Origin of the sequence: Aeromonas sp. 75A, from assembly GCF_051919425.1 — a bacterium.
Classification (GTDB): domain Bacteria; phylum Pseudomonadota; class Gammaproteobacteria; order Enterobacterales; family Aeromonadaceae; genus Aeromonas; species Aeromonas veronii.
In genome coordinates, this window is sequence record NZ_JBQBES010000002.1 from 1705001 (window position 1) to 1885000 (window position 180000).

The following is a 180000-nucleotide window of genomic DNA, read 5'->3' on the forward strand; positions in this document are numbered from 1 at the left end:
ACCGTCACGATCCAGAAAAATGGCGGGGTTGCTCACGGAAACTACCTCTATAAATGGTTTTGCCCAGTATCTCACAGGCCATAAATAGCCCCAAAAATAAAAGGGGTGGCCGAAGCCACCCCTTTTCATGTTTGTATATAACGAATCGATTAGGCGATTACGCTAGCTACAACACCAGCACCTACGGTACGGCCACCTTCACGGATAGCGAAACGCAGGCCGTCGTCCATTGCGATCGGAGCAATCAGGGTAACAACCATCTTGATGTTGTCGCCCGGCATTACCATCTCTACGCCTTCCGGCAGTTCGATGGTACCGGTCACGTCGGTTGTACGGAAGTAGAACTGCGGACGGTAGCCTTTGAAGAACGGGGTATGACGACCACCTTCTTCTTTGGACAGTACGTACACTTCAGATTCGAACTTGGTGTGCGGCTTGATAGAACCCGGCTTGGCCAGTACCTGACCACGCTCTACGTCTTCACGCTTAACACCACGCAGCAGCGCGCCGATGTTCTCGCCTGCACGACCTTCGTCCAGCAGCTTACGGAACATTTCAACACCGGTGCAGGTGGTAGAAACGGTATCTTTGATACCAACGATTTCTACAGTCTCACCTACTTTAACGATACCGCGCTCTACACGACCGGTAACTACGGTACCACGGCCAGCGATAGAGAATACGTCTTCGATAGGCATCAGGAACGGCTGGTCAATCGCGCGCTCCGGCTCCGGGATGTAGGTATCCAGGTGGCCAGCCAGCTCGATGATCTTCTCTTCCCACTGAGCGTCGCCTTCCAGCGCTTTCAGCGCGGAACCACGAACTACCGGCAGGTCATCACCCGGGAAGTCGTACTCGGTCAGCAGTTCACGAACTTCCATCTCTACCAGTTCGAGCAGCTCTTCGTCATCAACCATGTCACACTTGTTCATGAACACGATCATGTACGGGATACCAACCTGACGACCCAGCAGGATGTGCTCACGAGTCTGCGGCATCGGGCCGTCAGTCGCTGCTACTACCAGGATCGCGCCGTCCATCTGGGCAGCACCGGTGATCATGTTTTTAACGTAGTCGGCGTGACCCGGGCAATCTACGTGGGCGTAGTGACGGGTAGCAGTGTCGTATTCTACGTGGGAGGTGTTGATGGTGATACCACGCTCACGCTCTTCCGGTGCCTTGTCGATCTGGTCGAAGGCGAAAGCTTTACCACCGAAGTGCTTGGCCAGCACGTTGGTGATAGCTGCAGTCAGGGTGGTTTTACCGTGGTCAACGTGGCCGATGGTGCCGACGTTTACGTGCGGTTTATTACGCTCAAATTTTTCTTTAGACACGACGTAGTCCTTCTAGGTTAAACCCGCCTACCGTCGTAGGCGGGGAATCTTAAATTACTTGGATTTGCGCTCTTCGATCACGGCTTGTGCAACGTTGGTCGGTGCATCGTGATACTTGGCGAATTCCATGGCGTAGGAAGCACGACCCTGGGTAGCGGAACGCAGTGCAGTTGCGTAACCGAACATTTCGGCCAGCGGCACCAGAGCACGTACGATCTTGCCGGACGGGCCATCTTCCATACCTTCGATCAGGCCACGACGACGGTTCAGGTCACCGATAACGTCGCCCATGTAATCTTCCGGAGTTTCAACTTCTACTTTCATGATCGGTTCGAGCAGAACCGGGTTGGCTTTCATGAAGCCAGCCTTAAAGGCCATGGAAGCAGCGATTTTGAACGCCAGTTCGGAAGAGTCGACATCGTGGTAAGAACCGAAGTGCAGACGCACACCCAGATCCATAACCGGGTAACCAGCCAGCGGACCAGATTTGAGCTGCTCACGGATACCTTTATCAACACCCGGGATGAATTCACCAGGAATGACACCACCTTTGATGTCGTTGACGAATTCGTAGGCTTTGCCTTCTTCCAGCGGGTACATGTCGATAACAACATGACCGTACTGACCGCGACCACCAGACTGCTTGGCATGCTTGCCTTCGATGTCTTTAACGGTGGTACGGATGGTTTCACGGTAGGCAACCTGCGGCTTACCTACGTTGGCTTCAACCTTGAACTCGCGACGCATACGGTCAACGATGATGTCCAGGTGCAGCTCACCCATACCAGCGATGATGGTTTGACCTGACTCTTCGTCAGTCCATACGCGGAAGGACGGATCTTCCTGAGCCAGACGGCCCAGTGCCAGACCCATCTTCTCCTGGTCAGCCTTGGTTTTCGGCTCAACCGCGATAGAAATTACCGGCTCCGGGAATTCCATACGCTCGAGGATGATCGGTGCGTTCGGGTCACACAGGGTGTCACCAGTGGTCACGTCTTTCAGACCGATGGCAGCAGCGATGTCACCAGCGCGTACTTCTTTGATCTCTTCACGCTTGTTGGCATGCATCTGAACGATACGGCCAAAACGCTCGCGCTTGTCCTTGACGGAGTTCAGCACGGTGTCACCGGAGTTGATCACGCCAGAGTAGACACGGAAGAAGGTCAGGTTACCAACGAACGGGTCGGTAGCGATCTTGAACGCCAGAGCAGAGAACGGCTCGTCATCAGAAGCGTGACGCTCGTCTTTGGTCTCGCCGTCCATTTTCAGGCCGTCGATAGCAGCAACGTCGGTCGGAGCCGGCAGGTACTCGATCACGGCATCCAGCATTGCCTGTACGCCCTTGTTCTTGAACGCGGAGCCACAGGTTACCAGGATGATTTCGTTGTTCAGCACGCGCTGACGCAGAGCACCTTTGATCTCTTCCTCGGTCAGCTCTTCGCCGCCCAGGTATTTTTCCATCAGGTCTTCAGACGCTTCAGCAGCGGCTTCAACCAGATTCATGCGCATTTCTTGCGCCTGTTCCAGCAACTCGGCCGGGACGTCTTCGTAATCGAAGGAGACGCCCTGATCAGCTTCATTCCAGTTGATGGCTTTCATCTTGACCAGGTCAACAACGCCCTTGAAGTTCTCTTCGGCGCCGATGTTCAGCTGAAGGGGAACCGGAGTACCTTTCAGACGGGTCTTGATGTGCTCAACGCAGCGCAGGAAGTTGGCGCCGGTACGGTCCATCTTGTTGACGAACGCGATACGGGGAACCTTGTACTTGTTAGCCTGACGCCATACGGTTTCAGACTGTGGCTGTACGCCACCTACGGCACAGTACACCATCACGGCACCGTCCAGAACACGCATTGAACGCTCTACTTCGATAGTAAAGTCAACGTGGCCCGGGGTATCGATGATGTTGATACGGTGCGGTTGGAACTGTTTACCCATACCGGACCAGAAAGCGGTGGTCGCGGCGGAGGTGATGGTGATACCACGCTCTTGTTCCTGTTCCATCCAGTCCATGGTGGCAGCGCCATCGTGAACTTCACCGATCTTGTGACTTACACCGGTGTAAAACAGTACGCGCTCGGTAGTAGTAGTCTTACCGGCGTCAATGTGAGCGGAGATACCGATGTTACGATAACGCTCAATGGGGGTTGTACGAGCCATTGTCATCCTCTTACTAAGGCGCTTGTCCCTAGATAATTAAAGGTGCGCAGAGTCAAAAGACCCTGCGCAAGCGGATTACCAGCGGAAGTGAGCGAAGGCTTTGTTCGCTTCAGCCATACGGTGAACGTCTTCACGTTTCTTGACAGACGAACCCTTATTGTCAGCGGCATCCAGCAGCTCGCCAGCCAGACGCTGAGCCATTGATTTTTCACCACGTTTACGAGCGGCATCAACCAACCAGCGCATTGCCAGGGCATTGCGACGTACCGGACGAACTTCTACCGGCACCTGATAGGTTGCACCACCGACGCGACGAGATTTAACCTCGACCGCCGGACGAATGTTATCCAGAGCTTCTTCGAATACGGCCAGGTGCTCTTTGCCAGATTTGGTGGCAATGATGTCCAGGGCGCCATAAACAATGGCCTCTGCAACAGATTTCTTACCGTCAACCATTACTACGTTGACAAATTTAGCCAGCAGCTCTGATCCGAACTTGGGATCTGGCAGGATTTTACGCTGACCAACAACACGACGTCTTGGCATTTCAAATTCTCCGTAACTTCAGGGATTACCCAAAACTAGAAAGCTATCTAACTAGAAACGAATTAACGTTTGGCCTTACTTAACGGAGAACCATTAAGCTTTAGGACGCTTCACGCCATACTTGGAGCGAGCCTGCTTACGGTCTTTAACACCGGCACAGTCCAACGCACCACGAACGGTGTGATAACGAACACCTGGCAAGTCTTTTACACGACCGCCACGGATCAGAACAACAGAGTGCTCTTGCAGGTTGTGACCTTCACCGCCGATGTAGGAGGTGACTTCGAAGCCGTTGGTCAGACGTACACGGCACACTTTACGCAGTGCAGAGTTAGGCTTCTTCGGGGTGGTGGTATATACACGAGTGCATACGCCACGCTTCTGAGGGCACGCTTCCAGCGCCGGCACGTTGCTTTTCACAACGAGCTTGATGCGTGGCTTGCGAACCAACTGGTTAATAGTTGCCATCAAAAGGCTCCTGATAATGACTTCATAAACGTGTGGAAAATCCTCCCCGCAGATACGGGGACGCGAAATTTTATGCCCTGTTGTCTGGGGAGTCAAGATTTATACAATTTGCGTCACAAAAGGGCAATTCGGATCCGTTTGCTTTCACGACATCGCCTTGAATTTTCTTGAAAATATGCTGCTCAGCCACCCCAGGTGCGCGGGGAACCTTTTTGCGCAATCAGTGCCACCAGATCCGCCATATCGAGCACATTGCCCACCCGATGCTGCAAACCGCGAGCTTGCAGATCTTCCTGCATCACATAAAGCGGGATACCCGCCAGCCGCGCGCTCCACTGGGGAGCCGATGCCGCAATCACGGCATCCTGCATCAGTACCAGCTCATCCTCGGGCTGAAGGTATGAGAGCGCCTCTGCCAGAGCCTGACTCTGAAAGGGGGAGTTCAATATCAGATGCAACATGGAGACCTCAAAAGCTGATGTGAGTCGAACACTGTGCCCAGCGCCGAGCCAGTTCCTGGCGCGGCAGACTCTCGACGGGGATCAGCAGATCATCCACTGTCACGCCACGCTCTGCCAGCGAGTCAGCACAAACATAGACCTCTTCGATGTCGTAGAGTTCCAGCATTTTGAAGGTGGGGGCGTAGTGGCGCTGCAAAATGGCGGCAGGCTGCTGTTCCTTGAGCAGCTGCAGCACGCCGTCCCCAATCAGGAAGAGGGCCAGCTCATCGGTCATGGCCGAGGTGGCCAACAAGGCATCCAGTCCTTCCCGGCCGGCGGCATGGCCATGGGGGCCACGACTGCAGATAAAGGCGATTTTCTTGCTCATGACTCCCCCTAAAACTGAACCAGTCGATCGGCGGTGAGCGCCGCCTCGGCCAACTGGCCCAGACCGCTCAGACAAAATGGCGGTTGCAGATTGAAGTGTACCTGCCCTGCCCCCTTGGCTTCCTGTTCATCGAGCACACCGCGTCGCATGGCAGCGGCGACGCAGACGTCGATACGGATCCCCTGCTCTTTCGCCAGCTCTCGCCACAGACGCACCAGGTCAGTCTCATCGGATGCAGGCAGATGCAAACCGTTGCCGTTGCAGACCCCGTCCTGATAGAAGAACAGGTGGGACAAGGTATGCCCCTGCGCCAACAGGGTGCGGGCAAAACGATAGGCTGTGCTGGCCGATTGGGTGCCATAGGCAGGCCCCGTGACCAGGATGGCAAAACTCAGACTCATAGCAGGACTCCTGTGCTGACCCGGTCCATTTTACGCCAAAAACAAAAAAGCCCCTGCCAGGAGGGGCTTGATTCGATCTGTTGATCAGAGATGGGCAATCGCCTCGACCTCGACCAGCACATCTTTCGGCAGACGAGCCACCTCCACGCAGGAGCGGGCTGGCGCCGCATCGCCAAAGTAGCGGGCATAGACCTGGTTGAAGGCAACGAAGTTGTTCATGTCGCTCAGGAAGCAGGTGGTCTTGACCACTTTGCTGGCATCGGCACCGGCAGCGTGCAACACGGCAACCAGATTCTTCATCACCCGTTCGGCCTGCTCTTCGATGCCGCCGGCCACGATCTCCATGGTGGCAGGATCGAGCGGGATCTGCCCGGAGGTGAAGATCATCTCGCCAACCTTGGTAGCCTGAACATACGGACCAATCGCGGCAGGCGCCTTGTCGGTTGCAATCACTTCTTTAGCCATTCATCTATCCCCTTCTGGAATGAGTTACTCGTTCTCGTCTTCACCCTGCTTGCGCTGTCGGATGTAAAGATAAACGGTATGTTTTGAAATATTGAGTTTGTCCGCCACCAGATTGATCGAATCCTTGATGTCGAAAATGCCCTTCTCGAACAGCTGGGTCACGATGAAGCGGTTCTTGGCATTGTTGGCCACGGTGGGATCGCGATTGATCTCGTCGATGGTGTTATCCACCGTCTGGGCAACCAGCTCTTCCACGCTGTTGGCGAAAGTCTCTGGTGACTGGCGCGCCGCCTGCTGGGGCGTCGGGAAAAATTCGGCCACGAACTCGTGGAAAGGCGCATTGATGTGCAGGTTGATGCAGATAAGCCCCACTACTTGCCGCTCGCTGTTGCGAATGGCGATGGTGCTCGACTTCATCAGCGCGCCGGTACGGCTGCGAGCGAAATAGCTCTGGGTGTAATCCTGGCCGGTGCTCTCGATATCCTTGAGCATGCGCAGGGCGAGATCGGTGATGGGCGCCCCGAGGGTGCGTCCGGTATTGAAGCCGTTGGCGATCTTGATCACCGACTCGTGCAGATTTTCCAGGGAGTGGAGTACCACTTCACAATGCTTGCCGAACAGCTCGGCCAAGCCATCGATGAGCCCATCGTATGAGCGCAACAATTCCCTGTCTTCATCTGTAAAAGTGCGGCTGATCAGCTGTTCTTCGGGAAGCATGGCTTCCTCGATACCGACAGTCATGTTCTACCCCTGTAATAACCATTCAACTTTCCCGAGTTTTAAATTGCAGGGGAGTAAAGTCAACTTTTTTTGATTTTTTACTCTACAACTTTGCTCTGGATCATCCTGAAACCCGCGCTGCGTCTACCTTTGCCGAGGAATTGGCCAACAAAAAGGGCTCCTTGAAGGAGCCCTTTTCAATCACGGATGACGAGTTACTCTTCGTCGAAGCTACCGGCTGCGTTCAGCAGATCCGCCAGGTTCTGCTCCGCTTCATCAGCGGTCACCTGCGGGGTACCAACAGCACGAGCTGCGGCGGCACGCTGGTTGATCCGGCTATGGTGGTAGGCAAAGCCGGTACCAGCCGGGATCAGACGACCCACGATGACGTTCTCTTTCAGACCACGCAGTTCATCACGCTTGCCACCTACGGCGGCTTCGGTCAGAACGCGAGTGGTTTCCTGGAAGGAAGCCGCGGAGATGAAGGACTCGGTGCTCAGAGATGCCTTGGTAATACCCATCAGTACATGACGGTAGGTCGCAGGGGTCTTGCCCTCGGCAACCAGCTTACGGTTGGCAATCTTCACACGAGCCACTTCAACCTGTTCGCCTTCGATCAGATCGGTATCGCCAGCGCTCAGGATCTCGCACTTGCGCAGCATCTGACGAACGATGACTTCGATGTGCTTGTCGTTGATCTTAACGCCTTGCAGACGGTAAACGTCCTGCACTTCGTTGGCGATGTAGTTGGCGACCGGGCTGATACCGCGCAGACGCAGGATGTCGTGAGCAGACTCAGGACCGTCCGCCAGCACTTCACCCTTCTCAACTTTTTCACCTTCGAACACGTTCAGGTTACGCCACTTCGGAATCATCTCTTCGTAGACGTTGCCACCATCGGTCGGGGTGATGACCAGACGGCGTTTGCCCTTGGTCTCTTTCCCGAAGGAGATGGTACCGGAGATCTCGGCCAGAATTGCCGGTTCCTTCGGTTGACGTGCTTCGAACAGATCCGCAACGCGCGGCAGACCACCGGTGATGTCCTTGGTACCGCCGGACTCTTGCGGGATACGCGCTACCGCGTCACCCACGCCCACGTTGGCACCATCTTCCAGGTTCACGATCGCCTTGCCCGGCAGGAAGTACTGGGCAGCTACATCGGTACCCGGGATCATCACGTCTTTGCCGTTCAGGTCGACCAGTTTAACGGTTGGACGCATCTCTTTACCGGCGCTCGGACGCTCGTTGACGTCCAGAACAACGATAGAAGAGAGACCGGTCAGCTCGTCGGTCTGACGAGTGATGGTCACGCCATCGATCATGTGTTCGAACTGCAGGCGACCTGCCACTTCGGTGATGATCGGGTGGGTGTGCGGATCCCAGTTGGCAACGGTCTCGCCAGCACTCACGGCCTGGCCATCCTTCACTTCCAGCACGGAACCGTAAGGCAGCTTGTGGCTTTCCTTGGTACGGCCCATGTCGTCCATGATGGTCAGTTCGGTAGAACGTGAGGTGATAACCAGTTTGTCATCGCTGTTGTGAACGAACTTGGCGTTCTGCAGCTTGATGGTACCGGTGTTCTTGACCTGGATGCTGCTTTCAGCAGCGGCACGAGATGCAGCACCACCGATGTGGAACGTACGCATCGTCAGCTGGGTACCCGGTTCACCGATGGACTGGGCGGCGATAACACCGACAGCCTCACCCTTGTTAACCAGGTGACCACGGGCCAGATCACGGCCGTAGCAGTGAGCACAGTTACCGAAGTCAGTTTCACAGGTGATGGCAGAACGTACCTTCACACGGTCAACGGAGTTACGCTCCAGCAGGTCACACAGCTGCTCGTCGAGCAGGGTGTTGCGAGCAACTAGGATCTCGTCCTCGGTACCCGGCTTGATGACATCTTCTGCCACCACACGACCCAGCACGCGCTCACGCAGCGGCTCGACCACGTCGCCACCCTCGATCAACGGAGTCATCCACAGACCGTCAGTAGTGCCGCAATCGTCCTCGGTGATCACCATGTCTTGCGCCACGTCTACCAGACGACGAGTCAGGTAACCGGAGTTCGCAGTCTTCAGTGCGGTATCCGCCAGACCCTTACGAGCACCGTGGGTAGAGATAAAGTACTGCAGTACGTTCAGACCTTCGCGGAAGTTCGCGATGATCGGGGTCTCGATGATGGAGCCATCCGGCTTGGCCATCAGGCCACGCATACCGGCCAGCTGACGGATCTGGGCGGCGGAACCACGCGCACCAGAGTCGGCCATCATAAAGATGCTGTTGAACGAGGCCTGCTCTTCTTCTTCACCCAGCGAGTTGACGTTACGCTCTTTGGACAAGTTCTCCATCATGGCCTTGGAGACGCGCTCGTTGGCGCTGGCCCAGATATCGATAACCTTGTTGTAACGCTCGCCCGCAGTTACCAGACCGGACAGGAACTGGTCCTGGATCTCGGCAACTTCGGCTTCGGCTGCCGCGATGATGTCTTTCTTGGCATCCGGGATGACCATGTCATCGATACCAACGGAAGCACCGGACAGGGCCGCGTAGTGGAAACCGGTATACATCAGCTGGTCAGCGAAGATAACGGTGTCCTTCAGGCCCTGCTTGCGATAGCAGGTGTTCAGCAGACGGGAGATGAGCTTTTTGCCCAGCGCCTTGTTGGATACGCACTTGATCCAGTTCTGCGGATTGGCGTCCAGATCGGCCTGCTCGGCAGCAGTCAGCACCTTCGGCTCGTCGATCAGGGCGTATTCCATGCCTTTCGGCAGGATCAGGCTCAGGATCGCACGACCAACGGTGGTGTTCTTCATCTCGGTGTGTTCACGCAGAGAACCGTCTTCCTGACGCAGGTATTCGGTAATGCGTACTTTCACACGAGCATGCAGATCGGCCAGACCGGCACGGTACACTTTCTCGGCCTCTTTCGGGCCGGACAGCACCATACCTTCACCCTTCGCATTGATACGGGCACGGGTCATGTAGTACAGACCCAAGACCACGTCCTGAGAAGGAACGATGATCGGCTCACCGGAGGCAGGCGACAGGATGTTGTTGGTAGACATCATCAGCGCACGCGCTTCCAGCTGGGCTTCCAGGGTCAGCGGTACGTGGACCGCCATCTGGTCACCATCGAAGTCCGCGTTATACGCAGCACAAACCAGCGGGTGCAGCTGGATTGCCTTGCCTTCGACCAGAGTCGGTTCGAATGCCTGGATACCCAGACGGTGCAGAGTCGGTGCACGGTTCAGCAGAACCGGGTGTTCGCGGATCACTTCGTCCAGGATATCCCAAACGACAGCTTCCTCACGCTCCACCATCTTCTTGGCGGCCTTGATAGTGGTCGCCAGACCGCGGGTTTCCAGCTTGCCATAGATGAACGGCTTGAACAGTTCCAGCGCCATCTTCTTCGGCAGACCGCACTGATGCAGACGCAGAGTCGGGCCTACGGTGATAACGGAACGACCGGAGTAGTCGACACGCTTACCGAGCAGGTTCTGACGGAAACGACCCTGCTTACCCTTGATCATGTCGGCCAGGGATTTCAGGGGGCGCTTGTTGGAACCGGTGATGGCACGACCGCGACGGCCGTTATCCAGCAGCGCATCGACGGACTCTTGCAGCATACGCTTTTCGTTGCGCACGATGATGTCCGGAGCAGCCAGATCCAGCAGACGCTTCAAGCGGTTGTTACGGTTGATCACGCGACGGTACAGATCGTTCAGATCGGAAGTCGCGAAACGGCCGCCGTCCAGCGGTACCAGCGGACGCAGGTCCGGCGGCAGCACAGGCAGCACTGTCATGATCATCCACTCCGGCTTGTTGCCGGACTGCAGGAAAGCTTCCATCAGCTTCAGACGCTTGGTGGTCTTCTTGCGCTTGGTCTCGGAGTTGGTTTGATCCAGCTCCTCACGCATGGTTTTGACTTCACCTTCCAGATCGATAGCGCGCAGCAATGCCAGGATTGCTTCGGCACCCATCTTGGCGTCAAATTCGTCGCCCCACTCTTCCAGCGCATCCAGGTACTGCTCTTCAGAGAGCATCTGGCTGCGTTCGAGGTTGGTCATGCCCGGCTCGATTACCACGAAAGATTCGAAGTAGAGCACGCGCTCGATGTCGCGCAGGGTCATGTCCAGCAGCAGACCGATACGGGACGGCAGGGACTTCAGGAACCAGATGTGGGCAGTCGGGCTGGCCAGCTCGATATGGCCCATACGCTCACGACGGACCTTGGTCTGGGTCACTTCAACGCCGCACTTCTCACAGATCACACCACGGTGTTTCAGGCGCTTGTACTTGCCGCACAGACACTCGTAGTCCTTCACCGGTCCGAAGATACGGGCGCAGAACAGACCATCACGCTCCGGCTTGAAAGTCCGGTAGTTGATGGTCTCAGGCTTTTTGACCTCACCGAATGACCAGGAGCGGATCATGTCAGGAGAGGCCAGACCGATCTTGATACTGTCAAACTCTTCGGTCTTGGTCTGAGCCTTCAAAAACTTGAGTAAGTCTTTCACGTGTTTCCCCTGTCAGGAGTCTAACCTCGGCGCCCCGGCTGCCAAAACAGCGGGGCGCCCACGTCAATTCTCGAACAATAAGAGCGAGCTCTTACTCTTCGTCCAGCTCGATGTTGATACCCAGAGAGCGGATTTCCTTCAGCAATACGTTGAAGGATTCGGGCATGCCCGGCTCCATACGGTGGTCGCCATCCACGATGTTCTTATACATCTTGGTACGGCCATTCACATCGTCAGACTTGACGGTCAGCATTTCCTGCAGGGTATATGCCGCACCGTAAGCCTCCAGGGCCCACACTTCCATCTCACCGAAACGCTGACCACCGAACTGAGCCTTACCACCCAGCGGCTGCTGAGTAACCAGGCTGTAAGAACCGGTAGAACGCGCGTGCATCTTGTCGTCGACCAAGTGGTTCAGCTTCAGCATGTACATGTAACCAACGGTTACTTTACGCTCGAAGCGGTTACCGGTACGGCCATCGAACAGATCAATCTGACCGGATTCCGGCAGATCGGCCAGCTTCAGCAGGGCTTTGATTTCGCGCTCTTTGGCACCATCAAACACTGGAGTAGCAACCGGCAGACCCTTACGCAGGTTACCCACCAGGGTACGTACGTCGTCGTCAGACAGTTCGGCGATGTTCACTTGCTGGGTGTCCTTCTCGCCCAGGTCATAGACCTGTTGCAGGAAGTTGCGCATCTCGTGCAGCTCGCGCTGCTCTTTGACCATGCGATCGATCTTCTCGCCGATACCCTTGGCCGCAAGGCCCAGGTGCACTTCGAGGATCTGACCGATGTTCATACGGGATGGTACGCCCAACGGGTTCAGTACGATGTCGACCGGACGGCCGAACTCGTCATGAGGCATATCCTCGACCGGACAGATCTTGGAGATAACACCCTTGTTACCGTGACGGCCCGCCATCTTGTCACCCGGCTGGATGCGACGCTTGACTGCCAGATAAACCTTGACGATTTTCAGTACGCCCGGCGCCAGATCATCACCCTGGATAATCTTGCGACGCTTGTTCTCGAATTTCTTGTCGAACTCGGCTTTCAGCTCAACGTGCTGTTCAGCGATCTGTTCCAGTTCGGTCTGCTTGCCTTCGTCTTCGATGGCCAGTTCAAACCACTTGGAGCGATCGAGCTTGTTCAGACGATCTTCGCTGTAACCGGCGGCCAGCAGCAGGTTGCGGGAGCGGCCGAAAATGCCGTCTTCCAGGATCTTGAACTCTTCGGTCAAGTCCTTCTTCGCTTCCTTCAGCTGCATCTCTTCGATTTCTTTGGCGCGCTTGTCTTTTTCCACGCCATCGCGGGTAAAGACTTGCACGTCAACCACGGTACCGTACACACCGTTCGGTACACGCAGGGAGGAGTCCTTCACATCGGACGCCTTCTCACCGAAGATGGCGCGCAGCAGCTTCTCTTCCGGCGTCAGCTGGGTTTCACCTTTCGGGGTTACCTTACCGACCAGAATGTCGCCGCCCTTCACTTCGGCACCCACGTAGACGATACCGGACTCGTCCAGTTTGGACAGAGCGGCTTCACCCACGTTCGGGATGTCAGCAGTGATCTCTTCCGGACCCAGCTTGGTGTCACGGGAGATACAGGCCAGTTCCTGGATATGGATGGTGGTCAGGCGATCTTCCTGAACAACACGCTCGTTCACCAGGATCGAGTCTTCGAAGTTGTAACCGTTCCACGGCATGAACGCGACGCGCATGTTCTGACCCAGCGCCAGTTCACCCAGATCGGTGGACGGGCCGTCAGCCAGTACGTCGCCAGCCATGACCGGCTCGCCCAACATCACGCAAGGACGCTGGTTGATACAGGTGTTCTGGTTGGAACGGGTGTATTTGGTCAGGTTGTAGATGTCGATACCGGCTTCGCCTGGCATCAGCTCATCTTCATTGACCTTCAGGACGATACGGGAGGCATCGACATAGTCGATTACGCCGCCACGCTTGGCCACTACGGTTACACCGGAGTCAACGGCCACAGCGCGTTCCATACCGGTACCTACCAGCGGCTTGTCAGCACGCAGAGTCGGTACAGCCTGACGTTGCATGTTTGAACCCATCAATGCGCGGTTCGCGTCATCGTGTTCCAGGAACGGGATCAGAGCGGCTGCCACAGATACGATCTGCTGCGGGCTCACGTCCATATACTGGATCTGGTCGGCGTTCATAAAGGTGGATTCACCTTTGTGACGGCACGGGATCAATTCATCTTTCAGACGGCCATCTTCGGTGGTCGCGGCGTTAGCCTGTGCGATCACGTACTTGCCTTCTTCAATAGCAGACAGGTAGTCCACTTCGTCGGTGATCACACCGTCAATGACCTTACGGTACGGGGTCTCGAGGAAACCGTACTCGTTGGTACGAGAGTACACGGACAGAGAGTTGATCAGACCGATGTTCGGACCTTCAGGAGTCTCGATAGGGCACAGACGACCGTAGTGAGTCGGGTGTACGTCTCGGACTTCAAAGCCGGCACGCTCACGAGTCAAACCGCCCGGGCCCAGCGCGGAGATACGACGCTTGTGGGTCACTTCGGAGAGCGGGTTGTTCTGGTCCATAAACTGGGACAGCTGGCTGGAACCAAAGAACTCTTTGACTGCGGCGGAGATCGGCTTGGCGTTGATCAGATCCTGCGGCATCAGGGTGTCCAGGTCGCCCAGGGAGAGACGCTCCTTGACCGCACGCTCGACACGCACCAGACCGACGCGGAACTGGTTTTCAGCCATTTCACCGACAGAACGAATACGACGGTTACCCAAGTGGTCGATATCATCCACTTCGTCGTTACCGTTACGGATGTCGATCAGGCGCTTCATCACATCGACGATGTCGTCTTTGGTCAGTACACCAGCGCCAGTCTCGTCTTCACGACCCAGACGGCGGTTGAACTTCATCCGACCTACGGTAGACAGGTCGTAACGCTCGGCGGAGAAGAACAGGTTTTCGAACAGCTGTTCTGCAGCTTCGCGAGTAGGCGGCTCGCCCGGACGCATCATGCGATAGATCTCGACCAGCGCTTCCAAACGGTTGGAGCTGGAGTCGACACGCAGGGTCTCGGACATGTAGGCACCGTGATCCAGTTCGTTGGTGAACAGAACCTCGAAATGCTTGAAGCCGGCTTGGGACAGGTTGGCGATCGCTTCCAGGCTCAGCGCCTGGTTGGCGGTCACGACCATCTCGCCAGTTTGCGGATGTGCGTAGTCCTTGGCAGCAACTTTGCCAACAACATACTCAACCGGTACCTCAATCTGGGTAACGGCGTCTTTTTCCAACTGACGGATGTGACGCGCAGTCACACGACGACCGGTCTCAACCACCACGGCGCCATTGGCCACGATGTCAAAGGTCGCAGTTTCACCACGCAGACGCTCCGGCACCAGATCCATCATCAACTTGCCATCTTTTACTTCAAAACCGATGGTCTCGAAGAAGGTGGCCAGGATTTGTTCGGAAGTGAAGTCCAGGGCGCGCAGAATAATGGATGCTGGCAGTTTGCGACGACGGTCGATACGGACAAACAGGTTGTCTTTCGCATCGAACTCGAAGTCTAGCCAGGAGCCACGGTAGGGGATAACGCGAGCGTTATACAGTACCTTACCGGATGAATGAGTTTTGCCTTTATCGTGGTCGAAGAAGACGCCCGGGCTGCGGTGCAGCTGGGAGACGATAACCCGCTCGGTACCATTGATAACAAAGGTGCCGTTCTCGGTCATGAGCGGAATTTCGCCCATGTATACTTCTTGTTCCTTGATGTCTTTGACGGTGCCGGCAGCTGCTTCACGGTCGTACAGAACCATACGAAGCTTGACACGCAGCGGCGCGGAGTAGGTCACTCCACGGATCTGGCATTCTTTTACGTCAAATACCGGCTCACCCAGGCGATAGCTGACATACTGAAGCTCAGCACTACCGGAGTAACTGGTGATCGGGAAAACGCTACGGAAAGCGGCCTCTAGGCCATATTCACCTTCCGGGTCAGCCTCGATGAACTGCTTGAAGGAGTCCAGCTGAATGGACAACAGATAAGGCGTGTCCAGTACCTGGTCTCGCTTACCGAAGTCCTTACGAATGCGTTTTTTTTCGGTATAAGAGTAAACCATAGGGTTCCTCAGCTCGCTGATAAGTGACCCACTCTGTCCCGCGGGACAGCTCTGTCTCAACACCGTTTTGTGTTGGCCCGGACGAAAGAAGACAGTCCGGATTGCTGGTGCACCGAGAGTCGTAAACGGTGTGAAATGCTCTCAGTCTACAGCGCAAAAAGGCTGGTGAACAAAAATTCACCAGCCCTAGCCTGTTTTATCAGGCTAATCTACATAAATGCAGATTATTTGATCTCAACAGAAGCACCGGCAGCTTCCAGCTCTTTCTTCAGAGCTTCAGCTTCGTCCTTGGACACGCCTTCCTTCAGGTTAGCCGGAGCAGCTTCTACCAGATCTTTGGCTTCTTTCAGGCCCAGACCGGTAGCGCCACGAACGGCTTTGATAACGGCAACTTTGTTGGCGCCAGCAGCAGTCAGAACTACGTCGAACTCGGTCTTCTCTTCTACTGCTTCAGCAGCAGCCGGGCCAGCCATTACGGCAGCAGCGGCAGAAACACCGAACTTCTCTTCCATAGCTTCGATCAGCTCAACAACTTCCATTACGGACATGGAAGCAACGGCTTCGATGATTTGGTCTTTAGTGATAGACATGACAAAAATTCCTGATGTTGAATAAACTCAAACAGCCTAAATAGGCGAGAATCAAGCAGCAGCTTGTTTCTGGTCGCGAACAGCAGCGATAGTACGAACCAGCTTGCCAGCAGAGGCTTCTTTCATAGTCGCCATCAGCTTCGCAATTGCTTCTTCGTAAGTCGGCAGCGTGGCCAGACGATCAATTTGTGCTGCGGCGATAAACTCACCGTTAAAAGCGCCAGCCTTGATTTCGAACTTTTGGTTCGCTTTGGCAAACTCTTTGAACAGACGAGCAGCAGCGCCCGGGTGTTCGTTAGAGAAAGCAATCAAGGTAGGACCGGTAAATGCGTCGTTCAGGCACTCGTATTCGGTACCTTCTACCGCGCGACGCAGCAGGGTGTTACGCACAACGCGCATGTACACACCGGCTTCACGAGCGGTTTTACGCAGGACGGTCATCTTGTCTACAGTTACACCGCGAGAATCGGCAACAACTGCAGAAAGAGCGCCTTTGGCAGCTTCGTTGACTTCAGCAACAATTGCCTTTTTGTCTTCGAGTCCCAATGCCATTGGCTTAACTCCTGGATTGAATCCGGGTCTATTGACCCAGTACTGACACATCCCCCCTACCTTTACAACAGAGGGGAACGATGCGGTAGCAGGATTCCAGAAGAGAAAGAATCTTTCTCGCTGGGTTTCCGGCACCGTCTACGCAGGAAACATTAAGGCTTTGCAGCCTCCTGCGGTCTTGGACGGAGGTCGAAACCCCCAACCAATCAAGGCGCAAAATTATAGATTAAATTTTGCGCCTTGTAAAACCCATCAATTAGGCCTGAGCTTCCAGAGAAGCTTGGTCTACGGCAACACCGGCACCCATGGTGGTGGAGATGCTGACTTTCTTGATGAATTGACCTTTGGCGGAAGAGGGCTTGCCTTTTTTCAGGGCAACCAGCAGAGCTTCCAAGTTTTCTTTCAGCTGAACTTCGTTGAAAGAAACCTTACCCAGAGTGGTATGGATGATACCATTCTTGTCGTTACGGTAACGAACCTGACCAGCCTTGGCGTTCTTGACAGCTTCGGCAACGTTAGGAGTTACAGTACCAACTTTCGGGTTCGGCATCAGGCCGCGCGGGCCCAGGATTTGACCCAGTTGACCAACAACGCGCATGGCATCCGGGGATGCGATAACTACGTCGAAGTTCATCTCGCCTTTCTTAACCAGATCGGCCAGGTCATCCATACCTACCAGGTCAGCACCGGCAGCTTTAGCTGCTTCGGCGTTGGCACCTTGGGTAAATACGGCAACGCGTACATCACGACCGGTACCGTGCGGCAGTACAGTAGCACCACGTACGTTCTGGTCAGATTTACGAGCGTCGATACCCAGGTTGACAGCAACGTCAACGCTTTCAACGAACTTGGCGGTAGCCAGTTCTTTCAGCAGGGCAATGGCTTCGTTGATGGAGTACTCTTTGGTACCGTCAACTTTTTCGCGAATAACGCGCATACGCTTGGAAAGTTTAGCCATTGTCTTAATCCTCCACTACCAGACCCATGGAACGAGCGGAGCCTGCGATGCAACGTACTTTTGCATCCAGATCGGCACCAGTCATATCCGGCTCTTTGGTCTTGGCGATTTCTTGCAGCTGGGCAACGGTCACCTTACCAACCTTGTCTTTGTTCGGCTTGGAAGAACCAGACTTGATGCCAGCAGCTTTCTTCAGCAGGAAGGAAGCAGGCGGAGTCTTGGTTTCGAAGGTGAAGGAACGGTCGCTGTAAACGGTGATCACGACCGGAGTCGGTGAACCTTTTTCCAGCTTCTCTGTACGAGCGTTGAACGCCTTACAGAATTCCATGATGTTAACACCGTGTTGACCCAGTGCAGGACCAACGGGAGGAGACGGGTTGGCTGCACCAGCAGCAACCTGCAGCTTGATATAAGCTGTGACTTTCTTAGCCATTAGGAAAATACCTCAAAAATGGGTTCTAGCGCCTCGGAGACTTGCTCCTGCAAACGGCTCCCCAACTAATAAAGGGGCAGCGAATTATAGAGATATTCGCTGCCCCTGACAACCGTTAAACGTACAGAATTCAATCAGCCCTTTTCGACCTGACCAAAATCCAGTTCAACAGGAGTAGAACGACCGAAGATCAGTACAGAGACCTTCACGCGGCTCTTCTCATAATCGACCTCTTCAACGGTACCGTTGAAGTCGGCAAACGGACCATCAGCAACCCGCACCATTTCACCCGGTTCAAACAGGGTTTTCGGACGCGGCTTGTCGTGGGCATCCTGCAGACGGTTCAGGATGGCATCGGCCTCTTTGTCGGAGATCGGTGCCGGACGGTCGGAGGTACCGCCGATGAAGCCCATTACACGTGGTACGTTACGCACCAGGTGCCATGTGGTTTCATCCATGATCATCTGGACCAGGACATAACCCGGGAAAAACTTGCGCTCACTCTTGCGCTTCTGGCCAGCACGCATCTCGACCACTTCTTCGGTCGGGACCAGTACTTCACCGAACATGTCTTCCATGCCATGCATCTTGATATGTTCACGCAGGGACTTGGCTACACGGCCTTCATAGCCGGAAAAAGCCTGCACGACATACCATCTCATACGTTGTTCACGTTGTTCAGTCATGGCTTATCCTTACACACCGGTAATCAGGTTGACCAACCAGACCAAGGCACCGTCCAGAACGAACAGCAGCAGCCCCATCACGGCGGTCACCGCCAGCACAATCAGGGTTGTCTGAATGGCTTCCTGACGGGTCGGCCATACGACCTTGCGGACTTCCAGGCGAGACTCACGGGCGAATGCCAGTGTTGCCTTTCCCTTGGTGGTTTGCAGGGCTACTGCACCAGCAGCAGCAATGACAACGACCACACCCAAGGCGCGGACGGCAGCGACAACATCGTTGAGCAGGTAATTACCCACTACAGCGGCCGCCAGGATAATGAAAACCAGGCCCCAAAGCAGGGTATCCTTGCTTCCGCCCTGGCTCTCAGAACTAACACTCATACAACCCACCTGTATCTGACGTAACCAAAGACACAAAAGCCCCGTACGAGACGAGGTATATGGCAGGGGCGGCAGGACTCGAACCCGCAACCATCGGTTTTGGAGACCGCTGTTCTACCAATTCGAACTACGCCCCTACACAAGAAAGCCCCTATTATAGGGGCTTTGCTTTATTTATGTAAGCCAAAGATTAAGCGATTACGCTGGCTACAACACCGGCACCTACGGTACGGCCACCTTCACGGATAGCGAAACGCAGGCCGTCGTCCATCGCGATCGGAGCAATCAGGGTAACAACCATTTTGATGTTGTCGCCCGGCATTACCATCTCTACGCCTTCCGGCAGTTCGATGGTACCGGTCACGTCGGTAGTACGGAAGTAGAACTGCGGACGGTAGCCTTTGAAGAACGGGGTATGACGACCACCTTCTTCTTTGGACAGCACGTACACTTCAGATTCGAACTTGGTGTGCGGCTTGATAGAACCCGGTTTGGCCAGTACCTGACCACGCTCTACGTCTTCACGCTTAACACCACGCAGCAGCGCGCCGATGTTCTCGCCTGCACGACCTTCGTCCAGCAGTTTGCGGAACATTTCAACACCGGTGCAGGTGGTAGAAACGGTATCTTTGATACCAACGATTTCTACGGTCTCACCTACTTTAACGATACCGCGCTCTACACGACCGGTAACTACGGTACCACGGCCAGCGATAGAGAATACGTCTTCGATAGGCATCAGGAACGGCTGGTCAATCGCGCGCTCCGGCTCCGGGATATAGGTATCCAGGTGGCCAGCCAGCTCGATGATCTTCTCTTCCCACTGAGCGTCGCCTTCCAGCGCTTTCAGTGCGGAACCACGAACTACCGGCAGGTCATCACCCGGGAAGTCGTACTCGGTCAGCAGTTCACGAACTTCCATCTCAACCAGTTCGAGCAGCTCTTCGTCATCAACCATGTCACACTTGTTCATGAACACGATCATGTACGGGATACCAACCTGACGACCCAGCAGGATGTGCTCACGAGTCTGCGGCATCGGGCCGTCAGTCGCTGCTACTACCAGGATCGCGCCGTCCATCTGGGCAGCACCGGTGATCATGTTTTTAACGTAGTCGGCGTGACCCGGGCAATCTACGTGGGCGTAGTGACGGGTAGCAGTGTCGTATTCTACGTGGGAGGTGTTGATGGTGATACCACGCTCACGCTCTTCCGGTGCCTTGTCGATCTGGTCGAAGGCGAAAGCTTTACCGCCGAAGTGCTTGGCCAGCACGTTGGTGATAGCTGCAGTCAGGGTGGTTTTACCGTGGTCAACGTGGCCGATGGTACCCACGTTAACGTGCGGTTTATTACGCTCAAATTTTTCTTTAGACATGATCGTCCCTCTAAACTAACGCTGAGTACGCGGTGGCAAGCTAACCACAGAACAGTTTATATGATGGATTTGAATCTGGTGGGAAAGAGAGAGGTACTGATGGCTGGTTCGCTTGCCGAACTCACCCTAGGGTGCGGCTCTGCTAACGCCTGAGCCATATCAGCATCTTGGAGCGGGCAGCGGGAATCGAACCCGCATCATCAGCTTGGAAGGCTGAGGTAATAGCCATTATACGATGCCCGCATTTCTCTAACCCAAAGAACTCAAACCGCAGAGAAATATGGTGGAGGGAGAAGGATTCGAACCTTCGAAGGCAGAGCCGTCAGATTTACAGTCTGATCCCTTTGGCCGCTCGGGAACCCCTCCAGACGCCAGATTGTCACAACGGTAATTCTGCTTGCACCCGTTGTGTTTATCGCTTTTGCACGGCAAATAGACGACAGACAGTCAAGCGTCGCGCATTTTATTGTAAGGTTTTGGGGGATGCAACCATTGAACCCGGCAAAATATGCTTTATTGCTGGGAAGTTTGCAAAAAAGCGGGGGCAAACAAGCCAATCCTGCTGCGTCCCTTGTCGCTCCCCCACCCTTGGTGTATGGTCGCCGTGCCCAAGAAACAGTGATGACACCATGACGACAGAGCATAACCCCTATCTGCAATTCACCCGCGAACAATGGGCGTTATTGCGCGATTCGGTCCCCCTGACCCTGACCGAACACGATCTGCAGACCCTGCGCGGGATCAACGAGAAGGTGTCATTGCGGGAAGTGGAAGAGATCTATCTGCCTCTCTCCCGCCTGCTCAATCTCTATGTCAAGGCCAAACAGCGTCGCAGCCGGGTGCTGGAGCAGTTCCTCGGCCAGTCCCGCGGCAAGGGCACCTATATTATCAGCATTGCCGGCAGCGTGGCGGGGGGCAAAAGTACCACGGCCCGTATTCTGCAGGCCCTGCTGGAGCGCTGGCCGGAACACCCGCGGGTGGAGCTGGTCACCACCGACGGCTTCCTCTATCCCAACAAGGTACTGGAAGAGCGCGGCCTGATGCGCCGCAAGGGGTTCCCGGAATCCTACGACATCCGCCATCTGGTGGAATTTGTCGCCAATATCCGCGCCGGTCACGAGAAGGTCGAAGCGCCGGTTTATTCCCACCTTATCTACGACATCATTCCCGATGAGAAAAAGGTGGTGGAGCAGCCGGACATTCTGATCCTGGAAGGGCTCAATGTGCTGCAAAGCGGCATGGACTACCCTCAGGAGCCCCATCGGGTCTTCGTGTCGGACTTCGTCGACTTCTCCATCTATGTGGATGCCGATGCCGAACTGCTGCGTACCTGGTATATCGAACGCTTCCTGAAATTCCGCAGCGGCGCCTTCTCGGATCCCGACTCCTACTTCCATAACTACGCCAAGCTGGCGGAGAGTGAGGCGACCCAGATCGCCAGCAACATCTGGCAAGATATCAACTATCTGAATTTGCAAGAAAATATCCTGCCAACGCGTGAGCGTGCCAACCTGATTATGACCAAGGGCCATGAGCACGCCATCGAGCAGATCAAGCTGCGCAAATGATGACAGCTATTGCCGGATAACGAAGAGGGGGCCCGCAGGCCCCCTCTTCTATTTGGCATCATGAGCGGCCTTGCTGGCCCTCAGTCGCCCCGGCGCAGGGAGAGCTCGCCCCCCAGATAGAATTTGATCCCTTCACCTGTCTCCAGTCGCAGGGCGCCGCGATCGTCGATGCCACGAGCGATGCCGCGGATCTCCTGATCCCCCATCAGCAGGCGCACCGGGCGACCGGCAAAGTGATCGAGCCGGTTCCAGTCATCGACAAAGCTTGCCAGCCCCTGTTGCTCAAAGGTGTGCAGCGCCCGCTGCAGATGGACGATCATCCGGGCCGCCAACTGATTGCGATCGACCAGCTCGGGATTGATGTGGCGCAGCTCGGCCCAGGCCTGATCGATCTTCTCCCCCTCGCGGGCAGGCATCGCCAGATTGAGACCGATGCCGATCACCAGATGACAACTGGCACCGGCGCTACCGCTCATCTCCACCAGTATTCCCGCCAGCTTGCGACCCTGATAGTAGAGGTCGTTCGGCCACTTGAGCTCGACGCCTTGATAGCCAAGGGACTCCAGCGCTTCAACCACTGCCACGCCGACCGCCAGACTGAGCCCCATGGCCGCTGCCATGCCTTGTTCGAGTCGCCAGTACATGCTGAGGATCAGCTGGCAACCAAACGGCGAAATCCAGGGTTTGCCACGACGACCGCGCCCGGCTGTCTGACACTCGGCAAGACAGCTCTCGCCGGAGCGCAGCTCATTGACCCGATCCAACAGGTGTTGATTGGTCGAGCCAATGACCGGAAAACAGTGCACCGGCGCCATCGGGGCCAGTGCGTGCAAGGTAGCCTGATCATAGAGCGCCATCGGTACCGCCAACCGGTAGCCCTTGCCGGTCAGGCTAAAGAGATCCAACCCCAGCTCCTTAAGCGCCGCCATGTGTTTGCTCACCGCCGCCCGGCTGATGCCGAGCTGCTCGCCCAGCTGTTCGCCGGAGTGAAACTGGCCGTCGCTGAGCAGAGTGATCAGAGTCTGTCTGATGGGAGTCAACGTCATGAGAGCACCTCGTCGAGCCAGGTTTCACCGTGCGCACCCATAAAACGCACCTCGTGCTCCAACACCACGCCAAACGTCTGCTCCACGCTGTCGCGGACATGAGCCGCCAGCGCGATCAGCTCCATGGCACTGGCGTCCCCCAGATTGACCAGCACCAGCGCCTGCTCCTGATGAACAGCAGCACGGCCAATGGCGAAACCTTTCAGACCGCACTGATCGATGAGCCAGCCCGCCGCCAGCTTGGCCTGCCCTTCTCCAGCCGGATAGCAGGGCATCTGCGGGTAGCGCGACTTGAGCGACTCCGCCAGCGCGGCAGGCACCACCGGATTTTTGAAGAAGCTGCCGGCATTGCCGAGTACGGAGGGATCCGGCAGCTTGGCCATGCGGGTGGCACAGACGGTATCGAAGATGACCTGCGCCGAAGGCGCGTCACCGAGCGCTGCCAGCGGGCCATAGCCCAGCACCGGTTGCCACGCCTTGGGCAGTTTGAGCCCGACGGCGGTGATCAGGTGGGAATCCTGATACTCGTGTTTGAAGATGCTGTCGCGATAACCGAAGCGGCACTCTGCCGCCGCGATCCGTTCAATCTCGCCACTCTGCCAGTTGAACGCCTCGACATAGGAACAGAAGTCGGCCAGCTCAACGCCATAGGCACCGATGTTCTGCACCGGCGCCGCACCGACCGTGCCGGGAATGAGCGCCAGATTCTCCAGCCCGAACCAGCCCTGTTGCAAGGTATGGCGCACCAGCTGATGCCAATCTTCACCAGCCGCCACATGGAGCAACCAGTGATCACCACCATCTTCAGCGGTAATCCCCTTGAGCCGGTTGAGCACCACCAGACCGAGAAAATCGGTGGTGAAGAGCATGTTGCTGCCGCCGCCCAGATTGAGGCGAGGCAACTGGTTGAGCTGCGGATCGGCACGCAGGGTTGCCAGATCGGCAACCTGCTCTACCTCGGCCAGCCAGAGGCAGTACGCATCGAGGGCAAGGGTGTTGAGCTTCAACAAGGAGGCGTTGGCATTCAGTTTCATCGGTCTATCCCGGCTTGGTGCAAGGGCGCAGTCTACCTCAAGTTGCCCCATGACGAAAAACCCGAGCCCTTTTCGGGGGAATAGCAGTGGTTTAGAGTAGGCGACTTCAACTGCTGAGGAATAACTCATGAACAACCAGTTTGCCGTCATCGGCCTGGGCCTGTTTGGCAGCGCGCTGTGCGAAGAGCTGCAACGGCAAGATGCCGAAGTACTGGCCATCGATATCGACGAGAGCAAGACCCGGCAAATCGCCGCCCTCTGCAATCACGTTATCGTGGCGGATGCCACCGATGAGGCCACCGTGGCCGAGCTGGGACTGGCCAATTTCGATATCGTCTTCGTTGCCATCGGTGACAACCTGGAGACCAGCATCCTCACCACCCTCGTCTTGAAAGAGGCAGGCGTGAAGAAGGTGTGGGTCAAGGCGCGCGACAAGTTCCACGCCAAGATCCTGCAGAAAGTGGGCGCCGACAAGGTGATCAACCCGGAGTGGGACATGGGCCGTCGGGTCGCCCAGAGCATGCTGGACAACCGGCTGTTCGACTATCTGGAGCTGGGCCACGACATGGTGCTGACCGAGTTCGTGATTGGCCTGCAACAGAACGGCCGGGAACTGGGCGACTTCCATCTGCTGCAACAGAGCGATTTCCAGCTGCTCGCCATCAAGCGTGGTGACGTGCTGCACAACGTGCTGACCGGCAAGATGGAGCTGCAACTGGGCGACATCCTGATCCTGGCGGGCAACAAGCACGCCATCGACCACTGGCTCGAAACCCTATGATCAACTGGCGCAGCAGCTACGCCTTCGCCCTCCATCGGGAGCAGGACTCTCGCTGGAGCGAAGCCCGGCTGATCCTCGGCAGCTTTCTGATCATTCTGCTGATTGGCACCATCTTTCTGGTGCAACCCTCCAGCCACAATGGCGAGGTTACCTTCGTCAACGCCCTGTTTACCGCCACCTCGGCCATCAGCGTGACAGGTCTTGGCGTGGTGGATACCGGCACCGCCTTCACCCTGCAGGGGCAAATTTTCCTGTTGATGCTGATGGAGATCGGCGGTCTGGGCCAGATGACCATGACCCTGCTGCTGATCGCCATCTTCAGCAAGCGGGTCGGTCTGCGCCAACAAGTGCTGGCCAAGGAGGCGCTGGGACAGGAAGGCTCGGTCAACATCATTCAGCTGGTCAAACGGATCGTGCTGTTCGCCTTTATTGCCCAGCTGATCGGCACCGGCATCATGGCGATCCGCTGGGTGCCCGAGATGGGGTGGGTGCACGGCCTCTATGTCAGCTTCTTCCACGCGGTATCGGCCTTCAACAACGCCGGGTTTTCGCTGTTTGCCAACAACCTCATCGACTATAGGGACGACCCCATCATCAGCCTGACCATCGCCGGTCTGCTGATCCTGGGGGGGATCGGCTTTACCGTCATCGTCGATCTGGTGCGCAACCGCCGCTGGCGCAAGCTGAAGCTGCACAGCAAGTTGATGCTGCTGATGACCCCGGCGCTGCTGCTGGCCGGTACCCTGATGTTCTGGCTGCTGGAACACAACAACCCCGGCACCCTCGGCAAGGCCGGTGTCGGTGGCCAGCTGCTGGCTGCCTTCTTCCAGTCTGCCAGCGCCCGTACCGCCGGTTTCAATACCATAGATATCGGGCTGATGACCCCGGCGGCGTTGCTGTTCCTGATGATGTTGATGTTTATCGGTGCCGGTGCCACCTCGACCGGTGGTGGTATCAAGGTAACCACCTTCGCAGTCGTGCTGCTGGCGACCAAGGCATTTCTGACCAAACGGCCCCATGTCACCGCTTTTGGCCGCACTCTGTCGCCCCAGATCGTGACCCGATCGCTGGCCATCATCATCGTCAGCACCATGGTGCTGATGCTGGCGATGTTCCTGCTGATGGTGACCGAGGATCTGCCGTTCGACAAAATCATGTTCGAGACCATCTCGGCATTTGCCACCGTCGGCCTCTCCACCGGCATCACCGCCTCCCTGAGCGAGCCGGGCAAGCTGATCCTGGTACTGGTGATGATCTGCGGCCGTCTCGGCCCTCTGACCCTGGCCTTTATGCTGGCCCGCCCGGTCGAGACCCGCATCCGTTATCCGGAAGAGAACGTCTATACCGGCTGACCGGTTATGAAAACGGGGCAGCCACTGGCTGCCCCGTTTTTTATTCGGCTTGTTGCTGCGCCTTGAGCCAGCGCCCCGGGCTCACCCCCAGCTCCCGCTCGAATGCCCGACCAAAGGCAACACTGCTGCTGTACCCCGCCCCCAGCGCCACCTGTACCATGGGCTCCCCCGCCAGCAGTTGCTGGCAGGCTCGCGTCATGCGCCAGCGGGTCAGATAACCCAGCGGCGCTTGACCAACCCGCTCCTGAAACCTCGCGGCAAAGCGGGCCCGCGACATGCCGACCTCCCGCGCCAGCGTGGCCACCGTCCAGGGTTCATCCCCACGCTGATGCATCACCGAGATCGCCTTGGCCAACTGGGGATCGGAAATACCTGCCAGCATCCCCTGCTGACACACCCCTTGCTCGACCAGATGACGCAGCAGCAGGATCAACAGTACCTCCAGCAAGCGGGAGATCAGCGGATCCTGCCCGTAGCGGGGGTGAAACGCCTCGTCAAACAGCTGACTCAGCACCGGCGTCAGGACAGGCAACTCACGTAGCGGCAGCACCAGCGAGCCCGGTAATGCCAGTTGCAACGGCGATGCGCCCCCCTTGCCGAATGCGACATTGGCGCACACCAAATCACACCCCCCCAGCGTTCTGGGTTCAAGCTTGTGGGGACGTCCCCGAGGGAACAGGATCAGGGCCGGCTCCTCGAGCAGCAAGCTGGCGCCCCCCTCTTCACGCAGCATGACGGCACCGCTGCGCAGCAGATGAAGATGTCCGCCACTCGGGTAATCATCACTGGAGGAGTTCTGGCACAGGTTGCCGGCGAAGAAGATCTTGGCTTCGGGGGAGGCATGAACCAACAGGGCAGAGAGCGGATCCATATTTGAGACGAATGGTATTTATTTGCAGACGATGAGTGATAAACCGTATCACGAATGACGGCACACTGTCTCCCGTACCCTCACTACCACAGGAGAAGATCATGAGCCGTATCCAACCCGTATCCCAACCGCAACCCGCAGCCGCCCAGACCCTGGCTACCCTGCACCGCAATCTGGGTATGGTGCCCAACCTCTACGCCACCCTGGCCCACTCGCCAGCCCTGCTCAATGGCTTCCTGGGCTTTGCCGAGGCGCTTGGCAAGGGGCGCCTCACTGCCCCACAACGGGAGTTGCTGGCACTGGCCATAGGTCAAGCCAACGCCTGCCAATACTGTTTGTCTGCCCACACACTACTGGCGGGCAAGGCCGGATTCTCGGCCCAGGAGATCCGGGCTGCCCGGCTCGGCCAGGCCTCGGCTCCCCTTGATCACGCCCTGCTGCAACTGGCAACGGCGCTGGTCAGTCAGCGCGGAGTGATCAGTGACGAGCAGCTTGCTAGCGCCCGTGCCGCAGGCGTAGATGACGAGCTGCTGCTGGAGGTGCTCGGCCAGGTGGTGGTCAATACCCTGACCAACTATGGCAACCACCTGGCGGCGACCGAGATCGACTTCCCGCCCGTCACTCTGACCCCTTAAACAAGGAGCCCCCATGCAGCAACATGACAAAGGCTTTCTGGTCGCTCTGGCGGGCGTGGTATTGACCCTGCTCTGGATCGGCGTATTCAAGTTTACCCCGACAGAGGCAGCCGCCATCAAACCACTGGTAGCCAGCCACCCCTTGATGAGCTGGCTCTATGGTCCCCTGTCGGAACAGAGCGTATCGAACCTGATCGGGGTGGTCGAGATAGTGATCGCCATCGGACTGGTCGTGGGTCTGTGGCAACCTCGCATCGGTTACTGGTGCAGCATGGGGGCTATCGTCACCTTCCTGGCGACGCTGAGCTTCCTGCTGACCCTGACAGGTGTCTGGAAAGTGGTTGATGGCGTGCCAGTCACCGAGTTCTTCCTGTTCAAGGATCTGGTGTTTCTCGGTGTGGTTCTGCACTACCAGCACAGGATCCGTGCCAGCTTGTCCACTCAGGCAGCCTGACAACAATGCCTTTGGCGCCCGGGATGGGCGCCTTTTTTCGTTATGCAGCCCTGGTCTGGCGCTTGCTGGCCGTCTTGCGCGGTCGGGGCCCGCCAGTCGTGCTGGCCGCCGGACTCTTTCGCTTGGTAAAACGCCGCTTGCCGGCACCCGGCACCTCCTTGGGCAGGGCGTTGAAGCTGGCGCCTGAGTCCTGCCGCGCCCCTTCAATCAGACCGTTGAGCTGCTCGGTGAGCGGCCCCATAAACTGCTGATAGCTGCCGTGGCGCTCGGCGATCTGGGCGAGGCTCTGCTCCCACAGCGCCGTCATATCCGGCGTGGTGGCGGTGGCAGGCAGTGCCTGCACCAGTGCCCGCCCGGTCGGGGTCGCCTTGATGCTCTTGCCCTGACGCACCAGAAAGCGGCGCTTGAACAGCAGGTCAATGATACCGGCCCGGGTCGCTTCTGTGCCGAGACCATCGGTGTCGCGCAGGGTCTTGCGGATCTCGGGATCCTGCACATAGCGGGCGATGCCTGTCATGGCCGCCAGCAGAGTGGCATCGGTGAACGACTTGGGCGGCTGGGTCATTTTCTCCTGCAGTTCGCCCCGCTCGCAGAGCAGTTGCTCTCCCTCTTTCAGGGCAGGCAGCGTGCCCGCCTTCTCTTCGTCGTCATCCTCCTCCACCCCAAGCAGCGCCTTCCAGCCCGCTTTTAGAATGCGCCGTGCCTTGGCCTGAAACAGACCACCGGCGATGCGCAGCAGCACCTTGCTGTCGTTGTATTCGAACGGAGGATAGAACTGCAGCAGGTACTGGCGGGCAATCAGGCCATAGAGCTTCGCCTCGTCGGCCCCCAGCGTACCGGGGTTGCCCTGCTTCTCGGTGGGGATGATTGCGTGGTGGGCATCCACCTTGCTGTCGTTCCACGCCTTGCTGCGGATCTTGCCGTCTGCCTCGCTCACCGCCTTGGCCAGCGCAGGCGCTGTGGCGGCGATGGCACCGCGCACCTGCTCGGCCCGCTTGAAGTGGTCGGTCGGCAGATAGCGGCTATCGGAGCGCGGATAGGTGATGAGCTTGTGACGCTCGTAGAGGCTCTGGCAGATATCGAGCACCCGCTTGGCATCCATACCGAACCGCTTGGCGGCATCGATCTGTAGACTGGAGAGGTTATAGGGCAGCGGCGCCGCCTGCTTGCGGGCCTGCTCCTCCACCGATTCGACCTGAGCGGGCTGGCCGTTGATCCGGCTCACCACCTTGTCGGCCAGCGCCCGGTTGAGCACCCGCCCCTCCTCGTCCTGCCACGGCAGGCAGGCTTCAGACGGCAGCCACTTGGCGGTGAAACGCTCGTTGCCGTCGGTCAGCAGATGGGCCAGCACCTCGTAGAAAGGTTTGGGCACGAAGGCCTCGATCTCGAGATCCCGCCGCACCACCAGCCCCAGCAGCGGGGTCTGCACCCGACCGACCGAGAGCAGCTCGCTGCAACCCGCCTTGCGCCCGAGCAGGGTATAGGCGCGGGTCATGTTGATACCGTAGAGCCAGTCGGCCCGACTGCGGGCCAGCGCGGAGACCGCCAGCGGCACGAACTCCTTGTTGTCCCTCAGCTTCTCGAGGGCGCGGCGCACTGCGGGCGGGTTGAGATCGCTGATGAGGCAGCGCTGCACCGGCTTGGTTTTCGGGTAGCCGAGAAAGTCGATCACCTCATCCACCAGCAGTTGCCCTTCCCGATCCGGGTCACCGGCGTTGACCACGCAGTCCGCCTGCTTGATCAGCCGCTTGATGACGGTGAGCTGGGTTTTGGTCTTGGGCTTGGCCACCAGCTGCCACTGGGCAGGGATGATGGGGAGATGCTCCATCCGCCACTGCTTGAAGGCGGCGTCATAGGCATCGGGCTCGGCCTGCTCCAGCAGATGGCCGATGCACCAAGTGACCACATCCCCCTGGGCTGTTTCGATAAAACCGTCGCCCTTCTTGTGGGGCTTGGGCAGGGCATCGGCAATGGCGCGGCCCAGCGTGGGCTTCTCGGCGATAAAGAGTCGCATCGGTGGCTACCTGCAATACTGTATATGCAGACAGTATACAACTGCCACCGCGAAAGCCCAACTTCCCCTATTCGTCGAACGGGTGATCGTGGATGGCGGCAAACAGCCGCGCCTGATTGAGCAGCGGCGCATAGTGGAAGGCATTTTCGCCATCTTCCGCCAGCAGATAGTCGGTCAGCTGTTCGCGCACCGCCTCTTGCAGGGTCTCCAGCTTCCACGGCTTGGCAAGGTAGTAGTGCAACCCGCCACGATTGACCGCTTCGACGGTGGCCTCCAGCCCCGCTTGTCCGGTCAGCAGCAATTTGCGGCTGGCCCGAGTGGTGGCACGCCGGTTCAGCTCCACCAGAAAATCGACCCCCAGGGTTCCCGGCATGATGTGGTCACAGAGGATCAGCGCCAGCTTGTTGCCGTCGCTCTCCCACTCCTCCACCACCGCACGCGCCTCATCGACGCTCTCGGCGGCTTCCAGTTCGAAGTGGGAACGAAACGGGGCGAGATCGTGGATCACCGCATCCAGCACCTCACGCTCATCGTCCACACACAGGATCAGATAGTGTTTGTTCATTGCTCCTCCTTGGCGACATGGTTTGGCACGCCGCGCGATTGATGCTGGCCACGGCTCAGGCCGCATGCTCCTTGTTGTGATGAGGTTCGCCCCCGTAACCGGCCTGCCCCATGCCATCCAGCGGCAGACAGACCCGCATCCGGGTGTAACGGCCCGGCTCGGAGGCCACCTCGATCCGGCCGTGGTGCTGCTGAACTATCTGCAGTGAGACGCTCAGACCAATCCCGAGGCCGAAATGGCCCTCCCGCTTGGTGGTGAAGTTGAGATCGAAGATCCGCTGCCACAGCTCGGGCTCGATGCCGCAACCGCTATCCTCGATCTCCACCATGACCCACTCGGGATCCAGCAACCCGGTGCGGATGGTGAGTCGCCCCGAGCCGCTCATGGCATCCAGACTGTTGGCGATCAGGTTGGTCCACACCTGTTGCAGGGCGATGGGGTGACAGCGCACCAGCGGCAACGGCTGGTACTCCTTGCAGAGCTCATGATGCTTGAGGCGGTTTTCGAAAATCATCAAGGTATCTTCCAGCCCCTCGTGCAGGTCCACCAGCGAGGGCTCGGCCCGATCCTGCCGGGCATACTGCTTGAGGCTCTTGACCAGATCGCCGATGCGACGGGCACACACCTCGATATTGCGCAGGAAGCTGCCGGTCTGCTGGAACAGCTCCAGCCGGGAGAGCAGCGCCTCCCGCTCGTCGGCAGTGCGGCTGGCAAACCAGCGCTGCCAGTTCAGCTCGTCATCCAGATTCATCTGCACCGCCAGCCGCGCCTGCTGACGATCGCCAAAGCGCCCCTCCGCCTGCCGGGTCTTGTCACGGATCTCGCTGGTCGAGACCGGCTGGGAGGAGAGCGCCTGACAGAGAGTCTGGTTGCCCAGCCCCTTGATGGTTGCTGGCAGCTCGAGATTGACCAGATCTGGGATGGCGGCCCGCAGGGTCTCGCTGCCACGGATAATGGCCGCCACCGGGTTGTTCAGCTCGTGGGCGACACCGGCCACCAGCTGACCCAGCATCGCCATCTTTTCGCTCTCCACCAGCTGGGCGTGAGCGGCATCGAGGGAGTTGAGGGTCTGTTGCAGCCGCATCTCGGTACGGATGCTGTTTTGCAGGCGACGGTTGAAGTGGCGCAGCAGCAGGTTGGTAAAGGAGGGGAGCAGTTCGCTGCGCGCCTGCATCACCCGGGAGAATTGCAGCTTGTCGAGCTTGATCACCTCGGCACCGGTCAGAGTCACGCCGGTGGTGAAGGCGGGTTCGCCGGTCACGAAGGACATACCCCCCACCAGCGAGCCGGTGCGGTAGTGCACCACCTCCTGATCGATCCCCTGCTCGTCCCGCTTGCGCAGCACTACCTCCCCCTTGGCGATAAACCAGAGAAAGCTGTTGGGCTCCCCCTCGCGGGTCAGCACATGGCCCGGGCTGTAGTGGCGGCAGACCCGCTCCTCGTCATTGCCCTCGAAAAACTGGTAGAGGCCGTCGATCACCACCCGGGAGAGTTCTTCATCGCTGCAGTGGGTGTAATCCATAAAGCCCTGCCGATAGGCAGCCAACTGGCGATCGACGTGGGCTCGCAGCAGCTTCTGGTTGTCGAGCACGGCGGCATAGCTCAGCAGGTCCGCCTCGGGACGCTGCAATACAAAGTGGCTCGCCTGCTCGATCACCGCCCGGCGCAGGCTGCCATCGCGCCAAGGGCGTTGCAGGTAGTAGTCGAGACGACCTAGGTTCACCGCCTCGATGATCGATTTCATCTCCGGCTGGCTGCCCAGCAGGATCTTGCGGCACACCTCGTGACGGCTGCCGAGGCGGATCAGAAAATCGGCCCCTCGCCCATCCCCCAGCTCGCTGTCACACACCACTACGGCGGGTGGCTGCCCCTTGCGATCCAGCTCGTCCAAGGCCAGCTCCGCCGACCCCTGACCGACCACCACCACCAGCGCGAAATGGCCGAGCAGCGGAGCCAACTCCTGTTCGAATTCGGCCAGCAGTTGCACGTTGGCGGCGACACACAGCAGTGAGAAAGGGCTCATCAGCGACACTCCGTTGAGGCTCACTGCTCACTATATCAGCGAATCTTGTGGGGTTTTGCGAGGGGGCTAACAGCTGTCGCGGAAAGTGCACAAATAGATAAAACAGAAAACAACTGAATTTAATTCGATAATTAAATAAATAACAAAACAAAAGACAAAATATGACAACAATCAAAAATATAAACCATGATGGAGGTCAACGCCTTATCCCTGTCATTACTACTACTATTGGACTAGTACTATGTAGGTAATTATTGACCGTAGGAAAACGCCGCCATGATTGGAAAACTGATAAGAAAAACCTGGTTCTGGCTCCTGCTGCTCGGGGCCCTGCTGGGTATCGCGGCACTGGGTGTCACCGTGACCGTGCTGCACAAGACCAGCTCCACCGAATTCTGCGTCTCCTGCCACTCCATGCAGACTCCGCTCGCCGAGTATCAGGGCAGTGTCCACTTCCAGAACACCAAGGGGATCCGCGCCGAGTGCGCCGACTGCCACATCCCGGGCGACCCCACCTCCTACCTGTGGACCAAGATCCGCGCCGTGAAGGATATCTATCACGAGGCGATCGGCACACTGGATACCCCGGAAAAGTATGAAGCCCACAAGCTGCGGATGGCCCAGTCCGTCTGGGACGAGCTGAAAGCCAACGACTCCGCCACCTGCCGCAGCTGCCACAGCTACGAGGCGATGGACATTCTGGCCCAGCGCCCCAATGCCCGTGCCGAGCACCCGGTCGCCATCAAGGAAGGCCAGACCTGTATCGACTGCCACCGTGGTGTCGCCCACATCATGCCTGACATGAGCGGCCTGGCTGCCGCCGGTGCCAGCGAGCTGGCGCAGGCTGCGGCCCAGACCCCGGCCAACGTCACCACCCGTTACGCCATCGCCACCACCCCACTGTTCCTCGATGCCGCCGCCAAGACCGACGAAGGCACCCTGATGCCTTCGACCAAGGTGGAAGTGCTGGCCAACGAAAACGGCCGCGCCAAGGTGCAGATCGAAGGCTGGCAACAGGATGGCGTGAGCGAAGTGTTCTACGCCGCACCGGGCAAACGGATCCTCAGCGTACTGGTCGGCGATGCCGCCAAGAAAGCACTGGTCACCGGCCAGAGCGAAACCGACAGCGCCACCAACCTCACCTGGCATCAGGTCAAGCTGACCGCCTGGGTCGACCAAAGCCAGCTCATCGGCGATCAGGGCAAGCTGTGGCAATACGCCTCCACCCTGATGTCCAACAACTGTACCGGCTGCCACGGCCTCACCGCGCTGGATCACTTCAATGCCAACCAGTGGATCGGCGTCATCAAGGGGATGGAATCTCGTACCTCCCTGACCCCGGAACAGGCTCGCATGTTGACCCAGTATGTCCAGAAACACGCCAGTGACATGAGCGCGGCCCACTAAGGCTGGCACAGAGGATAACCGTTATGACTTTTTTCAATGACAAGAAGACCAATCTGTCCCGCCGCAACCTGCTCAAGGGGCTCGGCGCCTGCGCAGCCCTGCCCCTGCTCGGCGGCATTTTTCCCAAGAGTGCGCTGGCGCAAGCCATCAGCACCGCATTGAGTCAGTTCCCGACCCTGGTGCCCGCCCAGAAGGGCATTCTGACCGGCGCCCACTGGGGTGCTTTCGAGGCGATCGTCGAAGATGGCCGCATGGTGCGCGTTCAGCCGGTGGCCGATGATCCGGCGCCAAACGATCTCATCGACATGGCGCCGTTCCAGGTGCACGCCAAGAACCGCATCAAATACCCCATGGTACGCAAGAGTTGGCTGGAGCACGGCCCGGGCGCCAAACCCGAGCTACGCGGTGCCGACGAGTGGGTGCGAGTGAGCTGGGAGAAAGCCATCGAACTGGTGGCCGGCGAGATCCAGCGCGTCCAGTCTGATTTCGGCCCGCAGGCGATCCACGCCGGTTCCTACGGCTGGAAGAGCGTCGGCATGTTCCACAACAGCCGTACCCTGCTGCACCGCCTGATGAACCTCTCCGGCGGCTTCACCGGTTATGCCGGTGACTACTCCACCGGCGCGGCTCAGGTGATCATGTCCCACGTGATGGGCTCCATCGAGGTGTACGAGCAGCAGACCGCCTGGCCCAACGTGGTGGAGAACGCCGAACTGGTGGTGCTGTGGGGGGTCAACGCTCAAGTAACTCTGAAGAACAGCTGGAACATGCCGGATCACGAAGGTCAGGCCGGCTTCATGGCGCTGAAAGAGAAGGGCACCCGCGTCATCAGCATCGACCCCATCTACAACGAGACCGCCAAGCTGGTCGGCGCCGAGTGGATTGCCCCGAACGCCTACACCGACGTGGCCATGATGCTGGGTGTGGCTCACACCCTCTACACCGAGAAGAAGCACGATCAAGCCTTCCTCGATCGCTACACCGTCGGCTTCGACAAGTTCCTGAACTATCTGCTCGGCAAGGATGACGGTCAACCGAAGAGCGCCGAATGGGCGAGCACCGTTTGTGGCGTCGATGCCAAGGTGATCCGCCAGCTGGCTCTCGACATGGCCACCAAGCGCACCATGATCATGGCCGGTTGGGGGATGCAGCGTCAGCAGCATGGCGAACAGCCGAACTGGATGCTGGTCACTCTGGCCTCCATGCTGGGCCAGATCGGCCTGCCGGGCGGCGGCTACGGCTTCAGCTACCACTACTCCTCCGGTGGCAGCCCCACCGCCAAGGGTGGCATTCTGGCCGGTATCTCCGCCGGCAACGCACCGAAGAACAGCCCGGCTCCGATCCCGGTGGCCCGCATCGCCGACTGTCTCGCCAACCCGGGCAAGACCATCGACTTCAACGGCCGTAAGGTGACCTATCCGGACATCAAGCTGGTCTACGTGGCGGGCGGCAACCCCTTCCACCACCATCAGGACACCAACAACCTGCTGCAGGCGTGGCGTAAGCCGCAGACCGTGATCGTTCACGAGCCTTACTGGACGGCGACTGCCAAGCACGCCGACATCGTGCTGCCGGTCACCACCAGCTACGAGCGCAACGACCTGGAGATGGGTGGCGACTACTCCCAGCGCTATGTGTTCCCGATGCACCAGTGCGTGCCGCCCCAGTTTGAAGCCCGCAACGACTTCGATATCTTCAGCGCCATCGCCGCCAAGCTGGGGGTGCAGGAGCAGTACACAGAAGGGAAGGACGAGATGCTGTGGCTCAAGCAGATGTACGACGGCATGGCGGCGCAGGCCCGCGGCGCCCGCGTCGCGCTGCCGCCGTTCAACATGTTCTGGGAGTCCAACAACTACATCCGCTTCCCGATCCCCGAGGCCAACCGCCAGTGGATCCGTCACGCCGATTTTCGCGAGAACCCGCTGCTCAACCCGCTCGGCACCCCGTCCGGCAAGATCGAGATCTTCTCCAACACGGTGGCGGGGATGGGTTACACCGACTGTGCCGGCCATCCCAAATGGTATGAGCCCAAGGAGTGGGTGAAGAGCGAGGTGGCAGCGCGCTATCCGCTCTCGCTCAACACCTCCCACCCGACCCAGCGGCTGCACTCCCAGCTCGACAACACCCCGCTGCGGGACAAGTTCGCCATCGCCGACCGCGAAGCAATCATGATCCATCCCGCCGACGCCAAGGCTCGCGGCATCGCCCAGGGGGATCTGGTGCGCGCCTTCAACGAGCGCGGCCAGATTTTGGTGGGCGCCCTGCTCTCCGAGGATGTGCGCCAAGGGGTGGTGCGGATCTGCGAAGGGGCCTGGTATGACCCGGCCAAGCCGGGCGAAGCGGGCAGCATCTGCAAAAACGGCAACGTCAACTGCCTCACCTTCGACGAAGGCTCGTCCAGTCTGGCGCAAGGCAACTGCGGCCACATGGCCCAGCTGCAGATTGAGAAGTACACAGGCCCTGTGCTGGCCAATACCGCCCACGCGGTACCGGCCAACGGCTAAGGCGATTGCCACCCAATAAAAACGGCGCCATCAAGGCGCCGTTTCTTTATCTGTCTGCCAAAGCTCAGGCATGGTCGGGACGGGTTTAGAACTCCCCTTCCTCCATATACTCCTGCGCGCACTCCACCAGTTGTGGCCACAGCTCTTCCGGCACCCAGGCGTCCGGGTCATCTTCGTCCCCGTCGTACTGGCTCCAGAAATAGCGGCGCAGGCCGGAGGCAAACTCGTCGCTGATCTCGGCCAGCTCCGAGAGCGGCCCCAACCAGGCGATGCGACGCAGGCCGGAGGCGAGATCGTTGATGGCATCCATCAGGGTGCGATCGTCGAAGCTCTGCTCCACCAGCAGGGTGAAGCGCTCGCGCGCCTGCTCGGTCTGCTCCTCGTCCAGCTCGCCCACATCGGCCAGCAAGTCGACAAAATCTTCCAGAAGGAACGCGATCAGGCCATCCCTGTCTTCAAACCACTGGATCTGGGCGCCCTTGACCCCCAGCACAGAGGCATCAAACGAATCGTCAAGGTGACACAGTGCCCACGGATCGTCGGTCATGCTTCTCTTCCTCAGGCTAAAACAAATGCCATATGTTATGCCTAGCTCTCGACTCTTGCCACCTTGGGCAACGAGAGGGAGGCGGCCAGACCGCCCAGTTCGGCGCGGCCCATGATGAAACTGCCCCGATAGGCTTCCGCCAGATCGGAGACGATATTGAGGCCCAGGCCCGAGCCCGGCACCTTCTCGTCGAGCCGCACCCCGCGCAGCACCGCCTTGGCGATCTGATCCTCGCTCATGCCGGGGCCGTCATCCTCGATACGCAAGGTGATCCAGCCACCCAGCTCGGCGCTGGAGATGCGCAGCTCGCTGGCAGACCACTTGAAGGCGTTCTCCAGCAAATTGCCCACCATCTCGTCGAAATCCTGCTCCTCCACCCCGACCGCCAGATTGGCGGGCACTTGCAGATCCACCGTCTTGCCCGGATAGAGGCGGGAGAAGGCGCGGCAGATATACTCCACCCGCGCCCGCACCGGGGTCGAGACCCCGAGGATCTTGGCGGCACCGGTCACCCGCGCCTTGCCGAGGTGGTAATCGATATGACGCTGGATCTGGTCGAGCTGCTCGCCGATGGCGGCCTGATCCTCCGACGGCAACTGGGCCACCTGATTGCGCATGATGCTGAGCGGCGTCTTAAGGGCGTGGGCCAGATTGCCGGTGTGGGATCGCGCCCGCTGCAGCAGCTCGCCGTAGTGGTGCAGCAGCCGGTTGATATCCTCCACCAGCGGCTGGATCTCCAGCGGATAGCGCAGCCGGAACCCCTCCTGATGGCCCTCGTGAACCCGCCCCAGTTCGCGGCGCAGCAGGTGCAGCGGCCGCAAGCCGTAGACGATCTGGAACATGAAGCCGAGCACCAGACCGGCGGCAGCAAAGCCGAGACCGAGGAACAGGCTGATGCGGGTCTTGTTGAGGGTCTGGGTCAGGGCGCTGCTGTCCTTGGCCATCACCAGAGTGAACACCCGATCCGAACCGGGCAGCAGCACGGTACGGGTCATGATCAGCAGCGGCTCCTTGTTGGGTCCCTTGCCGACAAAGAGGTCGGGATCGCCAAACGCCGACTTGAGGCCGTCGCTCTTCAGGTTGGTATCCCACAGGGAACGGGAGCGCCCCACCACATCGTGGCCCAGCTCCAGTTGCCAGTAGTAGCCGGAGTAGGGTTGATTGAAGCGGGGATCGGAGAGGGAGCCGGTGACCACCGGCAGGCCGGTTTTGGCCACTTCCAGCCGGGAGAGCAGATCATAAAGCTGCAGGCGTAGGCCGTCGGCCTCCGCCTCCTGCCAGTAGTTGCGCATCATGGTCTGCAAGCTGAAACCGGTGGCGAACAGAAACAGCCCGCACCAAACCAGCGCGATGGCGACCAGTCGCCCCCGCAGGGTTCTGACCAGCCTCATTCGTTGATCCGGTACCCGAGGCCGCGCACTGTCTCAATCAGATCGGGGTTGGTTTTCTTGCGGATCCGGCCGATGAACACCTCCACGGTATTGGAGTCACGGTCAAAATCCTGAGCATAAATGTGATCGATCAGCTCGCTGCGCGACACCACCTTGCCCCGATGCTGCATCAGATAACCGAGCACCCGGAACTCGTGGGCAGTCAGCTTGATGGGGGTCCCTTCGTACCACACCTGCGACGCCGCCATGTCGAGCCGCACCCCACCAATCTCCAGAATGGAGCTGGCGTTGCCTGCCGCCCGGCGCACCAGCGCATGGACCCGCGCCACCAGCTCGGCCACCTGGAACGGCTTGGTCAGGTAGTCATCGGCACCGGCGTTGAGCCCTTCGATCTTCTCGTGCAACTGGCCACGGGCGGTCAGTACCAGCACCGGGGTATCGATCCCCTTGCTGCGCCACTCTTTCAGCACGCTCAGGCCATCGCGCCCCGGCAGGCCGAGGTCGAGAATGATGGCGTCGTAGGGTTCGGTCTCGCCGAGGAAACCGGCCTCGTTGCCATCGTGGCAGAGGTCGGTGACAAAGCCGGAGAGGCGCAGCTGTTCGGCCAGCTGACCAGCCAGAATTTTTTCGTCTTCAACAATCAGAATTCGCATGAACAGGCTTCCACACAGGGGTTATTCATCATCCTCGACCAGGGGCTTTGGCGGTTCGAACAACCGCTCCAGATGGTGGCCCTTGGCCCACACCAGCTCAAGGTTGTCAGCCCGATAGGCCACCTTGATCACGCTGTTCTCCCGATCGATGACTCGCAGTTCATAGAGCCAGATACCATCCTCTTCCCCCAGATCCACCCGCAACACCCGCACCGGCAATCTGGCCGCCACCTCCATCATTTCATGGAAGGGCCGAACCCGTCCCTCATGGACAGCTTGCTGCAGCATGGCTTCATCAGGCGTGACCGCCTGTGCCAGCAACGGCAGCAATAACCCAAGCAGAGGGAGCGCTCTATTCATGGATGATTCATCTCCAAAAACCTAACATAATGGCGTTTATAGTCTGCCAGCCATGAATCCGGAATGAATATGATCCCGCGCAGTTTCCTGCTGATCCTTTGCCTGTTGAGTGCCACAAGCTGGGCGGCCCAGAACCGTCTCGACATGGCCGGGCTGGTCAAACTGTTGCTGGCGCAAGGGTATCACGACATTCGGGAAGTGGAGCTGGAAGGGGACAAATTCGAGGTCAAAACCCTCAATCGCCAGGATCAGAAGGTGCATCTCATCGTCGATGCCTACACTGGCGAGATCAAACAACAAGAGGCCGATTAGGCCTCTTTTGCATTCCAGCGTCCCCGCATGGGACGCAGCAGCTTCTCCCGCCTCGGCCAGAGCAGGGCGCAGGCCAGCAGCAGGTAAATGAGAGGCTCCCCCCAACCGCTCTTGAGCGACCACCAGTAATGCACCGGCACCAGCAGGGCGATGGCATAGACCCAGTTGTGCAGTTTCTGCCATGCGGCGCCCATGCGGCGCTGCAATGCGGGCAGCGAAGTGATGCTGAGGGCGGCCAGCAGCAACAGGGCCACCATCCCCACCACGATATAGCTGCGCTTGACCAGCTCGCCGCCAATCAGCCCCCAGTCAAACTGCAGATCCAACCCCAGCCACGCCATGAAGTGGAGCAGCGCCCAGGCAAAACACCAGAGCCCGAGGGGGCGGCGCAGCTTGATGAGCGGCCCCTGCCGCCAGCGCTTGGCCAGCAGTGACACCAGCAGGGTGAGCAGCAGCAGGTTGAGCGCCCCCTTGCCGAGGTAGTGGATAAGCTCGGGCACCGGATCGCCCCCCAGCAGGCCTGCCGGAATGGCAAAAACCAGCCAGAGCAGGAAGCCGAGGGAGCACAGATGCACCAGCGCCCGCAAGCCGCTGATATGGGCCGGTTTCAATCTCAGTACCATTGGCGCAGATCCATCCCCTGATAGAGCGAGGCGACTTCGTCACCATAGCCGTTGAACATCAGGGTCGGCTGACGCTTGGCGCCAAACACTCCTCCCTCGCCGATGAAACGCTCGCTTGCCTGGCTCCAACGCGGGTGATCCACCTGCGGGTTGACGTTGGCGTAGAAGCCATATTCGTTGGGAGCCAGCAGGTTCCAGGTGGTCGGCGGCATCTCCTCCACCAGCCGGATCGAGACGATACTCTTGATGCTCTTGAAGCCATACTTCCACGGCACTACCAGCCGGATCGGCGCGCCATTCTGGGCGGGCAGGGTCTTGCCGTAGAGCCCCATCGCAAGGAAAGAGAGAGGGTGCATCGCCTCGTCGATACGCAGCCCCTCCACATAGGGATACTCGATGCCGCCCCCCAAACTGGAGGCCTGCCCCGGCAGCTGTTTCGGATCAAACAGGGTTTCGAAGGCAACAAACTTGGCGCGACTGGTGGGCTCGGCACGGCGGATAATCTCCGCCAGCGAGATGCCGTTCCAGGGCAGCACCATGGACCAGGCTTCGACACAGCGCAGTCGGTAGATCCGCTCCTCCAGCTCGCTCTTGTTGATGAGGTCCCACACATCGAGGGTAAAGGGCTTGGCCACCTCCCCCTCCACCTTGAGGGTCCAGGGTGCGGGCTTGAGGTAATGGCCGTTGCGAGCCGGGTCGGACTTGTCGGTGCCGAGCTCATAGAAGTTGTTGTAACTGGTGGCCTTCTCTTCCGGTGTCAGCACCAGATTGGCCGGGCGCTCGGCAGGCTTGCTGTTAAGCGGCCTGGTAGCTAATTGGGGAGCATCCTCTTTACCGCGCAGCAGATCGAGTACACCGGCCTGAGTGGGAAACGCCAGGGTGGCTGCGCCCAGACCCAGCCCTTTGAGAATAAGGCGGCGGTCCTGATAGACGGCTTCCGGGGTGACATCCTGTTCGGTGAGGGGGTGGGCGGTACGACGCTTGATCAACATGAAAAACTCCCGGGGCTGAGTGAGGCAGTATGGATAAGACCCGCCCCGGTAGATTTTTATTTCACACAAATTTACATCATGTGGTGCAGGGGCAGTGCCTTGGCCATGGTGCCGACCAGAAACAGGACTACGAACACCAGCAGGGGAACGATCACATTTGGCGCCATCAGACTCACTCCATGAGCAGGACAGGGCCTCTAACTATGGCCGACTGTCAGGCCGGTCACCAATGAATTTTTTTCGCGAGCGCAAGCGTATTCCTGAGTTGAAAAGGGTGATAAAGATCACACACAATTCGGCCCCCGCTTGCCGCCCCGATTACCGGGGGTAGGCTGCCCATTTTGCGAAGCCAACTGAAGAGTCGCCCCATGAGCCCACTGATCGCCATCGCCATCACCACTGGAATTCTCTCCGCCGTCTGGGGCTGGATTGCCGTCGCGTTCGGCCTTATCTCCTGGGTCGGCTTTCTCGGCTGCACCAGCTATTTCGCGTCAAGCGGCGGCTACAAGGCACTGCTGCAGACCATCTTCTGCAACACCAGCGGCATGCTGTGGGCACTGCTGCTGATCCATGGCGACAGTCTGTGGGGAGCGGGTGTGGCGGGTTATGTGATGACGGGGGTGGTCGCAACCCTGATGTGCGTACAGGCCAAGCAGCAGTGGCTCGGCTACATTCCCGGCACCTTTGCCGGTTGCTGTGCCACCTTCGGGGCGGCTGGCGAGTGGCGGCTGATCCTGCCCTCCCTCATCATTGGCGCCTTGTTCGGTTACCTGATGAAGGCGAGCGGCCTCTGGCTCTCCCATAAAACTCAAAAAGCCGATGCCGCTCCGGCGGTGGTTGATCCCGCCTGATTTATCCCTTCGATTTGAAGTTTGCTGCTTCAATGCCGTGCCGATTCAATAACTTGTAAAAATCGGTACGGTTTCTGCCCGCCATGTTGGCCGCCAGGGTCACATTGCCCTCGGTGGTGCGCAGCAAACGGATCAGATACTCCTTCTCGAATTCGGCCCGCGCCTCGTTGAACGAGGGGATACCGCCGCCACCGCCGCTCAGGGCGGACTCCACCATGGAGACCCCGATCACCGGACTGCAACAGAGGCTGGCGAGCTGCTCCACCACGTTGCAGAGCTGGCGCACGTTGCCGGGCCATGCAGCGGCCGCCAGCATCGCCAGCGATTCGGGCGAAAAACCCATGGCGGCGCAGTCGCTGTGGCGGCTACGGTAATCATCGAGCGCCTGTCGGGCCAGCAGGGGGATATCCTCGCTGCGGGCACTGAGAGACGGCAAGGTGATATTGGCGACGTTGAGACGGTAGAAGAGATCTTCCCGAAAGCGCCCCTCCTCCATCGCCTTGACCAGATCCTGATGGCTGGAGCTGAGCACCCGCACCTCCGGCGTACCCTGACCATACTCCTCCATCACCTGCAGCAGCTTGGCCTGCAGGGATTCGGAGAGGCTGCCAATCTCGTCGAGAAACAGGGTCGCCCCCTTGGCCTGCTCGAACAGCCCTGACTGGCCATCTTCACCAAACAGCTGCAAGTCGAGTGACGCCCACGGAATGGCGGCACAGTTGATGGTATGGAGCGGCTTGTCGCGCCGCTGGCTGGCCTGGTGCAGCGCCTGCGCCATCGCCCCCTTGCCGGAGCCTGACGGCCCCATGATCAGCACCGGCACCTCCATGGTGGCGATGCTGTGAGCCTGGATCAGCAGTTGCTCCAGCTGGGGATTACGAGTCAGGATCAGCGACTGCCACTCCTGCTGCTGTTTCGGCCGGGTCAGGCTCAGCGCATGTTCGATGGTGGCGAACAGCTCATCCTTGTTGATGGGTTTGGTCAGAAAGCTGAAGACCCCGGAGCGGGTCGCCTGAATGGCGTCCGGGATAGTGCCGTGGGCGGTCATGATGATCACCGGCAACCCCAGCCACTGGGCCTGGATCCGCTCGAACAGCGCCAGACCGTCCATGCCGGCCATCCGCAGATCGCTCAGCACCAGATCGGCCCGCTGCTGACGCAACCGGTCGAGGGCCCCTTCCGCACTGTCAGCGGTATCCACTTCATAACCCTGACTACGCAGCCGCATGCTCATCAGTTTGAGCAGGCTGACGTCGTCATCCACCAACAGGATCCGGCTCATGGTATTACCTCACGATTCTCGTTCAGCTTGCGCTGGTTGAGCTGGTCGTCGATGGCGGTCAGCTGCTCGATCTGGCGGCGCAGCCGCTGGATCTCCTGACTCTGGTCATCGCGACGACTGTCGCGAGCCAGCAGCTGCTCGCCGAGGGCGATCCAGCTACGTAAAAAGGCCTGCGCATCGAGACCCAGCTCGGGCAGCATCTGCTTCAGGCGCGCCAGACCGGCGGTGCGATTGGCCACAGATTCGGCGGGGTGGGAGTCCACCATGGCCAGACTGACCCGGCTCTCCAGATCGTCAGCCCCTTTCAGACGCTGACGCTCCTGCACCCGTTGCTGGGGGTGACTGGCCAGCAGCCAGTCGGAGTATTGCAGACGCACCTGCATCTCCTTGTTGGCAAACTCCATCCGCTTGGCAAAAGCGATATCGGAGGACTCCCGCTGTGCCTGTTGCGGCAGCAAGGAGCAACCCGCGAGCAGCCCTGCCATCAGAGCTGGAAATACGCGTTGTATCTTCATAGTCCTCATTTCAACGTCAACCTGAAACAGACATCCGCCTGTTCATCCTCTACCAGAACCAGTTCCCCCCCCAGGCTATTGGCAGACTCGCGGGCGATGGAGAGGCCCATGCCCGAGCCTTTCAAGAGACCTTGCCGCACAGTGCTGCCCTGCTCGAAGGGTTCAAAAATGCGTTGCTGATCGGCCACGGGGATCTTGGGCCCCTCGTTGGCCACTTCCAGCCAGCTTATCTGTTCATTCTGCCCTGCCCTGATCCAGATATTGCCCCCGCTGGCGCCGTAACTGACGGCGTTGGAGAAGAGGTTATCGAGGATCAGTCGTAGCCGGTAGGGCTCCGCCCACAGGGTAACCGGCACGGTCGGCAAGTGTACACGGATCTGCTTGGACTCCAATGCCAGCCGGTACTCGGCAGAAAGTTCCGACAACATCGGCTGCAGGGGGACGGGCTCCAGTTCGAAGGCCTCCTGCTGACTGAGCCGGTTGAAGTCGAGCAGCCGCTCGATCAGGGTCTGCAGGCGCCGACTGTTCTCGTCGAGCATCTGGCAGATCTCCAGCTGATCCGGCGTCAAAGGCCCGACCAGCTGCTCGCAGAGCAGATCCGTCCCCTCCCTCAGCACCGCCAGCGGGGTCTTGAGCTCGTGGGAAACATGGCGCAGGAACTGGTATTTCTGCAGCTCCAGCTCCTTGAGTTTGTCGTGCAGCCAGACGATCCGCTCCCCCAGCAATACCAGCTCGGCAGGGCCGTCAACCGGCTTGGGATCGGGTTCGACCCCGGCACCCAGACTCAAGATGCGCGACTCAATCTGTCGTACCGGGTGGATGATGAGGTAGGTGAAGATAAAGACCATCAGCAGGCTGAGCGCCGCCACAGCTCCGCTCACCCACCAGAGCTCGCTGGTCAGTCCGGCAATGGTGAGCTGCACCCGATCCATGTGTTCGTCAACCCGGCTGCGGGTGACTATTTCGAGCTGCTTGTTGGCATCGTTGAACTGCTCGAGCTTGTCCCCCGCTGCCGCAGCACGGGCCAGCGCGGCATCCTGCAGGCTGTCGAGCCAGGCCAGCCCCTGATCGAGCCCGCTGTAGAGCTGGCCGTCGGTGATGGAGTTGCGGTGTTCCGCCAGCAACACCCGATACCCGTCGAGTTGCTGCTGGTAGCTGGTGAGACTGCGACGATCCCCCAGCACCGCGAAGCGGCGCAAGGTGCGTTCGATATCGATGGCTTGCGCCGTCAGCAGGGTAGCGCGGCGGGTATCTTTGACCGCCCGCTCCATCTCGTCGCTGGTGAGCTGACTGAGGTGGGCAAGGGAGGTGCTGTTGTGCCAGATCATGCCGCCCAGCGGCATCAATACCAGCACAAATCCCATCAATACCACCTGCAGCAGGGAGCGTGGGCGAACCTTGGTCATCATCTTTTCTCTTGCATTCTCACCGGTGCGCCAGCATAGCCGCACCGCCCCAAAAAACAAAACCGGCCAACAGGCCGGTTTGTATTATCTGGATTGTGGTGATTCACGCCAACGCGACAGATGCCAGACAGATAATCATGATCATCGCCAGCGCGCCCGAGGCGGTCAACAGCGCCCATTTCAGCTCCACACTCATGCAAACCTCCTTTCTGCCAATCAGTGCCGGATCACAATAGATAAGACAATGTTAAGCCATAGTTAATCCGATAACCGTGAGCTGCGTATACATTTCAGATGAGCCCAACCCAAGGAAGGTGAGCATGTTCTATCTGTGTAGCATTGGTTCCAATCTTGACCCGCATACCCATGTCAGCCATGCGCTGGCCGAGCTGCTTGCGAACGTCGGCCCCCTGCGGCTGAGTTCGGTGATCCGCACCAAGCCGGTGGGAATGCACTCCAGCCACGACTTTCTCAACTGCCTGCTGGTGGTGGAGAGCCCGCTCGATGCCGCCCGCCTCAAGCAGCACTTTGTCGCCCTTGAAGTGGCTCACGGCCGGGATCGCAGCGATCCGCTCTGCAAGGTGCACGACCGGCCGCTCGACATCGATATTCTGGCCAGCAACAGGAGCGGTGACTTTGCCTCGGCAGAGGTCGATTCCTATCTGGCGGAGCTGCTGGCCGAGCTCTACGGCCATGGCGAGGTGCATGACCCCAAGGTGGCGCTGCAAGTGACACTCCCCGCCCCGTCGGGCAAGCTCAAACCCGGCAAAGGCTTGCTGACACGGCAGGTCGGGCTGGAGCCGCTGGTGCTTGGCAAATCTTCAGAGAGTGGCCAGCGCGCGCCCGCCATCTACCTTGATGCTGGCCCCCGTCATATAACTGTTCCCCATCAGTAACTGCACCGCCTGCCAGATGGGCTCCAGCCCTCCCTCCCGCGCCAGCGGTGTTTTCGCCAACACCTGCTGGCGCCATGCCTCGTCATGCTCGTCGAGAAACAGAATGGGGCCCGGCTCTATGGTGTTGACTCGCACCGCAGGCGCCAGCTCTCGGGCAAAGCTCATGGCCAGCGAATGGGCCCCTGCCTTGGTGGCCACATAGCTGGCAAAACGGGGGGCCGGGGCATGGATATAGATATCGGTGATGTGAATGATGCTGGCGTTGGGATTGCTGGCCAGCTGGGGGGCCAGCGCCCGGTTTAGCTGGAAGGGAGCCGCCATGTGTACCCGGTAGAACTGCTCGAACTGGGCCAGTTGCGCCGCCGGATCAGTTGCCTGCGGCTCGAAGGCCGAGGCGTTGTGGATCACCAGCGTCAGATCCTGATGGGTCGCCAGCACATCGATCAGCTTGCCAACGTCCTCTTCCCGACCAAAATCCGCCTGCACCAGTTCGACCCCCAGTGCTGCCAGCGTGACCAGCTCCGGCCGCTCGCTGCGATAGCTGCCCGTCACCTGCCAACCCGCTGCCACCAGCTGTTCACAGAGATAAAATCCGAGTCGACGGCCACAGCCCGTTACCAATGCACGCATACGATCTCCTTTCCCTTTCATGGTCTTGCATGAACGAAGCCCGCCTGCCAGCGGATCACCGCCGATGGCTTGTGCCTATCAATCCCTGCGGCACAAGCCATTGGTCGCGAGCTACCCGCCCGCGTCATAGTGGCGGCATCCCCCTCTTGCGGAGTCACCACCATGCTGAAAGTACACCACCACATGGGTCGCCTGACCCACTCCCTCACTGCCGGACTCGGCCTGGCCGAGGCGCTGGATCGCCTGCATCAATCGGGTCTTGGCGGCCTGCCGGTACTGGATGAGCAGAAACGGCTGATCGGCTTTCTTTCCGAACAAGATTGCATCCCCAGCCTGCTCACCGGCAGCTACCACTGCGATACCCGCACCCAGGTGGAGGATCTGATGAACCGCTCGCCCCTCTCGGTCGGGCCGGATGAGAGCATTCTGGATCTGGCTCGCCAGATGGCCGATGCCAAGCCCAAGATCTACCCGGTGCTGCAACAGGGCAAGGTGGTCGGCATCATCAGCCGCCGTCAGGTGATGCAGGCCCTCAACCAGCAGATGAAGGTGTGCCAGCAGACCTAGATCTGGTAACGCCCCTTGTCACCGATATCGAAGTGCAGGGGCATCCGCCACTTGGCCAGCGCCAGCAAGGTCAACAGGGCGCCGCAGACCAGCGCCACCAGTGCGGCGGCCCACTCCACCCGCAACCACTCCAGCAGCCATAACGCCGGCAACAAAATGGGCACCAGCTTGATGCCGGGAATGGCGAAGCAAAACTGCTCCTTGAACGCCAGCCCGGAGAGGGTCGCCAACGCCGCCCCCAGCACCAGCGCATCCAGCGCCCCCACCGCTGCCAGGGCCAGTGCGCCCCAACCAACCCCCTGCAGAATCAGGCGAATCCGCTTGTCGTAGATATGCAGCGAGAAGCCGCAGATTGCGCTTGCCACTGCCAGCGACATCAACCATTGTGCCGACGGGAGCAATGCTATCCCGCTCAGCAGCGCCGCACCGCGGCAAAGCAGCAAGAGGGCAGCCGCACTCAAGCCAAGGCGGTAGAGCGAGACGGTCAACTTGTCGATCCCGTCCAGCGGGCTCTCGATTTCAGGATTTGCCATAAACAGTCGCTTCTAACGGATCAGGTGCCATCCAATATACTGGAATCAGGTCTTGGAATATCTTCAAACGGGCTCAGGAGACGTAGTTTGCGTGTGATCCCCCTGTTTTGGTTGCTGTTTCCACTCGGATTGCCCGCCAAAGAGCTGGTGATCTGCGGCACCATGGAGCCCCCGCTCAAGTTTCTCGATGCCGATCAGAAACCCCGCGGACTCGATATCGACATCGTCACCGCCATCTTCGACAAGCTGGAGACGCCCTTTCGGATCGAGCTGGCCGACTCCGGCGCCCGCCTCACCCGCAACGCCGAAACCGGCGCCTGCGACCTGGTGATGACCCACTCCTACAAGGCGGAGCGGGAGAGTTATCTCATCTATCCCCAACAGGCCCATCTTCGCCACAGCTGGCACTTCTTCGTGCGCAAGGCGGACCTGATGAAGATCCGCTACGAAGCGCTGGCCGATCTCAAACCCTGGCGCATCGGCGTGACCAAGGATTTCTCCTACACCCCTGAACTGGCAGCGGCCATGACCGACCCGGCCTATCAGTTTCAGGAGATCACCATGAACCAGCTGCAACTGCGCAAACTGCTGGCCGGACGGATCGATACCGTGCCCATGCCGCTGGTCACCGCCTTCACCCAGATCAAGGAGGAGGGGCTGACGGGCAAGGTCGATTACCTGCCCAAACCGCTCAAGAGCAGCCCCTACTTCAACACCTGGGCCCGCGCACGAGCGGATGCACAGACCCCCGCCCTGATGGCGGCCTACGATGCCGAACTGCTGCGCATGAAGCGAAACGGCAGCCTCAAGGCCCTCTACGACAAGTACGCCATCCCCTATATCGAACCCTGATCAGCCGGTCAGGGCTTCACGTCCCGCAGAATCGGATTCTGCAGCGAGATCAGGGTTTCAGTGGACTGGATCTCGTCGATGGTCTGGATCTTGTTGATCAACACGATCTGCAGTTCGTCGATGGAGCGGGTCATCACCTTCATGAAGATGCTGTAGTGCCCCGTGGTGTAGTAAGCCTCCACCACTTCGTCCAGCGCCTGCAGCTTGGCCAGCGCCGAGGGGTAATCCTTGGCACTCTTCAGATTGATCCCGATAAAGCAGCAGACGTCGTAACCCAACTTCTTGGGGTTAACCTGCACCCGTGTCCCCTCGATAATCCCCGCCTGTTTCATCTTCTCCACCCGCACATGGATGGTGCCCGGGCTGACCGCCAGTTGTTTCGCAAGTTCGGCGTAAGGGATCCGCGCATTCTCCATCAGAGCGGTGAGGATGGCCTGATCGAGATTATCGATCCGGTAATTTTCCGGCATTTTTTTGCACTCCCGTTGACGATACATCATTAAATGACGGCTTATTTTGAAGAAAAAAACACATAAAGCCTATTTCTATTATCGAATATTGAATTTAGTTGGCATTCCATTGAAGAATCACCACATCCAACGGGGTTTGAAACAGGAATTCAGCATGAAACAGCACTACATTCGCAGCCAACAGCAGATCAGCTTCGTCAAAGAGATGTTCTCCCGCCAACTCGCCCAACAACTTGGTCTGATGGAGGTACAAGCCCCCATTCTGAGCCGGGTCGGTGATGGCACTCAGGACAACCTCTCTGGCCACGAGAATGCAGTGCAGGTCAAAGTGAAAACCCTGCCTGAGCACAGCTACGAAGTGGTCCATTCACTGGCCAAGTGGAAGCGCCAGACTCTCGGTCGCTTCGGGTTCGGCCCGGGTGAAGGGATCTACACCCACATGAAGGCGCTGCGTCCGGATGAAGACAAGCTCACCCCTATCCACTCGGTCTACGTGGATCAATGGGACTGGGAGAAGGTGATGCCGAGCGAGCGCCGCGATCTGGCCTATCTGCAGGAAACCGTGCGCGGCATCTGGGCCGCCATCAAGGCCACCGAGCGCGCAGTCTGCGCCGAACATGAGCTGACCCCCTTCCTGCCAGCCGAGATCCAGTTCCTGCACAGCGAAGAGCTGCTGGCCCGTTACCCGGACCTCGATGCCAAGGGGCGCGAGCGTGCCATCTCCAAAGAGCTGGGGGCCGTGTTCCTGATCGGCATCGGCGGTGCCCTCTCCCACGGTGAGCGTCACGATGTGCGTGCCCCGGATTACGACGACTGGAGCAGCCACAGCGAGCTGGGTCTGGCGGGTCTGAACGGTGACATTCTGGTGTGGAACCCGGTGCTGCAAGACAGCTTCGAGATCTCCTCCATGGGGATCCGGGTCGATGCCGAGGCGCTGCGCCGCCAGCTGGCTATCACAGGCGACGAGGATCGCCTGCAGTACGACTGGCACCAGGATCTGCTGGCCGCACGGATGCCGCAGACCATCGGCGGTGGCATCGGCCAATCCCGTCTGGCCATGCTGCTGCTGCAAAAAGAGCACATCGGTCAGGTGCAGGTCGGTGTCTGGCCAGCCGAGATGAAAGCTGCCGTGGAAGGCATGCTGTAACGAATGAAGGCCATGCCGGCGCCATCTCAGCCAGCATTGCAACAGGCAGGTGGCCGTCGGGGTTGAGCGAGCGCATCCCCGGCAGGCTGTAAGAGGCGAGGTCAGCAGTGGCCGCGCTTCGCAATCGGGGGCTTACCCCTGCGACCCGCTCAACCCACGTCAGGTCGCGTCACTACATTCCTCCCGGCAATCTTCGGATTGCCGTTTTTTTTTGCGCCCGAATCCCCGCCACCAGATATGACAACGCCAGCCCGAAGGCTGGCGTTGCAAACATCGACACGAGATCGGTTACTGGGTCATGGTCAGGCCGTTGCTGTCGGCCCCCAGCAGCAGTTTTTTGCCCGGCACGATGCGACCGGAGAGCAGGGCCTGTGCCAGCGGGTTCTCCACCTTCTGCTGGATCGCCCGTTTGAGAGGCCGCGCCCCATAGACGGGGTCGAACCCGGCATGCACCAGCTTCTCGAGCAGCGCTTCGCTCACCTCCACCTCGTAACCCTGAGCCTCCAGTCGCCCCATCAGGCTCTTGAGCTGGATGCGGGCGATGGACTTGATGTGATCCTCGCCAAGCGGATGGAACACCACGGTCTCGTCGATCCGGTTGATAAATTCCGGTCGGAAACTGCGGGTCAGCACATCCATCAGCATGGCCTTCATCTCGTCGTAATCCTTCTCGGAGTGGTGCTCCTGAATCAGATCCGACCCGAGGTTGGAGGTCATGATCACCACCGAGTTGCGGAAATCGACGGTGCGACCCTGACCATCGGTCAGGCGGCCATCATCAAGCACCTGCAACAGGATGTTGAACACATCCGGATGTGCCTTCTCCACCTCGTCCAGCAGGATCACCGAGTAGGGACGACGGCGCACCGCCTCGGTCAGATAACCACCCTCTTCATAACCCACGTATCCGGGAGGCGCCCCCACCAGACGGGCCACGCTGTGTTTCTCCATGAACTCCGACATGTCGATCCGCACCATGGCATCCTGGGTATCGAACAGGAACTCGGCCAGCGCCTTGCACAGCTCGGTCTTGCCCACCCCGGTGGGCCCCAGGAACAGGAAGGAGCCGATGGGGCGGTTAGGGTCGGAGAGACCGGCACGGGAGCGACGAATGGCGTTGGAGACCGCATCGACCGCCTCTTCCTGACCAATCACCCGGCTGTGCAGCTGATCTTCCATCCGCAGCAGCTTGTCGCGCTCCCCTTCCAACATGCGGGCGACCGGAATACCGGTCCAGCGGGCCAGGACGTCTGCGATCTCCACATCGGTGACCCGATTGCGCAGCAGACTGGTCTCCTGCATCTCGGCTTGAGTGGCGAGATCCAGCTGCTTCTCCAGCTCCGGAATGCGGCCGTACTGCAGCTCGGACATCCGGCCCAGGTCGCCTGCGCGGCGCGCCACATCGAGATCCTGACGGGCCTGCTCCAGCGCAGCCTTGATATGCTGGGTGCCGGCGAGGGCGGCCTTCTCGGCCTTCCACACTTCGTCCAGCTCGTTGTATTCCCGATCCTTCTCGCCAATCTCCTGATTGATCAGCTCCAGCCGTTTGCGGCTGGCGTCGTCGTCCTCCTTCATCAGCGCCTGCTGCTCCAGCTTGAGCTGGATGATGCGCCGCTCGAGGCGATCGAGCGCCTCCGGCTTGGAATCGATCTGCAGCCGGATGCTGGCTGCCGCCTCGTCGATGAGATCGATGGCCTTGTCCGGCAGCTGGCGATCCGCGATATAGCGGTGCGACAGCTGGGCCGCCGCCACAATGGCGGGATCGGTGATCTGCACATGGTGGTGCAGCTCGTAACGCTCTTTCAAGCCGCGCAGGATGGCGATGGTGTCCTCCACGCTCGGCTCTTCCACCAGCACCTTCTGGAAGCGACGCTCCAGCGCGGCATCTTTTTCGATGTACTGACGGTACTCATCCAGGGTGGTGGCGCCGACGCAGTGCAGGTCGCCACGGGCCAGCGCAGGTTTCAGCATGTTGCCCGCGTCCATCGCCCCTTCGCCCTTGCCGGCACCGACCATGGTGTGCAGCTCGTCGATAAAGAGGATGACGTTGCCCTCCTCCTTGGCGAGATCGGTCAGTACGGCCTTGAGCCGCTCTTCAAACTCGCCGCGATACTTGGCACCGGCCACCAGCGCCCCCATGTCCAGCGACAGCACCCGCTTGTTCTTGAGCCCTTCCGGCACTTCGCCGTTGATGATGCGCTGGGCCAGCCCCTCCACGATGGCGGTCTTGCCGACACCGGGGGCACCGATCAGCACGGGGTTGTTCTTGGTGCGGCGTTGCAGCACCTGAATGGTACGTCGGATCTCGTCATCACGGCCGATCACCGGGTCGAGCTTGCCGATTTCGGCCCGCTCGGTCAGATCGATGGTGTACTTCTCCAGCGCCTGACGGTTCTCCTCGGCGTTGGCATCTTCCACCTTCTTGCCGCCACGCACCTTGTCGATGGCCGCTTCCAGTTTCTCTTTGGTCAGCCCCTGGGCGCGCAGCAGCTCACCCAGCGTTCCCTTGTCGTCGAGGGCAGCCAGCACGAACAGCTCGGAGGAGATGAACTGATCCTTGCGCTGCTGGGCCAGTTTGTCGCAGACGTTGAGCAGGCGGCCGAGGCCGTTGGAGAGCTGCACGTCCCCTTCCACGCCGCTGACGCGCGGCAGGCGATCCAGCTCCTCGCCGAGACGGGAGCGCAGGGCGTTGATATCCATCCCGGTCAAGGTGAGCAACGGACGGATAGAGCCGCCATCCTGATTGACCAGTGCGGTCATCAGGTGAACGGGTTCGATAAATTGGTGGTCACGACCCAGCGCAAGAGACTGGGCATCGGAAATAGCAATCTGGAATTTGCTGGTAAGGCGATCGAGGCGCATTGCACTCCCCCTTCAAACAGGCAGACGCCGCTTGCGCGGCAAACAACTTAACTTTCTGAGATGAAAGATGAGGCCCGTACGGGCTATTTCAAGGGCATGGGCTGGTTATTTTTTCTGCAAAGCGGAGAGAGGGCAGGATCCCCGCCTCTCTCATACGGATCTGTTCTTGAGAGAGACGGGCTATTACTTGGCGGGTGATTGCTTAGCGGGCCAACCAGATGAGGGAGGCCATCCGGCCGGTCTGGCCGTCGCGACGATAGGAGTAAAACTGCTCGCTATCGCTGAAGGTGCAGTATTCGCCGCCATAGACTGCGGTAACGCCGGCACGGGCGAGGCGCAACCGCGCCAGCTGGTAGATATCCGCCAACCATTTGCCGTCGTTGGACGAAGGGACGAACGCCGCTTCTGCTTCAGCCTGCTCAGCCATAAAGGCCTCGCGCACCTCTCCCCCCACTTCAAATGCAGTGGGGCCAATGGCCGGGCCCATCCAGGCCAGGATCTCGCCCGGCTCGCAACCCATGGCGGCGATACTCGCCTCCAGCACGCCCTCTTTCAGTCCACGCCAGCCAGCATGGGCGGCGGCCACCACGGTACCGGCCCGATCGCAGAACAGCACCGGCAGACAGTCAGCAGTCATCACGATGCAGGCCTGATCCGCCTCATGGGCGCAGGCGGCATCAGCATCCGGCGCCTGCTGATAATGGCTGTTGACCTGATGAACCACGGTGCCGTGCACCTGATTGAGCCAGTTAAGGGGCCCCGGGATGGCGGCCGCCTGCTGCAAGCGGGCGCGATTGGCCTCGACTCGCGCCGGTTCGTCACCCACGTGGGCGCCCAGATTGAGACCGGCAAAGATCCCTTCACTGACGCCGCCATCCCGGGTGGTCGACAACGCCCTGACACACGCCGGGGCTGGCCAGTCGGGTTCGATCCATTTCATCTGTGACTCCTTCAATTCACCGATATAAAAACGGGGCTCCTGTAAGGGAACCCCGATTGGCATCTATTCGGGCCGGATGACGCCAGAAACCGACGCAGCAGGCCCTATCACTTCAGTTCCAGACTAAATCATCCGGATTGGCGAGAGTATCCGCGCGCAGCACTTCCATCAGCTCCACCATGTCTTGCGGTGTAGCTGAGTGCCACTGCATCACTTCCCCCGTGATGGGGTGAGCCAGTTGCAGCATGGTGGCATGCAGCGCCTGACGGTTGAAGTTACGCAGTGCCTGGGTCAGCTCGGGGGTCGCGTTGCGCAGCGGGCGCAGACGACCACCATAAGCGGGATCACCCACCAGCGGGTGTTTGATGTGCGCCATGTGGACACGGATCTGGTGGGTACGGCCGGTCTCCAGACGCAGACGCAGACGGGTGTGGCCACGGAACTTCTCGTGAACCCGGTAGTGAGTTACGGAAGGACGACCATTGGGCACCACGGCCATATGAGTACGCTGGGTCGGGTGACGGCCGATGGGTGCATCGACGGTGCCACCTGCGGTCATGTGACCGATAGCGATCGCTTCGTACTCACGGGTGATCTGGCGCGCCTGCAACGCTTCCACCAGATGGGTCTGGGCGGGTACGGTTTTGGCAACCACCATCAAACCTGTGGTGTCTTTATCCAGACGGTGCACGATACCGGCGCGGGGCACCTCGGCAATGCCGGGGTAGCGGTGCAGCAGGGCGTTGAGGATGGTGCCATCCGGCGTGCCTGCGCCCGGGTGAACCACCAGTCCGGCCGGTTTGTCGATCACCAGAATGTGTTCATCTTCATAAACGATGTTGAGCTCGATATCCTGGGCATCCCAGCGAGTATCATCTTCCAGCTCGACATTCACATGCACCTGCTGCCCAGCCAGAATCTTCTCGCGCGGGGTGTTGGCAACCTGACCGTCCAGGGTCACTCTGTCCTGTAAAATCCACTCCTTGATGCGGGTGCGGGAGTAGTCTGGAAACAATTCGGCCAGGGCCTGGTCGAGTCGCTGCCCGAATTGGTGATCCTGGAATTCGCCTGTCAGTTCAATATGCTGGCTCATGTATGGTCTCTTGAGCGGGGGGTATCAATTCGAAATAATCCGGGTATTCTAGCTTTTCTTTTAGCCAAGCATAACGGATACTTTGCCAATTTCGTGGAAATGGACCGGATGTTGTTGATGGGAAAGAAGTCTCACCTGCTGATGTCGCTCGCCTTGGTCGCTACCTTGATCACAGGCTGTTCCAGCACCAAACCCAAGGTACCCGACGAACCGCCGGAGACCCTGTACCAGAAAGCACGCCTCAAACTGGACGTTGGCAATTACGTGCAAGCCACTGAATTGCTGGAGGCTTTGGACTCTCGCTACCCGTTCGGCGCCTACTCCAATCAGGTGCAGCTTGACCTCATCTATGCCTACTACAAGCAGGATGATACCGCTCAGGCGATCGCCAATATCGACCGTTTTATCCGCCTCAATCCGGCGCATAAAAATATCGACTACGTCTTCTATATGCGCGGCCTGACCAACATGGCGGCGGATTACAACTTCTTCCAGAGCCTGTTCGGTATCGATCGGGACGACAAAGACCCGGCTTATGCCCGTCAGGCATTCCAGGACTTCAAGACCCTGCTGCAGAACTACCCCAACAGCGTCTATGCCGCCGATGCCCGCGCCCGCATGATTGGCCTGAAGAATCGACTGGCCCGATATGACCTGAGCGTGGCCGAGTATTATGTGAAGCGTGATGCACTGGTCGCGGCCGCCAACCGGGCGAAGCTGATTGTCGAGACCTACCCCGACACAGCCGAAACCGAGAAGGCACTGGAGATCATGGTCGAGTCTTACGACGCCCTGAAGATGCCACAGCTGGCCAAGCATGCTCGCGAAGTGCTGGCCAAGAACTACCCGGAAAACCGCCTCGCCCGCAGCTGAGAGCGAATAGACCGGTAATAGTAAAAAACCGATGCCTTGGCATCGGTTTTTTTATCGCTGCAATTTACCCTCAGCTGTTACCCGCAGATTGCTCTGCAGAGCTGGGGCAACGTAACGGCGCCTTCCCAACGCCGTCCGTCATCGCAACGCTTACTTCGCGACATTACCCGCCACGTTCAGGGCATCCCAGGTGCGGGAGAAGGGCGGCGCGTAGGCAAAATCCAGCATGCCTAGCTGCTCGGTGGTCACTCCCATGGTGATGGCCACCGCCAGCGCGTCGATGCGGTGGACCGCCCCCTTACGACCGAGGATCTGACCACCCAGCAGCCGCTTGCTGCCCGCCTCATAGACCAGCTTGACGTGAATGTCTGACTGGCCCGGGCAGTAGTTGGTGTGGCACTTGTCCTTGATCACCACGGTGCGATAGTCGATGCCCATCGCCTTGGCTTCCTGCTCGGAAAGACCGGTACGGCCCGCCTCCAGCCCCAGCACCTTGAGCGCAGCAGAGCCCAAAGTGCCCGGGAACGTCTGCTCGGCTCCGGCCAGGTTCTCGCCCACCATGCGGCCCAGCTTGTTGGCGATGGTGGCTAGCGGCACATAGACCTGCTGCTGCTTCACGCTATGCCAAACGCTGGCACAATCACCGGCCGACCAGACGTTGGCCAGCGAGCTGCGCCCCTGACGATCCACCTTGATTGCGCCGTTGCCGAGCCGCTCGATGCCGGTGTCGGCCAGAAACTCGGTGTTGGGCTTGACCCCGGTGCAGACCACCACGATATCGGCCTCGTACTCGCCCTGGCTGGTTCGCACGCCGGTCACCCGGCCATCCCCCAGCAGTGCTTCAACTCGCTCACCCAGATGGAGAGAGACTCCCTGCTCGCGCAGTTCGGTTTCGATGTGCTGGGTGATCTCGCCATCAAACGCGTCGGGGATGACCCGATCCGCCAGCTCGATAAGACGCACCTCTTTGCCCTGATGCACCAGCGCCTCGACCACCTCCAGCCCGATAAAGCCGGAGCCAATCACCACGGCGCGGCGATTGTTCTTGTCTTGCACCGCAGCTTTGAGCGCAAGCCCGTCGGCCATCCGGCGCAGACCAAATACCCCTTGCTGCTGCAAGCCGGGGATGGGGGGCATCACTTCGCGGGCACCGGTGGCGATCATCAGCCGATCGTAGCGATCGGTGAAGGTGTCGCCGTTGTGCTCCACCACCAGAGTCTGGGCAGCCGCATCGACGCTCAGCACCCGATGGCCAATCTTGATCTCGATCCCCTTGGCGGCGAACTGCTCGGGGGTGAACTCGGCCATGTAACCGGGCTCCTGAAACTCGTCACCGACGAAGTAAGGCAGGCCACAGGCACCGAAAGAGATCACTTCGGAGGCCTCATACACCACGATGTCGGCATCTTTGGCCAGACGGCGCGCCTTGGCCGCCGCACTCATACCGGCGGCTTCGCCACCGATGATCAGAATTCTCATTGTTTTTCCTCTCAATGGCGCAGGGAGGGCATGCCCTCCCTGCGGTCTATGACGGGAAAGAGTCGCCCCTTTCCACGAGCAGATCAACCGACGAAAATCAGACGGTGGACTCTTCGCCGTCCAGACTCACTTCGTGATCGCTGTTGAACACATGCATGTCGGTCTCACCCATCAGGCGGCTGGTGACCGTCCCTGCGGTGATGGAGCCGGAGACGTTAAGCGCGGTACGGCCCATGTCGATCAGCGGCTCGATGGAGATGAGCAGACCGGCCAGCGCCACCGGGAAGTCCAGCGCGGAGAGCACGATCAGCGCGGCAAAGGTGGCGCCACCGCCAATGCCGGCCACCCCGAAGGAGCTGACGGTGATGATGGCGATCAGGGTCATGATAAAGCCGGGATCCATCGGGTTGACCCCGACGGTCGGGGCAATCATTACGGCCAGCATGGCCGGATAGATACCGGCACAGCCGTTCTGGCCGATGGTGGAACCGAAGGAGGCGGCGAAGTTGGCGATCCCCTCAGGAATACCCAGCGACTTGGTCTGGGTCTGCACGTTCATCGGGATCGAGCCCGCACTGGTACGGGAGGTGAAGGCAAACGCCAGCACCGGCGTGATCTTCTTGAGGAAGCGCAGCGGGTTGATGCCGACCATGCTCACCAGCAGCAGGTGCACGACAAACATGATGGCGATGGCGCCGTAAGAGGCCATCACAAAGCTGAGCAGGTTGAGGATGTCAGCATAGTTGGAGCCGGAGACCACCTTGGTCATCAGCGCCAGTACGCCAAACGGGGTCAGGCGCAGCACCAGAGTCACCATTCGCATTACGATGGCATGCGCCACGGCCACGAAGTGGCTGAAGCTGGCGAAGATCTCCGGCTTCTTGCGGGCGATGCCGGTAGCGGAGAGGCCGATGAAGATGGAGAAGATCACCACGGCGATGGTGGAGGTCTTGCGCGCCCCGGTCATGTCGAGGAAGGGGTTGGCGGGAATGAACTCCAGCATCATCTTGGCAAACGACATGCTCTCGACGCTGCCGAGGGTGGTCTGCAGCGCGGCGCCACGGGCGCTTTCGGCGGCCCCGGAGGTGAGCCCTTCAGCGGTCAGGCCAAACAGGTTGGACATCAGGATGCCCGCCCCGGCGGCGATGGCGGTGGTGAAGATCAACACGCCTATGGTCATGGCGCTGATCTTGCCCAGCGCAGTGCCGCCATTGAGCTTCAAGATAGCGCTGATGATGGAGACCATGATCAGCGGGATGATGATCATCTGCAGCAGCTTCACATAGCCGCTACCCACGATATCCAGATAGTCGATGGTCTGAACAATGACCGGCGACCCAGCGCCATAGAGCAGTTGCAACGCGGCGCCGAACAGAATACCGAGCCCCAGACCGGCAAATACCCGGCGGGTGAAGCTCACATGTTTTTCCTGTAACCGGTAGAGAAAGAACAGCAAGATGGCGGCGATGGCCAGATTGCCGATAACGCTAAATGTCATGGTATGACTCCCCAAAAAGCGGGCTTGCGCCCGAGAAACAAGAGCAAGCGCCATGCTTGCCCTGGCAACCGTGTCAGACGGTCTGCGCCGTCGTGACAAGAACAAGGGGGTCTATCGCCCCCTTGTCACAGATTCACTGCTTCTGCTGTTTCGCTCGCATGATATTGATGATTTCGATGTCGGTATCCAGCATCCCCTCTTTGGAGAGGCGGCCCAGATTGGCGATGGTCTGGTCCACATCGTCGGAGACGATCCCTTCGCTCTGGGGCACATGCAGGTTGTTGATGGCCATCAGCGAAGACTTAACCGCCGCCGAGGTTGAGGTGGAGACCTTCATGGAGCAGGCGCTGCCCGCGCCGTCGCAGATGATGCCGGAGACATCGCCAATCATGTTGTTGATGCAGTGGCTGATCTGCTGATACTGGCCGCCCAGCAGCCAGGTGATGGCGGCACCGGCCCCCATGGCGGCGGTACTGGCGGCACAGAGGGCCGACAGCTTGTTCTGATAGGTCTTGATGTAGATGGCCACCAGATGGCTCATCACCAGTGCCCGGGTCAGCTGCTCGTCGCTCGCCTTGAGGAAGCGGGCAGCCGCGACCACAGGCATGGTGGCGGCAATGCCCTGATTGCCGGAACCGGAGTTGGACATGGCGGGCAGCATGGCGCCATCCATCCGTGCATCGGAGGCAGCGGAGGAGAGGCGCATCGCCAGCGTCATCAGGTCATCGGAGAGCAGCTTGCGCTCCACCTGCTCGGTGAGGATCTTGCCGATCTGCAGGCCGTACCCCTGTAACCCCTCATCTGCCAGCGCCTGATTCATGGTGGCGGCCTCGCGGATAAAGTCGATCTCCGCCAGCGGCACTTCCAATGCAAAATCGACGATCTCCCGCAGGGTCATGGTCGGTTTGGCGGATTTGGCTGGCTGGATCTGCACGCCGGGGGCACTGGCCTGCTCCATCAGCACCTCGCCATCCTTCTCCATCAGGATGATACGGGTGTGGTCGGTGCAGATCACCACCCGGGCACTATGGCCCTCCACTTCGGCCAGCACCTCGGCGTAGAGCACGTCCGGCACATCCTTCACATCCACCTTGATCACCGGCAGCAGCGCCTTGGCGGCTTCCACCTGTTCTGGTGTAAGGGTTTTGAGCACCTCCAGCCCGGCATCGGGGTTGCCCCCTGTGATGCCGACCGCAGCGGCCACCGGCAGACCGATCATGCCGGTGCCCGGCACCCCGACCCCCATGCCGTTCTTGAACAGATTGCCACTGACCCAGACGCTGATGCGGGTCGGGGTCTCCCCCAGCAGCTTGCGGCAGTTGGCCGCTGCCAACGCCACCGACATCGGCTCGGTACAGCCCAGGGCCGGCACCACTTCACGCTTGAGCAGGGTAATAAAGTCGGACCATTGTGCTTTCATCGCAGTGTTTCTCATGTTCAGGGTGCCCGCAGGCAGTTATTGCTTGTTCAGATCCGCCTTGTGATTGCGGATATGCAGATAAACAGTATGACGGGAGATGCCAAGCATCCGGGCAACCAGCTGGGCCGCCTCCTTGATCTCGAAGATCCCCATGTCGAAGAGCCGGGTCACTATCTCCTTGTTGCGCACCGTGCAGGAGAGCGAATCGTCCCGATCCACCTTCTCAATCACTTGAGTCACCAGATCATCCACCGAGCTGGCAAAGGTCTCGTTGTTGAGCGGCGCCGGTGCCGCTGGCAGCGCAAAAGTATCGAGCAGGCAGCCAAGGGAGGTATCCAGACTGAAGTTCACGCAGAGCATGCCGATGGGCTTGCCCTGCCGGTTGCTGATAGTGATGGAGGAGGACTTCATCAGCGTCCCGTCGCGGGTACGGCTGAAGTAGCTGCTCCACTGGCTGCCCGCCTCCCCCTGCAAGCGGTTGAGGGCAAAGTCGGTGACCGGCGCCCCCTCCCGACGACCGGTGACATGGCCGTTGGCAATCTTGATGACCGATGCATCCAGCGTATCGAACGCATGCAACACCACCTCGCACCCTGCGCCAAACAGCGCGGCCAGCGCCTCGACCGCGGGCTCGAAACTGGCGATCAGATGACGTTCTTCATCCGTTAACGAATTGATCTGGTCAGTGGTGGCTGCTGTGGACATATATGAGTAACTTTGAGTAAACCGCAGTTGATTCTACTGTCAACAAGATCAACTAATGTTGAGCGGCATCCCCTTTTTGTTCGCCATTATGCCCACCTTTTAACAAAGTGCGACAAATTGTGAAGCGGCGCACAGCAGGGCGGCAACTCAGAGGTGATAGCGGGCCAGCAGTTGCTTGTAGGCGGGAGTCTGTTTGAATGCCTTGAGGGCAGAGGAGAAGCGGATAGCCAGCTGGTCGTGGCCGGGCTTGTGGGTAAACGCGAGGAAGTTGCGGTTGTCGTCGGTCAGCAGGCGCGAGCCGTGGTTCACCTGATCCTGCAGCCCCTGGGTATGCAACAAGTAGCGACCGACCCGCTCGTTGAGCACCACCCCGTCCAGCCGACCTGCCATCATCAGATGCAGCTGTTTGATGGCATTCCCCTCCCCCGTCATCGGCATCCGGATCACCCCGGGATCGGTCAGAAAATCGGGGCTGTAGGCATAATCTTCCTGAATACCTATCCGCAGACCCTTGAGGTCGGAGAGCTGTTTGAAATCCACCGGACGGGCCGATGGATAGAAGAGCACTTCTCCGCTGTAAGAGAGCGGCTCTTCGGGATAGTGAAGCCAGTGCTGGCGGGAAGGTTCAAAGAAGACGTCGACTACCGCATCCCCCTGCCTGAGACGGGCCTGCTGCAGAACCCGCTTCCAGGGCAGCACCCTGATTTCGGTGCGATAACCCATCTGGCGCAACACGGTACAGGCCAGATCGAGATCTGCACCGGCCAGCTCGCCATTGTCACTACGCATCACATAAGGGGGCCACAGCTCGGTCAGCAGCGTCAGAGTCGGCGGCTCGTCCGCTGCTACGGCCGAACCAGCACCAAACAGGGAGACGAGCAGCCAGCCGTACAACCCGATCATTCGCCAACCCTGACACCACATCATGGAGATCCCTCATGGCCCGTATGGATTGAGGATATACAAGGGATGAGCAATAAAAAAGGAGGCCGAAGCCTCCTTGATATTCACTCTCTGAATGGCACTTACAGTGCTTTCAGGATTGCCTCGACGCTGGCCTTGGCATCGCCAAACAGCATCTGGGTATTTTCCTTGAAGAACAGCGGGTTCTGGACACCGGCGTAGCCAGTGTTCATGGAACGCTTGAAGCCGATGACGTTCTGCGCTTTCCACACTTCCAGTACTGGCATACCGGCGATCGGGCTGCCCGGATCTTCCATAGCGGCCGGGTTTACGGTGTCGTTGGCACCAATTACCAGCACGGTATCGGTATCGGCGAAGTCGTCGTTGATCTCGTCCATTTCCAGCACGATGTCATACGGGACTTTCGCCTCCGCCAGCAGCACGTTCATGTGGCCAGGCAGACGACCGGCAACCGGGTGGATACCGAAGCGCACCTTGACGCCGCGATCACGCAGCTTCTGGGTGATTTCAGCCACCGGATACTGGGCCTGCGCCACCGCCATGCCGTAGCCCGGGGTGATGATGACGGAGCTGGAGTTCTTCAGCAGGTCAGCCACTTCCTCGGCACTGGTTTCGCGGTATTCGCCCATCTCCTGATCAGCCGTGGAGGCCACGCCATCGGAGCCGAAGCCACCGGCGATCACGGAGATGAAGGAGCGGTTCATCGCCTTACACATGATGTAAGAGAGGATCGCACCGGAGGAGCCAACCAGAGCACCGGTGACGATCAGCAGGTCATTGGAGAGCATGAAGCCCGCCGCCGCTGCCGCCCAACCGGAGTAGGAGTTCAGCATGGAGACCACCACCGGCATGTCTGCACCACCGATGGAGGCAACCAGGTGCCAGCCGAAGGCGAAGGCGATCAGGGTCATCACCAGCAGGGCGAAGGTAGAGCCGCCCGCGTTGACGAAGTAGACCATCAGCGCCAGAGAAGCGACCACGGCCAGCAGGTTCAGCTTGTGGCGGTGCGGCAGCATCAGTGGCTTGGAGGAGATGAGACCACGCAGTTTGCCGAAGGCAACCACGGAACCGGTAAAGGTTACGGCACCGATGAAGACGCCCAGGAAGATCTCGACCAGGTGGATGTTCAGCATGGCGCCGGTCAGGTGCTCGACCTGAGCAACGCTGTTGGCCTGCTCGAACGCCGCACGGGCGGCTGCCAGGGTGGCATCCAGGTTGGAACCGACGGAGACGACGACCTCAGCAGGTGCAGATGGGCAGATCGATGAAGCTGTTGAAGCCTACCAGTACTGCCGCCATACCCACGAAGCTGTGCAGCACGGCCACCAGCTCGGGCATCTCGGTCATTTCGACCTTGAGTGCCAGACGCACGCCGATGGCACCGCCGATCACCATGGCCAGGATGATCCAGTGAACACCACTGGTCTCCGGGTTGAATACGGTGGCGAGCAGGGCGATAGCCATACCCGCGATACCGAACAAGTTGCCATGCTTGGCCGTTTCTTGCTTCGACAGTCCCGCGAGACTGAGGATGAAGAGCACGGCGGCAACGATATAGGATGCTGTTACCAGTCCTTGAGACACGTTAAACCCCCTTAATCCTTACGGAACATCTTCAGCATGCGCTGAGTGACGGTGAAGCCGCCGAAGATGTTGATACTGGCAATCAGCACGGCGACGAACGCCAGCGCGGTAACCAGAGTCGACCCTTGCCCGATCTGCAGCAGGGCACCGACCACGATAATGCCGGAGATGGCATTGGTGACCGACATCAGCGGCGTGTGCAGGGCGTGAGAGACGTTCCACACCACGTAGTAACCGACCACACAGGCCAGGATGAATACGGTAAAGTGGGAGAGGAAGGCTGCCGGGGCAACGGAGGCGATCCAGCCGAAGGCGGCGATGCCGAGGGCACCGAACACGAACTTCTTGTTGGAGGGCTTGGCCTCTTCCTTCTTGGCTGCCGGTTTGGCGGCTGCCGGTTTCTGCGGGGCAGCAGAGACAGAGATGGCGGGCGGCGGGAAGGTCACTTCACCGGCCTGGATCACCGTCATGTTGCGCTGAACCACGTCTTCGAAGTCGATGGCAACGTTGCCGTCCTTCTCCTTGCACATCAGCTTCATCAGGTTGACCAGGTTGGTACCGTAGAGCTGGGAGGATTGGGCAGGCAGTCGACCCGGCAGATCGGTGTAACCAATCACCTTGACGCCGTTGGCGGTGACATGCAGTTCGCCCGGCACTGTGTATTCACAGTTGCCGCCAGCCTGAGCGGCCATGTCCACGATGACGGAGCCCGGCTTCATGCTGTCGACCATCTCTTTGGTGATCAGCTTGGGAGCCGGCTTGCCCGGGATCAGGGCGGTGGTGATGATGATGTCCACCTCTTTGGCCTGCTGGGCGAACAGCTCCATCTCGGCCTTGATGAACTCATCGGACATGACTTTGGCGTAACCATCGCTGGATGCACCGTCTTCGCCACCGAAGTCCAGCTTGAGGAATTCCCCACCCATGGATTCGATCTGCTCGGCCACTTCCAGACGGGTATCGAACGCACGCACGATGGCGCCAAGGGAACCGGCAGTACCGATAGCAGCCAGACCGGCTACACCGGCACCGATCACCAGTACCTTGGCAGGCGGCACTTTACCGGCTGCGGTGATTTGACCGGTGAAGAAGCGACCGAACTGGTGCGCAGCTTCAACCACGGCGCGATAGCCACCGATGTTGGCCATGGAGGAGAGGGCATCGAGGGACTGGGCACGGGAGATCCGCGGCACCATATCCATCGCCATCACATTGATGTTGCGCTCGGACAGCTTCTTGACCAGCTCGGGGTTCTGGGCAGGCCAGATGAAGCTCACCAGAGTGGCGCCATCTTTAATTTGTGCGATCTCGGCATCGGTCGGCGCATTGACCTTGAAGATAAGGTCGGCTTGCCAGACATTCGGCACCACGCTGGCACCGGCAGCCTCGAAGGCGGCATCATCGAAGCTGGCCGACAGGCCTGCGCCGGTCTCGATGGCGACCTCGAAGCCGAGCTTTTTCAGCTGCTCGACGGTAGCCGGGGTCGCTGCGACCCGGGTCTCACCGGCGAGACTCTCTCTCGGTATTCCAATCTGCATGACTATTCCCTGATGGTTAATAAACAATCGCTGCCCAGTGTCTCACTTCTGACGAAACAAGACATGACCAAAGTGCAGGTCCAGGGCTCTTTGTTATGAAAATCAGTAGGCTTTACCTCAACCTCCTGTCATGGTCAGGCCCCCGCTTTTCAGGCGCGAAGGTGATTAGTATCAAATTTTGGAGTTTTATTACAACCGCAGTCCCGACGGCACTCGTACAGAATTCAGCCCATCCCTGGCTACGATTAAAAAAAACAAACCAAATTAGAGGCTTATACCAGTAAAAACGGCTGAAAAAAGTGATCCAACCAGTCAAAAAAAATGTTTTACCGGCCCTCTATCTTAGCGTTTTTTGTTCTTACGAAATCCGCTTTCGTCTCACTTCTCGCAGCAAAACACCGAAAAGTAACATTTTCCCAACAAAAGCGGGGCCGCTCAGCCGCCAGATGGCGGGAGAGGGCCCCGGCAATTCAATCGTTTCGCCCGTTTGGCACCGATTGGCGGCCCTTACCAGGCCGCTTCATAAATATGCTGGCTCTGCACCAGATCGATATCGCCGTGCTCGCCCAGACGGGTCATACCGTGCTCACCCAGCTTGCCGATCAGGGTGTCGATACCCAGATCTTTCAGACCGTAGTCGCGCAGTCGGGTCTTGACCCCCATCCGCTCGAAGAAGTCGCGGGTCGCGGCGATGGCATCATCGATGCGCTCCGCTTCGCTGCCGCTGTGCAGACCCCACACCCGCTCTGCGTATTGCAGCAGCTTGGCATGCTTCTGTTTGCGCTTGGCCTGCAGCAGGGCGGGCAGCACCACCGCCAGAGTCTGGGCGTGGTCGAGGCCGTGCAGGGCGGTCAGCTCGTGACCCAGCATGTGGGTGGCCCAATCCTGCGGCACCCCGGCGCCGATCAGGCCGTTCAACGCCATGGTGGCGCTCCACATGATGTTGGCGCGTACCTCGTAGTTGTGCGGCTCGGCCAGCGCCTTGGGGCCCTCTTCGATCAAGGTCAGCAGCAAGCCTTCAGCGAAGCGATCCTGCACCTTGGCATTGACCGGATAGGTGAGGTACTGCTCCACGATGTGGACGAAAGCATCCACCACCCCGTTCGCCACCTGACGCTCGGGCAGGGTGTAGGTGAGCACCGGATCCAGCACGGCGAAGCGCGGCATCACGAACGGCGAGAAGAAGTGCACCTTGTCGCCACTGCTGCGACGGGTGATGACGGCACCCATGTTCATTTCGGAACCGGTCGCCGGCAGGGTCAGCACGGAACCGAGCGGGATGGCGGAGCGCACTTCGCTGCCGACGGTTTCGAGAATGTGCCAGGGATCCTTGGCCGGATCGTAGTGCGCGGCAGCGGCGATAAACTTGGTGCCATCGAGCACGGAGCCACCGCCAACGGCGAGCAGGAAGTCGACCCGCTCGGCACGGGCCAGCTCCACGGCCCCCATCAGGGTCTCGTAGGCCGGGTTCGGCTCGATGCCGCCAAATTCAAACAGGGTCATACCGGCCAGCTCGTTGCGGATCTGCTCCAGCAAGCCGCTGCGCACCACGCTGCCGCCGCCATAGGTGATCATGACGCGGGCATCGCTCGGGAGCTGCTCGCGCAACTGGGCGATCTGCCCTTGGCCGAACAGGATTTTGGTCGGGGTATGGAGAGTAAAGTTGTTCATCGACATTGCCTTCTTCTGATAGTCAGGGCGGCCAGGCCGCGAAATCGTGATTGCATTTTTCTCCAGAACCACCCTACCATCAAGACAACATCCTGCTTGATTCTTGCCTATTTCTACAAAGCAGCGAAAACCGGAACTGTCGAATCAAAGAGCCCCCATGCAAAACCGTTACAGCGACCTCGCAACCAGATTGACCCGCCACGTCACCGCCCCCGGCATCACCCCATCACCGGTGAAACAGGTCAACCTCATCTATACCACCGAACACCATGGCCGCACCCCGGTGCTCTACCAACCGCGGATGATCGTAATCCTGCAGGGGCACAAGGTGGGTTATCTGGCGGATCAGGTGTTTCGCTACGACCCCAACCACTATCTGCTGATGACCCTGCCGCTGCCCTGCGAGTGCGAGTGCTTCGCCTCCCCCGAGCAGCCGCTTATCGGGTTTACCATCGAGATCGATCTGGTCACCCTGCAAGAGCTACTGTTGGAGCTGGGCGATGCCCTGCCCGCCCCCGCGCCGCAAAAAAGTGGCGTCCACTCGGTCCCCCTGTCGGAAACCATGTTCTGCGCCGCCGAGCGACTGATCGAGCTGATGGACAACCCGCTGCACGCCAGGGTGCTGGGGCCTCAGACGGTGCGGGAAATGCTGTTCCACGCCCTCACCGAGGGGGGCGGCCCGGCGCTGCAAGCGCTCGCCAATCGCCACAACCATGTGGGCCAGATCGCCAGGGTGCTGCGTATGATAGAGTCCCGTTATGCCGACAACCTCACCATGGAGGAGCTGGCGCGGGAGGTGAACATGAGCGTCTCCGCCTTTCACCACCACTTCAAGGCGGTCACTGCCACCTCGCCGCTGCAGTACATCAAGTCGTTTCGCCTCCACAAGGCGCGGATGATGATGCTGCACGACGGCATCAAGGCGGGCACCGCGGCGGCCAGAGTCGGTTACGAGAGCAACTCCCAGTTCAGCCGGGAGTACAAGCGCTTCTTCGGCAGCACGCCGACGGATCAGGCCTCCCGCTTCCGGGATGGCCAGCTTCGCATCATTGAGGGATAACAAGAGAGGGATTACTTATGCGTTCACTGCTTTGCCTGTTCACCGCTTTACTGCTGACGGCCTGTACCGGGATTGCCGACGGCATTCGCCCCGTTACCGGCTTCCAGCTCGATCGTTATCTTGGCACCTGGTACGAAATCGCCCGCCTCGACCACAGCTTCGAACGGGGGCTGGAGCAGGTGAGCGCCACCTACAGCCTGCGGGATGATGGCGGCGTCAAGGTGCTCAACCGCGGCAAGCAGAGCGATGGCAGCTGGCGCGAAGCCGAGGGCAAGGCCTACTTCGTCGGCAACCCGGACGAGGCGCGGCTCAAGGTGAGTTTCTTCGGCCCCTTCTACGGCGGCTACAACGTCATCGACCTCGACCCCGATTACCAGCTCTCGCTGGTGACCAGCTACAACCACGACTACCTCTGGATCCTCTCCCGCTCACCCAACCCGCCCAAGACGAAGGTGGATGCGCTGGTCGCCAAAGCGAAGTCGCTGGGCTTTGCCACCGACCAGCTGATTTGGGTCAAGCAGACCCCTTAAGCCAGCCGTAAAATAACAAAGGGCAGCCCGCGGGCTGCCCTTTCTGTTGCTGGCGTGGCGGGATGATCAGAGCCGGAAGCGACCGATCTCCTGCTCCAGCCGCTCGGTCAGCGACTTGAGCTCGGCCGCCTGCGCCGCCTCGTTGCCCGCCTGCTCGGCCAGCTCTTGCGAGACGTGGCGGATATTCTCGGTATTGCGGCTGATCTCGCCGGTCACCGAGGTCTGCTCCTCGGCCGCTGCCGCAATCTGGGTCGCCATGTCGCTGATGGAGCCGATCGCCTCGTTGATCCGGGCAAGGCTCTGGTTGGCCGCTTCCGCATCCTCGACGCTGGTACCCGCCAGCTGACGGCTGGTCTCCATGCCACCCACGGCACGACGTGTGGTCTGCTGCAGGGTCTCGATCATCTGCTGGATCTCGTCGGTGGAGTCGTGGGTACGACGTGACAGCACCCGCACCTCGTCCGCGACTACCGCGAAGCCTCGTCCCTGCTCACCGGCCCGCGCCGCCTCGATGGCCGCGTTGAGCGCCAGCAGATTGGTCTGCTCGGCGATGCCGCTGATGGTCGCCAGAATGCCGCTGATCTTCTGGGCATGGCTGTCGAGCTCGTTGATGATCTGGCTGGCATCGGCCACTTCGTCCGCCAGACCGGTAATGCTGCGCTGACTCTGGCCAACCTGGGATTGACCGGCGACCGCCAGCGCAACCGCATCGGTGGCGGTAGTGGCGGCAAACTCGGCGTTGCCGGCGATCTCCTGGGTAGCGGAAGCCATCTCGGTCACCGCGGTCGCCACCATCACGATCTCGTCCTGCTGCTGGCGTACCCGCTGACTGCGGGCCTGCGCCCCGGCCGCCTGGGCACGGGACTGTGCCGCCAGCTCGACGGTCACATCCCGCAACCGGCTGACGATGCCGTGCAGCCGCGCCACGAACTGGTTGAAGTTCTGGGCCAGCTGACCCACCTCATCCTTGCTGTGAGTGTTGATGTGAACGGTGAGATCCCCCTCGCCGTGGGCAATGTCGTGCAGGGCGTGCGCGACCCGACCGAGATCGGCGAACAGGTATTTGAAGGTGGCGGTGAGCAGGGCGCTGAATACCAGCATCAGCACCACGGTCAGCCCCACCAGCTCCCACAGCAGGCTGCTGAGCGGCGCCTCCAGCACATCGCGATACATCACCATGGCCAGCAACCAGTCGGTGCCCGGTACCGGTTGTACCGCCAGCAACACATCCCGCCCGTCGAGGGTGGCGGCGTGCAGCTCGCTGTTTTCACGGCCCCACTGCTGGAAGGTGGCGGCAGAGAGTCCCGGCGCCAGTTCGGCGATGGGCTTGAGCGCCAAATCCTTCTGCGGATGGCCGACGATGAGGCCGCTGCTGTCGAGCAGCATGGCGTAGCCCTCACCCTGCACCTTCATCGCCAGCACTTCGTCGATAAGCTTATCGAGCGCCAGGTTGGCCCCCACGGCACCGACCAGCTCCCCCTGATGGCGCACCGGCTCGGAAAGAGTGACCACCAGCTTCTGCATGGTGACGCTGACATAGGGGGCGGTGACGATCAGCTGCCCCGCCTTCACCGCATCCTGATACCAGGGGCGCTCGCGCGGGTCATAGTTGCCGGTGTTGAGGGAGGGATCCTGCCGGGTCATCACCCCCTGCGCGGAGCCAAAATAGGTGAGGCCGAAGCCGCCGGAGGTGTAGGCCTGCTTCAGGTGCGGCACCAGCTCGGCTTGGGGGTTATCGCTGATCAGGTTGACCAGCGCATGGACGGTGTTCTTGCGATCCGTCATCCAGTCGCCGATGGCGACCGAGTAGGCGTGGCCATAGTTGACCGCCTCGCTCTGGATGGCGCTCATGGTGCGGGATTTTAGGGTGTGAAAGGCAACGATGCCGAGCAGTGATGCCATCAGCAGCACTACGCCAAGACTGGTGGCCAGCAGCTTGCCGCGCAGAGAGAGGGTCATGACGACGAATCCTTGTTGTTGTGTCAGGCAGGGAAAACCCTGATGTATCAAAGGCTATCGGCCGCAATATGAACAGACTTTAGTGAATCTGTATATTTTCCCATCTATCAACAACAGAACACGCTATTCGTGTGAACCAGATCGCTATTCCATGCTACTGACTCTTGTAACAACAAAGCAGCAGGCCGCCCGAAGGCGGCCTGTCACTTACCCCTGATATGCACCGGCGGAGTAGGTCAGCTCATAGCTGTGGCTGTAGATCTCGACGATATTGCCGAAGGGATCTTCCATGTAAACCATGCGGTAGGGTTTCTCGCCCGGGTAGTACTCGCGTACCGGCATCCGCTGCTTGCCGCCCGCCGCGACGATGCGCGCCGCCAGCCCCTCGACATCCGGATCCTGAACGCTGAAGTGGAACACACCGGTCTTCCAGAATTCGAAGTTGTTCTCACGGCGCTCGCTGTTGGGGAACTCGAACAGCTCGATGCCAATCTTATCGCCGGTAGAGAGGTGGGCGATGCGAAAAGAACCCCAACCCGGGCCGAACACGTCGTTACACATCACGCCGATGGCGGAGTCATCCTCGGTGATGGTGGTGGCCGGCATGATGAGATACCAGCCCATCACCTTGGTATAGAACTCGACTGCCTTGTCGAGGTCAGTCACCGTGATGCCGATGTGGGAGAAGTTGCGTGGATAGGTCATACGTCACCTTGAAATTGTGTGTGGGAAACAGGTGACATGATAGGAAGGGGCGACATAATGAAAAATAAGGTCAAACTAATGGAAGGCATAAATTAAATTTATGGTTAATCCACTCTGGCTCCATACCCTGGTGGTGGTGCATGAAACCGGCAGCTTTACCCGCGCCGCCGAGCGGCTGGATCTCACCCAGGCCGCCGTCAGTCAGCATATCTCGCGTCTCGAGGCCGAATTTGGCACCCTGCTGCTGCGCAAGCCCCGTCAGCTGGAGCTCACTCCGCGCGGGCTGGTGCTGCTCGACTTCGCCCGCCAGCAGGCGCAAGCCGCCGAACAGCTGCGAGCGCGCCTCTCGGACGATGACCCTCACCACGGCGCCATCACCCTCACCACCCCCGGCAGCATCGGCCTGCTGCTCTATCCCCTGCTGCTCGACCAGCAACAGGAGCACCCCGGACTCACCATCCAGCACCGTTTCGCCCCAACCCCCGACATAGTGCAGGCGGTGCTGGCGGGGCGCAGCGATCTGGGACTGGTGGATCAACCGCCGGAGCACCCCAGCATCGCCGCCGAGCCCTTCGCCCGCGAACCCCTCTGTCTGGTGGTGCCCAACGATGGCGAGGAGCCGAGCTGGCAGCACCTCTGTCAGCTCGGCTTTATCGACCACCCGGATGGCCGCAGCATGGCACAACGCCTGTTGGGACGACGCTACCCCGGCCAGCGCTTTGGCGAGATCCCCCTGCGCGGCTTTACCAACCAGATCGGCCTGATCCTGGAGCCGGTCGCCCGCGGCCTTGGCTTTACCGTGCTGCCCCGCTTCGCCGTCACCGCCTTTGCCCAACAGGAGAAGATCCGGGTGATCCAGAGCAGCATTGAAGTGATCGACACCCTCTGGCTGATCTACCGCGCCGAGTGGCCGCTCCCCGCACGCCACCAGCGGCTGGTCACCGTCCTGAAACAGCGGGTTGCTGCACACTGAACGCTCTTGCGGCAGACATCGAGATCAATGTGGCCACAGTCGCGGCAAGAAGGAGAAGAAAAAGGAGAGAGGGATAAATTGGCGAATGCCGGAAATGCGAAAGGCCAGCTCAATGAGCTGGCCTTTCTAAAAATGGCAGGGGCGGCAGGACTCGAACCCGCAACCATCGGTTTTGGAGACCGCTGTTCTACCAATTGGAACTACGCCCCTGCAACAAACGAGGCGTAGTATACAAAGTGGAGATCAAAGGTAAAGGCTTTTTTTACGCTTTCGATGCGATTGCACAAATCCCGAACAAGTCGCGGTTGTTTGTGCAGCAAAGCGGGATAACTTGCTGTATTTGCAGCCCTGCCGGGGTAGGAATGGGACATAAATGGGGGTAGGGTGAAATCAGGTACCGGGAGGCCACTTATGCTCAATTACCGACTGCTCCAACAACTGGCGCCCCTCAACTTCAGGGATGAACGCAAAACAGAGTCCCTGCCCGCCTATCTTGAACGGGTCGCGCCGCTGGTGCCCTTTATTCCTGAAAATGTGCTTTCCCAGTGGATTTACCGTCATTGGCGCGGTTTTGAGTCCAACTGGAGCTTTATCGATCTCGCCAGCCATCAGTTCACCTGTGAAAGCTGGCCCACCGCGCAACTGTTGGATCAGGTGGACTCCCGCCATATGGAGGTGATCGAGCGCTGGGGGGAGATGCTGCGCAGCAACCGGTATGTCCGCCGCTCCTGGCTCGGCGAGAAGATGCTGAACGAAGGCACCTGGCCCGAACCTGTCATCGTACTGGCGCCAGAGGAGGGAGCCAGCTACCCGAACGGCCATCCCCTGCCCCGCCCCTACTGCCTGCTGGAAGGGCACCACAGACTCGGTTATTTGCGCGCCATGGCCCGCGATGGGGAATCGCTGCAAGAGACGCACAGAGTGTGGATTTGTCGTCATTTTTCCGCCACTTAAACGTTTTTCATGCTGGAATTGGCATCGGAAATAAAATTTTGACAATTAAAAAAGCGGCCCTATAATCTGTCCGGTTTTGAAAAAGGTCGGGACGAAACGATGCAGTTTTTGATTCAGAAAACAGCCTTGCAGACGGGTGGTGCGCACCAGAGCGGCCCCGTTGTTTCCGGTTCCCACCCCAACGATCCCCAGTTATTTTTAAAAAAAGCCCCTGTTTCAGGGGCTTTTTTTTGTGCCCGAAAAACCTCCAATGATGTCAAAGGGAATGCAGACGATGACCAATCCACTCTATAAGAAACATGTCATCTCCATTTCGGACCTGACCCGGTCAGAAATGGAACTGGTAGTCTCAACCGCACAACGGTTGAAGGCTGAACCTGACACCAGCCTGTTGAAAGACAAGCTGGTTGCCAGCTGCTTCTTCGAAGCCTCCACCCGCACCCGCCTCTCGTTCGAGACCGCGGTACAGCGCCTTGGCGGCAACATCATCGGCTTCGCCGACGGTGGCAACACCAGCGCCAAGAAGGGCGAGACGCTGGCTGACTCCATCAAGATCATCGGCTCCTACTCGGATGCGGTGGTGATGCGCCACCCGAAAGAGGGCGCGGCCCGTCTGGCCTCCGAGTTCTCCCGCGTGCCGGTCATCAACGGCGGCGACGGCTCCAACCAGCATCCGAGCCAGACCCTGCTCGACCTGTTCACCATCCATGAGACCCAGGGCCGTCTGGACAACCTCAACGTCGCCTTCGTCGGTGACCTGAAATATGGCCGCACCGTGCACTCGCTGGCCCAGGCCCTCAGCCTGTTCAACTGCCGCTTCTTCTTCATCTCCCCGGAAGCGCTGGCGATGCCGGACTACATCTGCGAAGAGCTGGAAGAGAAGGGTATCCAGTTCAGCGTCCACCAGACCATGGAAGAGGTGATGCCGGAGCTGGACATCCTCTACATGACCCGCGTCCAGAAAGAGCGCTTCGACGAGACCGAATACAAGCACATGGCCGCCAAGTTCATTCTGGAGCTGGCGACTCTGGAAGGGGCCAAGCCCACCATGAAGATCCTGCATCCCCTGCCCCGCGTCGACGAGATCGATGTGGCGGTCGACAAGACTCCCCACGCTTGCTACTTCCAGCAGGCGGAGAACGGGGTCTATGCACGCCAGGCGCTGCTGGCACTGGTACTGAACGAAACTGTCTGAGCTTAGGGGAATATCATGTCTGACAAGAACCAACTGCAAGTCGAAGCCATCCGTCACGGCTCCGTCATCGACCACATCCCCGCCGGCCAGGGCATCAAGATCCTCAAGCTGTTCCAGCTGGTCGAAACCCAGGAGCGGATCACCGTCGGCTTCAACCTGAAATCCGGCGCGCTGGGCAAGAAGGATCTCATCAAGATTGAGAACACCCGCCTGACCGAGCAACAAGCCAACCAGCTGGCACTGTTCGCCCCGAAAGCGACCGTCAACATCATCGAAGACTTCAATGTGGTGAAGAAGCACCAGCTGGAGCTGCCGGAGTTCATCGCCGGGGTGTTCCACTGCCCCAACTCCAACTGCATCTCCCACAACGAGCCGGTAGACAGCTACTTCCGGGTGCGCGAAGTGAAAGGCGTGGTACGGATGAAGTGCAAATATTGCGAGAAGTCCTTCACTCAGGACATCGTCAGCGAGCGTTACTGATATCTGATTGGGCCCCGCGGGGCCCATTTTTGAACCCTGTCACATCACCGAATTTCCAGTCAGCTATAATTTGCCATTGCAAGATGGTAATGCCCGCTCATTCCCTGCGTATAGATGGATTATCAGTGTTTTTGCCTGATAACTGACTGCTATGGCAGATATCGCGCGTTTACCTCCGGTCATCATCAAAGGAATTCGCCGTGGTCAAAACCCTCAGTCGTCCCGTTGCCCAAGAGCCCGATCTGGCCCAGCTGGATGCCTGTCGCCAGATCATCGGTCAGCACTGCTACAGCACCCAGGAAGAGATCCGTCGCGAGCTGTCGGAGCGCGGCTTTGCCGACATCAGCCAGTCCACCATCTCCCGCCTGCTGCGCCGTCTCGGCGTCGCCAAGGCCCAGAATGCCAACGGCAAGAAGGTCTATACCCTGGTCGATGAGCAGCTGGAACCCGCTGGAAGCACCCGCTCGATCCACGACATGGTGCGCGAAGTGGTACACAACCAGCAGATGGTGCTGATCCACACCACTCCGGGGGCCGCCACCGTGGTGGCTCGCCTGCTGGATCGCAACGCCAATCCCGAGATCATGGGCGCCGTCGCAGGCAATGACGTGGTGCTGGTCGCGCCGCGCCATATCAGCCGTACCCGTCAGGCCCATGCTGCCGTGGTGCGCACCCTGGCGCAGGCCCGCTAAGCTCTTTCCCCCAAATACATCGAGGCGACCTGCGGGTCGCCTTGTTGTTGCTTGCTATTTTGTGTCCATCACTTCTTGCGCCCATAAAAAACGGGAGCCCGCAGGCTCCCGTTTTATCTTGCTTGTCATCCCTCAGGAGAGCACGGCCCCCAGGCTCAGGCAGACCACGATCAGCACGGTCAGGATACCGAGCAGCGGAGCCACCCACTTCAGCCAGCGTACATAAGGCACCTTGGCGATGGCCAGGCCACCCATGACCACGGCGGAAGTCGGGGTCACCAGGTTCACCAGACCGGAGGCAGACTGGTAAGCAGTCACCACCAGATCGCGGCCCACGTTGGCGAAGTCGGCCAGCGGCGCCATGATCGGCATGGTCAGTACGGCCAGACCGGAGGAGGACGGCACCAGGAAGGAGAGCACCACTTCCAGCACGAACATCACGTTGATAAAGACGATGGTAGAGAGGCCGGTCACGATCCCTTCTGCACTGTGCAAAATGGTGTGAGTGATCATGCCGTTATCCATCACCACCACGATACCGCGGGCGATACCGATGATCAGCGCCACCCCCAGCAGGTCACGGGCACCGTCGATAAAGTTGGAGGTCAGCTCCTCCTCGCTCATGCGGGAGATAAGACCAACGATGATGGCGGCAGCCAGGAACACGCCGGAGATCTGCGCCATCCACCAGCCCAACACGGCCACACCGTAGATCATCACGGCGAAGGCAGCGACGAAGATACCCAGCACGATTTTACGGGTCAGGGTGAAGTCCAGCATCTGGTCACTCTTGTTGCCAAGGAAGTGGGCACGGTTCTCTTCCCACTTGTCAGCCACCAGAGATTTGCTCGGATCGCTGCGCACCATCTTGGCGTAACGCATGACGTAGGCAACGCAGAGCAGCCAACCGGCGACCAGCATGGCGACGCGCAGCCAGATACCGTCGGTGAAGGAGATACCGGCCGCGTTGGCCGCAATAACGGTCGCAAACGGGTTGATGGTGGAACCCAGAGTACCGATACCGGCACCCAGCAACACGGTTGCAGCAGCCACCACAGGGTCGAAGCGTGCGGCCATCATCACCGGCACCAGCAGGGTGTAGAACGGCAGCGACTCTTCGGCCATGCCGTAGATGGTGCCGCCTGCGGCGAACAGCGCCATCAGGATCGGGATCATCCACTCTTCACGGCCACGCAGACGGTCGGTCACACGTTCGATACCGGCATCGATGGCACCTGTCTTGGTCACAATGCCAAGAAAACCACCGATGATCAGGATAAAGAGGGAGACGTCGATGGCGCCTGCCTCATAGGTGTCGTGGTTGTAGAGGCCATCGATAGGTGCCAGCAGCACGTCGACGATCCCCTGGGGATTTCCCTCCACCAGTTTGTAGGTACCCGCCACCGGCACTTCTTTGCCGAGGGCTTCGTTCATGGTCATCTCGTATTTGCCGGCCGGCACTATCCAGCTCAGGGCGGCCACCAGGGCGATCAGCACAAACAGTATCGTGTAGGCTGACGGGAACTTGAATTTGGTCATGGTCCAGCTTCCTTCTGTGGGTGTGGTATCCATGCAGGCTGCGGGTTGTAGGGTTAGAGGTATTATGCCGCTGTCACATGGTCGAAAAGCCGGGGGTCGCCCCCCGGCACCACTACTGCGACCTTAGTCGCCCAGCGTAGCAACCATCACTGCCTTGATGGTGTGCATCCGGTTTTCGGCCTCGTCGAACACGATGCTGTGCTCGGATTCGAACACGTCCTCGGTCACTTCCAGGCCTTTCATGCCATATTTGTCAGCCACTTCCTTGCCCATGGTGGTCTCGTCGTTGTGGAACGCCGGCAGGCAGTGCATGAACTTCACATCCGGGTTCTTGGTGGCGTTGATGACATCCATGTTGACCTGATACGGAGTCATCAGTTTGACTCGCTGATCCCAGGCTTCTTTCGCTTCACCCATGGATACCCAGACGTCGGTGTAGAGGAAGTCAGCACCCAGTACACCCTCTTTCACATCTTCGGTCAGGGTGATGCGTGCGCCGGTCTCTTCGGCGATCAGGCGGCACTTGGCAACCAGCTCCTCTTCCGGCCAGAAGGCTTTCGGTGCGACCAGACGGATGTCCATGCCCATTTTGGCGGCGCCGACCATCAGGGAGTTACCCATGTTGTTGCGGGCATCACCCAGGTAGGCGAACTTGATTTGATCCAAACGCTTGCCCTTGCCGTGCTCCAGCATGGTCATGAAGTCGGCCAGGATCTGGGTCGGGTGGAATTCGTTGGTCAGGCCGTTCCAGACCGGAACACCTGCGTAGGCGCCCAGTTCTTCGACGATCTCCTGACCGTAGCCGCGGTATTCGATACCGTCATACATGCGACCCAGTACACGGGCGGTGTCCTTCATGGACTCCTTGTGACCGATTTGGGAACCGCTTGGGCCAAGGTAGGAGACTTGCGCGCCCTGGTCGAAGGCCGCCACTTCAAATGCACAGCGGGTACGGGTGGAGGTCTTCTCGAAAATCAGGGCGATGTTTTTACCGACCAAATGCTTGCGCTCGTAGCCACCGTATTTGGCTTTCTTCAGGTCGATGGCCAGATCGATCATGTATTGGATTTCGCGCGGGGTGAAGTCCAGCAGTTTCAGGAAGTTACGGTTACGCAGATTAAAAGCCATGATGAGTTCTCTCTATATATGTTTCAGACCAGTTCGGGCAGTAGTGTTGACTACGCATTCTCAGTACAGATGTCGGTAATTACGCATGTACGGTGCGGGTGGCGACGATATTGGTGCCGGCTTCCCCCTTGAGGATGGCGAGGCCATCTTCCAGCGAGCCGATGCCGACCATGCCGCCGGTCGCTTTGACAAATTCACAGGAGGCTTCGACTTTCGGTCCCATGGAACCTGCGTCGAACTTGACCCCGGCCAGCTCGTCCGGGCTGGTGACCCGCAGCGGACGCTGGGTCGGTTTGCCCCAATCCAGATAGACGGCATCGGCATCGGTCAGGATCAGCAGGGCGTCGGCCTTGATCTGCTTGGCCAGATAGGCGGCAGACATGTCCTTGTCGATGACGGCTTCGATACCGGTCAGGCTCTGGCCATCCCAAGTCACAGGGATGCCGCCACCACCGGTACAGATGATGAGGTGGCCCTGGGCAATCAGGGTTTCGATGGCGTCGCCTTCAACGATGCGCTGGGGCAGCGGGGACGGCACTACACGGCGGAAGAACTTGCCGTCAGCCTTGACCACCCAGTGCTTCTCTTCTGCCAGGGCGCGGGCTTCAGCCTCTTCGTAGACGGGGCCGATAAATTTGGTCGGATTGGCAAACGCCGGATCCTTGGGATCGACCTGCACCTGAGTCAGCAGCGCGGTGACGTTGCGGCTCGGCATCAGGTTTTTCAGTTCCTGGATCAACATGTAGCCGATCATGCCCTGGGACTCGGCACCCAGCACATCCAGCGGATAGGGGGATACCTTGGTGTAGGCGCTGTTTTGCAGGGCCAGCAGGCCGACTTGCGGGCCGTTGCCATGCACCAGCACCACGTTGTACTCCTGAGCGATCAGGGCGATGGTCTTGGCGGCCGTTGCGATGTTCTTGCGCTGGATATCCGCTTCCAGTGGCTCACCACGACGGAGCAGTGCATTGCCACCCAGAGCGACGACGACAGTTGGTTTTTTCATAGTGGTTAATCTCGAATTTGGTTCTGTGTGGCGCCAGCTTCTGCCGGCGCCACGCCGTCTCATCAGATGCTGTCGCGTTCCATCGGGCAGCTCATGCAGCGGGCGCCGCCGCGGCCACGGCCCAGTTCATCACCCGGGATGGAGAGAACTGTGATACCGGCCTTGTCATATTTCTCGTTGGTGTAGGTATTGCGCTCGTAACCCACCACCACGCCGGGACGTACGGTCAGCACGTTGTTGGCGTCGTTCCACTGCTCACGTTCGGCTTCGAAGCTGTCACCACCAGTGGTGATGATCTTCAGCTGATCCACGCCCAGCGCTTTCTCGATGGCGGTGACGAAGTAACCCTCTTCCTTGATGTTCATACCGGTGGCGCCGCCCGGAGTCAGGCTCCAGCACTGCACGTCCTTGCGGATCACTTCCGGATAAACGGAGAAGGTGTCGATATCCATGTGGGTCATCACGGTATCCAGGTGCATGCAACTGCGGTGCTTCGGCAGCTCCATGGCGATGACCTGCTTGGCCTGACCATGTTTGAACAGGCTGCGAGCCAGGTGCTCGACACCTTGCGGGGTGGTGCGCTCGGACATGCCGATCAGCACAGCGCCGCGGCCGATCACCAGTACGTCGCCACCCTCGATGGTGGAGTTGTCGTAGTCACGCTCCTCGTCACCGAAGTACTTGATGAAGTCCTGACCGGCAAACATCGGGTGCCAGCGGTAGATGGCCTTCACATGGTTGGTCTCGCGGCGACGAGCCGGCTTGGCCATCGGGTTGATGGAGACGCCACCGTAAACCCAGCAGGAGGTGTCACGGGTAAAGAGGTGGTTGGGCAGCGGCTCGATGATGAAATCGGTCGGAGCGTGCATGCCCACTACCATGTTGATGCCGCTGTAGGGCATCTCGGAGTAAGTCAGGCCACCGGAGAGAATGCGGGCCAGTTCGCGGTGCGGCATGTCAGCCAGGAAGCAGCGCACGTCGTTGGCAAAAGAAGAGCCGAGGCGGTAGTCGGAGACCTGATGTTGCAGCAGCCAGGTTTTGGCTTCCGGCACATCCAGGGTTTCGGCCAGCAGATTGGTCAGCAGGAAAACTTCGACATTCTGATCGCGCAGTACCTGAGCGAATTTGTCATGCTCCTGACCGGCACGTTCAACAGACAGGACGTCATCGAACAGCAGATCCTGGCAGTTGGAAGGAGTCAGACGCTTCAGACTGAGGTTGGGGCGGTGCAACATGACACGGCGCAATTGGCCAACTTCAGAACCTACATAAAATTTGCTCATGATTATATTCCGTCTAGCAGTGGTCCCTGCGAGTGATTGAATAGATTCCTTCTATTCATGCTCGTGGCTAAGGCGGGATATTCTTTATGTAGGGTAATCGGCTTATGTTCTATCCTGCCCTTGCCTTTCGAAACCGAGGTTAGCCCTGCGAATCACGACAAACTTAGACATTGATCACATTCACTCAGAACTGAATATATTCACCATCCAATCTATGACCCCGGTAGCAAATTGCGCATTTTCTACACAAAGCGCACCGAATAACCATGCAAAACCACCCTGCTATATTTCAGATTGATTCATTTTTTATTCATGCCAGTTCACTGGAGTGATTAAATGCAAATAACAAAAACTGTTAAAAATCATTACTATAAATAACTTTACAAATAAAATTTGAATATTACTCCCTAGGTATTGAATACATCGCCGTGACGGGATGAACATGGGAGAAATAAATACTCACATCGACCACATTCACTGCATAAATCTTTTCTTGTTCCAGATCATGGCATTGATGCCAACCCCATCAGGCTCGGCCTCATAAGTCATCACATCTTTGTGCGGTTCAACTTAATATGCACAAAGTCCGCATCAAGGTGGGCAGTCATCCTCGTCGGTCATCACAACGCCTTTTGATACTTTTTTCATTAATTGAATTTATTCGTCTCACCTTGCGCTGGCGCCAACCTCGACTTAACTCAGAAAGTGATCCAGATCACACCGGAATGGCACTACCAAGGAGTTGTTATGAAGATGAAACCCATGCTGTTGTTCGCGACTTTGCTGCTCTCTGCGCTCCCCACCCTCAGTCAGGCTGAAGGAGCCCCTGCCATGCCCATGGTGGTATGCCATGTCGACAAGGCCCCCCAGATGCTGGTGCCTGACTATGTCTGCCGCTGGCAGGGAGGCAGCGTTCATTACTAGTCGAAACAACGAGAGGAGCATCACTCCTCTCGCCTTGTGATGAGACTGGCCCCTCCTATACTGAAATCAGCGGTTTTCTCATGGATAGGGGAACGTCATGATCTTGTTGGTCGGTGGAGAGAAGGGGGGGAGTGGCAAGAGCTGCCTGGCACAAAATCTGGCGGTCTACCTCAGATCCCAATTTCAGGGGGAGGTGTTACTGGTCGACTGCGACCCGCAGCGCACCACCTCTGACTGGATTCAGGAGCGCAATGACAACCCGGAGCTACCACAAATCAACTGCGTGCAGCTCTATGGCAATATTCGCAACGACCTGCTCAGCCTGAAAAACCGCTACGACTACGTCATCGTCGATTGTGGCGGGCAAGACAACCGGGCGCTGCGCTCCACCATGGCTGTCGCCACCCACGCCCTGATCCCCTTGCGTCCGAAACGCCGCGACCTCAAGACCCTGCCCCACATGGAAGATCTCATCACCACCTGCAAGATGGTCAACCCGACCCTCAATGCAGCCGTAGTGCTGACCCAGTGCCCCGCCCTGCCCAATCAGGTAAAACGCATTCTGGAAGCGAAAGAGGTTTGCTCCTCGTTCGGTGTCGACGTCCTAAACGCCATCACCTATGGCCGCAACGTCTATGACGACAGCGAAGAGAAGGGACTGTCGGTGATGGAGATCGAGCCGGATGGCAAATCCGCCGAAGAGATCCGGGCCATCGCCAAAGAGTTCCTGCAAGTGGGGGTGTGAGATGGGTCTGGCCGATCTGAAGAAAAAGCACCAGCTGCATCACCAGAAGAAGTTCACCGTTGACGAATTTATCGAAGATGCGGAGTTCTACGCCAAGGGCAAACCCAAGGTGGTCAGCCTTGAACTGGGACTGCATCGTGACGAAGCCCTGTCGGCGCTGGCCTTTATCGAGAGTGGTGAGCACCTGAAGCCCAGCTACAAAAAAGCCACCTTCTCCATGAGCACGGTGGCCATCGACGAGCTGGGTAACCTGACCCAGCAAGACGGCATGAACAAGTCCCTGTTGCTGCGCCTTTTTACCCACTACTTCTCTTCGCTCACCCCGGAAGAGCGCCAGACCATCTATGAGCGGCTCAACCAGCGCTCATAATTTCTCCATTCAACCGCTCTTTGTGTGCCTCACCAACTCACCCTGAATGACCATCATCAGACTGCAACATCTGTTTCTGAAGCAACCAAAACGCCATGTAAGAGATCTGCCATTCCAGATGTAAGCCAACAGCCGAAAAGATCCCCGAGATAATCGGAAGATAAGATCTTAAAACATGAAGATGATTAACTTAACTAGCTGTTTATAAATGAAAAAATCGAAACCCATAACTTTCGAAATAGCTAATGACAAAAACGTTTTCCAATCTGGCGTTGTAGCCGGTTAGAAAATCCTTATAGTTACTAATGCACGGACGCAATGAAGTCGGTCAGGAAGACTGGCTGCTAGGGTTGGGCAAATGGACTCACCACAGGATGTGGTAAAGGACACCTCCCAGGACGGAGAAAGTGCGACGGGACAGGATGACTCGTCAGGCCAAGATGGCTAAAGGACACCCCAAAGGATTGGGAAGGGGAAACCTAAAGGAAGAGGTAAACAGTCAAGGATTGCAGGGAGCAACTTCGTTCAAGGATCTGAGCGATACGACTACCGGGGGCGACGCAAGTCGCCCCCATCTTTTTATCTGCGTTTCACCGTCCCCTTGCTTGGCTCTCAATTGCTTGCCTCAGCGCAGAGAGTTCTTACCAGAACCTTCCCGACCCGCTGCTTAAGCAAAAATACATATGAAAGGGGCGCCACGATGGCGCCCTTTTCTGTTTTCTGATCGGCAAGCACAACTTAAATCACGCGAGAGAACTGCTGCTGACGCGCCTTGTTGCGCAGGTACACGTCGAAGCACATGCAGATATTGCGGATCAGCAGCTGCCCGGTGGAGGAGACCTCCAGACCATCCTCCGTCATACGCACCAATCCATCGTTGATGAAGGTCTGCAGCAGCTTGAGATCGTCGGCAAAATACTCTCTGAAATTGAGACCGTGCGCCTGCTCGACAGACGCAAAGTTCAGACGGAAATCACAAATAAGCCGCTTGATCACCTCACGGCGGATCAGGTCATCCTGATTGAGCGAGCAGCCTTTCCACTGGGCATGACCCAGCTCTGCAACCTGTGCGTAATAGGTCTTGAGCTCTTTCTGGTTCTGGGAGTAGGCATCACCGATCATGCTGATGGAGGAGACCCCCAGCCCCAGCAGATCGCAATCACCTTGAGTGGTATAGCCCTGGAAGTTGCGGTGCAGCTTGCCCTCGCGCTGCGCCACTGCCAGCTCGTCATCGGGTTTGGCAAAATGGTCCATGCCGATGAACTGGTAACCCTGACCGGTGAGGAAGGCGATGGTGTCCTGCAGCATGGCCAGTTTCTCCTGCGGCGCAGGCATATCCACCTCTTTCAACTTGCGCTGGGCGGCAAAGCGGCTCGGCAGATGGGCATAGTTGAAGATGGAGAGGCGCGCCGGATCCGTCTTGAGCACCTCTTCCAGCGTATGGTGGAAGCTGGCACGATCCTGATGCGGCAGGCCATAGATAAGGTCGAGGTTGGTCGAGCGGAAGCCAAGTTCACGGGCCCGTTCCAGCATCGCTTTAATAAAGTCGTTGTCCTGCTCGCGGTTGACCGCAACCTGCACATCCTTGTTGAAGTCCTGCACCCCAAGGCTGATGCGGTTGAAGCCGACGTCTCGCAGCACATCCAGCATGGTGATGGCAATCTCGCGCGGATCGACCTCGATGCTGAACTCCCCCTCTTCGGCGAAATGGAAATGCTCACGCAGCATGGCCATCAGGCGGCGCGTTTGCGCTTCATCCAGATAGGTGGGTGTACCGCCACCCCAGTGCAGTTGGGTGACCAGACGGTGCTTGAAGAGCGGGGCTTGCGCCTTGATCTCCTGCTCCAGGTAGTCGAGGTACTCGTCAGCCTTGTGCTGATGGCGGGTAATGACCTTGTTGCAGCCGCAGTAGTAGCAGAGCTTGTGACAGAAAGGGATGTGCACGTAGAGCGACAGATTGCGCTCGGGATACTGGCCGGCAGCGCGGACAAAATCCGGATAGCCGAAGCTCTCGTTGAACTCCAGCGCAGTGGGATAAGAGGTGTATCGCGGGCCACTGTAGTTATATTTTTCGATCAGGGCCTGATCCCACACAATCTGTTCTGCTTGCACGCTCGCTTCCTCTCTTGTTGTTATTGTTGGCTCATCGACCTAACTGAAAATCCTTCAGCTGGGCCACATCCTTGAGGATCTGAGCCTCCAGCTCGGCCTCGTAGCCGCTGCGTTCGAGATCCATCTTCATCACTTCATTGCGCTTGAGGGCGCGTCTGGCCTCATGAGTCGGCATATCTTTCACCTTCTCATACAGCCCGTACAGACCCGGGAACTCGGCAACGAACGCTCGCCCCCCCTTGATCTGCAACGCATCCAGCAGATTGGTCAGCCGAATGGCGCCTTCGGAGTAATCGCACTGCCCCTCCTGCACCGCATGAGCAATGACCCGCACGCTCTCCAGAATTCGTTCATTGCGAGCGGTAATCGCCTGCCACTGCATCGCTTGCTGTCGTCTCAGCCTGGCCAGCAGCATGCCTGCATAGATGGCCAATCCTGACAAAATCAGGCCGCCCAACAGGGCGGCCAGCATCCATCCACTCATCACTTTTTCTTCGGCTCAGGCTTGGGTTCCGGCTTGAAATCAACCTGGTTGAAACGGTCCCACAACTCCTCTTCGGAGGCTGGTTTCTGCTCGTCGAACTCGGCGTCATCGCCATCATCAAACGGCAGCTCGTCATCTTCATCATCGTCGTTGTCGATGATGCCCAGCTCATCCATCAGCTCCTGATAACGGTCGACACGCTGATCAACCCAGGCCTGCTCGGCCGCTTCCAGGGTTTCACCGGCATCAAGACGATCCAGCAGATCATTCAAGCGGTCATCGTTTTCGATGGAAGCCAGCTCCTGCTCGGGCGTCATCACCAGCTTCTTCTCTTTCACCGCCTTGGGTGCTGCCGGCTTCTTCTGTTTGTCATCCACCACCAGTACTACCGGCTTGCGGGAACCGATACGCGGATCTTTGGACTGGCTGTTGCCAGACTTGTTCTTCGGCTGTTCAACTTGCTGACGAGAACCAGCCTTCAGGCCCTTGCGCTTGGCAGCCCGTTTACGCTCACGGCCTTCCTGAGCACTGACATCAGATTCTTTGCGCTTGCCAGTAGGCTTGCGAGTGGGTTGTTTAGCAGACATGAATGGCTAACTCCGAAAAATAACTGGTTTGACCCGTACCCGGGATGATCTCACCCGGTGGGATACGATGCGAGGAACAGTAGGTTGGAACAAGAGCAGGATCCCGCACCAATCAGGCCCAATCAGGCCACTGAACACCGCAGGATCGGTATCCTCTGGGCATGTTGCTGGTATTTTGACACAGAATGGCTAATCGGGTTAATGACCCAAAAGAAAAAAGGCAGCCGAAGCTGCCTTGATATGTTCATGCGTGCGCCATCCTGAATGGCAAAACAGTCTGTTTCGTCCTCTCCATGACAACTTGTCGCCGCATCATATCGTTGTGTGGTCATCCTGACCTTATATTGGTCGTTCCTGAATGTGCGTGTGCTTGTTTGACCCGTCTCGACCGCATCCTGCCATCGTGCCGGGGAGTCTGCATCCCGCAACCCCATCCCGCTCCGGAGATGGTCACCATCCTGATCCTTCAATCCTTTGCCAGCTCATCCGAGCCCATGGCATCCCGCCACGCCAGCCATCCTCTGCTCACAACCCCCTGTCGTGAAACCGCCACCCAATCCGTGGGTGAATCCATTAAGCCTACTGTACCAACTCTATAAAGCGGCTCAATCCACTCAAAACATTCTCAACATGTCGAAAAATATCAATATTCATATAATCAATTGATAAATAATGATTATTTAATATTTTATGCAATTTTATGAGCCTTGGCCTGCCTTGAGAATGGGAGATCTCTTACAGAACGGGGGGATTAAACCGAGAATTATCTGAAAGCCATAAAAACAACGGGGAGCCCTGGCTCCCCGTTTCAACTCAAATCGACCGTATCGACTATATCAGTGCAGACCCGCCACATATTTGGAGAGGGCTTCGATATCCTGATCAGTCAGTTTCTTGGCAACATCCCGCATCATGCCATTCGGATCGTTGTCACGCGTGCCGGCACGGAATGCGGTGAGCTGAGCCTTGATATAGGCAGGATGCTGGCCGGACAGGTTGGGATACTTCGCCTGTTCGACACCCGAGCCACGGGGACCATGGCAAGCCGTACAAGCTGCCAGACCGCGACTCATGTCACCACCCATATAGAGTGCCTTGCCCGCTTCGACCACGTCGTCAGGGACAGCGATAGGGGTAACCTTCAGGCTGGAGAAATAAGCCGCCAGGTCATCCATGTCCTGTTCCGACAAAGGTAACGCCATCGGCCCCATCACTGGCGCAACCCGGCCAATTTGACCAGAAGCGGCAGCCTTCAGTTCAACTAACTGTTTTTTGATATATGATGCGTGCTGACCAGCAATTTTGGGGTACATATCAACCAGGCTGTTTCCGTCCGGTCCATGACAAGCCGCACAAACGGCAGCCTTGGTCTGTCCCGCAGCGGCATCGCCCTTGGCTTGTGCTATCCCCGTTACGCCAACCATCAGAGCAAGAGTAATGACTAGGTTCTTCATGGCGTTCCAACTTTTCGTTATTAAGCTTCCAGATCCCATGCCGCTGAAGGCATGTTAAAATAAACGCGTTTAAGCGACGCTATTTTACACCATTTTACAAAAAAGTAACTCTATAACCCTCTATCTCCATGGGGAATTTACGTTGGATACACAAACTCTGAATTTCAATAAGGTGCATTTTGTGACCAGCGCACCCGACATCCGTCACCTGCCAAATGATGGGGGTGTCGAGATCGCGTTTGCCGGCCGTTCCAACGCCGGTAAGTCATCTGCATTGAACACCTTAACCAAACACAAGAACTTGGCGCGCACCAGTAAGACACCCGGTCGTACCCAGCTGATCAACCTGTTTGAGCTGGAACCGGGCAAGCGTCTGGTCGACTTGCCGGGTTATGGTTATGCGCAAGTTCCGCTGGAAATGAAGCTCAAGTGGCAAAAGTCACTGGCAGAGTATCTGCAGCGCCGTGAGTCATTGAAAGGTCTGGTGATCCTGATGGACATCCGCCACCCGCTCAAAGATACCGACATGAACATGCTGGAGTGGAGCTCGCACCGTCAGTTGCCCGTCATGCTGCTGCTGACCAAGGCTGACAAATTGAGCCCCGGCCCGCGCAACAACCAGGTGATCAAGGTGCGCCAGGCCGTTGCCAACCTTGGTTCCCAGATCCAGGTCGAAGCATTCTCCTCTCTCACCAATATCGGTGTGGAGAAGCTGGCGCAAACCCTGACCGAATGGTACGTCAGTGGTGACGATACCGACCTGCTGAACGCTGACGAACAGCAACCTGTCGAGGAGTAATCTACTCCTCGCTCTCCTTGCAATTGGCGGAGCACTCCTCCGCTGATTGAAAGGGTTTCAGATTGCCGCTTTCACCTGCCTCACAACAAACACCCTGCATTCGCCCCCCCTGCCATATCCAATACAGCTTACATTTCATATAGATAGGTAGTTAATTCACATTAGGAATTAACTTCAGGAGACGTTGATAGCGTTTTCAAATTCGTTCTTTCAAAACGAACCAGAATTACAAAAAGAGACAAAAATGAAATTTAATTACAAGATCTAACTAAAAGGGATAAAAATGAGGCCGGACGACAGTGATGCCATCCAGCCTGAAATAATAAGTTCAAAAAATTGGGAAGAAGCTGAATCTTGAGTACCAGACGACAGGTATTCCTCAAGAAGCAGCCTCATTCTATCAAATGCATCGCCAATTTAAAGCATTTACTCTAAATTGCACGCATAAAAAAACACCCCGACGAGAACCTCATCGGGGCAGCTATTCAGCCACATTCAATTACGTGAAATAAAAGGTCTGAAAGATAGAACATCTTACCTCTGTACCCTACGCAGACAACTGTACAGCAAAGCAGCAGAAAGTGAAAGTAATTTATGTAATTTAGTTTCACAACTTACAGATTGATAAAAAATCTTTTATTTTCATGTAGATAAAAAAATCCCCAGTACGAATACCGGGGAGTTATAAAGGTGACTAGCTAGCACTTCCTCAACTATCTAGTTAGTCAGCGCCATTTCAAAGTAGTTCCGCTACAAAACAAAAAAACTTTGAAAAATCAGAGATAGATAGCGCCATCTTCAGCAAACTCTTGTTCTTCAATGAGTTTTTCAGCCATGTCTTCAATATCAAAACGTACACTTTCGAAGGCTCTGACAATATCATCCTCCCTCGTCAGCGCCAGACCTGTCATTCTCTCCAGTCGCCGCAGGCTGATGTAACAATCTATCAGCGCCCCCATCCGCTGGGCAGGAAAACGCACCCGCGTTCGTCAGCCTGCCACTCGACCAGATCGGGAAACAGAATACCCTGGTTCATATCACCCCCAAGTTACGCTTCAGCTCTCTCAATACCTGTTTAGTCCCGGGACGAATTCCGCGCCACACGGTAAACGCTTCGGCGGCCTGCTCCACCAGCATGCCGAGTCCATCCATGGTTTGACGGGCCCCATGCTGTTTGGCCCAACTGATAAACGCCGTATCCGAGGCGCTATACATCATGTCGTAGATGGCAATATCAGTGTGGATCAGGGCAGGGGCCAACGGCGGCAGCTCCCCTTGCAGGCTGGCGGAGGTAGAGTTGATGATGAGATCAAACGTCCCCCCTAGTTGCTCGTAGGTCAGAGCTGTCACCACCCCCAGATCATGAAACTCGGCCGCCAGTTGCTCCGCCTTGGCATGGGTGCGGTTGGCAATCACCAGTTCTATCGGATGCTCAGCCAGCAGCGGCGCCAATGCACCGCGCGCTGCACCACCGGCACCCAGCAACAGGATCCGGCTATCCGCCAGCGTCACACCATGGGACTTGAGATCGGCGACCAATCCAGCGCCATCGGTATTATCCCCCAGCAACACGCCATCATCGGTCAGCTTGATGGTATTGACCGCGCCCGCCCGCTTGGCCCTGGGGCTCAAGCAATCGACCAGAGTGAATGCCTGCTCCTTGAAGGGAACGGTGACATTGCATCCCTTGCCCCCTTGGTCAAAGAAGGTGCGCAGGGCGTGGGCAAACTCGTCGACGGCGGGTTCAGCCAGCCCATACTCCAGCTCTTGCTGGGTTTGTCTGGCAAACAGGGTGTGAATGAAGGGGGACTTGCTGTGGCGCACCGGGTGGCCAAAAACCAGATAACGATCCATCAAAGAGTTCCATCAGAGGGCAATATTCCGATTTAACGGGTTTTCGCACTCAGGAACAAGCCGAATATCGGCCAGCAAAAAGGGGCCATCATGGCCCCTCGGGTCACAGCCACTCTCGCGGCGTGAGGTAATCGCTGTAGAGCAAGGCTTCAGGAGTGCCCGCTTCCGGCTGCCAGTCATACTCCCAGCGAGCCAGCGGTGGCATCGACATCAGGATCGACTCGGTACGTCCGCCGGTCTGCAGCCCGAACAGGGTGCCCCGGTCATACACCAGATTGAATTCCACATAGCGACCACGGCGATAGAGCTGGAACTCCCGTTCCCGCTCGCCATAGGGCAGCGCCTTGCGTCGCTCGATGATCGGCAGGTAGGCCTCGAGATAGCCCCGACCTACCGCCTGCATAAAGGCGAAGCTGTCGGCAAAAGGCCAGCGATTCAGATCGTCGAAGAAGAGACCACCCACCCCCCGTGTTTCGTTGCGGTGCTTGAGGAAGAAGTAGCGATCGCACCAGGATTTGAACTCGGGGTAGATCTCATCACCAAAGGGCTGGCAGAGATCACGAGAGACCTGATGCCAGTGCTGGACATCCTCGGCAAACGGGTAGAACGGCGTCAAATCGAAGCCACCGCCAAACCACCAAATGGGCTCTTCACCCTCTTTCTCGGCAATGAAGAAACGGACGTTGGCGTGGCTGGTCGGCACATAGGGGTTGTGCGGATGGATCACCAGCGACAGGCCCATAGCCTCGAACTTGCGACCGGCCAACTCTGGCCGATGGGCTGTAGCAGAGGCAGGCATGGCATCGCCATAGACATGGGAGAAGTTGACGCCCCCCTGCTCGATCACCGCGCCGTGGCGCAGCACACGGGTGCGACCACCGCCACCGCCTTCACGGCTCCAGGCATCTTCCACAAAGTGTCCGGCACCGTCGGCCATTTCCAGACCACGGCAGATCTCGTCCTGCAACTGCAACAGGAAGGCCTTGACCTGGGCCACATCCGGTTTGCTCATCTTGTCTCCAGTCAGGCAGGATCGTGAACGCCCTGTCCATTTTTATAGTTAAATCAATCCGGTGAACTCACCACTCAGCGGATTGATAGCAAATCATGACGTATCCGCCTGCTCAGGAGGGGCGAATAATGGCGCCGGTTCGGGCGTCCTTGATCTCGGAGGGGTTAGCTTGGCCACCCACTTCACCGGGCAGGATATAAGCCAGCTTGCTTGCCAGCCGCTCACCAATATCGGCCACCCGACGGGCAGGCTCCTCACCGGTCAGGTTGGCGCTGGTAGAAACCAGCGGCTTGCCAAAGGCGCGACACAACGCCTGCACCTGAGGATGAGCCGTCACGCGCACCGCGAGGGTCTCGAACTGCCCGGTCAGCCAGGCCGGCGTCGTTGCACGGGCAGGCATGATCCAGGTAAAGGGGCCGGGCCAGCTGGCTTCAACCCGAGCCATTTGCTCACCGCTTAGTTGGCTCAGATCGATGTAATCCTGCAATTGCGCCAAATCGGCAGCAATCAGGATCAACCCCTTCTCTACCGGACGCTGTTTGATGGCCAGCAGTCGCTGCACCGCCACTTCGGAGTCGGGATCACAACCCAGACCAAACACGGCCTCGGTCGCATAAGCAATCACCCCTTCCTGCTGGAGGGCGGCAACTGCCTGTTCAAATTCATTTGGCATAAGAAAAATGCGGCAGCCTGGCTGCCGCCTCGTCACTTAGTAGCAAGTTGAATCCATACGGCGGCGACCACAACAAAGTGACGTTTTGCTGTAGCACAGGAAAAATACGACACATCCGGATCGCCACCCGTTCACTTACTTGAGTTGAGCCTGCAGGGCGGCATCCTTGGCCATCACCTCTTCGGCTTTCTTCTGGCGTTCGGCCCGAACCCTGGCCGCCAGTTCATCATCGGCTACTGCCAGCATCTGGGCTGCCAGATAACCTGCATTCTTGGCACCGGCTTTGCCGATCGCCACGGTCGCCACCGGTACACCACCCGGCATCTGCACGGTGGAAAGCAACGCATCCAGCCCTTTGAGTGGGCCGCCATCGATGGGCACCCCGATCACGGGACGAGTCGTGATGCCGGCAACGGCACCCGCCAGATGCGCAGCCAGACCGGCAGCACAGATAAAGACCTTGCAGCCACGGGCCTCGGCATCGGTCACATACTGATGGGTCGCAGCCGGCGTGCGGTGCGCGGAGGTGACTTTGACTTCCACTGCGATATCAAATGACTTGAGCACCTCGAGGGTGGTTTGCATCACGGGGAAATCAGAATCAGAGCCCATCAATACGGCAACAAAGGGTTTATTCATGGTGGGAATTTCCTTACTCCAAGTGGGGGGTTGAAGTTCACCGAAAACGTTTCAATCCGGTTGCGGCGGCGGGATTATACCTGCTCACTTTGGTGGCCGCATTTCTTTTGCGGACAGACCCAACGCAGAGTTCCCCTCACTTTTTTTTCCACCATGATGCCCCAGCCACACGCGGGGCAAGGCATGGGGATCGGTTTGTCGTTCACCACATATTTGCAGTGTGGATAGCCATCACAGGAGTAAAACTGCTTGCCGTAGCGGGAGGTCCGGCTCACCAGATGACCCTTGCCGCACTCGGGGCAGAGGATCTGGGTATCATCGCTCTCCTGCAGGGATTCGATGTGCTGACAGGCCGGATACTGGGTACAACCGACAAACAGACCGTAACGCCCCTTCTTTATCGCCAACGGCTCTCCGCAATCAGGACAGGCAGAGCCTTCGAGCACCTTTTCGATGTCGCGGCCGGATGGCGTCAGGGAGCGAATGTAATCACAGGCAGGATAGGCAGAACAGCCGAGAAAGGGGCCATGTTTGCCCTGGCGGATCACCAGCTCGGCCCCGCACTGCGGGCACGGCTCGCGCTCGAAGGCATGTTCGTGGGCTGAAAAGAGGTGATGATCGATTTTTGACATGGGCCGCGCCTTGAAATCCAGATGGCCTGAATTCTACCAGCGCGGCACCGGACTGTCAGTGAATGACGCCGTCTGACTCATCAAACACCAGCTCTTCCATCTGCTGGTAGGCATTTTCACTGCCCGGTACGTTGAACAGCACCATCATGACGACCCACTTCAGGTCATCCAGCTCGATATCCGGCTTGTCCAGTTCGAGCAGGCGCTCGATACAGATCTCGCGGGTTTCGGCATTCAGCACCTGGGCCTGTTCCAGAAAGAGCAGGAAGCCGCGGCACTCGGTGCTGAGGCGTGCCAGCTCTTGCGGAGCATAGATACGCATCGAGCCTTGCGCGCTGGCGGTGACATAGACCTCCCGCTCGCTGTCGTGCAGATTGGCCAGCCGCTCCAGCCAGTCGAGCGCCTTGTCGATCTCTTCTTTATCGAAACCGGCCCGGCTCAACTCGTCGGTGAGCTCATCCTGCTCGACCATCACATCTGCATCGCTGTGGATGTAGGTCTCGAAAAGGTACATCAATACATCAAACATGATTCGCCCTCCTCGCTCTGACGTATCCACCGGCTACCGCCATCACTGCACCGGCCAGCTCCAGCTCTACCAACCTGCCCAATACCACTTCGACAGGAAGCTGGGCCCGCTCGGCAACGGTATCCACGCTCGTGGTCTCATAATCTACGTTATCCAACAAATCGGCATAAGGCAATTCGCTATTATGCGGTTGCTCAGATGGTATGACCGACGGATCTGGCCGTGCGACCCACTCTGGCAGCTCTTCCACTATATCGGCCGCACTCAGCACAAGTTTGGCCCCCTGCTGAATTAATCTGTTGCACCCTATCGCCTGGGCGTTTTGCGGAGCGCCGGGCACTGCAAACACTTCGCGCCCCTGTTCAAGCGCATAGCGAGCGGTGATCAGCGAACCGCTCTGCTCGGTCGCCTCCACCACCAGAGTTCCCAGCGACAGACCACTGATAATACGGTTGCGACGAGGAAAATGTTCAGCCAGCGGTCCTTTATCCGGCGCCAGCTCGGAGATAAGCAAGCCACCTTTCTCCAGAATCTGGCCTGCCAGCCCCTGATGGCGTTTGGGGTAGAGGCAATCCAACCCGGAACCCAACACGGCAAGGGTGATACCGTCACAAGCCAGCGCCTGCTGATGGCAAACACCATCGATACCAAGAGCAAGGCCCGAAGTGATGGCTAACCCGCATCCAACCAGCTCGCTACAGAGGCGGGACGCATTATCTTTGCCTGCATAGGTAGGATGGCGTGTCCCCACCATTGCCAGCTGTGGTAGCGACAGCGCAGCAAGATCGCCACGACAGTAGAGCAACAGGGGTGCCGCAGGAATTTCCCGCAACAAGGGTGGATAAATCGGGTGATCTTGCGGAATAAGGTGATTGTCAGGCAAAGCGGCCCAAGCCAGGCTCTGCTCAACCACAGGCGAGGGCCAGCGCAGTTGTTTGATCTGCTCTGACGACAACCCCATACCATGCAGCTGCGCTTCATCGCTCTGGAACAGGGTATCAATACTTCCCCAGGCCCGTTCCAGCAGACGTGCAGCGGTCACCGGACCAATACCGGTGACCGCATCGAGAGTTAGCCAGAGCGCCAGACGCGCGTCGGGATAATTCACGTCAGAAGTGAGTGACCTGATAACCCGCACTCACCATGTCGTTACTCTGCATGATGAGACCATAACTCACCTTGTCATATACCTTGAACAACATGACACGGGCAATCGCTTCAGAGGGCAGTGGTGCCTTTTTGTTGCTGCTGTAAAACACCCGGTTAAAAACCGACGAGAGCTCCTTGTACTGCACATCGCCATTCTTGGTGACCAGAGCAGCACCGGGCCGTCTGACATCCAGTACATCCCCGGCGACCAGTTGATCGCGGCCACCCCGGTTGATCAGCACCACATCAAACTTGCCACCGCCCCGGGTCTTGTTCGGCAAATCGATGATATAGCCCGGCGTGATGGCAGGTGCCGCTTTCGGTGTGAAGACGGCGGGCATGTTCTCCTGAGCGGGTAGCGGCATCACCTTGTCGCCCTGCAGCACTTCGCGCTGGTTATGAGTCAGAGTCACCTCGGTCCGATCGCCATCAAGACGCGCCACGGCCCGCACCACACCGGCAAAGATCGCCTCCTGGCCCAGCAGTTCACCGGTTTCGCGATCCTTGTAGACCACTCCGGGGTGATAAATGCCATAAACCTGCCCCGGCGTCAGGGAGCCCTGCACATAGAGGGTGTCCCCCTCCAGCATGCCGATATGTTTCTGATCCGACCCCAGCAGATAGGGCAAGGTTTTCTGCTGCTGGCTGTCAGCCAGAATATGGTCGGTTTGCAGGAAGGGGCCGATCTCGCTGATAGGCAGGGTCGGAATGGGGTTGGCTTTGTTCTCGTAACGGGTTTTCGGGCCGAGACGGATAACTTGCTTGCCACCCTGCATCGCCTTGCCGAGCCGGGGTTCACCATTGACCCAGCTCAGATGCAGTACATCACCGGGGTAGATCCAGTGAGGATTGGCTATCTGCGGATTGATGTTCCAGAGACGGGGCCAGAGCCAGGGTTCGGAAAGATACTTGCCGGAGATATCCCACAAGGTGTCGCCTTTTTGCACTACATAACTTTCGGGGTAACCCGCTTTCAACCTGAGCTGATCGGCCAGTGCTGCCTGACTCACGGTCACCAGCAGGCAGGCGAGGATGGTTTGCTTCAGATACATAACACTCCCTGTTACTTCTGTACGCAAAGTGTTGCTGTTTTTTGTCGGCGTAAATGACTAGAATTACGCCAATATTGACTGCATTTATACGAAACTAAAGAAAAAACTATGGCCATTCTAGATGTATTGCGTTTTCCCGATGAGCGCCTGCGCACCGTTGCAGCCCCTGTCGAGACCTTTACACCCGAGTTACAACAGATTGTAGATGATATGTTCGAAACCATGTACGCGGAGGAAGGCATTGGCCTGGCCGCGACTCAGGTCGACATTCACCAGCGCATCATAGTGATCGATGTCTCTGAAAACCGTGAAGATCCTCTGGTATTGATCAATCCGGAGGTCATCGAGCAGTGCGGCAGCACCGGCATTGAAGAGGGTTGCCTCTCCGTGCCCGGCAGCCGTGCTCTGGTGCCTCGCGCCGAACAGATCAAGATCCGCGCCTTGGATCGCCACGGCAAGCCGTTCGAGCTGGAAGCCGATGATCTGCTCGCCATCTGTATCCAGCATGAGATGGATCATCTGGTCGGCAAGCTGTTTGTGGATTACTTGTCCCCGCTCAAGCGCCAGCGCATTCGCCAGAAGCTGGAAAAGATGGCCCGTGAAGATCGCAAAGTCCTCTGAGGATCTGCCCCATTGAATAAGCTGAAACTGATTTTTGCCGGTACTCCCGACTTCGCCGCCCGTCACCTGGCGGCGTTGTTGTCTTCCGACCACGAGGTCGTTGCCGTTTATACCCAGCCCGACAAGCCAGCAGGCCGTGGCCAGAAGCTCACCGCCAGCCCGGTCAAAGAGCTGGCACTGGCCCACAACCTGCCGGTTTACCAACCCGCCTCTCTGCGCAAGGAAGAGGCGCAAGCCGAACTGGCCGCCCTTGGCGCCGACCTGATGGTGGTGGTGGCCTATGGTCTGATCCTGCCCAAGGTGGTACTCGATACCCCGCGGCTGGGCTGCATCAACGTCCATGGCTCCCTGCTGCCCCGCTGGCGCGGTGCCGCACCGATCCAGCGCTCTATCTGGGCGGGCGATGCCGAAACCGGCGTCACCATCATGCAGATGGATGTGGGACTGGATACCGGCGCCATGATCCGCAAGGTAAGCTGCCCCATCGCCGCCGACGAGACCTCCGCCAGCCTCTATGACAAGCTGGCCGAGCTGGGCCCTCAGGCACTGGTCGACACCATCAATGCCATGGCTGCCGGTGAAACCGCTGCCGAGGCACAAGATGATGCGCTGGCCAACTACGCCGAAAAGCTCTCCAAGGAAGAGGCCCGCATCGACTGGTCGATGGAGGCTGTTGCCATCGAACGCTGCATCCGCTCGTTCAACCCCTGGCCCATCAGCTGGTTTGAAGTGGCTGACCAGACCGTCAAGGTATGGCAAGCCGCCGTCATTGACAGCGACCACGGCCAACCCGCCGGCACCCTGCTCAAGGCCGACAAGCAGGGGATCGATATCGCTACCGGCAAAGGGGTACTGCGCCTGCTGACTCTGCAACCGCCCGGCAAGAAGGCGATGTCCGTTGCGGATCTGCTCAACTCTCGCCGCGACTGGTTTGAACCCGGCACGCAATTGAATTGAACTGGATTGAATTGAGACAAGCGGGGCCCAGGCCCCGACTTGCGCATCTAAGGTAACTCTATGAAAACACGTGCACAGGCCGCTCTCGTTATTCAACAGGTGCTGGATCAGGGTCAATCCCTCTCCGCTGTTCTGCCTGCTGCCCAGGAGAAGGTTGCGCCCCGTGATCGCGCTCTCCTGCAAGAACTCTGCTACGGCACCCTGCGCTGGCTGCCCCGCCTCGATGCGGCAGTCAACGAGATGATGGACAAACCGCTCAAGAACAAGAGCCGCATTTTCCACTACCTCATCCTGGTCGGTCTCTATCAGCTCATCTACACCCGCATTCCGGCTCACGCCGCGGTGGCCGAGACAGTCAACGCCGTCAAACTGCTCAAAGGCACCTCCCTGCGTGGCCTCATCAACGGCGTGCTGCGCAACTTCCAGCGCAGCGCCGAAGTCATTCTGCTGCGTATCGACCGCGTTCCCAGCATTCGCCTCGGTCATCCGGAGTGGCTAACCAAGCGCCTGCGTCAGGCCTATCACGATGAGTGGGAATTCATCATGGAGGCGAACAACCAGCGCCCCCCCATGTGGATCCGCAACAACAGCCAGCGCCAGAGCCGCGATGCCATGCTGGCTCGCATGGCTGAAGTCGGCATCAATGCCGTGGCCGGTGAAGAGGGCGAGGATTGCATCCTGCTGGAGCGTCCTTGCGATGTGACCAAGCTGCCCGGCTTCGAGGTCGGTGACTGCTCGGTACAGGATGGTGCAGCACAGCAGGCCGCGGCACTGCTCGACCCGCAACCGGGCGAGTGGGTGCTGGATGCCTGCGCGGCACCCGGTGGCAAGACTGCCCACCTGCTGGAGCGTCAGACCAAGCTGGCTGGCGTGGTTGCCGTCGATGCCGATGAAAACCGCCTCAAGCGGGTGCAGGAGAACCTGGACCGTATCGGCCTGACCGCCAAAGTGATCCACGGCGATGCCGCGGCACCGGAACAGTGGTGGCAGGAGGGCCAGTTCGACCGCATCCTGCTGGATGCCCCCTGCTCCGCCACCGGCGTCATCCGCCGCCACCCAGACATCAAGTGGCTGCGCCGTGATCAGGACATTCGCGAGCTGGCCGAGCTGCAGCGCCGCATTCTCAATGCCCTCTGGGGCAAGCTGAAAAGCGGCGGCACCCTGCTCTACGCTACCTGCTCCGTCCTGCCGGAAGAGAACCGCGACCAGATCCGCGCCTTCCTTGCCGCGACCAAAGATGCCAAATTGGTACCGTTGCACGAACAGGACACTCCGGACTGCCCAGGTCGCCAGTTCCTGCCGGGTGAAGCCGAGATGGATGGCTTCTACTACGCCAAGCTGGTCAAGCTGTGAGCCGGGCATGACAAACCTCATTCGGGAGAGCTGCCAGATCCATTCTGGCGCTCCCCTTTACAGCATCAACGTGAGTAGACGTTCCCTATGAAAATCATCATTTTGGGAGCCGGCCAGGTCGGCGGCACTCTGGCCGAGAACCTGGCCGGAGAGAACAACGACATCACCATCGTCGATACCGATAGCGAGCGCCTGCGCGAACTGCAAGACAAGTTTGACCTGCGGGTGGTCAACGGTCACGGCGCTCACCCCAAGGTGCTGCGCGAAGCGGGCGCTCAGGATGCCGACATGCTGGTCGCCGTCACCAACAGTGACGAGACCAACATGATCGCCTGTCAGGTGGCCTACTCCCTGTTCAACACTCCGAACAAGGTGGCGCGGATCCGCTCGCCAGCCTATCTGACCGAACGGGATCGCCTGTTCCTGCCCGAATCGGTGCCGGTGGATCACCTGATCGCGCCGGAGCAGCTGGTGACCGACTATGTGCGTCGCCTGATCGAATACCCGGGCGCCCTGCAAGTGGTTGATTTTGCAGGTGGCCGCGTTGGTCTGGTGGCGGTCAAGGCCTACTACGGTGGCCCGCTGGTGGGCAACGCCCTCTCCACCCTGCGTGAGCACATGCCCAACATCGAAACTCGCGTAGCGGCCATCTTCCGTCAGGGCCGCCCGATCCGTCCGCAAGGCACCACCATCATCGAAGCGGATGACGAGGTCTTCTTCGTCGCCGCCGCGGGCCATATCCGGGCCGTGATGTCGGAGCTGCAGCGCCTCGAGAGCCCCTACCGCCGCATCATGATTGTCGGTGGTGGCAATATTGGCGCCGGTCTCGCCCGCCAGCTGGAGAAGCGCTACAGCGTGAAGCTTATCGAGCGCAACCAGAAGCGGGCGGAGCAGCTCTCCGAACTGCTGGAGAACACCATCGTCTTCTGCGGCGATGCGGCGGATCAGGAGCTGCTGGCCGAGGAGCATATCGATCAAATCGACGTCTTCATCGCCGTGACCAACGAGGATGAGGCCAACATAATGTCGGCGCTGCTCGCCAAGAAGATGGGTGCCAAGAAGACCATGGTGCTGATCCAGCGCGGCGCCTACGTGGATCTGGTGCAGGGTGGCTCCATCGATATCGCCATCTCGCCCCAACAGGCCACCATCTCGGCCCTGCTGACCCATGTGCGCCGAGCCGATATCGCCAACGTCTACAGCCTGCGCCGCGGCGCTGCCGAGGCGATCGAGGCGATTGCCCACGGTGACGAGAACACCTCCAAGGTGGTCGGCAAGACGGTGGGCGAGCTCAAGCTGCCGCCGGGCACCACTATCGGCGCCGTAGTGCGCGGGGATGAGGTGCTGATCGCCCACGATCGCACCAAGATCCAGCAGGATGACCACGTGGTCATGTTCTTGGTGGACAAGAAGTACATCCCGGAAGTGGAGCGGCTGTTCCAGCCAAGCCCCTTCTTCCTGTAACGTCTTCATGCGCATAGGCTGTCAAACCAGACCCGGCTCAGCTCCCCCAAGGGGATGGTCCGGGTCTTTTGTTAATCAACGACCAGGTTATCGAACATGATCAAGCTGCGTCCCATTATCTTCACCCTCGGGCTGGTGCTCTCCAAGCTGGCGCTCTTCATGTGGCTGCCCACCTTGCTGGCACTGCTCACCGGGTCAGAGGGATTTGTCGAGTTTCTCAAGTCCGTGCTGATCACCCACGGCGCCGCCCTGCTCTGCCTCCACTATGGTCGCAAGGCGGAGTTTCATCTGGGGGTACGGGAGATGTTCCTGCTCACCACCTCGGTCTGGGTGGTGGCCTGCGCCTTCGGCGCCCTGCCTTTTGTTTTCATCACCCACATCAACTTCACCGACGCCTACTTCGAGACCATGTCGGGGGTGACCACCACGGGCTCCACCGTGCTCTCCGGCCTCGACAACATGGCCCACAGCATCCTGTTGTGGCGTTCCATCCTGCAGTGGCTGGGCGGGGTCGGCTTTATCGTGATGGCGGTAGCTGTGCTGCCCTACCTCAACGTCGGCGGCATGAAGCTGTTCCAGACCGAGAGCTCGGACTGGTCGGACAAAAGCGCCCCGCGTGCCAAGACGGTCGCCAATAACATCGTCGTGGTCTATCTGGTGCTCTCCATGCTCTGCTTCATGGCCTACTGGGCCAGCGGCATGAACATGTTCGAGGCGATCAACCACGCCATGACAACTCTCAGTACCGGCGGCTACTCCACCTCCGATCAATCCATGTCCCACTTCTCCAACTCGGCGCACTGGATTGGCACCCTGTTCATGTTCCTCGGTGGCCTGCCCTTCCTGCTCTATGTGCAAAGCCTCAACCACAGGGACTACAGCCTGTTCAAGGATGCCCAGGTGCGCGGCTTCTTCTGGCTGGTGGTGTGGGTCACCGTCATCATGACCTTCTATCTGTGGGAGAGAGATCTGTTCGGCTTCTGGGATGCCCTGCGCATCAGCTGCTTCAACATCGTCTCGGTACTCACCACCACCGGCTACGGCCTTGGTGACTTCGGCACCTGGGGGCCGCTCGCCAGCATCGTCTTCATCGTGCTGCTGGCTCTTGGGGCCTGCTCAGGCTCCACTGCGGGCGGCCTCAAGATCTTCCGGGTACAGGTGGCATTCGCCCTGTTCAGAAAGCAGATGCGCCAACTGATGCACCCCTCTGCCGTGTTTCCGCAGAAGTACAACGGCCGGACGGTTAATGACGCCATCATCCGCTCGATGATCTCATTCGTACTGGCCTACTTCGCCATCATTCTGGTGATAGCCGCACTGTTGGGCGCCATCGGGCTTGACCCCCTGACGGCTATCTCCAGCTCCATCACCGCTGTCGCCAACGTCGGCCCGGGCATGGGCCCGGTGGTCGGCCCCAGCACCAACTTTGCCAGCCTGCCGGAATCGGCCAAATGGCTTTTGTCATTCGGCATGCTGCTGGGACGACTGGAGATCCTGACGGTCGCCGTGCTCTTCTTCCCCTCCTTCTGGCGCCAGTAACCCCTTACTGCAAGCCAGCAAAAAGCCGCAGCGGCCACCCGCTGCGGCTTTTTTATCTCACCCACCCCCACGACCTTCGCTCAACGCTCATCAGCCCCATTACCGGATGGCCTGAACGAGCTCATCAGGATGGCCAGAGCGGATCACAGGCATAAAAAAACGGACCCAAACCAGAGGTTTGGGTCCGTTTATCAGTGAACCGTCAGCGGCCACGAAGGCTGCCGAGGCTCAGCACATGGCATTAACCACGGCCAGAGCGCTTGCGATCCAGCTCGGTCAGCAATTTCTTGCGGATACGGATGTTCTTCGGAGTCACTTCTACCAGTTCGTCGTTATCGATGAACTCGAGAGCCTGTTCCAGAGTCATGCGGATCGGCGGAGTCAGCACTTGAGCTTCGTCGGTACCGGAGGCACGCATGTTGGTCAGCTGCTTGCCTTTCAGGCAGTTAACAGTCAGGTCGTTGGAACGGGAGTGGATACCGATCACCTGGCCTTCGTACACCTCGGTAGCGTGACCGATGAACAGACGACCGCGGTCTTGCAGACCGAACAGGGCGTAGGTCAGAGCCTTACCGGTAGCGTTGGAGATCAGCACGCCGTTCTGACGCTCACCAATGCTGCCACCCTTATGCGGACCGTAGTGGTCGAAGGTGTGGTACAGCAGACCGGTACCGGAGGTCATGGTCATGAACTCGGTCTGGAAGCCGATCAGGCCACGGCTCGGGATCATGAAGTCCAGACGGACACGACCCTTGCCATCCGGGGTCATGTTGGTCATTTCGCCTTTACGCAGACCTAGTTGCTCCATCACGGAACCCTGGTGCGCTTCTTCAACGTCCACAGTTACGGTTTCGAACGGTTCTTGCAGGACGCCATCAACGGTACGCAGGATTACTTCCGGACGGGACACAGCCAGTTCGTAACCTTCGCGACGCATGTTTTCGATCAGGATGGAGAGGTGCAGCTCACCACGACCGGATACACGGAACTTGTCCGGATCATCAGTCTCTTCCACACGCAGGGCCACGTTGTGGACCAGCTCCTGGTTCAGACGCTCCAGAATGTTGCGGGAGGTCACGAACTTGCCCTCTTTACCGGCGAACGGTGAGGTGTTGACCTGGAAGGTCATGTTCACGGTCGGCTCGTCAACGGAGAGCGGCGGCAGGGCTTCAACGGCACCGTTGTCACAGATGGTGTCGGAGATTTTCAGCTCGCCCAGACCGGTGATAGCGATGATGTCACCCGCTTGCGCGTCGGTAACTTCAGTACGGGACAGACCCAGATAACCCAGCACCTGACCGACTTTACCGTTACGGGTCTTGCCGTCAGCACCAACGATGGTGACTTGCTGGTTGGTCTTGACGCGACCACGGGTGATACGGCCGATACCGATAACGCCCACGTAGGAGTTGTAGTCCAGCTGGGAGATCTGCATCTGGAAACCACCTTCGGCATCAGCCTTCGGCGCTTCAACGTTGTCAACGATGGCCTGGAACAGCGGCTCCATGTTCTCGGACTCGACGTCCTGATCCATGGTGGCCCAACCGTTCAGTGCAGAGGCGTAAACAACTTTGAAATCCAGCTGTTCGTCAGTCGCGCCCAGGTTGTCGAACAGGTCGAATACCTGATCCATTACCCAGTCAGGACGAGCACCCGGACGGTCAACCTTGTTGATGACCACGATCGGCTTCAGACCCTGAGCGAACGCTTTCTGGGTCACGAAACGGGTTTGCGGCATCGGGCCGTCTACGGCGTCAACCAGCAGCAGCACGGAGTCAACCATGGACAGTACGCGCTCTACTTCACCACCGAAGTCGGCGTGACCCGGGGTATCAACGATGTTGATGCGGTAGTCATTCCAGCGGATCGCAGTGTTCTTGGCGAGAATGGTGATGCCACGTTCCCGTTCCAGATCATTGGAGTCCATGATCCGTTCCTGGCCTTCCGTGGAGCGGTCCAGGGTGCCGGACTGCTGCAGCAGCTTATCAACCAGAGTCGTTTTGCCGTGGTCAACGTGCGCAATAATCGCAATATTGCGTAAATTCTCTAACATTCTCGCCTCAATCACCGGGTAAAATTGGGCGCTAATTGTACTCTTGCCTTTGTGATCTGCCTAGCAGAATTGCAGTACATTCACGCATAACAACAGATCTGGATCATAGACCTCTCTGACAAACCCTGCTTAGATGGGCGGTGACCGTATTTCGCGCACCATTACAGTGCACCAAAACGATCCACCATCGCACTAAATTGATGCAACGCGAGTCGAGATCGCCTGATTTTGGGGAGCCTCTTCAGCGAGATTGCCCTGAAATCAAGCTGTCACAAACTTGGCACGATACTGGCTTATGTGAATACGACGACGCATTCACCCAGAGAGTTTTAACACCGGAGGTTACTTAGCATGTCAGCCCAGAACGTTTTGGCCCTGATCCAGGAACACGAAGTCAAGTTTGTTGATCTGCGCTTTACCGACACCAAGGGTAAAGAGCAGCATGTATCCATCCCTGCTCATCAGGTTGATGAAGATTTCTTCGAAGACGGCAAGATGTTCGATGGTTCCTCCATCGGCGGCTGGAAGGGCATCAACGAATCCGACATGGTACTGATGCCGGACGCAGCCTCCGCCAAGCTGGATCCGTTCACCGAAGAGACCACCCTGAACATCGTTTGTGACGTGCTGGAGCCTGCCACCATGCAGGGCTACGACCGCGATCCGCGCTCCATCGCCAAACGTGCAGAAGATTTCCTGAAGTCCAGCGGCATCGCTGACACCGTGCTGTTCGGGCCGGAGCCGGAATTCTTCATGTTCGACAACATTACCTTCTCCAACACCATGGGCCACAGCTTCGTGAAAATCGAATCTGAAGAAGCCGCATGGAACTCCGGCACTGCCTATGAGCATGGCAACAAGGGTCACCGTCCGTTCGTGAAAGGCGGTTACTTCCCGGTTGCACCGGTCGACTCCTCCCAGGATATCCGCGCCGCCATGTGTCTGGTGCTGGAAGAGATGGGCCAGGTCGTTGAAGCTCACCACCACGAAGTGGCCACTGCCGGTCAGAACGAAATCGCTACCCGCTTCAACACTCTTACGCTGAAAGCTGACGAAGTACAGGTACTGAAGTACGTGATCCACAACGTGGCCCACGCCTACAACAAGACCGTTACCTTCATGCCGAAACCCATGTTCGGTGACAACGGCTCCGGCATGCACTGCCACCAGTCTCTGGCCAAGAACGGCGTCAACCTGTTCGCTGGCGACCTGTATGGCGGTCTGTCCGAGATGGCTCTGCACTACATCGGCGGTATCATCAAGCACGCCAAGGCCATCAACGCCTTCGCCAACCCGACCACCAACTCCTACAAGCGTCTGGTTCCGGGTTATGAAGCACCGGTCATGCTGGCCTACTCTGCCCGCAACCGCTCTGCCTCCATTCGTATCCCGGTGGTACCGAGCCCGAAAGCCCGTCGTATCGAAGTGCGCTTCCCGGATCCGGCTGCCAACCCGTACCTGGCCTTCGCTGCCCAGCTGATGGCCGGTCTGGACGGTATCATCAACAAGATCCATCCGGGCGATGCCATGGACAAGAACTTGTACGACCTGCCGCCGGAAGAGGCTGCAGAAGTACCGACCGTTGCCGGTTCTCTGGACGAAGCCCTGGCTGCTCTGGATGCTGACCGCGAGTTCCTGACCCGTGGCGGCGTGTTCAGCGATGACTTCATCAACTCCTACCTGGAACTGAAACAGCAGGATGTTGACCGTGTGCGCATGACCCCGCACCCGCTGGAGTTCGAGCTGTACTACTCCGTCTAAGGCTCAGCAGACTGGCCGTTTAAATCTGGTCAGCTTGCTTAATCGTGACAAAACCCGCCATCTGGCGGGTTTTTTCTCTGATAGGATTAAGCAAAATACCGTCAAGGAGAGATGGATGAACAACAAGCATGGCATAGGGGTGTTCAGCCTCCTGTTGCTGACCTCGTTCGGTGCGGACGCGGCCAAGGTCTACTCCTGGGTCGATGGCAATGGCATCACCCACTACTCGGATGCGCCACCACCCGGCAAAAACGCCAAAGAGGTCGATCTGCGGGTCGCCCCGCTGCTGGGCAGCAGCGCGCCCAGATCGGTGCAGGTGGATAACTTCAACAGCCTGACCGGCGCCGATGCCAAGAAAGAAAAAGAGGCGGCCAAGCTGACCATCGAACTGCTCTCCCCGGAACAGGGCAGCACCCTGCGCGACAACACAGGCAACATCGTCTTTCAGGGCACCATCAGCCCCAAACCTCCGACCCAGTATGATGTGCGCCTGACCCTGGATGGCAAAGCCGCCCCCATCGTCAGCAACAGCCTCTCTGTCCGGGTCGAAAACGTCGATCGCGGCGCCCACGAGGCTCAGCTCGAGCTGCTCGCCAAAGACGGTACGATCCTTGCTAAATCCAGTGCAGTCACCTTTTACCTGCATAGAGCGAGCGTGACGCCAGCTCCCAAACCCACCCCCAAAGCCGACTAGGGGTGATATAGCGCACCGATGCGGGTAAACTCTATGCACCATATCGGTGCATAACAGGTGTGTAGCACCGTTTTAGGGAGAAACCTGTGCCAACCCGCTCGGACAACGCCAAAACACTCTTGGATAATTTGCTAACCGCCGTGATCCTGATGGATGAGCGGCTCTGCATCCAATTCGTCAACCCAGCGGCTGAACAGCTGCTCTCCCTCAGTGAACGCAGGCTGATCGGCATCGAACTGCCCCATCTGCTGGAACATATCTCCCTCGACCTGCAACGACTGAAACATTGCCTCGTTTCAGGGCAGGGCTTTACCGATAGCGAAGTGACTCTGGTGGTAGAGGGAGAACCGCGACTGGTGGAGCTGAGCGCTACCCCGATGGCCGACCACGAACAGCGTCTGCTGGTGGTGGAGCTGCGCAAGATCGACCAGCAGAAGAAGATCAGTCAGGAGCAGCAGCAACATGCCCAACAGCTGGCGGCCAAGGAGCTGGTGCGCGGGCTGGCCCACGAAATCAAGAATCCCCTCGGCGGCCTGCGCGGCGCGGCGCAGCTGCTGCAAAAAGAGCTGCCGGATCCAGCCCTGCGCGAATATACCGGCATCATCATCGAACAGGCCGACCGGCTGCGGGTACTGGTCGATCGGCTGCTCGGCCCCCAGCGCCCCGGCCGTCACCAGATGCACAATGTCCATTCGGTGCTGGAGCAGGTACGCCGACTGGTGGAGCTCGAACTCCCTCCCTCTGTTCGCATCGAGCGGGATTACGACCCCAGCATCCCCGAATTCGAGATGGAGCCGGATCAGCTGCTGCAGGCGTTTCTCAACATAGTGCGCAATGCCGCCGAAGCACTGGGCGATCAGACCGGGCTTATCCGCATCAAGACCCGCACCGCGTTCCAGATCACCATCCACGGCCAGCGTTACCGGCTGGCAGCGGAGATCAAGATCATCGACAACGGCCCCGGCATTCCCGATGCCATTCGCGACACCCTGTTCTACCCGATGATCACCGGCAAAGAGGGGGGAACCGGGCTCGGCCTCTCCATCGCCCAGAACCTGATCGACCAGCACAAGGGGCGAATTGACTGCATCAGCTGGCCGGGTCACACCGAATTCACCATTTTTCTACCGCTTCGCAAGTAAGGGAACCCCATGACCGCCAAAGTGTGGATCGTCGATGACGACAGTTCTATCCGCTGGGTGCTGGAGCGCACTCTCGGCAGCGAAGGCTTCAACTGCGAGAGCTTTGCCGATGGCGAAGCCCTGCTGCACGCCCTTGAGCTGCGCTCGCCCGATGTGATCCTCTCCGATATCCGGATGCCCGGTATAGACGGCCTGAGCCTGTTGGAGCAGATCCACCGCCGTCAGGCCGATCTGCCCATCATCATCATGACCGCCCACTCGGATCTCGACAGCGCGGTCAACGCCTACCAGCGCGGCGCCTTCGAGTACCTGCCCAAGCCGTTCGACATCGACGAAGCGGTGACCCTGGTGCGCCGCGCCGAGAATCACCTCAAGGAGCAGCGCACCAAGCGCAAGTCTCGCCAGCAAGAGGCGACAGCCACCCCGGAGATCATCGGTGAGGCGCCAGCGATGCAGGAGGTGTTCCGTGCCATAGGCCGCCTGTCTCGTTCCAGCATCTCGGTGCTGATCAACGGCCAGAGCGGTACCGGCAAGGAGCTGGTCGCCCATGCGCTGCACAAGCACAGCCCGCGCGCCCACAAGAACTTCATCGCCCTCAACATGGCAGCCATCCCCAAAGATCTCATCGAATCGGAACTGTTCGGTCACGAGAAGGGGGCCTTCACCGGCGCCAACAACATCCGCCATGGCCGCTTCGAGCAGGCCGACGGCGGTACCCTGTTTCTCGACGAGATCGGCGACATGCCGCTGGATGTGCAGACCCGGCTGCTGCGGGTGCTGGCCGATGGCCAGTTCTACCGGGTCGGCGGCCACCAGCCGGTGCAGGTGGATGTACGGATCATCGCAGCCACCCATCAGAATCTGGAGAAGCGGGTCGCCGATGGCGAGTTTCGCGAGGATCTGTTCCACCGCCTCAACGTCATTCGCATCCACATCCCCGCCCTCAAGGAGCGCCGTGAGGATATCCCCCAGCTGGCCCGTCACTTCCTGCTGCGCGCCGCCAAAGAGCTGAACGTTGAGGCCAAGAGCCTGCACCCCGATACCCAGGCCTATATCAGTCGCCTGCCCTGGCCGGGCAACGTACGCCAGCTGGAGAACGTCTGCCGCTGGCTCACCGTGATGGCCTCGGGGCAAGAAGTGCTGGTCGGCGACCTGCCTGCCGAGCTGCTCACCCCCATCACCAACAGTGCCGAACCGGGCCAACCGGCGTTGCCCGGTTGCTGGCAGCAACAGTTGCAGGAGTGGGTGGCCAGCAAGTTGGCGCTCGGCGAGATAGATATCCTGGCCGATGCCATGCCCCAGTTCGAGCGGATCATGCTGGAAACCGCGCTGGAACACACTCACGGCCACAAGCAGGAGGCCGCCCGCCTGCTTGGCTGGGGTCGCAACACCCTGACCCGCAAGCTGAAGGAACTCGATCTCTCCTGAGTCCCGGGGAAAAACGATTCCCATCACGCCCTGACAAATCACCGCCCGCCAGAACCCCGTTTAACCATAAACGGGGTATCTTTTTTGAAAGCCCCGCCTAGAATGGCAGGCTTTCACACCTGACTCGACGAGGGCGCCCCCATGATTGACAGATCTCTCCCCCTGACCGACCTGCACCGCCATCTGGACGGCAACATCCGCCCGCAAACCATCCTCGAGCTGGGTCGCCAACACAATATCCCGCTGCCCGCATTCGAGCTGGAAGCGCTGCGTCCCCACGTACAGATCGTCGAGAACGAGCCGAGTCTGGTTGCCTTCCTGAAGAAACTGGACTGGGGTGTGGCCGTGCTGGCAGACTACGACGCCTGCCGCCGGGTCGCCTACGAAAACGTGGAAGATCTGCTGCGCGCCGGTATCGACTATGCAGAGCTGCGCTTCAGCCCGGCCTATATGGCAATGGCCCACAAGCTGCACCCGCAGCGCGTGGTGGAAGCCATCATCGACGGCGTGGCCGCGGGCAGCCGCGACTTCGGCATCAAGACCAACCTGATCGGCATCATGAGCCGCACCTTCGGCACCGAGCAGTGCAATCAGGAGCTGGCCGCCTGTCTGGCCCACCGCGACAAGCTGGTCGCCATCGATCTGGCCGGTGACGAACTGGGCTTCCCGGGCGAACTCTTTGTCGACCACTTCCGCAAGGTGCGCGATGCAGGCATGCGCGTCACCGTACACGCCGGTGAAGCCGCCGGCCCCGAGAGCATGTGGCAGGCCATTCGCGAGCTGGGCGCCGAGCGTATCGGCCACGGCGTCAAAGCGATTCAGGATCCGGCCCTGATGGCCTATCTGGCCGAACACCGCATCGGCATCGAATCCTGCCTCACCTCCAACATCCAGACCACCACGGTGGCGAGCCTGACCGAACACCCGATCCGCCAGTTCCTGGCCGCCGGCGTGCTGGCCTGCCTCAACACCGATGACCCGGCGGTGGAAGGGATCGACCTGCCGCACGAATATGAGGTGGCCGCTCCGGCTGCTGGTATGACCGCCAGCGAGATCCGCACCGCCCAGCAGAACGGCCTGACCCTGGCCTTCCTGAGCGATAGCGAGAAAGCCGAGCTGAGCGCCCGCGCAGCCAGCCGCTGATTAACACCAGCAGTACAAATAACAACGGTCCACTTCGGTGGGCCGTTGTTATTCTACGTAGGCAAACACATGGAGCAGATCCTTCGGATCGCTATTTCTCTTTTTTGAACATAGCCCTTAGGGCGGCAATATTGGACAAAGCCCCTTCAGCTTCTTTCAAGCGTCGGCGTTGTTCTGCGAAGCGATCAAATTCCAGTTTTGCCTTCTCATCTGCTGTTTTTTTGGAGATTTTGCCCGCTCCGCTCAACACATCCCGATCGTTAAAACTCAAGAACTGATCGAGTTTCTCAGCCCAGTCCTTTAGGAATACTTGTTTGCGGCGCAGTGCTTGGTCTTCGGCAAAATCGAGCCACATGTTAACAATGCGATTGAGCTCTTTGACTTCATCTTCACGCAGATAGTTTTTGGCGATAGTGACATCCGTCTTGCGCACTTCGTCACCTTTATAGCTGGTCAGGCCCATATCAGGCTTACTGGCATCAACACGACTGGCGATAAGTTCTGCCGCTGTCATATGCGTGCAGGCATAATGCAGTTTATTCTGGATTGTTTGAAAAAATCGGTTTGTCTCCTGGTTTGATGGCTCGTAATCAGCGGCCATGGTGAAGATCTCTTTTACCCGCAGATATACACGGCGCTCGCTGGCTCGGATATCGCGAATACGTTCCAGCATTTCATCAAAATAATCTGGCACCGCAGAGTTTCCTACGGGCGGGTTTTTCAGGCGTTCATCATCCATAACGAAGCCCTTAATCAGATACTCTTTTAATGTCTGGGTTGCCCATTGGCGAAATTGTGTGCCACGTAGTGAACGGACTCTATATCCCACAGCCAGAATTGCATCAAGATTATAGTGGTCGATTTCACGAGATACTTGGCGGGTTCCTTCTAATCGAACTATCCGGAATTTCCGGATGGTTGCGTTTTGTACAAGTTCACCTTCATGGTAGATATTGATCAGGTGCTCATTGATGGTACGAACATCCTTGTCATAAAGTTCTGCCATCGCGGCTTGAGAAAGCCACAAGGTATCTGATTCAAAGCGGCACTCGACACGGGTGTGACCATCCGCACTGGTAAAGAGAACCAACTCGCCTTGAGGAGCCTGAGGGATGTTATCTGCCATTCAATCAACCTCTCTGCGTTATGGGGCATCGTTATTACACCGCTTCATTATGTCAAAAATCAGCTCGATGTAACTTGCCATCGCCTATGGTGACGTTCAGCAAAATTGGGGGGATGTCACCTTCGTTCAGTAGCGTATTAACCACATCCTGTTTCACTGCTTACGGAACCACGTTGGTAGTTGAGCAGCAGCGTCATCTGGCTAACTACTCCCGCTCCTTATCACGCTCCAGCGCCCGCTCCACCAGCGGCTCGGGCAGGCTCTTGGTTACCTCCACCCCCAGCTCGCGGAAACGCTCGACCTGCGCAATCAGGTTGCCACGGCCGTTGACCAGCCGTCCCATCGCCTTGTCGTAGCTCTCCTGCGCCTTGTGCAGGCTGCCGCCCATCTGCTGCATCTCCTCGACAAACAGCCGCAGCTTTTCGTAGAGGCGACCGGCCCGCTCGGCGATCTGGCGAGCATTCTGGTTCTGCCGCTCGTAGCGCCACAGGTTTTCGATAGTGCGCAGCGCCACCATCAGGTTGGTGGGGCTCACCAGCAGGATATTGTTGTCGAGGCCGTAACGCACCAGCGAGGGATCGGCCTCCATCGCGGTAAGGAAGGCGGGCTCTACCGCCACGAACATCAGCACATAGTCGAGGGTGCGCACTCCGGGCAACTGCTGGTAATCCTTGCGGCCCAGCTCGCGGATATGGTTACGCACCGAGGCGACGTGCTCTTTCAGCGCCACCGCCTTCTCCAGCTCGTCATCGGCGTTGAACCAGCGTTCGTAGGCGGTCAGCGACACCTTGGCGTCGATGATGATGTCCTTCTCCTGCGGCAGGTGGACGATGACATCGGGCTGGTAGCGCTTGCCCTTCTCCACCTCGATATTGACCTGGGTGTGGTACTCGTGACCCTCGCGCAAGCCGCATTCGCTGAGGATCCGCGCCAGCACCACCTCGCCCCAGTTACCCTGCTGCTTGCTGTCACCCTTGAGGGCGCGGGTCAGCGCCGCCGCCTCTTCGGTCATGCGGGCATTGAGCTCGGCGAGGCGCTCCAGCTCGAACTTGAGACTGTGGCGCTGGGCCGTCTCCTGGGCGTGGGTCTCCCCCACCTGACGGCGAAAGCCCTCGAGCTGCTCTTTGAGCGGGGTGAGCAACAGATCGAGGCTATTCTGGTTCAATTCGCGGAAGTTGCCGGAGTTTTGCTCGAAGATCCGGTTGGCGAGATTCTCGAACTGCTGGCTGAGGCGCTGCTCCGCCTCCTGTTGCAGTTGCAGCTTCTCGGCGGCGGCCAGCCGTTCGCTGCGCAGGGTCGCTTCCGCATCCTTGAGGCGGGCGGTGAGCTTGATCAGCAGGGTCTGCTGCTGATCCAGCTTCTGCTGGCCCTGCATCCGCTCATCCTGCAACTCGTCGAAGCGATCCTGCAGCGCCTGATAACGCTCCTGCGCCAGCATCAGCTCCTGAGCCTGCGCCGTGGCGGTACGCCGCCCGATCAGCCAGCCAAGCCCGAGGGCCAGCACTGCGGCGGGCAACAAGATCCCCCAGAGCCCGGGGTCGATCATTTACGGCTCCGCTGACGCAGGAAGAGTTCGAGATAGCGGTTAACCAGGATCCAGATCACCACGTAGATGAGGTAAGCGGCCAGCACCACCCACTTGTGGGTGTTGACGCCGGTATCGAGCTCGGCGAACTCGATATCCTTGATGCGGCAGTAGGCCCACATCAGCAGGGGAAAGACATAGAGCAGGGACGCACGCCAGAGAAATAGCCACATATGTTTTCATTCAACCACGTAAAAAGACCCGCCTAGCTTACACAAGGGCAACTGCGCTTGCGATCCTGACGGCCGCTATTCTCTGGCCTGCTTCCCGAAACTTCGATAAAATTAACCCCTAATAGGTATCAGGGGCGAGCATGACTCACTATTTCCTCCGTTGGCTGACACAAGGTTGGCAAGCTTCGCGCAAGCCCGCCGTGGTTTGCCATGAAGCGCGCCCGCCGTGGGCCATCGAGGAGTCCCAGTACCTCTCCCTCTGCACCCGCTGTGGCGAGTGTTTCAAAGCCTGCCCGCGCGGTCTGCTCAAACCGGCCACCCAGGAAGAGTACGAGGGGAGCCCGATTGCCGGCACCCCGGTGCTCGATCTCGCCTGTGGCCAGTGCAGCTACTGCGGCAGCTGCGCCAGAGCCTGTCCCACCGGCGCCCTCGACCTTCAACTGGGCCGTCAGGTGCAGACCCGGGTGCAGATTGAAGAGAGCTGCCAGGCACGGCAGGGCTTCTACTGCCTGCTCTGTGAAGATGCCTGCCCGCAACAGGCGATCAAGGCCACAGCCGACGGCATCAACGTCAATATGGATGCCTGCAATGGCTGCGGTGCCTGTGGCCTCGCCTGCCTGCACGGCGCCATCACCCTGATCCGCCAGCCAGGCAGTCGCTAAAAACCACCTGAGTACAAAAGCAAAAGGGGCCATCAGGCCCCTTTCACATCTTGCTCGATATTCCACGCCCCGTCAGGCCATGGTCACAATAGTCTCTTGCTCGATACCCAGCAGGTGGCAGAGACGGTTGGGATCGCGCACCGCATCAGCCAGGGTGTACTCGCCCAGCACTTCGAGGAAGGCGTTCATGGCGCGGCGCAGAATGCCCTGAATGCGGCAGCCACCGGAGAGACGGCAGTTTTCGCGCTTGCAGTCGACCGGACAGAGCACATGCTCCATGTCCATCACCACATCCCGTAAATTGATGGAGACTGCAGAGCGACCGAGGCGGATGCCACCGTGCTTGCCGCGTACCGTTTCGATGTACCCCTTGATGCCAAGCTGGTGCACAATTTTGACCACGTGGTTGCGAGAGATGCCGAAGGTATCGGCCACTTCAGTAATGGTCGACAGACGATCCCCCGGCTGAACCGCCAGGAAGGTCAGGGTACGCAGGGCGTAGTCGGTAAATCGTGTCAGTTGCATGGTCGCACTTGCCTCTTACTACAAGCCAGGAATCAGGACGACAACATTGAGCTAAGAGGCAGGAGACAACCGGTTTGCCTCTGTTTGCCCATTGGTTCGCCAGAGGGGGGCCTGTCTCTTAATCTGAGTTGCGGAGTGACAGGTTAAGAGCAGCACAACCGGGTGTCGATGAAGATGCACATAAATCGACACTTTCTTTGATTGATCGCAAACTTGCCGGGTTAGCCCGGCGTTTACCCGCTTTATGGCGGGTAAATCTCCCGAATAGTTCCCCTTACCAAGCCCCTTCGACCAGCAGCCAGATGGCCCGCGAGCCGCCCCTGAATCGACCGCCAGCAAGGTGGTTCAGTGGGGCTGTTTCAGCCAGTTTTTCAGCGCGACCGAGGGAATGGAGCTCTCGGAGGCGACAGCAAATGCGCCCCAGTCCACCGCGCACTGTAGTGCATCCTTGATCGCCATGCCCCTCGCCAGACCGTGGATCAATCCGCCGGCGAAAGCATCCCCCGCCCCCGTGGTATCAACCACAGATACTGGCCGGGCGGCAACCCGGATCTGCTCATCGCCGTGGATGGCCACCGCCCCCGCCTTTCCTTCGGTCAGCACCAGCCATTCGAGCTGCTCCCCCGCCAGCTGTCGGGCGTGTTGCCAAGGGTCGCTCACCTCGCCGAGATCGGAGCGGGAGGCCACCAGTACATGACAGGGGCGGCGCGCTTGGCCGCCCTTGGGATACTGGGCCACCACGAAGCTCTTGCCGAGCATCTGGCGCATGTAGCTGATGATGGCGGTGCCGGGATAGTTCACATAGAGGCAATCCACCCCATCCAGCGGCAGATCGCCGGGCAGGTCGGGACGCCGCGGGCGGCGCAGTATGGTGCGCTCGCCGGTGGAGTCCACCAGGATCAGCAGCTCGCCGGTCTCGCCGCCAAAGCGCTCCACATGGCTGCAATCCAGCCCGTAACCGGCCGCCTGCTCCAGCAGCCAGTCGCCGGTCTCGTCCAGCCCGATACGGGAGGCGATGGTAACCTCGTGACCCGCCCATACCAGCCCGATGCCGGTATTGGCGGCACCACCTCCCAGCCTGCGCCCCTGATCCACATATTGCAGCCGGGCCCCCGCCACCAGAGGTTCGGAGAGGGAGAGCACATGATCACAGTTGAGATTGGCAAGCAGCAGAATGCAGGACATAGAGACCTCGGACAATGGAGATAGCCCAAAAGAGACAGGCTGGACCCCGAGTAGAGCCCAGCCTGACAGAAGAGACAACCGGCAGCGATCGGGAATCCGATCGGGATCAATAGATGGGCAGCTCCACCCCGGCCAGCAGCTCGTCGATGCGCGCCTGACTCGGCTGCTGCATCACGCTCTGGATCACCTCTTTGGTGAGGTGGGGTGAGAAGGAGCTGATAAAGTCATACATGTAGTTTTGCAGCAAGATGCTCTTGCTGAAACAGATCTGCGCCGGACAGGGTTTGAATAGGTGCTCCAGATTGATGGAGACCAGCCCGGGGCTGTCGGTGTCGTTGGCCACCAGCGAGGAGATGATGCCGATGCCAAAGCCCAGCTCCACGTAGCGCTTGATCACCCCGGCGTCCATCACCGTCATGTAGTAGCTCGGGGTGAGACCGGCGGCATGGAACACCTCGTCCTGCACCTGACGGCCAGTGGCGCCACTCTCGTAGCTGAGGATGGGGTAGTGGCAGAGCTGCTCCAGCGTCGGCTTCTTCACCTTGGCCAGCGGGTGATCCTGCGGCACCACCAGCGAGAGGGTCCAGAGGTAGGCGGGCAGCGCTATCAGCTCCTTGTCGAAGCCAATCTCGTGGGCAACGATGGAGAAATCGGAGTAACCCTTGCTGATCTGCTCCTTGCTCGCCGACATCACCGGATGGAGGTGGAACGAGATCTTGGGGTACTTCTTGGTGAAGTAGGTAACCGATTTGGGCAGCAGATAGCGGGCAATGGTGTGAGTAGTGTGGATGTTGAGAGTGCCCACGGTCGGATCCAGATACTCGCGGGAGATCGCCTTGATCTTGCTCTCGATATTGAGCATTGCCTCGGCACACTTGATGATCTCTTCCCCCACCGGCGTGATGCGGTGCAAGTGCTTGCCACGGCGCTCGAAGATCCGCACCCCCAGCTCGCTCTCCAGCAGGCCAATCTGTTTGCTGACCCCCGGCTGACTGGTGAAGAGCGCATCGGAAGCCACGGACACATTGAGGTTGTGGTCCCGGATCGCGATCAAATACTTCAATTGCTGTAGTTTCAAGGCGTCACACTCTCACACTGGTTTGGCTCAGACAGGTTTGGCTCAGGCCGGGACGGCAATCAAGCCAGACAAACAGGCCGCCACATGGGCGGCCAGTGTACCATCCGATCCCGACATCTCAGCGCTTGATCCTTCATTTTGCTACAAAATCTAGCATCCGAAGGGGTGGCTGACAAACCGGGCTCAGGCCGCGCCAGCCCGCAGCGGCAGGATCCCCAGAAACTGCAGCAGCCACTGCATCATGGTCGCCGAATCCACCTCCCCCTCCAGCGAGGAGAGGCTGCTCTGGTAGCGCTCGTCGGGCAACAGGCCGCGGCGCCGCTCGATCAACGCCCGGTTGTACTCCACCGAGAACTCCGGATGCCCCTGAATGGCGACGATGTGATCACCCTGCAAAAACATGAAGTTGGGACAAAAATCGTTGCCCGCCAGTCGGGTCGCCCCCGGCGGCAGCAGGGCCACCTGATCCTGATGGCTGGCCAGAATGCGGATCTGATCCCGCGCCGGCGCCATCCAGGGCTCATCTGCCAACATGGGGTGCACCGACACACCCAGCCCCCACCCCTTGGTGGACTTCACCACTTCCCCACCGAGCGCCTGGGCGATCACCTGATGACCGAAGCAGACACCGGCCAGCTTGACGTCGGCATCGTGCGCCTGACGGATCCACGCCCGCAGTGCCTGAATCCAGGGGATATCGCTGTAAGCATCGTGGCGCGAGCCTGTGATGAGCCAAGCATCACACTCGTGCAGATCCTCCGGCAACTCCCCATCGAGAGCCGACCAGACCCGAAATTCCAGTTCGGGGGCCAGGGCCGCAAAGCCCCTGATAAACATCTCGGAGTAAACGGGGCCAAAACGATCAGCCAGATCGGGATCGAGCCGGTCACAATCGAGAATTCCCAATCGCATCTGTTGTTCCTTTACAGAGTTCGCCCCCGCCAATCATCGACCGGCGGGGGCAAGAGGTTAGGCCATGAACACGCGCCAGCGCGTCACTTCATGGTCGGCATGGAGAACTCGGCACCACTGCGCAGGCTCTGGGGCCAGCGCGCCGTCACCGTCTTCATCCGGGTATAGAAGCGAACCCCGTCCGGCCCGTGCATGTTGAGCGGCCCGAAGATGGAGCGCTTCCAGCCGCCAAAGCTGTGAAACGCCATCGGCACCGGAATGGGAACGTTCACCCCTACCATACCGACCTGCACTCGCGCCGTGAAGTCCCGCGCGGTGTCGCCATCACAGGTAAAGATGGCGGTACCATTGCCGTACTCGTGTTCGTTGATAAGGCGCAGCGCCGTCTCGTAGTCAGGCACCCGCACGATGGAGAGCACAGGGCCAAAGATCTCCTCGCGGTAGATGCGCATCTCGGGGGTCACCTCGTCAAACAGGCAGCCCCCGATAAAGTAACCCTCATCGTGGCTCAGCGTGCGGCCATCGACCCGCAGCACAGCCCCCTCGGTCACCCCCTGATCCACGTAGCCGCGGACCTTGGCCAGATGCTCCTTGCTGATGAGCGGCCCCATCTCGTTCTCCGGGCTCTGGCCCAGCCCCGGGCCCACCCGCAGTTTTTCCACCAGCGGCGTCAGCTTGGCTACCAGCGCATCGGCGGTCTCGTCACCCACCACCACGGCTACCGAGATCGCCATGCAGCGCTCGCCCGCTGCCCCATAAGCAGCCCCCATCAGGGCGGAGACCGCCTGATCGAGATCCGCATCCGGCATCACCACCATGTGGTTCTTGGCACCGCCCAGCGCCTGCACTCGCTTGCCATGGGCCGAGGCGGTGGCATAGATGTACTGGGCAATGGGGGTCGAGCCGACAAACGACACGGCACCGACCCGCGGATCGGTCAGCAACACATCCACCACCTCCTTGTCACCGTTCACCACGTTGAGCACGCCATCCGGCAGACCGGCCTCCTTGAGCAGCTCGGCCATCCGCAACGAGAGGGAGGGATCCTTCTCGGAGGGCTTGAGAATGAAGGTGTTGCCGCAGGCGATGGCGACCGGGAACATCCAGAGCGGCACCATGGCCGGGAAGTTGAACGGCGTGATACCAGCGCAGACCCCCACCGGCTGCATCATGGAGTAGCTGTCCACACCGCGGCCGACGTTGAGAGAGTGCTCCCCCTTGAGCAGATGGGGAATGCCGCAGGCAAACTCCACCACCTCCAGCCCGCGGGTCAGCTCACCCTGCGCATCGGAGAAGACTTTGCCATGCTCGCGGCTGATGAGCTGGGCCAGCTCGTCTCTGTGCTGCTCCATCAACTCCTTGAAGCGGAAAAAGACCCGGGCCCGCACCAGCGGCGGGGTTTGCGACCAGTCGGCAAAGGCGCGCTCGGCGATGGCGATCGCCTCCTGACACTCGGCGGCGCTCGACAGCCCCACGCTCCCCTGTTGCTTGCCGCAGGCTGGGTTGAAGATGGCCCCCTGGCGCTCGCTGCGACTCTCCTGCGGCTGGCCATTGATAAAGTTGCTGACCCTGTATGTCATGTATCCTCCGTGATAACTGATGCAGTAAATGCGCTGAGCAAATCAACGCAAGGCCCCGCCAGTGCGGGGCCATCAAATGGGTTAAGGTTGTACCTGCAGGGCATCCTGCAGCAGGGTGAAGAGATCGTCGATCTGGCTGCGCTCGATGATGAGGGGAGGCGACAGGGCGATGATGTCGCCGGTCACCCGGATCAGAGCCCCCTTCTCGAAGCAGCGAACAAACACCTCGTAGGCGCGCTTGCCCGGCGCATCGGGCATGGATTCGAGCTCGATGCCCGCCACCAGGCCGTAGTTGCGCACGTCCTTCACGTGCTTGCAGCCCTTCAGCGAATGGGCCGCCTCCTCCCAGTAGCCTGCCAGATCGGCGGCGCGGCTGAGCAGGTTCTCGTTGCGATAGATCTCGAGGGTCGCGAGCCCCGCAGCCGCAGCCACCGGATGACCAGAATAGGTGTAGCCGTGGAACAGCTCGATGGCCCCCTTGCCTGCCGCCATCATGTCGTCATAAATGTGCTTCTGCACCAGCACCGCCCCCATCGGGATGGCGCCGTTGGTGAGCCCCTTGGCGCAGGTGATCATGTCGGGGATGACATCGAACTCCTGGGCGGCGAAGGGGGAACCGAGGCGGCCGAAACCGGTGATCACCTCGTCAAAAATCAGCAGGATGCCATGCTTGGTACAGATCTCGCGCAGCCGCTTGAGGTAGCCTTTGGGGGGCATCAACACACCGGTACTGCCAGCGATGGGCTCGACGATCACCGCCGCGATATTGCTGGCATCGTGCAGGAAGACGATCTTCTCCAGCTCGTCGGCCAGCGCCACCTCCTCCTCAGGCAGCCCTTTGGTGAAGGCGTTTTTGGCGATGTTGAGGGTATGGGGCAGATGATCCACCCCGGTCAGCAGGGAGCCGAACCACTTGCGGTTGCCGGGAATCCCCCCCACAGAGATGCCGCCAAAGCCGACCCCGTGATAGCCACGCTCGCGGCCAATCAGCCGGGTGCGGGTGCCCTGACCGCGAGCCCGCTGCCAGGCCAGCGCAATCTTGAGCGCGGTATCGACCGACTCGGAACCTGAGTTGGTATAGAAGACGTGGCCAAACCCCTTGGGGGCGATCTCCACCAGCTTGTTGGCCAGCTCAAACGGCAGGGGGTGGCCCATCTGGAAAGTGGGGGCGAAATCGAGGTGGGAAATCTGCTGGGAGACCGCCTCGGCAATCTCGCGCCGACCATGGCCCGCGTTGCAACACCAGAGTCCGGCTGTGCCATCCAGTATCTTGCGGCCATCCTCTGAGTGATAATACATCCCCTCTGCCGACTTCAGGATACGCGGCGCCGCCTTGAACTGCTGGTTGGCGGTGAACGGCATCCAAAAGGCGGACATGTCGGAGGGCGTATTGATGTCGCTGATCGGTTTCATGGTCACCTCATCCTTAAGGTGTTTAGCAACTGTCGGCCAATGCCTATTAAATTAAACACCTGAATCCATAAAAAAGGGCCCGTTATCGCCCTGTCTGGTGCCACCCCTAGCTAGACGCATCAGCAGGGTGGTATAAGATATTTAACACAATTTTAATAATAGTAAACAGTCAAGGAGTGTCTATAGATGGATATCGGTCACCGCCTCAAGGCGGTTCGCACCAAGGCAGCCCTCTCCCAGCGCGAGCTGGCCAAGCGCTCCGGTGTGACCAACGGATTTATCTCCCAGATCGAGAAAAATCAGGTTAGCCCCTCTGTCGCCTCCCTGCGCAAGGTGCTGGAAGGCATCCCCATGTCGCTGGCCAGCTTCTTCACCGAAGAGACTGAAATGGGCACCGAAGTGATCTTCCGCGCCGCCGATATGCCGGATCTCGGCACGCATCCCATCAGCTACCGGCTGGTCGGGCACAGCCGTGCCAACCGCGCCATCGGCATGTTGCAGGAGGTGTTGCCACCGGGCGCCGACACCGGCGACGACATGCTGAGCCACGAGGGTGAAGAGTGCGGCATTGTCATCAAGGGCGAGGTTGAAGTGACCGTGGGCGAGCAGATCTACCTGCTGGGCGCCGGGGATGGCTACTACTTCGACAGCCGCACCCCCCACCGTTTTCGCAATAGTGGCGAACAGGAGTGCGTGCTGATCTCGGCCAACACCCCCGCCAGTTTCTGACATTCAGACGCGCATCGGCAGGGGAGCAATGTTTAATGAATTGTTACAAGATGGATTTACAAGCGGCTGGATGTTTAGCATATTGATACGCGGAAACTGACTTTTGCCGGTTCAAGGAGTGAACATGAGTGACCTGACCCTGGCCCAGTGGCAACACAAGGCCGCCCATCTGACCCTGCCCTCGCAAGCCTTTATCAACGGCAGCTATCGGGATGCCGTCAATGGCGCCACCTTCGATTGCATCAACCCGGCCAACGGCAAGCTGCTGACCAAGGTGGCTGCCTGCGATGCCGCCGATGCCGAACTGGCGGTACAGGCTGCGCGTGACGCCTTCAACGACAAGCGTTGGAGCGGCCTGCCGCCGAAACAGCGCAAACAGATCATGCAGCGCTTCGCCGAGCTGATGCGCCTCAACAAGGTGGAGCTGGCGCTGCTGGAGTCGCTGGATATGGGCAAACCCATCGGCGATGCCATGGGCTATGACGCCCCCGCCGCCGCCAACTGCATCGCCTGGAACGCCGAAGCGATCGACAAGATTTACGATCAGGTCGCCCCGGTGGAGGAGTCCGCCCTGGCACTGGTGACCCGCGAAGCGCTCGGGGTGGTCGCCGCCATAGTGCCCTGGAACTTCCCGCTGGTGATGGCCTGCTGGAAGCTGGGCCCGGCGCTCGCTACCGGCAACTCGGTCATTCTCAAGCCTTCCGAAAAATCCCCCCTGACCGCCCTGCGTATCGCAGGTCTGGCCAAGGAGGCGGGCATTCCGGACGGTGTGTTCAACGTGCTACCGGGCTTTGGCCACACCGTGGGCGAGGCGCTGGCCATGCACATGGACGTGGATTGCATCACTTTCACCGGCTCCACCAAGATCGGTAAACATCTGGTGGAGTGCTCCGGCAAGTCCAACCTCAAGCGCGCCTTTATGGAGTGCGGCGGCAAGAGCCCCAACATCATACTGGCCGACGCACCGGATCTGGACGCCGCGGCCAAGAGCGCCGCTGGCGCCATCTTCTACAACCAGGGCGAGGTGTGCACCGCCGCCTCTCGCCTGCTGGTGCAAAACAGCATCAAGCCGCAATTTATGGAGCGACTGCTGGCCCATGCCCGCGAGTGGATCTCGAGCAACCCGCTCGACCCTGCGACCCGTATCGGCGCCATGGTGGATCACATCCAGATGGAGCAGGTGCTGCGCTATATCGAGATTGGCAAGCAGGAGGGGGCCAAGCTGCTGCTGGGTGGCAACCGCACCAATATGGAGAGTGGCGGCTTCTATATCGAACCCACTATTTTCGACGACGTGACCCCGCAGATGCGCATCTTCCGCGAGGAGATCTTCGGCCCTGTGCTGGCGGTGACCGGCTTCGATACGCTGGAGGAGGCCATTGCGTTGGGCAACGACACCGACTACGGCCTGGCCGCGGCGATCTGGACGGCGGATCTCAACAAGGCGGTGAAAGGCTCCCGCGCCCTGCGAGCCGGTACCGTGTTCGTCAACAACTGGGACGGTGGTGACATGACCATGCCATTTGGCGGCTTCAAACAGTCCGGCAACGGTCGCGACAAGTCACTTCATGCGCTGGAGAAGTACACCGAGCTGAAAAGCACCTGGATTCAGCTGGAATAACACGACAAAGCAGCACTATCGGATCAAAAAGGGGGAGAAATCCCCCTTTTGCATTTTTGGCCTTCCATCACCGGGCTCAATCCTTATAATGATAAAAAAGCCAACATGTTAAATATAAAGACAAAAATGCTATTTTTTCTGGGAAGCGTACTTTTTCTGGTGATCGGTTTGCCCCTGCTGTTCTTCGTGCTGGGGCACGGCGAGGCCTACGTGACCTGGGGCCCCTGGATCTCCGCCATCGCCCTGATGTTGTGGCTGTTGATGGACGTCGACAAGATCCGCCGCGGTAAAGGCTGACCTGCCAGCCACACTCCTCCTATCCTTCAAACTTTGTTTATTCGCTTCTTTCCCCGCAGAAGGATCGCTACACTGATTTTTTGCGATGTTTTCCCGCATCCAACGCTTCAGTAAAGGTCATCCGCATGCCGCAACAGATCCAGCGTCAGGGCGTCATCTACGCCCTGTGCGCCTATACCCTTTGGGGCATAGCCCCCATCTATTTCAAGACCATCTCTGCCGTCCCGGCCGCCGAGATCCTGACCCACCGGATGATCTGGTCCTGCGTGCTGCTGATGGTACTCACCCTGGCAGGACGCCAGTGGCACAAGGTGCAGGCGGTGCTGCGCCAGCCAAAAGTGCTGCTCACCCTTGCGTTTACCTCAGTTACCGTCGGCGGCAACTGGCTGCTGTTCATCTGGGCCATCAACAACGGCCATATGCTGGATGCCAGCCTCGGCTACTACATCAACCCGCTGTTCAACGTACTGTTGGGAATGGTGTTTCTGAGCGAGAAGCTGCGCCGCCTGCAGTGGTGGGCGGTGGCGCTGGCCTTTGCCGGCGTGGCCATCCAGCTTATCGCCTTTGGCTTCTTGCCCTGGATTGCGCTGGTGCTGGCGTCGAGCTTTGCCATCTATGGGCTGGTGCGCAAAAAACTGGCCCTCGATGCCCTCACCGGTCTGCTGATCGAAACCATGATCATGCTGCCGCCTGCGGCCATCTATCTGTGGGGCTTTGCCGACAGCCCTACCAGCCATCTCACCCAGAACGACTGGCACCTCAACCTGCTGCTGATCGCCGCAGGCGCCGTCACCACGGCCCCCCTGCTCTGCTTCACCGCCGCCGCGACACGGCTCAAGCTCTCCACCCTGGGCTTCTTCCAGTACATAGGCCCCAGCCTGATGTTCATCCTCGCCGTTACCCTCTATGGGGAAGCGCTGGCGATGGACAAACTGCTCACCTTTGCCTGCATCTGGAGCGCGCTGGTACTGTTCAGTCTGGATGGGCTGCGCAGCGGCAAAGCCACGCCAAGCCGGACCTGACACCACCTCACCACCAGCGACCCCGGCTCATCAGCCGGGGTTCTTTTTCGTGCCACCAGCGGCCTTCAGACTGCGACGTCCCCCTTCTCCAGAGCCGACTCGCCATCAACAGACCACATCCGAGTCTCACTATCCCGCCAGAGAGCTATGCTATCCATGAACGGAGCCGAATGGAGGCAACATGCTCAAGCACATTCACGACAGATCCCTGCTTTTTGGTCAGGTTCTGGGGATCATGGTCATTATCACGCTGATCTCCATCAGCTTTTTCGGGCTTTATTCGGTCCGGAGCGCAGCCGACCAGATGGGACAGGGGAAGGATGTGGTAGCCGATATTCTGCCGCCGCCTCTCTACCTCATCGAATCCCAGTTGCAGGTCTACACCCTGCTCCATGCCAAACCGGAGGAGCGGGAGGCCCTGCTGCAAACCCTCGCCCGACTGCAGCAAGAGTTCGAGAGCCGTAACCGCTTCTGGCAAGAGAGCAGCCTGAACGAGCCCCTCAGGGAGCTGCTGCTGGGGGAGCAAAAAGTGCAGGGGGAGCTGTTCTGGCAGTTGCTCAACGACAAGTTTGTCCCCGCCATCAAGGCGGGGGATCTGGCGCAGGCGGGCGCGCTTGCGGCACGCCTGCACACCCTCTATAACGCCCACCGGCTAGGGGTGGACGCCACCGTCATCCGCGGCAACGAGTATGCCGCCGAGCAGATGGCCCATCTCGCCAACACCACCCGACTCTGTTACGCCCTGCTGTTGTGCGCCGCACTGCTGGGGGCCGGGCTCATCTTCTGGCTGGGACGCCCCACCCAACAGCGGCTGCTGGCCGCAGGCAAAGCCACCGCCGCCATCGCCGAAGGGGAGTTGAACCGCCCCATGCCAGAGCCGGGCCTCGATGCCATCGGCGAGCTGATCCGCCAGATCGGGGCCATGCGTGACCAGCTGGCAACCCTGGTGGAGTCCCTGCAACGCAGCGCCAGTACGCTGGATGATCGCGCCACCAGCCTGACCGCCATGGCACAACGGCACACCGATGACAGTCAGGCTCAGGTCGGGGCGGCCCACCATATCGAACAGGCCATCGAACAGCTCACCCACTCCATTGAACAGGCGGGTAGCCAGCTGCATCAGGTGGGGGAGCAAACCCTGCAGTCAGCAGAGCGGGCACAAGAGGCGACACTCGCCATCCACACCGTGGAACAGGTGATCGGGGAACAAGTCACGGGAGTGAAGCAGGTCTCCCATACCATTTCGGATCTGGCCGGCCTCTCGCAGCAGATTGCCGGGCTGGCGGGCGCCATTCACGATATAGCGGAGCAGACCAATCTGCTGGCGCTGAACGCCGCCATTGAAGCGGCGCGGGCAGGTGAACAGGGACGCGGTTTTGCCGTGGTGGCCGATGAAGTGCGCTCGCTGGCGACCCGCACCGGCAGTGCCACCACCGAGATCAACACTATCATCGGCAAGATCCAGGATGTCAGCCTGCGCGCCGCCAGCGAGATGGATACCGAGCTGGCCCGGGTCGAACAGGCGGTCACTCACACGATGAAAGCGCGCCAAAGCGTCGCCCGGATCGCGCAGAGCTGCGAGGAGATCAATCAGCGCATCGCTCAGGTCGATCAGTTGATGAGCGATGAGACCCGGCTGGTGCAAGGGATCCACCATCAGGTCGGGGAGATGTCGCGGTTGGCGGCCGAGGCCAACCAGAGCGCCAGTCAGGCCGCCGAAGAGGCGACCATGGTCGCCCAGCACGCCCGCATCCTGACCAAACAGACTCACCACTTCCATCTCGACACCACCCGCCATTGATCCCCGGCGCTGACGGGAGTCAGCGCTCCCCTTTTTCTCTGCATTGACTAAATGGGTAGCATTGGACTCCACGAGGGAATAGGATCCGCCCCTCTGAAAACCAACTGCAAGGATCAACAGACATGAATCGAAAATGGTCGCTCCCCATCGTGGCAATCGCGGGGGGAGCGTTACTCTGGCTTGGCAACACCTTTGGTATGAAATGGGCTCTGATGGCCCTGATCGGATTCGGCTTCGGCTTCACCCTCTCCTTCAGCCGCTTCGGCATCGTGTTCGGTTGGCGCGAAATGCTGACCAAGCGCAACAGTTACTATGTGCGGGTTCACCTGCTCACCATCGCCATCGAAATTCTGCTGTTCACCACCTTTCTCTCCTTTAGCCACGCCCTGTTTGGCGATGCCATGGTGGGTAACGTGATGGCTATCGGCATTCCTTTCATCGTCGGTGTCTTCCTGTTCGGCATCGGCATGCAGCTGGCAGGCGTCTGTGCCACCGGCACTCTTTATTGCTGCGGCGAGGGACAACCCCGCTTCTGGCTGGTGCTGATCTGCTACGGCATCGGCACCCTTATCAGCAACCAGTTCCGCCCCGAACTGGAGGCCACCTTCTCCAGCCATGTGGTGCTGGCCAAGGATTTGACCGGCAATATCTGGAGCGGCATGCTGCTCAACCTGGCGCTGGTCGCCGCGCTATTCCTGCTGTTTCGCAACAGCGAACTCAAGCGTACCGGCGAACTCAAGCCCCTCTTCAGCGGCGGCAATCTGTTCTGGCGCGATGGCCGCTTCACCGTGCTGACCGGCGGCATCATCATCGCCATACTCAACTCAACTGTCGTCGCCCTGCATGGCTCGGCCTGGACCATCACCGGCGCCGTCTATGACATGGCGCTGCGCGGCGCCTCCCTGTTCGGCCTGTTCGAGGGCAACCCCAAGCTGGCCCAGCCACTCTTCATCAATCCCATGGTCGGCATGTTCTGGCTCGGCATTCTGGGGGCCATGCTGGCTCGTTGCATCAGCGGTGGCGGCAACTTCGCCCCGATGCGACTCGGCAACAGCCTGGCCTCCATCATCGGCGGCCTGCTGATGGGGATGGGCGCCATGTACAGCGCCTGCAACCTCGGCGGCTTCTTCGACGGCACCGCCTCCGGCAGCCTGCACGGCTGGGTCTGGATGCTGATGGCCCTCGCGGGCAGCCTCATAGGCATTCGCCTGCGCCCGCTGTTCGGGCTCTGAGGCACGACATCGTAAACACCCCATAAGAAACGGGAGGCCAAGCCTCCCGTTTTTACATTTATTGCTCCCGTCGCTCTGCTTATTGGACAGGCTGGGAAACCCCTTCCAGATGGATTTCCACCCGGCGATCCGGTGCCAGACAGGCGATCAGCTCCTGCTTGGAGCGGCTGGCACAGCTGTTGCCAGTGACCGGATTGGACTTGCCACGCCCCTCGACTCGTACCTTGTCGGCATACAAGCCTTTGGATACCAGATAGCTGGCCACACTCTGGGCCCGCTTCTCGGAGAGGGCCAGGTTGTAGTTGTCGGAGCCGATGCGGTCGGTATAACCGATGACAGTTGCGACGCCATCTTTAGGATTGGCCGCCACAATCTGGCTGAACAGGGCATCAAGCGCCTGATTGGCAGCCGGCTTCAGGGTCGCCTTGTTGAACTCGAACAGCACATCGGAACTCAGACTGAAAGTCTTGGGCTCCACCACGGCTACAGGTGCCGGTTCGGCGGCCGGAGCGGGCGCCGGTGCTACGGCCTCGCCACCTTGCTGACCGAAGCGATAGAGCATCCCGAACGAAATCAGGCCGTTATCCATCTCGATGCCGGAGCGATCGAGAGACGCATCTCCCAGAGGCGTGGTGTACTGGTACTCCAGACGGGCTGCCCAGTCACGATCGATGGCATATTCGGCACCCAGCGCACCAACGAAGGCGGCGCCATGCTTGTTACCACTTTCCTTGATGAAATCGGTAGCAGTGCGGGCTGATAGCTCACTATTGGTCCAGGCATAGCCACCACCAATCCGGCCATACAGATCGAACACATCGTTAACCGGGAAGCTGATCTTCATGGTGGCCTGAATCATCTGGCTCTTAGCTTCACCTTCGATCTTGACCCCACTCATCTCACCGGATGAGGTGTACTTGCCAAACCAGTCATAACCCAGCTCAAACGCCAGATTAGGGTTAACCTGGTACCCGGCAAACGCCCCCAATCCAAGAGCATCTTGGCTAGTACCTGTGTTGCCGAGCGCTCCCAAGGTGCTGGAAACCACCTGCTTCTGATCGACGTCAAAATACTTTGACCAACCGGCCTTGCCACCGACATACCAGGTATTGTCCTGAGCAGCGGCCTGCACGGCTCCGGCCGCCAGCAAACCACTGACCAATACGGCAAGCATGGATTTATTCATATTTTCGCCTCTGCAATAAGTCGTTATGGGCGCCTGAGTGCGCACTCTTCCCTGTGTGAAGCCGTCAGGCGGCCTCTCCGCTATTCAGGGTATCCCATCCGAACGCAGCCTCAAATGACCAGCATCTCAGGAGTGTGAAGCGGCCTGCATTATCGCGCCATCGTCGGCCAAAATGGTCTTTGCCAGCATTCTGGCCTGCTCCAACGCCCGTGGCTGCTGATAGCTGTGAGCCATCACGATCGCCCCCTCCAGCAACAGGCAAAGCTCGGTGGCCTGTGCCAGAGAACAGTTGAGCTGGTTTATCACCCAGCCCAATAACGCCTGCTTGTGGGCCATCACCAGCTTGCGCACCGGATGGCGTGGGTCGGCAAACTCGGCGCTGGCGTTGATAAAGTTGCAGCCATAGAAATCAGAGCGGCCAAACCACGCCGCGAAACCATCGAACAGCGCCTGGAGGCGAGCTTCACGTCCGCTCACACCGGCCAGCCGCTGGTCAAGCAAGGCGAAGAACTCCCGGTCACGAGCGAGCAGCACCTCCTCAATCAAGGCATCCTTGGTCGGGAAGTGGCGATAGAGGGTGCGCTTGGTACTCCCCGCCTCGGCCCAGATGCGATCTATGCCGGTGGCATGAAAGCCATGACGGTTGAACAGACGGTAGGCCGTCGCCACCAGTTGTTGACGCTTCTCACTCATGATTTGCCTCTTGAAGTACACCGATCTGTCTACCTAATGTGCCTAATCAGTTCTGGCAAACCAAGAGGAAAGCATGATGACAAAATGGTATGGCCCGTTATGGGCAGGTGTGGGCGCCGCACTCACCATCGGCATATTGGGATGGCTCAATCTGAGCTGGCATGTCGCGCTAGTCATGGCACCTTTCGGGGCCAGCTGTGTGTTGTTGTTTTCCCTGCCAGATAGTCCGCTGGCGCGCCCCAAAAACGTGCTGGGTGGACACCTGCTGACGGCCTGCGTCGGACTGGTCATCGGCCTGCTTCCCCTCCCTGCTGAAATGCAGATGGCTCTGGCAACCGGGCTGGCCATCGCCCTGATGCAGGGACTGAATATTCTTCACCCTCCGGCGGGCGCCAATCCCTTGCTGATCCTGATGACAGGACAAGAGCCAGCCTTCCTGTGGCAAACGGTGCTGCCCGGCACCCTGCTGCTGATGGCACTGGCCCATGGATTTCAATGGCTCAGACAGAAGTTCCCAATTGCAGCCTAAAAACAGAGGGAGGACAACGCCTCCCTCCTTCTTCATCGCAATCGCACCATCAACTGGCCAGAAACAGTCGGTAGGCAGGGGCGTCGTTCACCTCTTTCCAAACGCAACCAAGTTCACGCAGGTAGTCGCTAACTATATCTTCATCCAACAGCTTGAGAGCGGCAGGTGTATGGAAAGTGGTCTGTTTTGTGCCAACGGCCAAGCTGGCAACTGTTCATCAATCATGGGGGTGATCTCGGCCCAATAATCTGAGGGCAAGAAACATCGCTCTTCAGGCAACAGGTCATCAGGCAAGGATGACAGCTCGCTAATCAAGGTACGTAGCTGGCAGCAAGTCACGTCCCCCCTTAGGGCAAGCCTTCCCTGCTCAACTTCTCGAACCAGCCAGGAAATTGCCGTTACATGCCGCATCACACATGCCATCTCTAACCATTGAATCCCCCGCTTACCCTTCTTGGCTTCCAGTAAAGCAAAACACATGACACTCGCCTTATGCCGCAAACTAACACCTTTCTTGAGCCATTCACGAGATGCCTTCTGCTCTGTCGGCGATCCGGACTCAAGCAATCTGGCAAGGCAGTAGATAGCCCATGTATGCCCCCTGGTTGCCGCCCGGCGATACCAATACATCGCCAACTTCTCATCCTGATGGTACCCCCGCCCATGCTGGATGTTGAAAGCCAGAGAATACATCGCACTATCTGACCCGAATTGTGCTGCCTGCAGAAAACAGGCGTTTGCCTGCTCCCACTCTCCCGCCAGAGAGTGGATATCGCCCAGGGCACACATAGCGATTACGCTTCCCTGCCGCGCAGCGGCCTCATACCAGTAGCGGCCTTCCATCGGGTGTTCACTGGTGCCCGCCAACATATTCATGGCATCGGCACAGCCTTCGCTCGCCCCCTGTAGCCACAATTGGCGAGCGTGGTTTTTATCGATCTGTTTACGCTCAAATGACGACCCGACCCCGTAATAGAATTCAATCCCGAGATTGCATAGTCTCGCCAATCGCCGCTTTTTAGCTTTATCAGAGCAAGACATGACGTGGATGCCTCGACAGCAATAAGCAACTTTCCTGCGGTAAGTAGTTAAACAGGGCATTGTGTAACACCTTGGGTGCCAGCATTGCTTTAAGTTCCTGATACTGGCTCTCAAAACCCTCTAACGTCATCCCTATGCATTCCTCCTCTGAAGCAATCTTCAGTGAGTAATCAATTCCTTGCAGAGACGCGGCATGGCGCGGCAAATCATTCTGCGCCAACAACCAACCATAACGATGAGACTGCAATAATGTCTGAACCTCATGACATTGATCTGGTTGCAAGTAATCATCCGGTGCCATCCAGCCATACAACCAATTGATAACAGCCACCCCATCAAGCCCAGGAGCATGTAGCTGTGACTGGTGTTCCGGGGGCAGAAACGAGGGGGATAACCAGATAGTAATCCTGGTGCGGTTTGCCACCCATTCCAAAAAGGCGAGAGAGGGAGAAGCTAGGTCAATCACTACAGCAACAGGGGTATTGGCATCTGTATGTGCCAACTCATCCGGGGTGCGATAAAGGATGCCTTCAGGCTCAACACCTATTGGCGGCGACTCGGTAATCAACATCAGCATGGGAGCATTCCGGGTTAATCGGCTGGCAGTTATTGAATAACACACTGACGTCATCCGGTGACGCTTGCCGCAACAACTCTGAGTGACGCAACTCCCGTTTATAACGTTGCACACATCACAGCAACAAAGTTAGCAGGAGAATTCTATGAGTCATTACTTCACCATCCTCTGCCCACATTGTGGTACGACAACCACAGTTTCCACCTCCGTAGCACGTAATGGTACCGGTGTCGGCCAGTGTCGCAATTGCCGAAAATTGGTGCGCATTCAGGTCGATCATCGTGGTGGAATCGTAAGAGTTAAATGACATCAGACCTAACAACAGCTTGTTCTGGCAACAAACTTGGCTCTGGTTCAGAAAATATCAACGTGTCACTTGAGTCAGACTAAAGCCGGGGGCTAGTATGCCCCCTCTTCAATAGGCTCTGACTCCATTGCCATGTCCGATATCCAGACCCAACGCCATTTCGCTATCCTTAGCTATCTGCCTTACGAACCCCAATCAATTTCTACGACAGAAATCGTACTCAAACTGGAGCGCGATGGCTTTGATGTCACCCTGCGCAAAGTGCAGCGCGACCTAGAGAGCCTGAGCTGCCGTCATAGCATCCTCAGCGATGAGACAGTGCGTCCGTATCGCTGGTCACGCAAACAAGGCAGTAAAGGTTGGCTGGATATGACACCCAGTACAGCCTTGGCACTTTGTATGGCCAAGCAACACCTGCAGGGGCTGTTGCCACGCCAGTTACAAGGTAATCTGGCCGATTTCTTTGCCCAAGCGGAACAGCGGCTCGCCAATTCCCACGAGAAGCTGGCGATGTGGCCCAACTGCATTGCCTCCCATCCGGCAGGTTTTCAGTTATGTCCACCCAAAGTGAATACACTTGTGCTGGAAGGTGTCGAACAGGCGCTGCTGGAAAAGCGGGTTATCGATATCGAATATACCCCCCGCCCGCCAAACGCGGCCAAGCATTATCTGGTTAATCCTCTTGCCTTGGTAACCAAGGGGTCAACCCTCTATCTCATCGCAACGCTGGTAGATAACGGGGAATATCGAAACTTTGCCCTCCATAGAGCAACCCGGATCGAGATCATTGATAAGCCAGTCACCACGCCCCCAGGATTTAGTCTTACCGACTATCTGGCCAAGGGGAACCTGGCCTTCGCCCGCCATCGCAGCATTGAGCTGGCATTGCGAGTTGATTATATCAAGGGGTATCACCTGCAAGAGAGCTGGCTAAGTGAAAACCAGCGCATCGAACCAGACGGCTCATACCATTTCATCATCCATGCCACCGTCAATGACACGGAAGAGTTGCGCTGGTGGCTGATGTCTATTGCCGATATCAGCGAGGTGATATCTCCGCCCGACTTGCGCGACACCATGCTGGCCAGCCTGCGTAAAGGGCTGGCCAATTATTCTGCACACAGCTAGCTGGCCACTGGACGCTGTGACGACCAACTTATCTCATCGGGAAGGTGCATCTGCCCGGAATCCAGGTCAAACGGTACGGCCCAAAGCCGCAAAGGCTGCCTGGCCGCATTCGCCAGCAAGAATGGTCCAATGACCCGGTTCAGCCCACGCCATTTGGGGTAAATAAGGAGCATATCTCCCACCCCTTTCTGATAGGTCTGCCCATAGGCCAGCATTTGATAAAAATCTTGCTGGCCAAGGCCGAACTTGTCTCGACGATTATCCTGCTCGAGCCGTTTCCACTTGGTATCCATAACCCGCAGACTGGCGTGCCCTTCAAGCAGCAAATCCGGCTTGAGCTGGAACATGGCTCCCTCAGTATGACCCAGTTGACCATAGTGGCAAAGATATTCAGCGCTCGATTGAGTTTTCAGGCCAAGACCTGAGGGGAGCTGACGCCTCAGTTGGCGAGCAACATAAGCCTCAAATAGTCGCTCCATGGGATAGAGCAGGCTGAGTCCTCGCCACTGCCCGTGGAGCGCCATAGGCATCTGTCGCTGCAGAATCAATTCGCACCAGGGCTTGATGGCTTGATAACGAGCCATCAAGCGGTCGGTGCGCCAGGCTCGCAGATCTCGCTCTATTTCGCGGGATGGCTGCAACTCATGGAGCATGCCTTGTAACTCGTAGGACAACCGCCAGCTATGCGCCACTCTGGTTGCTTTGCAGACCAGATCGAGCGCAAGGCGGATCAATCTGTGCTCTGCGCTCTCTGGTTGGAACAGGTCGTGGCGGATCCGGAATTTATGCTGTCGCCCGGCGGGTTGGCGCAGTTGCCTCGCCATATCCAGTTGCCCACGCAGAAATGGAGCCTCCTCTTCGACCTGCACATAATCAAAGCGCAGCCCGTGCCTGACCAGATGCTCCAGCTCGGAGAGAAATCGCCCCATCACCCACTCGCTCAAGGAACCTTCACCCAGCTCGAGACCGGCCTCTTCTGCCTCGCGCAGAGGAAGATCCATCGCGCTGGCCAGCATCTTCCTGAGCATGCGTCGGCTACGGCTTACCTCGCTCGCCATATTTTCATCCGGCGCCGCATCATGGGTCTTGGGCAGGATCTCGATGATCTGGCCACAGGGTGACTCCAACACACCCACATAGTTGTCGAGACGAAGCCACTGACGCCCATCCAGATGGAGCATGGGCGCCCCCTGCTTGCTAAATTGTCCCGCCAGCTCGCACAACCACATAAACGCCGAGCGGCTAATATGGGCGCGGTCCAGTGAAGGCGTATCCAGCGGCTCACAGGTCAGACGAGCGTATTCACGGACGATGACGTGACCTTTCACTGCGCGCTCCCCACCTCTGCCGATTGCTCAACCTTGCGCCAGTTGTGAGCCGTAATGCCCATATAAGCGCCCGCTTGAAACCAGACTACATCACCTTCCGGTTTAATCTTCCAGCCGGCGGGCAAGTAGCCCAGTTCAGCCTCTTCACCGAATAGCTTCTGCAGATCGAGATCATCATCCTGAGTCACAAAACGGTCACCCTTGGACTTGCGATGGTCATTCAGCACCAGGGCTATCTTTTGCCAATCCTCGAAGAAGTACTCCTGCAGCAAGGGCAGCACCTGTTTTTGGAAAATCCGCCCCAGGTGTTGCAGGTCAGGATCCTTTTGCAGCGGCATAAAGAGGGCGTGTCCCAGACAATAGTCACGGCCCAGCAAGGCAGTAATGCGACGGTTGATGGTCCGCAGCAATTTACCGATCTGGATCCCCTCTACATACAAGTTGTCGAGCAAGTCGGGACGGGGCGGCATCTCTTTAAAGAAGAAGCGGCGACGCAACGCCAAATCTAAGCCAGCCAGCGAGCGATCTGCCGTATTCATGGTACCGATCAGATAGAGGTTGTTGGGCACGCCAAAAGGCTTCTTCGAGTAGGGGAGAACCACTTTAAGCTCCTCTTCGGCCCCCAGGCGCTTGGCAGGCTCCAGCAGAGTAATCAACTCACCAAATATACGGGAAATATTGCCCCGATTGATCTCGTCGATAATCAGCACATAGGGATTTTCGGGATCCGCTTCTGCCCGCTGGCAGATCTGCTTGAACAGGCCATCGACCACCCGGTAGTGCAATACGCCATCCTGGCTCTCCGCCTTGATGCCTTCGATAAAATCTTCGTAGCTGAAACTTTGGTGGAAGGTGACAAACCGGATGCGCTGCTCAGCGACCAATTCACCAAATCGGTCCTGCAATTCATCGCGATCATCGTGATTGTGGTCGGTAAAGTCGCGCTCAATAATATTGAGTGCCTCTGTCACTGTGTTATAGGTTTTGCCGGTCCCTGGAGGACCAAACAGGATCTGATTTATAGCTTGTGTTACACCACTTTTTCCTTGAGGTACAATGTTCACATCATCATCAGGATTTTCACTTTCCTGATAGTCGGATGGCACATATCCTTTGCGACCTGACGGGAAAATAAAATCTGTCGTTTGACACAGCTGGCGAAGAAACGCTGAAACATGTTTCAACGTGCTTTCGTCACTGATAGCATCAACAATTAACTTTCCATTCACTTCTCTCATCTGTTCGAAGCTGGGAATAAAAGATGAACATACGCTTTTATTTACTTTTATCCCAAAGGTGCGACTTTTAAATATAACCCGAACTAAGACTTTTCCTTTTTGGTTTAGACTCGGCTCTTTCACCCCAAATCGGAGAGGGGTCGATGGACTATTAACAGCAAAAGCATCATAGACCGGAAAAATAGCGTCAAAGATATCAATAAAGTCTGAAAATAGTTTCTTGGTAACCTCTGGCCATTGCCGATATAGCTTTTCCAATCTGTTGTTGGTTAAAATATCTTCAACTTTCATATGAATTCTCTGTGTATACAATAGCAACAGGTTCTTACTATGATTATATTATTCCTGCGTATGCTGGAGCGAGTGACCAGACGGCATCCCCTTCCGGTTTAATCTTCCAGCCGGCGGACAAGTTGCCCAGTTCAGCCTCCTCACCGAATAGCTTCTGCAGATCGAGATCATCATCCTGAGTCACAAAACGGTCACCCTTGGACTTGCGATGGTCATTCAGCACCAGGGCTATCTTCTGCCAATCCTCGAAGAAGTACTCCTGCAGCAAGGGCAGCACCTGTTTTTGGAAAATCCGCCCCAGGTGTTGCAAGTCGGGATCCTTTTGCAGCGGCATAAAGAAGGCGTGTCCCAGACAATAGTCACGGCCCAGCAAGGCAGTAATGCGACGGTTGATGGTCCGCAGCAATTTACCGATCTGGATCCCCTCTACATACAAGTTGTCGAGCAAGTCGGGACGGGGCGGCATCTCTTTAAAGAAGAAGCGGCGACGCAACGCCAAATCTAAGCCAGCCAGCGAGCGATCTGCCGTATTCATAGTACCGATCAGATAGAGGTTGTTGGGCACGCCAAAAGGCTTCTTCGAGTAGGGGAGAACCACTTCAAGCTCCTCTTCGGCACCCAGGCGCTTGGACGGCTCCAGCAGAGTAATCAACTCACCAAAAATACGGGAGATATTACCCCGGTTGATCTCGTCGATAATCAACACATAGGGATTTTCTGGATCAGCCTCGGCCAGTTGGCAGATCTGTTTGAACAGACCGTCGACTACTCGATAATGCAACCCCCCCTCTTGGCTCTCCGCCTTGATACCCTCGATAAAATCTTCGTAACTGAAGCTTTGGTGGAAGGTAACAAATTGGATGCGCTGCTCAGCGAGCAGCTCACCAAATCGGCCCTGCAGTTCATCGCGGTCATCAATATGATACTCAACAATCCCTGGCTCAATAATATCGAGCGCTTCTGCTACTGTGTTATAGGTTTTGCCTGTCCCAGGAGGGCCAAATAGTATCTGGTTAATTTCTATTTTATTAATAACCTTGGCACTTAGAATAACAGCCTCAGATGAACTGTTTTTTGCCGGAGAGATACGCCCGTTATGTCCTGTAAAATAAATATCTACAGAATCATTTTTATTGAAACCGGCGCTACTCAAGACATCAATAAGTTTGAGCTTGTTACTATTTCTAAAACAAAATGGACTAATCCAATAGCTGTTGTTATCAGTGTGTCTTAAAACAGCTTGATAGCTAATATCACCAATAGACAAATTAATATCATTTGGGCTGTTCAACTTGAAACCCAGTACTTCATTATCAAGCGTCTTGATAGCAATTTCCATTGAGGTCGGGCTAGGCATGGTGACTTTTCCTGTAACCGCAACCACATTCTTACTAATTTCAGAGAATGAAGAGAACCACACCTCGTTTAGCGCTGTTAACTCAGACGCTGCGGCCATATCTAGATTGGCATAATACCAATCTTTTTTTTCATTGTGAGGCTTACAGAAACCTGACGCATCAGCTACCTGCATGAACGTTTTTTGTTCATCGGCTATTCGCTGCCGCGTTGAATACGCAGCTTCGAGGCGGGAGCCCACGACTCTAAATCCTCCATAGCTGTTAATCGCTTTTAAATTAAATTGTTCAGCAAAATACAACGTCGGCTTATCACTATATGAATAGGCAACAAGGCCTTTTGAGGCTATGAATGAAAAGTATGGCGAAAACACATTATTTATAATTTCAACAACACGACTGTCGATTGCTCTTAATGCAATCCACGTGTGATCTCCAACATGCTCGTACGGAATGTTGTGCTCAATGAGTTTGTTTTTTAGCAATTCTTCTGCATTAACTAACATGGTTAATAAACTCTTTGTTAAATAAATGGGATATGTGTACACAAAGCAATACCCATGTTCTTTTTTAATGTAGAAGAAAAGATCATCTTTAGAGAATTCTCTACCTGATATCGAGTCAATAAATACTGCCGTTTTATTTTCATCTGCATTTTTAATCGTGTAGAATTTATTGAAATAATAGTTTTCTTCATGATTATGATATGTATGGAATTAATAGATCATTAGACTATTTATTTTTATGTATATGAAATAATCTATATTAATGCCCTCTCCCCCCCCCCTCTGCTCAACATTACGATAACTGGCCTTGGATGCTTATCGGCCCTTTAAATTATACTGACTGCAGGATTGATGAAGAGGAAAACACAAGGCAATTCTTCAATAACTGCCGCATGGAACACCTCTAAACGAAATGTGCAGGTTCTTTCATTCTTGCTGGAGACATTATCTGCGACCAAGCGTCATTCCATGACGCTTGTTTCTTTTGATGAAAGCGATATTTATGGGGTAATTTAAAAACAAGGGAGGCATAACGCCTCCCTCCTGATGAGTTGTTGAAGCCCCCTTACTCAACTGGCCAGAAATAACCGGTAGGCGGGGTCGTCGCTCACCTCTTTCCAGCCGTAGCCAATCTCGCGCAGGTAGTCGTGGAAGGCTGCCACGTCTTCATCCGGCAGCTCGAAGGCGCAGAGCACCCGACCGTAGTCGGCACCGTGGTTACGGTAGTGGAACAGGCTGATGTTCCAGCGACAACCCAGGGTCTCGAGGAAGCGCATCAGGGCGCCAGGCTGCTCCGGAAACTTGAAGCTGTAGAGACGCTCACCAAGGGGCCGAGCCGGGCGGCCGCCAATCATGTAACGCACGTGGTTCTTGGCCAGCTCGCTCTCGGTCATGTTGACCACCGGGTAGCCGTTGCCACCGAGCTGATCGATGATCTGACCCAGCTCCTCGTCACCGCCGGTGAGGCGCACCGAGACGAACAGCGACGCCTGCTCGGCATCGGCGTAGCGGTAGTTGAACTCGGTCACCATGCGCGGCCCGAGCTGACGGCAGAAGTCGAGGAAGGCCCCCTTGCGCTCGGGGATGGTCACCGCCAACATGCCCTCGCGCTTCTCGCCAATCTCGCAGCGCTCCGACACATAGCGCAGGCTGTGGAAGTTGACGTTAGCGCCGGAGAGAATGGCCGCCATCCTGCCACCCCTGACCTGCTCCCGCTCGCTGTAGGCCTTGAGGCCAGCCAGCGACAGAGCCCCCGACGGCTCGGCAATAGCGCGGCAGTCGTCGAAGATGTCTTTCAGCGCGGCGCAGATCTGGTCGTTGGAAACGGTCACCACCTCGTCCAGATACTGATTGCAGAGGCGGAAGGTCTCCTCGCCGATGCGCTTGACCGCCACCCCGTCCGCAAACAGCGAGACCCGCTCCAGATTGACCGGTTCACCGGCCGCCATGGCAGCCTTGAGACAGGCGGAGCCCTCCGCCTCCACCCCGATCACCTTCACATCCGGCAGCAGCTGCTTGATATAGACCGCCACCCCGGCGGCCAACCCGCCACCGCCCACCGGCACGAATACGTGGGTGAGGTGGGTATCCTGCTCCAGCAGCTCCTTGCCGATGGTGCCCTGCCCGGCGATCACCTCGACGTCATCAAACGGCGGGATCAGGGTGTAGCCCTCAAGCGTGGCGAGGCGGCGGCTCTCGCCGTAGGCCTCGTCGAAGCTGTTGCCGAACAGCATGACGTTGCCGCCCTGCCGGCGCACCGCATCGATCTTGATGTCCGGCGTAGTCTTGGGCATCACGATGATCGCCTTGATACCGAGCTTGGCGGCCGACAGGGCGACCCCCTGCGCGTGGTTACCTGCAGAGGCGGCGATAACGCCGCGCGCTTTCTGCTCCTCGGTCAGGGTGGCGATCTTGTGGTAGGCGCCGCGCAGCTTGAAGGAGTGGACCGGTTGCAGATCCTCCCGCTTCAGGCTGACGTGGTTGCCTAGCCGCTCGGAGAGTTTCTTCAGGGTTTGCAAGGGGGTGACCCGCGCCGCCTCGTAGACGGGGGAGAGCAACACCTTGCGTAGATAATCCGCCGCAGAGACCATGATTTATTCCCCCAGCATTGAGCGATCACGCACCGCGCCTTTATCGGCGCTGGTGGCGAACATTGCGTAGGCGCGCAGGGCAAAGGAGACCTGACGCTGACGATCGAGCGGCTTCCAGCCACGGGCTTCCACGGCGACGCGGCGGGCAGCCAGCACGCTGTCGGCCACCTCCAGCACCATGCTGCGGGCCGGGATGTTGATGCTGATGATGTCGCCATCCTCCACCAGACCTATGGCGCCGCCAGAGGCTGCCTCCGGCGAGACGTGGCCGATGGAGAGGCCCGAGGTGCCGCCGGAGAAGCGGCCATCGGTGATCAGGGCACACGCCTTGCCGAGGCCCATGGATTTCAGATAGGTGGTGGGGTAGAGCATCTCCTGCATGCCGGGGCCACCTTTCGGCCCTTCGTAGCGGATCACCACTACTTCGCCTGCTTTCACGGTACCGTCGAGGATGCCGCTCACCGCGCTCTCCTGACTCTCGAACACCCGTGCCGGGCCACGGAAGGTGAGGTTCTCCTCATCCACCCCGGCGGTCTTGACGATGGCGCCATTGACCGCGAGGTTACCGGAAAGCACGGCAAGACCACCCTCCTGGCTGTAGGCGTTATCCAGCGAGCGGATGCAGCCTTCGGCTCTGTCCAGATCCAGCTCCGGCCAGCGACAATCCTGACTGAACGCCTTGGTGGTGCGGATCCCGGCCGGGCCGGCGCGGTAGAAGTCCACCACCTCCTGACTCGGCTGGCGGCTGACGTCATATTCATTGAGCTGTTCGACGAGGGAGCAACCCAGCACGGTACGAGCATCCCCATGCACCAGACCCGCTTTCTCCAGCTGGCCCAGAATGGCGACCACGCCACCGGCGCGGTGTACATCTTCCATATGGTACTTCTGGGTAGAGGGTGCCACCTTGCAGAGCTGCGGCACCTTGCGCGACATGCGGTCGATATCGGCCATGGTGAAGTCGACGCCCGCCTCCTGCGCCGCCGCCAGCAGGTGCAGCACGGTATTGGTGGATCCGCCCATGGCGATATCGAGCGCCATGGCGTTCTCGAACGCCGCCTTGGTGGCGATGTTGCGCGGCAGTGCCGAAGCATCGTCCTGCTCATACCAGCGCTTGGCCAAAGTCACGATGCGCTGGCCCGCCAGCTTGAACAGCTGCTCGCGGTCGCTGTGGGTAGCCAGCATGGAGCCGTTGCCCGGCTGGGAGAGGCCGAGCGCCTCGGTCAGGCAGTTCATGGAGTTGGCGGTAAACATGCCGGAGCAGGAGCCGCAGGTGGGGCAGGCACTGCGCTCCACCTGTTCGCTCTGGGCGTCCGACACCTTGGGGTCGGCACCCTGGATCATGGCGTCCACCAGATCCAGCTTGATGATCTGATCCGACAGCTTGGTCTTGCCCGCTTCCATCGGGCCGCCGGAGACAAAAATGACCGGGATGTTGATGCGCAGGGCGGCCATCAGCATCCCCGGGGTGATCTTGTCGCAGTTGGAGATACAGACCATGGCGTCGGCACAGTGGGCGTTGACCATGTACTCCACCGAGTCGGCGATCAGTTCACGCGATGGCAGGGAGTAGAGCATGCCGCCGTGGCCCATGGCGATGCCGTCATCCACAGCGATGGTGTTGAACTCCTTGGCGACGCCGCCGGCGGCTTCGATCTCGCGCGCCACCAGCTGACCCAGATCCTTGAGGTGGACGTGGCCCGGCACGAACTGAGTGAAGGAGTTGACCACGGCGATGATGGGTTTGCCGAAATCCTGATCGGTCATTCCGGTGGCACGCCACAGGGCACGGGCCCCGGCCATGTTACGTCCGTGGGTGGTGGTGGCGGATCTCAACTTCGGCATTGTCTCTACTCCCTGAATGCCCATATGGGCTCGATGCGTTATGCGGTGATGATACGAGTGGATCTGAATCGACCCTGGTGAAGGCTCCTCTGGGAAACTCTCACCGGAAGCGACTCGGGGAGGCACAGCGCCTCCCCTCTCTCATCAGTCGTTGACGGGCGTCAGCCAGCCCCACTTGTCTTCGGTCTGGCCATTGAACAGGCCGAAGAAGGCATTCTGCAGCTGCTCGGTCATCGGGCCACGGCTGCCAGCGCCCACCTTCATTCGATCAACGGAGCGCACCGGGGTCACCTCGGCGGCGGTGCCGGTCATAAAGATCTCGTCCGCCACATAGAGCGCCTCACGGGGCAGTGCCTGCTCGCGCACCTCGTAACCCAGATCACGGGCCAGCGTCATGATGGTGTCGCGGGTGATGCCGGGCAGGATGGCAGCGGTAGCGGGCGGGGTAAACAGCACGCCATTCTTCACCAGAAACAGGTTCTCCCCCGCCCCTTCACTCAGGTAACCGTTCACATCCAGCGCCAGCCCCTCGGCGAAGCCGTTGCGTTTGGCCTCGCGGCTGATCAGCTGGGATGACAAATAGTTGCCCCCGGCCTTGGCGCCGGTGGGAATGGTGTTGGGGGCGAGCCGGTTCCAGGAGGTGACGCAGACATCCACCCCGTTTTTCAGTCCCTCTTCCCCCAGATAGGCGCCCCACGGCAGGGCCGCCACCATCAGGTCGGCCTTGGCATCCAGCGGCGGATGCAGCCCCAGCCCCACGTTGCCGACAAAGGCCAGCGGGCGCAGATAGCCGCTCTTCAGGCCGTTCTCGCGCACCACGGTGCGACAGGCTTCATTCACGTCGGGCTCGCTGTAGGGGACGTCCATCCAGTAGATCTTGGCGGAGTCGAACAGGCGGCGGGTGTGCTCCTGCAGACGGAAAATGCAGGTGCCTTTGGGGGTATCGTAGGCGCGTACCCCCTCGAACACCGAGGAGCCGTAGTGCAGGGCGTGGCTCATCACGTGCACCTGGGCATCCTGCCAGGGCACCAGTTTGCCGTTGAACCAGATGTATTGCGGGTGAGTGGCTGATTGGGAAGGCTGTGACATTGGCTTGGCTCCTTAAGCTCTGATCCGGGGTTGCTGTTCCAGTGCATCGACCCGGGAGACGTCCACCAGCTTCACCAGCTGGCTCCACAACTGCTGGATGGGACGCACCGACTCGACAGTAACCGTGATCCGCAGCTGTTGGCAATCCTGCTCCATATTAAGGGTGCAGAGATTGAAACCGCGGTGACGCACCACCCGCAGCACCCGCTCCATCACTTCGGGTCTGGGCTGGGCGTGGATATGCAGGGTGTGTTGTGCAAATGCGGGCTGGGCAAGGGTGTGCGGGTTCATGGGCGTTGCTCCATCATCTGGTGGTTGGCGACTCCCGGCGGAACCAGGGGCCAGACGTTTTCTTCCTCTGAAATAGCCACATGCAGCAGGTAGGCACTCTCGCTTGTCAGCAGGCGATCGAGGGCGCCGGCTATCTGCTCCTTGCATGTGATGGTCTCGCCCGGAATGCCGAAGGCGGCAGCCAGGGCGACGAAATCGGGGTTGTCGGAGAGGATGGTCTCGCTGTAGCGGCCGTCGAAGAACAGCTCCTGCCATTGGCGCACCATGCCGAGGCGCTGGTTATCCAGCAGCACCATCTTCACCTTGAGCTGGGCGCGGCGGATGGTGCCAAGCTCCTGCACGTTCATCATGAAAGAGCCATCACCGCTCACCAGCACCACTTCATCCTCCGGGCGCGACATCTTGGCGCCGATGGAGGCGGGCAAACCAAACCCCATGGTGCCGAGACCGGCGCTGGAGAGGTGGTTGCGCGGGCTGGTGAAGCGCATGTGCTGGGCCACCCACATCTGATGCTGACCCACGTCGCAGGCCACCACGCTGCTCTCCGGCAGCCGGGCAGAGAGCTGCTTGAGCAGGGCCGGCGCATAAATGGCCTGCCCCGGATGGTCGTAGCGAAACGCATATTCGCGGGCCATGTTCGCGCAGTGTTCACGCCAGGGGGCAATGTCGAGAGTCATGGCGAGGCGCGGCAGCACCTGTTTGAGATCCGTGGTGATACCCACCTCGGCGGCGCGGCGCTTGCCGAACTCGGCGGCATCCACATCGAGATGGATCACCTTCGCCTCGGGGGCGAACTCCTCCAGCTTGCCGGTCACCCTGTCGTCGAAACGGGCACCCACCACCAGCAGCAGGTCGCACTGCTGCACCGCATAGTTGGCCGCCTTGGTGCCGTGCATGCCGAGCATGCCCAGATAAACGGGGCTATCGGGGTCGAGCGCGCCGATCCCCTTGAGGGTGGTGACCGCTGGCATGCCGGTTGCGGCAGCAAAGTCGCGCAATTGCTGCTCGGCATTGGCCATGCCCACTCCGCCACCGACGTAAAGCACCGGACGCTCGGCGGCAGCCAGCAGGGTGCGGGCTACGGCCAGATCCGAGGGGTTGAGCACCTCCGGCTCTTCCACTGCAAACAGCGGGCTCTGGGCAGGCACCGCGGCCAGTTGCACATCCTTGGGGAGATCGATCAGCACAGGGCCGGGGCGACCTTCGGTGGCGATGGCGAAAGCTTCTGCCAGCACACGCCCCAGATCGGCGGCATCGGTCACCATGAAGGAGTGCTTGGTACAGGAGAGGGACATGCCGAGCACGTCGACCTCCTGAAACGCATCGGTGCCGATGGCGGAACAGGGCACCTGACCGCTGATGGCCACCAGCGGCACCGAATCGAGCAGCGCCTCTGCCAGACCGGTCACCAGATTAGTGGCGCCGGGGCCGGAGGTAGCGATGCAGACCCCCACCTGACCGGAGGCGCGGGCATAACCGACCGCCGCCATGGCTGCGCCCTGCTCATGGCGGCAGAGCTGATGGGCCAGACCACCGTCATACAGGGCATCGTAGACCGGCATGATGGCCCCGCCCGGGTAACCAAACACCTGGGTCACACCCTGTTTCTTGAGAGCCTGTACCAAAAACTGCGCGCCGTTCATGTGGAAAATCCTGTCCTTTGGTCGAAAAAAAACCCCCGGGCTGTGAGGCTCGGGGGTCGCTTGTTTCGTTCTGTCCGGTGGTGGGTCTATCCCTTGTTCCGTGCAGCTAAACGAGCCCCGAGCGGTGAGATAATAATCACCACTAGGACCACAATAATGCTGACGAAACGGGAGGCCATGTTCATAGTTACAACCGGAAATCCTGTGAAATTGGGGCGGTTTCTACCGCGAATGGCTATTAGAACTAGCACGGTGTTTTTTATTGGGCAAGACTTTTTTCTATGACAACCCACTGATTTTGGCTATTCCCCAGCCAGAACTCTGGAATAAAAAACCAACAAAAAGCAGTTAGTCAGAACATATATCAACTCAAGGACGGGATTTATGTCATTAGCTGTGGTTTATAGCCGTGCCAGCCTCGGGATCGCGGCCCCGCAAGTTACGGTGGAAGTTCACCTCTCCAACGGCCTGCCCGCCTTCAACATGGTCGGCCTGCCGGAAACCTCGGTGAAAGAGTCTCGGGATCGGGTGCGCAGCGCCCTGCTCAACGGCAATTTCGAGTTCCCAAGTAAGCACATCACCGTCAATCTGGCGCCCGCCGACCTGCCCAAGGAGGGAGGCCGCTTCGATCTGGCTATCGCTATCGGCATTCTCGCCGCTTCCAAGCAGATACCGGCAAAATATCTGCTCGATCACGAATTTTTAGGGGAGTTGGCCCTGACAGGCGAAATTCGTCCCGTACTCGGGGTACTGCCCGCCGTGCTCGCCTGCCGGGATGCGGGGCGCACCCTGCTGGTACCGCGGGAGAACGGCCCCGAAGCGTCCCTCATTCAGGATGCCGAGGTGCGCACCGCCCATCAGCTGCTGGCCGTCACCGCCTGGCTGGCAGGCCAGTACGAACTGCCGCTGCCGGCTCCCCAAAACGCGGAGAGCCTGCCCGATGTGCCGGATCTGCAAGATGTGATCGGCCAGTCACAGGCCAAGCGGGCACTGGAGATCGCCGCCGCCGGCAGCCACAACCTGCTGTTCATCGGCCCGCCCGGCACCGGCAAGAGCATGCTGGCGAGCCGCCTCCCCGGCATTTTGCCGCCGCTGAGCGAGCAGGAGGCGCAGCAGACCGCCGCCATCCACTCCATCGGTGGCCTCACCCCGCGCGCCGGTCACTGGCACCACAGGCCCTACCGCACGCCGCACCACAGCGCCTCCGCAGTAGCGCTGGTGGGCGGCGGCAGCCACCCGCGGCCCGGCGAAATTTCGCTGGCCCACAACGGGGTGCTGTTTCTCGACGAGCTGCCCGAATTCGAGCGCAAGGTGCTCGACTCCCTGCGCGAGCCGCTGGAGACGGGCCACATCACCATTAGCCGGGCCGCCCGTCAGGTGGATTTTCCCGCCCGCTTCCAGCTGGTCGGCGCCATGAATCCCAGCCCCTGCGGCCACTATGGCGACGGCCAGACCCGCTCCAGCCCGGATCAGATCCTGCGCTACCTCGGCAAACTCTCCGGCCCCTTTCTCGACCGCTTTGACCTGACGGTGGAGGTGCCGCTGCTGCCCAAGGGGAGCCTGACCGGCAAGGCGGAGCGGGGCGAATCGAGCCAGCAGATCCGCGATCGGGTGCTGGCGGCGCGGGAACGGATGCTGAGCCGTAACGGCAAGCTCAACAACCTGTTGGATAGCCGCGAGATAGAGGATATTTGCCGCTTATCGGCGCAAGATGCCGAATTTTTGGAGAATGCCATCCAGAAGCTGGGGCTCAGCATCCGGGCCTGGCATCGCATTTTGCGGGTGTCGCGTACCATCGCCGATCTGGCCGGACAACCCGCCATCGGCAAGGAGCATCTTATCGAAACGCTCGGTTATCGCGCCATGGACAGGCTGCTGTCGCGATTGCGCAGCAGCTGACAGCAGGGAAAGGGTGAGTCCGACCCCGTAACGGCTCTGAATGGCCTCGCAGGCAATCGGCTGATATTATGGCCACAGATCTGACCACTTGATGGCCCTTTATCGACAGCAAGACGGACCCGACTCATGCCCAACAAGCTGACAGAGCGACTGCGCGGCAGCCTCTCCACCCTGCTCTATTTTTTCAACACCCTCTTCTGGTTTGTCCCCATCTTCTCGCTGGGTCTGCTCAAGCTCCTGCTCCCCCTCAAGGGGTGGCGCACCCTCTGCAACTGGCTGCTGGATGGCTGTGCCAGCTGCTGGATCAGTTTCAACAATCTGATCCAGAAAACCATCATCAAAACCCCTTTCGAGGTGGTCGGAGTGGACAAAGGGCGCCGGAATGAGTGGTATATGGTGATTGCCAACCATCAATCCTGGGTCGACATACTGGTACTGCAGCGGGTTTTTAACCAAAAAATCCCCTTCCTGAAGTTTTTCCTCAAGAAAGAGCTGATTTGGGTACCTTTTCTCGGTCTGGCATGGTGGGCGCTCGACTTCCCCTTCATGCGGCGATATTCCAGAAAATTTCTGGAAAAACATCCCCATCTGAAGGGAAAAGACATTGAAACGACCCGTAAGGCCTGCGCCAGGTTCCGCCACATTCCTGTGAGTGTGATGAACTTCGTCGAAGGCACCCGCTTCACCGGCAGCAAGCATCAGAAGCAGGGCTCGCCCTATCGTCATCTGCTGCTCCCGAAAGCGGGGGGCATCGCCTTTACTCTGGCCGCCATGGGTGATCAGTTGCATCAACTGGTGGATGTCACCATCGCCTATCCGGACGGCATCCCCAGCTACTGGGACTTCATGTGCGGCCGGGTCGGGCAAATAAAGGTTCAGGTCCGCTATTTGCCGATCGACCGCAAGCTGGTGGGGGATTACTTCAATGACCCCGAGTTCCAACAAGAGTTTCAACAGTGGTTGAACGGGATCTGGCACGAAAAGGACCAGACCCTGAGCCAACTGCTGGCAACCAAGGCGCAGTAAACATTCATGCTATCCCTGCTTCCCGGCCCGCTGGTGCTGATCATCAGCGCGGGCCTGACCATCCTTTTCACCGCCTTGTGCGCCAGCCTGATCCTGCTGGTGTCGCTGGCCAAACTGCTGCTGCCGATCCCGGCCTTTGGTCGCGCCTGCAGCCGCCTCAACAACCGCTTCATGAGACTGTGGCTGGCCTGCAATGCGCTGGTGATCCGCCTCACCACCCGTATTGACTGGCAGGTGGAGGACAATACCAAGCTGCGCAAGGATGGCTGGTATCTCATCATCAGCAACCATATGAGCTGGACCGATATCGTGGTGCTCGGCCACCTGTTCCGCGACCGGCTGCCGGTGCCCAAGTTCTTTATGAAGCACGAGCTGATCTATATCCCGCTGTTGGGGCTCGCCTGCTGGGGGCTCGATATGCCCTTTATGCGTCGCTACTCACGGGAGTTTTTGCTGAAGAACCCGCACCTGCGCGGCAAGGATATCGAGACCACCCGCAATGCCTGCGAGAAGTTTCGCCATATCCCCACTACCGTCATTAATTTCGTGGAAGGGACCCGCTTCACCGAGCAGAAACGGGATGCTGCCCGCTCCCGCTATCGCCACCTGATGCCGCCCAAGGCGGCAGGGCTGGCCTTTACGCTGGCCGCCATGGGCGAGCAGTTCGACAGCCTGATCAACGTCACCATCCGCTATCCGGACAACGCCGAGACCCCGTTCAAGGACTTCCTGATGGGACGGGTAAAACGCATTCAGGTGCGGATTGAGGAGCTGCCGGTGAATGAACAGCTGATAGGAGATTACTTCAACGACAAGCAGTTCAAGCGCGGTTTTCAGGAGTGGCTAAACCAGCGCTGGCAGGAGAAGGACGAGGTGCTGGAGGGGTGGCAGAGCGGTCAGGTGCCGCTGCCGGTTGCCGCCAAATCCGGGGAGGAATCCAAAGAGAGCGCAGAAGCCAACTCGGCCAACTGATCTTCGGAAAAGACAGCAATCCCGTGGCGGCGCAGCAGGGCGGTGGTCTTGCCCTCGCCCGCCACAGAAACACCTTCGAAGCGGCCGTTATAGATACGGCCGCTGCCACATGAGGGGCTCCCCTCTTTCAGCAGGGCGAAGCGAATGCCCTGCGTCTGACAAATAGCCAACGCCAGCTCGGCGCCGCGATCAAACTCGGCAGTCACATCCAGCCCGCTCGCCGTCACTACCCGCTCGCCCTGTCGCTCGGCAGGAGGGCGCGGGGTCAGCAAACCGCCCGCCACTTCGGGGCAGAAGGCCAGCACCCGCCCCTCGGCACCCAGCGCACTCAGCCAGTCGCTGACAATCCCCTTGCTCTGGCCGTCGTAACGCACCGGCTGACCCAGCAGGCAGGCACTCACCAGCACCTTGTGCACGCTGGTCTTACTCATGCTTCAGCTCCGTGCATCACCTGATCGAACATCACGCAGCAGGGGCTCTCCAGCCGGTAGAGGATGGCAGGACGCTGTTTGCCGGTGCGCTTGCGGCCGGTATCCACCAGAATGTCGGCGCGATGGATCCGCTTGCGAAATGCCGCCGTATTCATGGGTGTTTGCAGGATGATTTCGAAGGCGCGCTGCACCTCGGAGAGGGTGAACTCGGGCCCCAGCAGTTGCAGCGGCAGGGTGCTGTAGCGGCTCTTGATCCGCAGCCGCTCCAACCCCTTGGCGATGAGCTGAACATGGTCGAAGGCGAGGCTCAGCCCCGGCAGGTTGGCGAGCGGATGCCAGCAACCGTGGATCGCTTCCACTTCCGGATCCACCAGACAGAGATAGACCAGGGTCGTGGACCAGCCGCGGGGATCCCGCTCCAGATTGCCGAGGGTGCAGACCTGCTCGCTGTAGCAGTGACCGAGCCCCCACTCCGCCAGCAGGCGGCGCTGGGCGGCATCCAGATCCCGATCCCGGGTCTCGTCGATGCGCAGCGCAGGCAGTTGCCAGCAGTGGGCAAAGGGGGGGCGATCGCGGGTCTCGAGGAGCAGCTCGAGCCGCTCCTCATGCAACCGCAGCACCACCATATCCAGACTCATTCTCAGCATGCCGATCGCCCTGCTCGCCTTCCATTAATGTTTGTTAGATAATATCACACGAATAGTATGTGCAGGAGCCAATCATGGGAACCGTCGCCAGCCTGGATATTGATGCGCAGAAGGGCTTTACTCCCCTCTGCCCGAACGAACTGCCCGTCGCGGGCGGTGATGATATTGTGGCTGCGCTCAACGCTCAGGCCACCCTCGCCACGCTGCGGATCGGCAGCAAGGACTCTCACCCCGCCAATGCCGATTGGGCCGTCTCTGACCCCGCAGGCATGCTGTTGCCGCTGGATCTGCCCAACGCCGACCTCACCTGGCCGGTGCACTGCGTTCCGGGTAGCAAAGGCTTCGAGCTGCTCGACGGCCTGCCCGCCCCCATCGACTATGACTTCTTCGTCTGGAAGGGGGTCGAACCGGATCTCCATCCCTACGGCACCTGCTTCCACGACCTGGCCGAACGGCGCAGCACCGGACTCATCGAATTCCTGCAAGCCCGCCAAGTCGATACCGTACTGGTCGGCGGCCTCGCCACCGACTACTGTGTCAAAACCAGCGTGCTGCAACTGCGCCGCGCCGGTTTCCGGGTAATCGTCCATCTCGATGCCTGCCGTGGCATCGCCCCCGCGACGGTTGCCAGCGCCCACACCCAGATGATCGAGGCAGGGGCCGAACTGGCCCAGACCCTGATCGATGTACAACGCCTGCTGGACGCCTGATATGCCACCGATTCTTACCCGCCAACCCGACACAGGCGCCTGCGATCTACCAATGCGGCTGGCGTTCACCCGCCTGCGAGGAGCCTGATATGCCCCCAATCCTCACCAGCCTGCTCGACACCGACGCCTACAAGCTGCATATGCAGCAGGCGGTGTTCCATCGCTATCCGGATGCCGAGGTGGTGGCCGAGTTTCACAGCCGCAATGAAGAGGATCTGCTGCCCATGATGGGGCAGATCGAGGAGCAACTGCGCCTCGCCGGATCCCTGCGACTGACCAGGCCAGAGCTCGATTTTCTGGCCGAACGCCCCTTCTTCACCCCTGACTACCTCGACCACCTGCGCCGCAAGCCGCTCGATGCCTCCCTGCTCAAGGTGTTCGAGCAGGATGGCCGCATCAATGTGCGGGTCGAGGGGCCCTGGCAGGATGTGATCCTGTGGGAGATCCCGGTGCTCGCCATCATTAGCGAGATGCGCAACCGCTTCCGCTACCCCCAGTTCGGCGTCAGCCACGCGCTGGAGCGGCTCGATCAGAAGATCGACAAGCTGGAAAAGGAGCTGAGCCGCGACGAGATGAGTGAGTTCAACCTCATCGACTTCGGCACCCGCCGCCGCTTCTCTCACGCGGTACAGGATGCGGTAGTGGGTCGCCTCAAGGAGCGGCTGCCGGCGTTTCGCGGCACCAGCAACTACATGCTGGCCCAGAAGTACAAGCTGCCCGCGGTCGGCACCCAGGCCCATGAGTGGTTCCAGGCGCACCAGCAGCTCGGCTTCCCGCTGGAACACAGCCAGCGCGCTGCCCTCACCAGCTGGCTGGACGAGTTCACCGACCATCTCGGCATCGCCCTGACCGACTGCATCACCATGGATGCCTTCCTGCGGGACTTCGACTTCGAGCTGGCCAGCAGCTATCAGGGCTTGCGTCACGACTCCGGCGATCCCGTGGTGTGGGGCGAGAAGGCGATCAGCCACTATCAGCGCCTCGGCATCGATCCTACCGACAAGACCCTGGTCTTCTCCGACGGGCTCAACCTCGACAAGGCGGTTCAGCTGTTCCGCCACTTCCGTGGCCGCATCAACACCAGCTTCGGCATCGGCACCAAGCTCACCTGCGATCTGCCCGGTGTCAGCCCGATGAACATCGTCTTCAAGCTGATCGAGTGCAATGGCGGCCCGGTCGCCAAGATCTCCGACAGCCCGGGCAAGACCCTCTGTCGGGATGCAGAGTTTATCCGCAACCTCAAGCAGGCGTTCCACGTCGGGGTCTGATCTTCCCGACAACCAGAAAACAAAAAGCCCGCCGGTTCACACCGGCGGGCTTTTTTATCGACTCAGGGGGTATCAGTCTTTCTTGGCCAGCAGGAACTGCACCAGCTTGTTGAACTGCTCTTGAGAGGTGATGGATTCAATCTTCACCATGTACTTGCCGTTCACCAGGAAAGCCGGTACACCGCGAATGTTGTAGCTCTCGGTGTTGCGATCGAACTGGGAGACCATGCCGGAGACGGCAAAGCTGTCGACGGCACCGTCGAACTCTTCAGCCGGTACGCCGTTGTCCACGAAGATCTTCTTCACATCGTCACGGCTCATCGGCGGCTGACGCTGGGTGTGGATCTTGGTGAAGATGGCCGGAGTCAGCTTGGCTTCGGCGTTGAGCAGGCTGGCAACGGCATAGGCACGCTGCATCTCGGGGCCCATTTCGCGGCCGAGGAAGGCAACCGGGTTCTTCTTGAGGGGCACACCCTCTGGCAACCCGGCCTTCAACTGTTCAACGATCGGTTCGAAGGTAGCGCAGTGCGGGCAGTAGTAGGAGAAAAACTCCATCACTTCCGGCTGGGCACTGCCAGTCTGTTTGACCACATCGTAGTTGACGCCTTCCTTGAACTCGGGGGCGGCGTGAACCATGGGGATCATCAGCATGGCAGCAAGGAAAAATAGAACTTTTTTCATGATGTTTCCTGTTAAGGGATCACTGTGAGGCACGCCCGGCGAACCGAAGCAGTGCCAAGCCTATTGTTTCGCCATGCTGACGTCAATGGTCAGGGCCGGAGATCGAGTCCCCCTTGCCGCGCAAGATCCCTTCTATTTCACCAGTTTGGTATCAGGCTCAACGGTGGCGCCTTGAGTGCCTCCAGCTGATCGTGCAGTGTCGCTATCTGTTGACGCCAGTAGTGATCGGTATTGAACCAGGGGAAGTGACGGGGGAAGGCGGGATCTTCCCAGCGCCGCGCCAGCCACGCCATGTAGTGAACGATGCGCATCGCCCGCAGCGGCTCGATCAGCGCCAACTCCCGAGAGTCGAACTCCATAAACTCCTCGTAGCCCGCCAGCAGGGTGTCGAGCTGGATCTGCTGCTCGTGGCGCTCGCCGCTCAGCATCATCCAGAGATCCTGAATCGCGGGGCCGGTGCGGCAATCATCGAGGTCGACAAACATGGGGCCATCGCGCCAGAGGATGTTGCCCGGGTGGCAGTCGCCATGCAGGGAGATCTGCGCCACATCCAGGGTCATGGCGTCGCTGACATGTTTAATCAGCTCGTCCAGCACCCCTAAGAATTGCTTCGCCAGCCCGCTTGGCAGCCACTCGCCAGACGCCAGCAGCTGACGCGGTTCGTGCAGCATGCTCTCCACATCGAGTCGCACCCGATGGTGGAACGGCTTGCTGGCGCCGATCTGATGAATGCGGCCGAGGAAACGCCCCACCCACTCAAGCTGGTCGAGATTATCCACCTCGAACTGGCGGCCACCGACGCTCTGCCAGATGGCAAAGGGGTAGCCCTCGTGCTCCAGCAGGGTCTCGCCCGCGAAGGCGAGCGGTGCGGCGACCGGGATCTCAGCCTCCGCGAGACGGGTGGCAAACTCGTGCTCCTCGAGGATCTGGGCCCGGCTCCAGCGGCCGGGACGGTAGAACTTCACCACATAGCGACGACGATCCTCATCCTGAAACTGATAGACCCGGTTTTCGTAGCTGTTGAGCTCGATAAGGCCGGAGTCGAGCCGCAGGCCACTGAGATCGAGCGCATCCATGATGAGGTCGGGATTGAGGTCGGAATAGTTGAAACGCATGTCATCCACCATAAGAAAGGGGCGCCGTTGCGCCCCATTCTATCACTACTGACCGGCATTGCCGTGCTCGCTGGTGACCGGACTGGTGTCACGCCCGGCCCGCAGCCACACGCAGTTACAACCGGCTGATAAACTTGCTGCCCTGGCGCAGGTTGCCCTTGCTGTCATCGGGCGCAGCCCCCTCCCGTTTCAGCACGAACTGGATATCCAGCGCCGGCCGTTTCAGGTTGTAGGGATCGACCGCCAGACTGACCGGCAGGGTGTAGATCTCGCCCGCCTTCAGGGTCACTTCACGGGGGCCGAACCACTGATACTCGGGCAAGCCCTCCACATCCAGCTGGTAGGTCTGGGACTGCAGGGTCTTGTTGAGGATCTTGAGGGTGTAGGTGTTCTCAATCAGCCCCTCGCTATTTTCGCGGAACAGCTGGTTGCGATCCCGCAGGATATCGAGCCCCATCGGCATGATGGACATGGCGTTGTAGACAAACACCCCCAGCATCACCGCCATCACCAGCCCGTAACCGATCAACTTGGGCCGCGCCACATGGGTGGAGTCGTTGGCCAGCTTGTGCTCTGTGGTGTAACTGATGAGCCCTTTCGGGTAGCCCATCCGCTCCATGGTCTGGTCGCAGGCATCGACGCAGGCGCCGCAGTTGATGCACTCGTACTGCAGGCCATCGCGGATGTCGATACCGGTCGGGCAAACCTGCACGCAAAGATCGCAGTCGATACAGTCACCCAATCCCATCGCCTTGGGATCCGCCTTGCGGGAGCGGGCACCACGGGTCTCGCCACGCTTGGTGTCATAGCCGACGATGAAGGTGTCCTTGTCGAACATGGCGGACTGGAAGCGGGCATAGGGGCACATGTGGATACACATGATGGCACGCATCCAGCCAGCGTTGCCGTAGGTAATGATGGTGAAGAAGATCACCCAGAACAGCACCCATCCGCTGGCCTGCAGGGTGAAGAGATCCGGCACCAGTTCAGTTACATCCTGGAAGTAGGCGACGAAAGTCAGGCCGGTCACCAGCGAGATCGCCAGCCAGGCCAGATGCTTGGCTCCCTTGCGGGCCAGCTTCTCGCCGCTCCAGGGCGCCTCGTCCAGCTTGCGCCGCTTGTTGGCGGGCCCTTCCAGCTTCTCTTCAAACCAGATGAACATGAAGGTCCAGACCGTCTGCGGGCAGAGATAGCCACACCAGACCCGGCCGAGGAAGGTGGTAATAAAGAAGAGTCCGAAGGCGGCGATCATGAAGAGCCAGGCGAGCAGGGTCAGATCCTGCGGCCAGATGGTGGCGCCAAAGATATGGAACTGCTGGTGACCGAGGTCGAACAGCACCGCCTGTCGCCCGTCGTAACGCAGCCAGGGCAGCAGCACGAACAGCGCCACAAAGAACCAGCCCATGGCCTTGCGCATCCGCTGCCAATACCCTTTCTGGGCCCGCACATAGATGCGGTTGCCCGGGTTGAATCTGTCATCGCTGGCTTTGAACGTATTGGGGTTGAAGGTCCCGGTTACGCCCTTGTCGGTGACGTCCTTGATATCGATTTTATCGTGGTCGGCCATTGCAAGACATCGCTCCCTTATTTGTTATGGAGCGGATTATATCTTAAACAGCATGCTAATTGTGTGGATTAGATGTATCTAATATTGGGGTTGGATCGCAATTTTCGGCAACAAAAAAGCGCATCACCCCGAGGTGATGCGCTTCCGCTAAAGATTCACTTGATTCCGCGTGCCTTGAGCAGTGCCTCTTTGAAATCGGGCACATGATCCTTGGCCAGACCGGGGATCATCGCCTGCTTGTCGGATTCCCGCATCTTGAGGTGATAGATCAGCATGTCGTCGGTCAGCTCGGACAGAGGCCCTTCAAATCCCGCTTCTTGGGCCAGTTTGGCAACAAACTGCACCAGGCTGAGATCCTGTTCCTTGATCCAGGCAGGCTGCAACAACTCCAGCAGCTCTTCGATACGATGACATTGCATAGACAACCTCTTTAATCTGTCACGTTAAATTCAGGCAACCTTACCCATCAAGGCTACTTCGATTCGATCCCGCCCATTATGCTTGGCCTGATAGAGTGCCGCATCCGCTTTTTGGATCAAATCGGCGATTTTCATGCTGTTGTCCGGTATCAGTGTCGCAACACCAAAACTACATGTGACCCGACCGGAGACCAGCGACTTCTGGTGCGGGATGGCCAGCTCCTTGAGCGCCTGCCGCACATTGTCGGCCACCTGCAGTGCCCCCTGCATGCCGGTGCAGGGCAGCAGCAGGGCAAACTCTTCGCCCCCGTAACGGGCCGCCAGATCGTCCTCGCGCCGCTCCACCTCGGCCAGCAAGCCAGCCACCTGTTGCAGGCAGTCATCCCCCAGCTGATGGCCGTAAAGATCGTTGAACTGCTTGAAGTAATCCACATCCACCAGCACCAGCGACAACGGCGCCCGGGCGCGATGGCAGCGCCGCCAGGCCCGCTCCAGAGAGTCGTCGAGATGGGCGCGGTTGGCGATGCCGGTCAGGCCGTCGAGGCGGGAGGTGAGACGCAAATGCTCGGAGACCGCCTTCAGTTCGGCCACCAGCTCGGCGTTGGAGAAACGGTGGTGGAGCGAGGCGATCTGATCCCGCCGCATCCGGCGCAACAGGGTCGGCAGAAAGACAAACAGATAGCCCGCCAGCATGCAGGAGACAATCCGCTCCTGCTCGTTGCCATTGCCCAGCTCGAACAGCATCGCCATGCCCAGCGGCAGGGCGGAACCATAGAGGGTGCGGCGGCTGCCAAACAGCATGATGGCGCTGCCGGTAAGAATGAGACTGGAGAGCATCATCATGGCTGCCCGATAGGTATCGGGCAGCTTGTCCATGTAGAGCAGCACCCCGAGGGCCCAGATGATGGAGGTGATGGTGGCTCCAATAAAGAGCTCCCGCTCCAGCACAGGCAACGGCGTCTGGTGCAGGCGGGCTCGACGCCAGCGCAGGTGCCAGCCCCGACCCAGCAGCCACAGGAAAGTGCCTGCCAGCCAACCGAGCGCTTCGATGGCGGGTAGATAGTCGTGAAACAGCAGACTCCAGCCAAATGCCAACACGCCCAAACAGGGGAGACTGAACGATGCATGGGTATAGAGCTGGGCCATAATGGCCTGCTTAACCTGGCGTGTCACACTCTGGGTCAACTGAGTACTCCTGTACAAGAGCCGAGCAGTCTACCATTACCCCCTGACCCGCAACAATAAAGCGCCGCTTATTAAGAAGTTAATCAATCAATAACGATTTCTTCTGCGCTGGCAGGTGAGTCCTTGCTCACCCCTTCTCCAATTCGTCGAGGATCGGGCACTCGGGATTTTCATCCCCGTGGCAGCAGCAAACCAACCCTTCCAGGGAGGTAAGCATGGCCTGCAAACCGGCAATGCGGGCGCGCAGATCGACGATCTTCTCCTGCGCCAGCTTCTTCACCTGGGCGCTGGTTCTGTGTTCGTCCCGATAGAGCGCCAGCAGCTCCTGACACTCCTCCAGATTGAAGCCGGTCTCCCGCGCCCGCTTGACAAAACGCAGCTCACGCAGCGCCCCCTCGGTGTAACTGCGATAGCCGTTGTCACTGCGTACCGGGGCTGTGATGAGGCCAATGCTCTCGTAATAACGGATGGTCTTGGCGGTCAGCCCAGTGGCCTTGGCAACCTTGCTGATGTTCATTTATGCCTCCTTACTGATCGGGTTGGATGCTGGCCCGTGCGCCGCCCTGGGCTGCCAGCGTTTCAATAACAGGGAATTGCTCAAAACGGTGATGCTGCTCAGGGCCATGGCCGCCCCAGCCAGCTCGGGGCTCAGGTAGCCCAGTGCCGCCAGCGGAATACCGATGATGTTGAACACGAAGGCCCAGAACAGATTCTGCTGTATGGTGCGCCAGGTCGCCGCCGAGATGTCGATGGCATCGGCCACCAGCCGCGGATCAGAGCGCATCAGGGTGATGGAAGCGGTCTCCATCGCCACGTCGGAGCCGGAGCCCATGGCGATACCGACATCCGCCGCCGCCAGCGCCGGGGCATCGTTCACCCCGTCCCCCACCATGGCCACCAGCCCGCGGGTTTGCGCCCGCAGCGCCTCCACTTTCTCCACCTTGCCCGCTGGCAGCACGGAGTCAAAGGCCCCGTCCAGCCCCAGCTTGGCGGCAATATGGGCCACCGGCGCCGGTGCATCGCCACTCACCAGCCAGCTGGCGATGCCGCGCTGGCGCAGGGTGGCGATGGCTTCCGGGCTCTCGGGGCGCAGGGTATCGGCCAAAGCAGCGATACCAACCACAGCACCGTCGATGGCCACCCAGACCCGGGTCGCGCCGTCGGCGGCTGGTTCATCCTGTTGTGGCACCTCAATGCCGAGCTGGGCCAGCAGAGAGCCATTGCCGATAGCGACCCTGTGGCCCGCCACCTGACCGACAATACCGGCCCCGACCCGCACCTCCACTGCCTCCGGCTGGGGCAACGCCACTTCTGTGCCGACCGCCTCGCGCATCGCCAGCGCCAGCGGGTGTTCGCTCGCCTGCTGCAGGGCGGCGGCCAGATGCAACTGATCGGCAGTGCCACTCCAGCTCGCCAGTACAGGCTTGCCCTGAGTCAGGGTGCCGGTCTTGTCGAAGATCAGCGCCTTGATGGCGTGGGCCTTCTGCAAGGTATCCACATCCTTGATCAGGATGCCGTGGCGCGCCGCGACGCCGGTGCCGGTGACAATGGCCGCCGGGGTCGCCAGCCCCAGCGCACAGGGGCAGGCGATCACCAGCACCGCCACCGCTGCCAGCAGCGCCTGACCGAAGTCGTTGCTGATGGCGTACCACACCAGCAGGGTGAACAGGGCAATGGCCATCACCACCGGCACAAACACGGCGGAGACCTTGTCCACCAGCTGCTGCAGCGGTGCCTTGCCCATCTGGGCACTCTCCACCAGCGCGATGATCTTGCTGAGGCTGGAATCCTCCCCCACGGTAGTGGCTTCGATCTCCAACACACCGGAGCGGTTGATGGCGCCGCCCAGCACCTTGTCGCCCGCACTGCGCGGCACCGGCAGGCTCTCGCCGGTGAGGATCGACTCATCCAGTTCGCTGGCGCCGCTCACGATTTTGCCGTCCACCGGCACCCGCTCACCCACCAGCACCCGCAGCCGATCGCCACGCAGCACCTCGTCAATGGCGACACTCTGCCAGCTCTCGCCACGCCAGACGGTGGCAGTTTCCGGTCGCAGCGCCATCAGTTCGCGAATGGCGGACTGGGTGCTGCGGCGGGCTCTCGCCTCCAGCAGTTTTCCCAACGAAATCAGGGTGATGATGATGGCGCTCGCTTCGAAATAGAGCTTGCCGCTGGCTGCCATCCCCAGCGTCAACAACAGATAGAGGCTGTAGAAGTAGGCGGCGCTGGTGCCGGTTGCCACCAGCACATCCATATTGGCTGCGCGGTTCTTGATGGCGAGCCAGGCGCCGCGATAGAAGCGGGCCCCGATCCAGAACTGCACCGGGGTGGCGAGCAGCAGCTCGAGCCAGGCGGGCAGATGCCAGGGGAACAGTCCAGCCATGGCCAGCATCCCCACCAGCAGCGGCAGGGTGAGCAGGGCCGAGACGATGACCCGGGTTTGCGCCTGACGGGCTGTGGCGGCCTCCTGCGCTTCCCGCTCCAGCAACTGCTGGCGGCGGCCGCTGGCCGAGCCTTGTGCCAGCTGGGCACCAAAGCCGAGCGCTTCGATCTGCTCGCGCAAAGCGGCCGGCGTCTGCATCCCGGGGACCAGCACGATCCGGGCCTGTTCGATGGAGAAGTTGACCTCGGCCGAGATAACGCCGGGCAGCGCGGCCAGCATCTTGTTCAGTCGAGTCGAACAACCGGCACAAGTCATACCGGTAATTTGGAACAAAAAGGTCTCGCTGCCGTAGTCGTAACCCTGACTCTTGATGCTGTCGAGCACCGCAGGCAGGCGGTCGGGGCTGGCCAACTCGATGGCCGCCTGCTCCAGCGCGAAATTGACGGTGGCCGATACCCCGTCGAGTTTGTTGAGACTGGCCGCGATACGGCCTGCGCAGTTGGCGCAGCTCATGCCGCTGAGCGGCAACTGCAGATGAATGGGTGATTGAAGATGAGTGGTCATGTTGTTCCTCCCCGGAACCCGTCGGCACCACAAAACGCCGACTGGCAAACCCTAACCTTTACTGTAAGGGCAAGCTCAAGCCACATGATCCACTTTTTGCAGATGAAAAAACGGCGCCCGTTTGCTGCCAGAGAACAAACGGGCGCCGCATTCAGCTATTGAGCGGTGTGAGCGGAACTCAGATACCGTACTGGGCGCGGTAAGCCTTCATGGCCGCCAGTTGCACTGCCAGCTCCGGCTGTTCGGCCTGCTTCTCTTCCAGATACTGGATCAAGTCGCTCATCTGGATGATGGCGATGATGTGGGCGCCGTAGTCACGCTCCACCTCCTGAATGGCGGAGAGTTCGCCCTTGCCCTTCTCCTGACGGTCCAGCGCGATCAGCACGCCCGCCAGCGAGGCGCCGTTGGCCTGGATCAGATCCATGGATTCGCGGATGGCGGTACCGGCGGTGATGACATCGTCCACCAGCATGACGCGCCCCTTGAGCGGGCTGCCCACCAGATTGCCGCCCTCGCCGTGATCCTTGGCCTCCTTGCGGTTGAAGCACCAGGGCACGTCCACGTCGTGCTGCTCCACCAGTTGCACTGCGGTAGCGGAGGCGATGGGGATCCCCTTGTAGGCCGGACCAAACAGCACATCAAACTCGATACCGGCATCCATCAGAGCGGCGGCATAGAAGCGGCCGAGACGGGCCAGATCGCGACCGCTGTTGAACAGACCGGCGTTGAAGAAGTAGGGGCTTTTACGACCGGATTTCAGGGTAAATTCACCGAATTTGAGGACCTGTTTCTCCAGGGCGAACTCGATAAATTGACGCTGGTAGGCTTTCATTCTGGCTCCTTGCTTGGCTTGTCGTTGTCTTGTGTGGGGGTATAAAAAAACGCGGTCAATGCCGCGTTTTTAAAATCAGGAGAGCGACTGCTTCTGCAGCGCAATGATGTCGGCGATGCCGCCCTTGGCGAGCGCCAGCATCTCCAGCAGCTCTTCGTGGGTGAAAGGCTCGGCCTCCGCGGTGCCCTGCACCTCGATGATGCGACCATCTTCGGTCATCACCACGTTCATGTCGGTCTCGGCGGCGGAGTCTTCGATGTACTCCAGATCGCAGATGGCTTCGCCCTGATACATGCCGACGGAGACGGCGGCGATCATCTGCTTGAGCGGGCTCTGCTTGATCATGCCCTTCTCGACCATCCAGTTCAGCGCATCCACCAGCGCCACGCAGGCACCGGTAATGGAAGCGGTGCGGGTGCCGCCATCTGCTTGCAGCACATCACAGTCAACTGTGATGGAGTGCTCGCCCAGCGCAGTCAGGTCTACCGCCGCGCGCAGGGAGCGGGCGATCAGACGGGAGATCTCCAGAGTGCGACCACTCTGCTTGCCGGAGGCCGCTTCGCGGTTCATCCGGGAGTGGGTGGAGCGCGGCAGCATGCCGTACTCGGCAGTGACCCAGCCCTGATTCTTCCCTTTCAGGAAGCGCGGCACGCTGGTGTCAACGCTGGCGGTGCAGAGCACGCGAGTGTTACCGAACTCCACCAGCACTGAGCCTTCTGCATGTTTGGTGAAATTGCGGGTAATGGTAACTGGGCGAAGTTGCGCGGCACTGCGATCGCTTGGACGTGACATGGAACGGACCTCTGGGCTGGCTCAAATTGGCGGGGGATTATAAGTGATCCCGCCCCAAATATCAGCCGCTAAAACCAACACTTCGGCTGACGCACCGGCCCCCGCTGGGTATAATCCCGCCACACTTCATCAAGCCCGGAACAATCAATGATTCACAGCATGACCGCCTACGCCCGCAAGGAACTCAAGGGCGACTGGGGCACAGCCGTTTGGGAAATTCGTTCGGTCAACCAGCGTTATCTGGAGACCTACATTCGCCTGCCGGAGCAACTGCGCAGCCTGGAGCCGGTTCTGCGTGAGCGTTTCCGCGCCAAGCTGCAGCGCGGCAAGGTGGAGTGCAACCTGCGCTTCGAGGCCGCTCAGGCCGCAGCCAGCCAGCTCCATATCAATGAAGAGCTGGCCAAGCTGATTATCGACAGCGCCAGCTGGGTAATGAAAGAGGCGGGTCAGGGCCAGCTCAATCCGGTCGACGTGCTGCGCTGGCCGGGCGTCATGGCTGCCGCCGAGCAGGACATGGACGCGGTTGCCACCGAACTGATGGCTGGTTTCGACCTGACCATGGAAGATTTCCTCGCCTCCCGCGCCAGCGAAGGGGCCAACCTCAAGGCCCTGATCGAACAGCGTCTGGCCGGCATTCAGGTGGAAGTGAAGAAGGTGCGCGTCCACCTGCCGCAGATCATCGAATGGCAGCGCCAGAAGCTCACCGACCGGCTGGCCGAAGCCAAGGTGGAGCTGGATCCGGCCCGCATCGAGCAGGAGATCGTGCTGCTGGCCCAGAAGATCGACGTGGCCGAAGAGCTGGATCGTCTGGAGATGCACATCAGCGAAACCAACAAGATCATGAAGAAGGGTGGCGCCTGTGGCCGTCGCCTCGACTTCATGATGCAGGAGTTCAACCGCGAGTCGAACACGCTTGGCTCCAAGTCCATCAACGCCGAAGTGACCCAGTCCGCCGTCGAGCTGAAGGTCCTCATCGAGCAGATGCGCGAGCAGATCCAGAACATTGAGTGATGGGTCACTGACCATCCGGTTGTTACCTGCAAAAGAGCCCTTGATTTCTCAAGGGCTCTTTTATTTTCCAGCCATCGCACCTGCCGCCCGCCGCCAGTGAGTCAACGAGCGGGGAACACCCTAGCCTATCGGCATCACCAGCGCCGGTTGGTGAGGGTCGCTCAGCCGTTCGGCCAGATAGTCCACCAGCAATCGCACCTTGGGGGAGAGGTGACGGTTGTGGGGATAGAGGGCCCAGATCCCCTCCGCCGGGGCCCGCAGTTCGGGCAGCAGCTCGATAAGCTCCCCCCGGGCCAGATGGTCGCTCACGTAGTAGTCCGGCAGCTGGATGATGCCGATCCCCTTGAGCGCCGCATCCAGCAGGGCGTGGCCGCTGTTGCACTTCAACAGGCCGCGCACCCGCACGCTGTGGGGACGACCATCCAGAGTGAAGTGCCACTCGTCGCTGTTGCCCACCAGACAGATGTGGCGAGTCAGCTCGGAGAGGCTGTTGGGTATACCGTGGCGGGCGGTGTAGGCCGGTGAGGCGCAGACATAGGGCACCCGCTGCGCCAGCTTGCGCGCCACCAGCGTCGAATCCTTGAGATGACCTAACCGCAGCGCCAGATCGTAGCCCTCGTGCACCAGATCCAGCAGCTGGTTGGTGAGGTTGAGGGTCACCTCCAGCTGGGGGAAGCGCACCATAAAGTCGTTCACCAGCGGGGCGATGCGGCTCTCGCCGTAGGAGACGGGGGCCGTGATGCGCAGCGAGCCTTGCGGCACCGCCTGATGGCGTCCCACCGCCAGCTCCGCCTCGTAGAGGTTGTCGAGCAGCTGACGGCAGTGGCGATAGTAGATCTCGCCAAGCTCGGTGAGTCGCACCTGACGGGTGGTGCGCAGCAGCAGCTTGGCCTGCAGCCGATCTTCCAGCTGTGCCACCTGACGGCTCACTTGCGCCACCGACACTCCCAGCTTGCGCGCAGCCGGGGTAAAGCCCCCCTGCTCCGCCACGCTGACAAATTCACAGATCCCTTCCCAGCCGAACATTATTACCTGTGTGTAAAAGTGATTTGAGATTTGCCCTCATTATCACCAAATCGGCGGGAAACTACACTGGCTGTCCGAACTCATCTCTGTTCACCCTGCTCAACAAGAAGGATGTCATTCATGGCACAGGTTCAAAGCATCAAGTGTAAAGCCGCCATCGCCTGGGGCCCGGGTCAGCCCCTCTCCATCGAAGAGGTGGAAGTCATGCCACCCCAAGCGGGCGAGGTGCGGGTGCGCATCGTCGCGACCGGCGTCTGCCACACCGATGCCTTCACCCTCTCCGGTGAGGATCCGGAAGGGGTCTTCCCCTGCATTCTCGGTCACGAGGGAGGCGGCATCGTCGAATCGGTGGGCGAAGGGGTCACCAGCGTCAAGGTGGGGGATCACGTGATCCCGCTCTACACCCCCGAATGCGGCGAGTGCAAATTCTGCAAATCCGGCAAGACCAACCTCTGCCAGAAGATCCGCGCCACCCAGGGCAAGGGGCTGATGCCGGACGGCACCACCCGCTTCTCGAAAGATGGCCAGCCCATCTATCACTACATGGGCACCTCCACCTTCAGCGAATACACGGTACTGCCGGAGATCTCCATCGCCAAGGTCGACCCGGCCGCCCCGCTGGAAGAGGTCTGCCTGCTCGGTTGCGGCGTCACCACCGGCATCGGCGCCGTGATGAACACCGCCAAGGTGAAAGAGGGTGAGAGCGTCGCCATCTTCGGTCTGGGGGGCATCGGCCTCTCGGCGGTGATCGGGGCACGCCTGGCCAAGGCCGGTCGCATCATCGCCATCGACATCAACGAGAGCAAGTTCGAGCTGGCCCGCAAGCTGGGCGCCACCGACTGCATCAACCCGAACGATTACGACAAACCGATTCAGGAGGTGATCGTCGAGCTGACCGACGGCGGCGTCGACTTCTCCTTCGAGTGCATCGGCAACGTCAAGGTAATGCGTGCGGCGCTGGAGTGCTGCCACAAGGGGTGGGGCGAGTCGGTCATCATCGGCGTCGCCGGAGCGGGTCAGGAGATCAGCACCCGTCCGTTCCAGCTGGTGACCGGTCGGGTCTGGCGCGGCAGCGCCTTCGGCGGGGTACGCGGTCGCAGCGAACTGCCGAGCTATGTGCAGCGCTACATGCAGGGCGAGTTCCGCCTCGATGACTTCATCACCCACACCATGCCGCTGGAACAGATCAACGAGGCGTTCGATCTGATGCATGAAGGCAAGAGCATCCGCACCGTCATCCACTACTGAGCATGATCGCCCCGCCCGCCTTCGTGGGCGGGGTGCAGGAGTCCTTCGATGAATCTGGAGATTATCAGCAGCAACAAGAGCTTCGGCGGCTGGCACAAGCGCTATCGCCACCACGCCAGCGTGCTCGGCTGCGAGATGAGTTTTGCCATCTATCTGCCGCCCCAGGCCCTCACCGGCCAGAAGGTGCCCGTGATCTACTGGCTCAGCGGCCTCACCTGCACCGATGAGAACTTCATGCAGAAGGCGGGTGCCCAGCGTATCGCCGCCGAGCTCGGCATCGCCCTGGTGGCGCCGGACACCAGCCCCCGCGGCGACGGCGTAGCGGACGATCCCGGTTATGACCTCGGCATGGGCGCGGGCTTTTACGTCAATGCCAGCCAGAGCCCCTGGCAGGCTCACTACCAGATGTATGACTACGTCACCCGCGAGCTGCCCGATGTGATAGAGACCCACTTCCCGGTCTCGACCCGGCGCGCCATCAGCGGCCACTCCATGGGCGGTCACGGAGCGCTGATCGCCGCGTTGCGGGAGCCGGGTCGCTACCGCTCGGTCTCGGCCTTCAGCCCGATCTGCCATCCAAGCCGCTGCCCCTGGGGCCAGAAGGCGCTTGGCGCCTACCTCGGCAGCAATCCGCTATTGTGGCAGGAGTGGGATGCCTGCCAGCTGCTGCGCCACCAGCCGGTCACGCCGCTGCCAACCTTGGTGGATGTGGGGCTGGATGATCCCTTCCTCGCCGAGCAGCTGCATATCGATGCGCTGGCCGAAGTGGCCGCCAGCAAGGAGTGGCCACTGGAGCTCAACCGCCACGAGGGCTATGACCACAGCTACTACTTCGTGGCGAGCTTTATCGAGGCGCACCTGCGCTTTCACGCCCGCCACCTCTGATCAAAACAGGCCCGTTGCGGGCCTGTTTCAGTTGTGGTGATCGGTTGATATCAGCTGCCCGCTCGGGTCACTCCGCCGGAGCCTGCTATCTGCTGCTCCACCTTGGGATCGCCCCAGTAGGCGATTGTTGCCTGAACCGGCGATGCCGACTTTCAGCGTCTCCTGCGCCCGCACAGCCACATCACCGCTGCCGGCGATATTGACCTCTACCTGGTTGCCGCGCATCTCGCTCCCGAGCACGTCGCCAGATCCGGCAATGTTCAGCTCGATGGCCTGTGCCGAACCGCTGCCCAGCTCCAGACTGCCGGTGCCAGCGATATTCCCTTCCAGCCGTTTCAGCTCCAGCTGACTGGCGACGATGTCACCGGTACCGGCCACCGACAGCACCAGCTCATCGCCCTTGAAGCCGCTCAGATCGCCGTTACCGGTCCCGGCCAATGCCAGTTCGTTCAACACCGGCAAGGTGATGGTCAGCACCAGATAGGGCAGCAGGTTCTCCTGCCCCTTGATCAGGATGCCGCGCGGCTCCCCCGCGACCAGATGGAGGGTGGCAGGCACCCCCGCCAGCACCCGGGTCACCCCGTCACCGAGCACCTGCTGGCGCTCGACCACAGCCCCCGTTCCGGTCACTCTGGTCTGATCCAGCCAGTGACAACCACTGAGCCCCGCCATCAACATGACAACCATCATCCATTTCATCGCAACTCTCCTCCTTATGTGTTGGCCATCCAGGGCCAATTGGTTTTCATGCTCTGCAAAGCGTAAGCCAAAAATTAACATGATGATTCAAAAGGAAATAACCATTTACACCTGAACAGACAGAAAAATTTAGAGAGCCATTTAGACCATATTTTGGTGAAAATAACCATTCTCGAACGGATATGATTGTGGCTGATTGGCGGGTCATCCTGCCGGTCACTATGCTGACAGCCCGTGGAAGTTTTTAATTGCCCTGCCGGTCTGTTGAGCCAATAGTGGTACTTCGTGCGTACCAAGCTCTCCATTGCGGTAATGTCATTACCACTGTCTTGTCAGTCTTCACTGCCAACAAGGAGTCAGAGCGTGACCCAAGCAAGCCCTCTCTATGCCACCGCCACCGGTCTGCCGGAACCGACTCGCACCCCGCTGCTGACCGGCAGCGATCCCGAGCAGAAACGGCGCGAGCTGCTCGCCTACTTCTGCCAGACCTTCGATCTCTGCGACTCGCTGTTCGACTGTCTGGCCGATGAGCGGGCCTGGTTCAACAAGGCGATCCCGCTGCGCCACCCGCTCATCTTCTACTACGGCCACACCGCCGCCTTCTTTATCAACAAGCTGCTGGCGGCACGCCTGATCGACCAGCGGCTGGATGCCCGCATCGAGGCCATGGTCGCCATCGGGGTGGACGAGATGAGCTGGGATGATCTGGACGAGACCCACTACGACTGGCCAAAAGTCAGCGAGCTGCGCAGCTATCGGGCCAAAGTCCGTTCGCTGGTGTGCGATTTTATTCGCCAGATGCCGCTCACCCTGCCCATCGACTGGCAGAGCCCGGCCTGGGTCATCCTGATGGGGATAGAGCACGAGCGCATCCACCTCGAGACCTCCAGCGTGTTGATCCGCCAGTTGCCGCTCGCCTGGGTGCGGCCGCAGCCTTATTGGCCCGCCTGCACCGAAGCCCGCCACCGCATTGACCAGGTGCCCGCCAACAGCCTGCTGCCGGTGGCTGGCGGCAAGGTGCGCCTTGGCAAGCGGGACGCCACCTACGGCTGGGACAACGAATATGGCGAGCGCAACATCGAGTTGGCCCCGTTTCAGGCCAGCCGCATGCTGGTGAGCAATGCCGAGTACCTCGCCTTCGTCCAGTCGGGCGGCTACGGCCAACAACAGTGGTGGGATGAGGAGGGGTGGAGCTGGTGCCAGTACGCGAAGGCACAGATGCCCACCTTCTGGGTCGGCGACCCCGCCGAGCCCGAACAATTGCAGCTGCGGCTGATGACCGGGCAGATCGCCATGCCTTGGGACTGGCCGGTGGAGGTCAACCAGCTGGAGGCGGCTGCCTTCTGTCGCTGGCAGGCCGCTCGCACCGGTCTGCCAATCCAGCTGCCGAGCGAGGCGGAATGGATGCTGCTGCGCGAGCAGGTACCCGGCGATCAGCCGGACTGGACACAGGCCCCCGGCAATATCAATCTGGCCCGTTTCGCCTCCTCCTGTCCGGTGGATGCCTGCCCGCAAGGGGAGTTCTTCGATCTGGTGGGCAATGTCTGGCAGTGGACCAGCACCGCCATCGATGGCTTCGACGGCTTTAAAATCCATCCGCTCTACGACGACTTCTCCACCCCTACCTTTGATGGCAAGCACACCCTGATCAAGGGTGGCAGCTGGATCAGCACAGGTAACGAAGCGCTCAAATCATCCCGTTACGCCTTCCGGCGCCACTTCTTCCAGCATGCGGGTTTCCGCTATCTGGTCTCCCGTTATCAGGAACCCGTTATCGTGAATCCCTATGAAACCGACACGCTGGTCGCTCAGTACCTCGACTTCCAGTACGGCCCGAGCCACTTCGGGGTAGCCAACTACGCCAAGACGCTTGCTGATCTTGCTGGCGAGCTCTGCAGCAACCACCAGCGGGCGCTGGATATCGGCTGCGCTACCGGCCGTGCCAGCTTCGAGCTGGCCCGCTACTTCCAGCATGTGGACGGTGTCGACTACTCGGCCCGCTTCATCGATGTGGCGCTGGCCCTCGCCAGTCAGGACAGCTTCCGCTACGCCATTCCGCTGGAGGGTGAACTGGTGGAGTATTGCGAGGCACGCCTGTCGAGCCACGGGCTGGGGGCAAGTCAGGCTGAGCGCATCCACTTTAGTCAGGGGGATGCCTGCAACCTCAAGCCCAAATATGACCACTACGATCTGGTGCTCGCCTCCAACCTCATCGATCGGCTGCGAGAGCCCGCCCGCTTCCTGCGGGACATCGCCCCCCGGCTGCGCAGCGGTGGCCTGCTGGTGCTCACCAGCCCCTATACCTGGCTGGCGGAATATACCCCGCCCGCCAACTGGCTCGGCGGCATTCGTGAAAACGGCGAGGCGCTCACCACCTATCAGGCGCTGCAACGGCTGCTGGCAGCGGAGTTCGAGGAGCACTGCCCGCCGCGGGATGTGCCCTTCGTCATCCGCGAGACCGCCCGCAAATACCAGCACACGGTGGCGCAGCTCACCGTCTGGCGCAAACGCTAGCACGCCGGTCGACATGCAGATGAGAAGAGGGAGGCCAACGAGCCTCCCTCTTGTTATGGCAATAAAAACGGCGCGAGTATCAATGCCCCTTCTCGTGATAGCGGCGCGCCAGCACGGCGCAGACCATCAGCTGGATCTGGTGGAAGATCATCAGCGGCAAGACCATGACACCAACGCTGGCGGCGGGGAACATGACGTTGGCCATCGGCACACCGTTGGCGAGGCTCTTTTTCGAGCCGCAGAAAACGATGGTGATCTCGTCCGCCTTGTCGAAACCGAGGCGACGGCTGATCCAGACGTTCCAGCAGAGTACCAGCGCCAGCAAGACGCAGCTCAGCAGCACGATACTGGCCAGATCGTACCAACTTACTTGACGCCAAATCCCCTGCACCACCGCCTCGCTGAAGGCGACGTAGACCACCAGCAGGATGGAGCTCTGATCCAGCTTGCCGATGAGCGGGCGATGGCTATCGACCCAGCGGCCGGTGAGCGGACGCGACAGGTGGCCGACCACGAACGGCAGCATCAGCTGCATCATGATGGACTGGATGGAGTGCCAGGTGTCGATCCCCTCCCCCTGCACATGGATCATCATCCCCACCAGCACCGGCGAGAGGAAGATGCCGAGGATGCTGGAGGCTGAGGCGCTGCACACCGCCGCCGACACATTGCCCCCCGCCATCGAGGTAAAGGCGATGGCCGACTGCACTGTGGCTGGCAAAGCGCAGAGATAGAGGAAGCCGAGGTAGATGGCTGGGCTCAGCCAGCCCGGTACCAGCGGGGTGAGCAGCAGCCCGAGCAGCGGAAAGAGCACGAAAGTGCTGAGCATCACCACCAGATGGAGCCGCCAGTGGCCGAGGCCCGCCAGCAGGTTCTGGCGCGACAGCTTGGCGCCATGCATGAAGAACAAGAGCGCCACCGCCAGCTTGGTCAGCAGACCGAACCAGACAGCCACCTGCCCCTCGCAGGGAAAAAGGGAGGCCAGGGTGACCACCGCCATCAGCACAACAGTAAAGGGATCCAGACGCACGAAAGGTCTCCATTAGAAGGGCATCCTGCAGCCATGGCGACAGTCAGGATTGGGGAGGACAAGAAACAGAGCGGGAGATGTCTGGCACCTCCCGCTAAAGCGAACCTCCAGCTTACCCCGATAACGGAGAGGCGCAAAGTTGAGCGGCGAATAATTGTTCATCAATGCTTAACGCCTTCGCCATATCGAGCAGCAAAAGTTGACGATAAACCGGCCCTGACAGCACCCAAACGGCTAAAAATGGATAAAAAAATGGGCGACCAAGGCCGCCCGTTCCGCTTTTTCACCCAGCCGATCAGCGCTGGCTGGCCAGCTTGCCGCTGCCGCCTTTCTTCTCATTGCCGGCGAGCTTGCGGGTCTGCCGCTTCTCGAAGCGGGAGATCCACCAGTAGGCCAGCGCCGAGAAGACCGCGGTCATAAAGACGTTGATGAAGAAGGCGCGCACCAGATCCACCCCGGCCGGGAAGGCGGAGGCACTCATGCTCACCACGAAGATGGCGATCAGCACCGACACCACGCCCATCCCGAACTTGCGCGACCCCATACGGAAGTCGCGGGGGGTGTCGTCATGTTTCCAGCGGAACACGAAGTAGGCCACCATGATGAAGATCGGCGGCAGCATGGCGGTACCGGCGGTGAGGTTGATGGCGGTGTTCATCATCTGCTGCACCGACTCAGAGCCGAAGCCATTGACCACCAGCATCGCGAACACGAAGACAAACTGCCACCAGGCGGCGCGCACCGGCACGCCGTGCTCGTTGAGCTGGGTGGTCTTCTCGCCGTAAACCCCCTGCGGGATCTCGGAGAAGTGGATCTTCACCGGCGCCGAGGTCCACATCATCATGGAACCGAACATGGCGATAAACAGCACCACGCCGACGAAGCGGCCCACCAGCGCCTCGGAGAGCCCGAAGTACTGGGCCATACCGGTGAAGATCTCCACCATGCCGCCGGCATAGGTGAGGCTCTCGCGCGGCACGAACACGTTCACCAACAGGGAACCGACCGCATACATGGCGCCGATGACGATACCGGCACTGATGATCACCTTGATGAAGGACTTCTGGCCGCCCTTCACATCATTGAGATAGGCCGCTGCGGTCTCGGCACCGCCCGCCGCCTGGAAGATCCAGCACATGATGCCGAGGGTCGCCCAGTTGACGGTAGGGGTCATCGCCTCCAGCGTGATGGGCTGGGCTGGCACATGATCGCCACTCAGGGCCATCAACGCGCCCAGCACATAGATGGCGAACAGGGCAAATACCCCGTAGGCCACGATCTCCGCAATCTTACCGAGCCAGCTCGCACCCTTGGTGGAGATGTGGGTCGCCGCCGCAAACAGCACGATGGAGATGATCGAGGTAACCATGGGCGAGAAGCTGTACTCATAGCCCAGCATGGCGTAGGAGGCGTAGGCGATGACGTTGGGCAGCAGGGAGACGAACCAAAACAGGTTCACAAACCAGTAGAGAAACGACCCCAGATAGGCCATCCGGGTGCCGAGCGGTTTTTTAAGCCAGTCGTACATCCCCGACTCGGAGTTTTTATTGGCCGAGACGAACTCGGCGATGATGAAAACAAACGGGATGAAGTAGACGATGGTCGCCAGCAGGAAGATGGGGGCGGAGCTGAGCCCCAGCTCGATGTTGTTGTTGACGATGTTACGCACGTTGAACACGGCGGCAAAGGTCATCGACAACAGGGCAAACTTGCCTATGGTGCCGCGTACGGATTCAGACATGGTGTCCTCCAGTGGACTCGCGTTCCCTGCGGGGAGCGCAGTGACTCTGTGATGTGTTCGGCAAGGGTCTGTCGGCCCCGCGCTTTACTCTCTTGTTATGATCGGGCCGCGTGGGCGGCCTCGTTGCTGAACCGGTACCGTCTCCCGCACCGGCTCGCAATACCATTCAGACGATCGGAGTGCCCGGCGCCATCGGCACCCGCGGTTGCAACAGCACGCTCTGGCTCTCGTCCGGGGTCTCGGCGCAGAGCAACATGCACTCGGATCGCTCGCCGCGCATTTTGGTGGGCTTGAGGTTGGTCAGTACCACCACCTCGCTGCCCATCAGCTCCTCTTCGCTGTAGTAAGGCACCAGACTGGTGACGGTCTGCAGCGGCCGCTCGCCACCCACGTCGATCTGGACGATGTAGAGTTTGTCGGCCCCGGGGTGACGCACCACCTCCAGCACCTTGCCCACCTTCATCTCGACCCGTTTGAATTCGGCAAACTCGATCGTCTCGCTCATGCTCTTTTCCTTTTCTGGTTCAACGGTTTGCGGGTGGCCAACGGCCACCCGGTTTGATTGGGATTCAATGCAGTGCCTATGGCGTCTGCATGGCAACCTGCGCCGTCGGCTGGGCCTCTTTCGCACGCGCTTCGGCACTGAGGGACGCCTCGTATCTGTTGTATTTCCACCAGGCGAAGCCGAGGAAAATCACGATCCCGCCGACGTTGTAGAAGATGATGGTCATGATGTCGGCGCCGGTCGGGAAGGTGGAAGCGAGGAAGCCCACCGAGAAGATGGCGATCAGCACCGAAACCACGGCGATGCCGGTGGTGCGCGAACCCATCCTGAAATCCCGCGGCAGGTGATCGAGCTTCAGGCGCAGATTGAGATAGGCCAGCATGATGAACAGCGGCGGCAACATGGAAGCGGCGGCGGTCATATTGATGACGGTGTTCATCAGATCCTGCGCTGTGTTGGAGCCCAGAGTCGGGATCACCATCAGCGGCAGCACAATGAGGTACTGGATCCAGGCTGCACGGGCGGGCACGCCGTTCTCGTTCAGCTCGACCGTCTTCTTGCCGAAGATGCCGGCCGGGATCTCAGAGAAGAAGATCTTCACCGGGGTCGCCGTCCACATCAGCAGGGAGCCGAACATGGCGGTGAAGGAGACCAGCCCGACGAAGCGGTTCATCAGGATCTCCGGCAAACCGAAGTAGGCCGCCAGCCCTTCAAACACCTGCACCGAGCCGCCGGTATATTTCAGGGTGTCGCTATGGACGAACACGTTGATCAAGAGCGATGCGATGGAGTAGAGCACGCCGATAAAGATCCCGGCGACGATGATCACCTTCACGAAGGATTTGGAGCCCCCCTTCACATCATTGACGTAGACCGCCACCGACTCGGCGCCACCAGCCGCCATAAAGATCCAGGTGGTGATACCGAGGAAGGCCCAGCTGAAATCGGGGATCATGGCCTCTACCGTGATGGGGTCTGCCGGCTGCACGCCGCCCACCAGAGCCGCACCTGCCAGCAGGATGTAGGAGAGGGTCAGCAGCAGCATCAGGGACGAGGTCACCGAGGTGATGGGGCCGAGCATCTTGGCGCCGTTGGTGGAGACGTAGGTGGCAAAGGCAAACAGCACCATGCTCAATGCCGTGGTCGCCACCGGAGTGAGAATGTACTCGTAGCCGAGGAAAGCATAGGAGGCGTAGGCGATGACCCGCGGCAACAGCGAGGTGAAGAAGAAGAGGTTCACGAACCAGTAGGTGTAAGCGGAGATAAAGGCCCAGCGACCGCCGAGGGAGCTCTTCACCCAGGCATAGACGCCCGCTTCGGAGTTCTTATTCAGTGACACAAATTCCGCAATGATCAGACAGAACGGAATGAAGTAAAAAATGGTAGCCAGAAAGAACATCGGGGCCGAGGCCAGACCGATCTCGATGTTGTTGTTGATGACGTTGTTGAAGCTGAATACCGCCGCGAAGGTGAGCGACAGCAGACCAAACTTGCCTATCGTATTGCGTTTGGAATCAGACATGGTGCATCTCCAGACCTGTAGTTATTGCAGCGAAAGGGCGGGGCATGGGTTGTAGGGTGAACCCCGCCCTTCCGGCTTTTATCAGTGCAGAATCGGCGGCTTGTTATTTGTTTTTGAAGTAGCCGCCTTCGACGGTGACCTTGATGATCACCTTGCGTACCGAGCTGTCGCCTGTGAACCGGTAGGCTTCGTCGTTCTCGAAGATCACCACCTGCCCGTTGCCGACCTTCTGGCGCTCACGCACCTCGCCTGCCAGCCACTCGCGGTCGGTGGTGTCGTCATAAGCCTGCTCGACCTGCAACTCCGGCTTGGCAGCCCACTCCACCGTCTCTGCCCCTTCCAGGTAGTAGTGAACGTCGAAGTAGCGGCGCTGCCCCTCGAACAGGGAGGTGGCCGGGCTAGCCCCCTCCTGCAAGCGGTAGGTGAGGGAGTCACCGATGGAGTGGCAGATGCCGGGCTTGAGGTTCGGCAGGTTGTTGATGGCCTCCACGCAGCGGCCCCACTTCTTGCCCTCCCGGTAGATGTTTTTGAACAGGGTCAGGTTGTCCAGAGTGATCATGCGAGGTTCCTCCCGCCGTTGATGGTGAGATCGAGCCCGGCCAGCGCAGCCGGATTGAGGTTGCCACGGGCGATGGGCAGCAGGGTCAGGCCGAAGCTGAACGGCTCGAAGCGCACCCGCCAGGAGTCCAGCACCTCGGAGCCCCAGGAGTTGGAGCCGAGCCCCAGCACCTTGTGATCCAGATTGAGGGTGAGATAACCGCTAGGCTCCAGCTCGTTGATGTGCTGCGCCGCGTGGATATGCTCCCAGCTGTAGGGCCAGACGCTCAGGTTGATGGGGGCATCGGGCCGCACGTAGAGACCGGCGCCGTGACGGTTGGTCAGGGTCGCCCAGCGCACCTGCTGGCGGTTGCCGTTGTCCTGCGGGAAGGGGTAGTGCTCCCACATCTCGCTCACAGTGCTCTGGAAGCAGTCGATCCAGTTGCTCTGGCGGCTGTCCTGATAGTTCTCGCCCGGCCCCATGCCGTAGTAGTGCACCCGGTCGAGATCCTGACGAATACCCAGCTCGAAGCCGATCTTGGGGATGATGTCGTCATAACCGCCGTAGGGCTGGCCTGATAGGGCCACATGCAGCTGACCATTCGGGCTAAGGGTGTAGACGTAGCGGCAACGCATGCCGAAGTCGAACACCGGCGGCGCAATCAGACTCTCGACCGTCACCTCGACCGCCTCACCCAGCTGACGCCAGCTCAGAGTGCGGAAGTGCTCCTGCATGATCTGCAGGTGGTTCGGGTGCCACAGGCTCTCGTACTCCTGCTTGTGGTTGTCGATCATCGGCTTGAAGAAGGTGAGGCGTGGGGCTCGCTCGATGAGCTCGATACCATCCTGCTGCCAGCTCACCAGCTTGCCGTCGAGGCGCGAGAAGCGCAGGGCAAAGCCGCTGCCGCTCAAGGTCAACGCGAGACGCTCGTCGGCAATCTGCAACGGAGTGGCATTGGGATTGGCAAAGGGCAGCAGCTGGCGAGTCGATGCCTTCAGTTGGAACTGGTACTGCCCCAACTCGTGCTCCGCCGCACTGTAGCGGGTGGCACTGGCCTTGATGACCCGCAGCTGGACGAAGGTTTCCCGCCCATCGAGGGATGGCAGTTCGAGTTGCAACTCGGTGATGGCACCGGGAGCCACCCCTTCCAGCCGGATTTGCTGACTGGCCAGCAGCTCGCCTTCGGCCTTCACCTCGACCAGCAGGCGGATGTCGTCGAGAGTGGAGAACCAGTAGCGGTTTTCCACCGCCAGCTTGCCGCTGGCCAGATCCAGCGCGCGCACCTTGACCGGGCAGATCACCTGCTTGTATTCGCGCAGGCCAGGCCCCGGGGTTTGATCCGGATAGATGAGGCCATCCATGCAGAAGTTGTAGTTGTTGGGGTAGTCGCCGTAGTCGCCGCCGTACTTGTAGACGGGGCGGCCCTGTTCGTCCTGATCCAGAATGCCGTGATCGCACCACTCCCAGATGTAGTGACCCTGAATGTGGGGATGGCGGTCAAACACCTGCTGGTATTCGCTGAGGCCACCCGGGCCGTTGCCCATGGCGTGGGCGTATTCGCAGAGGATGCGCGGCTTCGCCATCGGGAACTCGCCGAAGCAGTTCATCTGGGAGACCCGGGAGTACATGGTACTCACCACATCCACCACCTCGGCATCGCGATCCTCTTCGTAATGCACCAGCCGGGTCGGGTCGATCCCCTTGCAGCGCTGGTACATGGCTTTGATGTTGCAGCCGTAGCCGGACTCGTTGCCGAGCGACCAGATGATGATGGAGGGGTGGTTCTTCTGGGCGTGAACATGGCGCTCGATGCGATCCACGAACACCGGCTCCCAGAAGGGGTCGTCGGTGATGCGGCTGAGATCGCCGACGTTGGCAAAACCGTGAGTCTCCACGTCGGTCTCCGCCATCACGAACAGACCGTACTGGTCGCACAGCTCGTAGAAGCGCGGGTCGTTCGGGTAGTGGGCGGTGCGCACCGAGTTGAGGTTGTGCTGCTTCATCAGCACGATATCGCGCTCTACTCGGTCCATACCGACCGCGCGGCTCTTGAGGTGGTCGTTGTCGTGACGGTTCACCCCGTGCAGCTTGAGGTAGTGGCCGTTGACGTAGAAGAGGCCATCCTTGACCTTGATTTCACGCACCCCGACCCGCTGCGGGATCACTTCCAGCAGCTCACCCCGACCGTTGTAGAGGGAGAGTTGCAGCTGGTAGAGGTACGGGTCTTCGGCGCTCCACAGATGGGGATTGGCCAGATCCAGCGTGAAGCGGCAATCACACTTGCCGTCGATGGCGAGATGGTCGAGTGTGCCACTGGCGATCTCGCTGCCCTGATCCAGCAGTGACCAGACCAGACGGTGCTCACGGGCTGCCGCCCCCAGATTTTCCAGCTGGATATCGCAGCTCAGGGTAGCGCTCTGATTGTCATCGGCCAGCGTGGTGCGGATGAAGAAGTCCTGCACATGGGCGGCCGGTTTGCCCACCAGATAGACATCGCGGAAGATCCCCGCCATCCACCACATGTCCTGATCTTCGATATAGGTGGAGTCAGCCCACTGCATCACCCGCACCGACAGCAGGTTCTCGCCAACCTTGGCGTAGGCGCTGATATCGAACTCGGCGGTGAGACGGCTCCCCTTGCTGAAGCCGACATAGTGGCCGTTCACATAGACCTCGAAGTAGGTCTCCACCCCGTCAAACTTGATGATCACCTGCTCGCCGCCCCAGGCCGGGCTCAGCGTGAAGCTGCGCTGATAGGCGCCGGTGGGGTTGTTGGTCGGCACGAAGGGCACGTCGATGGGGAAGGGAAAACCTTCGTCGGTGTACTGCAGATTGCCATGCCCTTCCATCTGCCACATGTTGGGCACGGTGATCTGGCCCCACTCGCTCATGGGGCTGTGATAGAAGGCCTCCGGCACCTGCAGGGGGTGGTCGAAGTAGTGGAACTGCCACTGGCCGCCAAGGCTCAGAAAACGGCGGCTCAGCTCGCGCTGCATGGTGGCCGCCAGCGCGTGGTCGGCATAAGAAAAGAAGTAGGCACGCGGAGCCAGCCTGTTTTCACCAACGAATTGGACGTTTTCCCAGTTATTCACATGTCCTCCCGGAACAAGGCAACGTTAACTGGGTAAACCTTAGATAAAAATTTACTAAATATCAGCTTTGGATTGGTAAAGTTTTAACCTGATCACAATGAACAGATGGTTTTGTGAGCGAGATCAGAAGCGGGAGATAAAGGAAGGCAAGATATGGATGAATGGCATGGATGTTGATAGTAGCTGGCTGAGCTGCAATAAAATCAACTATAAAAACAATATGATATGACGTCACGGGATGATATGGGAAATAAGTTTACTTGGGAGAGGAGTCGCACCACCGCAAGATGGCGCGACTAAAAAGCAGAATATTTTACTAAAATCAGCGAGTGGTGCCACGCAGGGTCAACTTGCTCGGTACCAACACCCGAAGGGGAATATCCCGCTCGTCTCGCAGCCGCTCAACCAGCAAATTGACCCCCTGGGAGCCCATCAACTCGGAGTGGATCCGCACTGTAGAGAGTGGCGGGAAGGTGAACTTGGCGGTCGGGATATCGTTGACGCTGATAAGCTCGATCTGCTGGGGAATCGCCAGTCCCTTCTCATGGATGGCACGCAGCACACCGATGGCGATGGAGTCGGAGGCGACAAACAGCGCCTTGGGCCAATCCCCTGCCAGCATCTCCTTCGCCAACTGGTAGCCGGAGGCGCTGGAGAAGTCCCCACGATAGAGATCGCTCTCCTGCACCACCCCCAGCCGCTGACCATAATCCCGGAAGGCCAATTCACGCAGATCCGGATTCTCATCCTGGCCACCGATATAACCGATGCGCTGATGCCCCTGCGCGATAAAGTAATCAACCACTTGCTGGCTGATCAGGGCGAGATCCACATCGACCGAGTCGAACTCTCCCTGTGAACGGCAGTCGACAAACACCAGCTGGCTGGAACAAGCCCTTAGCTGGACGAGACGTTCGGCTGTGAGTGTGCCGACCACCAGAATGCCATCCACGGCGCTCAGCTCGCGCCCTTCACCACAGTTGTAGAGATGAGTCAGCTCGATATTGAGGCGGGCACTCTGGGTCTCTATGCCATAACGGATGGCGAGATAGTAAGGGTCGTTGACCTCGGTACTCTGGGGATAGGCATAGACCACCAGAAAGTGCAGCTTGCTCTTGTGTACCCCCTTGCGGGCGCTGCTGGTCTTGTACTCCAGCCGTTCGGCAATCTCGAAGATCCGCTGCTTGGTCTCTTCCTTGACGCTCAGGCTGGGATCCTCGTTCAGTACCCGGGATACCGTGGCGAGAGAAACCCCCGCTTCCTGTGCAATTTCCTTCAACGTAGCCATCAATACCTCGCTGGCAGCATCACGTGTTAATCGGCAACGGCTAAAGAGTAACGGGCAATCCCTTGATAGCCCAGCACTTTTACTAAAATGCCGGCGGCAGGGCAGTTTTTGAATTACAGAAATGCAAAAAGGCCTCCCGAATGGGAGGCCTCTTCTAAATAGGTGCCTGACAGTGTCCTACTCTCGCATGGCGAATGCCACACTACCATCGGCGCTACCGCGTTTCACTTCTGAGTTCGGCATGGGATCAGGTGGTTCCACGGCGCTATTGCCGTCAGGCAAAAGCTTTTAAAACTAACTTGAAAATGGTGCTGATACCCAGAATCGAACTGGGGACCTCATCCTTACCAAGGATGCGCTCTACCGACTGAGCCATATCAGCACACTAACCGGTAAAGACCACGCTGGGCGTAATCTTGAAATTGGGTGCCTGGCAGTGTCCTACTCTCGCATGGCGAATGCCACACTACCATCGGCGCTACCGCGTTTCACTTCTGAGTTCGGCATGGGATCAGGTGGTTCCACGGCGCTATGGCCGCCAGGCAAAAATCTTCAATCTGAGAAAGCTGACGTAAGTAGTTCGCTTGGTATTTGCTACAAGCCTTAGAACACTTCTTGGGTGTTGTATGGTTAAGCCTCACGGGTAATTAGTATGGGTTAGCTCAACACGTCACCGCGCTTACACACCCCACCTATCAACGTTGTGGTCTCCAACGGCCCTTTAGGACCCTCAAGGGGTCAGGGATGACTCATCTCAGGGCTCGCTTCCCGCTTAGATGCTTTCAGCGGTTATCGATTCCGAACTTAGCTACCGGGCAGTGCCACTGGCGTGACAACCCGAACACCAGAGGTTCGTTCACTCCGGTCCTCTCGTACTAGGAGCAACTCCCTTCAATCATCCAACGCCCACGGCAGATAGGGACCGAACTGTCTCACGACGTTCTGAACCCAGCTCGCGTACCACTTTAAATGGCGAACAGCCATACCCTTGGGACCGACTTCAGCCCCAGGATGTGATGAGCCGACATCGAGGTGCCAAACACCGCCGTCGATATGAACTCTTGGGCGGTATCAGCCTGTTATCCCCGGAGTACCTTTTATCCGTTGAGCGATGGCCCTTCCATTCAGAACCACCGGATCACTATGACCTACTTTCGTACCTGCTCGACCTGTCCGTCTCGCAGTTAAGCTGGCTTATGCCATTGCACTAACCTCCTGATGTCCGACCAGGATTAGCCAACCTTCGTGCTCCTCCGTTACTCTTTGGGAGGAGACCGCCCCAGTCAAACTACCCACCAGGCACTGTCCGCGAGCCCGATTCAGGGCCCTGCGTTAGAACATCAAACATACAAGGGTGGTATTTCAAGGACGGCTCCAGCGCAACTGGCGTCACGCCTTCAAAGCCTCCCACCTATCCTACACATGTAGGTTCAATGTTCAGTGCCAAGCTGTAGTAAAGGTTCACGGGGTCTTTCCGTCTAGCCGCGGGTACACCGCATCTTCACGGCGAATTCGATTTCACTGAGTCTCGGGTGGAGACAGCATGGCCATGGTTACACCATTCGTGCAGGTCGGAACTTACCCGACAAGGAATTTCGCTACCTTAGGACCGTTATAGTTACGGCCGCCGTTTACCGGGGCTTCGATCAAGAGCTTCGCTTGCGCTAACCCCATCAATTAACCTTCCGGCACCGGGCAGGTGTCACACCCTATACGTCCACTTTCGTGTTTGCAGAGTGCTGTGTTTTTGATAAACAGTCCCAGCCATCTGGTCACTGCGACTCCCAACTGCTCCATCCGCAAGGGACTTCACTGTCAAGAGCGAACCTTCTCCCGAAGTTACGGTTCTATTTTGCCTAGTTCCTTCACCCGAGTTCTCTCAAGCGCCTTGGTATTCTCTACCCGACCACCTGTGTCGGTTTGGGGTACGATGACTTGTAATCTGAAGCTTAGAGGCTTTTCCTGGAAGCAGGGCATCAATGGCTTCCGCACCGTAGTGCGTTCGTCTCGTGTCTCAGTGTTGTGTCTCCGGATTTGCCTGGAAACACCACCTACGCACTTTCACCAGGACAACCGTCGCCTGGCCCACCTAGCCTTCTCCGTCCCCCCATCGCAATTACAAGTCGTGCAGGAATATTAACCTGCTTCCCATCGACTACGCCTTTCGGCCTCGCCTTAGGGGTCGACTCACCCTGCCCCGATTAACGTTGGACAGGAACCCTTGGTCTTCCGGCGAGGAGGCTTTTCACCCCC

161 protein-coding genes, 5 tRNA genes, 3 rRNA genes and 3 pseudogenes (2 of these 172 only partly in view) are annotated in these 180000 nt (G+C 59.0%); 54 read left to right on the top strand and 118 right to left on the bottom strand.

The features are described 5' to 3' along the window. The 22 genes from gmhB to ACTG2T_RS07905 all read right to left on the bottom strand — a co-directional run. On the bottom strand, positions 1-36 hold the beginning of the coding sequence (gmhB, locus tag ACTG2T_RS07800) for a D-glycero-beta-D-manno-heptose 1,7-bisphosphate 7-phosphatase (protein WP_005356377.1). The gene continues 507 nt to the left of window position 1, outside the view; only the first 36 of its 543 coding nucleotides appear in the window; its start codon is at positions 34-36; its stop codon lies off the left edge, out of view. A gap of 113 nt (positions 37-149) precedes the next feature. Further along, positions 150-1334: an elongation factor Tu gene (gene tuf / locus ACTG2T_RS07805; protein WP_005339879.1), complete on the bottom strand. Its 1185-nt coding sequence runs from the start codon at positions 1332-1334 to the stop codon at positions 150-152. A gap of 54 nt (positions 1335-1388) precedes the next feature. Then, entirely contained in the window at positions 1389-3494 is a 2106-nt protein-coding gene (gene fusA / locus ACTG2T_RS07810) for an elongation factor G (RefSeq protein WP_005339913.1), read from the bottom strand. 75 nt (positions 3495-3569) lie between these two features. Then, positions 3570-4040 (bottom strand): 30S ribosomal protein S7, encoded by a 471-nt coding sequence (rpsG, locus tag ACTG2T_RS07815; protein ID WP_005339911.1) that lies wholly within the window; start codon positions 4038-4040, stop codon positions 3570-3572. A 93-nt stretch (positions 4041-4133) separates the two neighbouring features. Continuing rightward, positions 4134-4508, bottom strand: coding sequence for a 30S ribosomal protein S12 (rpsL, locus tag ACTG2T_RS07820; protein WP_005306278.1), 375 nt, complete (start codon positions 4506-4508; stop codon positions 4134-4136). 182 nt (positions 4509-4690) lie between these two features. Then, positions 4691-4969: a sulfurtransferase complex subunit TusB gene (tusB, locus tag ACTG2T_RS07825; RefSeq protein ID WP_058056195.1), complete on the bottom strand. Its 279-nt coding sequence runs from the start codon at positions 4967-4969 to the stop codon at positions 4691-4693. Positions 4970-4976: 7 nt separating this feature from the next. Next, on the bottom strand, positions 4977-5336 hold the full coding sequence (tusC, locus tag ACTG2T_RS07830; RefSeq protein WP_005341830.1) for a sulfurtransferase complex subunit TusC: 360 nt from the start codon (positions 5334-5336) through the stop codon (positions 4977-4979). A gap of 8 nt (positions 5337-5344) precedes the next feature. Further along, on the bottom strand, positions 5345-5737 hold the full coding sequence (gene tusD / locus ACTG2T_RS07835; protein ID WP_127008737.1) for a sulfurtransferase complex subunit TusD: 393 nt from the start codon (positions 5735-5737) through the stop codon (positions 5345-5347). Between the two features lie 84 nt (positions 5738-5821). Beyond that, a complete protein-coding gene (locus tag ACTG2T_RS07840; protein WP_005339904.1) occupies positions 5822-6202 on the bottom strand; it encodes a RidA family protein in 381 nt (126 codons plus the stop codon). A 24-nt stretch (positions 6203-6226) separates the two neighbouring features. Continuing rightward, the gene (locus tag ACTG2T_RS07845; protein WP_005339902.1) at positions 6227-6943 is read right to left on the bottom strand and encodes a helix-turn-helix transcriptional regulator; all 717 of its coding nucleotides are present in this window, start codon (positions 6941-6943) and stop codon (positions 6227-6229) included. 194 nt (positions 6944-7137) lie between these two features. Then, on the bottom strand, positions 7138-11442 hold the full coding sequence (gene rpoC, locus ACTG2T_RS07850) for a DNA-directed RNA polymerase subunit beta' (RefSeq protein ID WP_204480386.1): 4305 nt from the start codon (positions 11440-11442) through the stop codon (positions 7138-7140). A 91-nt stretch (positions 11443-11533) separates the two neighbouring features. Next, positions 11534-15562, bottom strand: a complete 4029-nt coding sequence (gene rpoB, locus ACTG2T_RS07855; protein WP_005339897.1) for a DNA-directed RNA polymerase subunit beta — start codon at positions 15560-15562, stop codon at positions 11534-11536. A gap of 224 nt (positions 15563-15786) precedes the next feature. After that, complete coding sequence (gene rplL, locus ACTG2T_RS07860) at positions 15787-16152, bottom strand: 50S ribosomal protein L7/L12 (RefSeq protein ID WP_005306304.1); 366 nt, start codon at positions 16150-16152, stop codon at positions 15787-15789. Positions 16153-16203: 51 nt separating this feature from the next. Next, positions 16204-16704, bottom strand: coding sequence for a 50S ribosomal protein L10 (rplJ, locus tag ACTG2T_RS07865; protein ID WP_005339895.1), 501 nt, complete (start codon positions 16702-16704; stop codon positions 16204-16206). Between the two features lie 256 nt (positions 16705-16960). After that, positions 16961-17662, bottom strand: a complete 702-nt coding sequence (gene rplA / locus ACTG2T_RS07870; protein ID WP_005339888.1) for a 50S ribosomal protein L1 — start codon at positions 17660-17662, stop codon at positions 16961-16963. A gap of 4 nt (positions 17663-17666) precedes the next feature. Then, positions 17667-18095, bottom strand: coding sequence for a 50S ribosomal protein L11 (rplK, locus tag ACTG2T_RS07875; RefSeq protein ID WP_005339887.1), 429 nt, complete (start codon positions 18093-18095; stop codon positions 17667-17669). 134 nt (positions 18096-18229) lie between these two features. Further along, the gene (nusG, locus tag ACTG2T_RS07880) at positions 18230-18781 is read right to left on the bottom strand and encodes a transcription termination/antitermination protein NusG (protein ID WP_005306318.1); all 552 of its coding nucleotides are present in this window, start codon (positions 18779-18781) and stop codon (positions 18230-18232) included. Positions 18782-18790: 9 nt separating this feature from the next. Beyond that, positions 18791-19162 (bottom strand): preprotein translocase subunit SecE, encoded by a 372-nt coding sequence (secE, locus tag ACTG2T_RS07885; RefSeq protein WP_005306322.1) that lies wholly within the window; start codon positions 19160-19162, stop codon positions 18791-18793. A gap of 60 nt (positions 19163-19222) precedes the next feature. Further along, positions 19223-19299, bottom strand: a tRNA-Trp gene (locus ACTG2T_RS07890). A 53-nt stretch (positions 19300-19352) separates the two neighbouring features. After that, positions 19353-20537 carry an elongation factor Tu gene (gene tuf, locus ACTG2T_RS07895; protein ID WP_005339879.1) on the bottom strand — a complete coding sequence of 395 codons (1185 nt, stop codon included), beginning with the start codon at positions 20535-20537 and terminating at the stop codon, positions 19353-19355. 168 nt (positions 20538-20705) lie between these two features. After that, positions 20706-20780 (bottom strand) — tRNA-Gly (locus tag ACTG2T_RS07900). Positions 20781-20818: 38 nt separating this feature from the next. Further along, positions 20819-20903, bottom strand: a tRNA-Tyr gene (locus tag ACTG2T_RS07905). A gap of 263 nt (positions 20904-21166) precedes the next feature. Here ACTG2T_RS07905 and coaA point away from each other — a divergent pair. Continuing rightward, positions 21167-22105 carry a type I pantothenate kinase gene (coaA, locus tag ACTG2T_RS07910; protein ID WP_005339877.1) on the top strand — a complete coding sequence of 313 codons (939 nt, stop codon included), beginning with the start codon at positions 21167-21169 and terminating at the stop codon, positions 22103-22105. An 80-nt stretch (positions 22106-22185) separates the two neighbouring features. On the opposite strand, the gene birA is transcribed toward coaA, so the two are convergent. Next, a complete protein-coding gene (gene birA / locus ACTG2T_RS07915; RefSeq protein ID WP_330125159.1) occupies positions 22186-23151 on the bottom strand; it encodes a bifunctional biotin--[acetyl-CoA-carboxylase] ligase/biotin operon repressor BirA in 966 nt (321 codons plus the stop codon). Beyond that, the gene (gene murB / locus ACTG2T_RS07920; RefSeq protein WP_330125158.1) at positions 23148-24185 is read right to left on the bottom strand and encodes a UDP-N-acetylmuramate dehydrogenase; all 1038 of its coding nucleotides are present in this window, start codon (positions 24183-24185) and stop codon (positions 23148-23150) included. The genes birA and murB overlap by 4 nt, the downstream gene beginning before the upstream one ends. 127 nt (positions 24186-24312) lie before the next feature. Between murB and ACTG2T_RS07925 the strand changes: the two genes are divergently transcribed. Together ACTG2T_RS07925 and ACTG2T_RS07930 are read left to right on the top strand one after the other, a co-directional pair. After that, complete coding sequence (locus ACTG2T_RS07925) at positions 24313-24966, top strand: potassium channel family protein (protein WP_005339863.1); 654 nt, start codon at positions 24313-24315, stop codon at positions 24964-24966. Next, positions 24963-26318, top strand: a complete 1356-nt coding sequence (locus ACTG2T_RS07930) for a TrkH family potassium uptake protein (RefSeq protein WP_005339856.1) — start codon at positions 24963-24965, stop codon at positions 26316-26318. The genes ACTG2T_RS07925 and ACTG2T_RS07930 overlap by 4 nt, the downstream gene beginning before the upstream one ends. 40 nt (positions 26319-26358) lie before the next feature. Here ACTG2T_RS07930 and ACTG2T_RS07935 read toward each other — a convergent pair whose 3' ends face one another. After that, positions 26359-27189 carry an AraC family transcriptional regulator gene (locus ACTG2T_RS07935; RefSeq protein ID WP_330125157.1) on the bottom strand — a complete coding sequence of 277 codons (831 nt, stop codon included), beginning with the start codon at positions 27187-27189 and terminating at the stop codon, positions 26359-26361. Between the two features lie 101 nt (positions 27190-27290). On the opposite strand from ACTG2T_RS07935, the gene ACTG2T_RS07940 reads away from it, so the two are divergent. Both ACTG2T_RS07940 and ACTG2T_RS07945 read left to right on the top strand, forming a co-directional pair. Then, positions 27291-27824 carry a carboxymuconolactone decarboxylase family protein gene (locus ACTG2T_RS07940; protein WP_021231451.1) on the top strand — a complete coding sequence of 178 codons (534 nt, stop codon included), beginning with the start codon at positions 27291-27293 and terminating at the stop codon, positions 27822-27824. A gap of 13 nt (positions 27825-27837) precedes the next feature. Then, the gene (locus ACTG2T_RS07945) at positions 27838-28278 is read left to right on the top strand and encodes a DUF417 family protein (RefSeq protein ID WP_005341854.1); all 441 of its coding nucleotides are present in this window, start codon (positions 27838-27840) and stop codon (positions 28276-28278) included. A gap of 40 nt (positions 28279-28318) precedes the next feature. On the opposite strand, the gene ACTG2T_RS07950 is transcribed toward ACTG2T_RS07945, so the two are convergent. From ACTG2T_RS07950 to ACTG2T_RS07960, 3 genes are all read right to left on the bottom strand, one after another. Beyond that, positions 28319-30292 carry a DNA topoisomerase III gene (locus ACTG2T_RS07950; protein WP_330125156.1) on the bottom strand — a complete coding sequence of 658 codons (1974 nt, stop codon included), beginning with the start codon at positions 30290-30292 and terminating at the stop codon, positions 28319-28321. Positions 30293-30359: 67 nt separating this feature from the next. Continuing rightward, positions 30360-30857, bottom strand: a complete 498-nt coding sequence (locus tag ACTG2T_RS07955) for a response regulator (RefSeq protein WP_013724182.1) — start codon at positions 30855-30857, stop codon at positions 30360-30362. Between the two features lie 55 nt (positions 30858-30912). Next, positions 30913-32880 carry an ATP-binding protein gene (locus tag ACTG2T_RS07960; protein ID WP_330125155.1) on the bottom strand — a complete coding sequence of 656 codons (1968 nt, stop codon included), beginning with the start codon at positions 32878-32880 and terminating at the stop codon, positions 30913-30915. 276 nt (positions 32881-33156) lie between these two features. Between ACTG2T_RS07960 and ACTG2T_RS07965 the strand changes: the two genes are divergently transcribed. Further along, entirely contained in the window at positions 33157-34287 is a 1131-nt protein-coding gene (locus ACTG2T_RS07965; RefSeq protein ID WP_330125154.1) for a NapC/NirT family cytochrome c, read from the top strand. A gap of 23 nt (positions 34288-34310) precedes the next feature. Beyond that, complete coding sequence (gene torA, locus ACTG2T_RS07970) at positions 34311-36791, top strand: trimethylamine-N-oxide reductase TorA (RefSeq protein ID WP_330125153.1); 2481 nt, start codon at positions 34311-34313, stop codon at positions 36789-36791. Between the two features lie 85 nt (positions 36792-36876). Here torA and ACTG2T_RS07975 read toward each other — a convergent pair whose 3' ends face one another. The 4 genes from ACTG2T_RS07975 to ACTG2T_RS07990 are packed head-to-tail and all read right to left on the bottom strand — an operon-like array spanning position 36877 to position 39742. Next, positions 36877-37338 carry a hypothetical protein gene (locus ACTG2T_RS07975; protein WP_005339830.1) on the bottom strand — a complete coding sequence of 154 codons (462 nt, stop codon included), beginning with the start codon at positions 37336-37338 and terminating at the stop codon, positions 36877-36879. A gap of 41 nt (positions 37339-37379) precedes the next feature. Next, positions 37380-38729: a sensor histidine kinase gene (locus ACTG2T_RS07980; RefSeq protein ID WP_330125152.1), complete on the bottom strand. Its 1350-nt coding sequence runs from the start codon at positions 38727-38729 to the stop codon at positions 37380-37382. After that, on the bottom strand, positions 38726-39382 hold the full coding sequence (locus ACTG2T_RS07985; RefSeq protein ID WP_005339826.1) for a response regulator transcription factor: 657 nt from the start codon (positions 39380-39382) through the stop codon (positions 38726-38728). The genes ACTG2T_RS07980 and ACTG2T_RS07985 overlap by 4 nt, the downstream gene beginning before the upstream one ends. Before the next feature lie 21 nt (positions 39383-39403). Next, the gene (locus ACTG2T_RS07990; RefSeq protein WP_058056208.1) at positions 39404-39742 is read right to left on the bottom strand and encodes a PepSY domain-containing protein; all 339 of its coding nucleotides are present in this window, start codon (positions 39740-39742) and stop codon (positions 39404-39406) included. Positions 39743-39805: 63 nt separating this feature from the next. On the opposite strand from ACTG2T_RS07990, the gene ACTG2T_RS07995 reads away from it, so the two are divergent. After that, positions 39806-40054, top strand: a complete 249-nt coding sequence (locus tag ACTG2T_RS07995) for a PepSY domain-containing protein (protein ID WP_139742496.1) — start codon at positions 39806-39808, stop codon at positions 40052-40054. On the opposite strand, the gene msrQ is transcribed toward ACTG2T_RS07995, so the two are convergent. Together msrQ and msrP are read right to left on the bottom strand one after the other, a co-directional pair. Further along, positions 40051-40677: a protein-methionine-sulfoxide reductase heme-binding subunit MsrQ gene (gene msrQ, locus ACTG2T_RS08000; protein WP_330125151.1), complete on the bottom strand. Its 627-nt coding sequence runs from the start codon at positions 40675-40677 to the stop codon at positions 40051-40053. The genes ACTG2T_RS07995 and msrQ overlap by 4 nt on opposite strands. Further along, complete coding sequence (msrP, locus tag ACTG2T_RS08005; protein ID WP_330125150.1) at positions 40668-41669, bottom strand: protein-methionine-sulfoxide reductase catalytic subunit MsrP; 1002 nt, start codon at positions 41667-41669, stop codon at positions 40668-40670. Before msrP ends, msrQ begins: the two co-directional genes overlap by 10 nt. A 368-nt stretch (positions 41670-42037) precedes the next feature. Between msrP and ACTG2T_RS08010 the strand changes: the two genes are divergently transcribed. Then, positions 42038-42520, top strand: coding sequence for a DUF1097 domain-containing protein (locus ACTG2T_RS08010; protein WP_005339809.1), 483 nt, complete (start codon positions 42038-42040; stop codon positions 42518-42520). A 1-nt stretch (position 42521) separates the two neighbouring features. Here the strand turns inward: ACTG2T_RS08010 and ACTG2T_RS08015 are convergent, their stop codons facing one another. The 4 genes from ACTG2T_RS08015 to cydH all read right to left on the bottom strand — a co-directional run bounded on the left by ACTG2T_RS08015 (position 42522) and on the right by cydH (position 45919). Next, the gene (locus tag ACTG2T_RS08015; RefSeq protein ID WP_005339807.1) at positions 42522-43802 is read right to left on the bottom strand and encodes a sigma 54-interacting transcriptional regulator; all 1281 of its coding nucleotides are present in this window, start codon (positions 43800-43802) and stop codon (positions 42522-42524) included. Beyond that, a complete protein-coding gene (locus ACTG2T_RS08020; RefSeq protein WP_040070048.1) occupies positions 43799-44317 on the bottom strand; it encodes a hypothetical protein in 519 nt (172 codons plus the stop codon). The genes ACTG2T_RS08015 and ACTG2T_RS08020 overlap by 4 nt, the downstream gene beginning before the upstream one ends. 5 nt (positions 44318-44322) lie before the next feature. Beyond that, positions 44323-45723, bottom strand: coding sequence for a sensor histidine kinase (locus ACTG2T_RS08025; RefSeq protein WP_330125160.1), 1401 nt, complete (start codon positions 45721-45723; stop codon positions 44323-44325). Between the two features lie 103 nt (positions 45724-45826). Further along, positions 45827-45919 (bottom strand): cytochrome bd-I oxidase subunit CydH, encoded by a 93-nt coding sequence (gene cydH / locus ACTG2T_RS08030; protein ID WP_005339800.1) that lies wholly within the window; start codon positions 45917-45919, stop codon positions 45827-45829. 124 nt (positions 45920-46043) lie between these two features. Here cydH and ACTG2T_RS08035 point away from each other — a divergent pair, with 124 nt between their 5' ends. After that, positions 46044-46619: a 2-amino-4-hydroxy-6-hydroxymethyldihydropteridine diphosphokinase gene (locus ACTG2T_RS08035; RefSeq protein WP_005339797.1), complete on the top strand. Its 576-nt coding sequence runs from the start codon at positions 46044-46046 to the stop codon at positions 46617-46619. On the opposite strand, the gene ACTG2T_RS08040 is transcribed toward ACTG2T_RS08035, so the two are convergent. Next, positions 46545-47249 carry an SDR family oxidoreductase gene (locus ACTG2T_RS08040; protein WP_330125149.1) on the bottom strand — a complete coding sequence of 235 codons (705 nt, stop codon included), beginning with the start codon at positions 47247-47249 and terminating at the stop codon, positions 46545-46547. The genes ACTG2T_RS08035 and ACTG2T_RS08040 overlap by 75 nt on opposite strands. Before the next feature lie 162 nt (positions 47250-47411). On the opposite strand from ACTG2T_RS08040, the gene ACTG2T_RS08045 reads away from it, so the two are divergent. After that, positions 47412-47816, top strand: coding sequence for a CBS domain-containing protein (locus tag ACTG2T_RS08045; protein WP_330125148.1), 405 nt, complete (start codon positions 47412-47414; stop codon positions 47814-47816). On the opposite strand, the gene ACTG2T_RS08050 is transcribed toward ACTG2T_RS08045, so the two are convergent. Then, the gene (locus ACTG2T_RS08050; protein WP_330125147.1) at positions 47813-48349 is read right to left on the bottom strand and encodes a DUF2301 domain-containing membrane protein; all 537 of its coding nucleotides are present in this window, start codon (positions 48347-48349) and stop codon (positions 47813-47815) included. The two genes, ACTG2T_RS08045 and ACTG2T_RS08050, sit on opposite strands and share 4 nt — an antisense overlap. Positions 48350-48436: 87 nt before the next feature. Between ACTG2T_RS08050 and ACTG2T_RS08055 the strand changes: the two genes are divergently transcribed. Then, positions 48437-49201: a substrate-binding periplasmic protein gene (locus tag ACTG2T_RS08055; protein ID WP_330125146.1), complete on the top strand. Its 765-nt coding sequence runs from the start codon at positions 48437-48439 to the stop codon at positions 49199-49201. 8 nt (positions 49202-49209) lie between these two features. Here the strand turns inward: ACTG2T_RS08055 and asnC are convergent, their stop codons facing one another. Then, a complete protein-coding gene (gene asnC / locus ACTG2T_RS08060; RefSeq protein WP_005339783.1) occupies positions 49210-49671 on the bottom strand; it encodes a transcriptional regulator AsnC in 462 nt (153 codons plus the stop codon). 154 nt (positions 49672-49825) lie between these two features. Between asnC and asnA the strand changes: the two genes are divergently transcribed. Beyond that, the gene (asnA, locus tag ACTG2T_RS08065) at positions 49826-50818 is read left to right on the top strand and encodes an aspartate--ammonia ligase (RefSeq protein ID WP_330125145.1); all 993 of its coding nucleotides are present in this window, start codon (positions 49826-49828) and stop codon (positions 50816-50818) included. Positions 50819-51106: 288 nt separating this feature from the next. Here asnA and clpB read toward each other — a convergent pair whose 3' ends face one another. The 3 genes from clpB to rluD form a co-directional block, all read right to left on the bottom strand. Then, a complete protein-coding gene (gene clpB, locus ACTG2T_RS08070) occupies positions 51107-53680 on the bottom strand; it encodes an ATP-dependent chaperone ClpB (RefSeq protein WP_123173968.1) in 2574 nt (857 codons plus the stop codon). Between the two features lie 202 nt (positions 53681-53882). Then, on the bottom strand, positions 53883-54620 hold the full coding sequence (gene pgeF / locus ACTG2T_RS08075; RefSeq protein WP_330125144.1) for a peptidoglycan editing factor PgeF: 738 nt from the start codon (positions 54618-54620) through the stop codon (positions 53883-53885). Positions 54621-54732: 112 nt separating this feature from the next. Continuing rightward, positions 54733-55713 carry a 23S rRNA pseudouridine(1911/1915/1917) synthase RluD gene (gene rluD, locus ACTG2T_RS08080; protein WP_005339771.1) on the bottom strand — a complete coding sequence of 327 codons (981 nt, stop codon included), beginning with the start codon at positions 55711-55713 and terminating at the stop codon, positions 54733-54735. A gap of 117 nt (positions 55714-55830) precedes the next feature. Between rluD and ACTG2T_RS08085 the strand changes: the two genes are divergently transcribed. Further along, positions 55831-56586, top strand: coding sequence for an outer membrane protein assembly factor BamD (locus ACTG2T_RS08085; protein ID WP_157161593.1), 756 nt, complete (start codon positions 55831-55833; stop codon positions 56584-56586). Positions 56587-56736: 150 nt separating this feature from the next. On the opposite strand, the gene ACTG2T_RS08090 is transcribed toward ACTG2T_RS08085, so the two are convergent. The 8 genes and pseudogenes from ACTG2T_RS08090 to yqhD all read right to left on the bottom strand — a co-directional run bounded on the left by ACTG2T_RS08090 (position 56737) and on the right by yqhD (position 67405). Beyond that, positions 56737-58065 (bottom strand): CoA-disulfide reductase, encoded by a 1329-nt coding sequence (locus ACTG2T_RS08090; RefSeq protein ID WP_330125143.1) that lies wholly within the window; start codon positions 58063-58065, stop codon positions 56737-56739. Positions 58066-58162: 97 nt separating this feature from the next. After that, a complete protein-coding gene (locus ACTG2T_RS08095; RefSeq protein ID WP_005341918.1) occupies positions 58163-59563 on the bottom strand; it encodes an L-cystine transporter in 1401 nt (466 codons plus the stop codon). A gap of 133 nt (positions 59564-59696) precedes the next feature. Next, positions 59697-60998, bottom strand: a complete 1302-nt coding sequence (locus ACTG2T_RS08100) for an L-cysteine desulfidase family protein (protein ID WP_330125142.1) — start codon at positions 60996-60998, stop codon at positions 59697-59699. Between the two features lie 21 nt (positions 60999-61019). Continuing rightward, positions 61020-61688: a helix-turn-helix transcriptional regulator gene (locus ACTG2T_RS08105; protein ID WP_042082913.1), complete on the bottom strand. Its 669-nt coding sequence runs from the start codon at positions 61686-61688 to the stop codon at positions 61020-61022. 147 nt (positions 61689-61835) lie between these two features. Beyond that, a complete protein-coding gene (locus ACTG2T_RS08110) occupies positions 61836-62591 on the bottom strand; it encodes a substrate-binding periplasmic protein (protein ID WP_234829619.1) in 756 nt (251 codons plus the stop codon). A gap of 122 nt (positions 62592-62713) precedes the next feature. Continuing rightward, positions 62714-64196: pseudogene (gene pntB, locus ACTG2T_RS08115) on the bottom strand (Re/Si-specific NAD(P)(+) transhydrogenase subunit beta). 11 nt (positions 64197-64207) lie between these two features. Continuing rightward, positions 64208-65734, bottom strand: a complete 1527-nt coding sequence (pntA, locus tag ACTG2T_RS08120; protein WP_113740331.1) for a Re/Si-specific NAD(P)(+) transhydrogenase subunit alpha — start codon at positions 65732-65734, stop codon at positions 64208-64210. A gap of 507 nt (positions 65735-66241) precedes the next feature. Then, positions 66242-67405 carry an alcohol dehydrogenase gene (gene yqhD, locus ACTG2T_RS08125; protein WP_330125141.1) on the bottom strand — a complete coding sequence of 388 codons (1164 nt, stop codon included), beginning with the start codon at positions 67403-67405 and terminating at the stop codon, positions 66242-66244. A gap of 157 nt (positions 67406-67562) precedes the next feature. Between yqhD and ACTG2T_RS08130 the strand changes: the two genes are divergently transcribed. Both ACTG2T_RS08130 and ACTG2T_RS08135 read left to right on the top strand, forming a co-directional pair. Further along, positions 67563-68465, top strand: a complete 903-nt coding sequence (locus ACTG2T_RS08130; RefSeq protein ID WP_005339751.1) for an AraC family transcriptional regulator — start codon at positions 67563-67565, stop codon at positions 68463-68465. Between the two features lie 17 nt (positions 68466-68482). Next, on the top strand, positions 68483-68995 hold the full coding sequence (locus ACTG2T_RS08135; protein ID WP_043823160.1) for a lipocalin family protein: 513 nt from the start codon (positions 68483-68485) through the stop codon (positions 68993-68995). Between the two features lie 66 nt (positions 68996-69061). On the opposite strand, the gene ACTG2T_RS08140 is transcribed toward ACTG2T_RS08135, so the two are convergent. Beyond that, positions 69062-70954 (bottom strand): methyl-accepting chemotaxis protein, encoded by a 1893-nt coding sequence (locus tag ACTG2T_RS08140; protein ID WP_043823162.1) that lies wholly within the window; start codon positions 70952-70954, stop codon positions 69062-69064. A gap of 207 nt (positions 70955-71161) precedes the next feature. Continuing rightward, positions 71162-71659: a lactoylglutathione lyase family protein gene (locus tag ACTG2T_RS08145; protein ID WP_005339743.1), complete on the bottom strand. Its 498-nt coding sequence runs from the start codon at positions 71657-71659 to the stop codon at positions 71162-71164. Positions 71660-71759: 100 nt separating this feature from the next. On the opposite strand from ACTG2T_RS08145, the gene ACTG2T_RS08150 reads away from it, so the two are divergent. Next, entirely contained in the window at positions 71760-72632 is an 873-nt protein-coding gene (locus ACTG2T_RS08150; RefSeq protein ID WP_330125140.1) for a LysR family transcriptional regulator, read from the top strand. Positions 72633-72765: 133 nt separating this feature from the next. On the opposite strand, the gene ACTG2T_RS08155 is transcribed toward ACTG2T_RS08150, so the two are convergent. Further along, positions 72766-72842: transfer RNA gene (locus ACTG2T_RS08155), tRNA-Trp, on the bottom strand. 201 nt (positions 72843-73043) lie between these two features. Here ACTG2T_RS08155 and ACTG2T_RS08160 point away from each other — a divergent pair. The 5 genes from ACTG2T_RS08160 (at position 73044) to ACTG2T_RS08180 (ending at position 75953) form a co-directional block, all read left to right on the top strand. Further along, positions 73044-73586, top strand: a complete 543-nt coding sequence (locus tag ACTG2T_RS08160) for a hypothetical protein (protein WP_330125139.1) — start codon at positions 73044-73046, stop codon at positions 73584-73586. 99 nt (positions 73587-73685) lie between these two features. Then, positions 73686-73880, top strand: coding sequence for a hypothetical protein (locus ACTG2T_RS08165; protein ID WP_013724188.1), 195 nt, complete (start codon positions 73686-73688; stop codon positions 73878-73880). Next, a complete protein-coding gene (pyrB, locus tag ACTG2T_RS08170; protein ID WP_005339735.1) occupies positions 73861-74781 on the top strand; it encodes an aspartate carbamoyltransferase in 921 nt (306 codons plus the stop codon). Before ACTG2T_RS08165 ends, pyrB begins: the two co-directional genes overlap by 20 nt. Positions 74782-74796: 15 nt before the next feature. Further along, positions 74797-75261, top strand: coding sequence for an aspartate carbamoyltransferase regulatory subunit (gene pyrI, locus ACTG2T_RS08175; protein ID WP_005339730.1), 465 nt, complete (start codon positions 74797-74799; stop codon positions 75259-75261). Between the two features lie 200 nt (positions 75262-75461). Then, the gene (locus ACTG2T_RS08180; protein WP_005339728.1) at positions 75462-75953 is read left to right on the top strand and encodes an arginine repressor; all 492 of its coding nucleotides are present in this window, start codon (positions 75462-75464) and stop codon (positions 75951-75953) included. A gap of 132 nt (positions 75954-76085) precedes the next feature. Here ACTG2T_RS08180 and ACTG2T_RS08185 read toward each other — a convergent pair whose 3' ends face one another. From ACTG2T_RS08185 to arcA, 4 genes are all read right to left on the bottom strand, one after another. After that, a complete protein-coding gene (locus ACTG2T_RS08185) occupies positions 76086-77492 on the bottom strand; it encodes a YfcC family protein (RefSeq protein WP_159158007.1) in 1407 nt (468 codons plus the stop codon). A gap of 123 nt (positions 77493-77615) precedes the next feature. Continuing rightward, positions 77616-78620 (bottom strand): ornithine carbamoyltransferase, encoded by a 1005-nt coding sequence (argF, locus tag ACTG2T_RS08190; RefSeq protein ID WP_005339721.1) that lies wholly within the window; start codon positions 78618-78620, stop codon positions 77616-77618. Between the two features lie 79 nt (positions 78621-78699). Next, positions 78700-79626, bottom strand: a complete 927-nt coding sequence (arcC, locus tag ACTG2T_RS08195; protein WP_019445788.1) for a carbamate kinase — start codon at positions 79624-79626, stop codon at positions 78700-78702. 62 nt (positions 79627-79688) lie between these two features. Further along, entirely contained in the window at positions 79689-80909 is a 1221-nt protein-coding gene (arcA, locus tag ACTG2T_RS08200) for an arginine deiminase (protein WP_058056224.1), read from the bottom strand. 747 nt (positions 80910-81656) lie between these two features. On the opposite strand from arcA, the gene ACTG2T_RS08205 reads away from it, so the two are divergent. The 3 genes from ACTG2T_RS08205 (at position 81657) to ACTG2T_RS08215 (ending at position 82948) form a co-directional block, all read left to right on the top strand. Then, complete coding sequence (locus ACTG2T_RS08205) at positions 81657-81833, top strand: hypothetical protein (protein WP_174218990.1); 177 nt, start codon at positions 81657-81659, stop codon at positions 81831-81833. 97 nt (positions 81834-81930) lie between these two features. After that, on the top strand, positions 81931-82578 hold the full coding sequence (locus ACTG2T_RS08210; protein WP_005339716.1) for an AAA family ATPase: 648 nt from the start codon (positions 81931-81933) through the stop codon (positions 82576-82578). A gap of 1 nt (position 82579) precedes the next feature. Then, a complete protein-coding gene (locus tag ACTG2T_RS08215; protein WP_005339715.1) occupies positions 82580-82948 on the top strand; it encodes a hypothetical protein in 369 nt (122 codons plus the stop codon). A 738-nt stretch (positions 82949-83686) separates the two neighbouring features. Here ACTG2T_RS08215 and hemN read toward each other — a convergent pair. The 4 genes from hemN to ACTG2T_RS08235 all read right to left on the bottom strand — a co-directional run bounded on the left by hemN (position 83687) and on the right by ACTG2T_RS08235 (position 87585). Continuing rightward, complete coding sequence (hemN, locus tag ACTG2T_RS08220; protein WP_111900958.1) at positions 83687-85060, bottom strand: oxygen-independent coproporphyrinogen III oxidase; 1374 nt, start codon at positions 85058-85060, stop codon at positions 83687-83689. Between the two features lie 31 nt (positions 85061-85091). Continuing rightward, complete coding sequence (locus ACTG2T_RS08225; protein WP_005339712.1) at positions 85092-85532, bottom strand: DUF2489 domain-containing protein; 441 nt, start codon at positions 85530-85532, stop codon at positions 85092-85094. An 11-nt stretch (positions 85533-85543) separates the two neighbouring features. After that, a complete protein-coding gene (gene yihI, locus ACTG2T_RS08230; protein ID WP_019445784.1) occupies positions 85544-86131 on the bottom strand; it encodes a Der GTPase-activating protein YihI in 588 nt (195 codons plus the stop codon). 836 nt (positions 86132-86967) lie between these two features. Continuing rightward, positions 86968-87585 (bottom strand): c-type cytochrome, encoded by a 618-nt coding sequence (locus ACTG2T_RS08235; protein ID WP_330125138.1) that lies wholly within the window; start codon positions 87583-87585, stop codon positions 86968-86970. 142 nt (positions 87586-87727) lie between these two features. Between ACTG2T_RS08235 and yihA the strand changes: the two genes are divergently transcribed. Continuing rightward, complete coding sequence (gene yihA / locus ACTG2T_RS08240) at positions 87728-88384, top strand: ribosome biogenesis GTP-binding protein YihA/YsxC (protein ID WP_330125137.1); 657 nt, start codon at positions 87728-87730, stop codon at positions 88382-88384. Positions 88385-89160: 776 nt separating this feature from the next. Here yihA and ACTG2T_RS08245 read toward each other — a convergent pair. The 9 genes and pseudogenes from ACTG2T_RS08245 to ACTG2T_RS08285 all read right to left on the bottom strand — a co-directional run bounded on the left by ACTG2T_RS08245 (position 89161) and on the right by ACTG2T_RS08285 (position 95924). Then, positions 89161-89420, bottom strand: a pseudogene (locus ACTG2T_RS08245) (DUF1488 domain-containing protein). Then, a complete protein-coding gene (gene aroE / locus ACTG2T_RS08250) occupies positions 89417-90238 on the bottom strand; it encodes a shikimate dehydrogenase (RefSeq protein ID WP_330125135.1) in 822 nt (273 codons plus the stop codon). Before aroE ends, ACTG2T_RS08245 begins: the two are co-directional and overlap by 4 nt. A 103-nt stretch (positions 90239-90341) precedes the next feature. Continuing rightward, positions 90342-91250, bottom strand: coding sequence for an oxygen-dependent coproporphyrinogen oxidase (gene hemF / locus ACTG2T_RS08255; protein WP_330125134.1), 909 nt, complete (start codon positions 91248-91250; stop codon positions 90342-90344). A gap of 112 nt (positions 91251-91362) precedes the next feature. Further along, positions 91363-91923 (bottom strand): Sua5/YciO/YrdC/YwlC family protein, encoded by a 561-nt coding sequence (locus ACTG2T_RS08260; protein WP_144715825.1) that lies wholly within the window; start codon positions 91921-91923, stop codon positions 91363-91365. 135 nt (positions 91924-92058) lie between these two features. Next, positions 92059-92562, bottom strand: a complete 504-nt coding sequence (purE, locus tag ACTG2T_RS08265; protein ID WP_330125133.1) for a 5-(carboxyamino)imidazole ribonucleotide mutase — start codon at positions 92560-92562, stop codon at positions 92059-92061. Positions 92563-92636: 74 nt separating this feature from the next. Further along, entirely contained in the window at positions 92637-93194 is a 558-nt protein-coding gene (locus tag ACTG2T_RS08270) for a DNA topoisomerase family protein (protein WP_005339702.1), read from the bottom strand. A 55-nt stretch (positions 93195-93249) separates the two neighbouring features. Continuing rightward, positions 93250-93723 carry a DUF494 family protein gene (locus ACTG2T_RS08275; protein WP_005339699.1) on the bottom strand — a complete coding sequence of 158 codons (474 nt, stop codon included), beginning with the start codon at positions 93721-93723 and terminating at the stop codon, positions 93250-93252. Then, positions 93716-94831, bottom strand: coding sequence for a DNA-processing protein DprA (gene dprA / locus ACTG2T_RS08280; protein WP_330125132.1), 1116 nt, complete (start codon positions 94829-94831; stop codon positions 93716-93718). Before dprA ends, ACTG2T_RS08275 begins: the two co-directional genes overlap by 8 nt. 1 nt (position 94832) lies before the next feature. Continuing rightward, a complete protein-coding gene (locus tag ACTG2T_RS08285; RefSeq protein ID WP_201976674.1) occupies positions 94833-95924 on the bottom strand; it encodes a LysM peptidoglycan-binding domain-containing protein in 1092 nt (363 codons plus the stop codon). Between the two features lie 108 nt (positions 95925-96032). Here ACTG2T_RS08285 and def point away from each other — a divergent pair, with 108 nt between their 5' ends. From def to ACTG2T_RS08310, 5 genes are all read left to right on the top strand, one after another. Then, positions 96033-96545 carry a peptide deformylase gene (def, locus tag ACTG2T_RS08290; protein WP_005339694.1) on the top strand — a complete coding sequence of 171 codons (513 nt, stop codon included), beginning with the start codon at positions 96033-96035 and terminating at the stop codon, positions 96543-96545. Positions 96546-96557: 12 nt separating this feature from the next. After that, positions 96558-97502 carry a methionyl-tRNA formyltransferase gene (gene fmt, locus ACTG2T_RS08295; RefSeq protein WP_110304145.1) on the top strand — a complete coding sequence of 315 codons (945 nt, stop codon included), beginning with the start codon at positions 96558-96560 and terminating at the stop codon, positions 97500-97502. 60 nt (positions 97503-97562) lie between these two features. Further along, complete coding sequence (gene rsmB / locus ACTG2T_RS08300; protein ID WP_330125131.1) at positions 97563-98855, top strand: 16S rRNA (cytosine(967)-C(5))-methyltransferase RsmB; 1293 nt, start codon at positions 97563-97565, stop codon at positions 98853-98855. Positions 98856-98942: 87 nt separating this feature from the next. After that, positions 98943-100319, top strand: coding sequence for a Trk system potassium transporter TrkA (trkA, locus tag ACTG2T_RS08305; RefSeq protein ID WP_005339689.1), 1377 nt, complete (start codon positions 98943-98945; stop codon positions 100317-100319). A 96-nt stretch (positions 100320-100415) separates the two neighbouring features. Next, the gene (locus ACTG2T_RS08310) at positions 100416-101858 is read left to right on the top strand and encodes a TrkH family potassium uptake protein (RefSeq protein ID WP_042054858.1); all 1443 of its coding nucleotides are present in this window, start codon (positions 100416-100418) and stop codon (positions 101856-101858) included. Positions 101859-102099: 241 nt separating this feature from the next. On the opposite strand, the gene typA is transcribed toward ACTG2T_RS08310, so the two are convergent. Continuing rightward, positions 102100-103911, bottom strand: a complete 1812-nt coding sequence (gene typA / locus ACTG2T_RS08315) for a translational GTPase TypA (RefSeq protein ID WP_005339679.1) — start codon at positions 103909-103911, stop codon at positions 102100-102102. A gap of 351 nt (positions 103912-104262) precedes the next feature. Here typA and glnA point away from each other — a divergent pair, with 351 nt between their 5' ends. From glnA to add, 5 genes are all read left to right on the top strand, one after another. Further along, positions 104263-105672: a glutamate--ammonia ligase gene (gene glnA / locus ACTG2T_RS08320; protein ID WP_005339672.1), complete on the top strand. Its 1410-nt coding sequence runs from the start codon at positions 104263-104265 to the stop codon at positions 105670-105672. Between the two features lie 115 nt (positions 105673-105787). Beyond that, on the top strand, positions 105788-106366 hold the full coding sequence (locus tag ACTG2T_RS08325; RefSeq protein WP_330125130.1) for a DUF4124 domain-containing protein: 579 nt from the start codon (positions 105788-105790) through the stop codon (positions 106364-106366). Positions 106367-106452: 86 nt separating this feature from the next. Further along, on the top strand, positions 106453-107508 hold the full coding sequence (glnL, locus tag ACTG2T_RS08330) for a nitrogen regulation protein NR(II) (RefSeq protein WP_330125129.1): 1056 nt from the start codon (positions 106453-106455) through the stop codon (positions 107506-107508). 9 nt (positions 107509-107517) lie between these two features. Further along, positions 107518-108936, top strand: coding sequence for a nitrogen regulation protein NR(I) (glnG, locus tag ACTG2T_RS08335; RefSeq protein ID WP_120416210.1), 1419 nt, complete (start codon positions 107518-107520; stop codon positions 108934-108936). Positions 108937-109077: 141 nt separating this feature from the next. Beyond that, entirely contained in the window at positions 109078-110079 is a 1002-nt protein-coding gene (add, locus tag ACTG2T_RS08340) for an adenosine deaminase (protein ID WP_330125128.1), read from the top strand. 91 nt (positions 110080-110170) lie between these two features. Here add and ACTG2T_RS08345 read toward each other — a convergent pair whose 3' ends face one another. The 3 genes from ACTG2T_RS08345 to ACTG2T_RS08355 all read right to left on the bottom strand — a co-directional run bounded on the left by ACTG2T_RS08345 (position 110171) and on the right by ACTG2T_RS08355 (position 112963). Next, complete coding sequence (locus ACTG2T_RS08345) at positions 110171-111205, bottom strand: virulence RhuM family protein (protein ID WP_201994958.1); 1035 nt, start codon at positions 111203-111205, stop codon at positions 110171-110173. 205 nt (positions 111206-111410) lie between these two features. Beyond that, on the bottom strand, positions 111411-112751 hold the full coding sequence (gene rmuC, locus ACTG2T_RS08350; RefSeq protein ID WP_330125127.1) for a DNA recombination protein RmuC: 1341 nt from the start codon (positions 112749-112751) through the stop codon (positions 111411-111413). Continuing rightward, positions 112748-112963, bottom strand: a complete 216-nt coding sequence (locus tag ACTG2T_RS08355) for a hypothetical protein (protein WP_021231493.1) — start codon at positions 112961-112963, stop codon at positions 112748-112750. Before ACTG2T_RS08355 ends, rmuC begins: the two co-directional genes overlap by 4 nt. Before the next feature lie 140 nt (positions 112964-113103). Between ACTG2T_RS08355 and ACTG2T_RS08360 the strand changes: the two genes are divergently transcribed. Continuing rightward, the gene (locus ACTG2T_RS08360; RefSeq protein ID WP_005339657.1) at positions 113104-113625 is read left to right on the top strand and encodes a ferredoxin-type protein NapF; all 522 of its coding nucleotides are present in this window, start codon (positions 113104-113106) and stop codon (positions 113623-113625) included. Between the two features lie 72 nt (positions 113626-113697). On the opposite strand, the gene ACTG2T_RS08365 is transcribed toward ACTG2T_RS08360, so the two are convergent. The 6 genes from ACTG2T_RS08365 to ACTG2T_RS08390 form a co-directional block, all read right to left on the bottom strand. Beyond that, positions 113698-114150, bottom strand: a complete 453-nt coding sequence (locus ACTG2T_RS08365; protein WP_005339654.1) for an Rrf2 family transcriptional regulator — start codon at positions 114148-114150, stop codon at positions 113698-113700. 345 nt (positions 114151-114495) lie between these two features. Beyond that, positions 114496-115335 (bottom strand): PfkB family carbohydrate kinase, encoded by an 840-nt coding sequence (locus ACTG2T_RS08370; RefSeq protein ID WP_330125126.1) that lies wholly within the window; start codon positions 115333-115335, stop codon positions 114496-114498. A 106-nt stretch (positions 115336-115441) separates the two neighbouring features. After that, entirely contained in the window at positions 115442-116413 is a 972-nt protein-coding gene (locus ACTG2T_RS08375) for a LysR substrate-binding domain-containing protein (protein WP_005356189.1), read from the bottom strand. A gap of 183 nt (positions 116414-116596) precedes the next feature. Beyond that, positions 116597-117325 (bottom strand): glutamine amidotransferase-related protein, encoded by a 729-nt coding sequence (locus ACTG2T_RS08380; protein ID WP_005357481.1) that lies wholly within the window; start codon positions 117323-117325, stop codon positions 116597-116599. A gap of 83 nt (positions 117326-117408) precedes the next feature. After that, complete coding sequence (locus ACTG2T_RS08385; protein ID WP_123173990.1) at positions 117409-118905, bottom strand: CoA-acylating methylmalonate-semialdehyde dehydrogenase; 1497 nt, start codon at positions 118903-118905, stop codon at positions 117409-117411. An 81-nt stretch (positions 118906-118986) separates the two neighbouring features. Further along, a complete protein-coding gene (locus ACTG2T_RS08390) occupies positions 118987-120318 on the bottom strand; it encodes an aspartate aminotransferase family protein (protein WP_123173991.1) in 1332 nt (443 codons plus the stop codon). A 186-nt stretch (positions 120319-120504) separates the two neighbouring features. Between ACTG2T_RS08390 and ACTG2T_RS08395 the strand changes: the two genes are divergently transcribed. From ACTG2T_RS08395 to ACTG2T_RS08420, 6 genes are all read left to right on the top strand, one after another. Next, the gene (locus ACTG2T_RS08395; RefSeq protein ID WP_005339643.1) at positions 120505-121047 is read left to right on the top strand and encodes a cupin domain-containing protein; all 543 of its coding nucleotides are present in this window, start codon (positions 120505-120507) and stop codon (positions 121045-121047) included. A 124-nt stretch (positions 121048-121171) separates the two neighbouring features. Then, on the top strand, positions 121172-122668 hold the full coding sequence (locus ACTG2T_RS08400) for an aldehyde dehydrogenase (RefSeq protein WP_042054867.1): 1497 nt from the start codon (positions 121172-121174) through the stop codon (positions 122666-122668). A 126-nt stretch (positions 122669-122794) separates the two neighbouring features. Further along, complete coding sequence (locus tag ACTG2T_RS08405; protein ID WP_005341999.1) at positions 122795-122965, top strand: hypothetical protein; 171 nt, start codon at positions 122795-122797, stop codon at positions 122963-122965. 125 nt (positions 122966-123090) lie between these two features. Next, positions 123091-123987 (top strand): EamA family transporter RarD, encoded by an 897-nt coding sequence (gene rarD / locus ACTG2T_RS08410; RefSeq protein WP_330125125.1) that lies wholly within the window; start codon positions 123091-123093, stop codon positions 123985-123987. A gap of 181 nt (positions 123988-124168) precedes the next feature. After that, positions 124169-125788 carry a methyl-accepting chemotaxis protein gene (locus ACTG2T_RS08415; protein ID WP_330125124.1) on the top strand — a complete coding sequence of 540 codons (1620 nt, stop codon included), beginning with the start codon at positions 124169-124171 and terminating at the stop codon, positions 125786-125788. 122 nt (positions 125789-125910) lie between these two features. Beyond that, positions 125911-127020: a YeeE/YedE thiosulfate transporter family protein gene (locus ACTG2T_RS08420; protein ID WP_330125123.1), complete on the top strand. Its 1110-nt coding sequence runs from the start codon at positions 125911-125913 to the stop codon at positions 127018-127020. A gap of 79 nt (positions 127021-127099) precedes the next feature. On the opposite strand, the gene ompA is transcribed toward ACTG2T_RS08420, so the two are convergent. Both ompA and ACTG2T_RS08430 read right to left on the bottom strand, forming a co-directional pair. Beyond that, the gene (gene ompA / locus ACTG2T_RS08425) at positions 127100-128206 is read right to left on the bottom strand and encodes a porin OmpA (RefSeq protein WP_330125122.1); all 1107 of its coding nucleotides are present in this window, start codon (positions 128204-128206) and stop codon (positions 127100-127102) included. A gap of 126 nt (positions 128207-128332) precedes the next feature. Next, positions 128333-128899, bottom strand: coding sequence for a TetR/AcrR family transcriptional regulator (locus tag ACTG2T_RS08430; protein ID WP_330125121.1), 567 nt, complete (start codon positions 128897-128899; stop codon positions 128333-128335). A 76-nt stretch (positions 128900-128975) separates the two neighbouring features. Between ACTG2T_RS08430 and ACTG2T_RS08435 the strand changes: the two genes are divergently transcribed. Then, entirely contained in the window at positions 128976-129428 is a 453-nt protein-coding gene (locus ACTG2T_RS08435; RefSeq protein WP_227342965.1) for an HPP family protein, read from the top strand. A 132-nt stretch (positions 129429-129560) separates the two neighbouring features. On the opposite strand, the gene ACTG2T_RS08440 is transcribed toward ACTG2T_RS08435, so the two are convergent. Beyond that, positions 129561-130469, bottom strand: a complete 909-nt coding sequence (locus ACTG2T_RS08440; protein ID WP_330125120.1) for a tetratricopeptide repeat protein — start codon at positions 130467-130469, stop codon at positions 129561-129563. Beyond that, entirely contained in the window at positions 130456-131046 is a 591-nt protein-coding gene (locus tag ACTG2T_RS08445; protein WP_160882413.1) for a hypothetical protein, read from the bottom strand. The genes ACTG2T_RS08440 and ACTG2T_RS08445 overlap by 14 nt, the downstream gene beginning before the upstream one ends. 439 nt (positions 131047-131485) lie before the next feature. Between ACTG2T_RS08445 and ACTG2T_RS08450 the strand changes: the two genes are divergently transcribed. Further along, positions 131486-132481, top strand: coding sequence for a helix-turn-helix transcriptional regulator (locus ACTG2T_RS08450; protein WP_323887919.1), 996 nt, complete (start codon positions 131486-131488; stop codon positions 132479-132481). On the opposite strand, the gene ACTG2T_RS08455 is transcribed toward ACTG2T_RS08450, so the two are convergent. From ACTG2T_RS08455 to ilvG, 8 genes are all read right to left on the bottom strand, one after another. Beyond that, positions 132478-133809 (bottom strand): McrC family protein, encoded by a 1332-nt coding sequence (locus ACTG2T_RS08455; protein WP_439973782.1) that lies wholly within the window; start codon positions 133807-133809, stop codon positions 132478-132480. The genes ACTG2T_RS08450 and ACTG2T_RS08455 overlap by 4 nt on opposite strands. Further along, positions 133806-135338, bottom strand: coding sequence for an McrB family protein (locus ACTG2T_RS08460; protein WP_330125118.1), 1533 nt, complete (start codon positions 135336-135338; stop codon positions 133806-133808). The genes ACTG2T_RS08455 and ACTG2T_RS08460 overlap by 4 nt, the downstream gene beginning before the upstream one ends. Before the next feature lie 43 nt (positions 135339-135381). Further along, positions 135382-137199 carry an McrB family protein gene (locus tag ACTG2T_RS08465; RefSeq protein ID WP_439973783.1) on the bottom strand — a complete coding sequence of 606 codons (1818 nt, stop codon included), beginning with the start codon at positions 137197-137199 and terminating at the stop codon, positions 135382-135384. Between the two features lie 569 nt (positions 137200-137768). After that, positions 137769-139289 carry a threonine ammonia-lyase, biosynthetic gene (gene ilvA, locus ACTG2T_RS08470; protein WP_042079768.1) on the bottom strand — a complete coding sequence of 507 codons (1521 nt, stop codon included), beginning with the start codon at positions 139287-139289 and terminating at the stop codon, positions 137769-137771. Between the two features lie 3 nt (positions 139290-139292). Continuing rightward, positions 139293-141134 (bottom strand): dihydroxy-acid dehydratase, encoded by a 1842-nt coding sequence (gene ilvD, locus ACTG2T_RS08475; protein WP_330125116.1) that lies wholly within the window; start codon positions 141132-141134, stop codon positions 139293-139295. A 144-nt stretch (positions 141135-141278) separates the two neighbouring features. Then, positions 141279-142223 (bottom strand): branched-chain amino acid transaminase, encoded by a 945-nt coding sequence (locus ACTG2T_RS08480; RefSeq protein ID WP_330125115.1) that lies wholly within the window; start codon positions 142221-142223, stop codon positions 141279-141281. A gap of 12 nt (positions 142224-142235) precedes the next feature. Further along, positions 142236-142514 (bottom strand): acetolactate synthase 2 small subunit, encoded by a 279-nt coding sequence (gene ilvM / locus ACTG2T_RS08485; RefSeq protein WP_156854224.1) that lies wholly within the window; start codon positions 142512-142514, stop codon positions 142236-142238. Next, the gene (ilvG, locus tag ACTG2T_RS08490; RefSeq protein WP_330125114.1) at positions 142511-144157 is read right to left on the bottom strand and encodes an acetolactate synthase 2 catalytic subunit; all 1647 of its coding nucleotides are present in this window, start codon (positions 144155-144157) and stop codon (positions 142511-142513) included. The genes ilvM and ilvG overlap by 4 nt, the downstream gene beginning before the upstream one ends. Positions 144158-144541: 384 nt before the next feature. Here ilvG and ACTG2T_RS08495 point away from each other — a divergent pair, with 384 nt between their 5' ends. The 3 genes from ACTG2T_RS08495 (at position 144542) to ACTG2T_RS08505 (ending at position 148054) form a co-directional block, all read left to right on the top strand. Beyond that, entirely contained in the window at positions 144542-146056 is a 1515-nt protein-coding gene (locus ACTG2T_RS08495; protein WP_330125113.1) for a YifB family Mg chelatase-like AAA ATPase, read from the top strand. A 126-nt stretch (positions 146057-146182) separates the two neighbouring features. Further along, positions 146183-147082 carry an acyltransferase gene (locus ACTG2T_RS08500; protein WP_330125112.1) on the top strand — a complete coding sequence of 300 codons (900 nt, stop codon included), beginning with the start codon at positions 146183-146185 and terminating at the stop codon, positions 147080-147082. 6 nt (positions 147083-147088) lie between these two features. Then, positions 147089-148054, top strand: coding sequence for an acyltransferase (locus tag ACTG2T_RS08505; protein WP_279498933.1), 966 nt, complete (start codon positions 147089-147091; stop codon positions 148052-148054). Here the strand turns inward: ACTG2T_RS08505 and ACTG2T_RS08510 are convergent. Next, a complete protein-coding gene (locus ACTG2T_RS08510; RefSeq protein WP_330125111.1) occupies positions 147979-148485 on the bottom strand; it encodes a DUF523 domain-containing protein in 507 nt (168 codons plus the stop codon). The genes ACTG2T_RS08505 and ACTG2T_RS08510 overlap by 76 nt on opposite strands. Beyond that, complete coding sequence (locus ACTG2T_RS08515) at positions 148482-149132, bottom strand: NUDIX hydrolase (RefSeq protein WP_005339607.1); 651 nt, start codon at positions 149130-149132, stop codon at positions 148482-148484. The genes ACTG2T_RS08510 and ACTG2T_RS08515 overlap by 4 nt, the downstream gene beginning before the upstream one ends. Positions 149133-149206: 74 nt before the next feature. Here ACTG2T_RS08515 and ACTG2T_RS08520 point away from each other — a divergent pair, with 74 nt between their 5' ends. Together ACTG2T_RS08520 and pncB are read left to right on the top strand one after the other, a co-directional pair. Beyond that, the gene (locus ACTG2T_RS08520; RefSeq protein WP_005356142.1) at positions 149207-149842 is read left to right on the top strand and encodes a nicotinamidase; all 636 of its coding nucleotides are present in this window, start codon (positions 149207-149209) and stop codon (positions 149840-149842) included. An 89-nt stretch (positions 149843-149931) separates the two neighbouring features. Next, positions 149932-151110: a nicotinate phosphoribosyltransferase gene (pncB, locus tag ACTG2T_RS08525; RefSeq protein ID WP_047439055.1), complete on the top strand. Its 1179-nt coding sequence runs from the start codon at positions 149932-149934 to the stop codon at positions 151108-151110. Between the two features lie 72 nt (positions 151111-151182). Here the strand turns inward: pncB and ACTG2T_RS08530 are convergent, their stop codons facing one another. The 9 genes from ACTG2T_RS08530 to rph all read right to left on the bottom strand — a co-directional run bounded on the left by ACTG2T_RS08530 (position 151183) and on the right by rph (position 160648). Beyond that, the gene (locus ACTG2T_RS08530) at positions 151183-151791 is read right to left on the bottom strand and encodes a thiol:disulfide interchange protein DsbA/DsbL (RefSeq protein ID WP_005339604.1); all 609 of its coding nucleotides are present in this window, start codon (positions 151789-151791) and stop codon (positions 151183-151185) included. 137 nt (positions 151792-151928) lie between these two features. Then, positions 151929-152918, bottom strand: coding sequence for a serine/threonine protein kinase (locus ACTG2T_RS08535; protein WP_330125110.1), 990 nt, complete (start codon positions 152916-152918; stop codon positions 151929-151931). Between the two features lie 103 nt (positions 152919-153021). After that, the gene (gene ccoG, locus ACTG2T_RS08540; protein ID WP_005357450.1) at positions 153022-154473 is read right to left on the bottom strand and encodes a cytochrome c oxidase accessory protein CcoG; all 1452 of its coding nucleotides are present in this window, start codon (positions 154471-154473) and stop codon (positions 153022-153024) included. A gap of 155 nt (positions 154474-154628) precedes the next feature. Beyond that, positions 154629-154892 carry a YihD family protein gene (locus ACTG2T_RS08545; RefSeq protein WP_005339598.1) on the bottom strand — a complete coding sequence of 88 codons (264 nt, stop codon included), beginning with the start codon at positions 154890-154892 and terminating at the stop codon, positions 154629-154631. A 30-nt stretch (positions 154893-154922) separates the two neighbouring features. After that, on the bottom strand, positions 154923-156077 hold the full coding sequence (locus ACTG2T_RS08550) for a GGDEF domain-containing protein (protein WP_005339596.1): 1155 nt from the start codon (positions 156075-156077) through the stop codon (positions 154923-154925). Positions 156078-156204: 127 nt separating this feature from the next. Continuing rightward, complete coding sequence (gene cueR / locus ACTG2T_RS08555) at positions 156205-156594, bottom strand: Cu(I)-responsive transcriptional regulator (protein ID WP_005356117.1); 390 nt, start codon at positions 156592-156594, stop codon at positions 156205-156207. Further along, positions 156595-159024 carry a heavy metal translocating P-type ATPase gene (locus tag ACTG2T_RS08560; RefSeq protein WP_330125109.1) on the bottom strand — a complete coding sequence of 810 codons (2430 nt, stop codon included), beginning with the start codon at positions 159022-159024 and terminating at the stop codon, positions 156595-156597. It lies immediately after the preceding gene. 178 nt (positions 159025-159202) lie between these two features. Beyond that, positions 159203-159856, bottom strand: coding sequence for an orotate phosphoribosyltransferase (gene pyrE / locus ACTG2T_RS08565; protein WP_330125108.1), 654 nt, complete (start codon positions 159854-159856; stop codon positions 159203-159205). 75 nt (positions 159857-159931) lie between these two features. After that, a complete protein-coding gene (gene rph, locus ACTG2T_RS08570; protein WP_005339589.1) occupies positions 159932-160648 on the bottom strand; it encodes a ribonuclease PH in 717 nt (238 codons plus the stop codon). A 147-nt stretch (positions 160649-160795) separates the two neighbouring features. On the opposite strand from rph, the gene ACTG2T_RS08575 reads away from it, so the two are divergent. Then, positions 160796-161659 (top strand): YicC/YloC family endoribonuclease, encoded by an 864-nt coding sequence (locus ACTG2T_RS08575; RefSeq protein ID WP_219271358.1) that lies wholly within the window; start codon positions 160796-160798, stop codon positions 161657-161659. Between the two features lie 120 nt (positions 161660-161779). On the opposite strand, the gene ACTG2T_RS08580 is transcribed toward ACTG2T_RS08575, so the two are convergent. Then, entirely contained in the window at positions 161780-162685 is a 906-nt protein-coding gene (locus ACTG2T_RS08580) for a LysR substrate-binding domain-containing protein (protein WP_330125107.1), read from the bottom strand. A 120-nt stretch (positions 162686-162805) separates the two neighbouring features. On the opposite strand from ACTG2T_RS08580, the gene ACTG2T_RS08585 reads away from it, so the two are divergent. After that, positions 162806-163933 carry an S-(hydroxymethyl)glutathione dehydrogenase/class III alcohol dehydrogenase gene (locus tag ACTG2T_RS08585; RefSeq protein WP_058056263.1) on the top strand — a complete coding sequence of 376 codons (1128 nt, stop codon included), beginning with the start codon at positions 162806-162808 and terminating at the stop codon, positions 163931-163933. 48 nt (positions 163934-163981) lie between these two features. Then, positions 163982-164818 carry an S-formylglutathione hydrolase gene (gene fghA / locus ACTG2T_RS08590; RefSeq protein WP_330125106.1) on the top strand — a complete coding sequence of 279 codons (837 nt, stop codon included), beginning with the start codon at positions 163982-163984 and terminating at the stop codon, positions 164816-164818. Positions 164819-164868: 50 nt separating this feature from the next. Here the strand turns inward: fghA and ACTG2T_RS08595 are convergent. Further along, positions 164869-165517: pseudogene (locus ACTG2T_RS08595) on the bottom strand (GIN domain-containing protein). 363 nt (positions 165518-165880) lie between these two features. Here ACTG2T_RS08595 and ovoA point away from each other — a divergent pair. Beyond that, positions 165881-168031 (top strand): 5-histidylcysteine sulfoxide synthase, encoded by a 2151-nt coding sequence (ovoA, locus tag ACTG2T_RS08600; RefSeq protein ID WP_330125105.1) that lies wholly within the window; start codon positions 165881-165883, stop codon positions 168029-168031. A 79-nt stretch (positions 168032-168110) separates the two neighbouring features. Here ovoA and ACTG2T_RS08605 read toward each other — a convergent pair whose 3' ends face one another. The 11 genes from ACTG2T_RS08605 to ACTG2T_RS08655 form a co-directional block, all read right to left on the bottom strand. Next, positions 168111-169061: a bile acid:sodium symporter family protein gene (locus ACTG2T_RS08605; protein WP_330125104.1), complete on the bottom strand. Its 951-nt coding sequence runs from the start codon at positions 169059-169061 to the stop codon at positions 168111-168113. A gap of 295 nt (positions 169062-169356) precedes the next feature. Next, the gene (locus ACTG2T_RS08610; RefSeq protein ID WP_330125103.1) at positions 169357-170802 is read right to left on the bottom strand and encodes an amino acid permease; all 1446 of its coding nucleotides are present in this window, start codon (positions 170800-170802) and stop codon (positions 169357-169359) included. 166 nt (positions 170803-170968) lie between these two features. After that, positions 170969-171307, bottom strand: coding sequence for a tRNA-binding protein (locus ACTG2T_RS08615; RefSeq protein ID WP_005342042.1), 339 nt, complete (start codon positions 171305-171307; stop codon positions 170969-170971). Between the two features lie 76 nt (positions 171308-171383). Then, positions 171384-172829 (bottom strand): amino acid permease, encoded by a 1446-nt coding sequence (locus ACTG2T_RS08620; protein ID WP_201930999.1) that lies wholly within the window; start codon positions 172827-172829, stop codon positions 171384-171386. Between the two features lie 103 nt (positions 172830-172932). Continuing rightward, complete coding sequence (locus ACTG2T_RS08625; RefSeq protein WP_330125102.1) at positions 172933-173388, bottom strand: beta-galactosidase subunit beta; 456 nt, start codon at positions 173386-173388, stop codon at positions 172933-172935. Then, entirely contained in the window at positions 173385-176459 is a 3075-nt protein-coding gene (gene ebgA, locus ACTG2T_RS08630) for a beta-galactosidase subunit alpha (protein WP_330125101.1), read from the bottom strand. The genes ACTG2T_RS08625 and ebgA overlap by 4 nt, the downstream gene beginning before the upstream one ends. A 322-nt stretch (positions 176460-176781) precedes the next feature. Next, positions 176782-177747 (bottom strand): transcriptional regulator EbgR, encoded by a 966-nt coding sequence (ebgR, locus tag ACTG2T_RS08635; protein WP_005342046.1) that lies wholly within the window; start codon positions 177745-177747, stop codon positions 176782-176784. A gap of 164 nt (positions 177748-177911) precedes the next feature. Then, positions 177912-178026: ribosomal RNA gene (rrf, locus tag ACTG2T_RS08640) — 5S ribosomal RNA — on the bottom strand. Positions 178027-178053: 27 nt separating this feature from the next. After that, positions 178054-178129 (bottom strand) — tRNA-Thr (locus ACTG2T_RS08645). Between the two features lie 46 nt (positions 178130-178175). After that, positions 178176-178290, bottom strand: a 5S ribosomal RNA gene (rrf, locus tag ACTG2T_RS08650). A gap of 83 nt (positions 178291-178373) precedes the next feature. Beyond that, positions 178374-180000: ribosomal RNA gene (locus ACTG2T_RS08655) — 23S ribosomal RNA — on the bottom strand; it runs 1263 nt beyond the window's last position.

What these genes read in the sequence shown, in the direction of transcription:
- fusA (WP_005339913.1), bottom strand. Translation starts at nt 3,494, where the DNA reads ATGGCTCGTACAACCCCCATTGAGCGTTATCGTAACATCGGTATCTCC.
- rpsG (WP_005339911.1), bottom strand. Translation starts at nt 4,040, where the DNA reads ATGCCAAGACGTCGTGTTGTTGGTCAGCGTAAAATCCTGCCAGATCCC.
- rpsL (WP_005306278.1), bottom strand. Translation starts at nt 4,508, where the DNA reads ATGGCAACTATTAACCAGTTGGTTCGCAAGCCACGCATCAAGCTCGTT.
- tusB (WP_058056195.1), bottom strand. Translation starts at nt 4,969, where the DNA reads ATGTTGCATCTGATATTGAACTCCCCCTTTCAGAGTCAGGCTCTGGCA.
- tusC (WP_005341830.1), bottom strand. Translation starts at nt 5,336, where the DNA reads ATGAGCAAGAAAATCGCCTTTATCTGCAGTCGTGGCCCCCATGGCCAT.
- tusD (WP_127008737.1), bottom strand. Translation starts at nt 5,737, where the DNA reads ATGAGTCTGAGTTTTGCCATCCTGGTCACGGGGCCTGCCTATGGCACC.
- ACTG2T_RS07840 (WP_005339904.1), bottom strand. Translation starts at nt 6,202, where the DNA reads ATGGCTAAAGAAGTGATTGCAACCGACAAGGCGCCTGCCGCGATTGGT.
- ACTG2T_RS07845 (WP_005339902.1), bottom strand. Translation starts at nt 6,943, where the DNA reads ATGACTGTCGGTATCGAGGAAGCCATGCTTCCCGAAGAACAGCTGATC.
- rpoB (WP_005339897.1), bottom strand. Translation starts at nt 15,562, where the DNA reads ATGGTTTACTCTTATACCGAAAAAAAACGCATTCGTAAGGACTTCGGT.
- rplL (WP_005306304.1), bottom strand. Translation starts at nt 16,152, where the DNA reads ATGTCTATCACTAAAGACCAAATCATCGAAGCCGTTGCTTCCATGTCC.
- rplJ (WP_005339895.1), bottom strand. Translation starts at nt 16,704, where the DNA reads ATGGCATTGGGACTCGAAGACAAAAAGGCAATTGTTGCTGAAGTCAAC.
- rplA (WP_005339888.1), bottom strand. Translation starts at nt 17,662, where the DNA reads ATGGCTAAACTTTCCAAGCGTATGCGCGTTATTCGCGAAAAAGTTGAC.
- rplK (WP_005339887.1), bottom strand. Translation starts at nt 18,095, where the DNA reads ATGGCTAAGAAAGTCACAGCTTATATCAAGCTGCAGGTTGCTGCTGGT.
- nusG (WP_005306318.1), bottom strand. Translation starts at nt 18,781, where the DNA reads ATGACTGAACAACGTGAACAACGTATGAGATGGTATGTCGTGCAGGCT.
- secE (WP_005306322.1), bottom strand. Translation starts at nt 19,162, where the DNA reads ATGAGTGTTAGTTCTGAGAGCCAGGGCGGAAGCAAGGATACCCTGCTT.
- tuf (WP_005339879.1), bottom strand. Translation starts at nt 20,537, where the DNA reads ATGTCTAAAGAAAAATTTGAGCGTAATAAACCGCACGTTAACGTGGGT.
- coaA (WP_005339877.1), top strand. Translation starts at nt 21,167, where the DNA reads ATGACGACAGAGCATAACCCCTATCTGCAATTCACCCGCGAACAATGG.
- birA (WP_330125159.1), bottom strand. Translation starts at nt 23,151, where the DNA reads ATGACGTTGACTCCCATCAGACAGACTCTGATCACTCTGCTCAGCGAC.
- murB (WP_330125158.1), bottom strand. Translation starts at nt 24,185, where the DNA reads ATGAAACTGAATGCCAACGCCTCCTTGTTGAAGCTCAACACCCTTGCC.
- ACTG2T_RS07925 (WP_005339863.1), top strand. Translation starts at nt 24,313, where the DNA reads ATGAACAACCAGTTTGCCGTCATCGGCCTGGGCCTGTTTGGCAGCGCG.
- ACTG2T_RS07930 (WP_005339856.1), top strand. Translation starts at nt 24,963, where the DNA reads ATGATCAACTGGCGCAGCAGCTACGCCTTCGCCCTCCATCGGGAGCAG.
- ACTG2T_RS07935 (WP_330125157.1), bottom strand. Translation starts at nt 27,189, where the DNA reads ATGGATCCGCTCTCTGCCCTGTTGGTTCATGCCTCCCCCGAAGCCAAG.
- ACTG2T_RS07940 (WP_021231451.1), top strand. Translation starts at nt 27,291, where the DNA reads ATGAGCCGTATCCAACCCGTATCCCAACCGCAACCCGCAGCCGCCCAG.
- ACTG2T_RS07945 (WP_005341854.1), top strand. Translation starts at nt 27,838, where the DNA reads ATGCAGCAACATGACAAAGGCTTTCTGGTCGCTCTGGCGGGCGTGGTA.
- ACTG2T_RS07950 (WP_330125156.1), bottom strand. Translation starts at nt 30,292, where the DNA reads ATGCGACTCTTTATCGCCGAGAAGCCCACGCTGGGCCGCGCCATTGCC.
- ACTG2T_RS07955 (WP_013724182.1), bottom strand. Translation starts at nt 30,857, where the DNA reads ATGAACAAACACTATCTGATCCTGTGTGTGGACGATGAGCGTGAGGTG.
- ACTG2T_RS07960 (WP_330125155.1), bottom strand. Translation starts at nt 32,880, where the DNA reads ATGAGCCCTTTCTCACTGCTGTGTGTCGCCGCCAACGTGCAACTGCTG.
- ACTG2T_RS07965 (WP_330125154.1), top strand. Translation starts at nt 33,157, where the DNA reads ATGATTGGAAAACTGATAAGAAAAACCTGGTTCTGGCTCCTGCTGCTC.
- torA (WP_330125153.1), top strand. Translation starts at nt 34,311, where the DNA reads ATGACTTTTTTCAATGACAAGAAGACCAATCTGTCCCGCCGCAACCTG.
- ACTG2T_RS07975 (WP_005339830.1), bottom strand. Translation starts at nt 37,338, where the DNA reads ATGACCGACGATCCGTGGGCACTGTGTCACCTTGACGATTCGTTTGAT.
- ACTG2T_RS07980 (WP_330125152.1), bottom strand. Translation starts at nt 38,729, where the DNA reads ATGAGGCTGGTCAGAACCCTGCGGGGGCGACTGGTCGCCATCGCGCTG.
- ACTG2T_RS07985 (WP_005339826.1), bottom strand. Translation starts at nt 39,382, where the DNA reads ATGCGAATTCTGATTGTTGAAGACGAAAAAATTCTGGCTGGTCAGCTG.
- ACTG2T_RS07990 (WP_058056208.1), bottom strand. Translation starts at nt 39,742, where the DNA reads ATGAATAGAGCGCTCCCTCTGCTTGGGTTATTGCTGCCGTTGCTGGCA.
- ACTG2T_RS07995 (WP_139742496.1), top strand. Translation starts at nt 39,806, where the DNA reads ATGAATATGATCCCGCGCAGTTTCCTGCTGATCCTTTGCCTGTTGAGT.
- msrQ (WP_330125151.1), bottom strand. Translation starts at nt 40,677, where the DNA reads ATGGTACTGAGATTGAAACCGGCCCATATCAGCGGCTTGCGGGCGCTG.
- msrP (WP_330125150.1), bottom strand. Translation starts at nt 41,669, where the DNA reads ATGTTGATCAAGCGTCGTACCGCCCACCCCCTCACCGAACAGGATGTC.
- ACTG2T_RS08010 (WP_005339809.1), top strand. Translation starts at nt 42,038, where the DNA reads ATGAGCCCACTGATCGCCATCGCCATCACCACTGGAATTCTCTCCGCC.
- ACTG2T_RS08015 (WP_005339807.1), bottom strand. Translation starts at nt 43,802, where the DNA reads ATGAGCCGGATCCTGTTGGTGGATGACGACGTCAGCCTGCTCAAACTG.
- ACTG2T_RS08020 (WP_040070048.1), bottom strand. Translation starts at nt 44,317, where the DNA reads ATGAAGATACAACGCGTATTTCCAGCTCTGATGGCAGGGCTGCTCGCG.
- ACTG2T_RS08025 (WP_330125160.1), bottom strand. Translation starts at nt 45,723, where the DNA reads ATGACCAAGGTTCGCCCACGCTCCCTGCTGCAGGTGGTATTGATGGGA.
- cydH (WP_005339800.1), bottom strand. Translation starts at nt 45,919, where the DNA reads ATGAGTGTGGAGCTGAAATGGGCGCTGTTGACCGCCTCGGGCGCGCTG.
- ACTG2T_RS08035 (WP_005339797.1), top strand. Translation starts at nt 46,044, where the DNA reads ATGTTCTATCTGTGTAGCATTGGTTCCAATCTTGACCCGCATACCCAT.
- ACTG2T_RS08040 (WP_330125149.1), bottom strand. Translation starts at nt 47,249, where the DNA reads ATGCGTGCATTGGTAACGGGCTGTGGCCGTCGACTCGGATTTTATCTC.
- ACTG2T_RS08045 (WP_330125148.1), top strand. Translation starts at nt 47,412, where the DNA reads ATGCTGAAAGTACACCACCACATGGGTCGCCTGACCCACTCCCTCACT.
- ACTG2T_RS08050 (WP_330125147.1), bottom strand. Translation starts at nt 48,349, where the DNA reads ATGGCAAATCCTGAAATCGAGAGCCCGCTGGACGGGATCGACAAGTTG.
- asnC (WP_005339783.1), bottom strand. Translation starts at nt 49,671, where the DNA reads ATGCCGGAAAATTACCGGATCGATAATCTCGATCAGGCCATCCTCACC.
- asnA (WP_330125145.1), top strand. Translation starts at nt 49,826, where the DNA reads ATGAAACAGCACTACATTCGCAGCCAACAGCAGATCAGCTTCGTCAAA.
- clpB (WP_123173968.1), bottom strand. Translation starts at nt 53,680, where the DNA reads ATGCGCCTCGATCGCCTTACCAGCAAATTCCAGATTGCTATTTCCGAT.
- pgeF (WP_330125144.1), bottom strand. Translation starts at nt 54,620, where the DNA reads ATGAAATGGATCGAACCCGACTGGCCAGCCCCGGCGTGTGTCAGGGCG.
- rluD (WP_005339771.1), bottom strand. Translation starts at nt 55,713, where the DNA reads ATGAGCCAGCATATTGAACTGACAGGCGAATTCCAGGATCACCAATTC.
- ACTG2T_RS08085 (WP_157161593.1), top strand. Translation starts at nt 55,831, where the DNA reads ATGGGAAAGAAGTCTCACCTGCTGATGTCGCTCGCCTTGGTCGCTACC.
- ACTG2T_RS08090 (WP_330125143.1), bottom strand. Translation starts at nt 58,065, where the DNA reads ATGAGAATTCTGATCATCGGTGGCGAAGCCGCCGGTATGAGTGCGGCG.
- ACTG2T_RS08095 (WP_005341918.1), bottom strand. Translation starts at nt 59,563, where the DNA reads ATGACATTTAGCGTTATCGGCAATCTGGCCATCGCCGCCATCTTGCTG.
- ACTG2T_RS08100 (WP_330125142.1), bottom strand. Translation starts at nt 60,998, where the DNA reads ATGAGAAACACTGCGATGAAAGCACAATGGTCCGACTTTATTACCCTG.
- ACTG2T_RS08105 (WP_042082913.1), bottom strand. Translation starts at nt 61,688, where the DNA reads ATGTCCACAGCAGCCACCACTGACCAGATCAATTCGTTAACGGATGAA.
- ACTG2T_RS08110 (WP_234829619.1), bottom strand. Translation starts at nt 62,591, where the DNA reads ATGATCGGGTTGTACGGCTGGCTGCTCGTCTCCCTGTTTGGTGCTGGT.
- pntA (WP_113740331.1), bottom strand. Translation starts at nt 65,734, where the DNA reads ATGCAGATTGGAATACCGAGAGAGAGTCTCGCCGGTGAGACCCGGGTC.
- yqhD (WP_330125141.1), bottom strand. Translation starts at nt 67,405, where the DNA reads ATGAACAACTTTACTCTCCATACCCCGACCAAAATCCTGTTCGGCCAA.
- ACTG2T_RS08130 (WP_005339751.1), top strand. Translation starts at nt 67,563, where the DNA reads ATGCAAAACCGTTACAGCGACCTCGCAACCAGATTGACCCGCCACGTC.
- ACTG2T_RS08135 (WP_043823160.1), top strand. Translation starts at nt 68,483, where the DNA reads ATGCGTTCACTGCTTTGCCTGTTCACCGCTTTACTGCTGACGGCCTGT.
- ACTG2T_RS08140 (WP_043823162.1), bottom strand. Translation starts at nt 70,954, where the DNA reads ATGACCCTCTCTCTGCGCGGCAAGCTGCTGGCCACCAGTCTTGGCGTA.
- ACTG2T_RS08145 (WP_005339743.1), bottom strand. Translation starts at nt 71,659, where the DNA reads ATGACCTATCCACGCAACTTCTCCCACATCGGCATCACGGTGACTGAC.
- ACTG2T_RS08150 (WP_330125140.1), top strand. Translation starts at nt 71,760, where the DNA reads ATGGTTAATCCACTCTGGCTCCATACCCTGGTGGTGGTGCATGAAACC.
- ACTG2T_RS08160 (WP_330125139.1), top strand. Translation starts at nt 73,044, where the DNA reads ATGCTCAATTACCGACTGCTCCAACAACTGGCGCCCCTCAACTTCAGG.
- ACTG2T_RS08165 (WP_013724188.1), top strand. Translation starts at nt 73,686, where the DNA reads ATGCAGTTTTTGATTCAGAAAACAGCCTTGCAGACGGGTGGTGCGCAC.
- pyrB (WP_005339735.1), top strand. Translation starts at nt 73,861, where the DNA reads ATGACCAATCCACTCTATAAGAAACATGTCATCTCCATTTCGGACCTG.
- pyrI (WP_005339730.1), top strand. Translation starts at nt 74,797, where the DNA reads ATGTCTGACAAGAACCAACTGCAAGTCGAAGCCATCCGTCACGGCTCC.
- ACTG2T_RS08185 (WP_159158007.1), bottom strand. Translation starts at nt 77,492, where the DNA reads ATGACCAAATTCAAGTTCCCGTCAGCCTACACGATACTGTTTGTGCTG.
- argF (WP_005339721.1), bottom strand. Translation starts at nt 78,620, where the DNA reads ATGGCTTTTAATCTGCGTAACCGTAACTTCCTGAAACTGCTGGACTTC.
- arcC (WP_019445788.1), bottom strand. Translation starts at nt 79,626, where the DNA reads ATGAAAAAACCAACTGTCGTCGTCGCTCTGGGTGGCAATGCACTGCTC.
- arcA (WP_058056224.1), bottom strand. Translation starts at nt 80,909, where the DNA reads ATGAGCAAATTTTATGTAGGTTCTGAAGTTGGCCAATTGCGCCGTGTC.
- ACTG2T_RS08205 (WP_174218990.1), top strand. Translation starts at nt 81,657, where the DNA reads ATGAAGATGAAACCCATGCTGTTGTTCGCGACTTTGCTGCTCTCTGCG.
- ACTG2T_RS08210 (WP_005339716.1), top strand. Translation starts at nt 81,931, where the DNA reads ATGATCTTGTTGGTCGGTGGAGAGAAGGGGGGGAGTGGCAAGAGCTGC.
- ACTG2T_RS08215 (WP_005339715.1), top strand. Translation starts at nt 82,580, where the DNA reads ATGGGTCTGGCCGATCTGAAGAAAAAGCACCAGCTGCATCACCAGAAG.
- ACTG2T_RS08225 (WP_005339712.1), bottom strand. Translation starts at nt 85,532, where the DNA reads ATGCTGGCCGCCCTGTTGGGCGGCCTGATTTTGTCAGGATTGGCCATC.
- yihI (WP_019445784.1), bottom strand. Translation starts at nt 86,131, where the DNA reads ATGTCTGCTAAACAACCCACTCGCAAGCCTACTGGCAAGCGCAAAGAA.
- ACTG2T_RS08235 (WP_330125138.1), bottom strand. Translation starts at nt 87,585, where the DNA reads ATGAAGAACCTAGTCATTACTCTTGCTCTGATGGTTGGCGTAACGGGG.
- aroE (WP_330125135.1), bottom strand. Translation starts at nt 90,238, where the DNA reads ATGGATCGTTATCTGGTTTTTGGCCACCCGGTGCGCCACAGCAAGTCC.
- hemF (WP_330125134.1), bottom strand. Translation starts at nt 91,250, where the DNA reads ATGAGCAAACCGGATGTGGCCCAGGTCAAGGCCTTCCTGTTGCAGTTG.
- ACTG2T_RS08260 (WP_144715825.1), bottom strand. Translation starts at nt 91,923, where the DNA reads ATGCCAAATGAATTTGAACAGGCAGTTGCCGCCCTCCAGCAGGAAGGG.
- purE (WP_330125133.1), bottom strand. Translation starts at nt 92,562, where the DNA reads ATGAATAAACCCTTTGTTGCCGTATTGATGGGCTCTGATTCTGATTTC.
- ACTG2T_RS08270 (WP_005339702.1), bottom strand. Translation starts at nt 93,194, where the DNA reads ATGTCAAAAATCGATCATCACCTCTTTTCAGCCCACGAACATGCCTTC.
- ACTG2T_RS08275 (WP_005339699.1), bottom strand. Translation starts at nt 93,723, where the DNA reads ATGTTTGATGTATTGATGTACCTTTTCGAGACCTACATCCACAGCGAT.
- ACTG2T_RS08285 (WP_201976674.1), bottom strand. Translation starts at nt 95,924, where the DNA reads ATGTATCTGAAGCAAACCATCCTCGCCTGCCTGCTGGTGACCGTGAGT.
- def (WP_005339694.1), top strand. Translation starts at nt 96,033, where the DNA reads ATGGCCATTCTAGATGTATTGCGTTTTCCCGATGAGCGCCTGCGCACC.
- rsmB (WP_330125131.1), top strand. Translation starts at nt 97,563, where the DNA reads ATGAAAACACGTGCACAGGCCGCTCTCGTTATTCAACAGGTGCTGGAT.
- trkA (WP_005339689.1), top strand. Translation starts at nt 98,943, where the DNA reads ATGAAAATCATCATTTTGGGAGCCGGCCAGGTCGGCGGCACTCTGGCC.
- ACTG2T_RS08310 (WP_042054858.1), top strand. Translation starts at nt 100,416, where the DNA reads ATGATCAAGCTGCGTCCCATTATCTTCACCCTCGGGCTGGTGCTCTCC.
- typA (WP_005339679.1), bottom strand. Translation starts at nt 103,911, where the DNA reads ATGTTAGAGAATTTACGCAATATTGCGATTATTGCGCACGTTGACCAC.
- glnA (WP_005339672.1), top strand. Translation starts at nt 104,263, where the DNA reads ATGTCAGCCCAGAACGTTTTGGCCCTGATCCAGGAACACGAAGTCAAG.
- ACTG2T_RS08325 (WP_330125130.1), top strand. Translation starts at nt 105,788, where the DNA reads ATGAACAACAAGCATGGCATAGGGGTGTTCAGCCTCCTGTTGCTGACC.
- glnG (WP_120416210.1), top strand. Translation starts at nt 107,518, where the DNA reads ATGACCGCCAAAGTGTGGATCGTCGATGACGACAGTTCTATCCGCTGG.
- add (WP_330125128.1), top strand. Translation starts at nt 109,078, where the DNA reads ATGATTGACAGATCTCTCCCCCTGACCGACCTGCACCGCCATCTGGAC.
- ACTG2T_RS08345 (WP_201994958.1), bottom strand. Translation starts at nt 111,205, where the DNA reads ATGGCAGATAACATCCCTCAGGCTCCTCAAGGCGAGTTGGTTCTCTTT.
- rmuC (WP_330125127.1), bottom strand. Translation starts at nt 112,751, where the DNA reads ATGATCGACCCCGGGCTCTGGGGGATCTTGTTGCCCGCCGCAGTGCTG.
- ACTG2T_RS08355 (WP_021231493.1), bottom strand. Translation starts at nt 112,963, where the DNA reads ATGTGGCTATTTCTCTGGCGTGCGTCCCTGCTCTATGTCTTTCCCCTG.
- ACTG2T_RS08360 (WP_005339657.1), top strand. Translation starts at nt 113,104, where the DNA reads ATGACTCACTATTTCCTCCGTTGGCTGACACAAGGTTGGCAAGCTTCG.
- ACTG2T_RS08365 (WP_005339654.1), bottom strand. Translation starts at nt 114,150, where the DNA reads ATGCAACTGACACGATTTACCGACTACGCCCTGCGTACCCTGACCTTC.
- ACTG2T_RS08370 (WP_330125126.1), bottom strand. Translation starts at nt 115,335, where the DNA reads ATGTCCTGCATTCTGCTGCTTGCCAATCTCAACTGTGATCATGTGCTC.
- ACTG2T_RS08380 (WP_005357481.1), bottom strand. Translation starts at nt 117,325, where the DNA reads ATGCGATTGGGAATTCTCGATTGTGACCGGCTCGATCCCGATCTGGCT.
- ACTG2T_RS08385 (WP_123173990.1), bottom strand. Translation starts at nt 118,905, where the DNA reads ATGACATACAGGGTCAGCAACTTTATCAATGGCCAGCCGCAGGAGAGT.
- ACTG2T_RS08390 (WP_123173991.1), bottom strand. Translation starts at nt 120,318, where the DNA reads ATGAAACCGATCAGCGACATCAATACGCCCTCCGACATGTCCGCCTTT.
- ACTG2T_RS08395 (WP_005339643.1), top strand. Translation starts at nt 120,505, where the DNA reads ATGGATATCGGTCACCGCCTCAAGGCGGTTCGCACCAAGGCAGCCCTC.
- ACTG2T_RS08400 (WP_042054867.1), top strand. Translation starts at nt 121,172, where the DNA reads ATGAGTGACCTGACCCTGGCCCAGTGGCAACACAAGGCCGCCCATCTG.
- ACTG2T_RS08405 (WP_005341999.1), top strand. Translation starts at nt 122,795, where the DNA reads ATGCTATTTTTTCTGGGAAGCGTACTTTTTCTGGTGATCGGTTTGCCC.
- rarD (WP_330125125.1), top strand. Translation starts at nt 123,091, where the DNA reads ATGCCGCAACAGATCCAGCGTCAGGGCGTCATCTACGCCCTGTGCGCC.
- ACTG2T_RS08415 (WP_330125124.1), top strand. Translation starts at nt 124,169, where the DNA reads ATGCTCAAGCACATTCACGACAGATCCCTGCTTTTTGGTCAGGTTCTG.
- ACTG2T_RS08420 (WP_330125123.1), top strand. Translation starts at nt 125,911, where the DNA reads ATGAATCGAAAATGGTCGCTCCCCATCGTGGCAATCGCGGGGGGAGCG.
- ompA (WP_330125122.1), bottom strand. Translation starts at nt 128,206, where the DNA reads ATGAATAAATCCATGCTTGCCGTATTGGTCAGTGGTTTGCTGGCGGCC.
- ACTG2T_RS08430 (WP_330125121.1), bottom strand. Translation starts at nt 128,899, where the DNA reads ATGAGTGAGAAGCGTCAACAACTGGTGGCGACGGCCTACCGTCTGTTC.
- ACTG2T_RS08435 (WP_227342965.1), top strand. Translation starts at nt 128,976, where the DNA reads ATGACAAAATGGTATGGCCCGTTATGGGCAGGTGTGGGCGCCGCACTC.
- ACTG2T_RS08440 (WP_330125120.1), bottom strand. Translation starts at nt 130,469, where the DNA reads ATGTCTTGCTCTGATAAAGCTAAAAAGCGGCGATTGGCGAGACTATGC.
- ACTG2T_RS08445 (WP_160882413.1), bottom strand. Translation starts at nt 131,046, where the DNA reads ATGCTGATGTTGATTACCGAGTCGCCGCCAATAGGTGTTGAGCCTGAA.
- ACTG2T_RS08450 (WP_323887919.1), top strand. Translation starts at nt 131,486, where the DNA reads ATGTCCGATATCCAGACCCAACGCCATTTCGCTATCCTTAGCTATCTG.
- ACTG2T_RS08460 (WP_330125118.1), bottom strand. Translation starts at nt 135,338, where the DNA reads ATGAAAGTTGAAGATATTTTAACCAACAACAGATTGGAAAAGCTATAT.
- ACTG2T_RS08465 (WP_439973783.1), bottom strand. Translation starts at nt 137,199, where the DNA reads ATGTTAGTTAATGCAGAAGAATTGCTAAAAAACAAACTCATTGAGCAC.
- ilvA (WP_042079768.1), bottom strand. Translation starts at nt 139,289, where the DNA reads ATGGTCTCTGCGGCGGATTATCTACGCAAGGTGTTGCTCTCCCCCGTC.
- ilvD (WP_330125116.1), bottom strand. Translation starts at nt 141,134, where the DNA reads ATGCCGAAGTTGAGATCCGCCACCACCACCCACGGACGTAACATGGCC.
- ACTG2T_RS08480 (WP_330125115.1), bottom strand. Translation starts at nt 142,223, where the DNA reads ATGTCACAGCCTTCCCAATCAGCCACTCACCCGCAATACATCTGGTTC.
- ilvM (WP_156854224.1), bottom strand. Translation starts at nt 142,514, where the DNA reads ATGAACCCGCACACCCTTGCCCAGCCCGCATTTGCACAACACACCCTG.
- ilvG (WP_330125114.1), bottom strand. Translation starts at nt 144,157, where the DNA reads ATGAACGGCGCGCAGTTTTTGGTACAGGCTCTCAAGAAACAGGGTGTG.
- ACTG2T_RS08495 (WP_330125113.1), top strand. Translation starts at nt 144,542, where the DNA reads ATGTCATTAGCTGTGGTTTATAGCCGTGCCAGCCTCGGGATCGCGGCC.
- ACTG2T_RS08500 (WP_330125112.1), top strand. Translation starts at nt 146,183, where the DNA reads ATGCCCAACAAGCTGACAGAGCGACTGCGCGGCAGCCTCTCCACCCTG.
- ACTG2T_RS08505 (WP_279498933.1), top strand. Translation starts at nt 147,089, where the DNA reads ATGCTATCCCTGCTTCCCGGCCCGCTGGTGCTGATCATCAGCGCGGGC.
- ACTG2T_RS08510 (WP_330125111.1), bottom strand. Translation starts at nt 148,485, where the DNA reads ATGAGTAAGACCAGCGTGCACAAGGTGCTGGTGAGTGCCTGCCTGCTG.
- ACTG2T_RS08515 (WP_005339607.1), bottom strand. Translation starts at nt 149,132, where the DNA reads ATGCTGAGAATGAGTCTGGATATGGTGGTGCTGCGGTTGCATGAGGAG.
- ACTG2T_RS08520 (WP_005356142.1), top strand. Translation starts at nt 149,207, where the DNA reads ATGGGAACCGTCGCCAGCCTGGATATTGATGCGCAGAAGGGCTTTACT.
- pncB (WP_047439055.1), top strand. Translation starts at nt 149,932, where the DNA reads ATGCCCCCAATCCTCACCAGCCTGCTCGACACCGACGCCTACAAGCTG.
- ACTG2T_RS08530 (WP_005339604.1), bottom strand. Translation starts at nt 151,791, where the DNA reads ATGAAAAAAGTTCTATTTTTCCTTGCTGCCATGCTGATGATCCCCATG.
- ACTG2T_RS08535 (WP_330125110.1), bottom strand. Translation starts at nt 152,918, where the DNA reads ATGGTGGATGACATGCGTTTCAACTATTCCGACCTCAATCCCGACCTC.
- ccoG (WP_005357450.1), bottom strand. Translation starts at nt 154,473, where the DNA reads ATGGCCGACCACGATAAAATCGATATCAAGGACGTCACCGACAAGGGC.
- ACTG2T_RS08545 (WP_005339598.1), bottom strand. Translation starts at nt 154,892, where the DNA reads ATGCAATGTCATCGTATCGAAGAGCTGCTGGAGTTGTTGCAGCCTGCC.
- cueR (WP_005356117.1), bottom strand. Translation starts at nt 156,594, where the DNA reads ATGAACATCAGCAAGGTTGCCAAGGCCACTGGGCTGACCGCCAAGACC.
- ACTG2T_RS08560 (WP_330125109.1), bottom strand. Translation starts at nt 159,024, where the DNA reads ATGACCACTCATCTTCAATCACCCATTCATCTGCAGTTGCCGCTCAGC.
- pyrE (WP_330125108.1), bottom strand. Translation starts at nt 159,856, where the DNA reads ATGAAAGCCTACCAGCGTCAATTTATCGAGTTCGCCCTGGAGAAACAG.
- rph (WP_005339589.1), bottom strand. Translation starts at nt 160,648, where the DNA reads ATGTCACGTCCAAGCGATCGCAGTGCCGCGCAACTTCGCCCAGTTACC.
- ACTG2T_RS08575 (WP_219271358.1), top strand. Translation starts at nt 160,796, where the DNA reads ATGATTCACAGCATGACCGCCTACGCCCGCAAGGAACTCAAGGGCGAC.
- ACTG2T_RS08580 (WP_330125107.1), bottom strand. Translation starts at nt 162,685, where the DNA reads ATGTTCGGCTGGGAAGGGATCTGTGAATTTGTCAGCGTGGCGGAGCAG.
- ACTG2T_RS08585 (WP_058056263.1), top strand. Translation starts at nt 162,806, where the DNA reads ATGGCACAGGTTCAAAGCATCAAGTGTAAAGCCGCCATCGCCTGGGGC.
- fghA (WP_330125106.1), top strand. Translation starts at nt 163,982, where the DNA reads ATGAATCTGGAGATTATCAGCAGCAACAAGAGCTTCGGCGGCTGGCAC.
- ACTG2T_RS08610 (WP_330125103.1), bottom strand. Translation starts at nt 170,802, where the DNA reads ATGTCTGAATCCGTACGCGGCACCATAGGCAAGTTTGCCCTGTTGTCG.
- ACTG2T_RS08615 (WP_005342042.1), bottom strand. Translation starts at nt 171,307, where the DNA reads ATGAGCGAGACGATCGAGTTTGCCGAATTCAAACGGGTCGAGATGAAG.
- ACTG2T_RS08620 (WP_201930999.1), bottom strand. Translation starts at nt 172,829, where the DNA reads ATGTCTGATTCCAAACGCAATACGATAGGCAAGTTTGGTCTGCTGTCG.
- ACTG2T_RS08625 (WP_330125102.1), bottom strand. Translation starts at nt 173,388, where the DNA reads ATGATCACTCTGGACAACCTGACCCTGTTCAAAAACATCTACCGGGAG.
- ebgR (WP_005342046.1), bottom strand. Translation starts at nt 177,747, where the DNA reads ATGGCTACGTTGAAGGAAATTGCACAGGAAGCGGGGGTTTCTCTCGCC.